This window comes from Acidovorax sp. AC410 (genome assembly GCF_979253235.1).
Genome location: NZ_CEEDCG010000001.1, coordinates 5962501 through 6185761, shown reverse-complemented (window position 1 = coordinate 6185761; position 223261 = coordinate 5962501). Strand labels below are relative to the sequence as shown.

Below are 223261 nucleotides of genomic sequence, written 5' to 3'. Positions count from 1 at the left end.
GGTGGCCACCACGCGCTGGGTGACGAAGCCACCGCTGTCGCGGATCACGCTCACCGGCTTGCCGTCGCGCGCGAACAGGGCGTGTGCGGCGTTGCGCATGTCCACGCGCGTGGCGGGGTTGGTGGCCAGCACGCGGCGCTTGGTGGCGGCTTCTTCCACCAGCATGTCGATGCCGATGGTGCGCGCCGGATCCAGGCGCTCCACCACGGCCACGGTGGTCACGTCGAAACCCAGCGGCGCCACCAGGGTCAGGGCCTGCGGAGATGGCGAGGTGCCGGTCTCGATGGTGGCGCCCAGGTCCTTGAGCAACTGGTATAGCTCGGCCCGGCGTGCTGCGCGGGGCGACACCCAGACGGGCGGGATCTCGGCGACCACGGGAACCGGTGGCTCGGCAGGCACCTGGGCCACGCCGTTCTCGTAGCGGTAGAAGCCCTCGCCGACCTTCTTGCCCACCACGCCGCCGGCCAGGCGCTGTGCGGTGATCACGCTGGGGCGGTAGCGCGGCTCGTCGTAGTACTGCTGGTAGATGGATTCCATCACCGGGTGCGATACGTCCAGCGCCGTGAGGTCCATGAGCTCGAACGGCCCGAGCTTGAAGCCCACCTGGTCGCGCAGGATGCGGTCGATGGTGGCGAAATCGGCCACGCCTTCGCCCACGATGCGCAGGGCCTCGGTGCCATAGCCACGCCCGGCGTGGTTGACGATGAAGCCAGGCGTGTCCTGTGCCAGCACGGGCGTGTGGCCCATCTGTTTGGCGTAGGCCGACAGGGCGGTGCAGACCTCCGGGCTGGTCTTGAGCCCGGCAATCACCTCCACCACCTTCATGAGCGGCACGGGGTTGAAGAAGTGGAACCCCGCCAGGCGCCCGGGGCGCTGCATGCCGGCACCAATGGAGGTGACGGACAGGGATGACGTGTTGGTGGCCAGCACGGTATCGGCACCCACGACTTTCTCCAGTTCGGCAAACAGGCCGCGCTTGACGTCCAGCCGCTCGACGATGGCCTCGATCACCAGGTCGCACTGCGCCAGGCCGGCGGTATTGTCAACAATGTGCAATTGCGCAGACCAGGCGGCGGCCTGCTCTGCAGAAATACGATTTTTTCCTACCAGCTTTTGCCACTGGTCGTGGATACTGTTCTGGGCGGCAAGGGCTGCACCGGCCTGGGTGTCGAGCAGGAAGACCTGGCTGCCGGCCTGGGCGGCGATCTGTGCGATACCGCGGCCCATGGCGCCCGAACCCACGATGCCGACGTTGAGAAACTGAATTTTCATAGCGCCATTATGGCTGTGGACATGCCTGCGCACTTATGTGCAAGAATGGGATGCGCTCAAAACTGAAATTATTGTGAAACTCCGTAACACCATTTTGGGAGCTGGTTTGTGGGTGGTTGCCCTGGGCGCCTCGGCGCTTTCGCTGGGCAGTGGCCGGGGCGCCGCAGTCATCGGGTCACCGGTCGATCTGAGCTTCGACATCCAGCCAGACCAGGGTTCTGACGTCGCATCGTCATGTATCGGAGCCACTCTTGTTGCGGGTGATACGCCCATCAGCGCCTCCCGGGTGCGCGTGACGCCCCAGGCCGAATCGGCCGGGCGTGCGGCCTCGGTGCGCGTGCAGACCACCTCGGTCATCGACGAGCCGGTTCTCACCGTCACGCTCACTGCCGGCTGCTCCGGCAAGGTGACGCGCAGCTACACCTTTCTGGCCGACCCCCCTGGGCGGGTTCCCCCTGTGGCCACCGGGCAACTGCCGCTCGTGCCGCCGGTCCTTGCGGGCGGCACCGGTGTGGGCGCATCGGGCCTGGCCAATGCTTCCTCCCCTGCTGACCGCAACGCGGCCGAGGCCTCGGCCCGTGGTGCCGCAGCGCAGGCACCCACCCGCTCGGCGCCGGCCAGGGCCGCACCCGCAGAGCCGCGTGCCGCCGCCGCACCGACCCGTGCCAATGCACGCGTGATGGCCAGTGCGCAGGCGCCAGCCCCCGCATCCGCCGGCCCACGCCTGGTGCTGGAACCGCTCGACCTGTGGCTGGAGAGCCCGGTGGCCTTGCGGGCCACGACGCAGCTGCTGTCCACCCCGGCGGACGAAGCCTCGCCCCAGCGTGCCGAAGCAGCGGCCGCCTGGAAGGCCCTGAACGCCACACCGGAAAGCCTGGCGCAGGACGCCGAGCGCCTGCGCGTGCTGGAGGCCGAGGCCAAGGCCGTGAAGGCCGGCGCGGCCCAGCAGCTCGCCACCACGCAGCAACTGCAGCAGCAGCTCGATGAGGCGCACGAGCGCTTTCCGTCCATGGTCGTCTACGTGCTGGGGGCCCTGTTGGCGCTGGCGCTGGGCCTGCTCGCCTGGGTATGGCAGCGCGCAAGCCGCCAGACCGTGCTGTCCGAGAAGTCGTGGCGCGAGTCGGTCAAGGTCAGCGCGGTCGACTCCAGTGCGCCCACGGCCGGGCAGGTCGATCCCGGATGGGAGCCGCTCGAAACCCTGCCCATCCCTTCGATGAAGGGCGATCTGATGGCGCCGTCCGGCAGTGCCGCCCTGTTCAAGGACGCCAAACCGGTTTCTGCGCCGGCGCCGCTGTACGCTGCTTCGACTGCGGTGGCTGCGGCTGCGGCCGCCCGGGTTCCGGTACCGGTGCCGGCCAGGGTGACAGCCCCTGCAGTCGAGCCGGCGCGGGCCCTGCAGATCGTCAACCCCGACGACCTGTTCGACATCCAGCAGCAGGCCGAGTTCTTTGTCTCGGTGGGCGAGCACAACCAGGCGGTGGAGGTGCTGCGCAAGCACATCGTGGACCACAAGGAAACCACGCCCGTGGCCTACCTGGAACTGCTGCGCCTGTTCCACACCCTGAGCCGGGCCGAAGACTTCATGCTGCTGCGCTCGCAGTTCATGCGCTACTTCAACGCCAAGGTGCCCGAGTTCTCGGCCTTCAACCGCCAGGGCCGTCCGCTGGACCGCTACCCCGAAGCACTGGCCGAGATCGAAGCCGAGTGGAGCTCTCCGGCCGTGCTGCACACGCTGGACAAGTTTTTGTTCCATCGCCCGGGCAACCAGGCAGCCGAGCCTTTCGACCTGGCCGCCTACGACGACCTGCTGCTGCTGCTGGGCATCGCGCAGACCACGCCATCGAGCGCCCGGGGCGCACCGCCACCACGCAAGCGCACCACGCCGGTGGAAGATTCGTTCGAAGCCGCTGCCGAGAAAGGCCTGGGCTTCCTGTCGCCGCTGGACAATACCGAACCCGACTTTCCGCTCGACTCGCTGGCCGCCAGCCTGGAATTCGATTTCAGTGGCGCCGCATCGTCCGCCCCTGCGCCGGTGGCGGTGGCGCGCCAGTCTGGCCCTGCCGAGCTGACGCTGGAGCCCGCCTCGGGTCTGGCGCCCATCGCCGGGGTTTCCTCGGCCCCGGCACCGCTGACTTCTGCGCAGCCGCGCCACCCACCTGCTACCTATACCCGGTCGTCTGTGAACCTGGACGTGGACCTGTCCGAGCCTCTGCACCTCACGCTGAGCGATCTGCCGCCCGTGCCGGTCACGCCCCCACCGCCACCCGGTCAGGCCGTGGGCTTCGGTGCGGAGAACGACCTCATGGAGCTGCGCCTGGAGCTGGAGCAGCGCAAGGACGACATCGAACGCAAGAAGTCGTAAGAAAACAGGCCTCCAGGGCCTGTTTTTCTTGTGGGGCCGCGCTGCCGACGCGTCAGGAGCCCTGCATGGCCTGCATCAGTGCCGCAGCCGCCGCTTCGGGGTCGGGCGCGTTGACCAGCGCACGCACCACGGCGATCGAGCCCACGCCCGTGGCCAGCACCTCGGGGAATTGCGCTTGCCCGATGCCCCCGATGGCCACCTGCGGGTAGCTGCGCAGCAGCTGCGCATAGCCGCGCAGCCGGCCCACGCCCTGCGGCGCGGTGGCCATCTTTTTGAGCGTGGTGGGGAACACCGCGCCCATGGCGATATAGCTCGGCCCCACGGCGTCGGCACGCAGCATCTCGGCATAGCCATGGGTGCTCACACCCAGGCGCAGGCCCGAGCTGCGCAGGGTCTGCAGGTCCCCCGCGCTCAGGGCGTCGAGGTCTTCCTGCCCGAGGTGGATGCCGTAGGCCCCGGCGTTGATGGCGGCGCGCCAGTGGTCGTTGATGAACAGCAGCGCGCCAGTGTCCTGCACCGCCTGTACGGCAGCGTTGACTTCCCGGTCGATGGCGGCCGGGTCGTCCGACTTGAAGCGCAGTTGCACCGTGGGCACGCCCGCGCGGGCCATGCGACCCACCCAGGCGGCATCGGGCAGCACGGCATACAGGCCCAGGTCCTTGGGGCCGGCGGCAAAGGCCTGCGTGCGCGGCAGGCCCTGCAGGCCGAAATCGGCAGGCTCGTCGGGCCAGGTCTCGGGGCTCAGGGCGCCGGTGCGCGCGGTGCGGGCCTGCCAGGCGCGGGCGATGCATTCGGCGTCGTGGGCAATGAAGCCCAGGGCGCTGGCCGCGTGCAGCGCCGCCAGGTAGGCCGGCTCGCTGGACGTGGGTGCCGGCACAGGTTCGGCATTGAAACCTGCAAAGGTGGCTGCATGGTGCGCGAGGATGGCCTTGGCCAGTTCGGTGGGGGCGGTATCAGGCATGGTCGTCGTGGTGCCAGAAGGGGGTGCCGAGCACGGGGGTGCTCGGCTGGGCAGCATCCTGTGCGGTCATGGCACCGGCCAGGCGCGCGGTGCGGCCAGCCTGCACGGCACTGGCAAAGGCACCGGCCATGGCCACGGGGTCCTGGGCCAGGGCCACGGCGGTGTTGAGCAGCACGCCGTCATAGCCCCATTCCATCACTTGGCAGGCATGCGAGGGCAGGCCCAGGCCGGCATCCACCAGCATGGGCACCTTCAGCCGTTCGCGCAGCATCTGCAGCGCATAGGGGTTCACCGGGCCGCGGCCGGTGCCGATGGGCGCCGCCCAGGGCATCACGGCCTGGCAGCCCACGTCCACCAGGCGCTGGCACAGCACGAAGTCCTCGGTGCAGTAGGGCAGCACCTGGAAGCCCTCCTTGATCAGGTGCTCGGCCGCACCCACCAGGTTCAGCGTGTCGGGCTGCAGGGTGTAGTCGTCGCCGATCAGCTCGAGCTTGATCCACGGCGTGTTGAACACCTCGCGCGCCATCTGCGCCGTGGTGATGGCCTCCTGCACGCTGTGGCAGCCCGCGGTATTGGGCAGCACCGGCACATTCAGGCGGCGCAGCAGCTCCCAGAAGCTGGCGCCCGATTCGGCCGGGTTGCTGCCCTGGCGGCGCAGCGAGGCCGTGACCATCGCCGGGCGGGAAGTCTGCACGGCTGCTTCCAGCACGGCGGGCGAGGGGTAGCGCGAGGTGCCCAGCAGCAGCCGGCTGGCGAAGGTCTGGCCGTACAGGACCAGGGGATCGGTGGGTGTGGTCATGGTATGGGGAGGGGTTCAGCCGCCGGTGACGGGGGATATGACTTCGACCTTGTCGCCCGGTTGGAGGGTTTGGGCTGCGTAGCGGCTGTTGGGCACGAAAACGGTGTTCACGGCCACGGCGAAGGGCGGGCGCGCCGCGATGGCGGCCACGGCGTCGATGACGGTGGCGCCCTCGGGCAGCTCGTGTGGGGTCTGGTTGATGGAAACGTTCATGGCAAAAGGGCGGCCGCAGCCGCCTCCTGGGGCTGCTGCAGCAACTGCAGGTTCAAATCGAATCGGGGGGCGAGCCGGGACTGGCCCGCGGCGAGCAGCTCCATCACCACGTCGAGCATGGCTGGCGCGATCATGAAGCCGTGGCGGTACAGGCCGTTGATTTCGAGCACGCCCGGGCGCTGCTGGCGGATGGCGGGCAGGTTGTCGGGCAGGGTGGGGCGGCACTGGGTGGCCACCTCGAGGATGCGTGCCTCGGCAAAACCGCTGTGTACGGCATAGGCGGCGCTCAGCAGTTCCAGCGTGGAGCGCACGCTGGCGGGCGAGAGGTCGTCGGACTCGATCTCGGTCGCGCCGATCACGAACAGGTGGTCCTCTTTGGGCGCGATGTAGATCGGGTAGCGCGGATGCACCAGGCGCGTGGGGCGCTGCAGCGTGACCTCGGGTGCATGCACGCGTACCACCTCGCCGCGCACGCCGCGCAGGGCGCGCCACGGGTCGCGCGCGCCCAGGCCGCGGCAGTCCAGCACGCAGTCGGGCTGGCCCGGCTCGCCGGGGGCAAAGGCATCGGGGTGGCGCGGTGCATGCCAGTGCGTGTCCACGCCCAGGCGCTGCATCTCGTGCAACAGGGCGGCCAGCAACTGGCGGTTGTCGAGCTGGCCTTCGCCGGGCAGGTACAGGCCCTTGGTGAAGCGGTGGGCCAGGGCCGGCTCCACGGTGGCCAGGCCCGTGCCATCAAGCACCTGCAGTGCGGGGAGTTCGGGAACGGCCCGGTGGTTGGCCTGCAACTGGAGCGTAAGCCGCTGGGCCTCGCCCGCGTCCTGGCGGTGCCAGACGATCAGCGTGCCCTGCTGCTGGAAGAAGACGGGCTTCTCCAGCCGTGCCAGCAGCTGCGGCCAGCGCACCAGCCCGTGCTGGCCCATGCGCACCACGCCGGGCTCGGTCACGGCGGACTCGGCCAGCGGCGCCAGCATGGCCGCGGCCACGGTGGCGGCCGACTGCTCGGCTGCCGGGCCCGCCGCGTCGTAGATGTCCACGCTGTGGCCCTGGCGCGCCAGTTCGACGGCCAGCAGCCGGCCCATGAGGCCGGCGCCCAGAATGGCAAACGAGGAGGGTTGGGTTTTCATGCGTCCAGCTGTGCAACAGGTGGACAAAACGGGATGGCTTTCCGTCACTGTGGAAACTCCCCACGCCAGCATGACCTGGATCGGGTAGCGGGGCCGCGTGTACGCAGGCCCCAGGGTATTTCTCAGTCGCGCGCCGCATGGGCGGGACACCCCTGTTTCGTCCGTAAGCCGCAATTACAGCACAACCCTCCTGGTCGGGGCTGACCCAGGTCATGCGCCGGCAGGGCTGCTGCCGGATCAAGGATAATTTTCGCCCATGACTTCTGCCTCCCCCAACGCGCCCCAAGGGCCCTCCACGGCCCCGCGCTACGCACGCGTGCTCTCGATCGCCGGTTCCGACAGCGGGGGCGGTGCAGGCATCCAGGCCGACCTCAAGACTTTTGCTGCGCTGGGCTGCTACGGCATGACCGCCATCACCGCCATCACCGCGCAGAACACGCGGGGCGTGACGGGCATCCACGGCATTCCGCCCGAGATGCTCAAGGCGCAAATCGACGCCGTGGTGCAGGACATCGGCGTCGATGCGGTGAAGATCGGCATGCTGCACTCGCCCGAGGTGGTGCGCGTGGTGGCCGAGGCCATCCGTGAGTACCGCTTGCCCCATGTGGTGCTCGACCCGGTGATGGTCGCCACCAGCGGCGATCGCCTGATCGCGCAGGAGACCGTGGCCGTGCTGGTGCGGGAGCTGTTTCCCCTGGCCGAGGTGATCACCCCCAACCTCGATGAGGCCGGCTGGCTGCTGGGCCGCACCCTGGCGGGCCTGGATGACCTGGACCAGGCCGCGCAGGACCTGCTGGGCCTGGGCGCGCGTGCCGCGCTGCTCAAGGGCGGCCACCTGCCCGGTGACTGGGTGGTGGACATGCTGGCCACCCCAGGTCACCCTGGCCACCGCCTGCAGTCGGCCCGCATCGCCACGCACAACGGCCATGGCACGGGCTGCACGCTGTCGTCCGCCATCGCAGCGCAGCTGGCACTGGGCCTGCCGCTGCAGCAGGCAGTGGAGAGTGCGCGTGCCTACATTCTGGGTGCCATTTCCGCAGGGGCGCATGTGGTCACCGGTGGCGGCCATGGTCCGCTGAACCATGGCTATGCGCCGGTGGCGCAGCGGGTGTTCTGATCAGGCTTTGGGCCGTGTTGCCCAGGCCAGGCCGAAGCTGAACACCAGCGCGGGCAGGGCAGAGCCCGCGCCCGGCAACACCAGCGGCGCCAGGTGGTACACCGCAATGCCCACGAGCCAGATGGCCACGGGCAGCCAGTTGATCCGGGGTGCGTGCTGCAGCAGCGCCGGGGCGTTGGTGCCAAAGGCCAGGCGGCCGAGGATCACGCCGAACAGCGGCACGAACACCGAGCTGAGCAGCAGCAGGAAGGGCTCCAGGCTGTGCATGGGCAGCACCAGGGCCAATGCAGTGCAGCCGGCCGCCATGGCCATGCCCCAGCGGCGCACGCCCCAGCGCGGGTGCAGGCTGTGGGCCGACACGGCGCCCGAATAGGCATCGCCATAGGCGTTGTCCACCTCGTCGATCAGGATCAGCGACAGCGCGATCAGCCCGCCCTGGGCCAGCAGCAGGGCCTGCACCAGGTCCTTGCTCGGCAGGGTCAGGGCCACCAGCACACCGAGCGTGTAGCACCACATGTTGGCCAGCGCGTAACCCAGCCAGGTGCCGCGCAGCGCCGATCCCCCGTTCTTGCCATGGCGCGCATAGTCGGCCACCAGCGGCAGCCACGAGATCGGCATGGCGATCACCAGGTCGAGTGCGGGCAGCACGCCCATGCCACCGGCACCCGGGCGGTTCCACAGTTGATCGAAGCCCTGGGCATGGGCCAGCGACAGGAACTGCCAGCTCAGCCACAGCAGCGACAGCACCACCAGCGGCAGGGCCACACGCGCAATCAGCTTGCGCACCAGTTGCACCATGGAGGCGCTGATCAGCAGCATCACCACGCCGCCCCACAGCAGCGTGGCCAGCACCGGCCACTGCGTGCCGGCCATGCTGCCCGACTGGCGGCCGATGGCCACCGTCGCCTCGCTCATCACCACCAGTTCGAACGTGCCCCAGCCCACCAACTGCACGATGTTGAGAATGATGGGCAGGCTGGCAAAGGTGCGGCCGTAGACCGCATGCATCAGCCCGGCGCTCGCCAGCCCGCTGTCGCAGCCCAGCTTGGCCACCCAGCCCAGCAGGCCCGCGCCCACGATGGAGCCGGCGACGATGGCGATCAAGGCCTCCTTGGTGCCCAGGGCGGGCATGAGGTAGCTGCCTACCTGCATGACCAGAAGGCCCACGCCCAGGCTGAACCAGAGCGAGGCATGGTCATGCCACTGGAAGACGCGGTGCTCGGGGGAAACCGGCGCCAGCGCCTCGTTGGCGGGTGCGGCGGCAGATGTGGAAACGTGGGCAGACATGGTGGTTGGGCTCTCCGTTCAATCAATGGATGGACGACAGAGCAGGGTCGGCAGCGTACTGGCTGGACCCCAACGCACCAGCCCCATGTGCATGGGTAGCGGAGCGCCAGGTATGGCGTATGCGAACTGCTTCCCTGCGCGAGGATGATCTCAATCAGGTTCAAAGGGACTCTCTCAGCCTCCGACGGTTTCCCGGCTTCGGCACCCCTAGCTGGGCGCGATTCTATCGCCAGAAGCAGACCGGCCCGCGTTTTGGCGGGCCGGTCTGGGTCTGCGCGGGGTACTTCATCGGGGCCGGACGGGCTTGCCGAGGATGCGCAGGTTGCATGCATTTCCATTGACCATCTGCGCCATTTGGGTGCTTTTACATTCGGTCGCGGATGGTAAATTCGAGCGATTCAAAGGAGGGTGTCGTTGTGCCGTTGTTGACCTTGTCTTGTGCAAACTGTTCTGCGCCGCTGGAGGTGCGTGCGGATCTGGAGCGATTCACCTGCAGCTACTGCGGGACGGCGCAGATCGTTGAGCGCTCGGGCGGGGTGGTGTCAACGCGCAAGCTGGAGGCGGCGATCAGCGCCGTGCAAAGGGGCACTGATCGAACGGCCGCGGAATTGGCCATGCCCCGTTTGAACCGTGAGCTCGATGAACTCATGGAGCAGAGGGCCCAAGTGCTGCATCGGGTGCAGTCGCGGTTGGAGGAAGCCAAAAGCAGTCGACGCACGGTGGCCATCATCGCCACGGTGAGCGTCGTGATCCTCTGGGCGATGTTTGTCAGCCCGATCAATCCGACGTCAACGCTGGGCAATGCCCTGCAGATTGTGGTGTTTTGGATCGTAGCGGTCGGGACCCCGGCCCTGGTCTATCGGAAGACCAAGCTGCCGAAGTTCGATCTGGTGCAAGAGACGGAGCACCTGGACGAGCAGATCGACAAGGTTCGAGCGCACATCACGGCGAACCGGCGCATTCTGGACACGCTGCCGGCTTGCTGCGGCCATGGCGCTCACGGCCTCGGCACACCGTCAGGCCGGCGGCGCATCCAGAACGGCACGGTTCATCCCAATGCGCTCCTGGATTTGCGCGATTCGCGCGTCGATCTCCGCCAGTGCCGACTGAATACCGATGGGGGGCATCTTGATCGACCGGAAAGCGAGCACCGGGACACCCACACAAGCCACAAGCCAGAAAAAGACAGGCAAGCCGGTGAACGTTTCGTTGAGCAGGAGGATGATGAAGGGGCCTATCAGGAACACAGCCAGGAAGGGGATAAGGCAGTGCATTAGCCGTCCGGCCTGGGCCATGTGGCGCTTTGTCTGCGCTTCACGTACCAGTTCTGCCTTGCTTTCCTGGGCTGCTTCCAGCTCACGCTCCAGCCGCACCAGGGCCAGCTCCGCAGCCGTGCGGTCCGTGCCCTTTTGCACGTCCCGGACAGCTGTCTCGATTTTTTTCAGCCAGAAGGCGCCACCGGCGCGTTTGACGATCTGTTCGGTTCCACAGTAGCCGCAGGCGAAACGCTCCAGATCCTCGCTGATCTCAAGTGGGGCTGAGCAACTGGCACACGAGAGTCTCAAGAGCGGCACAGGGATCCTTTTGGTTGCCGCAAATTTAGCATCGCTTTCCTGCCTTGCAGACATTGCAGGGGCGCCATCTGCCGTTCGGCGGTCTCCGTTCTGTCATACGCCCTCCCTAGACTCCCCGGCTTCACTCACGGGGGAAAACCACAATGACAGTTCTTCGCAGCATCTGGACCATGGGCGCCGTGTGCGCCGCCACCGCACTGCTCGCCGCCTGTGGCGGCAGCGATGACAGCAGCAACGGCGAGCGCAGCGTCGGTTCCCTGCGCCTCATCGGCCAGCAGATCCTGCCGCGCCGCATGGAGTACCAGGGCACGGTGGTCGGCGGCATCTCGGGCATCGACTACGACGAGAAGAGCAACCAGTTCATCCTGCTGTCGGATGACCGCACGACGACCGATTCGGCGAATGCGCCGCGCATGTACACCGTGCGCCTGAACTACGACACCAGCAGCTTTGGCGGCGTGCAGTTCCTCTCGACCTTCAGCATGAAGCAACCGGGCGGCGCGGTGTACCCCAAGGTGCCCGATCCGCTGGTGGCCGACCCCGAGTCGGTGCGCATCGACCGCGCCACGGGCAACTATGTCTGGGTCAGCGAGGGCGACCGCACGCTGGCCTCGGGCACGAGCGCCGCGCGCATCATCGACCCCTTCATCCGCGAAATCCGGCCTGACGGCACGCATGTGCGCGAGTACCAGATCCCTGCGATGCTCCGCATGTCGGCCGACAACACCGGTCCGCGCGGCAACCTGGCCTTCGAGGGCATCGCCTTCACGCCCGACAACAGCCGGGCGGCCGTGCTGATGGAGGGCGCGCTGCTGCAGGATGGCCCGGCATCGACCACCACCGCCGGCAGCGTCTCGCGCATCACGATGTTCGACCGCAGCACCGGCGCCGCCGTGGCGCAGTACGCCTACCCCGTGGACAAGGTGCAAGCCGTGCCTGTGCCGGCGGACCAGTTCACGGTCAGCGGCGCGACGGAAATCCTGGCCCTGAGCGCCACGCGCTTCCTGGTGCTGGAGCGCAGCTTCTCGGTCGGCGTGGTGGGCAACCAGGCGCGTCTGTACGAGATCAACACCGCCAATGCCACCAATGTGCTGGCCACCTCCGCACTGGCCGGTGCCAGCTACACGCCGGTCACCAAGCGACTGGTGCTCGATTTCGAGACCTTGAAGGGCTCGCTCGGCGGCATCGCCAACCTGGAAGGCATCACCTTCGGCCCCAAGCTGGCCAATGGCCGCGATTCGCTGGTCGTGGTGGCGGACGACAACTTCCCCACGGCGGATTCGCAGACCGACCGCAACCAGTACCTGGTGTTTGAAGTGCTTCCTTGATCTGGGTCATTGCCGATCGCGATGTGAATGCATGGCGGGCCTGGGAGGCCCGCCATGCTGCCTATAATCGATCACCATGTTTCGGAGCCTTGTCGCCGTCTTCCTCCTGCACTTTCTGCTGTGCGTGGGGATTTCCGTCGTCGGTTCCAGCAAACCCCTGCCATCGTTCGAGCCGCAGGACCTGGCCGTACTGAGCCAGAGCGCACCGGCGCACGAGGCGCCCGGAGCCAACTCCGATGCGGACGACCATGCCCTGCTCGATGACCGGCAGGATTTTCCGGACCTGCTGCAGCCCACGGCGCTGGCTGGTACCGGCACGGCTGCGGCCAGGGGCCTGATTCCGCTGGCCCTGGTGCGCACGCCCTCCGTGGCGCTTGCGCCGCCGCACAAGCCGCCAAAAGCCCCAGGCATCCTCGCCTGAGCACCCGGCCCACGGCCGGCACCCCTTCGCTCGACCCGACGCGGCTTTTCACTCGCCGGCGGCCACCCTGGCCGCCTTGAGCCACGCGCACATGGCTGTTGCGCGCTTCCCCTTGCACACTGAACCACCTGCCGGACTCCCATGCGCTGCCACCCTTGGCGCCGTGACCCTGGCCCCTGAAATCACCATGGAAATCGCCCATCGTCTCTCCCCGGGGTTTGGCCATCGGACTGGGGCCATGCCGGCTGGATGCAGCTGCTGCTGCGGGGAAAGAAGAACCACCATGAAAAAGAACAACAACCGGGTGCTCGCGCAGCACCCCCAACCCCATTTCCGGAGTCGCCCATGCGCCTGACCACCCGTAGCAAATTTGCCGTTGTCGCCATCGTGGACCTGGCGTCCCGCTCCGTGGGCAGCCCGGTGGCGTTGTCCGCCCTGAGCGAGCGGTACGAGATTTCCGTGTCCTACCTGGAGGTGCTGTTCAGCGGTCTGCGTCAGGCGGGGCTGGTGATCAGCACCCGGGGCCCGGGCGGCGGCTACACCCTGGCCCGGGGTGCGCGCGATATTTCGGTGGCCGACATCGTACTGGCCTCGGAGGTGGGCAAGCCGGGTGGGGCGGGCAGACTGGGCGATGCCATGAGCAGCTCGCAGGGCGCGATGACGGCAGAGCTCTGGGCGGCCTTCAACCACTCGGTGATGGAGTACCTGGCATCGGTGTCCGTGGCGGAACTGGTGAGCCAGCAGGCGCCCATCGAGCGTGTACACATCGCCGCAGAGAAAAACAACCCTGCCAAGCGCGTGAAGCCCCGGCCGCAGCTGCCCAGGGAAGGGGTTCCCAACTCCGTCTTTGCGCTGGGCGCCTCACGGGCGCTGGAGTAGTAGCGACATGGCGGGCCAGGCGGACCCGCTGCAAGCCGAAGGGGTTATTTGGCGGCGGTGCGAGCTGCCTCGGCCTTGGCCTTGGCTTCATCGGCTTTGCGCTGCAGCTCCTTGGCTTCCTTTTCGGCGGCTTCGGCTTCCTTGAGCTTGGCTTCCTTGGCCTTGGCGTCCTTGTCCGCGCTGGGGCTGGCCATGGCATTGCCAATCATGGCGCCGGCCACGCCGCCTACGGCAGCGGCACCCAGGGTGGAACCGATGCCGGGGCGCGCCGCTGCGGGCGCCGCTGCCGCAGCAGGGGCTGCTGCCGCCGGGGCTGCTGCAGCGGGTGCGGCGGCTGCTGGGGTGGCAGGAGTCGCTGGCGCCTTGGGCGCGGCGGTTGCAGCAGGGGCTGCCGTTGCCGGTGCCGGGCGGGCCGCAGCAGGCTTGCTGCTGCCACCCATGCGCTTGGCCTGGGCGAGCGTGGGTACGGTCAGTGCGGCCATGGCCAGGGCGATGACGGCCGAGGTGGTGCGAAGCGAAGCATTCATGGGTAGGTCGAGTCCTTGTACAGGTGAGCGGACATGCTACTGAACCGGTCTTTGGCCCTGCTGCACCAAAGGCATTGGCCGCGCATGGATACCCGCCCGTGCGGGGCCGGCCAGATCATCCGAGCTTGTAGACCATGTCCTCGATTTCCTGGCGGTCCAGCTCCCGGCGCTGCTCCAGGTGGTCGATGACCTGGGCCAGCAGCCGCGCCGTGCGCTCTGCCGTGGTCGAGTCCTGCTCGGTGAGGCGGTCGAAGACCAACTGGTAGGTGTCCTTGGGTGGAATCGCGCTCATGGAAGTGTCTCCCGGTGTTGTGAGCGAATTGTGGGCGCGGGAGGGCCAACCGGTTGTAGGCCGTTGGGTGTCCCGGCTGTAGTGCGGATTCGGTTGCAGCACGTTCCCGCAGGACATGAAAAAAAAGGGTGCTCCGGCCAGCCGGAAGCACCCAAGGGAGGGAATGCAGGGAAAGGGGGCGGGGGATCAGCCGTTCACGCCCATGCGCAGCTTGGCCACATAGCCGGCGCTGTTGTCACCCGTCACGGTGGCGGTCTGCAGCGAGACGCCGTCGCTGAACACGTTGTCGGTGGCAAAGGTGATCTGCGAGAGGTTGCGCACGCTGGCGCTGTAGCCGTCGGCGGTGTAGACCTGCTGGCACACGGCGGTGGGAAAGGCCATCTGCGAGGTGCGGATGGCGTTGGAGCCGCGCGTGGCGCTGGCCAGGTTGCGGTACACCTCGAAGTGGATGTGCGGCATGCGGCCCGAATAGCAGCCCGGAAAGATGGACTGGAAGGTGGCCACGCCCGAGGCGCTGGTCTCCTGCACGCCGCGCAGGTAGTTCTCGCTGGTGACACCGTTCGAGTACATCGAGTACAGGCCGTCGCGCGTGCAGTGCCACAGGTAGATGGCGTAACCGGACAGGCTGGCGCAGCTCGATGCGGCGTTGACCAGCTCCAGCTCAATGCGCAGGGGGATGCCGGCCGCGATGCCGGTGGCGCCACCGATGCTGGGGCGGATGTCGCTGCGCACGATGCCCGAGAGCGTGAGCGCATTGGCCACGCCCGACTGGTTGCTGTTGGTGCCGTCGCCAGGGTAGGGGCCGGCCGTCTCCTGCGGGATGATGCTGCAGGTCTGGCTGGTGGCACCGCCTGCGGCCATGCTCACCCAGTGCGACAGGGGGCCCAGGTTCAGGAAGGCATAGCCGGTCTCGCGGCCGTAGGCGTACAGGTTCGAATCCTGCAGGCTCACGCCCAGGTAGTTGTCGGTGGTGGGGTAGAAGCGGAAGATGAAATTGGCGTTGCTCTGCGCCACGGCCGAGCTGGCCGGGAACCACTGCGGGTAGCTGGCCTGGGCCCAATTGAGCACTGTGGATGCGTCGCTGGCCGTGTCGGCCATGCTGTTGCCCGACAGCAGGGACAGCGGTGCCATGCTGCCCACGGCCAGCCAGCGCAGCGCATTGCGGCGCGTGGCGGCCTGTCGCGTCAGGGTCTTGAGGTCGTGCTGGAGCCCATGGTGGTGGGCGGTGTCGTCATCGTGGTGCAGGGCGTTGGTGTTCATGGGCTTTACAGGTTCTGTTGAAGAAGGAAACCATCCACCCGGACTGCGCTGCCTTTGGCTGACTGGCTGACTGGCTGTCGGGGTGACCGTGTGCACAGTGTCTCGCCGGCCTGTGTCCCCTGTTTATGCAGGTTGTGTCGTGGTTGAAATGAAGGGCTATTGGATCGCTACTCGAATGGCTTGGGCGGTGGTTGCTCCTGATGTTGTTTTTGAGGGCGGAGGCTGGGTCTCGGCCCGGCGGCCGAGGGCCTTCGACGGGCTAGGGCTTTGGTGGTGGCGTGCCTGTGCGTGGTGCGGGAGCCGGGATGTGCGCCCGGCGGCGCACCTACCTTCTTTTGCTTCGTCAAAAGAAGGTAGGCCAAGAAAAGACGACCCCGCTGCCCGTGTCCCCACTCGCCCGGTGGGCGAGTGGGGCAGCCTGCGATGCTCGGTCCTGGGGTGACGCCGAAGAACTCCCTGCGCTGCCTCTGCGAGGCAGCTCCGGTCAAACAGCTTCGGCGAGTCAGATGACGATGCGCGTGTCCTTCGGCACGCGCTCACCCCAGGCCCTGCGCTTCTCGGCACGGTCAGAAGGGGGTGGGAGCGGGCTCCACACGGGCCTTTGCTTCGCTCGGCCCCGTTGCGCCTCGCTGCGCTTTGGCGTCGGCAGCGCGCAGCGCGTACCCGACCCCAGGCGCAGCTGCGAAGCAGCAGCCGTCTCTGACCCCGCTCCCCACCCCTGCTGGCTGCGCCGAGAAGCGCAGGATCTGGGGTGGGTGCGTGTGCCGAAGGACACACGCACTTAGTGATCTGGCTTGCCGATGCTGTTTGAGCGGAGTTCACCCGCAGGGGGAACGCAGCGAGTTCATCGGCACCACCCCAGATCCGAGCATCGCAGGTTGCCCCCTTTTGCCCGACAGGGCGAAAGGGGGACGCAGACTGGGGGTCGCCTTTTCTTGGCCCACCTTCTTTTGGCGACGCAAAAGAAGGTGGGTGCGCCGCCGGGCGCACATCCCGGCTCCCGCCCTCAACCAAGGCACACCCCTAAAAACAGTGGCAGCACGGGGCTCACATCCCGGACTCTGGCTTCAGCACAAGTGGACGCGCTCCGGGCCTCTCGCGGCAACAAGCAGCAAGCAGTCAGCCTGCCAGCGGTATCACCAATTGCGCGCGCAGCCCGCCCTCGGGCCGGTTGTGCAGACTCAGCCGGCAACCATCGCGCTCGGCCAGGTCGCGGGCGATGGCCAGGCCCAGGCCATAGCCCGCCTTGTTCGCCGGGAGGTCGCCGGCCATCGCGTGCGCCGGCAGCGGGTCCTGCGACAGCCGCACCCAGGGCTCCAGCGCCTGCTCCAGCTGGGCCTCGGGGATGCCGGGGCCCGAGTCGTCGATGTGCAGCACCGCGCCTTCGGGCAGGGCGTGTACGCTGAGCGTGGCGCCGCCGCCATGGCGCACGGCATTGCCCACCAGGTTGCCGATCACGCGGCGCAGTGCAGCGGTGCGGGCCCGCACGCGCACGGGGGCGCTGCCGGCCGTGGCCTGCAGTTCCACGGGCAGGCCCTGCTCGGCCAGGTCGTCCACCAGGGCCTGCAGCAGGGCCACCAGGTCGATGGAGCGGGCCTCGCTGCCCTCGTGCTGCTCGCGCAGCACGGCCAGGGTGTCGCCGATCATCTCGTCCATCTCGCGGATGTCGCTGATGGCGGCCTGCTGCGCCGGGCCCTCGGGCCACTGGGCCACGCGCATGCGCAGCCGGGTCAGGGGCGTGCGCAGGTCGTGCGACACGGCGGCCATGTGCAGGCCGCGTGCGTCGAACTGCTCCTTGAGCCGCTGCGACATCTGGTTGAACACCTGGGCGGCATTGCGCACTTCCACGGTGCCCAGTGTTTCATCCAGCACGGGCGGCTTGCCGCCCTTGTCGATGCCCTGCGACAGGGCGCTGGCGGCACGCGACAGGCGCAGCATGGGGCGCGACAGCCAGCGTGCACCGAGGAAGGCCGCCAGGCCGATCAGCACGAAGCGGATGCCATAGTCCATCCACAGCGAGTTGAGGGGCATGGGCCCGCCCATGCGCGGCGGGTTGCCGGCGGTGAAGGGGTTGGGCGGGCGGCCGTCGCTGCCCGCTGCCGCGCCGCCGGGTGGTTGCACGGGCGGTCGCGCCATGCGTTCGCCGTCCATAGGTGGCGGCCCGGGCCAGGGATTGGCGCCGGGCCCGCCGGGCCTCGGCGTGCCGCCCGGCACGCCTGCACCGGTGAGGGGGTTGCCGGGCGGCAGCGAGGCCAGCGGCGGCAGGCGCGAGAGCGTGGTGGACAGGTCCTGCGGGTGGCGCAGCTGGGTGACGGTAAGGTAGGCCACCAGGTGGCTGCCGGCCAATGCCACCCACATGAGGATGAACAGGCGCAGAAACAGGGTGTCCAGGCGGCGCCAATTCCACCGCCCACCCGGTGTCGCGGGTTTCACCGCTGCACCTCGACGTCGAACAGGTAGCCCTCGCCGCGCAGGGTGCGTATCAGGGGGCGATCGCGCTGGCCTTCACCGAGCTTGCCGCGCAGGCGCGAAACGGCCAGATCGATGCTGCGGTCGCTCACCACCACGCCGGGGGCGCGCGAGAGGTCGAGCAGCCGGTCGCGGCTGAGCACCTTGCCGGCATGGGCGGTGAACGCCTCCAGCAGGCGGAACTCGGCGCTCGACAGGGCCACCATGGTGCCGTCGGGCGAGACCAGCTCGCGCCGCAGGCGGTCGAAGGTCCAGCCCTCGAAGCGCAGCTGGGGCGCGTCGGCCTGGGGCGGGGCGGCCGCGCCGCGCCGCAGCACGGCCTTGATGCGCGCCACCAGTTCGCGCGGCTCGAAGGGCTTGGACAGGTAGTCGTCGGCCCCGAGTTCCAGGCCCAGCACGCGCGACATGGGGTCGCCCTGGGCGGTGAGCACGATGACCGGCAACTGCCCATGGTCGCGGCGCACCCACTGGCACAGGGTCAGACCGTCCTCGTCGGGCAGCATCAGGTCGAGCAGCACCACGTCGAAGCCCTGGCGCGCCAGGGCGGCACGCATGCCCCGGCCGTCGCCCACGGCCTCGGTGGTGAAGCCGAAGGTTGCCAGGTAGTCGAGCAGCAGGGTGCGGATGGCGGGATCGTCGTCCACTAGCAGGCATCGGATCATGCGGAAATCTTGTGGCAGTGGCGAAGGGCCGAAGGTAGCACAGCCCCGGCGGATTCAGGAGGCCGCTTGCGGCGTGGCAACGCCCAGTAGCGCGTGGAGCCTCGGGCTGGTGGTCGTGTACTGCAAGGCCACCTTGTCGCCGCTCAGGGCCTCGGCCGCGGCAAAGGCGGCCAGCGTGGCTTCGTGAAAACCGCACAGGATGAGCTTGCGCTTGCCCGGGTAGGTGTTGATGTCGCCCACGGCGTAGATACCGGGCACGCTGGTGCGAAAGCTGGCGGTGTCCACCACCAGCTGCTTGCGTTCGATGGCGATGCCCCAGTCGGCAATCGGCCCCAGTCGCGGGGAGATGCCCAGCGCGGCGATCAGGCAGTCGAGCGGTTCGTTGGCCGTGTGGCCCTCGGTGTCCACCACCTGCAGGGCGGTCAGGCGCCCGCCCTCGGCCACCACGCCGGTGATCTGGCCGACGATGACCTCGACGCGCCCTGCATCGCGCAGGGCCTGCAATTGCTGCAGCTGTTCTGGCTGCGCCTGGAAGGCATCGCGGCGGTGCAGCAGGCGAATGCTGGCCGGGGCGTCGGCACCGGGCAGGGCCGCCAGGGCGATGGCATGGGCCACGGCAGCGTCATCGCCGCCATGCACCACCACGCGCTGGCCGGCCACCGATGTGCCAGCGGGCAGGTGCTGGTAGTGCACCTGCGTGCCCACCCAGGGCTCGATGCCGTCGACCTTGAGCGTGCGCGGCACGAAGGCGCCCACGCCCGCGGCGATGAACACGCTGCGCGCCAGCAGGGCCTGGCCCTGGCTGGTTTCGACGAGGATGCGGCCATCGTCCTGCAGCGCCACGGACGCGACCAGGGTGCCCAGGTGCCAGTGCGGCTTGAACGGGGCGATCTGCTGCAGCAACAGGGCCGCCAGCTCGCGCCCGCTGCACACGGGCACGCCCGGGATGTCGTAGATGGGCTTGTCGCCGTACAGCTCCACGCACTGGCCGCCGGCATGGGGCAGGGCGTCGATCACATGGGCGGTGATGCCCTGCAGGCCGAGCTGGAAGACCTGGAACAGGCCCACGGGGCCTGCGCCGATGACCACGGCATCCGTGGCGATGGGAGGGGACGGTTGCGCGAGCGTGGACACCGGCGAATGCAGCGATGCCGCTCAGCGGACCAGTTCGTTGACCTTGCCGGGCTTGCCGTTCCACTCGTCGGCGTCGGGCAGGGCGGGCTTGCGCTTGGTGATGCTCTTCCAGCCGTCGGCAAAGGCCAGGTCGGCGTTGATCTTGATGAAGGCGATCTGGTCGGCCGGCAGGTCCTCTTCGGCGAAGATGGCGTTGGCCGGGCACTCGGGGATGCAGACGGCGCAGTCGATGCACTCATCGGGGTCGATGACGAGCATGTTCGGGCCTTCGCGGAAGCAGTCCACGGGGCAGACGTCCACACAATCGGTGAACTTGCACTTGATGCAGTTTTCGGAGACGACGTGGGTCATGACGAGAGTTGTGTGGGTCAGTGAAAACCCTCTATTTTAGGAGCTTTCACCGGCCTTGGGTTGCGGGGCCCCTGGGTCTGAGGGGGTGACTCAGGGGTTTGGGGCACACAAAGAGGTGCCCATTGCGAATGCGGATCAGTTGACCAGGACGGCGCCGGCCGTTTTGTGGCTCGCCGTGTCCACCAGGATCAGCGAGCCGAGCACGCGTGCCTGGCCGAAAGGGGCCGCGGGCAGGGGTTCCTGCAGCAGCAGTTCCACGTGGCCGATGGCGTTGGGGTCGAGTTGCGTGGCGTCGTCCTCGGCCAGGGTGTTGATGTCCAGGCGGTGCACCACGCGCTTGACCTTGGCCTTGACCCAGCGGTGCCCGTGCAGCGCCCAGTACACGCGGCCGGCCACCAGGGGCTCGTCGTCCATCCAGGCCACGGTGGTCAGCAGCTCGCGGCTGGCGGGCCAGGCCGGCACGGCGGCAGGGGTGTCGAAATCGTCGTCGGCAGCCGCCGCAGCAGGCGTGGGGGCGGCCAGGATCCAGTCGCCGCGCGACACATCCACCTCGCGGTCGAGGATGATGCCGGCGCTCTGGCCCGCGTCCACACCCACGGGGCGGCGCGCATGGTCGAGCACCTGGGCCACGGTGGCGCTCTGGCCGCTCGGGAAGATCTGCACGGCGGTGCCCGGTGCCACGCTGCCTGCGGCCACGCGGCCCCAGAACACGCGGCGGCCCTGCGAGGTATCGGACGAGGAGGAGAACTTCTCTACCCACTGCACCGGGAAGGCCAGCGGCAGGCCCGTGTCGGCCGGGGTGTTGGGCAATTGTTCGAGCACGTCGAGCAGCGTGGGGCCGTTGTAGCCGCACCAGCCCGCATGGGCGTCGACGACATTCCAGCCCTTCAAGGCCGACACCGGCACCGTGGCGCGCACGGCAATGCCGGCCGCCTCGGCGAACTGGGCCAGGGCGGCGCTGATGTGGGCGAAGGCCAGGGCCGGGTCGGCCACGGCGTCGAGCTTGTTCACGGCGAACACCAGCGAATGCACACGCAGCAGGTGGGCCAGCAGCGAGTGGCGGCGTGTCTGCGGCAGCAGTGCCAGGGCAGGGTTGTTCCAGTCGAGCTTGGTCGCATCGACCAGCACCACGGCGGCGTCGGCACTGCTGGCGGCGGTGACCATGTTGCGCGTGTACTGCTCATGGCCGGGCGCATCGCCGATGATGAACTTGCGCGACTCGGTGGCGAAGTAGCGGTAGGCCACGTCGATGGTGATGCCTTGCTCGCGCTCGGCCGAGAGGCCGTCGGTGAGCAGGGCCAGGTCGGTCTCGCCGCCGCGCTGCACGCCGGCCAGATGGTCTTGCAGTACGGCGCGGCTGTCCACCAGCAGGCGGCCGATCAGCGTGCTCTTGCCGTCGTCGACGCTGCCGCAGGTGATGAACTTGAGGGCCGAGGCATGGTTGCTGCCGGCGCTGGTTGTGGCCGGGGCGGTGGCTTGGTGTGCGGTGGTCATCAGAAATACCCGTCCTTCTTGCGCTTTTCCATCGAGGCATCGCTCGTCTTGTCGTCCATGCGGGTCGCGCCGCGCTCGCTCACGTCGGCGGCCAGCGTCTCGATCACGATCTCGGCCGGGGTTGCGGCCGTGCTTTCCACCGGTGCGGTGCAGGTGATGTCGCCCACGGTGCGAAAGCGCACGTCGCGCGTCTGTACCGTCTCGCCTTCGCGCGGTGGCGTCAGCTCGGTCACGGGCATCAGCAGGCCCTTGCGGTCCACCACCTCGCGCTTGTGCGTATAGTAGATGCTGGGCAGGCCGATCTGCTCGCGGTCGATGTACTGCCAAACGTCCAGCTCGGTCCAGTTGCTGATGGGAAACACGCGAAAGTGCTCGCCGGGCTGCAGCCGGGTGTTGAACAGGGTCCACAGCTCGGGGCGCTGGGCCTTGGGCTGCCATTGGCCGAAGCTGTCGCGGTGCGAGAAGATGCGCTCCTTGGCGCGCGCCTTTTCCTCGTCGCGGCGGGCGCCGCCGATCAGGGCATCGAAGCGGAACTCCTCGATGGCTTCGAGCAGCGTGACCGACTGGTGTACGTTGCGGCTTTCACCGGGGTGGGCCAGGCGCACCGTGCCGCGCGCCATGGAGTCCTCGACGTTGCGCACGATGAGCTCGGCGCCCAGCTCCTTGGCGCGGGAGTCGCGGAAGTCCGTGACCTCTTTGAAGTTGTGGCCCGTGTCGATCATGAGCAGCGGGTAGGGAATGCGGCCCGCGCCGAAAGCCTTCTCTGCGCACTTGAGCATCACCAGCGAATCCTTGCCGCCCGAGAACAGCAGGGTGGGGCGCTCGAAGGCAGCGGCCACTTCGCGCAGGATGAAGATGGTTTCCTCTTCCAGGGCGTCGAGGTGCGAATTGTTCAGGTGGTGGCTCATGTTGTTGTTCTGCAGCAGCGCGGCATCGGTGCGGGCGTTCATGGTCGGGTCTGCGGTGGGGTCAGTGCGCGATGTGCAGGCCGCACTCGCGGTTCTCTTCGCCCTTGGTGGGGTCCACGTAGTCGAAGTTGTTCGGCAGGCCGTGCTTCTGGCAGTACTCGTACAGCTCCTTGGACGACCAGTGCAGCAGCGGCGCGACCTTGATCAGGCCGTCGGGGTTGATGCTCACCGGGTCCATCTGGGCACGCACGGCGGTGTCGGTGGCGCGCAGCGCGGTGAACCAGACCTTGGGGGCTGTCTCGCGCAGGGCGCGGGTAAAGGGTTCGAGCTTCACTTCCTCGGTGAAGGCGGCGTGCCGCGGATCGTCCAGACCCGGCGTGGCGCCCTCCACCGCCTCGCGGTGCGCGCGCGAGCGGCGCGGCAGGTAGATCCTGAGGTTCAGGCCGAGCTGTTTCGCCACTTCGTCGGCAAAGCGGTAGGTGGCTTCGGTGTTGTAGCCGTTGTCCATCCAGACCACCGGCACATCGGGCTGCACGCGGCTGACCATGTGCAGGATCACGGCCTCGAAGGGGCGGAAGTTGGTGGTGACGATGGGGCGCTGGCCCAGGCCCAGGGCCCAGGCAACGAGGCCTTCGGCGTTGCGGCCGAGTTCGGCATTGATGGATGCGAGATCGAATTGGCTCATGGTGTCAGGCGGTGGCGGCCTTGTCGGCGAAGATGGGCTGGTGGTTGACCGCGTCGCCCTGGTAGAAGCCAGGGAACATCTCGAACTGGCGCTGCGCGTCGGCAGCGTCCACGCCCTCGCGCAGCACGGCCGACGAAAAGCCCGTGCGCTGCATCTGCACCAACTGGTCGATCAGCACGTCGCCCGTGGCACGGATGTCGCCCTTGAAACCGCGGCGGCGGCGCAGCAGAAAGGCCTGGCTGAAGGCCCGGCCATCGGTGAAGCTGGGGAAGTGCAGGTCCACGCGCTCCACGCCGTCCAGCGCCAGCGCCAGGGCATCGGCATCGTTGGCCAGGGCCACGCTGCGGGTGTCGCCTTCGGCAGGGGCCTGGTGGTCTTGGGATGCAAGTATCTTCATGGGATGTCTATCTTGTTTCTGGGGCGGGCTCAGGCGGCAGCCACGGCCTCTTCCTTGTGGCGGGCCGTCTTGGCGGCTTCTTTGAACGGGTCCAGGCCGGCGCGGCGCACGGTGGACTGGAAGGTTTCGCCGCTTTCGCGCAGGTCGCGGTAGGTGCCGAGCACGGCTTCGATCACGTCGGGCACTTCGGCCGCCGAGAACGAGGGGCCGATCACCTTGCCGGCCACGGCGGGGCCGGACAGGTCGGAACCGTCCGATCCGCCCAGCGTGACCTGGTACCACTCCTTGCCGTCCTTGTCGACGCCCAGGATGCCGATGTGGCCGCTGTGGTGGTGGCCGCAGCTGTTGATGCAGCCGCTGATGTGCAGGTCGATCTCGCCGATGTCGTCGAGCTCGTCGAGGTCCTGGTAGCGCTGCGTGATGGCTTCGGCGATGGGCAGCGAGCGCGCATTGGCCAGCGAGCAGAAGTCGCCGCCGGGGCAGGCGATCATGTCGGTGAGCAACTGCACGTTGGCGCTGGCCAGGCCCAGGGCCTTGGCTTCCTGCCACAGGTCGAACAGGCGGCTGGCGTGTACCCAGGGCAAGAGCACGTTCTGGTCGTGCGTGACGCGGGCTTCGCCGGCGGAGTATTTGTCCACCAAGTCGGCCAGGGCCGTGAGCTGTTCGCTGGTGGCATCGCCGGGCGACTGGCCGGTGCGCTTGAACGACAGCGTGACGGCGCGCAGCTGTGCATTCTTGTGTGCGTGTACGTTGCGTTTGAGCCAGCGGCCAAAGGCCACATGCTCGGCGGCCTGCGCCTGGAGTGCGGCTTCCAGCGCGGCAGGGTCGGCATCGGCAATGTCCTCCAGCACGGGCGGCACGAAGCAGGCGGCCACGCGATCAAACTCGGCCTGGGGCACGGTGTGCGGGCCACCGTCGATCTCCATGATCTGGCGGTACTCTTCTTCCACATCGTCGATGTACTTCTGGCCTTCGGACTTGACCAGGATCTTGATGCGCGCCTTGTACTTGTTGTCGCGCCGGCCGTGCTCGTTGTACACGCGCACGATGGCCTCGATGTAGTTCATGATCTGGTTCCAGGGCAGGAACTCGCGGATCACGGTGCCGATCACCGGGGTGCGGCCCATGCCGCCACCCACGAAGACCTTGAAGCCGATCTCGCCAGCCTCATTGCGGGCCATGTGCAGGCCCACGTCGTGCCAGCCGGTGGCCGCGCGGTCGTCTGCTGCACCGCTGATGGCGATCTTGAACTTGCGCGGCAAAAAGGCGAACTCGGGGTGCAGCGTGGTCCACTGGCGCAGGATTTCGGCGTAGGGGCGGGGGTCGATCAGCTCGTCCACGGCCACACCGGCCAGTGCATCGGTGGTGGTGTTGCGGATGCAGTTGCCGCTGGTCTGGATGCCATGCATGTCCACGCTGGCCAGCAGGTCCATCACGTCGGCCGCCTTGGACAGCGGGATCCAGTTGAATTGCACGTTGGTGCGCGTGGTGAAGTGGGCGCAGTTCTTGGGCAGAAAGGTCGTGCCCAAGAGGCCCTGGCCGTCCATGGCGGCCTTGAACACGGCCGCTTCGGGTTCGTCGTAGTCCCGCGCGATGGTGGCCAGCACGCGCAGCTGGCGGCTGGCGATCTCGCCGTAGGGCACAGCCACGCGCAGCATGGGCGCATAGCGCTGCACGTACCAGCCGTTCTGCAGGCGCAGGGGGCGGAAATCGTCTTCCGGCAGCTTGCCGGCTTGCCAGCGCTCAAGCTGGTCGCGGAACTGGCGCGCGCGCTGGTGGACGAATCGGGTGTCGAATTCTGTGTATTGGTACATCGTGGGCTACTACTCAGATCAGTATCAGTTTGGCGCCTGCCCAGGCCAGCAGGACGGACAGGGCGGAGCGGATCAGTCGCTCGGGCGTGCGGGTGACCAGGCGGGAACCCAGCCAGATGCCCGGCAGCGAGCCAGCCAGCAATTGTGCAAGCAAACTCCAGTCCACGGAGCCCAGTGAGGCATGGCCCAATCCTGCCACCAGGGTCAATGGCACGGCGTAGGCGATGTCGGCGCCGATGATGCGCGGCAGTGGCAAGAGGGGGTACACCAGCAGCAGCACGGTGACGCCGATGGCGCCCGCACCCACCGAGGTGAAGGTCACCAGTGTGCCGATCACCGCGCCCAGCAGCACGGGCAGGCTCCAGTGGCGCGGGCGGGTGGCCTGCTCGGCGTTGGCCAGGCGCAGGGCCTGGTCGGCCGCCTGGCGCTGGCGCGAAAAGGCCACCACCTTGTACAGCGTGGCGGCGGCCGTGAGCAGCAGGGCAAAGCCCAGCGTGGTGGTCATGATGCGCTGGGCCTGGCCGCTGGCCGGGCCCAGTTCCTTGAGCGCCCACAGCGCGAGGATGGCCGCGGGGATGCTGCCCGCGCACAGCTGGCCCACCACGCGCCAGGGCACCAGGCGCTGGCGCGCCATGCTCACGGTGCCCCCCATCTTGGTGAAGGCGGCGAACAGCAGGTCGGTGCCGATGGCCAGGTGGGGTTTGACGCCGAAGAAGAAGATCAGCACAGGCGTCATCAGCGAGCCGCCGCCCACTCCGGTCAGGCCGACGATGAGGCCTACCGCAAACCCCGCAAAGACAAACGCCAGATCGTGCATGCCAGCGAATGTAATAGCGCTCCTTATGGAAACAAACTATTGTTTTGTCCTGCCCTTATGCGGATAAGCTTATGCGCCAATGCTGGAGCGGGTTTGCGGCGGGTGAAGAGGTTTCAGGCCCTTGTTGCATGCGGGTTACACACTGGCCAGCCGTTCGGCACCCAGTGCCCTGGCCAGCTTCGCATCCATCGGCAAGGGCTCGCCCTGCATCCGGGCCGCGAGCAGCTCGCCGCACAGGATGGACAGGGTCAGCCCGCGCGCGCCCATCGCCGTGCAGGCCCACAGCCCCGGCAGGGCCACGGCATCGACCGGGCCCACCACCGGCAACCTGTCGTGCAGGGTGCAGCGCACGGCGGCCCAGGTGTGCAGGCCGCTGCCGGGCATGCCCGCCTCGCTCGCGGCCGCAAAGTCGGACTGCAGGCGCTGCGCTGCGCCGGGCAGCAGCCCCTGCATCTTGCCGTGGTTGGCGGCATGGGCCTCCCGTTGCTCGGCGGGCGTGGGAGGCAGGGCGGTCATGCCGCGCTCGAAGGTCGAGCCCATGATCCAGGCGCGGGGCGCATCCGGCCCGTCCGACAGCGGAAAGTCGGGCACCAGGTTGCCGTTGCCGTTGAGCGGGAAGGGCGCCAGTGGCGCTTCGCCGGGCGCATAGGTGCCGATGGATACCTGGCCGCGCAAGGCCTGCAAGGGCCAGTGGCTGGCCAGCAGCGTGCGGCTGTCGGCGCCTGCGGCAATCACCACCACCGGGGCCTGGGCGAGCACATGGCCCTCAGCGTCCAGCGCCTGCCATGCGGCGCCGGGTGCATCGTCCACACGCTGCAGCCGGGCCACGCGGCAGTCGCCCTGCCAACGGATGCCCGGGTGGGCCAGCAGTCCTTCCACCAAGCGCGCAGGGCGCAGCCAGCCGGCATGGGGATGCCAGTTGGCGGGGGTGTCGGCCGGCAACTGGGCTTGCCGCAGCACGTCTTCGTTGGCTGGCTGGCTCCAGTCGGCGCCGGGGCCCTGGGCCCAGGCGGCGGGCAGGGCCTTGTTGCGGGACTTGTCGGCGGCATGGCGCTCCAGCACGCCGGTCTGGCCAAAGTCCTGCCCCTCGCGCAGCAGCGCACGGGCCTGGGCGAGGGTGGCACGCACGCCGCTGCGCGACAGGCGCGAGAGCAGGCTGTCGTCGGGCGAGACATGGGGGGCGAACACGCCGGCGGGCAGGCCCGAGGCGCCGGCTGCCGGGGCGCCAGCCTGGTCCAGCACCTGCACATGCCAGCCACGCCGCGCCAGGCTGGCTGCGCACGCCGCGCCGGCCACGCCGGCGCCGATCACGATGCAGTCGCCCGGCGGCAATGGATCAGGCTCCGGGTGTGCCGGCGCTGCAGTGCGCGGCTCCCAGCGCGGGTTGTAGGTGGCGTGCAGGTTGTCGCGCTTGGGCGGCACGCCGGGCATGCGCGTGACCTCGAAGCCGCACTGGGCCAGGGCATCGCGCACGGCGCGCGCGATGGTCCAGGTGGCCAGCCGCGTGCCGCGCCGGCAGCAGCGCGCCACGGCCTTGAGGGTATGGGCATCCCAGATCTCGGGGTTGCGCTGGGGGCTGAAGCCATCGAGGTAGACGGCATCCACCGTGAGCGCCTGCTGGCGCAGCATGGCCTGGGTGTCGCCCACGTACAGGGTGAGCAGCACCCGCCCTTCGTCGAAGCTGAGCCGGTGAACGCCCGGCAGCAGGCCCCACCACTGGGCGTGCAACTGCTGCGCCAGAGGGGCCAGCTCGGGGTGGGCGCTGGTGGCGCGCAGCAGGTCATCGGCCCCCACGGGCCAGGCCTCGGTGGAGACGAAGTGCAGCAGCGTGCAGCGCTCGGGGTCGGCCCTCCAGGCAGCCCAGGTCACCAGGAAGTTCAGGCCGAAGCCGAACCCGGTTTCCAGGATGCGCCATTGCGCTTGCCCGGCCCACGCCTGCGGCAAGCCACAGCCGTGCAAAAACACCTGGCGGGCCTGGGTGAGGCCGCCGTTTTCACTGTGGTAGCGGTCGCCGAAGCGGGGGCTGTAGGGGGTGCCGTCCGGCAGCCAGTCGACAGGCTCGGACATGGGCAGGGTGTGCGCTGAGCGCTTACTCAGGCGTTGGGGGCACGTAGCCCGCTGCTGCGTCGGCACCGCCGCCGAAGAAATGGTTCTCCATCTGGCGCGCCAGGTACTGGCGGGCGCGCGCGTCGGCCAGGTTCAGGCGGTTTTCATTGACCAGCATGGTCTGGTGCTTGAGCCAGCCGGCCCAGGCCTCCTTGCTCACGCTTTCCCAGATGCGCTTGCCCAGCTCGCCCGGGTAGGGAGGGAAATCCAGGCCTTCGGCTTCCTTGCCGAGCTTGATACATTGAACGGTGCGTGCCATGGGGATTTTCCTTGTAAATCGTGGTGCGAGCGAAGTGCTCAGATAGTTTCGGTATAAAGAACTGAAATCTTAGTTGTTTCAGTTTTGATGGCTGCCTCACAGAATGCGATCCATCGGTGTCCAGCACCCGTTCGCATCCCTAATTGAAGAGGCTCCTCATGAACTTTCGCCGCGACTTTATCAAGTTTCCCTTCGCTCTCGCCCTTGCGGGTGGCTTGGCCCTGACGGCATTGCCGTCGTTTGCCCAGTCCGTGACCCTGCTCAACGTCTCCTACGACCCCACCCGCGAGCTGTACGTGGAGTTCAACCAGGCCTTCGCCAAGTACTGGAAGGGCAAGACCGGCCAGGACGTGACGATCAAGCAATCGCACGGCGGCTCGGGCAAGCAGGCGCGCTCCATCATCGACGGGCTGGACGCCGACGTGGCCACGCTGGCCCTGGCCGGTGACACGGACGCGCTGCACACCAACGGCGGCTGGATCCCCAAGGACTGGCAAAAGCGCCTGCCGCACAACAGCTCGCCCTACACCTCGACCATCGTGCTGGTGGTGCGCCAGGGCAACCCCAAGGGCATCAAGGACTGGGACGACCTCATCAAGCCCGGCATCAGCGTGATCACGCCCAACCCCAAGACCTCGGGCGGCGCCCGCTGGAACTACCTGGCCGCCTGGGAGTTCGCCAAGCGCAAGCTGGGCAGCGACGCCCAGGCCAAGGATTTCGTAGCCAAGCTCTACGGCAACGTGCCCGTGCTGGACACCGGTGCGCGCGGCTCCACCATCACCTTCGCCCAGCGCAACCAGGGTGACGTGCTGATCGCCTGGGAGAACGAGGCCTACCTGCTGGAAAAGGAATTCGGCACCAAGTTCGACGTGATCGCCCCCTCGATCTCCATCCTGGCCGAGCCCGCCGTGTCGGTGGTGGACAAGAACGTGGACAAGAAGGGCACGCGCGCCGTGGCCGAGGAGTACCTCAAGTACCTGTACACCGAAGAGGGCCAGGACATTGCCGGCAAGCATTTCTACCGCCCCGCTGTGTCCGAGAAGGCCAAGGCCAAGTACGCCAAGCAGTTCCCCAAGCTGAACCTGTTCACCATCAACGACGCATTTGGTGGCTGGGACAAGGCGGCCAAGGACCACTTTGCCGACAACGCGAGCTTCGACCAGATCTATACACGCAAGTGAGCCCCGCCGATCGCGCAAAGGACAGTTCTCCATGTCAGCCCTCTTGATTGCCGGCAGCCCGTCGGAACGCTCGCGCTCAGCCGCATTGCTGGACGCCGTGGCCCAACGCCTGTCGGTGCGCGGCGCGCTGGTGGACCGCATCCACATCCGCGACCTGTCGCCCCAGGCCCTGCTGTTGGCCGATTTCGCCCACCCCACGGTGGTTGGCGCCGTCGACCAGGTGGCGCAGGCCCGCGTGCTGGTGGTCGCCACGCCGGTCTACAAGGCGGCCTACAGCGGCGTGCTCAAGGTCTTCCTGGACCTGCTGCCGCAGACCGCGCTCAAGGGCAAGATCGTGCTGCCCCTGGCCACGGGCGGCAGCCCGCACCACATGCTGGCGCTGGACTATGCCCTCAGGCCCGTGCTGCAGTCGCTGGGCGCCAAGAGCATCCTGCCCGGCATCTACGCCACCGACTCCCAGGTCGCCCTGACGCCCGAGGGCGCCTACGACCTGCATGCCGACATTGCCGCCCGCCTGGACGAAGCGGTCAACGTGCTGATCACCGAAACCCTGCGCCCACCTGCGGCGCAGGCAGGCCGGTTTGCTCCGGTGCATTTCTCGCAGGTGCGATGTAGCGTCTGACGCCGTGGTTGTCGCCAGCGCTTTTCCAGGCGCCTGGCGGCATCCACATCCCCTTTTTTGCTCCCCATTTTGTTGTCGAGCCGGCACCCGCCGATGCGGGCCGGCCAGGCCGCTGCATGCCCGTTGCCGCCGGTCGAACCATCGCACCACCAGACATTGCTGAAAGACACATCGCCATGACACAAACCTTCCTCTCTTCGCGCCGCCGCCAGGTGGTCTTGTCCAGCCTGGCCGCTGCGGCCCTGGGTGCCGCCGGTGGCACGGCCTTCGGCCAAACCCCGGCACGCGTGCTGCGCGTAGGCCACCAGAAGGGCTGGCTGTCCATCCTCAAGGGCCGCGGCACGCTGGAAAAGCGCTTGGCACCGCTGGGCGTGAAGGTCACCTGGACCGAGTTCAACGCCGGCCCGGTGCAGCTCGAAGCACTCAATGTGGGCGCCATCGACTTCGGCGACGTGGGCGAAGCGCCCCCGATCTTTGCCCAGGCCGCCGGTGCGCCGCTGGTGTACGCCGGCGCCACCGTGCCCCGCCCCGCACTGGAGGCCGTGATCGTGCCCAAGGACTCGCCGATCCGCAGCGTGGCCGACCTCAAGGGCAAGCGCGTGGCCTACAACAAGGGCTCCAACGTGCAGTACTTCCTGGTCAAGCTGCTCGAGAAGAACGGCCTGAAGTACGGTGACGTGCAGTCGATCTTTCTGGCCCCGGCAGACGCGCGTGCTGCCTTCGAGAAGGGCGCCGTGGACGCCTGGATCATCTGGGACCCCTTCCTGGCCGCAGCGCAGAAAACGCTGGACGCGCGCCTGCTGGTGGACGCCACCGGCGTGGTCAACAACCGCGCCTACTACTTCACCTCGCGCGACTACGCCACGCGCAATGCCGATGTGCTGCGCATCGCCATCGAAGAGGTCAACGCCATCGACACCTGGGCGTCAAAGAACCAGGGCGCCGCCGCCGCGGAGCTGACCACGGTGCTGGGCCTGGACCGCAGCATCACCGACCTGTACCTGAGCCGCGCCAAGTTTGGCACCGCCCCCGTGACGCGCGAAATCATCGCCGAGCAGCAGTCGATTGCCGACACCTTCTTCGAGCTCAAGCTCATCCCCAAGAAGCTCAACCTGCTGCACGCCGCGCCGGTGGACCTCAGCGCATCCTGACTACAAGGAGCGTCCATGCACACCCCCATGCCTTTCCCGCTGCACGAGCAACTGCGCCGCGTGCTGTGCGTGACCGCGAGTTCCTGGGGCCTGCCCATGCGCCCGCGCTGTGCGGGTGTGCATGCGCCCCGGTTCGGTTTTGCCATCTCCTACTGACGCCATAACAAAAGAGGTTTCCCATGCAGATCTTCTGGTTCATTCCCACCCACGGCGACAGCCGCTACCTGGGCACTTCCAAGGGCGCGCGCCAGCTCAGCCACGACTACCTGCAGCAGGTGGCGGTGGCGGCCGACAGCCTGGGCTACGAAGGCGTGCTCATTCCCACCGGCCGCTCGTGCGAAGACCCGTGGGTGATCGCTTCGAGCCTGATCGCGGTCACCAAGAAGCTCAAGTTCCTGGTCGCCGTGCGCCCCGGCCTGCACCAGCCCGCGCTGGCTGCGCGCATGGCCGCCACCTTCGACCGCCTGTCGGGCGGGCGCCTGCTGATCAACCTGGTGACCGGTGGCGATCAGACCGAGCTGGAGGGCGATGGCGTGTTCCTCGACCATGCCACGCGCTACGAGCAGTCGGCCGAGTTCATCCGCATCTGGCGCGAGATCATGGCCCGCAGCCACACCGGCGAGACCTATGATTTCGAAGGCCAGCACCTCACGGTGAAGGGCGCCAAGCTCTTGTTCCCACCGCTGCAGAACCCGCATCCACCGGTGTACTTCGGCGGCTCGTCCGACGCGGCCCACGACCTGGCGGCCGAGCAGGTCGAAACCTACCTGACCTGGGGCGAACCCCCGGCCGAAGTGGCCAAGAAGGTGGCTGACGTGCGTGCACGGGCCGCCAAAAAGGGCCGCACGGTGAAGTTCGGCATCCGCCTGCATGTGATCGTGCGCGAGACGGACGAGCAGGCCTGGGCTGCCGCCGAGGAGCTCATCAGCCATGTGGACGACGCGACCGTGGTGCGCGCCCAGGCGGTGTTTGCGCGCATGGACTCGGAAGGCCAGCGGCGCATGGCGCGCCTGCATGCCGGTGGCGCCAAGCGTGCGCGGGCGGATCTGGAGATCAGCCCCAACCTGTGGGCCGGCGTGGGCCTGGTGCGCGGCGGTGCCGGCACGGCCCTGGTGGGCGACCCTGTGACCGTGGCCGCGCGCATCACGGAATACGCGGCCCTGGGCCTGGACACTTTCGTGCTCTCGGGCTACCCGCACCTGGAAGAGGCCTACCGCTTTGCCGAGCTGGTGTTCCCGCTGCTGCCCCTGTCAGTGCGCGAGAAGCTCAGCGGCGGCAACCCGCTGGGCCCGTTCGGCGAATCCGTCGCCAACGAGCTGCCGCCGCGCGCCTCGCAAAGCTGAGCGCCGCACCGCACCCTAGGAGATCGCCCATGGCCATCCATTCCATCAACCACGTGCAACTGGCCTTTCCAGCCGGTGCAGAGGAACCCATCCGCAACTTCTACAGCAGCCTGCTCGGCCTGCCCGAGGTGCGGCTGGCCGCAGGCAACGCGCTGCATTTTGCCGCCGGCACCCAGCGCATCGACCTGGTGCCCACCGACCACTGGCAGAGCGCGCCCTCGGTGTCGCACCTGGCGCTGGAGGTGCAGGACCTGCCCGCACTGCGCGGGCGCCTGCTGCAGGCCCAACTGCCCCTGGTGGAGAACCGGGCGCTGCCCGGCTACCTGCGCTTTTACGTGAAAGACCCGGCGGGCAACCAGCTGGAATTTCTGGAACCCGACACCGAACGACAGGAGTTCGCATGACTTCATCATCCCTCCGTGAGCTGCAGGTCTCGCCTGTGGCCGACTCCATCGACGCGCCCCACCTGGCGCCGTTGGTGCCCTCGCAATGGCTGCGCTTTGCCAAGGGCGTGCTGCAGCGCCTGCTGCCCTGGGCCGTGCCGGTCACGCTGATCGTGGTGTGGCAGATCGCCTCGTCGCTGGGCTGGCTCTCCACCCGGGTGCTGCCCGCGCCGCTGGAGGTGGTCAAGGCCGCGTGGACGTTGACCGCCTCGGGCGAGCTGTGGACACACGTCAAGGTCAGCGCCGGCCGGGCGCTGGCGGGCCTGGCCATCGGCGGCGGCCTGGGGCTGGCGCTGGGGCTGCTCACGGGCTCGGTGCGCCTGTTCGAAACGCTGCTGGATTCCACCATCCAGATGGTGCGCAACATCCCGGCGCTGGCGCTGATCCCGCTGGTGATCCTGTGGTTCGGCATCGACGAGTCGGCCAAGCTGTTCCTGATCAGCGTGTCGGTGTTCTTCCCGATCTACCTGAACACCTTCCACGGCATCCGCAACGTGGACCCGGGCCTGATCGAGATGGGCCGCACCTACGGCCTGTCGCGCTGGCAGCTGTACCGCCAGATCATCCTGCCCGGTGCGCTCTCCAGCATCCTCGTGGGCCTGCGCTTCTCGCTGGGCCTGATGTGGGTGATCCTGATCGTGGCCGAGACCATCTCGGCGCAGTCGGGCATCGGCTATCTGACCATGAACGCACGCGAGTTCCTGCAGACCGACATCGTGCTCGTGGGCATTCTGCTGTACGCGCTGCTGGGCAAGCTGGCCGACCTGTTCGCCAAGGGCCTGGAAGGCTACTGGCTGCGCTGGCACCCCGGCTACCAGAGCGCCTGAACACCCCCATTGCATGCATGCCCCGCCAGAGGGGCTCCAAGGATTTCCATGTCTTCAATCTCCCACTTCACCTCCCGGCGCACCACGCTCGCTGCGCTGGCCGCCCTGGCTGCCACGGCCAGCGGCCTGGCGTCCGCACAAAGCGGCGCCAAGCCCGATACCGTGCGCATCGGTTACCAGAAGTCGTCCACCCTGATCGTGGTGCTCAAGACCCAGGGCACGCTCGAGAAGCTGCTGGCCCCCCTGGGCACCAAGGTCACCTGGCACGAGTTCACCAGCGGGCTGCCGTTGCTCGAAGCCCTGAACCTGGGCAACATCGATGTCAGCGCTGATGTGGCCGACACCGTGCCGGTGTTCGCCCAGGCGGCCGGTGCCGCCCTGACCTTCGTGGCGCAGGAGGCCCCGTCCCCCTCGGCCCAGGCCATCGTGGTGCGTGCCGATTCGCCGCTCAAGACCGTGGCCGACCTCAAGGGCAAGAAGATCGGCTTTGCCAAGGCCGCAGGCGCCCACTACCTCTTGATCGCCGCGCTGGAGAAGGCCGGCCTGTCGTTCAAGGACATCGACCCCGCCTACCTCACGCCGGCCGACGGCCGCGCCGCCTTCGAGCGCGGTGCCATCGACGCCTGGGTGGTGTGGGACCCGTTCCTCGCCGCGGTGCAGCGCCAGTCGAATGTGCGCATCCTGGCCGACGGGCGCGATGTGGCCTCCTACCAGCGCTACTACCTGGCCGCCACGCCCTACGCCCAGGCCCGCGCCGACGTGCTGCGCGTGCTGTTCGCCGAGCTGCAGAAGGCGGGCACCTGGGTCAAGGGCAACCCGAAGGACGCTGCTGCGCTGCTGGCACCTGTGTGGGGGCTCGATGCCGCCACAGTGGAGCAGGCCAACAGCCGCCGCAGCTACGAGGTGCGTGCCGTGGTGCCGGGCGGCTTGTCCGAGCAGCAGCGCATTGCCGATGCCTTTTTGTCCGAGAAACTGCTGCCCCGGCGTGTGAACACGCTGGACGTGGCCCTCTTCAAGCCGGGAGCCTGACACCATGGCACTACCCAACGTGACACCGCGCGACACCAGCAACAACGGCGTGCGCCTGGAAGTGCGCGGCGTGGACAAGCGCTATGGCGCCCGCGAGGTGCTCAAGAAGACCGAGCTGGTGATCGAGCCCGGCCAGTTCGTGGCCATCGTGGGCCGCAGCGGCTGCGGCAAGAGCACGCTGCTGCGCCTGGTGGCGGGGCTCGAATCCGTCTCGGGCGGCACCATCCGCCTCGATGGCCAGGCCGTGGACGGCCTGAGCGAGGACACGCGCATCATGTTCCAGGACTCGCGCCTCTTGCCCTGGAAGCGTGTGGCCGACAACGTGGCACTGGGCCTGCCGGCCGAGCGCCGCGGCGCTGCCGCCGACGTGCTGGCCCGTGTGGGCCTGGGCGACCGGCTGGGCGAATGGCCGGCGCGCCTGTCGGGCGGCCAGCGCCAGCGCGTGGCCTTGGCGCGTGCCCTGGTACACAACCCGCGCCTGCTGCTGCTCGACGAACCCCTGGGCGCGCTCGATGCGCTCACCCGCATCGAGATGCACCGCCTCATCGAAGGCCTGTGGCAGGCCAGCGGTTTCACCGCGCTGCTGGTCACGCACGACGTGCAGGAGGCGGTGGCCCTGGCCGACCGCGTGATCCTGATCGAAGACGGGCAGATCGCGCTGGACCAGCTGATCGACCTGCCGCGCCCGCGCTCGCATGGCGATGCCGCGTTTGCCGCCATCGAAAAACGCATCCTCGACCGCGTGCTGCAAAAGCCCGATGCCGAACCCAGCGCCGCCGACGCGCGCTGGCCCGGTGTGCCCGCGCACGGCCTGCGCTGGGCGGTGTGAGCGCCTTCGCCCCCTCTGATTTTTTGACCCATCCATCCGTTCCCGGACTTTCAAGGAGAAACACCATGTCCATTCAAGCCATCAACGTGCGCAACCAGTTCAAGGGCAAAGTGCGCGAGATCATCCGCGGCGACGTCGTCTCCGAGGTCGATGTCGAAACCCCCTGGGGCATCGTCACCTCCGTCATCACCACGCGCTCGGTCGACGACCTCGCGCTGGTCGTGGGCTCCGACGTGGTCGCGCTGGTGAAGTCGACCGAGGTGTCCATCGCCAAGCTGTGATGCCTGCCTGGGGGCGTGCCTCCAACCCCCTTGAAGGCCCCGCGACGCGGGGCTTTCGCATTTGCGGGGCAGGGCATAGCCATATCTGTTTTTCTTCGTTGGCCCCCGGAGCGTCCAGACCTACGCTGCGGGCTTCGATTCGCATCCACAGGATTCCCGCATGACCGCCAGCAGCACGCCAAAGCCCCGTACCCTTCAACTTGGCCTGGTGCTGCATGGCGTAGGTGCTGGCTGGGGTGACTGGCGGCACGAGAATGCGGTGACCGATGCCAGCGTGAATTTCGGCTTCTACAAGGAACAGGCGCAGCTGGCCGAGAAAGCGCGCTTCACCTTCCTCTTCGTGGCCGACAGCGTACACATCACGCCGCGCTCCAGCCCGCATTACCTGAACCGCTTCGAGCCGCTGACGATTCTCTCGGCGCTGGCTGCGGCCACCTCGCACATCGGCCTGGTGGCCACCGTGACGGCCAGCTACAGCGAGCCGTTCACCGTGGCCCGGCAGTTCGCCTCGCTCGACCACATCAGCGGTGGCCGTGCGGGCTGGAACGTGGTCACCTCCTGGCTCGACGGCAGTGCGCGCAACTACGGGCGCCAGGAGCACTACGCGCACGACGTGCGCTACCGCCTGGCGGGCGAGCACCTGGACGTGGTGCAGGGCCTGTGGGACTCGTGGGAGGACGATGCCTTGGTGCGCGACAAGGCCACGGGCCGGTTCTTCGACCCGGCCAAGCTGCACCGCCTGGACCACCAGGGCGAGTTCTTCGCCGTGGAGGGGCCGCTGAACATCGCGCGTTCGCGCCAGGGGCAGCCCGTGATCTTCCAGGCCGGCGCCTCGCCCGATGGCAAGGCCTTTGCGGCCGAGCGGGCCGATGCCATCTTCTTCCATGCCGACAGCTTCGAGGAGGCGCAGGCCTACTACCGCGACGTGAAGGCCCGCGTGCGCGCAGAGGGGCGCAACCCCGACGAGGTGTTCCTGCTGCCAGGCTTTCGCCCCATCGTGGGCCGCACCGAAGAGGAGGCCGAGCGCTGCTACGAGGAACTGGCCGCGCTGGTGCCCATCGAGAATGCGATTGCCGCGCTGGCCCGGCCGTTCAACGACCACGACTTTTCGCAGTACCCGCTGGACGAACCGTTCCCGGACCTGGGCGAGCTGGGCCGCAACAGCCAGCAGAGCACCAGCGACCGCATCAAGCAGCATGCGCGCACGCACGGCCTGACCCTGCGCGAGGTGGCCCTGTGGCATGCCCGGCCGCGCCGCACCTTCGTGGGCACGGCCGAGCAGGTGGCCGATGAAATCCAGCGCTGGTTTGAAGGCGGTGCGGCCGATGGCTTCAACTTCTTCGAGGCCCTGCCCAACACCTCACTCAAAGCCTTTGTGGAACTGGCCGTGCCGGTGCTGCAGGCGCGCGGGCTGCTGCGCACGGACTACGAGGGCGAAACGCTGCGCAGCCATTTCCAGCTGCCGGTGCCGGTGAACCGGTATGCAAACGGCGCCGATGAACCGGTCGAACTTCTGGAGGAATCGGTAACGGCCTAGCTGCCGTAGCCCATGATCGCCACCGCATGGCAGCCCGTGCCGGCGGCCACGAAGCCATGCCATACGGCGTGGGCGTAGCGCAGCCGTGAATCGAGCACGAAAAACGCCACCCCCACGGTATAGGCCACGCCGCCCGCGATGAGCCAGTGCGCGCTCCACTGCGTGAGCTGGCCGATGAGGGGCAGGGCGGCCACCAGCGCCAGCCAGCCCATGAGCACGTACATGCCGGTGGACAGCCACGCCGAGCGCAGCCGGTTGAAGGCCTTGAGCACCAGGCCCAGCGCGGCCACGGCCCAGACCAGCGCCAGCAGGGCGAAGTTCCAGTCGCCATCGGGACGGTGCAGCGCGAAGGGTGTGTAGCTGCCCGCGATGAACAGGTAGATGGCGCCGTGGTCGAGCTTCAGTGCCGCCTGCTTGAAACGCCCCTCGGGCAGGGCGTGGTACACGGTGGAGGCCAGGTACAGCAGCACCATGGTGGCGGCGAAGACGATGGCGCCGGCCATGCTGGCAGCGCCCTGCGGGCGTGCCGAGGCGATGAGGAAAGGGGCCGCGATGACGGCGGCCAGCAGTGCCAGGCCGTGGCTGGCACTGTTGGCCAGTTCTTCGCCGGGGGTCTGGTCGCGGCACTGCATGGCAAGGACCGTCTCAGCGCGGTATCAGCGGGGCAGGGCCGTGTGCTGCCGCTCGCGCCAGGCGTGGTAGCGCGAGCGCTGCAGCGCGAACAGCTCCACCAGGCCCCAGGCCATGGCGCAACCCATGATCCCGAACAGCGCCACGGTGCGCAGCGGTTCAATCCTGCGCGGAGAGCGGGAGCGGCTCGTCATGGAAAAAGCAGTCGTTGTCAGGAAGGTCGAAGGAGAACCAGCTCTCGTCCAAGAGCTCGTCGAACAACCGCTGCAATCCGAGAAATTTCCAGAGCATGGTGACCTCCTGGGTGGTGTGAAGCTCCCTCAAGATAGCGTTGCCATGTGACGGTTTTGCGTCAGTGTGGCAATCGCAACAGGCCTGCGCAAAGACCCTGGCGCATGGAGCTGTGGGCGCTATGCTGGCTGTTTTTCGCTGCCAGAGACCACCACCACCGTGCCCGACACCGTTCTGCCCGAACTTGCGGCGCTGCAAAAGATCATCGACCAGGGCGGCGACCGCCTGGACGCCCGGGTGGTGCATACCGTGGAGATGCCTTCGGGCGAGCGTTTTCCCATCCATGCCATCAGCCTGGGCAACCCCGACCGCAGCGTGCCGGCCATGGGCTTCTTCGGCGGCATCCATGGGCTCGAAGGCATCGGCGCCGAGGTGGTGATCGCCTACCTGCAGAACGTGGTGACGCGCCTGCCCTGGGACCTGGCCCTGAACCAGCAGCTCGAGCAGGTGCGCCTGGTGTTCATGCCCATCGTGAACCCGGGCGGCATGTGGGCCGCCACCCGGGCCAACCCCAATGGGGTGGACCTGATGCGCAATGCCCCCGTGGACGCACTGGACCGGGTGCCCTTCCTCATCGGCGGCCAGCGCCTGAGTGCGGGCCTGCCGTGGTACCGCGGCAAACCGGGTGCGCCCATGGAGGCCGAGAGCCGCGCCCTGTGCGAGGTGGTGCATGACGAACTGCTGTCGCGCCCCTTCAGCATCGCGCTGGACTGCCATTCGGGCTTTGGCATCAGCGACCGGCTGTGGTTTCCGTTCGCGCACACGAAGAAGCCCATCGCCCACCTGCCGGAGTTGCATGCGCTGCACGAGATCTTTCTGCAGGCGCATGCCTACCACCCCTACATCATCGAGCCGCAGAGCGCGCAGTACCTCACGCATGGCGACCTGTGGGACCACCTGTACATGCAGGCCTGCAACGACCCCACGCGCACCTTTTTGCCGCTGACGCTGGAGATGGGCTCCTGGCGCTGGATCAAGAAGAACCCGCGCCAGCTGTTCTCGCGCAAGGGCATCTTCAACCCGCTGATCAACCACCGGCTGCAGCGCGTGCTGCGCCGGCACATGCCGCTGCTCGACTTTCTCTCGCGCGCGGCGGGCAGCCACGAGCGCTGGGTGCCCGCACCTGAAGCGCGGGTGCAGCGGCGTGCCGATGCGCTCAGCTTCTGGTATTGATGGTATGGCGATGCCGCAGCCAAACCGCTGGATCTTTCTGCGTGGCCTTACGCGCGAGGCCGTGCACTGGGGTCACTTCGTGCCGGCCTTTCTGGCCGCCATGCCGGGTGCCGAGGTGCTGATGCTGGACTTGCCGGGCAACGGTCGCTGGCATGCGCGCCCAAGCCCATTGTCGGTTGCAGCCATGGTGGCGGAATGCCGGGCAGAGCTGGAACGGCGCGGCTGCACCGGGCCGCACCACCTGCTGGCCATGTCGCTCGGGGCCATGGTGGCCACCGAGTGGGCGCGCACCGCCCCGGCCGAGGTGCAGGGCTGCGTGCTCATCAACACCAGCTTCGGCACCTTCAGCCCCTTCTACCGGCGCTTGCGGCCGCGCAACTACGTCGCGCTGCTGCGCGAGGTGTTGATGGCGCGCAGTCCACAGGCGGCCGAGTCCGCCGTGCTGCGGCTCACCAGCAACCGTGCGCCGGAGCGTGCTGCCGTGGTGGCCGACTGGGTGGACGCGCGCGCGCAAAGGCCCGTGTCGTCATCGAATGCCCTGCGCCAACTGGTGGCGGCTGCACGCTACCGGGCGCCGCGCACATGCCCTGTGGACCGCATGCTGCTGCTGGCCAGCACCCACGATGGCCTGGTGAGCAGCCAGTGCTCGCAGGCCATCGCCAGCGCCTGGGCTTGCCCGCTGGTGCTGCACCCCTGGGCCGGGCACGACCTGCCGCTGGACGACCCGGCCTGGGTGGCGGGGCAGGTGGCGCAATGGTCAGCGGTATGAGTCTGCCCACCACGCAGGCAGCAGCGCACGCACCTCGGGCCGGCCAAAGCGGTCATCCATCAGGTGTACCACGCCCTCGTCGCTGGGCGTGCGGATCACGCGGCCGGCGGCCTGCACCACCTTCTGCAGGCCGGGGTAGAGGTAGGTGTAGTCGTAGCCCTCGCCGAACAGCGCCTGCATGCGCTCCTTGACCTGCTCATTGACGGGGTTGACCTGGGGCAGGCCCAGCGTGGCCAGAAAGGCCCCGATCAGGCGCCGGCCCGGCAGGTCGATGCCTTCGGCGAAAGCGCCGCCCAGCACCGCGAAGCCGATGCCCTCGCTGGTGTCGGTGAAGCGCGCAAGGAACTTCCTTTGCTCCGATTCGAGCATGCGCCGCGACTGGCTCCAGTGCGGCAGGTGGGGGTGGCGCTCGGCCAGCATCGTGGCTGCCTGCTGCAGGTATTCGTAGCTGCTGAAGAAGGCCAGGTAGTTGCCCGGCCGCTCGGTGAACTGCTGCGCCATCAGCGCCACAATGGGCGCGAGCGAGGACTTGCGGTCGGGGTAGCGGGTGGAGATGTGGCGCGCCACCTGCACCGTCAGTTGGGCGGCCTGGAACGGGGACTCCACGTCGATGGCCAGGTGGTCCGTGGGCAGGCCCAGCAGGTCGGTGTAGTAGCGCTCGGGCCGCAGCGTGGCCGAGAACAGCGTGCTGGTGTGCGCGGCCTCCCAGCGCGGGCCGAGGAAGGGCGCGGGCACCAGGTTGCGGATGCACAGGGTAGAGCTGCCGGGCGCCCGGGCGGCCTGGGGCAGGCCCGAGGCCGTGGGCTGGGTGGCGTCCACCAGCGAGTGCGCGTCGAGCAGCCCGGCCATGCGCACCAGGTGCAGGGCATCGAAGTAGAAGGCCTGCAGGGCAGCATCGGGCTCTGCCGGGTGCTCGGCCAGGTGGTCGGTGAGGGTGTTGCCGCAGTGCTGCAGCGCGTTGAGCAGGTCTTCGGGAAAGGCCTCGTACACCGCGTAGGGGGCCGTCTGCTGCTTGTCCAGCGTTACCCAGGCGCGGCGCACCTTCTCCAGCGCCTTCTTGACTGGTGGGTAGCGGCTGGCACTGGCGGACTTGCGCGCCTGGGCTAGGCTGTCCGGCCGCAGCTCGGCGGTGTACATCTTGCGGCCCCGGTCCACGAGGTTGTGGGCCTCGTCCACCAGCAGCGCCGTGCGCCAGCCGTTGGCCTGGGCCAGGCCGTGCAACAGGCCGCCCATGTCGAAGTAGTAGTTGTAGTCGCCCACCACCACGTCGGCCCAGCGCGCGAGCTCCTGGTTCAGGTAGTAGGGGCAGACCTGGTGCGCCAGCGCCGCAGTGCGCACCTCGGCTTGGTGCAGGGTGATGCGTTCGCCCCCGGCGCCGGGCTGCAGCGCGGCGGCGCGCGCGGCCGGCAGGCGGTCGTAGAAGCCCTGCGCCAGCGGGCAGGACTCGCCGTGGCAGGCCTTGTCGGGGTGCTCGCAGGCCTTGTCGCGCGCCACCAGCTCCAGCACGCGCAGCGGCAGGGCGGGCGCGCTGTCGCACAGGCGGGCGAGGGCGTCGAGTGCAGTCTGCCGCCCCGAGGTCTTGGCCGCAAGAAAGAACACCTTGTCCAGCCGCTGCGCGGGCGCCGCTTTGAGCAGCGGGAACAGCGTGCCCATGGTCTTGCCGATGCCCGTGGGCGCCTGGGCCATGAGGCAGCGCCCGGCACCCGCAGCCTTGTACACCGCCTCGGCCAGCGGGCGCTGCCCGGTGCGAAAGCCGCCGAACGGGAAGGCCAGGGCGCTGAGCGCTGCATCGCGCGCGCTGCGGTGCGCCACCTGCGCCTCGGCCCAGGCCAGAAAGCGCTCGCACTGTTCCTCAAAGTGCTGCTGCAGCTCGGCGGCCGAGCGGCGCTCGGTGAACACCGTCTCCTTCTGGCTGGCGATATCGAAGTACACCAGCGCCAGGTCGATGTGTTCCAACCCTTCCTGCGCGCACAGCAGCCAGCCGTAGATGCGCGCCTGCGCCCAGTGCAGCGCGCGGTGCGAGGCGGGCTGGCGGTCGAGCCGGCCCTTGAAGGTCTTGACCTCGTCGAGCCGCGCATGCTCCGGATCGAAGCCATCGGCCCGGCCGCGCACGCGCAGGCTCTTGTAGCTGCCGGCCAGCGCCACCTCGGCACGGTAGCCGTCGCCCCGGCGCGCGGCGGCCAGGGCATGGCCGGCCATGCCCTCCAGGGCCGTGGGGGCGGGCGTGAAGCGCAGGTCCAGGTCACCCTGCTTGGCGGTGAACTCGCACAGCTCGCGCACCGCCACGGTGTAGGTCATGTGGCCTCGGTACAGGGAGGCAGGTCGTCTGCAGCGGGTTCGCCCAGGTACGCCTGGGCCAGCCCGTCCTCGCTGCGCAGCGGCGTGGCCTTGCACAGCGCCATCCACACGGCAAAGGGCAGAGCGCAACTGGCATGGCGTGCGGGGCGCAACAGCTCGAAGCGGCCCTCGTCGAGCGCGCCATGCAGTACCCAGATGCCGAAGTGCTCGGGGATCTCGCCGGGCTCGGCCACGCCCGCCGGGAACACGTAGTAGCACTCCTCGCAGAGCCACTGGTAGGCCTGGCGCTTGGCGTCGTGGCGCAGGTCCGACAGCAGGTCGGCGCGGCTGTACTTGATCTCGTGCACCATGGGCTGCAGGTAGGCCGGCACCGTGGTGTTGCGCACCGAGAACAGGTCCGGCCGTGCCATGCGCCAGACATTGGCGGCCTTGCGGCTCGCGGGCGTGTCTTCGCTCCACAGCGGGTTGCTGGTCGCAGGAGGCGGTGGAGGGCTCTCATGGGCCGCGCCCTCGATCACGGCGCGCAGCGACAGCTCGCGCCAGACGATGCGGCCCGAGGCCACCAGGTGCGCGGCAAACTTCTGGCCCAGCCGGTCGTGCGCACTGAGCGCCCGCACGCCACGCTGGCGCGCTTCGGCCAGGGTGCGGATGCCGTCCTCGGTGAGCTTCAGGGTCTCGAAGCCCTCGGGCGAGGTGTGCAGGGCGACCAACTGCGCAGCCAGCAGGTCGATCTCCAGCGCGTCCTTGCAGGGCCAGCCGGCCGAGCGCCAGATCTGCATCAGGCGGGTGCGGTGGAAGCGGTTGATGGTCGGCGCCGTCATATGGGCTCGGGGATTCTTCAAAACACTGATTGTAATTACAGTATTTTCCTCCCTTTCGCCCTTGCCGTCACCCCTTCACAGTGTTGTTACACCGCCGGGAACCTCACCACTCCGCGAAACTGCCATCCTTGTGGCGCCACACCGGGTTGCGCCAGCGGTGGCCTTCTGCAGCACGTTCGCGCACATAGGCCTCATTGACCTCGATGCCCAGGCCCGGGCCCTGGGGGATGGCCACCATGCCGTCCTGGTACGCAAACACCTCGCCGTTGGAGACATAGTCGAGCAGGTCGTTGCTGGCGTTGTAGTGGATGCCCAGGCTCTGCTCCTGGATGAAGGCGTTGTAGCAGACGCCGTCGAGCTGGAGGTTGGCCGCCAGCGCAATGGGTCCCAGCGGGCAGTGCAGGGCCAGGGCCACGTCGTAGGCCTCGGCCATGGAGGCGATCTTGCGCGTTTCGGTGATGCCGCCCGAGTGCGAGGGGTCGGGCTGGATGATATCCACATAGCCTTCGGACAGCACGCGCTTGAAATCCCAGCGCGAGTACAGCCGTTCGCCCAGGGCGATGGGGGTGGACGACAGGTGGGCCAGCTCCTTCAGGGCCTCGTAGTGCTCGCTGAGCACCGGCTCCTCGATGAACATCAGCCGGTAGGGGTCGAGCTCCTTGAACAGCACCTTGGCCATGGGCTTGTGTACCCGGCCGTGGAAGTCCACGGCAATGCCCACGTTGGGGCCCACCGCTTCGCGCACGGCCGCCACGTTCTGCAGGCACTTTTCCACCTTGTCGAAGCTGTCCACGTACTGCAGCTCCTCGGTGCCATTCATCTTCACCGCCGTGAAGCCGCGGTCCACGGCCGCCTTGGCCGCCGCAGCGGTCTCGCTCGGCCGGTCACCGCCGATCCAGCTGTAGACCTTGATGCGGTCGCGCACGCAGCCGCCGAGCAGCTCGGACACGGGCACGCCCAGGGCCTTGCCCTTGATGTCCCACAGCGCCTGGTCGATGCCGGCCAGGGCGCTCATGTGGATGCCGCCGCCGCGGTAGAAGCCGCCGCGGTAGAGCACCGTCCAGTGGTCCTCGATGTGGCGCGGGTCCTTGCCGATGAGGTAGTCGCCCAGCTCCTCGATGGCGGCCGCCACGGTGTGGGCCCGGCCTTCGAGCACGGGCTCGCCCCAGCCGACGATGCCTTCGTCGGTCTCGATTTTCAGAAAGCACCAGCGCGGTGGCACCAGGAACGTGGTCAGTCGGGTGATCTTCATGGCGGGGAGTTCGTCGAATAGTGGAGAGGAGATCCGTCAGGAGGTGGGGTAGGACTGGCGCCATGCCTGCATGAAGGCCGCCGCCTGGCGCGCCACGTCGGCGGCGCTGTCACCGGGCTTGTACAGGGCCGAGCCCAGGCCAAAGCCACTGGCACCGGCTGCGGCGTAGGCCGCAATGCCCTCGTGCGTGATGCCGCCCACGGGCAGCAGGGCCACCGGCGGGCGCAGCACGGCACGCCAGGCCTTGAGCACGGCGGGCGCCAGCGCCTCGGCCGGAAAGAGCTTGAGCGCATCGGCCCCCGCCGCCAGCGCGGCATAGGCCTCGGTCAGCGTGGCCACGCCAGGGGCGCAGGCCATGCAGGCCGCCTTGGCGGCGCGGATCACCGCCGCATCGCTGTGCGGCATGACGACGATCTGCCCGCCGGCCGCGGCCACGGCGGCGCAGTCTTCGGGGCGGATGACGGTGCCAGCGCCGATCAGCACCTCGGCCGGCAGCGCGTCGCGCAGCGCTCGGATGCTGGCCAGTGGCTCGGGCGAGTTGAGCGGCACTTCGATGATGCGAAAGCCGGCCTCGCAGAGCGCCTGGCCGATGGGTACCACTTCGGCGGGCGATACGCCGCGCAGGATGGCGACCAGGCCGCAGTGCTGCATGGAGGCGGCAAGCAGTTGTGAAGAAGAGGGGATCATCGTGCAGCCTCCGTGCTGCGTGGTTCGGTCGGGGTCACCAGCGCGGCAGCGGTGGCGATCTGCCACAGCCCCCGCGCGGTGGCGTTGTCGGCCAGCTCGGGTGCGGGCAATCCGTAGGCGGCCAGGGCCAGGGCGTAGCGCCGGCACAGGTCGGGCTCGCCGCAGAGCACGATATGTGCGGGCGTGGCGCCTGCTTCTTGCTGGGCCGCCAGTGCAGCCACCTCGTGGCCGATGAGCAGACCGGAGAGGTAGTCGGCCTGGGCCGTGCCGGGCAGTGCGCCCGTCAGGCCCAGCGTGCGCGTGCTGAAGATGTGCGAGAGCAGGCCGAGCGAGGCCTCGGCCGAGCGCGCCACCAGCAGGCCGCGCGCAAACGCTGCGTCGTCAGGGGCGTCCGCTGTCTGCATGGTTCGGCCCAGGATGGTGTGGCCGCGCAGTGCAGCAAACACCTCACCGGTCATGAAGGTGTGGAACTGCGCGATGGAGCGGCGGCGCGCCAGCACCCACTTGCTGTGCGTGCCGGGCAGGCCGATCAGCACGGGGGCATCGCCCGGCAGGGCCGAAGCCGCCATCACGCCCAGCACCTGGGTCTCCTCGCCGCGCATCACGTTGGGCAGGTCGCCGCGCTGGAGCAGGCCGGGCACGATGTGCACCTGCGGGCCTGTGCTGTGCTCCACCAGCGTGAGTCCGCGCGCCAGGTGGTCCAGCGAGGCGGGCGATTCGAGGTAGCGGGCTTCGCGCCAGCCCTGGGCGCTGCCCACCATGCCGCAGGCCAGCACGGGGATGCCGGGCCGGGCCCGCACCCAATCGCCGCAGACATCGTCGAAGGCGTGCTCGAACGCGGCGGCCGGCGTGGCATGGGCCTGGCCATTGGCCGCAGCCGGCAGGTTCATGATGCCCCAGGGCCGGTGGCGCATCTCTTGCACGGCACCAGTGGCATCGAAGCGAAAGGCGCGCAGCGAACTGGTGCCCCAGTCCAACCCGATCAGGGCAGTTGCGCTATTGGATGCAAGGGTGTTGTTCGTCATGGGCAGACTACTTGCCCCAGCGCAGCACCAGCGGGTCCAGGCGCCGGGCGATGTCGATCAGCCCCCGGCGCACCTCGGGGTGCATGGCCGGGAAGGGGTGGCGCCCGGCCTCGCAGGCGATCACGCCGCCTTCCTTCATCAGCGCCTTGGCGGCGAGGATGCCGCCCTGGCGGTTCTCGTGGTTGATGAGCGGCAGCCAGCGCTGGTAGAGCGCGAAGGCCTGGTCGGCATCGCCCTGGCGATGCGCCTCAAGGATGGGGCGTATGCCATCGGGAAAGCCGCCGCCGGTCATGGCGCCGGTGGCGCCGGCATCCAGGTCGGCCAGCAGGGTGATGGCCTCCTCGCCATCCCACGGCCCTTCGATGGCTGCGCCGCCCAGTCGGATCAGCTCACGCAGCTTGCTGGCCGCTCCCGGCACCTCGATCTTGAAGTAGGCCAGGTGCTCGATCTCCTGCGCCATGCGCGCCAGAAACGGGGCCGACAGCACGGTGCCGCTGGCGGGCGCATCCTGCACCATGATGGGAATGCCGATGGCATCCGACACCCGGGCATAGAACTCGTAGATCTGCGCCTCGGGCACGCGGAAGGTGGCGCCGTGGTAGGGCGGCATCACCATCACCATGGCGGCGCCCATGTCCTGCGCGGCGCGGCTGCGCTCGGCGCATACGCGGGTGCCGTAGTGCGTGGTGGTGACGATCACCGGCACGCGGCCCGCTACGTGTTCGAGCGACAGGCGGGTGAGGGTCTCGCGCTCTGCGTCCGAAAGGGAAAATTGCTCGGAGAAGTTGGCCAGGATGCACAGGCCGTCCACGCCGGCATCGATCATGAAGTCGAGGCAGCGCTTCTGGCTGGCCAGGTCGAGGGTGCCGTCCTCGTGGAAGGTGGTGGGCACCACGGGGAAGATGCCGCGGTAGCGGGGGGGCTTGGCAGAGGTGGTCGTTGGCATGTCGTTGTGAAGAGAAGTGGTCATCAGTGCGAATGGCGCGGTACGGCAGCGCCCCGGCAGCCGACCAGGAAGTCGAAGTCGCAGCCTTCATCGGCCTGCAGCACATGGTCCACATACAGGCGCTGGTAGCCGCCGCGCCCGCCCATGTCGGTGTTGGCCAGCGCGGCCAGGCGTGCGGCCAGCTCTTCGTCGCTGATATCGAGGTGCAGGCGGCCCTGCTCGCAGTCGAGTTCGATGAAGTCGCCGTCGCGCACGGCGGCCAGCGGTCCGCCCGCGGCGGCTTCGGGCGCCACATGCAGTACGACCGTGCCGTAGGCGGTGCCGCTCATGCGCGCGTCGGAGATGCGCACCATGTCCTTCACGCCCTGGCGCAGCAGCTTGGGCGGCAGGCCCATGTTGCCCACCTCGGCCATGCCGGGGTAGCCCTTGGGGCCGCAGTTCTTCATCACCATCACGCAGCTGGCGTCGATGTCCAGGTCTTCATCGACGATGCGCTCCTTGTAGTGCTCGAGGTTCTCGAACACCACGGCGCGCCCCCGGTGCTTGAGCAGCTCGGGCGACGCGGCCGAGGGCTTGAGCACCGCGCCACGCGGCGACAGGTTGCCGCGCAGGATGCAGATGCCGCCATCGGCAATCAGCGGGTTGTCGATCGGGCGGATCACTTCGTCGTTGTACTGCGGCGCCTCGCGCACGTTGTCCCACAGGCTCTTGCCGTTGACGGTGAGCGCGCCCGGGTGGGGCAGCAGGCCGTTCTCGCCCAGGCGGCGCAGCACGGCGGGCAGGCCGCCGGCGTAGTAGAACTCCTCCATCAGGAAGCGGCCCGAGGGCTGCAGGTCCACCAGCGTGGGCGTGCCGCGGCCGATGCGCGTCCAGTCCTCCAGGTCCAGCTGCACGCCGATGCGCCCGGCAATCGCCTTGAGGTGGATCACCGCGTTGGTCGAGCCGCCGATGGCCGCATTGGTGCGGATGGCGTTTTCGAACGCCTCGCGCGTCAGGATCTTCGACAGCGTAAGCCCTTCGTGCGCCATCTCCACGATGCGCCGGCCCGACATGTGCGCCAGCACGTAGCGGCGCGAGTCCACGGCCGGAATGGCCGCGTTGTGCGGCAGCGAGGTGCCCAGCGACTCGGCCATGCAGGCCATGGTGCTGGCCGTGCCCATGGTGTTGCAGGTGCCGGCCGAGCGCGACATGCCGGCTTCCGCCGCGAAGAACTGGTGTTCGTTGATCTCGCCCGCCTTCAGTGATTCGTGCAGGCGCCACACGGCCGTGCCCGAGCCGATGTCCTTGCCATCGAGCTTGCCGTTGAGCATGGGCCCGCCCGTGACCACGATGGCTGGCACGTCGCAACTGGCCGCACCCATCAGCAGGGCGGGCGTGGTCTTGTCGCAGCCGACCAGCAGCACCACCGCGTCGATGGGGTTGCCGCGGATGGCTTCCTCCACGTCCATGCTGGCCAGGTTGCGCGTGAGCATGGCCGTGGGGCGCAGGTTGGACTCGCCGTTGGAGAACACCGGGAACTCGACCGGAAAGCCCCCCGCCTCGTAGATGCCGCGCTTGACGTGCTCGGCGATCTTGCGAAAGTGGGCGTTGCAGGGTGTGAGTTCGGACCAGGTGTTGCAGATGCCGATGATGGGGCGGCCATCGAATGCATGGTCCGGGATGCCCTGGTTCTTCATCCAGCTGCGGTACATGAAGCCGTTCTTGTCGGCGGTGCCGAACCATTCGGCGGAGCGGAGCTTGCGCGGGGAGGTGGTCATGTTTTTATCGGGAGAGGAGATACGATGGGTTCAGGAAGGCTTGCCGCTGCGATGGGTCAGCAAACGTTGCAGCAGGCAGAAAACGAAGAGCAGCACGCCGACGACGATGCGCGTCCACCACGAGCTGAGCGTGCCGTCGAAGGAAATCAGGGTCTGGATGATTCCGAGCATCAGCACGCCGAACAGGGTGCCGGCCACGTAGCCCAAGCCGCCCGTGAGCAGGGTGCCGCCGATCACCACGGCGGCGATGGCGTCGAGCTCCATGCCCGTGGCGTGCAGGCCATAGCCCGACAGCATGTAGAAGGTGAACACCACGCCGGCCAGCGCCGAGCACAGGCCCGAGAGCGTGTACACGCCGATCACCGTGGCGCGCACTGGCAGGCCCATGAGCACGGCCGAATGCTCGTTGCCGCCCACGGCATACACGTTGCGGCCAAACGGCGTGCAGTGCGCGACGAAGATGGCGGCCAGCAGCACGGCCATGGCGATCAGCGCGCCCAGCGAGAGCGAGGCACCCTCCCACAGTTCGAGGCGCCACTGCGCCATCGCGGAATAGGCCTCGTCGGCCATGCTGATCGAGTCGATGCTGATCAGGTAGCACAGGCCGCGCGCGAGGAACATGCCCGCCAGCGTCACGATGAAGGGCTGCAGCCGAAAGCGCTCGATCAGAAAGCCCATGAAGGCCCCGAACACCGTGCCCATGAGCAACACCAGCGGAATCGCCGCGAGGGGGCTCCAGTGGTGGTGCTCCACCAGGCTGGCGAGCACCATGGTAGTCAGCGCCACCACTGAGCCCACCGACAGATCGATGCCGCCCGAGAGGATCACGAAGGTCATGCCCACCGCGACGATGATCAAAAAGGCGTTGTCGATCAGCAGGTTCAGGAACACCTGGGCCGAGAAGAAGCCGGTGTAGAGCACCGAGCCCGCCGTGGCCATGGCCACGAACAGCGCGATGGTGGCCGCCAGCGGCAGGTACTTGGGGTTCAGGCGCATGCTGGGAGAAACAGGGCGTTGTGTTGGCGCGGCGGCGGCAGGTGCCACATCCAGGGTGGGGCTGTGTCCGCCGCTCATGACAGGGCTCCCCCGGCCGCAGGCCGGCGCACCAGGGCGCCGATCTGCGCGCGGAAGTCGGGCGACTGCAGCAGCATCACGATGAACACCACCACGGCCTTGACCACCAGGTTGATCTCGGGCGGTACGCCCAACGAGTAGATGGCATAGGTCAGCGTCTGGATGATGAGCGCGCCGATCACGCTGCCCACCAGGCTGAAGCGCCCGCCGGTCAGCGCCGTGCCGCCCAGCGTCACCGCCAGGATGGCGTCGAGCTCCAGCATCTGGCCGGCATTGTTGGCGTCGGCACTCTTCACGTTCGAGCTGATCAGCAGGCCGGCGATGCCCGCGCACACGCCGCAGAAGGTGTAGGCTGCGACGACCAGGCGGCGCGACTGCACACCGGCCACTCGCGCCGCCGTGGGGTTGATACCCACGGCCTGGACGAACAGGCCCAGCGCCGTGCGCGTAACCGCCAGGTACAGCCCGGCAAACACGGCGGCCAGCACGAACAGCGAAAACGGCAGGCCCAGCAGGTAGCCCCCGCCCAGGAAGAAGAAGGGCGCGTAGTAGATGGTGATGATCTGCCCGTCGGTGATCAGCTGGGCAATGCCCCGGCCCGCCACCATGAGGATCAGCGTGGCGATGATGGGCTGCATGCCCACCTTGGCCACCAGCAGGCCGTTCCACAGCCCGCACAGGGCCGCCACGCCGATGGCGCCCAGGATGGCCAGCGGCAGGGGAAAGCGGCTCTCGCCGCCCGAGACCGAGCCGCCGATCATCCAGGCGCCCACGGCGGCAGCGATGGCCACCACGGCACCCACCGAGATGTCGATGCCGCGCGTGGCGATCACCATGGTCATGCCCAGTGACACCAGCGCCAGGGGCGCCGCACGGTTGAGGATGTCGACCAGGCTGCCGTAGAAGTGGCCGTCGCGCCACTCGATGTGCAGAAAGCTCGCGTTGAACGCCGTGTTCACGGCCAGCAGCAGGGCCAGCGTGACCAGCGGCCAGGTGAGCCGGTGGCGCAGCGCAGCGGCCAGCAAGGAAGAGGAGGGGGAGGGTGCGTCAGGCATTTTCGGCGGCAATCAGTTCGTACACGGCTTCTTCGCTGCTGCCTGCAGGCAGCTCGCCGACCTTGCGGCGGTCGCGCAGCACCACGATGCGGTGCGCCACGCGCACCACTTCGCTCATTTCGGAGGAGATGAAAACCACCGCCATGCCGGCATCGGCCAGGCACAGGATCTGCTCCATGATTTCCTGCTTGGCTGCCACGTCGATGCCGCGCGTGGGCTCGTCCAGGATCAACAGGCGCGGCTCGATGGCCATCCAGCGCGCCAGAATCGCCTTTTGCTGGTTGCCGCCCGAGAGCAGGGCGATGGGCGTGTCCACGCTGGCGGTCTTGATGCCCAGCAACTGCACATAGCGCTCCGCAATCGCCGTCTGTTCGGCACGCGAGAGGAAGCGTCCCATGCCCATGCGCGCCTGCAGCGCCAGGGCGATGTTCTCGCGCACCGAGAGTTCGGCGACGATGCCATCGGTCTTGCGCTCCTCGGGGCACAGGGCCAGGCCCGCGCGGATCGCATCCATGGGATTGGAGAAGGTGACGGTACGGCCATCAATGCGCAGCACGCCCTTGTCGGGCGCCTGCAGACCGAACAGCAGCCGTGCCAGCTCCGTGCGGCCCGATCCCAGCAGGCCCGCCAGGCCCACCACCTCGCCGGCACGCACCTTGAGGTCGATGGGCTGCAACTGTCCGCTCTGGCCCAGGCCCATCGTCTCCAGCAGGGCCGGCGCCGCGTCGTCGAACACGGGGGCCACCGTTGGCTCTGTGCACTGCGCTGCCAGCTCGCGCCCCAGCATGGCGGCAATCAGGGCCTGCGGGCCCAGGTCGCCCACCGCCCACTCGCCCACCCAGGCACCGTTGCGCAGCACCGTGATGCGGTCCGACACGGCATACACCTGGTTCAGGAAATGGGTCACGAAGACGATGGCCAGGCCCTCGCCACGCAGCCGGCGCAGCACCTCGAAGAGCTTTTGCACCTCGTCGTCATCCAGGCTGGAGGTGGGCTCGTCCAGGATCAGCACCTTGGCCTCGATGCTCAGCGCCCGGGCAATGGCCACCAGCTGCTGCACGGCCACCGGGTAGTCCGAGAGCAGTCGCGTGACGTCGATGGACAGGCCGATGCGCGCCACCAGATCACGCGCGCGCTGGTGCAGCGTGGCCCAGTCGATGCGAAAGCCCTGGGCGATGCCGCAGCGCGGGTAGCGGCCGGCAAAGATGTTTTCGGCCACCGACAGGTTGGGGCAGAGGTTGACCTCCTGGTACACGGTGCTGATGCCCAGGCGCTGCGCGGCCAGCGGACAATCGGGCCACACGGCCTGGCCACCCAGGCGCATCTGGCCGCCGCTGGCTTCGAGCACGCCGGTCAGCACCTTGATCAGCGTGGACTTGCCCGCGCCGTTCTGGCCCATGAGGGCGTGGATCTCGCCCGGGTACAGGTTCAGCTGCACGTCGCGCAGCACGGGGATGCCCGAGAAATGCTTGTGGATGCCCGTGAGTTCCAGCACGGGAGCAAGGGCGTGAACGGCGGCCGAGTCCATGGCTTTCAGGCCTTGTTCTTGTTGTAGACGTCGACCAAGACTGCGGCCAGCAGCACCACGCCCTTGATGACCTGCTGGTAGTCGATGCCGATGCCCAGGATGGACATGCCGTTGTTCATCACGCCCATCACGAAGGCGCCGATCACCGCGCCCATGACCTTGCCCACGCCACCCGAGGCCGAGGCCCCGCCGATGAAGCAGGCGGCGATCACGTCGAGCTCGAAGCCCAGGCCCGCTTTGGGCGTGGCCGTGTTCAGCCGCGCGGCGAACACCAGGCCCGCCAAGGCGGCCAGCACGCCCATGTTGATGAAGGCGTAGAACGACAGCCGCTCGGTCTTGATGCCCGAAAGCTTGGCCGCTTTTTCATTGCCGCCCATGGCGTAGATGCGCCGGCCGATGGTGGTGCGGCTGGTGACGAAATCGAACAGCACGATCAGCAGTGCCATGACCACCAGCACGTTGGGCAGGCCCTTGTACGAGGCGAGCAGGTACGAAAAATAGACCAGCAGCGCCGCGAAAACGGCGGTGCGCGCCACGAAAAAGGCCAGCGGCTCGGCCTGCACGCCGTGCTTGAGGCGGTTGGCCCGCGCCCGCACGCCGGCCACGGCCAGCGCCACGGCCACGGCCACGCCCAGCAGCAGCGAGGTGAGCTTGAGGCCCTCGACGCTGAACAGGTCGGGGATGAAGCCCGAGCTGAGCATCTGGAACTCGGCAGGGAACGGCCCCACCGACTGCCCGGCCAGCAGCGCCAGCGCCAGGCCCTTGAACACCAGCATGCCCGCCAGCGTGACGATGAAAGACGGAATGCGCGAGAAGGCCACGAACCAGCCCTGCAGCCCACCGATGATGCCGCCGCACAGCAGGCACACCAGCGATGCGGGCAGGAAGTGCCAGTGGTACTCCACCATCAGCACCGCCGCCAGCGCGCCGATGAAGCCGCAGACCGAGCCAACCGAGAGGTCGATGTGCCCCGCCACGATCACCAGCAGCATGCCCAGCGCCATGATGACGATGTAGCTGTTCTGCAGCAGCAGGTTGGTGAGGTTGAGCGGCTGCATCAGCGTGCCGTCGGTCATGTACTGGAAGAAGCCCATGATGGCCACCAGCGTGATCAGCATGCCGTATTCACGGAAGTTGTGCTTGATGTGTTCGAGCAGCGGCTTGTCGTTGCGGGCGGCCGCCTCGGCAGGATTGGCGAGGGTGGCAGTGGGGGAGGGGGTCATTGGGGTCATCTCAACTTGCTTTCACGATCGCGCGCATGATTTTTTCTTGCGAGGCTTCTGCGGTGTGCATTTCGGCGACGAATCGGCCCTCGTTCATCACGTAGATTCGGTCCGTGATGCCCAGCAGCTCGGGCATTTCCGACGAGATCACGATCACGCACTTGCCCTCGGCCGCCATCTGGGCAATCAGGGTGTAGATCTCGTACTTGGCGCCCACGTCGATGCCGCGCGTGGGCTCGTCGAGGATCAGCACCTCGGGGTTGGTGAACAGCCATTTGCCCAGCACCACCTTCTGCTGGTTGCCGCCCGAGAGGTTCACGGTCTTCTGGTCCACGCCCGAGCAGCGGATGCGCAACTTGCGCCGGTAGTCCTGCGCCACCTGGTGCTCGCGCCCATGGTCCATCACCGTGGCGGTGGAGATACCGCCCAGGTTGGCCAGCGAGACGTTGAACTGGATGTCTTCGTTGAGCACCAGTCCGTTGCCCTTGCGGTCCTCGGTGACGTAGGCCAGGCCATGGCGCACGGCTTTCTCCACCGTGCCGACGTCGATCTCCTGGCCGTTCAGCAGCACCTGGCCGCTGATGCGCTGGCCCCAGGACTTGCCAAAGATGCTCATCGCCAGTTCGGTGCGGCCCGCGCCCATGAGGCCCGCGATGCCCACGATCTCGCCGCGGCGCACATGCAGGTTGACGCCCTTGATGACCTCGCGATCGGCATGCTGCGGGTGGTGGGCGCGCCAGTTGCGCACCTCGAACACGGTGGGGCCGATGTCGGGCTGGCGCGGCGGGTAGCGGTCGGCCATCTCGCGGCCGACCATGGCCTTGATCACGCGGTCCTCGCTGACCAGGCCGGTGCGGCAGTCGAGCGACTCGACTGTGCTGCCGTCGCGCAGCACGGTGATGGCATCGGCCACGCGCGATATTTCGTTGAGCTTGTGCGAGATCAAAATGCAGGTGATGCCCTGCTTCTTGAGTTCGAGCAGCAGGTCCAGCAGCGCCTGGCTGTCGTTCTCGTTGAGGCTGGCCGTGGGTTCGTCCAGGATTAGCAGGCGCACCTGGCGCGACAGCGCCTTGGCAATCTCCACCAGCTGCTGCTTGCCCACGCCCAGGTGGGTGACCAGGGTCTCGGGCGACTCCTTGAGCCCCACCTTTTTCAGCAGGGCCTGGGCCTTGCTGTGCGCGGCCATCCAGTCGATCACGCCATGGCGCGCCGTCTCGTTGCCCAGGAAGATGTTTTCGGCAATGGACAGCAGCGGCACCAGCGCCAGTTCCTGGTGGATGATGATCACACCCAGGTGCTCGCTGTCGCGGATGCCGCCGAACTGGCGCTCCTGGCCTTCGAAGACGATCTCGCCGCTGTAGCTGCCGTGCGGGTAAACGCCCGAGAGCACTTTCATCAGCGTGGACTTGCCCGCGCCGTTCTCGCCGACGATGGCGTGGATCTCGCCGGCGCGCACGTTCAGGTTCACCTGGTTGAGTGCGACCACGCCGGGGAAGGTTTTGCGGATGTTCCGCATTTCAAGAATCATGGACTGGGCTCGTGCAGGAAGCGCTGCGGGCTTCCTCTGTTGTCTCACGTGGCCCTGGTACCAGGGGAGATGCGCTGCCTCCCCTGGCCCAGGCTGGGTTACTTGACTTGAGATTCCTTGTAGTAGCCGCTGCCCACCAGCACCGCGTTCCAGTTGGACGCATCGACCGACACCGGCTTGAGCAGGTACGACGGAACCACCTTCTCGCCGTTGTTGTAGGTCTTGGTGTCGTTGATCTCGGGCTGCTTGCCCGAGAGCGTGGCGTCCACCATGTTGGCGGCCACCTTGGCCAGTTCGCGCGTGTCTTTGAACACGGTGGAGAACTGCTCGCCCTTGAGGATGGACTTGACCGAGGGGATTTCGGCATCCTGCCCGCTCACCACCGGGCAGGGCTGCTGCGCCGTGCAGTAGCCCACGCCCTTGAGCGAGGACAGGATGCCGATGGACAGGCCGTCGTAGGGCGAGAGCACGGCATGCACCTTGTCCTTGCCGTAGTAGGCCGAGAGCAGGTTGTCCATGCGTGCCTGCGCCACCGAGCCGTCCCAGCGCAGCGTGCCCACCTTGTTCATGCCCAACTGCTTGCTGCGCACCACCAGCTTGCCGCTGTCGATGTAGGGCTTGAGCACGCTCATGGCGCCGTCGTAGAAGAAGAAGGCGTTGTTGTCGTCGGGCGAGCCACCGAAGAGTTCGATGTTGAACGGGCCCTTGCCCTGCTTCAAGCCCAGCTTGTCGACGATGGAGCTGGCCTGCAGAACGCCGACCTGGAAGTTGTCGAAGGTGGCGTAGTAGTCCACGTTCTTCGAGCCCTTGATCAGGCGGTCATAGGCGATGACCTTGACGCCCTTGTCGGCCGCGCTCTGCAGCACGCGCGAGAGGGTGGTGCCGTCGATGGAGGCGATCACCAGCACCTTGGCGCCCTTGGTGACCATGTTCTCGATCTGCGCGAGCTGGTTGGGGATATCGTCGTCCGCATACTGCAGGTCGGTCTTGTAGCCGCGCTCCTTGAGCACCTTGACCATGTTGTCGCCATCGGCGATCCAGCGCGACGAGGACTTGGTGGGCATGGAGATGCCGATGCTGCCCTTGTCCTGGGCCAGCGCCAGCGGCGCAGCACCCAGGGCGGCGAGGGCCGCGGTGGCCAGTACGGTCTTGAATAGGATGCGTTTCATTGAATTTGTCTCCTGGTTTTATGGTTTTGTGTCCGGCCCCTGCAGGCCTGCGATGGCCCCGGGGCGGCCTCCCGCCATGCTGCCGGCATTGCGCCGACAGCAGCGGCATCATCAATACTTGCGCTTTGGGAACTCGGCAGCGGCCACTTCCATCGGGAAGATGCCTTCCTCGGTCACGATGCGCTTTTGCACCGCCTTGCCGGCCTTGATGTCCTTGACGGCGGTCATCAGCTGCGGGCCCAGCAAGGGGCTGCACTCCACGCTCACATTGAGCTTGCCGGCGATCATGGCCTCGAAGGCGCCCTTGACCGCATCGATGGAGATGATGGTGATGTCCTTGGCGGGCTTCATGCCGGCCTCTTCGATGGCCTGGATGGCGCCGATGGCCATGTCGTCGTTGTGCGCGTAGAGCACGTTGATCTTCTTGCCCTCGGCCTTGAGGAAGGCTTCCATCACCTCCTTGCCCTTGGCGCGCGTGAAGTCGCCGGTCTGCGAGCGCAGGATCTTGAACTTGGGGTCGGCCTTGACGATCTCCTCGAAGCCCTTCTTGCGGTCGATGGCCGGGGCCGAGCCCACGGTGCCCTGCAGTTCGACGATGTTGACGTCGCCCTTGTGGTCCTTCATCTTGTCCACCAGCCAGCGGCCGGCCTTGCGGCCTTCTTCCACGAAGTCCGAGCCCATGAAGGTCACGTACAGCGAGGTGTCCTTGGTGTTCACCGCACGGTCGGTCAGCACCACGGGGATCTTGGCGGCCTTGGCTTCGCGCAGCACGTTCTCCCAGCCCGACTCGACCACCGGCGAGAAGGCGATCACGTCCACCTTCTGGGCGATGAAGGAGCGGATGGCCTTGATCTGGTTCTCCTGCTTTTGTTGGGCGTCGGAGAACTTGAGCTCGATGCCGGCCTCTTTGGCAGCGGACTTGATCGACTCGGTGTTGGCGGTGCGCCACTCGCTCTCGGCACCCACCTGGCTGAAGCCCAGCACGATGGGTTTCTGGGCCCAGGCGGCGCCCGGGAGCAGCCCGGCCACGGGGGCGCAGGCAAGGGCGGATACGAGGGTCCGGCGGTTCAGTTTCATCATTTGTCTCCTGTCTGTCTGTTGTTGACGCTGTTGTGGAAGAAAGAAATGCACTGCGGGAAAGAAACCTGGCGATTCAAGCCAGCATGTAGCCGGTCTTGACGGTGGTGTAGAACTCTGCGGCGTAGCGGCCCTGCTCGCGCGGGCCGTGGCTCGAATCCTTGCGCCCGCCAAAGGGCACGTGGAAGTCCACCCCCGCCGTGGGCAGGTTGACCATGGTCATGCCGACCACGGCGTTGCGTTTGAAATGCATGGCGTACTTGAGCGAGGTGGTGCAGATGCCCGCGCACAGTCCGTAGGGCGTGTCGTTGGCCAGGGCCAGCGCATGCTCGTAGTCGTCGGCGCGCAGCACGCAGGCCACAGGGCCAAAGATCTCCTCGCGCGCAATGCGGTGCTCGGGCTTGGCCAGGAACAGGGCCGGGGCCATGTAGTGCCCAGGCGTGGCGCGTTCGAGCCGCTCGCCGCCCCAGACATGCTGGGCACCCTCGCTCCGGGCGATCTCCACATAAGAGAGGTTCTGCTCCAATTGGCTGGAGTCGGCCACCGGGCCCATATCGGTGCCGCGCTCGAGCGCATGGCCCACCTTCAGGGCCATGAGCCGCTGGCGCAGCCGGTCCACGAAGGCATCGTGCACGCTGGCTTCGACGATCAGCCGGCTCGACGCCGTGCAGCGCTGGCCGGTGGAGAAGTACGAGCCCTGCAGCGCGCAGTCGATGGCCTGGTCCATGTCGGCATCGGCCAGCACCACCAGCGGGTTCTTGCCGCCCATCTCCAGCTGCACCTTGGCACGGCGTGCCGTGGCGGACTTGAGGATGCGATCTCCGGTATCGACCGATCCCGTAAAGCTGATCGCATTCACCAGCGGGTGGTCCACGAGGGTCTGGCCCACCTCGCGGCCGCTGCCCATGAGTAGGTTGAACACCCCGGCCGGCAGGCCGCAGCGGCTAATGATCTCGGCCAGCGCCCAGCCGCAGGTGGCCACCAGCTCTGCCGGCTTGAACACCACCGTGTTGCCATAGGCCAGGGCGGGGGCGATCTTCCAGGCCGGGATCGCAAACGGAAAGTTCCACGGCGCGATGATGCCGACCACGCCCACGGGTTCGCGGGTCACGTCCACCTGCACGCCCTGGCGCACCGAGGCCATGAGCTCGCCCGGAATGCGCAGCGCCTCGCCGGCAAAGAACTTGAAGATCTGGCCGGCCCGGGCCACCTCGGCCACGGCCTCGGGCAGGGTCTTGCCCTCCTCGCGGGCCAGCAGGGTGCCCAACTGGTCCTTGCGTGCCAGCAGCTCGCTGCCAATGTGGTCGAGCACGTCGGCACGGCGCTGGGGGCTGCTCTGGCTCCAGTGGGGCAGGGCGTCGGCGGCGGCGCGGATGGCGCGCTCGGTCTGGTTGCGGTCGGCCCGGGCGTACTCGGCCACCACTTCGCGGGTGTCCGACGGGTTGGTGCTCACCCCGGTGGTGGTACCGATCTCCCAGCGCCCATTGATCAGGTGCCGGGGGTTTTGCTGCGTATCGCCGAGTTTCATGGAGACCTTGGAAACAACCTTGGTGCTGGTGTGCGGCAAAGTCTAAGATCGATTTAGATATCAATCTAATAGTTTTTTTGACAAAATAGATATACGTCTACGCATTCTGGAAAACCCCATGAGCACCTACAACCATTGGTTCATCCGCGCACGCCTGAAGACGCGCCAGCTGCTCTTGCTGGTGGCCCTGGCCGAGGAGGGCAACATCCACCGCGCGGCCCAGGTGCTCAGCATGACCCAGCCGGCCGCGTCCAAGCTGCTCAAGGACCTCGAGGACGTGCTGGAGGTATCGCTGTTCGAGCGCCTGCCCCGGGGCATGCGCCCCACCTGGTATGGCGAGACCATGATCCGCCACGCGCGCATGGCGCTGGCCAGCCTGAACCAGGCGCATGTGGAGCTGGCAGCGCTCAAGACCGGGCACTTCGGCCAGGTGGGCATCGGGGCCATCACCTCGCCGGGCCTGAGCCTGTTGCCCGCCGCCGTGGCCCTGGTCAAGCAGGAGCACCCGAGCCTGCGCATCTCGCTCGATATCGAGACCAGCCCGGTGCTGATGGACCGGCTGGAGCAGGGCAAGCTCGACATCCTGGTGGGCCGCTTGTTCGAGGAGCACGACAAGGCCAACCTGCGCTACGAGCCGCTGAGCGAGGAACTCGTCTGCGCCGTGACCCGGCCGGGCCATCCGCTGTCTGGCATGGCCGGGCTGACCCTGCGCGACGTGCTGGCCGCGGGCTGGATCGTGCCGCCCGCAGGCAGCGTGCTGCGCCACCGGTTCGATCTGATGTTCCAGCAGGACGGGCTGGCCCCGCCGGTCAACGTGGTGGAGACGGCGGCCCTGCTGTTCATGACCCGCATGCTGCAGCAAAGCGACATGATCGCCGTGGTCGGCGCCGACGTGGCGCACTACTACGCATCGCACGGCATGGTGTCGGTGCTGCCGCTGGCCATGCCCTGCCACATGGACGCCTTCGGCATCATCACCCGCACCGACCGCCTGCTGTCGCCCGCCGCCAAGGTGATGATGAAGGCGCTCAAGCAAACCAGCCTGGTGCAGTACGGGCGCCGGCTGGAAGCTGGAGACTGAGCCGGGGGAGGGCTACACCCAGCCGGCGTCCACTTTGAACTCTTGCGCAGTGCACATGGCGGCATCGTCCGACGCCAGGAACAGCACCATGCGCGCGATGTCGTGCGGGCGCAGCTTGTCGGGCAGGCACTGGTTGCGCGCCAGTTCCTTCTCGCCCTCGGCGTCGAGCCAGAGCTTGATCTGGCGCTCGGTCATCACCCAGCCGGGCGACACGGTGTTGATGCGGATGCGGTCCTGGCCCAGGGTGCGCGCCAGACCGCGCGTGAGCCCGTTCACCGACGACTTGGCAATGGCATAGCAGGGGTAGCCCGCGCCCTTGCCCTGCCAGCCCGTGGAGCCCAGGTTGACCACCGAGCCCGCGCCCAGGCGGCGCATGCCGGGCACCACGGCCTGGATGGCGAAGAAGGCCGGGCGCTCGTTGATGGCCATGCGCTCGTCGTAGTAGTCGGGGGTCACGGACTCCAGCGTGTGGCGGTCGTCGCTGGCCACGTTGTTGACCAGCACCGAGAAGTCGCCCAGGGTGGCGGCAGCCTCGGCAATGGCCGCCTGCAGCGCGGCGATGTCGCGCACGTCGCATGCCTGCCACCAGGGGCGCTCATGGCCGGCATCGGTGATCTGCTGGGCCAGCGCTTCGCTGGCCTCGCGCGCCACGTCCACGAAGGCCACGCGCGCGCCCTGTTCGGCGAATGCTGCGACGATGGCCGCGCCGATGCCGCTGCCCCCGCCCGTGACAAAGACCGATCGGCCTTGCAGGCTGGGAAATTGGGCGAGCGTGGCGGGCTGGGAGGGGATATGGATGTCAGTTGTCATTGCAATTTGTATATCGAAAAATTCCAAAAATAATCATTCCATGCATCAATTGACGTTGATAAGATGCCCGGCGTCAAGAGGCAGGCCGCTAAACAACAAACAGGAGACAAGCTTTGAGCAACCAGAGTCCCATGGCAGCGTCCGCTGCGTCGCGATTTCCCGTCCCCACCACGGGGCCCCTGCGCTGCGTGGTCGAAGCCGATGCGCAGCTGGGGGAGGGGCTTGTATGGTCGGTGCGGGAGCAGGTGGTGTATTGGCTCGACATCCTGGGCTGCCGCCTGTACCGGCTGGACCCGGCCACGGGGCTGCAGACGCAGTGGAGCTTCGAAGAAGAGATATCGGCCCTGGCCGAGCGCCGGGACGCGCCCGGTCTGATCATCACCCTGCGGCGCGGCTTCGCGCTTTTCGACCCCGCCACCGACAGCGCCCCGCACTACCTGCACCAGCCCGTGGCCGAGTTGCCAGGCAACCGCTTCAACGATGGCAAGTGCGATGCTGCGGGCCGCTTCTGGGGCGGCAGCATGGACTTTGACTGCAAGCTGCCTACCGGCGCGCTCTACCGCTACGACCCCGATGGCCGCTGCACGCGCCACGACGAGGGCTTCGTGGTGACCAACGGGCCCACCTGGGCCAATGCAGGTGGCCGAGAGTGGCTGTACTTCAATGACACCCTGGGCAGCATCACCTGGCGCTACGACTTCGATGCCGCGGCCGGCACCATCTCGAACAAACAGGTGTGGAAGCGCTACACCGCAGAGGAGGGGCTGCCCGACGGCATGACCACCGACGCCGTGGGCCGCCTCTGGATCGCCCACTGGGGTGGCCACTGCGTGAGCTGCCACGACCCTGAGACCGCCGAGGAACTGGGCCGCGTGGTGCTGCCCGCGAGCCAGGTCACCACCTGCGCCTTCGGCGGCGCGGACCTGCGCACGCTGTTCATCACCACCGCGCGGGTCGGCCTCAAGCCGGAGCAACTCGTTGCCGAGCCGCTGGCGGGCAGCGTGTTTGCCATCGAGATCGACAGCCCCGGCGTGCCGGCCCATCTGTTCGGTGGTTGACCCTTTTCACGAGAGCTTGTACATGAGCGAAACCACCCATCCCATCACCTGGCTGAGCCATGCGGGCCAGCACCTGGGGCTGGTCCCCTCCCTGGGCGGCAGCGTGGCCGCCTGGCAGATCGACGCCCCGGAGCAGCCTGGCGGCCGGATCGATCTCTGGCGCCCCTGGGATGGTGCTACCCCCGACCTGTACCAGCTGGCCTCCTTCGCCATGGTGCCGTGGTCCAACCGCATCAGCGGTGGCGGCTTCAAGCACGCTGGGCAGTTCCATCCCATGCAGCCCAACCGGGCAGGCGAGCCGTATCCCATCCACGGCGATGGCTGGCTGCAGCCCTGGGCCCTGTCGCAGCCCGCCCCGGACACGCTGCAGATGCAGCTGCGCTCGGAGCGCTTTGGGGGAAACCCCTACGACTACGAATCGGTGCAGACCTTTCGCCTGGTGGAGGGCGGGCTGGACCAGCATGTGCTGGTGCGCCACCTGGGCGCCGAGCCGCTGCCCTACGGCATCGGCGTACACCCGTGGTTCCCGCGCACGCCGGGCACGCGCATCAGCGCACCGGTGCAGGCCGTCTGGCTGTGCGGCAACGACCCGCTGCCGACCGAGCACACCGCGCAGTTCCCTGGCGGCTGGGACCTGAATGCCGGCGTTTCGGCGCACGGCACGCTGATCGACAACGGCTACACCGGCTGGGGCGGCACGGCACAAATCGACTGGCCCGAGCACGGCCTGCGGCTGACCGCCCGCATGCCCGACTTCGGTGCCGATGGCGGTGCGGCGCAGCATTTTTGCCTCATCTACCGCCCGCCGCAGGGCCCGGCCTTCTGCTTCGAGCCCATCACCCAGCCCATCGATGCCTTCCACCTGCCGGGGCAGCCGGGCCTGCGCGTGCTGGAGCAGGGGGAGTCGTTTGCGCTGAGCGTGCAGTGGCGCCATGGCCCGCTGCCCGCCAACGGCACTCCCTGAACGAAGCGCTGCGGCTCAGGCTTTGCCTGCTGGCTCAGCAGCGGCGGATTGCTGCTGCTGCGCCGCCAGTTCGGCGTCAAGCGCCTGGGCGCGCTGGACCGCCTCGCGTGCCTGAAAGCGCGCCAGGTAGGCCGCCAGCGCAGGCGTGATCGGAAACAGCTTGAACGACGATATCCAGCCCAGTGCGCTGCCCCACAGCACATCGGCCGCCGTGAACCGATCCCCCAGCCACCAGGGGTTGGCCTGGTCGATCTGCGCATTCAGCGTGCGCAGCACGCTCTCGTAGTCGCCGTAGGGCGAGGTGGACTGCGAGCCGCTGTCGCGCTGCATGGCCTTGTCCACCACGGCAGGCTCGAAGCACGAGCCATAGAACACCATCCAGCGCAGGTAGGCGCCGCGCAGCGGGTCGCCCACGGCGGGCGACAGGCCGCGCTCGGGGTACAGCTCGGCCAGGTACATGTAGACCGCCGCCTGCTCGGTGACCAGCGTGTTGCCGTGAAGAAGCGCCGGTACCTTGCCCATGGGGTTGATGGCCAGGTAGTCGGCCTCGCGCTGCTGCTTGGCCCTGAGGTTGAGCACGTGCATGTCGTGCTCGGCCCCCAGTTCCTCGATGAGGATGCGGGCCCCGACGGAGCGGCTTTGCGGGGCGTGGAAGAAGGTCAGATGGCGGTTGGAAGGCATCATGGGCGGGTCTCCTGTGCGCGCGCAATGCGCAGCCGCCTTTATAGGCCCATTTCGTGGCGCTCCTGCGGCCAAGGCGGCGCTGGCCACCGGTTTGCGCCCGTGGGTTAGTCCGCTTCTGCCTGGCGGCCCAACAGCCTGTCCACCGCCGCGCGCAGCGCCAGCAAGGAGGTGGTGTTGAGCACGAACACCACGAAGCCTTCGATCTGGCTGCTGAGCAGCTCGAAGCGGATGTGCAGGAACACCACCAGGTGGTTCTGGATGCGCGTGCCCAGAATGGTGCGGCTGTCGCCGATATCGACACGGGGTGGGCTCAGCTCGAACTCGTTGCCCAGCAGGTCGGCCAGGGTGGCCAGGCAGGCGCTGAGCATCACGTTGCCCAGCTCCGTCATCGCATCCTGCTCGATGGCGCTCAGGTCCTCGCCGGGCAGGCTCTGGCCCGCGACGATGCGCACGATCTCCAGGCTCTTGTCGCCCGGAAAGATCAGCAGCGCGTCGCCGTTGAACACACCCCGGAAAGGCTGGCGCACCCCATACATGGTGCTGCCGGCGCTGCCCAGCTGCTGGGCTGCCTCGCTCACCGTGAAGATGCTGACGTGCGGCACCGAGAGCAGTACCTCGTCGTGCATGAGATCGCCCATCGCCGCGGCCGCCTTGCCGACACCGATGTTGAAGATCTCGCTGAGCGCGTCGATTTGCTCCGCATCAAGCTTGGCAGTCATTTCATGCTCCTGCCAGTGCCGCGAGCTTCCTCGCTGCATCGGCTGTGATGGGTTTTGCAATGAAAACCAGGCCGGCCTCGTCGATGCGTTCCTGCATCGCAGACTGGACGTTGGCGGTGAGGATGGCAATGGGCAACTGGGGCCGGGTCTGGCGCAATGCCAGGGCCGCCTCCAGGCCGGTCATTCCGTGCATGTTGAAGTCCATGGACACCAGGTCCACCGGGTGCTCTTCACACATCTTCAGTGCTTCTTCGCCGCTGCTGGCGTGCAGGATGGTCCATTGGGGGTGGGCCTGCAAAATGAATCCTTGCAGGATGAGCCGGGACATCCGGCTGTCGTCAACGATCAAAAGTCGCAGGTTCATGGCGATGGCTTGTTGGAGGGCGTCAAGAGGAGTGCTGTGGGGCGCGTTCGTAGGCCAGCACCTTGTTGCGGCCGGTGGCCTTGGCGCGGTACAGCGCCTGATCTGCCCAGGCAAGAATGGTTTCAATCCCGGCGTCCCGGTGCGCCATCTCGGCCATGCCGATGGACACGGTGATCTTCAATGGCTCGCTGGCGATGGACAGGATTTGCAGCTCGGAAATGGCATCGCGGATGCGCTCGGCCACAGACCAGGCACTCTCGGTGGAAGAGTGGGGCAGCAGCGCAGCGAATTCCTCGCCCCCCAGCCGCCCCAGGATGTCGGCCTCGCGCAGTGCGCCCGCGATGGAGGTAGCGCAGGCGCGCAGAGAGTCGTCGCCGGTCTGGTGGCCGTAGCGGTCGTTGATCAGCTTGAAGTGGTCGATGTCGATCATCAGCACGGTGCATGGCTTGGCATGGCGGCGGCAGTGGTCGAGAAGCGCAGTGCCGCGCTCCAGGAAAGCCCGCCGATTGAGCATGCCGGTCAGCGAGTCGCGCGTGGCCAGTTCGCGCAGCTGCGATTCCAGTTGCTTGTGTGTGCTGATGTCGAAGCCCCACAGCAGGTGGGCCAGCTTGCCGTCGACCTCGATGAGGCGCGCCGAAAGGGAGCTCCAGCGTGGATTCTTTGCGCCGATCAGTGCTTCCATGCCATCCACCTGGCCGTACTTGTCCAGTGCCTCCATCAATTGCTGGCTGGCGCCCGGCTCGTGCAGCAACTCTGGCAAAAACAGCTTGATGGGCGGCCATTGGAGCCCCAGGCGTTCCACCATCTGGCTGTTGATGAAGTGTACGAAGCCGCTTTCGACATCCACCAGGACCACATCGCTCGGGCTGGAGTCCAGGATGAAGCTCAGCAGTGCGCGGTTCTCCTCGATCTCGCGCGTGCGGCTGGCCACGCGCAGCTCCAGCTGGCGGTTGGCCTGCGCCAGCTGCTGGGACAGGGCCTGCGCCGAGCGGGCTTCGTGCAGCAGCTTGCGGATCAGGAGGGCCGTGCCGATCAGCAGGCCGCCCAGCACGGCGCTGAGCAGCATGAAATGGTCGTGCAGTTCCTGGCGAACCCGGTCCGTGTCCTGTGAGGAAAGCAGGTGTACCGCCACCACCGCCTTGCGGGTGCCCTGCAGCAGGGCATCGGTGTGCCCGATGATGTCGTCGCTCAGCCCTGCGCGCTCGGACGGCGCCGCTGCCAGGCGGCGAGACCACCGCTCGACATGCCGGGCCAGCCCGTCCAGATCGAGTGCTGCCTGTGCCAGTTCCTGCCGCAAGCGCGCGCCTATGCGCTGGCTCGCGCCGGCCATGTCCAGTGTGCTGTAGAGAACGTCCAGGCGCTCGCGCAGCTCTTCCTCGGGCGCCTCCTGCGCTTTCACCTTGCGCGCCAGCAGGGCAACGCGCCCCAGTTCGCTGTGGACGCTCGAGACGTACCACAGATCGCTTTTCTGAAACGGCTGCGCCAGTGATTGCACCTGCCGAAGCGTCCACCACAAGGCGACGGACGCGGCCACCACCATGGTCGCCACCAGGACCAGCAGCCAATAGGTACCGCTGCGGTGGCGCAAGAGACGGTGGGCCTGGGCTGCGGGCAGGCGTGGCTTATCGGACGGAGATGACATTGACCTGCCAGATGGTGCGGTTGACGTAGTCCTGCTTTTGCAAGCGAGGGTGGCGGTCAAAGGGGTAGATCAGGATCAGGGGCCCCTTGTCGCGGATGCTGATCGGCTGCTGGTCGCGGCGGTAGGCCAGCAGGGGGTCGTATTCGACCAGATCGCTCCAGGGAATGCGCACCGAGTAGTCGTTCATGGCCGTCAGCTCGATCTGGTGCTGTTCGTTGCCACCCAGCAATTCCACGAGCTGGCGCAAGGACACGCCGCGCCAGCGGGATTTTCCCGGCATCCCCAGTGCCTGCGGCAAAGTGGTGGCGATTTCACGGGGCGAAAGCCGCTCCAGCGCCTGCATGTCACAGGCCAACGCAGGCTGGGTGGCAAATTGCAGGCGCAGTACCGTCTTCTGCCCCGATGGCGGGCACACCAGGCTGGCATGGGATGGCAGGGGCAGGCTGAACAGGGCAACAAACAGGGCGAGGGCTGCGCCGGGCAGCCCCGCCAGGGATCTGGGCATCATGAAGGGTCTCGCTGGCTCGCTCCTGCAAGGCAGATGCAGGAACAGACGCAGCGACTATGCCGGGATGCCTCAGCGAATGGGCCCGCTTACGCGCTGTTGTGGGGGCAATGGCCCTGTTTTGACAATTGTTGACGGCTCGGCGTGCCCTGGCACCGCCGGGGAGGCCGCGGCGCGGGAGGGCGTGGCAGCGGATCGCCCCGGGCTGGGGCGCGCTCTTGCACGCGCGCGCGGGCACGGCCTTGCAGGCCGCCCGCGCAGTGGCGCTTCAAATGACCCGAAAGCCGTGCGTGCCGTCGCGCCCGAGCTGCTCCACCAGCCCGAATTCCCAGTCCAGGTAGGCTTGCATGGCCGCGCGCGGGCTCTCCGTGCCTTCATAGGGGCGGCGGTAGCGGTCGGTGCGCGGCGAGGCCAGGCGCGTCTCGCCATGTTCCAGCGGCAGGCCTGCTGCGATCCAGGCCTGGGTGCCACCTTCGAGCACCCGCACCTCGGCACCGGTCAGGCGGGCCAGGTCCTCTGCAGCGTAGCGGGCCAGCAGGCTGCTGCCGCAGGTGAGCACATAGCGCTCGGCCCGCGGAATCGCCGCCACGGCCTGCGCCAGCTGTGCCCGGATCACGAACCAGGCGCCGGGGATGTGGCGCTGTGTGTAGTGGGCGCTGCTGGTCAGGTCCAGCACAGCGGTATGGCCGGGGGCTTCCTCCTGGAGCCAGGCGGCCAGTTGCGCGGGCGTGGTCCAGGTGATGGGGCCCTTCGGCTCGGGCACGGTATTGGCCACGGCACCCGTCTCGGTGAAGGCGGACGCCTGCACGCCATCGAGCACCCAGGCCTCCCAGCCCATCTGTGCCAGCCACGAGGCGCTCATGTTGGCGCGCACGCCATCGTCGTCCACCAGCACCAGGCGCGCGCCGCGCACGGCGGCCGTGTGGTCGGTCTCCTGCACCAACTGGCCACCCGGTGTGTTGCGAAAGCCGGGCAGGTGGCCGGCCGCAAACTCCTCGGGCGTGCGCACGTCCAGCAGGTAGGTGGTGCGGCCGGCCTCGGCCGCAAAGCGGGCCAGGTCCCCGGCCTGGGCGCGCTGCACGCGGGCGCGGTCGGCCACGCTGCGCGCCTGCTCCGGGGCCTGGCTGCGGTCGATGTGCAGGGCGGGGTCGAAGCGGCGGCTGGCGCCGCGCTCCAGCGTTTGCCCGGCCAGCAGCCAGCCGATGGTGCCGTTGCGCAGGGCGGCCACGGGGTTGGGAATGCCCGCGTTGACCAGCGACTGCGTGCCGATGATGCTGCGCGTGCGGCCGGCGCAGTTGACGATGATCTGCGTGGCCGGGTTGGGCGCCAGCGCCTGGGCGCGCAGCACCAGCTCGGCGCCGGGCACGCTCACCCCGGTGGGGATGTTCATGGTGTGGTACTCGTCGTAGCGGCGTGCGTCCAGCACCACCACGTCGGCCTTGGCATCGATCAGGGCCTGCACTTCCTCGGCCGCCAGCGAGGGCGTGTGGCGCTCGGACTCCACCAGTTCGCCAAAGGACTTGCTGGGCACGTTCACGTCGATGAACAGCTCGCCCCCGGCATCGCGCCAGCCCTGCAGGCCGCGGGCCAGCAGCGTCACCCGGGTGTAGCCCAGTTGCTGCAGCGTGCGCGCGGCCGGCTCGGCCAGGCCCTCGCCATCGTCGTAGACCACGATGAAGGTGTCGCGGCGGGGGATCCGCGTCCAGGCATCGAGCTCGATCTTGCCCGCAGGCAGGTTGGCGGCGAACAGCGGGTGGCCCTGGGCATAGGGGTCTTCCTCGCGCACGTCGAGCAGGGCGATTTCCTCGCGGGCCAGCAGGGCCTCGCGGACGGTCAGGACGGAAGTTTCTGGAATGGTGGGTGCAGTCATTGTGGGAATCGTACGGGTCTTTGAAAACAGGGTCAGGCCGAGGGAGCCGGGTTCTTCGAGAGGTCCCAGATGTTGGGCAGGGTGCTGTTGCTATAGCCCGAGATGAAGGGTTTGCGCGTGCCGTCTTCGAGGTACACGCTGCGCTGCACGGCACCGATGTTGGCACCGTAGACATGGATGCTGATGGAGGTCTGGCCATCCACCGCGTTGCTCACGCGGTGCACGTCGCCGATGCTGGGGGACACGGCCTCCACCTGGCCTGGCTGCAGGCGGTGCGGCGCGCCATCGGCGGCCCAGCGTCCGTCTGCGGTACGGGCAAAGGCCTGCGAATCCTCGGCCCCGCGCAGCATGCCGATCAGGCCCCACACCGTGTGGTCGTGGATGGGCGTGGCCTGGCCCGGCCCCCAGACAAAGCTCACCACCGAGAAGCGGCCCAGCGCATCGGCATGCAGCAGGAACTGCTGGTAGCGCTCGGGGCTCTCCTGGGCATAGGCGGCGGGGAGCCAGTCGTCATGGGCCACCAGGGCGCCGAGCAGGGCGCGACCGCGATCGAGCAGTTCGGGCTCGGGCGGGGCGCTTTCCACCAGGGCCGCCAGTTGCTGCACGAAGTGGCGCAGGCGGGCGGTGTCGGGGGAAACCGGGGCAGCGGTAGGGGCGGTGGGTTCTCTGGCTGTGGAGGCGAGGGCATTCATGCCCCGCATTGCACCAGCGTTGGGCGTGGGGGTGTGCGGAATCTTTTGCATATCCATCTCCGTTTTTCTTCGTTCTCTTTTCGGTGCCCAGCAGTTGCAATGCGGCTGGTGCGGTGCTTGCCACCGTTGTCTTCATTACACATGAGGTGCAGGGCATGAACAACAAGGGCCAGATTCTGGGTGGGGGAGAAGCGCGCTGGTCGCGCCGGCAGTTGCTGCGTGCAACAGGTGCGGCCACGGTGGTGGGCGCCTCGGGCGTGGTGAGCAGCCAGGTGCTGGCGGCCGGCAAGCTGCGCGAAGTCAAGCTGGCGTGGAACGCCAACGCCATCTGCCTGTCGGCCGCCCCGGTGGCGATCGAGCGTGGCATCTTCGAAAGGCATGGCCTCAAGGTCGAACTGGTCAACTTCGCGGGCTCTACCGACCAGTTGCTGGAGACCATCGCCACCTCCAAGGCCGATGCCGGCCTGGGCATGGTGCACCGCTGGATCAAGCCGCTGGAGTCGGGTTTCGACGTGAAGCTGGTGGGCAGCTCGCACGGCGGCTGCTCGCGCCTGGTGGGCTACGAGGCGGCGGGCGTGACCAGCCTGCAAAAGCTCAAGGGCAAGACCATCGCGGTGTCGGACCTCAACAGCCCGGGCAAGAATTTTTTCTCGGTGCTGCTGGCCAAGTCCGGTCTCAACCCCGAGAAGGACGTCACCTGGCGCCAATTCCCCGGCGACATGCTGGGCCTGGCCGTGGAAAAGGGCGAGGCCCAGGCCATTGCCGACGGCGACCCCAACCTGCTCTTGATCCAGCGCCGCACCAAGGGCCTGGTGGACCTGGCCTCCAACCTCTCGGGCGAATACGCGGCCAAGACCTGCTGCGTGCTGGGGGTCAGCGGCGCCATGGTGCGCAACGACAAGGGCACGGCGGCGGCCCTCACGCGCGCCATCATCGAGGCGTCGGACTTCGTGGCCGACAACCCGAACGAGACGGCACGCATCTTCAGCCCCTATTCCAAGGTGCCGCAGGAAGACCTGCGTGCCGTGCTGGGCACGCTCACGCACCGCAGCCACCCGGTGGGCACGGCCCTGCGCCAGGAGATCGAGTTCTACGCGCGCGATTTCAAGCTTGTGGGGGTGCTCAAGCCCTCCACCGACCCCGCGCGCTTTGCGGCGCATGTGCATGCCGACGTTCTGGCCTGATCCCGCCATGAGCACCGTTGCCGACCATATCCTGCCTGCGCCCGCATCCGTGGCCGAGGCGCCCCGGGCACCCCGTGCGGCGGCGCCCGCCGCCAGAGCGGCCGTTCCCGCCAGCTTCGGAGCAGCCCAGCCCATTCCCGCCATCTGGTGGACGGGCCTGGTGGCTGCCGTCGCCTGGGCGGCCTTGGGCCTGCTCACCTACCTGTGGCCCAACAAGCCTGCGGGCTTCAGTGACTGGGAGTTCACCCAGGAATTTGCCCTGGGGGCCGGCGCCGTGGCCCTGGCATTGGTGGCGCTGGCCCTGGCACCTGCGGCCTTCGGTGCCGTGGGCCGGCGTGCGCGCCGCGCGGGCCCCTGGCTCGTGGCCATTGCCGTCGGCCTGGCGGTCTGGGAGGTGGTCACCGCCAAGCTGGGTACCCTGCCGCCCCCGTTCTTTGCCCCGCCGCAAAGCCTGGTGGAGGTCTATGTGACCGACTGGGCGCGCCTGCTGGAAAGCGCCGGCGCATCGATCCGCCTGCTGGCCCTGGGCATCGCCATCGGCGCGGCGGCGGGCTTCGTCACCGGCGTGCTGATCGGCTGGTCGCGCCAGGCCAGCTACTGGATCCACCCGGTGCTGCGCATCCTGGGGCCGGTGCCCACCACGGCACTGCTGCCGGTGAGTTTCTATTTCTTCCCGTCGAGCTGGTCCACGGCGATCTTCCTGATCGCGTTGGGCACGGCCTTCCCGGTGGCCATCCTCACCTGGTCGGGCGTGGCGGGCGTACACAAGAATTATTACGACGTGGCGCGCACCATGGGCGCGTCGCCCTGGTTTCTGGTGCTGCGCGTGGCCATACCGGCTGCACTGCCGCAGGTGTTCGTGGGCCTGTTCATGGGCCTGGGCGCGGCGTTCTCCACCCTGGTGGTGGCCGAGATGCTGGGCGTGAAGGCCGGCCTGGGCTGGTACCTGACCTGGGCCCAGGGCTGGGCGGCGTACCCCAACATGTATGCCGCACTGATCGTGATGGCGCTGCTGTTCTCGGGCGTGATCACCTTGCTGTTCGTACTGCGCGACCGGGTGCTGTCCTGGCAGAAGGGGGTGGTGAAATGGTGAGTACAGCGATTGCCGCCGAGGCGGGCGCCGCAGCCCGGGTTACTGGTGCACGCATCGACGTGCGCAATGTGAGCCACTGGTTCGACCTGCCCGCAGGCCCGCTGCACGTCATCGACGAGCTCGACCTGTCCATTGCGCCTGGTGAATTTGTCGCCCTGCTGGGTCCGAGCGGCTGCGGCAAGAGCACGCTGCTGCGCCTGGTGGCGGGGCTGGAGCCCGCGACCACCGGTGAATTGCTGCAGGACGGTACCCCCATCACCGACCCCGATCCCTCGCGCATCGTGGTCTTCCAGGACCCGACACTGTTCCCCTGGCGCACCGTCTGGGACAATGTGGCCCTGGGCCTGCAGGCGCGCGGCATCCTGCGCCAGCAGCGCCACCGGGTGGACCAGGCCCTGCGCCTGGTGGGCCTGCAGGACTTTGCCAAGGCCTTTCCGCACCAGCTGTCGGGCGGCATGGCGCAGCGCGTGGCGCTGGCGCGGGCCTTGGTCAATGACCCGAGCCTCTTGGTGCTCGACGAGCCGCTGGGCAAGCTCGACTCGCTCACGCGCCTGTCCATGCAGACCGAGCTCGTGGACCTGTGGCAGCGCACGGGCTTTTCGGCCCTGCTGGTCACGCACGATGTGGAAGAGGCGCTCTTCATGGCGCAGCGCGTGGTGGTGTTCTCCGACCGGCCGGCGCGTATCCAGCAGGTGCTGGTGAACGATTTGCCTTACCCACGCCACCGCGGCGACCCGCGCCTGGCCGAGCTGCGCCGCGAGGCCCTGGCGCTGCTGGGCCTGGATGCCAGCTGGTAGCGGGAGCACCTTGTCCCCTGAGTTGCTGAACGGCCTGCTCGAAGGCCTGCATGCCGCGCAGCAGGGCCTGCGTGCCTTGCTGCATGCCCTGGGCCTGGCGCCCGAGATCCATGGCCAGCCCGGCTGGCCGCTGGCGCATCGCATTGCGGCCGAGATGCTGGTGGTGGATGCTGGCCACGCACGTCGCGTTCTCTGGTCGCTGGCCTGCGCAGGCGGGGCGCTGGTGCTGCTGGCCGTGGCGCTGGCCTGGCGCCGTGCCCGGTGGCCGCTGGCGGCCCTGGCCATCACCGTGCTGGTGCTGGCCCCCTGGCCCCAGGCCCATCTGCTGCTGGCACCCGCCGTGGCGACCAGCCTGCACCAGTCGCCCACCGGCTTTGCTGCGGCAGGCATCGTGCGTGGCCAAGCCACCTACCAGCAGCACTGCGTGCGCTGCCATGGCACCGACGGCCGCGGGGAGGGGCCCGACGCGCCGCAGCTCGTGCAGTGGCCGCCCAACCTGAACGGGGCATTGCTTTGGAAGCGGCTCGACGGCGAGTTGTTCTGGCGCGTGCGCGAGGGCATGCACAACCGCGCGGGCGTGCCCACCATGCCCGGCGTGGGCAGCGCATTGAGCGATGGGCAGATCTGGGAGGTGCTGGACTACCTGCAGGCCCATGCGGCCGGGCAGATGCTGCGCGAATCGGGCACCTGGGACCGCCCGGTGCGCCTGCCGGCCATGGCCGTGCAATGCCGCCAGGGGCGCGCGCGGCACAGCACCGGGTTGCTGGGGCAGCGCGTGCGCGTGGCCGTGGCCGGGCCCGGCGTGCCGTCCGTAGCCGACGATCCACGCCTGGTGACCCTGGTGGCAGGCACGCTGCCGGCAGGCTCCGATCCCGAATGCCGGCCGCAGGGCGAACTGCAGGCCGTGGAGCAGGCGCTGGCCCTGGTGTTGGGCATCCCGGCCGCTGAGCTGCCGGGCTACCAGTTGATCGTGGACCGCGCCGGCTGGCTGCGCGCCCGCGGCCAGCCAGGCAAGGCGGCCTGGTCCGAGGATGACCTGGTCTGCCGCTCGACCACGGTGCCCAGGGCGCCCCCCGATGGACCGGTGGCGGTCGTCGCCGTCGCACCGGGCGACGGGCTGGAGGCGCTGATCCGCCGCATGGACGCAGAGCCGGTGCGGCTCACGCGCGGCGGCTTTCCGCACTGAACCGGATGGGGGCGGGCTGGCGCGCGTCTATTACTTGCGGTTCTTGCGGTACACGTCGCCCACCGAATTGGTCAGCGACGCCTTGTCGGGCGCCACGCGCATGGTCATCGGCCGTTCCTTGCCACCCGCGATGCAGGTGAGCAGCAGCACGCCGGCACCCGGCTGGTAGCGGCAGTGGGCATAGGCCTTCTGGCTGTCGCGCAGCACCACCGTGCCCTGGGCGTCGAAGTCCATGAAGTCGTCGGTGAAGCCGGGCTTCTTGCGGTCTTGGGCCAGTTGCCAGGTGCCGGCCAGCCAGCCGGTGCCCTCCTGCGCCAGGGTGCTGCCAGCGAGTGCCAGCAGGGCGATGCCGGCCAAGGTGTGTCGAATGCCCATGGCCGCTTACTCCTTGCGTCCCAGCGCGAAGTAGATGCCGCCCAGCACCAGGATGATGAGCGGCATGCCGATGGCCACGAAGCCCTGCGCCTGAAAGTGGCGCAGATTGGCCAGCAGCCAGAGTCCACCGACGGCCATGCCGGCGATTCCGGCCTGGGTCTTGCGGTTCATGGCGTCCCCCTTGGGCTTGGGCCGTGCCGGCGGCCGGTAGCTTCCCCTGTGGTGCAGTGCATGGAATTTCCCTCTCTTGGTGGTCTTTCCATGCATTGTGCCGGGGCCGTGCTCAAGACTCCAGTGCGTTCAGCGTGAACGGTGCCGCCGTGAACATGCGCACGCCATGCTCCAGCGCATCCTCGTCGAAGTCGAACAGCGGGTGGTGGTGCGGGTGGCAGATGTGCTTGGCCGCGCTGCGCGCGCCGATCAGCGCATAGGCGCCCGGCGCATGCTCGGTGAAGGCGCTGAAGTCCTCGCTGTTGGGCAGCGGGTTCATGGTGTGCAGGGGCACGTCGGGCAGGGCCTCGCGCACGGCGGCGCGCAGGGCGGCGGCGGTGGCCGGGTCGTTGACCACCGGGCGGTAGCCATGCACGTACTCCAGCTCCACCGTGGCACCGTGGGCCTGGGCCACGCCGCGTGCGATGCGTTCGATCGCCTGGGGAACCCGCGCCCGAACCTCGGGCGAATAGCAGCGCACCGAGCCCGACAGCTCCGCGCTGTCCGGGATCACGTTGAAGGCCGAGCCGGCCTGGAACTTGGTGACCGAGAGGATCAGCGCCTCGTGCGCATCGGTGTTGCGCGCCACCACGGCCTGCAGGTTGGCCACGATCTGGGCGCCGATCCAGATCGGATCGATGCATTTGTCCGGGTTGGCCGCATGGCCGCCCTTGCCCTGCACGCGCAGCACGAAGCGGTCGGAGCTGGCGAGCGTGGGCCCGTCAAGCACCACGATGCGGCCCGTGTCCACGGTGGACATCACATGGGCCGAGATGATGCGGTCCACGCCCTGCATCACGCCGGCGTCCACCATCTGCTGGGCGCCACCGGGGTGCTGCTCCTCGGCGTGCTGGAAGAAGAAGCGCACCTCGCCCGGCAGTTGCTGGCGCAGCCCGGCCAGCAGGCGCGCGGCGCCCAGCAGCATGGAGGCATGGCCATCGTGCCCGCAGGCGTGCATCGCGCCAGGCCGGGCCGAGGCGTAGTCGCATGTCTTCTGGTCGTGGATGGGCAAGGCGTCGATGTCGGCGCGGATGGCCAGCACCTTGCCGGGCAGGGCGCCGCGCAGCGTGGCGACCAGGCTGGTCGGGGTGGGGCGGTGGATCTGCAGGCCGTCGATCTGGCGCAGTTCGCGTTCCAGGAAATCGGCCGTGTCGATCTCCTGGAACGACAGCTCGGCGTGGCGGTGCATGTGGCGGCGCCAGGCCACGACCTGGGGGTGCAAGGCGCGGGCCTGCCCGGTGATGGTGTCGATCAGTTGCGGGGTGGACATGGTGCGGCTCACTCCATCTCGATCTTGCGGGCCTGCACCACCTTGCGCACGCGCTCCAGGCTGGTGCCGATGAGGGCGCCGAACTGCTCGGGCGTGCCGGCGATGGACTCGGCCCCGAGTTCCTTCAGGCGTGCCTGCAGGGCCGGGTCCTTCAGGGCGTCGGCCGCGGCGGCGTTGAGTCTGGCCACGATGGCAGGGGGCGTCTTGGCGGGCGCCACCAGGCCGAACCAGGTGATGGCGATCTCGTTGAGGCCCGGATGCCCCAGCTCCTTGAAGGTGGGCACATGGGGCAGGGCCGGCAGGCGCTGGTCGGCCGCAACGACGAAGGGCACCAGCTTGCCGGCCTTGATGTAGGGGGCGGACGATGGGTACTGGTCGCTCAGCAACTGCGTCTCGCCCGCCAGCGCACCGGTGATCACGGGGCCCATGCCCTTGTACGGAATGTGGCGCACCTGGATCTTGAGCTCGTCGTTCATGGCCTCGATGATCAGGTGGCCGATGGAGCCCGAGCCCGGAGAGCCCGCGTTGAGCTGGTCGGGCTTGCTGCGTGCCAGGGCCACCACGGCGGGCAGGGTGTCCACCTTGAGGCTGGGGTGTACCGAGAACACCGAGGGGATGGAGGCCAGCGCCGTGATCGGCGCAAAGTCCTTGAGCGGATCGGTGCGCGAGGCCTTGAGCAGCACCGGGTTCACCGCCAGCGTGCTCACCGTGCCCACGCCGATGGTGTAGCCATCGGGTGCAGCGCGCGCCACGGCCTCGGCGCCGATGGCGCCGCCCGCGCCCGCGCGGTTGTCCGCCACGACCGACTGGCCAAGCGACTTCTGCATGCGCTCGGCCACCAGGCGCGCCACGATGTCGGTGGAGCCACCGGGGGCAAAGGGCACGATCAGCTTCACGGGCTTGTCGGGGTAGGCCTGGGCCCAGGCGGACAGCGGCAGGGCGGTTGCGCAGAGGCTGGCCAGCAGCACGGCGCGTCGGGTGGAGATCAAGTGGGTCATGGTCACAAAGGCTTGCCAGGAAGGATGGGGCCGATTGTGCTGGCTGGATATTGGGTTGACCAATAGAATTTGGCCGTTATGTATTGGAATTGCTTATGGCAAACACAGCGCAGCCTGCAACCGATCCCGGCGTATTGTTCAACCGCCTGCTTGCGCGCGGGCGCCTGCGGCACTTGCAGCTGATCGCAGCCCTGGCCGATGCCGGCAGCGTGCAGCGCGCGGCCACCTCCGTGGGCATGAGCCAGCCGGCCGCCACCCAGGCCCTGGCAGACCTGGAGGGGCTGCTGGAGGCACCCTTGTTCGAGCGGCACAACCGCGGCGTGCGGCCCACGCGCTTTGGCGAGGCCGTGGTGCCCGTGGCGCGCAATGTGCTGCAGGCACTGCGCGCCACCACCGAAACGCTGTCCGCCCTGCAGGCAGGCGCCCAGGCCTTTTTGCGCCTGGGCTGCATACCGGCGGCGGCATCGGGCCTGCTCGCCAGGGCGTTGCCGGCGCTGCTGCAGGCGCAGCCGGGGCTGCAGGTGGAGCTGATCGAGGAGAACATGCTGCACCTGCTGCCCGAGCTGGCCGCCGGCCGGCTCGACGCCGTGGTCTGCCGCCGCCCGCAGGACGTGCCTGCGGCCTGGCAGTTCGAACTGCTGCAGAACGATGCACCTGCGGTGGTTGCTGCCCCCGGACACCCCTTGGCGGGCCTGCGCAGCGTGGCGCTGAACCGGCTGCTAGGCCTGCCCTGGGTGCTGCCGCCACGCGGCATGGGCGTGCGCGACTACTACGACCGGCTGTGGGCCGGTCATGCGCAGCAGCCGGTGCTCTACCCCATGGCCACGACCGCCTTGCCGGTGGTCCTGGAGGCCCTGCGCAGCACGGGCGCCGTGAGCCTCATGCCGCAGAGCATTGCCCAGGCGCTGGTGGACACCGGCGTGGCCGTGGTCCTGGCCGTGAAGCTGCCCCAGGCACTGGAGTCCTCGCTGCAGGGCTTGGGCTTGCTGACCACGGGTTTTGCCGACGGGCCGGCCCTGGCGGCGCTGCGCACACGGCTGCGCGCCGCATCGGGCGCCTGACCCCTGCAGGCCGGCGCGGCGCCCTACATGGGCTCGATCTGCGCCTTCTTCATCATGGCCTCGGTCAGCAGCATCTCCCTGGTGAAGTTGCGCTTGTAGGCATCGGCGTCCAGGGGCGTGACCATGCCGCCCTGCTCCTCCAGCGCTGCGACCACGGCCGGCTGCCGGAGCGCTTTTTCAAACGCGGCGCGCACGCGCGCCACGATGGGGTCGGGCGTGCCGGCGGGCACCGACACGCCGCCCCAGGACGTCAGCTCCACCCCGCGGACCCCCAGTTCGGCCAGCGTGGGCACCTGGGGCAGCTTGGGGTTGCGGCGCGTGCCGGCAATCGCCAGGGCGCGCAGCTTGCCGGCCTGGATGTTGGAATAGGCCACCGAGAAGATGGGCGCGCCAAAGGTGACCTGCCGGCCCATGACGGCATTGACGATCTCCGACGCGCCCTTGTAGGGCACATGGGTGACCTGCGCGTCCACCGCGCTCAAGAGCAGCTCCACGCCCAGGTGCGAGGGTGTGCCCACGCCGCCCGAGGCATAGTCGAGCTTGCCAGGCGCGGAGCGCGCCTTGGCGAGCAGGTCGTCCAGCGTGCGGATGTCCGAAGCCGCGTTGACGATGAGCACGATGTCCGCGCTGGTCAGGCCCATCACGTGCTGAAAGTCCTTGAGCGCGTCGTAGCCCGGCGCCTTGTACATGTGCATGCTGGCGGCCATGGGCGCGCTGGAGTAGATCCAGGTGTAGCCGTCGGGCGCGGCCTTGGCCACCTGGCGCGCGCCCAGGTTGCCGCCCACGCCGCCGCGGTTCTCGATCACCACGGGCTGGCCCAGTTCGCGGCCCACGGCCTCGTGGATGATGCGCGCCGTGGTGTCGGGCGCCGTGCCTGCGAGGAAGGGCACGACCCACTTGATGGGGCGCGAGGGCCAGGGTTCGGCCGCCCGCGCCGTGCCCAGCGAGAGCAGGGCGGGTGCGGGGACGAGGGCGGCGGCCAGGCTGCCGCCCAGGAACTGCCGGCGTTGCAAGGTGCGTGCTGTCATGGTCTTTGTCTCCTGTCTTTATAGTGGAATCGGTCGCTCGCTGGCGAGGTCAGGCCTGCGGCGCCAGCAACTCCTTGGCGATGGTGTTGCGCTGGATCTCGCTGGTGCCCGTGAGCACGCGGTACATGCGCAGCATGCGGAACAGGAACTCCACGCGCCGGCCCTGCACGATGCCCTCGCCGCCATGGATCTGCACCGCCCGGTCGGCGATGCGAAACGCCGTCTCGGAGCAGAACAGCTTGGCCATCGAGGCCTCGGCACGAGCCTCGCTGCCCGCATCGATCTGGCGCGCCGTGCCCAGCATCAGCGCACGGGCCGCGCACAGCTCGGTCGCCATGTCGGCCAGCATGTGCTGGATGGCCTGGAAGTCGCCGATGGCGCGGCCAAACTGGCGGCGCTGCAGCGCATAGTCGCGCGCATCGCGCACGGCCAGCTGCGCCAAGCCCAGCATGGCCGGGCAGTGCAGCAGGCGGTTGACGGTGATGCGGCCCAGCGCCAGCGCCAGGCCCCGGCCCGGCTCGCCGATCAGGTTGGCAGCGGGCACGCGGCAGCTTTCAAGCACGATGTCTCCCGTGTGCGACTGCCCGGCCATGGTCTTGTAGCCCGTCTCCACCCGCACCCCGGGGGCCTTGAGGTCGACGAAGAAGGCCGTGACCTCGCGCTCGGCCGGGTCGCTGGCCGTGGAGGCCATCAGCACCGCGTAGTCGGCAAACGGCGATCCCGAGATGAAGCGCTTGCGCCCGTCGATCACGAAGCTGTCGCCGTCCCGCACCGCGCGCGTTTGCACCGCACCGGCGTCGGAGCCTGCTTCGGCCTCGGTCAGTGCAAAGCAGATGGCCTTGTCGGCCTGTGCGACGGGGGTGATGAATTGCTGCAACTGGTAGGGCGTCGCCTTGCGGGCCAGCGCGCCGACACGCGGCGGGCCGCTCAGTTCACCGAACACGTGGGGCGCGAAAGGCGAGCCGCTGGCATAGATGGCCTCCTTGATGAGCACGTGGTCCAGCACCGACAGGCCCAGCCCGCCCATGGCGGTGGGCAGGGTCATGCCGTAGAAGCCCAGCTCGTGCGAGCGCTTCCACACCTGCTGCAGCAGGGCGCGGTCCGCGCCATGCTCGTGGTCGGTGCCATGCTCGCGCGCCAGTGCGGCGAGTTCTCCGTGCAGGAACTCGTTGATGCGGCCAATCAGCCCGGCTGCGCGCTCCGAGCCTTCGAAGGGCACGTTGAACAGCGGGGCGGGGATGGAATTGATGGAATCGGTTTTCATCGCTGTTGTCTCCGTTCAGTTCACCATGCGGCTGTGGCCAGTCCAGTAGCTGGCCTGGATGGCCTTGCGCATCACCTTGCCGTTGGGGTTCTTGGGCAGCGAGGGCACGAACTCGATGTGCCGGGGCCGCTTGAAGCCGCCCAGCAGGGGGGCGCAGAAGCGGGCGATGGCCTCAGCGTCCGCGTTGCGCCCGGGCTTGAGCACCACATGCGCGGCCACGGCCTCGCCCCACTTGTCGTCAGGGATGGCGAACACGCAGGCATCGGCAATGGCTTCGTGCTGGTAGAGCACCGCCTCAACCTCCGAGGGGTAGACATTGAAGCCGCCGCTGATCACCATGTCCTTCTTGCGGTCCACGATGTAGACATAGCCGCCCTCGTCCGCGCGCGCCAGGTCGCCCGTGTGGTAGCGGCCGTCCTTGAGCACCTCGGCCGTGAGTTCGGGGGCGCGCCAGTAGCCGGCGAAGACGTCGGGCCCGCTGACCACGATCTCGCCGATCTCGCCCTGGGCCACGGGTTGCCCCGCGTCGTCCACGATTTCCACCAGCGATTCGAGGAAGGGCCGACCGCACGAGGCCAGGCGCTCGGGCAGGGCGGCGCGGGCGAACAGGTGGTCCTCGACCGACAGGCCGCACACGCCCGAGGTGGTTTCGCCCGCGCCATAGCCCTGCGACAGCACGGGCCCGAACACGTCCATGGCGCGCAGGATGCGGGCCGGCGCCATGGGCGCTGCCCCGTAGCCCAGGCGCAGCAGGTCGGGCAGGGGGCGGTACTGGCCCTCCAGCTCGGCCAGCAGCATGTTGATCATGGTGGGCACCATGAAGGTGTGGGTCACGCGCTCGGCGCGCATCTCGGCGATGAAGCGGCCGGGTTCGAAGCCCGAGAACAGCCGGATCGTGACGCCGCTGCACAGCGCCGGCACCAGTTGCATGCCCGAGGCATGGGTGACCGGCCCCACCAGGCCCAGCAGGTGGCCGCTGCGCATGCCGTCGGCGCGCATCAGGAACTTGCGCAGCTGCGCCAGCCGGTTGCCAAAGGTCTGCATGGCTGCCTTGAGCACGCCCGAGGAGCCCGAGGTGTAGTGCAGCACCGCCACCTCGTCGGCCGTGACGCGCTCGGTCGTGAAGGCATCGCTTGCCTGAGCCAGGGCGGCCTCGTACGAGCTGTCGGCCGGGCCGTCGAGCAGCAGCAGGCGCGGCATGGCGCCCGCGATATGGGGGCGAAAGGACTCGGCGCGCTCGGCCGTGGTCACGATCACGGCGGCACCGCTGTTGGCGGTGATCTCGCCCACCTCGGTGGGCGACAGGCGGGCGTTGAACGGCGCCTTGGTGAAGGCGCCCTTGTAGCAGGCCAGTTCGATCTCGACGATCTCGGTGCAGTTGGGCAGGTAGATGCCCACGCGGTCGCCGCGTGCCAGGCCCATGCCGCGCAGGGCATTGGCCAGGCGGTTGGAGCGCTGCTCCAGCTCGGCATAGGTGAGGCTGCGCGTGGCGCTGGTGACGGCAAGCTGGCGGGCAAAGGCCCGCGCGCTGCGTGAGACGAGTTCGCCGACGTTGGCGACGGGGGGGCGGTGGTGGTGGGGGCGGGCGCTGGCATGGGTCTCCTTCAGTGCGCCATGTCCGTGTCGGCATGGCATGCCAGGCACTGTCCCAGAAGAATGCCTGCTACAGGAAATACCGTTTGCTGATGCCGATCCATCAATAGAATTGATGGCACCGGCCTGGGCAGCCTCCAGAGGTGCTGGAAGTCAGACCAGCAACTCGGCCTGCCAGGTGCCAGCACGCACCAGTCGCGTGGTTTCCTGTACCAGCGCGTCGATCACCACCTGGGTAGGGGCATCGACCACCCGGTCCGCCGCGGTCGCCAGGAAATAGGCGCGCGGCAGCAGCGGGCGCACGACGCGCGCCACGATCCAGCCCTGCCGGTCCTGGTGCGGGCTGTCGGCCAGCGAGCAGGCCGGCGTGAAGGTGAACCCCGCCCCGCACTGGTAGAGCGAGCGGATCACGCGCGCCGAGTCGTGCTCATGCACCACATTCAGGGCCACGCCCAGGGCACTGGCGGCCTCTTCCACGTTCTGGCGGATCGAGAAGCGGCGCGACTGCAGCACCAGCGGCAACCGGGCGGCCTGGGCGAAGTCGATCTCGGGGTGGCCTCCCGCCACGCGACCCCGTGCCGCGGGCCGCAGCAGCGGGGCCACCGTGCCGTCGGCATCGTGGCCGCAGACGAAGATGGCCTCGCGCGCCAGCGGCGTGCAGCGCAGGTTGTCGAGCTGCGGCGTATCGACCAGGATGCCCACGTCGGCCCGCCGGTCGAGCATGGCCTTGCGCACCATCAGGCTCAGGTCGTCGAGCACGAACACGCGGATGCGCGGGTGGCTGTGCTTGAGGCGGGCCAGCACCGGCCCGAGCAGCAGCGAGGCCAGCAGGAAGGGCGCTGCCACCGTCACCGAGCCCTCGGGCCCCTGCGGCAGGCGCTGGATGCGCTCGCGCACGGCCTCGGCGTCCGAGAGCAGGCGGCGCGCGTCCTCGTACAGCTGCAGACCGGCCGGCGTGGGCGTCACGCCCGCGTGCGAGCGGTCGAACAGCTGCGTGCCCAGCTCGGCCTCGAGCTTCTTGATCTGTGCGGTGAGCGCCGGCTGGGCCACGTACAGCGAGCCCGCGGCACGCGAGAGACTGCCGGCTTCGAGCACGGCGATGAAGTAGCGAAGGGTGCGCAGATCCATGGCGTGACTCTACCCGGTGGCCGGATGGGGCCGGCCGGGTATGCGTCCACCGAGTTTGCAAACGCGGTTTTCTTCGTTGGCAGGGCGCAGCGGGCTCTGGATGATGGGTGCAGTCCCCATTCGACCACCAGGAGCCCGCTATGCCCGTCCAGTTCATCGGCATGATCCAGCCGCACGAAGTCTCTGAAACCATTGCCCGCAAGGGCCCGGCCGTGGACTCTGCCTACGTGCGCGTGTTTGCCCAGGCGCACGAGCACGCAGGCTTCGACCGCATCCTGGTGCCGGCCAGCGCGTCGAGCCCGGACACGTTGCTCACCGTGGCCTATGCCGCCTCGGTCACCGAAAAGATCGGCTTTCTGCTGGCCCACCGCCCGGGCTTTGTCGCGCCCACCTTGGCCGCGCGCCAACTGGCCACGCTGGACCACTACACGGGCGGGCGGCTGGCCGTGCACTACATCAGCGGTGGCTCGGACGAGGACCAGCAGCGCGACGGCGACTTCCTGGACCACGACCAGCGCTATGCCCGCACCGACGAGTACCTCGCGCTGCTGCGCCGCGTGTGGACGGCCGACAAGCCCTTCGACCACGAGGGCGCCCACTACCGCGCCAAGGGCGTCTGGTCCGAGGTCAAGCCGTTGCAGGCACCGTATGTGCCGATCTACTTTGGCGGCGCCTCGGCACCGGCGCTGCAGGTGGCGGGCAAGCATGCCGACGTGTACGCCCTGTGGGGCGAGTCGCTGGCCCAGGCCGGCGACCTGGTGCGCCGCGTGCGCGCCGAGGCCACTCTGCATGGGCGCGAGGTGCAGTTCAGCATCTCGTTCCGCCCCATCCTGGGCAAAACCGAGGACGAAGCCTGGGTGCGTGCCGATCAGATCCTCGAAGACACGCGCCGCCTGCGCGTGCAGCAAGGCTACTCGCGTGGCATCGGCCCGCAGCAGAGCGAGGGTGCCCAGCGCCTGCTGGCCGACGCCGCCAAGGGCGACCGGGTGGACGAGCGGCTGTGGACAGCCATCGCACGCGAGATCGGCGGGCGCTCCAATTCCACCTCGCTGGTGGGCACGCCCGAGCAGGTGGCCGACGCGCTGCTGAAATACTACGATCTGGGCATCAGCACCTTCCTGATCCGCGGCTTTGACCCGCTGGTCGACGCGATTGACTATGGCCGTGAGCTGCTGCCGCTGGTGCGCGCCAAGGTGGCCGAGCGCGACCGGCAGGCGGCGGGCCAACTGGAGCTGAAGGTGGCCTGAGCCCTCTGGATCCATGGCACCGCGGCGCGCACTCCACAAGGAATGTGCGCCGCAGTGCATGGCGATCAGGCAGGTGAGGGCGTTGCGCTCCGGACGCCGATGGCGCTGCCGAAGCTGCGGTCCCACAGCGGCGCCACCTGGGCCGGTGCGTCGAGCACGCCCAGTTTCAGGAAGGTATCGGCCACGGCCTGGTGGCCCTTGACCACGCCATCGTCCACGGCGCGCAGGTCGTAGTCGGTGCTGCGGTTGTTCCACAGCTCGATCAGGTCGCCCACGGGCACGCGCGTTTCTTCCGATTGGGCGCGCGCATAGGCCAGGTAGTTGCCGTTGGCCCAGAGGTAGGCGCGGCGCAGGCGCTGCAGGTAGTCGCTGATGGCGGCGTGTTTGAGCGGGTCCTGCACAGACCTGGGGTTGGCATAGACCGGGAAATTGCCCGAGAGGTAGCCATCCCCGGTCTTGATCAAGCGTGCGCCATAGCGCAGGCGTGCCAGCTGGCCGTTGTAGCCATAGATCGCCCAGGCATCGAGGTCGCCGCGGTCAAACGCCGAGAGGCCGTCCGCCGGCGTGAGGCTCACGGGCGTGATGTCGGCGAACGACAGCCCCGCCTCGGCGAGCTGCCGGCTCAGGAAGTAGTGCGAGGTGGTGGCCCGCACATAGCCCACGCGCTTGCCCTTGAGGTCGGCAATGCGCTGGATCGGGGCGTCCTTGCGCGCCAGCGTGACCTGGTTGTTCAGGTCCTCGCGCACCACGGCGACAAAGCGCACCTGGGCATTCTGTCGCGCCGCGAACAGCGCGGGGATCTCGCTGCCCGAGCCCAGGTCGAGCGCATCGCCGTTGATGGCCTCGATGTGCAGCACGCCGTTGTTGAGCTCGCGCCACTCGATACGGTAGGGCGTCTGCCCCTGGCCGCTGGCCGTGATGAGGGGGCGCCACAGGCCCTTGTAGGTGCCGATGCGCAGGGTGACCTTGGAGAGGTCGGTGGCACCTGCCGCCACGGCGGGTGCGCCCAGCGTGGCCAGGGTGGCTGCGCCCAGGCCGGCGCGCAGCAGGGTGCGGCGGTGGGTGCCGGAGGTGGTTGGCAATGGCATGGAGAAAGTCCTTTCGTCGTTCTGCGGGAACGCCAAGGTTCCGGCAACCGCTTTCCCGCTCCAACGACCATTGCGTAGCATCGATATGCGCAAATCAGCGGTCCGCAGCATGCGCCCTGCCTCATGCCAAAACCGAATGTGTACACACGCTTTTCTTCGTTGGCGGTGCCGGGGGCGGCCCTTAAGGTGGGCAGCACATTCCCCAGACACAAGGCCTCCCGATGTCCTCCTCTGCCACGCTGTTGCAGTCGCCGAACCTTCCCGCCCGCAATCCCGCGCCCCAGCGCAAGGACTGGTTCGACCCGCCGGCCGCACGCCCCACGCTGGAGGCCGAGCGCCGCCACCGGCAGGAGAACCTGGCCGTGGCCTTTCGCCTGTTCGCCCAGCATGGCTTCGACCATGGCCTGGCGGGCCACATCACGGCGCGCGACCCGGAGTGGGCGGACCATTTCTGGGTCAACCCGCTGGGCCTGCATTTCTCGCAGATCAAGGTGTCGGACCTGTTGCTCGTGAACTCCCAGGGCGAGATCGTGGTCGGCAACGGTCCGCTGAACCGGGCGGCGTTCGCCATCCACGCGGCGCTGCACGAGACGCGGCCCGACATCGTGGCCGCCGCGCACACGCATTCGACCTACGGCAAGGCCTGGTCAGCGCTGGGCCGCCGGCTCGACCCGCTGACGCAGGACTCGTGCATCTTCTACGAGGACCATGCGCTGTTCGATGACTTCACGGGCGTGGTGCTGGAGACGGACGAGGGCTTTCGCATCGGCCAGGCCCTGGGCAACCAGAAAGCCGTGATCCTGCAGAACCACGGTATTCTGACGGCCGGCCCTTCGGTGGAAGCGGCTGCCTGGTGGTACATCGCACTCGAGAACGCCTGCCACACCCAACTGCTGGCCGAGGCCGCGGGCGTGCCCCGGCCCATCCGGCCCGAAGTGGCGCGCCACACGCATGCGCAGATCGGCGGGCCGGGCGGGGCGCACTTCACCTTCAAGAGCCTGTTCGACATCGTGGTGCGCGAGCACCCCGAGGTGCTGCAGTGAACGCGCCCCTCACGGCAGGCCAACTGGCCCGCACGCTGGCCGTGGAGTTCGGCGCGCGCGCTGCCGTGCATGACCGCGAAGGCAGCTTTCCGCACCGCAATTTCACCGAACTGCAGCGGGCCGGTCTGCTGTCGCTGGCCGGGGCGCGCCACCTGGGCGGGCAGGGCGCCTCGCTGGCCCAGTTGGGCGAGGTGGTTGGCGCCGTGGCCCAGGGCTGCCCGGCCACCGCGCTGGTGCTCACCATGCAGTACATGCAGCAGCGCGCCATGGGCCGGGCCGGTTCGCCCTGGCCCGAGGCGCTGGCGCGCCAACTGGTGCAGGAGTCGGTGCGCGAGGTCTCGCTGGCCAATGCCCTGCGCGTGGAGCCCGAGCTGGGCTCGCCCGCGCGCGGCGGCCTGCCGGCCACCGTGGCACGGCGCGCAGGCGATGGCTGGCGCATCACCGGGCACAAGATCTATTCGACCGGCGCACCCATCCTGCGCTGGTATGTGGTGTGGGCCCGCACCGACGAGGAGGCGCCGCGCACCGGCGCCTTCCTGGTGCGGGCAGGGGCGCCCGGCATCCGCATCGACCCCACCTGGGACCACCTGGGCCTGCGCGCCAGCGGCAGCCACGATGTGCATTTCGACAGCGTGCCGGTGCCCGCCAGCCATGCGCTGGAACTGCGCCTGCCGCAGGACTGGGCGCGGGGTGACTCCGCCGTGCAGGCCGAGATGGTGGTCCTTCTGGGCAGACTCTACACCGGTGTGGCACGGGCTGCGCGCGAATGGCTGCTCGACTTCCTGCGCACGCGCAGCCCCGCCAGCCTGGGCGCGCCGCTGGCCAGCCTGCCGCGCGTGCAGGAGGCCGTGGGCACGCTGGAAGGGCTGCTGCTCACCAATGACCGCCTGCTGCGCGGCCTGGCGGCCGACGTGGATGCCGGTGTGCCAGTCTCGTCGGTGGACAGCGGCCTGATCAAGTCCACCGTGACCCACAACGCCGTGCATGCGGTGGAGGTCGGCCTGTCGCTCACCAGCAACCACGGCCTGGCCCGGCGCAACCCGCTGGAGCGCCATTTGCGCGACGTGCTGTGCGGGCGCATCCACACGCCGCAGGATGACAGCGTGTACGTGGCGGCGGGCCGGGCTGCGCTGGGCTGACGTGGCGGGGCGTTGTGTGAGCGCCAATCTCGGATGCCGCATGCGAAAACCGCATATCCATGGACGCAAGGCTTCGTTGGCCTGGCGCGGGGCGGGTGCTGCAATGAAGCCTGTCCAACCCGATCACTTCTTGCCCAACGCCACCATGCTGCGCCGCCAATTCAACCACCTGCTCACCGCCTCCGTCGCCGCCAGTTCCTTTCTGTCGCCGGTGCTCACCCACGCACAGTCCCGCGTGCTGTTGCGCGCGGGCGACCAGAAGGGCGGGCTGCAGGCCCTGCTCGACGCTGCAGGCGAGCTCAAGAACCTGCCCTACGACATCAAGTGGAGCGAGTTCCCCGCAGCTGCGCCGCTGGCCGAGGCGCTCAACGCCAATGCTGTGGATTTCGGGCCCATCGGCGATGCGCCGCTGCTGTTCACCCTGGCCGCCGGCAGCCGTGTGAAGGCCTTTGCCGCAAGCCGCTCCGATGCCTATGGCACGGCGGTGCTGGTGGCGCCCAATTCGCCGCTCAAGACCGCGGCCGACCTCAAGGGCAAGAGCATTGCGACCAACCGTGGCTCCATCGGCCACTTCGTCACGCTCAAGGTGCTGGAGTCGGCAGGCCTCAAGGCCGATGACGTGCAGCTGCGCTTCATCCCGCCGCCGGACGCCAAGCTCGCGTTGACGCAGGGCTCGGTGGATGCCTGGGCCACCTGGGAGCCCTACACCGCGCTGGCCGAGACCAGCGGCCACGCGCGCGTGCTGGTCAACGGGCGCGGGCTGTGGACCGGGCTGAGCTACCTGGCCGCCACCGAGGTGGCCCTGGCCGAAAAGACCGCCGTGCTGCAGGACTTCAAGGAGCGCGTGGTGCGCGCCCAGGTCTGGTCCTACCAGAACGCCAAGCCCTTTGGCCAGTCGCTGGCGCGCATCATCGGCATTCCGGCCGATGCGGCGCAATTGCAGTTCGAGCGCCGCGCCACGCGCTGGCAGGACATCGATGCCCAGGTGCTGGCCGACCAGCAGCGCACGGCCGATTTCTACCTGGCGGCAGGGCTCCTCAAGCAGCGGCTGGACGTGCGGGGCACCTTCGACACGCGGTTCAATACAGCAAAGGCTTGATTGCCCCGGGCCCCGGGCCCCGCGCGCCAGGGCATTTGACCCGCTGCCTGCAGCCTGGCGCGCTGCACCGCACAATCGGTGCCTATGCATTCTTCCTCGACGATGCTGCGCCTGATCAGCGTGGCGGCCTTCTCCAGCATGGCATCCATGCGCGTGTGCGATCCGATGCTGGTCACCCTGTCCCAGGAGTTCCATGTCACCACCGGCGATGCATCGGCGGTGATCGCCGCGTTCGCGGTCGCCTACGGCGTGCTCCAGCTCTTTTACGGTCCGCTGGGTGACCGCTTTGGCAAGGTGCGCGTGATCATCGGCGCCACTTTTGCCTGCGCGGTCTTCAGTGCCGTCACGGCGCTGGCGCCGACCCTGCCGGTGCTGGTGGTCTCGCGCGCGTTCATGGGCGCGGCGGCGGCGGGCATCATCCCTTTGTCCATGGCCTGGATCGGCGACAGTGTGGCTTATGAGCAGCGCCAGGAAACGCTGGCCCGGCTCATGGTGGCCACCGTGTCGGGGATGATGGCGGGACAGTGGTTCGGCGGCTTCGCGGTGGAGGCTTCTGGGCTGGCGCTGGGCGTTTGCCGTGCTGTCTGTGCTGTTCCTCATGGCTGCCACCCTGCTGCTGCGCCAGATGCGTGCCACGGTGGCGGGTGCTGGAGCGGCGGGTGACCATCCGGCCGAGCCGGCTGCGTTCTCGCTGCCAGCCTACCTGGCCACCACGGGGCGCCTGCTGCGCATGCCCCGCGTGCGCTGGGTGCTGGCCATCGTGGCAGTGGAGGGGGCCCTGGGCTTTGGCACCATGGCCTTCGTGCCGGCGCGCATGGTCGACGGTTTCGGTCTGTCGGCCTCTGCTGCCGGTGGCGTGATGGTGCTGTATGGCGTGGGTGGCTTGGTCTACAGCCTGATGGCGCGCCGCTGGCTGGCCCTGCTGGGCGAGAAGGGCCTGGCACTGCTGGGCGCCGTGATGATCGGCACGGGCCTGCTGCTGCTGGCCTGGGCGCCCGTAGTGCACCTGGCGGTGCTGGGCTGCTTCTGTGCAGGCCTGGGCTTCTACATGCTGCACAACACCTTGCAGGTGCAGGCCACGCAGATGGCGCCGGAGGCGCGGGGCACGGCCGTAACGCTGTTCGCCTGCCTGCTGTTCCTGGGCCAGTCGCTCGGTGTGCTGACCGTGGCGGCCAGTGTGGACCGGGGCTGGATCGCACAGGTGTTCTCGATGGCCGCCGTGGGCGTGGTGGTGCTGGGTGTGCTGGTCGCGCGCAGGGTGCAGGGTCGGGTGGTGGCTGTCGCTGCATAGCGGCCCTTGCTCCGGCCCGCAGGGCTCTGGTGCCTGCCCGGCCCCTGGCTTGGAAGCAAGAGGGTATGCGCGGGCCCGCAGCCTGCCGGTTCACCGATATAAAGGAAACGGTCAGGCGGGGTCCCGCATGGTGCGGGACCTTGCGGCCGTGAGGTGCCCATGACAGAGGAACCCGTACCTCCCCCCGGCGCAGTCCCGGCGTGGCCTGCGCTCGCCAAAGAGTCTGCGCTGGATGCGCTGTTGCTCGGTAGCCTGGTTTTCGGGTTTGCCCTGCTGGGCATCCTGACCCGCCCCGCCGGGGCGCTGGCGGCGTTCTGGCCCGCGAATGCGGTGTTGCTCGGTGCGCTGGTGCGCCGGCTGCGGCCGACCTCCGTGCTGGCCTGGTGCGGCGCGGCCGCCGGTTTCATACTCGCCGACGTGGTCATGGGTGGCACCTGGCCCAAGGTGGCCTGGCTGACACTGGCCAACATGGCCGGCGTCATCGTGGGCTACCTGCTTTTCTCACGCATACCCCTTGGCCACCGGCGCCTGCTGCAGCCCCTGTCGGTGGTCTACCTCATCGTGATCGTGGCCATGGCCTCGCTGACTGCGGGCCTGGTGGGCATGGTGATCAACCCGCTGCTCTTCCATGGATCGCGCGCTGACGGCATGCTGATCTGGTTCACGGCGGAGCTCGTCGATTACCTGGTGATCCTGCCCGTGATACTGACCATGCCGGCGTGGCGCCGTCCTCAGCGCGACCAACGGCACCGCGAGTTCGTGCTGCGCCTGGATCTGCTGAAACTGGCGCCGGCGTTGAGTCTGTTCCTGGGCGGGGCGCTGGGCATGGTCATCAGTGGACCGGGTGCCGTCTCGTACCTGGTGCCTGGCCTGCTGTGGTGTGCCCTGACCTACAGCCTGTTCGTGACTGCGTTGCTCACATTGCTGTGCAGCGTGTGGACGCTGATGGCGGTATCGGTGGGCTACCTGCACCTGGGGTCGGACTTCGGCGGGCAATACGAACTGCAGTCGTTTCGCATCGGCGTGGCGTTGATGGTGCTGGCACCGCTGGCGGTGGCCAGCGTCATGGCGGCGCGCAACGAACTGCTGCGGCAATTGCAGCACGCTGCCACGCACGACCGCCTGACCGGGGTGTTCAACCGGGCGGGTTTCATCGACCAGGCCGAGGCGCTGTTCCGCGCCACGGCAGGCCGCCAGCGGGAGTTTTCAGCGCTGATGCTCGATATCGACCACTTCAAGAGGGTCAACGACGTGTACGGGCATGCGGCTGGTGATCTGGTGCTGGCGGATTTTGCACAACTGGTCAACCGCTGCCTGCGTGACACCGACGTGCTGGGCCGCCTGGGAGGCGAGGAATTTGCGGTGCTGTTGCCCGACGTCTCTGCTGCAGTGGCCCAGGCGATTGCCCAGCGCATCTGCGTCGCCTGTGCCGCGCACTCCACCCTGCTGGAGGACGGAACGCCATTGATCTCCACGGTCAGCATCGGGGTGGCGCATGCGCCGGATGTGCCGGTGACGCTGGATGCTTTTCTTTCAGCCGCGGATGCGGCGCTGTACCTTGCCAAGCAATCGGGACGCAATCGGGTGGTGATCAGCGGCGGCGAATCCCTGCCCGCTGCGACCGCCGTGCCGTAGTGCGCGCGCGGCGGTCGATGCTTCCAAATAACTTTGATGTCTTATTACTTGATTTATTGATAGTTGGTTTCTTTATGTTGCAATAGTACATTCCCTTATCCTTTCCAACCAGGGCCGGACCGGTGCCACAGGCGCGGGGCGGCCTTTTGTACTTTTCATGATCGACTTACGGGGTATCACCCAGATTTACCCAGGCCCACAAGGCCCGGTGGAAGCCCTTCGGGGCATCGACCTGCACATCCACCCGGGCGAGGTCTTCGGCATCATCGGCAAGAGCGGTGCCGGCAAGAGCTCGCTGGTGCGGGTCATCAACCTGCTCAACCGGCCCACGCAGGGCGAGGTCATCGTCAATGGGCGTGACCTCACCAAGCTCGGTGACGCGCAACTGCGCGAGGCGCGGCGCGACATCGGCATGGTGTTCCAGCATTTCAACCTGCTGTCCTCGCGCACGGTGTTCGACAACGCTGCGTTGCCTCTGGAGCTGGCGGGCATGGACAAGGCCGCCATCCGCGAGCGCGTGAACCCGCTGCTGGAGCTGGTGGGCCTGTCGGCCCTGGCCAACCGCTACCCGGCGCAGATCAGCGGCGGGCAAAAGCAGCGCGTGGGCATTGCGCGCGCGCTGGCCAGCCGGCCCAAGGTGCTGCTCTCGGACGAGGCCACCTCGGCGCTGGACCCCGAGACCACGCGCTCCATCCTCGAGCTGCTGCGCCAGGTGAACCGCGAGCTGGGCCTCACGGTGGTGCTCATCACCCACCAGATGCAGGTCATCAAGCAGGTGGCCGACCGCGTGGCCGTGATCGAGGCCGGCCGCATCGTGGAGCAGGGCCGCGTGCTGGAGGTGTTCACGCGCCCCCAGCAGGCCATCACCAAGAGCCTGATCGACGAGATACTGCCGCAGGAGCTGCCTGCCAGCGTGCTCGACCACGTGCGCAAGCTCACCGGCCAACTGGCTGCCACGGCACCCGGCAACACAGGCCGGCTTTTGCGCCTGTCGTATTCGGGTGACAGCGCCTACCAGCCCATCCTGTCGCAGCTGATCCGCGAGTTCGGCGTGGACATGAGCATTCTGCACGGCCAGGTCGACGAGATCCAGGACGAGACCTTCGGCTCGCTGGCTGTCTACGCCAGCGGCGAGCCCGCGCGCTTGCGCGGCGCGGTGGAGCACCTGCGCGCTGGCGGCGTCGCGGTCGAAGAAGTCACGATTGAAACCTGAGGGGGCACGCGCAATGTTCGACCATTTCACTCCGGCCATGCTGGAACTCTTTGCCTCGTCGCTGTGGGAAACGCTCATCATGGTGGGCATCTCGGGCCTTGTGGGCGGTCTCATCGGCGTGCCGCTGGGCGTGTTTTTGCGCCTCACGGACCATGGTGGCGTGCTGCAGAACGGCCCCGTCAACAAGCTCGTGGGCTGGCTGGTGAATGCCGTGCGCTCCACGCCCTTCATCATCTTGCTGGTGGCCATCATCCCGTTCACGCGCTTCATCACGGGCTCGTCCATCGGCACGGCGGCGGCCGTGGTGCCGCTGACCATTGCCGCTGCGCCCTTCGTCGCGCGCCTGGTGGAGGCTGCGTTGCGCGAGGTCGACCATGGGCTGGTCGAGGCGGCCCAGGCCATGGGGGCGACGACCAGCCAGATCGTCTGGAAGGTGCTGTTGCCGGAGGCTTTGCCTGGCATCGTCGCTGGGCTGACCATTACCTTCGTCAGCTTGACTGGTTACTCGGCGATGGCTGGGGCGATTGGTGGCGGGGGCCTAGGGGATCTGGGGATCCGGTATGGGTACCAGCGGTTCCTGCCGGAGATCATGCTGGCGGTGGTGCTGGTGTTGATTTTCTTTGTGCAGGCGGTGCAGAGCCTTGGGGATTGGGCTGTGCGTCGGCTGAGCCATCGTTGATTGGTTGACTGTGGTTGCTTCTGTGGTTTGTGTTGAGGGCGGAGGCCGGGATGTGCGCCCGGCGGCGCAGTAACTTTCTCTTGCGTCGCCAAGAGAAAGTCACCAAAGAGAAGGCGACCCCCAGTCTGCGTCCCCCATCGCCCGGTGGGCGATGGGGGCAACCTGCGATGCTCGGAACTGGGGTGGTGCCGCAGAACTCGCTGCGTTCTTCGAACTCCGCTCAAACAGCTGCGGCAAGCTAGAGGACGAAGCGTGTGTGTCCTTCGGCACACACGCCCACCCCAGTTCCTGCGCTTCTCGGCGCAGCCAGCAGGGGTGGGGAGCGGGGTCCCCACGGCTGCTGCTTCGCAGCTGCGCCTATGGTCGGGGACGCGCGCGATGCGCGCTGCCGACGCGCTGGGCGATCGCTCTGGCGAGCCGAGCGTAGCGAAGGGCCACACGCCGAGCGAAGCGATGGCCCGTGTGGAGCCCGTTCCCACCCCCTTCTGACCGTGCCGAGAAGCGCAGAAGCTGGGGTGGCGCGTGTGCCGCAGGACACACGCGCTTCGTCATCTGACTCGCCGCAGATGTCTGAGCGGAGTTCGAAGAACGTAGCGAGTTGCGAGGCGCACCCCAGCTTCGAGCATCGCAGGCTGCCCCCTCGTACGCAGTGCGAGGGGGACACGGGCAGCGGGGTCGCCTTTTCTTGGCCTACGTTCTTTTGGCGAAGCAAAAGAAGGTAGGTGCGCCGCCGGGCGCACACCCCGGCCTCCGTCCTTCAACCTACAACTGAAGCACCCACAGCCAAAGAGCCGCGAAGCTTCAAGACAATCAAGAAAATCAGCCCACGGTATCCCGGCTAACCCCAGCCGTCTGGCTGAACCCACCATCCACATACGTGATCTCGGCCGTCATGCCGCTGGCCAGGTCCGACAGCAAAAACGCCGCCACATTGCCCACGTCCTCAATGGTCACATTGCGGCGCAATGGAGAAGAGTCCGCCACCATCGACAGCAGCTTGCCAAAATCCTTGATCCCGCTCGCAGCCAGCGTCTTGATCGGCCCGGCGCTGATGCCATTCACACGCATGCCCTTGGGGCCCAGCGCCTCGGCCAGGTAGCGCACGCTGGCTTCCAGGCTGGCCTTGGCCAGGCCCATGGTGTTGTAGTTGGGGATGGTCCGCAGCGCGCCCAGGTAGCTCAGCGTGATCAGCGACGATTTTTCGTTGAGGTAGGGCAGGGCCGCCTTGGCCATGGCCGGGAAGCTGTAGGCGCTGATGTCGTGCGCAATGCGGAACGACTCGCGCGACAGGCCTTCCAGAAAGTCGCCGGCGATGGCTTCGCGGGGGGCAAAGCCGATGCTGTGTACAAAGCCGTCGAACTTTGGCCAGACCTGGGCCAGGTCAGCGAACATGCGGTCGATCTGTTCGTCGCTGCCCACGTCGCAGTCAAAGATCAGCTTGGAGTCGAACTCGGCCGCGAAGTCGGTGATGCGGTCCTTGAAGCGGTCGCCCACGTAGCTGAAGGCAAGTTCTGCACCCTGTGCGTGGCAGGCCCGGGCGATGCCGTAGGCGATGGAGCGGTTGGACAGCACGCCCGTGATGAGCAGTTTCTTGCCGGTCAGAAAACCCATGGTTCGTTCTCCTGTGGAATTGGGGGGAATGAATAGTAAAAATGGCAATGAAGGGCCGGGGGTAATCACCGCGTATGGATATGCGCCATCCGCAGCAGAGCCGGCCGAACGTAGTGCAGAATTGTCGCATGCGGTTTTGGCTCACTTTTTTACTGATGGGTTGTTGCACGGCACCGGCCTGGGCTGCGCATGGCTATGCACTGTGGGGCGACCTCAAGTACCCGCCCGGCTTTGCCCACTTCGACTACGTGAACCCCGATGCACCAAAGGGGGGCGAGCTGCGCATGGTGAGCAACCTGCGGTTCTCGACGTTCGACAAGTACAACCCCTTCACGCTGAAAGGCTCGCAGCCGGCCTACCTGCTGGAGCTGATCTTCGAGACCCTGCTCACCGCCTCCATGGACGAGACCGCGTCCGCCTACGGCCTGCTGGCCGAGAACGTGGACGTGGCCGAGGACCGCTTGAGTGCCACCTTTCGCCTGAGGGCCGAAGCGCGCTTCCATGATGGCGCCCCGGTGGAGGCGGCCGACGTCAAGTACAGCTACGAGACCCTCATCGGCCCCTATGCCTCGCCCAGCTATGCCAGCCTGCTGCAGGAAGTGGCCGGTGTGGATGTGCTGGACAAGCGCACCGTGCGCTTTCGTTTCAAGCAGCCCAACCGGGAGCTGCCGCTCACCGTGGGCAGCGTGCCGATCTTCAGCCGGGCCTGGGGCCGCCAGGCCGATGGCAAGACCAAGCGCTTCGATGAGATCGTGACCGACATCCCCGTCGGCAGCGGCCCCTACCGCATCGGGCCGGTGGCGTTCGGGCGCGACATCACCTATGTGCGCGACCCCAAGTACTGGGGCAGCCACCTGAACGTGAACAAGGGCGCATACAACTTCGACGGCATCACCGTCAAGATCTACAAGGACAACACCGCCCGACTGGAGGCGGTGAAGGCTGGCGAATTCGATTTCATGACCGTCTATTCGGCGGGCGACTGGGCGCGCCGCATCGACGGCAAGCTGTTCAGGCAGGGCGTGCTGGTCAAGAAGGACATGAAGCACCGCCTGCCTGCGGGCTTTCAGAGCTACGTGATCAACACCCGCCGGCCCATGCTCAAAGACCCGCGCGTGCGCGAGGCGCTGGGCCTGGCCATCGACTACGACTGGATGAACCGCCAGATGTTCTACGGCGGTTACCCGCGCGTGACCGACCTGTTCGGCAACACCGACTGCCAGGCCACCGGCACGCCCGGGCCCGAGGAGCTCAAGCTGCTGGAACCCTGGCGCGGCAAGCTGCCCGATGCCGTGTTTGGCCCCATGTACCAGCCGCCGGTCACGGAGGGCGAGGGCCACTCGCTGCGCGAGAACCTGCGCCGCGCCCGCCAGTTGCTGGCCGACGCCGGCTGGACCTACCGCGATGGCGCCCTGCGCAACGCCAAGGGCGATCCCATGGTCATCGAATACATGGACAGCCGCGAGGGCGGTGCCCGGGGCCTCGCGCCCTGGACGCGCAACCTCGAAAAGCTCGGCATCACCCTGCGCTTCACGGCAGTGGACTATGCCCTGTACCAGCAGCGCATGGACAAGTTCGAATTCGACATGATCACCCTGAACTACCCGGGCAGCTACAACCCGGGCCAGGAGATGCAGGAATACTTCGGCAGCAAGCGTGCCGACGTGGAGGGCGGCAACAACTACACGGGTGCGAAGAGCCCGGCCGTGGATGCCATCGTGGCCGCACTGACCCGTGCCAACAGCAAGGCCGAACTGCTGCCCGCCTGCCGCGCGCTGGACCGGGTGATCATGCACAGCCACTACCTGATCCCGCAGTGGAGCCTGTCCAGCCACCGCGTGGTGTACAACCAGCAGCGCCTGGCCTACAAGGAGCCCATGCCACCCTATGCCAAGGCAGAGGAGTGGTTGATGTTCTCCTGGTGGAGCCTCAAGCCATGATGGCCAGGCCGTCCCCGATGCAGCCCTGACCACTGGAGCCCAGCCACACGCCATGCTTGCCTACATCGCCAAACGCCTGCTGCTCATGCTGCCCACCTTGCTGGGCGTGCTGCTGATTACTTTTGCGGTGATCCAGTTCGTGCCCGGCGGCCCCGTGGAGCAGTACCTGGCCGAAGCGCGCACGGCGGCAGGCAAGGGGCGGGGAGCCGAAGGGGTCGGCATGACCTACCGCGGCGACCAGGGTGTGGACCCCAAGCGGATTGAACAGATCAAGGCGCTCTACGGCTTCGACAAACCGGCACACGAGCGCTTCATCATCATGCTGGGCCAGTTCGCACGCTTCGACCTGGGCAAGAGCTTCTTCCAGAACAAGAACGTGTGGGAGCTGGTCAAGGAGAAGCTGCCCGTCTCCATCAGCCTGGGGTTGTGGACCTTCTTCATCAGCTACTTGGTGGCCGTGCCGCTCGGGGTGGCCAAGGCGGTGCGTGCGGGCTCGCGCTTCGACCTGGTGACCACGCTGCTCATCCTGGTGGGCTATGCCATACCGGGCTTCGTGCTGGGCGTGGCGCTGCTGGTGATCTTTGGCGGGCAGTTGCAGTGGTTCCCGCTGCGCGGGCTGGTGTCCTCCAACTGGGAGCAACTGAGCTGGGGCGCGCGCATCGTGGACTACCTGTGGCACATCACGCTGCCGGTGACGGCCATGGTGGCGGGCAGCTTTGCGGTGACGGCCATGCTCACCAAGAACGCCTTCCTCGAAGAGATCCGCAAGCAGTATGTGCTGACGGCGCGGGCCAAGGGCCTGTCGGAGCGGCAGGTGCTGTGGAAGCATGTGTTTCGCAACGCGCTAATCCCCATCGTCACGGGGTTTCCGGCGGCCTTCATCGGCGCCTTCTTTGCGGGCTCGCTGCTCATCGAAACCCTGTTCTCGCTCGATGGCCTGGGCCTGCTCAGCTACGAGAGCGTGATCCGCCGCGATTACCCCGTGGTGCTGGGCACGCTGTACCTCTTCACCCTGATCGGGCTGGTCACCAAGCTCGTCAGCGACCTGTGCTACGTGTGGGTGGATCCGCGCGTGAAGTTTGATTGAATGACTGATTGACTGATTGATTGACTGATGACCGACCGCATGAACGCACCGTCCTCCAGTCCTGCCATTCCTGCAACGCCGGCCGCTCCCGCCGCCGCCTCCCTCTCGCCCTCGCGCCGGGCCTGGATGCGCTTCAAGCGCAACCGCCTGGGCTTCTGGAGCCTGGTCATCTTCAGCCTGCTGGTGCTCATCAGCCTCGGTGCCGAGTTGGTCAGCAATGATCGGCCGCTCATCGTGCGCTATGAAGGGCAGACCTATTTCCCCATGTTCAAGGTCTACCCCGAGAAGACCTTTGGCGGTGATTTCGAGACCCCCACGGACTACCTCGATCCCTTCATCCAGCAGCGCCTGAGCGCGGGCGACAACTGGGCGCTGTACACCATCAATCCCTACGGGCCGAACACGCTCAACTACTTTGCCAAGGCGCCCAACCCCTCGGCACCCACCCTGGACAACTGGCTGGGCACGGACGACCGCGGGCGTGACATGGTGGCCCAGTTGCTCTATGGCTTTCGCGTAAGCGTGCTGTTCGGCCTGGCCCTGACCTTCATCGGCACGGTGCTGGGGGTGATCACCGGGGCCATCCAGGGCTTTTTCGGCGGCAAGACGGACCTGGCCTTCCAGCGCTTCATCGAGATCTGGGGCTCCATGCCCGAGCTGTACCTGATCATCATCTTCAGCGCGCTGTTTGCGCCCAGCATCTCCTTGCTGCTCATTCTGCTTTCCCTGTTCGGCTGGATGGGCCTGTCGGACTATGTGCGGGCCGAGTTCCTGCGCAACCGCCAGCTCGACTACGTGAAGGCCGCGCGCGCCCTGGGCGTCAGCAATGGCCAGATCATCTGGCGCCACATCCTGCCCAACAGCCTGACGCCGGTGGTCACCTTCCTGCCGTTTCGCATGAGCGCGGCCATCCTGCTGCTCACCTCGCTCGACTTCCTGGGCCTGGGCGTGCCGACCGGCACGCCCAGCCTGGGCGAGCTGCTCAACCAGGGCAAGAGCAGCATCGACGCCTGGTGGATCTCGCTGAGCACCTTTGCCGTGCTGGTGATCACCCTGCTGCTGCTGACCTTCATGGGTGATGCGCTGCGCGACGCCCTGGACCCCCGCAAGGCCGACAAATGAACGCAGCTTCTGTGACGGGCGCAGCCCATACCGGCCCATTGCTCGACGTGCGCGACCTGCACGTCCACTTCGGCGCCAAGGAAGTGGTGAGCGGCGCCAGCTTCAGCATCGCCCCCGGCGAAAAGCTCGCCCTGGTGGGCGAATCGGGCTCGGGCAAGACCATCACGGCGCTCAGCCTGCTGCGCCTGGCCGGCGATGCGCGGGTCAGCGGCCAGGCGCTGCTGCGCGGGCGCGACCTGCTGGCGCTGAGCGAGCGCGAGATGCGCGGCGTGCGCGGCGGCGAGATCGCCATGGTCTTCCAGGAGCCCATGACGGCGCTGAACCCGCTGATGACCATAGGCCAGCAGATTGCCGAAATCCTGCAGCTCAAGAAGGGTCTCACGGGTGCGCAGTGCGCGCAGGCCGCCATCGAGCTGCTGGCCAAGACCGGCATCCCGGAGCCCGCGCGTCGGGCCAACAGCTTTCCGCACCAGCTTTCGGGCGGGCAGCGCCAGCGCGCCATGATCGCCATGGCCCTGGCCAGCGAGCCGCAGCTGCTGCTGGCCGACGAGCCCACCACTGCGCTCGACGTGACCCTGCGCGGGCAGATCCTGGACCTGCTCAGTGACCTGCAGCGCCAGACCGGCATGGCCGTGCTGCTCATCACCCATGACCTGAACCTGGTGCGCCGCTTTGCCGACCGGGTTGCGGTCATGGAGCAGGGCGTGCTGGTGGAGCAGGGCAGCGTGGCCGAGGTGTTCGGTGCGCCCCAGCATGCCTACACCCGCAAGCTGATGCAAAGCCAGCCCCAGCGTGACGTGACCGAGGCCGCGCCCGCACCGGGCACGCCGCCCGTGCTGCAGGCCAGTGACCTGCGCGTGGTCTACCCCACGCCGCTGCCTGGCTTGCGTGGTTGGTTCAAGAAAGGCGAGTTCGTGGCTGTGCAGGGCGCCAGCCTGGCGCTGCCACCCGGCCGCACGCTCGGGGTGGTGGGTGAATCGGGCTCGGGCAAGTCCACCCTGGCCCAGGCCATCCTGGGGCTGCTGCCCTTTGGCGGGTCGCTGCAGGTGGCGGGGCAGGGCTGGCAGGCGCCGGCCGTGCGCAATTCGCCGGCCAACCAGCAACTGCGCCGCAAGGTGCAGGTGGTGTTCCAGGACCCGTTCTCCTCGCTGTCGCCACGCCTCACGGTGGAAGAGATCGTGGGCGAGGGCATGCGCGTACACGAGCCCACGCTCAGCGTGGCCGAGCGCCGCACCCGCGTGGAGGCCGCGCTGGCCGAGGTCGGCCTGACCGAGGCGCAGTTCCCCGGCCTGCTGGCGCGCTACCCGCATGAATTCTCGGGCGGCCAGCGCCAGCGCCTGGCCATTGCGCGCGCCCTCATCGTGCAGCCCCAATTGCTGGTGCTCGACGAGCCCACCAGCGCGCTCGACGTCACCATCCAGCAGCAGGTGCTCAGGCTGCTGCAGCGCCTGCAGAAGGAAAAGGGCCTGAGCTACCTGCTCATCACCCACGACGTGCAGGTTATCCGCGCCATGGCGCACGAGGTGCTGGTGATGAAGGACGGCAACGTGCTCGAAAGCGGCCCCGTGGGCCAGGTGCTCGACGCGCCCCAGCACCCCTACACGCAGCGCCTCGTGGAGTCCGCCGGGCTGGACTGAGCCACACCTCTGGTTGGGCGCCGTGCCTTGGGGGTTCGAGCAGGCGGCTGAGGCGCTGGCCCCTGTCAGGCGTAGGTATCGAGCTGGCTGCCCAGGCTGGTGGAGGCTTGGGTTTCAGTTCTGGCGCGCTGCTCGCGTGCCGACTGGGCGGCCGATTCGGCCTTGCGGGCCTGGGCGTCCTGCTGCTCCTGCTGGCGCGCACGCTGGATGGCACTGATCTGCGCCTGCACCATCTGGATCTGGGCCTGCAGCAGCTTGACCTTCTCCTTCTTGGCCTTGGCGTCCATGTCGGAGGTGGCCACGTTCTTGAGCTCTTCGGTCAGCGATTGCAGCTGCTTTTGCAGCTTGGCGATCTCGCTGCCACCGCCCCCGCTGCTGGAAGAAGACACCTTGCCGGCCGATGAAGAGGAGGACACTTGCATGTCCTCTTATCGGCAGGTGTGGGGTACAACTTAAGTGTGGCGCAAGGGATTTTTCAGCCCTTGGGCTGTGCCGCAGGCACCGCACCCTCCTGCGCCACCCACAGCACCTTGTCCACCTGCACGCCGAGTGATCGGGCCTTGGCCAGCAACTGCTCGCGCACTCCGGGTGGCAGCGTTTTGGTGCGCGACAGGATCCAGAAGTAGCCGCGGTTGGAGCCGACCACCATGGACCACTGGTAGTCCGGGTCCAGGGCCACCACGTTGTAGCCGCCGTAGAAGGGACCGAAGAACGAGACCTTGAGGGCGCCCTTGTCGGGTTCGCCGGCAAAGCGGGCCTTGCCCTCGGCCTCTTTCCAGCGGTCGCGGCCTGGGTCGTAGCCGCGGTTGATCACCTGGATGGTGCCGTCCGGGTTGGGGAGGTAGTTCGCCGTGGTCTGCTGCAGGCCGCGCTCGAACGAATGGTCCAGCCGGGCCACCTCGTACCACTGGCCTGCATAGCGCTGCGCGTCGAAGGCCGCCACCGGCTCAATACCGGCGGGTGGGTGCGTGGAGCAGGCCGTGAAGAACAGCACCGCGCCCAATGCCAGCACGCCAATGGTGTTGGGCAGAAAGCGGCGGCCCACGGAGCGCGCTGCACCGGTCCGTGCGGCGGCGGGCTCGGGGTCTTGTGCTGGCGTGTCTGGCATGTCTCGCAGTTCAACAATGGTGTCAGGCATGGTGGTGTCCCTGGCTGAAAGGCTGGTCGCAGTCCTTGGCATGGGCCGGCCATTGGGGCGGGCGCTGCCTGTTCTGCGGCGGTGTGGTCAATGTAGTGAGGGCGTAGGCCACCGCGTGTAGGCGCGCGCTGGCATCGCCTGTCGGCGCGATGGTGGCTGCGCAGCGCTGCTGGCCTCCGTGCCGCGCATCACACCATGGCACGGCAGCGTTGGTGGCCGGCTGGCCGCAAGTGCGCGAGCGTTATTGCCACAAATGTCACGCTTTGGCGGCAGAAGTGGGGTTGCCGTACTGCCCGCGCAGTTGCCGCGCCTGCTGGCACAGAACTTGAAGGCACCCAGAGGACGGGGCACTGCAGGGTAGAGTGGCTACCAAGCCTGTGCCGCCCGGCGCGCCCAGCCCTGTTCCCACCGCTTGCATGAGGTCCTTCGCATGACGACATTCACCGCCACCGCCCCGGGCACAGCGCCCACCGCCCCCGCCAAGGATTCGCCCCCCGTGGTCGACCACCTGCGGTTTCTGCGCAAGCATGAGCATCTGTCCCCGGCCTTCGGCAACGATGGCTTCGCGCGCAAGGCCGAGGCCTTTGCACGCGTGTTCGGAACACCCAAATTCCTGGCTGCGCAAACCGCGTTCGTCGTCGTGTGGATAGTGATCAACCTGACAGGGGTCGCGAAATTCGATGCCTACCCTTTCATCCTGCTCAACCTGGCGTTCAGCCTGCAGGCGGCCTACGCTGCGCCCCTGATCCTGCTGGCGCAGACACGCCAGGCCGAGCGCGACAAGGCGCTTGCCGATGCCGATGCCCAGCACCGTGAAGACCTGGCCCGGGCCACCGAGCAGCGCCAGGCGATTGCCAGCCAGAACACCGCCCAGTTGCTCGACCTGCTGGAGCAGAACACGCGCCTCACCGAGATGACCAGGAAGCTCAGCGAACGCATCGAGGCCTTGACGGTGGAAATGCACCACCGCATGCACTACATGCCCGCTGTGGCCCGCACCCAGCAGCAGGCCGACCAGCCGGGCGCGCAGCAGTCCGGCGGCACCGGCGGGGATGCCAGCCCGCGCCAGGGTTGAGCCATGTTCGCCACCCACCCCCTGCCATTGGCCAGCACGGCAGCCGATATGGCCTTCGACATCGCATCCGCCCTGCAGGCATTGGGCGACCACGCCGTGTCGGGCGAGCCCATCGCGCTGCTGCACCTGGGCACCGAGCAGACGTGCATCGCGGTGCTGCGCGAGGGCACCGCACCCGGCCCTGTTGTCACCCTGGCCCTGGGCACGCACAAGACCGCCCGGGCCTTCTTCCGCCGCGACATACCCACCCCGTTGGAGCTGGAGAACGCCATCGCCAGCGTCGAAGACGAGGTCTACCTGGCCCACCGGCAGCACGCTGCGCAGGGCAATGCGCCGGGTAGGGTCTGGTGGTCCTCCGACGTCCGCCTGGTGGCTCTGGCCGAACTGGCCGGCGTGCCGCGTGGCCCTGCCATGCTGCTCACCCTGGACGCCATGGAGCGCCTGTTCCAGCGCCTGGCCGCCGTCTCAGAAGGCCGGCCGGCTGCCAGCGAGGGCCTGCCCGAGAGCGTGGAGTTCGCCACCACCTTGCTGCTGCTGCGCGAGCTGATGCACCACATGCCGTTTGGGCAGTTGCATCTGGTGGGGCTGCAATCAACCGTCTAGCCCCTGGGCGTAGACCGCGAATTCGTGGACCGGACCGAACCCGAGGGCCTGGGCCAGCTCGTACGACGCCCGGTTGCCCTTGAAGCAATCCCACCCCGGCTCCAGCCCGCGCCGCAGGCACGCATCAATGAACGCCGTGGCTGCAGCCCTGGCCAAGCCCCGCCGCCGGTAACCGTCAAAGGTGCAGATGTCGATGTCGTGCCGCGCCCCCTTCACGAACACCGAGTAGCACAGGCTGGCCACCCGCCTCTCGTGGAGCACGCAAAAACCGACGCCATCGCGTTCGAACTGCGCATCGGAAGCCCACATGCCTGCCGCGAAGGGGTACTGGCCACCATCGGCCAGGTGCCGCAGCAGCTGGGCATCCAGGGGCACCAGGCGGTGGCCCGGCGGCAGGGGCTGTTCGGTGCGCTGCGCCGCAAAGCGGGTGCGGTCGAACGAGAAGGCCACGCGCTGCAGCTTTTGCACGCCTTGCGCCTGGTGCTGGTCGAGCACCTGCTCCCAGCCGGCATGGCCCGGGTACAGAATGAAGAAGTCCTGCTGGGCAGGCGCCTGCAGCCAGTCGAGGCAGGCCGCAGCCAACGGCGTGTCGGGCCGCTCGCCCGCCAGCACGCAAAAGCCGTTGTCATAGACAAAGGCGGTGCGCAGGTCCCCGGCTTGCGGGACAAAGATGCGGCCCCGGGTATGGCCTGACAGCACGGCGCCCATGATCTCGGTGCCCGCGTGAAGCCCATCGAGCAGCGGGATCAGTGCGGGGAATTCTTTCGCATCCAGTTCATGCATGGTGCCGATGGTACCGACGCTCAGCCCCTGATTTCAGCCAGCCCCTGTGCCCGCCACCCCCGTGGCGATTGCCCAAAACGCTCCTTGAACGCCCGGCTGAAATGCGCCGCGTCGTTGAAGCCCCAGCCGAACGCGATCTCCGCCACCGAGGTCTTCGTGCGGCGTGCATCCAGCAGCTCGCGGCTCGCGCCGTCCAGCCGCTGGCCCCAGAGGTAGTGCGAGGGTGACTGTGGCTCGGCCTTGAACAGGCGGTGCAGGTGGCCGCTGGACATGCCCAGGTCCGTGGCCACGGATTCGATGGTCAGCGCCGGGTCGCGCAGCCGGCCGTCGATGTGCCGCTTGATGCGCGCCACATGGTAGGCACCCAAGGTCGAGGGCTCGGCCCGGCTGCAGGCGGGCAGCGACTGCAGGCCGGCCACCAGCACGCTGATGACGCCGCTGGCCACGGCAGCGGCCGAGGCGGCGGGCAGGCTGTCCACCTCTCCCCGCAAGGCGGTGACCATGCTGGCCATCAGGTGCCCGGCCCCGCTGCGGCCCGAGACGGTGGTGGCCGTCAACTGCTCGGTGCCCGCCACCAGCGCACGCAACTGCTCGCCGCGCAGCTTGAGCACGATCTCCTCGAAGTCCTCGCTGAACTGCAGGGTGTAGGGCCGCGTGCTGTCGTACAGCGCAAAGTCGCCGGGGGCCACGGCCGCGTCGCGCCCGTCCTGGGAGATGACGCCGTGGCCCTTGGTCTGCAGGCTCACGATGAAGCAGTCGTCCGTGGCGCGTGAGATGAAGCTCGGCGTGCGCACCACGCGTTGCGCGCAGGAGCGCACCACCGACAGGTCCAGCCCCGGCAGGTGGTGGCTCTGGATGGAGCCGCCAAAGCGGTCGCCGCGCGGCGCATCGCATTCGAGCTGCACGTAGGTGGTGCAGATCATGTCGGTCCAGTAGGCCACCCGGTCGCGCGGGGCAATGGGGTCGGTACTCAAGAGTTGGCTCATGGCGGGTCTCCTACGGATTTGCCTTCAACCGTCTAACGTCGTTGGGGAGCCTTGCCGTGCTAAAGCACTGTCTGCAGCTCCCCGCCTAGTTAGAGCGGCTAACAAAACTCTTCTGGCGTCGTTGCAGCGTCTTGTCGTACTGCTCGTACTGCCTGCGACGCAGCGCCTAGCCAGAACCGCTTCGCTGAGTTTTGTTAGCCGCTCTTAGCCGGCCGAATGCAAATCCGTCGCGAATGCTGGACAGGGCAGGGGAGCGTGACTGCTCGCAATCATCCTCCTGCTGCGCCCATTGTTCAAGCAAGGCCCATGCCGGTAAACCCGGGGCGGTGAGCCTGGATCAAGCCTGGGGAGACTTTCAGTCAAGTCGCCGTCCGCGTGGCTTTGCGGCAAGAGCCGCGAGACCCACAGGCAAGACGGCGCGCGGCTTCGGCCCGAGCATTCAGGTACCGCAGCAGGCACTGCCCGCGCACGGCCACCCCCTCCACCTTGATCGACAGGACCCATTCCATGCCCGCCACCCTCCACCCCAAGCTGCGCGTTGCCGCCGTCCAGGCCGCGCCCGTGTTCCTCGACCTCGATGCCACCATCGACAAGACCATTGCGCTGATGAAGGAGGCGGCCAAGCAGGGCGCGCAGCTCGTGGCCTTCCCGGAGACCTGGATCCCCGGCTACCCCTGGTGGATCTGGCTCAACTCGCCCGCCATGGGCATGCAGTACGTGCAGCGCTACAACGACAACTCGCTGGTGGTCGGCTCGGCCGAGTTCCAGCGCCTGGCGCAGGCCGCGCGCGACATCGGCATCTGGATGTCCACCGGCTACAGCGAGCGCGCGGGCGGCAGCCTCTACATCGCCCAGGCCCTGTTCGACGACCAGGGCCGCGTGGTCAAGACGCGGCGCAAGCTCAAGCCCACGCATGTGGAGCGCACTGTGTTCGGCGAAGGCGACGGCAGCGACCTGGCGGTCATGCCGACCGCCATCGGCAATGTCGGCATGCTCGCCTGCTGGGAGCACCTGCAGCCCCTGAGCAAGTACGCCATGTACGCGCAGAACGAGCAGATCCACATCGGCGCCTGGCCCAGCTTCTCGCTGTACCGTGGCGCGGCCCATGCGCTGGGTGCCGAGGTCAACAATGCCGCGAGCCAGGTCTACGCGGTCGAAGGCGGCTGCTTCGTGGTCGCGCCGTGTGCCACCGTGTCGAAGGAGATGCACACCATGCTCTGCACCGACGACCTGCAGCGCCAGTTGCTGCTCGAAGGCGGCGGTTTCGCGCGCATCTACGGCCCTGACGGCGCATCGCTGGGCACACCGCTTGGCGAGAAGGAAGAAGGCCTGGTGATTGCCGATATCGACCTGGGCACGATCTCCCTGGCCAAGACCGCTGCCGACCCTGCCGGCCACTATGCCCGGCCCGACGTCACGCGCCTGCTGCTCAACCAGACGCCGGGCGACCGCGTGGTCTCGCAGGTACCCGTCGGCATGGCGGCAGCGGCGGCCAACGAAGCCAGCGCCGAGCCTGCACCCGTGCTGGCCGAGTCCTGAGCATTGCGCACCGGAGCCGCGCCATGGAATCCGCCATCCCCAGCCACCTGCAATGCCCGCGCCTGCGCCACCGCAGGGTGCCCGACGACTATGTGCCGCCGTACCCCGCCACCGTGGCGCGCTACCGCCCCGAGGTCACGCGCGTGGTCATGGCCTACTTCGGCATCCAGCACCGGGCGGATGCGCCCGCGCCCGCCCTGGCCGCGCGGGCGCTGCATTGCATCGCTGAGGCCTTTGCCGGCGCCAACGGCCCGGGCCACTGGGACCGCGCGCAGTGCCTGGACCAGGCGGGCTACCTCAACACCATCACCATCGGCTACTGGGACAACCCGGCCGCCTATGCGGCCTGGTTTGCCGAGCACGGCGAGCGCTGGGCATCCGGCGCGTTCAACGAGCCCGGGCTGGGCCTGTTCACCGAGGTGCTGCAGCCTGCGGCGGACCGCTTCGAGACGCTGTTTTCCAGCGATGGGATTGAGGGCGTGGCCGGCGTTTCCAGCGGCCTGGGCGAACCCATCCAGGAGCATGCCTACTGGGGCGGCATGCGCGACCGCCTGGCCCTGTCGCAGACCAGTGGCATGGAGCCCGCCGGTGCGCCGATGATCGCCACCGAGGGCCTGCACCAGCGCGTGCTGCCGCACGAGAACCTGTGCCTCATCCGCTCCGGCCAGGACTGGACCGGCACCCAGGGCGACGAGCGGCGCATGTACACCGAGGAGGTCGAGCCCGTGCTGCGCGCCGGCATGGACTTCCTGCAGGACCAGGGCCGCCAGGTGGACTGCTATGCCAACCGCTACATGAGCGTGGTGGACGCGGCGGGCAAGCCCATGGACAAGAGTTTCGGCATGGGCTGGTGGCGCAGTCTTGCGTCGTTGGAGCGCTGGGCCGAATCGCACCCCACGCACGTGGCCATCTTTGGCGCGGCCATGAAGTACCTGGGCACCATGGGCCCGGCGGCGCAGCTCAAGCTCTACCACGAGGTCACGGTGGCCACGGCGGCAGAGCAGTATTTCGAATACTTCAACTGCCACCCGCGCACGGGCATGCTGGGGGCGGCAGGGTAGGCGCTCCCTATGGGCGGCACTCAACCCCGCTGGCAATCCGCCACGAAGGCGTCGAGCAGCGCGCCGAACTGCGCCGGGTTCTCCCATTGCACGGCGTGGCCGGCGCCTTCCACTACCTGCACCTTGCCGCGCCACAGGGTAGGGATGGTGGGGGCCAACCCGTCGAGGTAGGCCGGGTTCACGATCTGCTCGTGCGCGCCCTGCACGATGGCCAGGGGCCGGCCGATGGTGGCGATGATGTTCAGCTCATCCGCATAGCCCACGGTGCCTATGCCCGCTGCAAGGGATCCGCGGGCGTGGCCGTCCGTGCGACGGGCGTCCTGCAGCATGAAATCGGCTGCGGCCATGCCGGGCGCCATGTAGTCGGCCACCCAGGCGCGGGCGTCGTCCTCGGACCAGTCCTTGACGAAGCCCAGGCCGAGCTTGAGGAAGGCACCGCCGAAATCCGCCGTGGGCGGAAACGGCAGGGGCGGCGTGCCGAAGACCATGAAGCCCGCCGCCTGCGGCAGGGATGCCGCCGCTTCGAGCACGGCATGCCCGCCCAGGCTCCAGCCCACGAACACGGCGTTCTCCACCCCCATCTGGCCGGCCACGGCGCGGACCACATCGGCATAGCCGGGAATGCTGTAGACCGTGCTGCGCACCATCTGCTCGGCATCGGCGGACTGGCCGTGGCCCGGCAGGTCCGGCGCGATCAGGCGGTACTTCTTGCCCAGCTCGCCGGTGAGCAGGGGCTCCCACACGCGCGACGAGGACGAGTTGCCATGCACCAGCACCACGGCCGGGCCGCTGCCGCCGCTGTCGTGCACCGAGATGCGCTCGGAGCCGATGGAGAGCACGCGGCTGGGCGATGGTCGGGCGTCGAAGGTCGAATCTGCGGACATGCGGTCGGGCTCCCTGGCGGTTGGTTCAACGGGCGAAAGGTGGTGCACCCTCGGTTCACTGCTGCGGCAAAAAGGTCTCGGCCAGCCGTACCCAGAACGCGCCGCCCACCACGATGTTGCCATCGTGGAAATCGTACCCCGGGTGGTGCACCATGCAGCCGCCGGGGGCATTGCCGTTGCCGATCTGCAGGTAGGAGCCGGGCACCTTCTCCAGCATGAAGGCAAAGTCCTCGCTGGCGGGCAGGGCAGCTGCCTGCAGGGTCACGCGCTCGGGGCCCACCAGGTCCAGCGCCACCTGGCGCGCCAGCGCCGTCTCTGCCGGGGTGTTCACCAGTACGGCGTAGCCGGGCCGCCAGTCGAGCCGCGCCACCGCGCCGTAGCCGGTGGCGGTGGCGTCCACCAGCGCGCGGATGCGCTGCTCCAACAGCGCACGCACGGCGCTGTCCATGGCGCGCACGCTGATCTCCAGCACGGCGCTGGCCGGGATCACGTTGTTGGCCTGGCCGGCGTGCAGCGCGCCCACGGTCACCACGGCCATCTGCTGCGGGTCCACATTGCGCGAGACGATGGTCTGCAGCCCCATCACCAGGCTGGCCGCGGCCACCACGGGGTCGATGGCCGCGTGCGGCATGGCGCCGTGGCCGCCCACGCCCTCCAGGGTGATGGTGGCGTAGTCGCTCGATGCCATGGCCGGCCCCTCGCGCAGCAGCAGGTGGCCCTGTTCAACGCCGGGCATGTTGTGCATGGCAAACACCGCATCGCAGGGGTAGCGCTCGAACAAACCGTCGGCCATCATGCGCAGCGCGCCGCCGCCGCCTTCCTCGGCGGGCTGGAAGACCAGGTTCAGCGTGCCGCTGAACTGGCCGTGCTCGGCCAGGTACCAGGCCGCCGCCATCAGCATGGCGGTGTGGCCGTCGTGCCCGCAGGCGTGCATCACGCCCGGGTGGGCGCTGCTCCAGGCGGCGCCCGTGGCCTCGGTGATGGGCAGGGCGTCCATGTCGGCGCGCAGGCCCAGGCGTGGGCCCTGGCCGCGCGCCAGCCTGCCCACCACCCCGGTGCCGCCGATGCCGCGCTCCACCGCATAGCCCCAGCGCTCCAGCCGCTCGGCCACCAGTTCGGCCGTGCGCTGCTCTTCAAAGGCCAGCTCGGGGTGGCGGTGGATGTCGCGGCGCAGGGCGATGAACTCGCTGGCGCGCTCCTGCAGGGTGTCGAACAAGCTGCGGTTCATCGTCGTCATCGTCATTGCGGCTGCAGGTTGATGGAGCGCGCGATCTCGCGGTAGCGCGCGGTCTCGCTCTCGAAGAAGGCGGTGGACTCGGCCAGCGTCATTGCGGGCGATGCCACCATGGACTGCGCTGCGAGCTGGGTGTGCACCGTCGGGTCCTTGAGCGCGCGGCCGATGGCCTGGTGCAGGCGCTGCACCACGGGCTCGGGAGTCTTTTTGGGCACCATGAAGCCGGTCCAGATCTTGTACGAGAAGTTGGGCAGGGTCTTGCCCTCGCTCACCGTGGGAATGTTCTTGAGCATCTCCGAGCGCTGCGCGCCCAGCTGGCCAATGATCTTCAGCCGCCCCTGGTCCGCCATGGCACCCATCGCCGAGCTGTAGACCAGCACCGCAAAGTCGAGCTGCCCGCCGCCCAGGTCCTGCAGCAAGGGCGCATTGCCCTTGTAGGGGATGTGCTGCATGGTGGTGTGCGTGGCCTGCTGCACCTTCTCCAGGATCAGGTGGTACAGCGAGCCGATGCCCACGCTGCCGTAGCTCAGCGGGTCCTTGCCCGGCGTGCGCGCCAGCGCGATCAGCTCGTCCACGCTGTTCACGCCCAGGTCCTTGCGCGTCACGAAGACCATGGCTGCGTCGGACACCGGGTGTACGAGGCGGAAGTCCTCGGTGCGCAGCTTCACCGCGGCGTTGGCCAGCGGCGCCAGGATGGCCTCGTTGGGCGAACCCTGGAAGATGTAGTACCCGTCGGCCGGCGCGGCCAGCACCTTCTGCGCGGCCATGGCACCCGCGGCGCCGCCCAGGTTCTCCACGATCACCTGCTGGCCCAGCTCGCGGGTCATGGGGGTGTTGAGGATGCGGGCCATCGCGTCGGACGGGCCGCCCGCAGGGTAGGGCACCATCAGGCTCACCGGCTTGGCGGGGTAGGCACCGGGTGCCTGGGCCAGCGCGGCCAGGGGGCTGGCGCCGAGCACCAGGCCCGTGAGCCCGGCCAGTGTGGCGAGCAGGCGTTTCATCGCAGTCGTTGTGTTCATTGATCGATCCCTTGCAGACAGATTGGTAAGCGGCCATGGCATCCCATGGTCTCCATTTCTTCGACACCCCTGGCTCCGCCACACCTCTCTTGTCGGGGCTGTGGCAGGTCAGTCGGGCCATCTTAGGATTGGCCTATCTGCGCGTCCAATGCATTGCAAAGTGGGTTAGCATGAGTTGAAGTTATTCAATTTTCTTGCACCAGAAGGGGGCAATCGGCATGACTTTGGTGCAGCTTCGGCACTTCATTTCGCTGGCGCAGACCGGCTCGTTCAGCAAGTCGGCCGAGGCCATGCACCTCACGCAGCCCGCGCTCAGCCGCAGCATCCGCGCCATCGAGGACGAGCTCGGCCTGCCGCTGTTCGACCGCATCGGCCGGCGCAGCGAGCTCACGCCCTTTGGCCGCCAGGTGCTGCAGCGCGCCCAACGCCTGGTGGACGATGCGGCCGAACTGCACGCGCTGGGCCAGCGCATGCAGCAGGGCGAGGGCGGCGCCATCCGCATCGGCCTGGGCTCGGGCCCCGGCGCCTTGCTGATGACGCCGCTGCTCATGCAGGTGGCCACGCACCACCCGCAGCTCACGCTGGAAATCTCGCGCGGCAGCACCGACCGGCTGGTGCAGGCCCTGCGCGACCGGCAGCTCGACGCCCTGGTGATCGACGCCCGCTCGCTGCAGCCCGCCACCGACCTGCGCACCGAGCTGGTCTGCGAGATCCGCGGCTCCTTCATGGTGCGGCGCGGCCACCCGCTGCTGCGCAAGCGCGGCGGCGTGCGCTTCGAGATGCTCAAGGACTACCCCATCGCCTCCACCCCGCTCAGCGACGAGGTGGCGCGCCGGCTCATGGAAACCTACGGCCCCGAGGCCCATCCCGCCGCCTGCGTGACCCTGCGCTGCGAGGAGATACCGAGCCTGGTCGAGGTGGTGCGCAAGAGCGACGCCATCCTGCTGGCCGTGCGCGCTGCCGCGCCCGACCTGGTGGAACTGCCCATGGTGCCCGGCGAGATCACCACCGCGTTGTTCGGCCTGGTCACCCTGGCAGGCCGCGCCGAGGCCCCGGCCATGCCCATCGTGCGCACACTGGTGCAGGAGCTATTGAAAGATTGAGCGACAGCGTTTCTATCCGCCCAGCATGCGCAGGGCCAGGCCCGCCAGCGCGCAGCTCGCCAGCAGCGGCAGCACCCCCAGCTTGAAGCGGAACAGCGCCACACCGGCCAGCACGGTGATGGCGACGGAGGCGATGTCCACCCCACCGGCAAAGCCCTGCGGCCACCAGACATGCCAGGCGAAGAACAGGGCCAGGTTCAGGATCACGCCCACCACGGCGGCGGTGATGGCCGTGAGCGGCGCCGTGAAGCGCAGCTGGTTGTGCGTGGTTTCGATCAGCGGCCCGCCCGCCAGGATGAACACGAACGATGGCAGAAAGGTGAAGAAGGTCACCACCGACGCCGCCAGCGCACCGGACCAGAAGGCCGCATCGGGCCCGAGCACGTTGTGCAGCCAGCCGCCGAGAAAGCCCACGAAGGCCACCACCATGATCAGCGGGCCTGGCGTGGTCTCGCCCAGCGCCAGGCCGTCGATCATCTGCCTGGCATCGAGCCACTGGTAGTGCTCCACCGCACCCTGGTACACGTAGGGCAGCACGGCATAGGCCCCGCCAAAGGTCAGCAGCGCCGCCTTGGTGAAGAACCAGCCCATCTGCGTGAGCGTGCCCTCCCAGCCCACCAGCGCCACCAGCACCCCCATGGCCGCCAGCCACAGGCCGCCGCCCACGGCCAGCACCTGCGCCAGGCGCTTGCGGCTGAACAGGGCATGGGCCGGTGTCGGCGTGTCGTCGTCGATCAGCGCGGGCCCATAGCCCCGCTGGGCACTGCCGTGGCCGCCGGCCGAGAACAGCTGCGGCCAGCGCTGCCCAGCCACATGCCCGGCGAGCGCGGCCGCGAGCACGATGGCCGGGAAGGGCACGCTGAACGCCATGATGGCCACGAAGGCTGCCGCCGCCATGCCCCAGAGCCAACGGTTCTTGAGCGCGCGCGTGCCGATGCGGTGGGCTGCATGCAGCACCAGCGCCGTCACCGCCGGCTTGATGCCGTAGAAGATGCCCTCCACCACGGGCAGGTGCCCATAGGCGATGTACACCCAGGACAGCAGTATCAGCAGCACCAGCGAGGGCAGCACGAACAGCCCACCCGCCACCAGCCCGCCGCGCGTGCGGTGCATCAGCCAGCCGATGTAGGTGGCCAGTTGCTGCGCCTCGGGGCCGGGCAGCACCATGCAGTAGTTGAGCGCATGCAGAAAGCGCTTCTCGCTGATCCAGCGGCGCCGCTCCACCAGCTCGGTGTGCATGATGGCGATCTGCCCCGCCGGCCCGCCAAAGCTGATACAGCCCAGCTTGAGCCAGAACCACAGGGCCTGGGCGAACGGCACGTCGGCGGGACGTGCATCGGCGGCGGCGCCGCCCTTGTCGGCCATCGTGGCCAGATTGCTCGTGTCGGTCATTTCATTCACATCGGTCATGCTGGCACGCCTTCGGGCGCCCAGCGGTGGCTTTCCTGCGGCCCTGCCACACCGTTGTGGCACCAGGCGTAGAGCGCGTCGTACAGGGGCATGGCCGCCTCGAGCATGCCCAGGTCGTCGCTGGCGTGCAGCTGCGAGAGGCCGAGGGACACCGCCAGCAGCCCTGCGGCCTGCGGCGCCAGCTGCAGCTGGTCGGTATCGGCACCGCGCACGATGCGGGCCAGCGCAGCCAGGGCCGGGTCGGCCTGCAGGCCAAACGCGGCCAGCAGCGCATCGAAGCTGCACAGCGCGCCCTCGTGCGTGATGGGCGCACCGGGAATGTCGTAGGCCACGGCATGCAGCCGCTGCGCCTCGGGCAGCACCTGGGCCGCTTCCACGTAGAGGAACTCCGCGCGCGGGTCGATGAAGCGGCGCACCAGCCAGGGGCAGGCAATGCGGTCGATTTGGGGCCGCGTGCGGGTGATCCAGCGCGACGCAGCCGTGCCATCCACGCCCAGGTCGGGCCGCTTGCGCAGCCCCAGGGGCCGCATGGCGCGCCAGCGGGCCAGGTCCTCGGACGTGTCGACGCCGGGCTCGCCCCCCTCGAACCCTCCCGCCAGGAAGCGGGCATTCCAGCCCGCCTGCCGCAGCACGGCCGCAGCCTCCTGGCTCACGGCATGGCCGTACACGCAGTACACGACGGCCTCACAGGGCGGGGCGTTGGCGGCCAGGGCGGCAATGTCTTCGGGTGTGCAGTGCCGCGCGCTGGCCAGCAGGTGCGTGCTCTCGGCAAAGCGGGGCCGCCGGCGCACATCCAGGACGAGCGGGGCGCCGGGAGTGCCGATGCGGGCGGCGAGGTCTTGGGGAAGAACGGAAAGGGGAAGGGCGTTGCCCATAGAGGTGTCCACGGATGACTCCCGCAAAGAGTGATCAGCGCTTGGATGGGACACCATCTATCCGTGAGGATTCGGGAGGCTGGGTTCCCGATGCGCAAATCTTAACAGGAGTCTTTGACGCACTCTCCGTCGCAAGCGCTGGCACCCCTGGCCCTGCCAATGCACGTCCGTTCCGGGAAAACCCCTAACAAGTTGGTATTGCAACTGGTTGGTAAGCCAACCATAATTTGACGCATATCAACACGACTTGCGAGCGCATTGCCACGCAGGCGTCCAACCCAGGAGACTCCCCATGAACCCGACCCGTCGCACCCTTGCCTGCGCGCTGCTTGCCGCATCCGGCCTGGCCCTTGCCCCCGTGCCGGCCCAGGCGCAAAGCACTGCCGTCAAGGTGGGTGTGGTGGGGCCGTTCTCGGGGCCGTTCGCACACTACGGCGCGCTGTTCAAGGCGGCGGTCGAGGCCTATGTGGCCACCCAGGGCGGCAAGCTCGCGGGCAAGGAGATCGAGTTCATCTACCGCGACACCGGCGGCCCCAACCCCGGCCAGACCAAGACCCTGGTGCAGGAGCTCATCGTCAAGGACAAGGTGGACTACCTGGGCGGCTTCGTCTTCACGCCCAACGCGCTGGCCGTGGCGCCGCTGATCCAGCAGTCGCAGACGCCCACCGTCATCTTCAACGCCGCCACCTCGGCCATCACCGAGAAGTCCGAGTACTTCATCCGCACCAGCTACACGCTGTGGCAGGTCACGGTGCCCATCGCCCAGTGGGCCGCCAAACAGGACATGAAGAAGGTGGTGACGGCCGTGACCGACTACGGCCCCGGCATCGACGCCGAAACCGCGTTCAAGGCCGAGTTCGCCAAGCAGGGCGGCACGGTGGTCGAGAGCATCCGCATGCCCATCGCCACCACCGACTTCGGCCCCTTCGTGCAGCGCATCAAGGCCAGTGGCGCGCAGGCGGTGTACACCTTCCTGCCCGGCGGCCCGCCCAACCTGGGCTTCGTCAAGGCCTACAACGAGAACGGCCTGGCCAAGGCCGGCGTGCAGTTCCTGGGCACGGCCGAGACCGATGAGTTCGACCTGCAGAAGTTCGGCGATTCGGCCCTGGGCCTGACCACGGCGTTCCACTACTCCGGTGCCCATGATTCGCCCGAAAACAAGAAGTTTGTCGATGCCCTCAAGAAGCGCGACCCTGCTGCGGTCGCCAACTATGCCTCGGTGGGCGCGTGGGACGGCATGCACGTGATCCACAAGATGATCGAGGCCACCGGCGGCAAGAAGGACGGCGCCAAGGCCCTGGCCGCTGCCCGAACCCTGCAGTGGGAGAGCCCGCGCGGCCCGGTGCGCATCGATGCCAAGACCCGGCACATCACGCAGAACGTGTACCTGCGCAAGGTGGAGCGCGTGGGTGGCCTGCTGGTCAACAAAGAGGTGCAGAGCTTCGGCCCGCACGGCGACTACGGGCTCGACAAGTAAGCCACGCACCCCCAGGTCTGCACTGAAGTCGCTGCCACCGTGAACACCTTTTTCAACATCCTGATCGACGGGCTGGCCTACGGCATGGTGCTGTTCGTCATAGCCGTCGGCCTGTCGGTCACGCTCGGGCTGATGCGCTTCGTCAACCTCAGCCATGGCGCCTTTGCCATGGTGGGCGGCTACTGCGCCGCCTGGCTCACCCGCGAGGCGCAGTGGAGCTTCTGGCTGGCCGTGCCCCTGGCGATTGCCGCCACCGCGCTGCTGGGCGCCGTGCTCGAAGCGCTGGTGCTGCGCCACCTGTACCGCCGCAAGGAGCTGGACCAGGTGCTCTTCACCATCGGCCTGAGCTTTGTGCTGATCGCAGCCACCAACGCCATTGCCGGCCCACAGGTGCAGCTCATCGTGTTGCCCCCGCTGCTGGCCGGCTCGGTGGACCTGGGCTTTCGCACGCTGCCGGCGCAGCGCCTGCTGGTGATCGGTGCCGGGCTGGCCGTGGCGGCCGCTGCCGCGTGGACGGTGACCCGCACCCGCTTCGGCGTGTGGCTGCGCGCTGCGGTGGACCACAGCGGCACCGCATCCACCCTGGGCATACCGATCCGCACCGTGCAGTGCGCCAGCTTTGCGGCCGGTGCCGCGCTGGCCGGGTTCGGCGGCATCCTGGGTGCCGAGCTCATGCCGCTGGAGCCGTACTACGCCCTCAAGTACCTGGTGCTGGTGCTCGTGGTGGTGGCCGTGGGCGGCATGGGCAGCATTGCCGGCTCGCTGGCTGCTGCCGTGCTGCTGGGCACCATCGAGACGGCCAGCCGCTACCTGGCGTCCGAATGGGGCAGCCTGTTCTTCTTTGTCGCCATGGCCGTGCTGCTGGCCTGGCGCCCCCATGGTCTCCTGAAGCGATGAGCAATCCCACCATGACCCACCCTGTGCAAGCCGCCGCTGCCGTGGCCACGCCCGCGCAGCCTGCCCAGGCGGCACCGCGCTGTGCGCCTGCCTGGCGCGCACCCCTGCTGCTGCTGGTCGCGGGCCTGGCGGCCTGCGCCGTGTTCCCCGACCAATTGGGGCTCATCACGCGCATCTTCATCACCGGCCTGTTCGTGCTGTCGCTCGACCTGGTGGTGGGTGTGGCGGGCCTGGCCACGCTGGGGCATGCAGCGCTGTTTGGCCTGGGGGCGTACGCGGCCGGCATCTTTGCGCTGCATGCGCATGCCGACCCGTTGCTGGGCCTGGGCGTGGGCATGGCGGCAGGCGCCCTCACGGCGCTGGTCTCGGGCGCCTTTCTGCTGCGCTACCAGGGCTTCACCTTCCTCATGCTGACGGTGGCGGTCTCGCAGATCGTGCTGAGCCTGGTGCAGAAGGCGCGCAACTGGACGGGCGGCGACGACGGCCTCTCGGGCTTTGCCATGGCGCAGCTGCTGGGCCGCTTCGCCTTCGACCTGGAGGGCAAGGTGGCTGCCGTGTACTCACTCGTGGTGCTGGTGCTGCTGTTCTATGTCGCGCAGCGCATCGTGCAGTCGCCGTTTGGCCTGGCCGTGCGCGGCATCCACGAAAACCGCGCCCGCATGGCCGCGCTGGGCACGCCCGTGTTCCGCCGCCTGTGGCTGCTGTACACGGTGGCGGGTGCGCTGGCCGGTGCCGCTGGCGCCCTGTCGGCACAGACCAATGCGGTGGTGGGCACGGACAGCCTCTCGTTCGCGCTCTCGGCCGAGGCGCTGGTCATGCTCATCCTGGGCGGGGCAGGGCAGCTCACCGGTGCGCTGGTGGGGGCCACGGTGTTCACGCTGCTGCACCACACGGCCGCGTCCATCAACCCCTACCACTGGCTCTTCGTGGTCGGCGGCCTGCTGATGCTGGTGGTGCTGGTGCCGCCCGCGAAGGCCTGGGCCTGGCTGCGCCAGCGCGCGGGAGGTGTGCGATGAGCGGCCATGCCATCTCCGATACCCTGCTTGATGTGCAGGCGCTGGACAAGCGCTTCGGCGGGCTGCACGTCACGCGCAATGTCTCCTTTCAGCTGCGCGCGGGCGACCGGCTGGCGCTGATCGGCCCCAACGGCGCGGGCAAGACCACGCTGGTCAACCAGATCAGCGGCGTGCTGGAACCCAGTGCTGGCCAGATCTGGCTGCGCGGTGCCGACGTCACCCGCACCAGCCAGGCCCAGCGCGTGCGCGCCGGGCTGGCCCGCACCTTCCAGATCACCACGCTGGCGCCGCACTTTGCGGTGCAGCGGCAGATCGAGCTGGCCCTGTTCGAGCGCGAAGGACTCACGGGCCGCCTGTGGCGCAGCATCGACGGCTACCCCGCGCTGCAGGCCGAGGCCCAGGACATCCTGGCCCGCTTCGGGCTGCAGGCCCATGCCGCCACGGCCACACAGGACCTGGCCTATGGCGAGCAGCGCCTGATCGAGATGGCGCTGGCGCTGGCCCTGCGCCCCAAGGTGCTGCTGCTCGACGAGCCCATGGCCGGCGTGCCCAAGGGGGATGGCGCCCGGCTGCTGGCCGCATTGGACGCGCTGCCCGGCGACCTGGCCGTGCTCATTATCGAGCACGACATGGACCTGGTGTTCCGCTTTGCCAACCGCATCGTGGTGCTGGCCGAAGGCGCCGTGCTGGCCGATGGCTCGCCCGACGAAATCCGCCGCGACCCGCGCGTGCGCGCCGCCTATTTAGGAGTCTGAGCACCATGAACGCATCTCCTGTTCTGAGCCTGCAGAACGTGGTGGCCGGCTACGGCCCCACCACCGTGCTGGACGGCCTGTCCTTCGACGTCCATGCCGGCGAGCGCCTGGCCATGATCGGCCGCAACGGCGTGGGCAAGACCACCGCGCTGCGCGCCGTGATGGGCCTGGTGCCCCTGCGCAGCGGCAGCCTCACTTTCATGGGGCAGGACATTGCCGCGCTGCTGCCGCACCAGCGTGCCGAGCGGGGCCTGGGCTATGTGCCGCAGACGCGCGACATCTTCCCCTCGCTGACGGTGGAAGAGAACCTGCTGGCCGGCCTCAAGCGCCGCCCGCGCAGCGCGCTCGACGAGGCCTACGCCCTGTTCCCGCGCCTGGCCGAACGCCGGCGCAACGGCGGCACCCAGCTGTCGGGCGGCGAGCAGCAGATGCTGTCGGTGGCGCGCGCGCTGCTGGGCCGGCCCACGCTGCTGCTGCTCGACGAGCCACTGGAGGGCCTGGCCCCGCTGATCCGCCAGGAACTGCTGCGCGCCTTTGCCCACATGGCGCAGCAGACCGGCATGGCCACCATCATCGTGGAGCAGCAGGTGGACGAAGCCCTGCGCTACGCCCAGCGCGCCGTGGTGCTGGACCATGGCACGGTGGTGCATGAAGCCGGCGCCGCCGAACTGCTGCAAGACGAAGCTACGCTAGAGCGTTGGGTGGGCATGGCCGTCCACTGACAACCCTCTTACTCCGTATTGAATCGACTATGACCAAAAAGAAAGCCAGCAAGCCTTCCGACGTGCAGCTCCCCGACGCGCAGAGCGTGGTGGACCTGGAGCGCTACGTACCGGCCTACCTGACCTGGATCGCCAACAAACTCTCGCGCGGGGCCTCGCAGCACTACCTGGAAATTTTCGACGTGGGCATCGAGACCTGGCGCTGCCTGGTGCTGCTGGCCATCGAGGGTTCCATCTCGGCCCAGCAGGTGTCCAAGGTGATCGGTATGGACAAGGGCTCGGTGAGCCGCTGCTTCAAAGGCATGCAGGAGCGCGGGCTGATCACCACCGAGCTGGACAAGACCGATGGCCGCCTGCGCATCGCCGTGCTCACGCCCGAGGGCCGTGCGCTGCACGGCCAGATCATGGGCATGGCGCTGGAGCGCGAGCGCGCCTTCCTGTCCGTGCTGGACCAGGGTGAAGTGGACCTGCTGCTGAGCATGCTGCGCCGTCTGCACGAGAACCTGCCCGCGGTGGATGCCGCCACGCAGGACTATGCGAAGAAACACTTTCCCAAGCCCGCCGGCCAGCGCAAGGCCGGCGACTGAGACAACCCGGCGACCACGCCACACCCACCATGAACGCAATGCAAGTCATCGTCCGCAGCCGGCGCGCAGAAGCCGAAGGCATCTGCAGCTTCGAGCTGGCGCACCCCGAGGGGCAGGCCCTGCCGGCCTTCACGGCCGGCGCCCATATCGACGTGCATGTGGCTCCTGGCCTGGTGCGCCAGTATTCGCTGTGCAACCACCCGGCCACCGTTGACCACTACCGCATTGCCGTGCTGCGCGAAGCGGCTTCGCGCGGCGGGTCGGCGGGCATGCACGAGCAGGTGCAGGTGGGCCAGGCGCTCACCATCAGCGCACCGCGCAACCATTTCGGGCTGGCGCCTGGCGCGCGCCGCAGCCTGCTGCTGGCCGGCGGCATCGGCATCACCCCCCTCTGGGCCATGGCGCAGGCGCTGCACAGCGCGGGCGAGAGCTTCGATTTGCATTATTGCGGCCGGGCCGCTGCCCGCATGGCCTTTGTGCATGACATGGCGCAGACCCCGTTCGCCGCCCAGGTGCAGGTGCATGCCGACGATGGTCCCGAGGCCCAGCGCTTTGATGCGGATGCAGTGCTGGCCCACCCCGAGGCCGGCACCCATCTCTACGTGTGTGGCCCCGCCGGCTTCATGAACCATGTGCTCGATACCGCCCGCCGCCATGGCTGGCCCGAGGCGCAGCTGCACCGCGAGTTCTTTGCCGGCACCGCCACCGCGCTCGCATCGGACGGCAGCTTCGGCGTGCGCCTGGCCAACTCCGGCCAGACATTCCAGATCCCCGCAGGCAAGAGCGTGATCGAGGTGCTCGTGGCCGAAGGCATCGATGTGCCGTACTCCTGCGAATCCGGCGTGTGTGGCACCTGCCTGACCCGGGTGCTCGAAGGCGTGCCCGAGCACCGCGACACCTTTCTGACCGAGGCCGAGCGTGCGGCCAATGACCAGTTCACCCCGTGCTGCTCCAGGGCGTGCACACCGCTGCTGGTGCTCGATCTCTGAGCGCCACCCACCATCCCTGACGACAAGAGGAGACATCCCATGAACACCGCCACCGCCTGCATCCCCTTGAGCGAGATCAAGACCAAGCCCTCCACCAGCGCCGCAGCCCCGGACCCCGGCCGCTTCCCGCTCGATCAGTGGTATGTGGCCGGCTTCTCGTCCGAGCTCGCGGACCAGCCCCTTGCGCGCACCTTCCTGGGCCAGAAGGTGGTGCTGTTCCGCACCGGGGCCGGGCAGGTGGCTGCGCTGGAGGACCGCTGCTGCCACCGCTCTCTGCCACTGTCGTGCGGCACCGTGGAGGGCGCGGGCGTGCGCTGCGGCTACCACGGCATGCTGTATGCGCCCAGTGGCCAGTGCATCGAGATCCCCGGCCAGGAGCGCATTCCCTCCAAAGCCAAGGTCCGGGCCTACCATGTGGTCGAGAAGAACCAGATCGTCTGGATCTGGATGCCCAAGACCGAGGGCGCCGAGCCGACCAGAACCCCGCCCGACTATCCCTACCACGACGACCCTCGCTATAAATTCGGCAGTGGCAACTACCACTACCAGGCGCCCTGGCAGCTCATCCACGACAACCTGCTGGACCTGAGCCACCTGGGCTATGTGCACCTCAAGACCATTGGCGGCAACGCACGCCTGCACATGAACGCCGAGATGAAGGTCACTTCCGAAGGCGACGGCGTCAAGGTCGTGCGCCTCATGCCCGGCTCCACGCCGCCGCCCACCTACAAGGCCGCGTGGCCTTTTGGCGAGCAGTGCGACCGCTGGCAGGAGATCGAGTTCGACGTGAGCCACCTGCGCATCTGGACCGGCGCCGTGGAGCCCGGCACCGATTCCATCGAAGATCCCGGGCGCGGCGGCTTTCACATGCGCGGCTTTCACGGCATCACGCCCGAGACCGACGACACCTGCCACTACTTCTGGAGCATGTCGAGCACCAAGCACCCCGACATGCCCGACAACATCGAGGCCGTGATCGAGCAGACCGCCTTCACCTTCGACGAAGACCGCGCGATCATCGAGGCCCAGTACCGCAACATGCTGCAGTTCGGCGAGCGTGCCACCTGGACCGACATCCACGTGGACGTTGGCGGCAACCGCGCGCGGCGGATCGTGGCCAGGCTGCTGGAGCAGCAGCAGGCCCCCGCTGCATAGCGGGTCACACACCTGGCGCCGGTGGGGTGGTGCGGTGCAGGCCTGGCGGGGGAATCCACTGTGGCTAACATGGACGTCCTTTTTGCCTTCCCGCTTCTGTCCCCATGCACATCGAACAAGCCACTGCCGAAGATCTGGACGAGGTGGTCTCCACCCTGCAAGAGGCCGCGCAATGGCTGCAAGGGGATGGCCGGCCCTTGTGGTCGCCTGCAGACTATGGCCAGGAGCGCATCCACCGTGATACCGCTGCCGGCGCCTACTGGGTCGCCCGGAGTGGGCCTGTGCCAGGGCAGGGCGGTGCGGTGGCAGGCGTCATGCGCCTGGACCTGGAAGACCCGCACTGCTGGCCCGAGATAGCGCCCGGCAGCTCGGTCTACCTGCACAAGCTGGCGGTCCGCCGCGCCTGGGCGGGGCAGGGCGTTTCAACGGCCTTGCTGCGTTGTGCGCGCGAGCGCACCCAAGCCCTGCAGCGGCCCTGGCTGCGCCTGGATTGCGTTGCGGATCGGCAGGGGCTGCGCTCGCTTTACGAGGGTTTCGGCTTCGTGTTGCACAGCGAGGTCTCCAAAGGGAATTGGGCGCTGGCGCGGTATGAAATGGCGGTTGCGGGGTAGGAGGTTTTCAGAGGCCCCGGGCGCTCATGCCCCGCCCGGTCCCCCCAGCACCATCGCATTCCACTCCCGCAGCGTCCTTTGCTTCTCCTCGGCCGACAGGTCGTCGGCCTCTTCGCGGCGCAGCAATTGCTCCAGCAGGGGCAGCAGGTCCTTGTGCTGCGATTGCTGCTGCAGAGGTTCCTCCATGGTTTCCACCACCTTGTTGAACTCCACCTTGGTCGTGCGCAGGAATTGCGAAGCAGCCTGTGTGAGCAGGGCGCGCACGGGCTTGTCCTTCTCGTAGGCCAGCTCCATGCGGGTGCTGCTGTGGTCCTCGACCTGGGTGTAGTAGTAGTTCTGGGTGGCCGAGTCCGAGCTGAGTTCGGGCTCGCGCCGGGAGCGCAGCGAGCGGTGGAAGCCGGCGCTCAGGTCGGAGGTTTGCATCTGCGTGATGGCGCGGTTGGCGGCAGAGCCGCCCGAGATCTGGGTCGACTGTTCGAGCTTGTAGTCGAAGATGTCGATTTCGTTGGTGTGGCGCGGGTTGATGGCGCGGCGGTTGGTCAGGATGCTGGCCTTGAAGTCTGCCATGCCCGTGAGCAGGCTGTGGTCCTCCTCGCTGAAGGCATCGGCATCGCTGGTGATGTCCGCTGGCCGCACTCTGGTGAGGCCGCTGGCCTTGTCGCTGTCCCCGTAGCCGCCGTGCAGGGCCGCGAAGGAGGACTTGAACAGGTCCACCAGCTCCTGGTTGCCGTTGCCGCGCTCGGCCGCCTTGTCCACACGGCTGAGGTACTGCTGCACGGCACGGGCCTTTTGCTCGGCGCTGCCCCAGATGGCACTCTGGCGCAGGTCGGTCTTCACGGTGGCCGTGCCCTTCAGGGTCTTGAGCTCGATCTCGCGGCTGCCGGCGCTGGCCGTGAAGCGCGTGCCCAGCACCATGGCACGCTCGCCCTTGTCGTTCAGGCCATAGACCTCGCTCTTGAGCTCCACCCGGGTCAGCAGCTTGCTGTCGAACTTCATCAGGCCGTCGAGGTTCACCAGCGGCGGCTCCCGCGTCAGGCCCTCCATGGCTTCATCGAAACCCTTGGCCAGGGACTGCAGTGCCTGCTGCTCCTGGGGCGTGAGGTCGCCCTCGACGTCGATCTGCACCGTCATGCCCGCGCCCGTGCTGACCGGCAGGCGCTGGTCGGCAATGGAAATGCGCACCGAGGCGCCCGACTGGGTCTTGATCGTCAGCGCGGCGCTGGCGCTGGGACTGGAGCGGATGGCCCACTGCGCATCGGCGGCCTTGCCCTGGATCTTGTCGGGCGAATAGGCTGCCGCCACGTTCACGATGGTTTGCCGGTAGCTGGCGCCCGTGCTGGCCACCTGTTCCAGCAGGGCCGAGCCCAGGCCGGCAAAGCGGGCGCTCTGGCTGGTGGCACTGGCGTTGCGGCCGATGATCTGGTCCACGGCCGTGGTGGGGGCCTGCTCCCAGACCTGCATCTTTCCGTTGCGGGTCTGCAGGTTCGCCAATGCCTCGTAGGTCACGTCCACGGTCTGGAGAGACGATGGGTACTGGGTGACGTGGAGAAATCGGGTGTCGCCGGTGGCCGCAGCCGCCGGGGCCAGGGGTGCGGAGGCGGTGAAGCCCGTCTCTGAGATGGCCGCCGTGTCCGCCCTGGTGGAGGGGATGGCAAGCGCTGTGCTCGGTGTGGTGGAGGCCTTGATGATGGCGCTCTGTGTGCCCAGGGCTGCCGGAGAAGAAAGACTGACAGCACTCATTTTCTGGTTCTTGGTTTGTTGATGCGGTTCCGGTTGTTATCGGCAGGGCTTGAGAAAACTGAAGGCGCGTGCCGGCCTGTGCGAAGCTCTGTACCCTCGATCAACAATGAGGAGTGATGGCCAGCCATGGATCTGAAACTCAGCCACGTCGATGTTCTGGTGGGCAACCTGGAAGAGGCCTGCTCCTACTACGCAAGGGTCTTCAGTGCGCGCGTGTCCAGGACCCAAGTGTGGGAGCGCGGCGGACTGCACGTGCGCTACGCCGTGGTGATGTTTGGCGCCGAGCGCTTCATGCTCGTGCAGCCCATCGCTGGCAATCTCAAGGAGCTGATGGATACCCAGGGCGAGGGCACGATCTACCGCCACTGCTACTCCACGCCCGACATCGAAGCCGCCTACGACGAACTGGTGGCCGCAGGCGTGCAGCCGGAGGATGAGAACGGCAATCCCTTGCGCCGCGATGGGCTGCAGACCCCCAGCGGTACCAGGATCCTGTGGTTGCCCAGGCGCTTCGGCAATTTCTCGATCGAGCTGTTGGAAGAGAAGGCGCTGCAGCGTTTCATCGACGATGCGTTTGCGGGCACTGAATGAGCTCGCGGCGGCTCAAGGCCTGGCAATGAATGCCTGCTTTCCCTGCCGGTCAAAGCCCGCAGATTCATAGAACCGCAGCGTGGCCTCGTCCTGGCGCCCGGTCATCAGCATCACCTTGTAACAGCCCTGGGCCCAGGCGAACGACAGGGCATCGTGCAGCACTGCCTTGGCATGGCCTCGGCCGCGGTGATCGGCATGGGTCACCACGTTCTCGATCAGCCCATAGGGGCGGCCACCGCGCGTGAGGTTGGGCACGGTGGTGATGGTGCAACTGGAGACCAGTTGGCCGTCCACATAGGCACCCAGGTACCGGTAGCGCTTGCTACCCAGCAACTCGTTCCAGATCTGCTCCAGTGCCTCGCCATCGGGCGGCGGTTCATCGCCGGCATGCAGGTGGGCATAGAGAGCCAGCAACTGCGGGAGTTCGGATCGTGCGATGGGGCGGATCTCCATGCCTGCATTCTTGCACCGACGGCTCATCCCACCCGCCGTACCGCAAACCACTCCCCCAGAAAATCCGCCAGTGCCCGCGTCTTGGCCGACAGGTCGCTCTTGGTCGGGTACACCAGTGTCACGTCCGCTGCGGGCAGTGCCCAGCCCGGCAGCACCAGCCGCAGGCGGCCTGAGGCGAGGTAGGGCGCCACATCCCAGTGCGAGCGCATGAGCACGCCGTGGCCGTCCAGGGCCCAGGTGGTGGCGGCCGCGCCGTCGTTGGTGCTGAGCATGCCGCGCACCTTCACAGTCTCTTGCCTGTCGCCCTGGTGCAGGTGCCAGGTGCCATAGGTTTCGTCGCTCTCGCGGATCACGATGCAGTGGTGCGCCAGCAGGTCGGCTGGCTGCGTGGGCTCACCCGCCTGGACCAGGTAGGCGGGCGATGCGCACAGCACGCGCCGGTTGGCCATGAGGCGGCGGGCCGTGAGGCGCGAGTCGGGCAGGTCGCCAAAGCGCACGGCGGCGTCGAAGCCTTGCTCCACCAGGTTCACGGGGCGGTCGGTCAGGTGCAGTTGCACCTCCACCTCGGGGTAGGTGCGTGCAAAGGCCGACAGGGCAGGGGCAATGTGTACGCGGCCAAAGCCCAGCGTGGCAGCCAGCTTGATGAGGCCGCGCGGTGAGTTGCGTGCGCCGGCCACCGTGCGCTCCAGCGCCTCCAGGTCAGAAAGGATGCGGGCGCCGTCCAGCAGGTAGGTCTCGCCCTCGGGCGTGAGGTGGATGCGCCGCGTGGTGCGGTGCAGCAGGCGCACGCCCAGCCGGTGCTCCAGTTGGGCCAGGCGCCGGCTGACCGCGGGCGGGGTGATGCCCATCTGCTGCGCAGCCGCGGCCAGGCTGCCTTCCTTCATGAGCAGTGCAAAGAAGCGCAGGTCCGAAAAGCCGTCCATGGATGCTCTATTCGTGCTTTGAATTTATGAATGAAATGATTTTGACGGTATTTATGGCTTTGCACATCACTCATAAGATCCAACCACAACAAATAACCACCTGCAGGAGACAAACCCATGACTGATTTCCCGTCCCGTTTTTCAGGCCGCCGGCTGGCTTTGGCGGCAACCGCTGCCGCCACGCTGGCACTGCTGTCGCCCGCTGCGGCCCTGGCCCAGGCGGCCGGCTACCCCAACAAAGCCATCAAGCTCGTGGTGCCCTATGCTCCCGGCGGCAGCGCCGACATCGCCGCCCGCCTGGTCACGGACGAGTGGGGCAAGGCCCTGGGTGGCTCGCTGTTCATCGAGAACAAGGGCGGTGCCGGTGGCAACATCGGCGTGGACATGGTGGCCAAGGCCGCACCGGACGGCTACACCATCGGCCTGCAGACCGTGTCGCTGGCCATCAACCCCGGCCTCACGGCGAAGATGCCGTACGACACTTTGAAGGACCTGGCGCCCATCGGCCTCGTCGCCAGCTCGCAGCACGTGCTGGTGGTCAACAACGCACTGCCGGCGAAGAACATCAAGGAACTGGTGGCGCTGCTCAAGGCCAAGCCTGGGCAATACTCCTACGGCTCGGCCGGCGCGGGCAGCACCTTCCACATGTCGGCCGAGCTGTTCAAGGCCGTGGCGGGCACACCCATCGTACACATCCCCTACCGCGGCGGCGGCCCGGCCATGATCGACACCATGTCGGGCCAGGTGGCGCTGAGCTTTCCCGTGCTGTCGGCCGCGCAGCCGCATGTGCAGGCGGGCAAGCTGCGGGCCCTGGGCGTCACCGGTACCAAACGCTCGGCGCTGATGCCCGACGTGCCCACCATTGCCGAGGCGGGGCTGCCCAGCTACGCTTTCGAAACCTGGTTCATCGTGTTCGCCCCGGCCGGCACGCCCAAGCCTGTCATCGACAAGCTCAACGCCACCTTGAACCAGGCGCTCAACACCCCCGCGCTCAAGGAGCGTATGGCCAAGGACGGCTTCGATCCGATTCCATCGACTCCCGAGCAGGCCCGCGCACGGCTCGAAAAAGAGATGCCGCAGTGGGCCAAACTGATCAAGGAGCGCGGAATCACTGCCGACTAGACCCGCGCCGAAACTCCAACGACACCATGACCACAACGACCCCGCTCTTCCCCGGCTTCACCCCCTGCCGCGTGCCCACGCCCGACGGCCAGCACATCCACGCGCTGGTGGGCGGCACGGGCCCGGCCCTGCTGTTGCTGCACGGGCACCCGCAGACCTCGGCCATCTGGCACAAGGTGGCGCCGGTGCTGGCGCAGCACTTCACGCTGGTGCTGGCGGATTTGCGGGGCTATGGCGATTCGGCGAAACCTGCCGGTGATACGGAGCATGCCCTTTACAGCAAGCGCACCATGGCCGCCGACATGCTGGCCGTGATGCAGCACCTGGGCCACCCGCGCTTCACCGTGCTGGCCCACGACCGCGGCGCGCGCGTGGCGCACCGCCTTGCGGCGGACCACCCGGCGGCCGTACAGCGCATGGTGCTGCTGGACATTGCCCCCACGCTGGCCATGTACGAGCAAGCCAACGACGCCTTTGCGCGCGCCTATTGGCACTGGTTTTTCTTGATCCAGCCTGCACCGCTGCCCGAGCGCCTGATCGAAGCCGACCCCGCCGCCTACGTGCGCGACGTGATGGGCCGGCGAAGCGCGGGCCTGGCCCCGTTCGACCCGCGGGCCCTGGCCGAGTACGTGCGCTGCCTGGCACTTCCCGGCACGGCCCATGGCATCTGCGAGGACTACCGCGCCGCCGCCGGCATCGACCTGGTGCATGACCGGGACGACCGCGACGCGGGCCGCCAGTTGGCCATGCCGCTGCTGGCCCTGTGGGGCGAGCAGGGCGTGGTGCACCAGTGCTTCAAGCCCCTGGCCGAATGGCAGCGCGTGGCGGCCGACGTGCGCGGGCATGCACTGCCCTGCGGGCACTACATCGCCGAGGAAGCGCCGGATGCGCTGCTCGACGCGGCGTTGCCCTTCCTGCTGGCCGGCCAATAGAAACGATATCTCCCCCCGATGACCATGACCATCCCCACAACGCTCTACCAGAAGCTGGTGGCATCGCACACCGTGGCCGTTCTGGACGAACAGAACGTGCTGCTGTTCTGCGACCTGCACCTGATGAATGAATACACCAGCCCCCAGGCCTTCGCCGGCCTGCACGAGGCCGGGCGCGGCGTCCCCGTGCCGGGGCAGAACGTGGCGGTGGTGAGCCACATCATCCCCACGCACCCGGTGCGCTGGCGCACCATCCAGGACCCGCCCTCGGCCCTGCAGGCCAGCAACCTCAAAGCCAACTGCGACCGCCACGGCATCCCGCTGTTCGACACCAACGACCCGCTGCAGGGTATCGAGCATGTGATCGCGCCCGAGCACGGCATGGTGCGCCCGGGCATGGTCATCATCTGCGGCGACAGCCACACCACCACCTATGGCGCGCTGGGCGCATTGGGCTTCGGCATCGGCACGTCGGAGGTGGAGCATGTGCTGGCCACCCAGACCCTGGTCTATCGACTGGCCAAGGACATGCGCATCCGCGTGGACGGCGTGCTGCCCAGCGGCACCACCGCCAAGGACCTGATCCTCATGGTCATCAGCCGCATCGGCGCGCAGGGTGCGCGCGGCTATGTGGTGGAGTTCTGCGGCAGCGCCATCAGTGCGCTGTCGGTGGAAGCACGCTTCACGCTGTGCAATATGGCGGTGGAGGCGGGTGCGCGTGGCGCGCTGATCGCCCCTGATGCCACGGCCATCGCCTACGTGCTGGCCAAGGCCCCCGACATCACGGGCGACGTAGGCACCCAGGCCCTGGCCCACTGGGCCACGCTGCACAGCGATGCAGGTGCCGCGTTCGACGTCGAGCATGTGTTCGACGCCAGCGCCGTGGCCCCCTTCGTCACCTGGGGCACCAGCCCCGACCAGGCCATGGCCATCAACGCCACCGTGCCCCGGCCCGAGGACATCACCGACGCCGTGCAGCGCAGCAGCGCCGAGCAGGCCCTGCGCTACACGGCCTTGGCGGCAGGGCAGCCGCTGGCGGGCGTGCCGGTGCAGCATGTGTTCATCGGCTCGTGTACCAATGCGCGCATCGAAGACCTGCGCGAGGTGGACCGCATCGTCGGCAGCCGCCAGGTGGCCAGCGGCGTGCGCGCCATGGTCGTGCCCGGCTCGGGTGCCGTGAAGGCCCAGGCCGAGGCCGAGGGCATTGCCGCGCGCCTGGTGGCCGCCGGCTTCGAATGGCGCCAGCCCGGCTGCTCGATGTGCCTGGCCATGAACGACGACGTGCTGGCCCCCGGCCAGCGCTGCGCCTCCACCACCAACCGCAATTTCGAGGGACGGCAAGGCCGGGGCGCCATCACCCACCTGATGAGCCCGGCCATGGCCGCAGCCGCGGCGATCACCGGCTGCATCACGGACGTCAGGACTCTGGAGGTGACTGCATGACCGCCGACAACAACAACACCATCGTGCGCGGCCAGGCGGCCCTGCTCGACATCGCCAACCTCGATACCGACCAGATCATGCCCAAGCAGTTCCTGCGCGGCATCGACAAGGCGGGCCTGGCGCCCGGCCTGCTCTACGACCTGCGCTTTGACGGCACGGGCCAGCCGCGGCCCGACTTCGTGCTCAACCAGCCGGCGTTTGCCGGCACCGACGTACTGCTGGCCGGCAGCAACTACGGCTGCGGCTCCAGCCGCGAGCATGCCGTGTGGGGCATGCAGCAGTACGGCTTCAAGGCCGTGGTGGCATCGAGCTTTGGCGAGATCTTCTACTCCAACGCCATGAACAACCGCCTGCTGCTGGCCATGGTGAGCGAGCCTGATGCCCAGGCTTTCATGCAGGAGGCCCGCACCACCACAGGACCGCTGGCCATGGAGATCGACGTGGAGCAGCGCCGGGTGCGCACGGTGGGCCACAGCGCACCGTTCACCATCTCGGAGCGGCACCGGCGCATGTTTCTCGACGGGCTGGACGTGATCGGTGCATCGCTGACCTACCAGGACCAGATCAGCGCCTTTGCCGCGCAGCACTGGGCGGCGCAGCCCTGGGTGAAGGATGTGGCGCGGTTGACGCGGGATCGGCTGGGGGCGTGAGCGCACAGCGCAAACTCTGCCGGCAACCGTGAGATTGTGCCGGTTGCGGCCGCCGTAGCAGGGCAGGGGATGGGTTGACCTCTATAGTGGGGTGACACATTGCCCCAAGCCGCACCCATGCAATCCTTTTCCCTCACGCGCAGCGACTATGTCGATCTGCAAAAACGCATCCTGGCCAATGCCAAGGCCCAACTGCGCCGCGGTGCTGGCAGCAGTGATCAGAGCAGTGACAAAACAGCAGCCGGGTCGGGACGATGGTGGTTGCCCTTGGTGCTGTGGGGTGCCTCCGTGGTGCCGCTGGTGTTCCTGTTCCGCTGGCTGGAGTCGTTGCCTGACATGGGCAGCCACCTGGCGGTGGGGGCTGTGGGCATCGTGATCGGTGCATTGGCCTTCTGGGCGCTGGTCGGCAGCGGCACCCGTTCGCTCCAGAATGCCATGTTCGAGGACGACGGCTATTGCCTTGCGCCCCAGTCCCTCGACATACGGGCCGACTGCATCGAGCAGCGATCGGATGCTGCCCACAGCCTTTGGCAGTGGGCCGGCTTCAAGCGCCGGCAGGAGAGCGATACCCTCGTGTTCCTGTTCGTGGACAACGCCGTGTGCCTGACCGTGCCCAAGTCCATCCTCACGCCCGAAACCTATGCGCTCATCGAGCAGCGCGTGCCGCTGCAGCGAGACTGACGACCCGTCATCCCCTGGGCCAGCCCGCCTGCAAGCTGTCGGTTCAGACTCCGAACACTTTGAGCACCGAATCCGCCAGCCCCTCCATCCACCGGGCCGGGCCGCTTTGGTGCTTGCCGGGGTGGGGCATCTCCTCGTAGACGTAAAACCCCTGACCGCCTTGGAAGGAGTCGTGCAGAAGGGCCTGCTTGCCGCGCAGGTAGGCGATGAAGGTCTCACAACGCCGCGTGGAATAGCCCAGGTTGGCATTGAAGCCGATGGTCGCCGCCTGGCTGATGGCGCGGCCCGCATCGGCCGGTTCCACGCGCACGCCCCGGCAGCCCTGCACGATCAACTGCGCGGGGCCGTGGAACGCCAGGTAGCGCAGTTGCAGCGTGAGCCAGGCGTGCAGGCTGCCAAGCCGCCAGTGCGAGGTGATGCGCACCGGCATGCCGCGCTGCTGCAGCACGCCCACCAGGTTGTGCGGTTGCATCACCAGGGCCGCACCTGCGGGCAGCAGCAGCACGCCGATTTCACTGTGGGCGTCCTGCGTGGCCGACACCACATAGGTCGCAGGTTCGCTGGCGCGGATGCGGGTCAGCGCCACCATGCCCGACGCCATGCTGGTCAGCGGGTAGTGTGGGTTCAGCAGCCAGCAGGTGTCGCTGTGGCCTGCGGTGGATGCGCTCTGCAGAAAGTCGGGGTGTACCAGCAGCTCGTGGCCGGCGTCCACCACCACCTCGCGCGACACCGCTGCGTGGCCTGATTCCAGCGCCAGCTCGCCCAGGCTGTCCGGCAGCAAGCGCACGGGAGGGCGCCGCGCGGCCAGCGGCGCGAGCACGAAGTAGAACAGCACCTTGATGGCCAGCGGCGTGAGCATGGCACCCAGCAGTATCAGCAGCGCCGTTGGCATGATCTCCAGCAGCGGGGCCGACAGCCTGCCAAACCAGTTGCCGGCACGCAGCTCCTGCAGCGCCGCCTGCCGTTCGCGCAGTGGTGCAAGCAAGGTGTCGATCTCGCTGGGGTCCGGCGCGAACGCCTGCAGGGCTGGTAGCGGCGGTATCTCCTGCACCAGTGCCAGCTGGCGCTGGTAGTCGCCATCGGCGCGGCGGTTGTCTGCCAGCAACTGGTCCTGCAGCGCCCTCAATTGCCCGCACTGGCGGTACTCGGCCGATCCGATGCCCAGCCGGCATGCCACGGGATGGCTCTGCTCCAGCGCCTCCCGCTCCCTTTTTGCGGCCTGCCACTGCGTGTACACACCCTGGTGGATGAGGCGCAGCCGCTCCAGCTCAGCCCGGCGCGACTGCGCCGACTGGGTGGCCTGCAAGCGCAGCCGCAGTTCCTGCAGGTACTTGCGCTCCGCGTCGAGCAGGTAGATCTCGGCATCCAGCCGCATGCCGGCCAGCTGGTGTTCCAGGATGGGCTGGCCTTTGAGCAGGGGGCCGAGCTCGCTGGCCTTCTGGCGCTCAAGCTGCTTGCGCCGGGTCTCCAGGTCCACCGCGTCAATGCGCTCGCCCAGGGCGCTCAGCGATGCCGACGATAGCCTGGCCACGCGCTCCTGGCTGGCGGTGGCAAGGGCGCCTACATCGCGCGCGATGCGCTGGTCTGCCCCCGCCAGCTGGGCGATCTCGGCCTGTGATGACCGGTGGGACTGCCACTCGGCCCAAGCCCATCGGCCCAGCAGCAGCACTGCGCAGATCAGCACGAACGACAGCAGGTGGCGCAGCAGGAACCGGGCGACAGTCGCGGCAAGGGCTATCAAGAAAGGGCCTTTCGTGGTGCGCCCCCGATTGCCGGGAGGGAGGCGGCGTGCCATAGTATCCGCAGGGCAGGGACGTGCGCGGTGGGGCCGCACAGAAAAAACCAGGGGAGCTACGATGCGGCGCATCCAAATCAGACTGGCTGTTTTGTACGGTGTCGGCCTGCTGGCGGTTCTGCTGCCCATCGGCGCGGCCGTGCTGCTGGCCGAGCACCGCAGCTTCGAGCAGCAAAGAGACCGTGCGAACCGGCTCGCCAGTGACATTCTGCAGCGTGCCCACAAGGTCGCCGACCAGATGGCGGCAGCATTCCAGGAGCTGAATGCCGCCAAAAGCGCGCAACCGTGCTCCGACACCAACCTGGACCTCATGCGCAAGCTGGTGGTCAAGTCCAATCTGCTGATCGATGTGGGCTATGTCGAGAACGGTGAGATGGTGTGCTCCTCGTTCGGCCGCAATGCCTACCGCGTCGGTCAGCCCACCTACCGGGGCGGCGGGGGGATGGATGTCCGTACGCAACTGGAGCACCCGCTGCTTGCGGGCTCACGCATGGTGATGTTGACCGATCCCAAGACCGGGTTCTCCGCGCTCGTCCATGAAGGCTCCGTGCTGGACGTGGCTTCTTCCGACAGCCGATTGACCTATGGGGCTGTCGGCATGCGCAGCCAGTCCGCGCTGTTCCACCACGGGGCCTTCGAGCCCGCCTGGCTGGCAAACATCGGCAGCGCCTACGAGACCAGCTTCTTCGACGGCACCCGCATCATTGCCTTGAAGCGTTCGGATCGCTACGACCTGGCGGCCTACGTGGCCATTCCGCGCAGCGAAATCGACCACGACTGGGGGCGTGCCATGCTGGTGTTGCTGCCCGTGGGCATTGGCGCCGGGCTGGTGCTCGCGCTGGTGGTGGCGCAACTCGTGCGGCTGCAGCGCACGCTGTCCACAGCGCTGCGCGACGCGCTCAAGAACAATGAACTGTTCCTGGTCTACCAGCCCATCGTGGATCTGGTGTCCGGCCGCTGGGTCGGCGCCGAGGCGTTGCTGCGCTGGCGCAATGCGAACGGCGTGATGGTCAGCCCCGACGTGTTCATCCCCGAGGCAGAGCGCAGCCACCTGATCGAGCGCGTGACCGAACGTGTTGTTCAGTTGCTGGTGCAGGATGCAGCCGAGCTGCTGCGCCAGCGCCCGGATTTTCACATCGCCATCAACCTGTCAGCGCAGGACTTCAGCAACCCGGCGCTGCCCGAGCGCCTGCGCGGGGCCTGCGCGCAGATGCAGGTGCACCCGCGCAGCCTGCACATCGAGGCCACCGAGCGCGTGTTTCTGGACCTGGGCCAGGCCCGCAGGACCGTGGCCGCGCTGCGCGATCAGGGGCATGTCGTGTCCATCGACGACTTCGGCACCGGCTACTCCAGCCTGTCGTACCTGACGGAGTTCGAGCTCGACTGTCTGAAGATCGACAAGTGCTTCGTCAGCACCATCGGCACGCAGGCCGTGACCCGCAACGTCATCGGGCACATCATCGAAATGGCCAAGTCACTCCAGCTCAGGATGATCGCCGAAGGCGTCGAGACGCAGGAGCAGGCAGCCTACCTGCGTGAGCATGGGGTGGAGTTTGCCCAAGGCTGGTTGTTCGCCAGGCCGATGGATATTCGCCAGTTGGCGCAGGGAGCCGGTACCGCGCCAGGCTGACCAGTCGGGGCCTGGCGCCCAGGCACCGGTGCTCAGGGCTTTGCCGGCTGGGCGGCGGCTGCCTTGCCCGCCTGCGCCTTCTGGGTCTTGTTGTAGACCTCCATCACCGTCGCAAAATCGCGCTCGAAGTTGATGGGCAGGAAGGTATCGTTGCCCGGCAGCAGTTGGCGCAGCTTGGGCGAGAAGCTGTAGCTGTAGGAGCACTTGGTCACGCGCGCCTGCACCTCGGGCGAGACGTCCTTGCCCAGGGTCCAGGTCTCGGTCATGAAGGGCGGGCTTTCCCACAGGGTGCGAATGCTCGACCCCTTCACGTCGCCCTTGACCACCATGCGCTGGTACAGGTCGCTGGCCACGGCGGCGGCCGGGTAGAAGCCGTGCATCACGCCGGTCACCGAGCGCTCGTGGCCGTTGGAGAAGACCACCTCGTAGTTCTGGTCAGGCACCAGTCCCAGCGCAGGAAACAGGGCGCGCGGCGCCAGGTTGCCCGAGTTGGAGGTGGGCGTGGTGTGCGCGATCTTCTTGCCCACCAGGTCCTGCGGCTTGGTGAACGGGCTGTCCACCCGCGAGATCAGGATCAGCTTGTACGAGTTGCGCTGCCCGCTGGCCTTGTTGCCCGGCACGCCAAAGGGGGTGGGCTGGCCTGCCGCCACCAGCTGCGGCACCAGGCCGGGGTTGACCTGGGCGAGCTGCACCTTGCCGGCGACGATGCCGTCGATCAGCTCCTTCTCGCCCAGCGTGTCGATGTTCACGCTGCGCTCCAGCGACTCGCCCTGCAGGTTCTGCAGGTCCATGTTGCCGCAGCGTGCCAGGTGGTTGAAGTAGTCCCCCCAGATGAGCATGGTCTCGCTCTTGGCGTAGGTCTTGGGCATGGCCACGACCAGCTTTTCGCGCGTACCACTGAACAGCGGGGCCGCGGGTGCTGCGGCCTGCCGCGTGGCGGTGGTCTTGGTCGGCGGGGTGGCCGGGGTCTGTGCGGCCGCGGGGCCCAGCAGCAAGGTGGCGCCTGACAGCAGCGTCGCGCACAGGCGCATATCCAGTGGCTTGGTGGCAAACATGGTGTGGTATCTCCCTCGGTTCGTTCTGGTAAGCGGCAACGCAAGGCCGCCCTGCAGCGCGGGCCGGCCGGGAAGGCCGGGCGCTGGAGGGGCTGTGCGTTGGGAATGGGTGCCCTGCGGGCGGCCTGCGGCTGCACGCTGGTGCGGCACAGGTCCTGAAAGGGGTGGCCAGTATGCACGAGGCGAGCGGGGTGTTTGTAACCTTGGCGACTCGCGAGGCGGGGGTGTGGCGCGCATGCCCAAGGGCCCATCCGCCACGGCCCGGTTGACGCGCCGTCAAGCGCCGAAGCGGCGGCCATGGACAAGGTGGAGAGGGCGCAGCACACGCGGCACGGCAACAATCCAACCACTTCACAGCCATCGCGGTCGCCACACCGATTCCACCATGTCCCAAAACGCCCATACCCTGCACTTGTTCTTCGAGGACCCGATCCGGCTCAAGTACACCCAACTGGTCTACCAGTACGTGGCCGAGGGCAACACCGAACAGGCCGAGCGCTGGGCCACAAAGCTGGGGACGGAGCTCGCACAGCTGTGGAACCCCGAGTGGTTCAACCAGCAGGTGACGGCCACACCCGGCTACCTGCAGCTGAACTTCGACACCGGCACCAGCGACCCGCTGCCCCTGTCACCCCTGGTCGCACTGTTCGGCCACGGCCTGCAGGCTGCCGTGCTCGACGTGTTCTACGACCAGGTGGGCGAAACCCAGCGCATGTACTTCGACAAGGGCCAGTGGGTGCCGCGCTCGTATTTCCTGGCGCTGTACCCGCACCTGCAGGCCATCGTCGAGCCCGCACACGAACCGGACGATGGCGACGAGCCCGGCGAACGCGCTGCAGCCGACGCGCACGACCCGGCCAAGCCCCTCTCCGTCGCCCGCCTGCTCAAGGACGAGGCCAAAAAGCGCAAGGAGGCGCAGGAGGCCGCCGAGGCCTTTGTCGAGATCGCCAAGGCCATGGGCAAGAACGGCGTCAAGAACACCATGGACGGCGTGATCGGCGTGGTGGTGCTGGGCTCGGCGCTCAAGGGCCTGCTGCACGCAGCGGTCTTCACCGTGGTCACCGTGCTGCTGTTCAAGGGCCTGTGGCTGTGGCTCGGGCTGGGCCTGCTGCTGGCCATTGCGCTGCCGCTGTACTACGCGACGCGCACGCACAGCGAGCTGAAAGGCGATGGCGGCGATGACGGCGATGACGGTACCGACGGTGAAGCTGCGGCCATTGGCTCTTGACCAGGGAGAACACACATGCTGACGCAGATCGAATGGTGGGGTGGGGTGATCTTTGTGCTGGGGGCATTGGCCTACCGGCTGGTGCTGGGCGCGCTGGAAAAGGGCGAGGGCTATGACTGGTACCGCTGGCTGATGCGCCTGTTCTTCGTGCTGCCGGGCGTGCTGCTGGCGGGCTACTTCTATCCGCTGGAGGGCACCGGGCTGCAGTACGCCTACCTGGTCGTGCTGGCCGTGGCGCTGCTGGCGGTGGCCGGGGTACTGGTGCAGGAGGTCACGGGCGACGCCGAATCGGACAAGGACAAGGCCGCAAAGGCCGGGAGGGAGGGAGAGAAAAGCCAGGCCGGGGAGGACGGCGAAGACGAGGAGCCTGGCTGGCTGATGACCATCGTGGGCGTGGCCGTGCTGTACAGCCCGGTGCTGGCCGCCTGTGGGCTGGCCTGCCACAAGGCCTGGCCCATGGTGCAAAGGCTGGTGTGAGCCCGCATCGAGCGGCGGCCATGGCCTGCCGGCCTACTGCCGGGCTCGGTCGCTGTTCGATGCGCCGGCTTTTTGGCGGCCGGCAGCCCTGGCTCAGGAGACAATCCGTGCCAGAGGCGCCGGCCTCTTTTTGCTGCCATCCCATTCCCCAAACGGCTTGCCGCCCACCATCCATGGCCCACGATTCGTTCCCGGAGCTTCTGTCCCTTTACATGCGCCGCATCCGTGCCAGCGCCTCGGGGGTGGCCACCGAGATCGGCCTGAGCCGCGAGGCGGTGAACAACTGGCGCAACGGCATGTCGGCGCCCAACGCCCGTTCGCGCGAGAAGGTGGTGGCCTGCACCCGCTACCTGCGCCTGACCGAGGCCGAGACCAATCGCCTGCTGAGCGCCGCCGGCTTCGCGCCCGAGTTTCCGCTGCAGGCCGAGGTGGAGGCACCCGCCACGGCTGTGGACAGCGTCAAGGGGGCAGAAGGCGATCAGCCCTTCGGCGCCTTCCAGGCCCGGTTGTTCGGCCAGCTCGCCCAGGCCATGCCTTACCCCATCTCCATGCTGCTGTCGCCCGCCCACTGGGGGCAGCCGCCATTCCGGCTGGAGCTGCTGCAGCGTGCGCGCCAGCAGTACGGCGCCGCATCGGTGCTGCACATCCAGCCCCCCTACAGCGTGAGCACCGCGCCCACCGAGTACTTCGCCGCCATTGGCCGCCAGTGCGGGCTGGGCGAGCTGCAGTCGGACTATGAATTCGAATCCGCGCTGGAGCGGCGCCTTTTGGCCGGCGAGCGCCTGTTCTGCCTGGTCAGCCGCTTCGAGCAGGGCACGCCCGCACTGCGCGAAACCCTGGCCGGCATCCTGCGCAGCCTGAGCGAGATGCACAGCGGCCGCCTGCACCTGCTGCTGTGCGGCGGCGAGGCGCTGGCCGACCTCAAGTACCGCAGTGGCGACATGTCGCTGCTCAACATTGCCCAGGTCAACCACTGGCCCGAGCCCACGCTGGCCGATCTGTCCATCCTGGCGCGCCAGCGCTGGCCTGGCCACGACTGGCCCGCGCCCGTGCTCACCCACCTGCTCGACGCCAGCGGCGGTCACCCCGCGCTGTTCGAGGAAGGGCTGCAATGGCTGGTGGAGCAGGGCGTCAATGAAACCCAGGCGGCCTCTGCCGCGCTGCGCATGCAGTTGGCCGGCAGCCCGCGCCTGTGGCAGACGTTTTTGCCGCTGGCGCAGGAGGGCGCCCCGCGCGAGCGCCTGCGCAGCCTGCTGCAGGCCGACGACCTGGGCCGCGCACGCCCCTACCTGCAGGACGACGACCTGCGCCGCCTGTTCTGGGGCAACCTCATCCACGTGCGCGGCACCGGCGATGCGGCGCGCCTGCACTGGCGCTGTGACACGGTGCGCCATGCAGGCCTGATGGTGCTGGAGGCCGCATGCTCGAACAGCTGAGGTCCTGGCTGACCTGGCCGGTGGTGCGCGCGCTGATGATCGCCACAGTCACGCTGTTCATCGGCAGCGCGCTGCTCACCCCGCACCTGAACCCTGCCACGCGCGGATCGGTGCGCACGGCAGAAAGCATCGGCCCCGTGTGGGGCGAGCTGGTGCAATGGCGCGTGGCCCTGGTGCAGGCCAGCCAGGAGCTGGGCCACTGGCCGCCGGACATCCAGAAGTACGCGCCGCAGATACCCTTCCCCAAGCTGCGCGTCACCTCGCCCGGGCCGCTGCGCCTGCAGGCCGACGTGATCAACGACCCTGCGCTCGGCCACCTGGCCGGCACCCAGGTGCTGCTGCACATGACGCCCGACATGTACCACTGGACCTGCCGCCCCGGCAAGCCGCCCATGCCTGCCGGGGCACTGCCCATCAGCTGCGCCGCCGGCCCCGAGAGCCAGGATGGCAAGGGCGACGACATGGACCCCGAGGCGGTGCGCCAGAGCCGCATCGCCGCGGTGGAGGCGGCCGACCCCTTCGGCTGGCTGCGCAGCCTCATCAAGTGGTGTGCCTTGATCTTCACCGTGGGCGCCGTAGTGTGGGTGCTGCGCCACCCGCTGATCGGCCCGGCGCAGCTGCGCCCCGAGAAGTTGCTGCGCACCCCTGTCTCGCGCCTGCCGCGCATCGACCAGCTGCTGCGCACCGTGGGCCGGCTGCGCGCCACGCTCGAGGCCGCCGAGGTCCGCACCCGGGACTGGCAGAGCGCCGTGCAGTTCGCGCACGACGACCCCGCGGACCAGTCCACGGTGCTGGCCGAGCGCGTGTCCGCCCGCAGCCAGCCGGCCCGAGACTGGGCGCTGCCCGGCGCGGTGTTCGAGTGGCAGTTTCCGCCCGACCTGCCGGTCTCGCTGGACCGTTGCCTGCTCTACGTCCCCACCCCGGGGCTCGACGAAGCCACCGTGCTGCGCCAGCTGCGCGCCGCGCAGACCGGCACCGACGTGCTGCTCATCCTGTGCGATCACGGCACCGAGACCCCCTGGCCGCTGTTGCGCGCGCACACCGACGACGGCGCCAACCTGCATGTGATGGTGGACAGCGCCAGCCAGACCGAATGGCTGCTCTCGGCCCAGCCCCTGCAGGTGCTGCTGCGCCTGCTGGCCGCCCAGCTGCGCGTGACGCGCATCTCGCCCTACCAGACCCGCGGCGGCGTGACGCGCGAGGGCTCCTTCTTCGGGCGCGAGCAGTTGCTGGCCCGCGTGGTCAACCGCGAGCCGGCCAACTACCTGGTGGTGGGCGGGCGCCAGTTGGGCAAGAGCAGCCTGCTCAAGGCCGTGCAGCGCCGGCTGCAGGGCCACCCGCAGATCGTCTGCCACTACGTCTCGCTGCGCGACCACCGGCTGGCGCCGCGCATGGCGCTGCAGTTCGGCCTGCCGGCGGACACGCCACTCGAAGCCATCGTGGACCACCTGCAGGCCCAGTACACCGGCAAGCGCCTGTACCTGCTGATCGACGAGGCCGACCTGTTCTTTCGCGACGAGTCGAACCACGGCTACCACCAGCTGTCGACCCTGCGCTCGCTCAGCGAAGAAGGGCGTTGCTGGTTCATGCTGGCCGGCTTCTGGGACCTGTATGCCACGGCCGTGCTCGATTACCAGAGCCCGCTGCGCAATTTTGGCGAGGTGCTGGCCATCGGCGGGCTGGAGCGCCCCGCCTGCAAGGCCCTGGCCACCGAACCGCTGCGCCGCCTGCGCCTGGGCTTTGGCGGCGATGCCCTGGTGGAGCGCCTGGTGGATGCCAGCGGCCTGCGCGCCAACCTGGTCGCCATCCTGTGCCAGGAATGCCTGGAGGCCCTGCAGCCCGGCGAGCGCGTGATCGAAAAGCGCCACCTGGACCAGGCCCTGGCCTCCCAGCCCGTGCAGGATGCCCTGGCCGGCTGGGGCCGCCTCTCGCCCGACGACGATGCCTGCCGGCTCGACCGCGTGGTGGTCTACCACGTGGCCCAGCAGGGCGAAACCAGCCTCGTGGCCCTGGCGGGCCTGCTGCAGGGCCATGGCGTGCAGGCCGACGCCCAGGCCCTGCGCCAGTCGCTCGCGCGCCTGCAACTGGCCTGGGTGCTGCGCCGCGAGGGCGCCAGCTACAGCTTTGCCATACCGCTCATGTCTGCGCAGTTCGAGCCCAGCGAGGTGGAGTTGCTGCTGCACCAGGAGCTGGCGGTGATGGCCAAGGCCTGACCCTGTTGCCTCTTTTCTTCTGATTTTCCCCCTCCATGGCCACCTCTTCTTCTTCCCCAGTCGCACTGGACAACGACCTCGGCATCGATGCCTGCATTGCTGAAATGGAGCGCCTGGTCCGCTCCGGCGTGCATCCGGACCGCATCAGCCTGTACCACGACGCCTCGGCGGTGCAGTGGGCCTGCCAAGCCTACTGGGCCTATTACGACGGTCCCAGCGATGCAAGCGCGGCCCGGCGCGTCAACGCGCAGTTCGAGTTGCTGCGCCTGATGCTGGAGCACGGAGCCAACCCCAACAAGCGCAAGAACCGCAATTCCACACCCCTGGCCGTGTGCTGCGGGCAGCTCACCTCCCATTTCCAGGAGCGCGCGGTGGAGCGGTTGGGCCTGGTGCTGGCGGCAGGCGGTGATCCACGCCAGACCAAGGACCCCGCCATCTGCATCGCCCTGGGCCTGCGCGAGATGCGTGGCGAGATCTTCGACACGCCGTTTCGCGAAGATGCCCCCGAGGGACACGCCGATGCCGTGTACCAGGCCATCGACCTGCTACTCAAGGCCGGTGCCGACATCGAGGCGATGGACCACCGCAGCATGTACACGCCGGTGCTCATGGCGGCCTATATGGGCAGCGTGCCGCTGCTGCAGTTCCTGCAGCAGCGCGGTGCCAATGTGCGGGCCACCAACCCGGACGGCTCCAACGCCTTGATGTACACCGCGGGCGATGTGGACGGCCTGGCCAACAGCCGCGCGGGCTTTTCGACCACCTGGCACCGCATGGGCGACCCCGTGGCCACCACGCGCCAGTTGCTCGACTGGGGCCTGGACCCCGCCGCCGCCAACGCCCGCGGGCGCACCCCGCTGCGCTTGGCCGTCAGCGCCGGCAACCTCGACGTGGCCGCCGTGCTGGCCGAGGCCCTGGCCGCACAGGGTAAGCTGGCAGCGGCCGAGGTGCGCCTGTTCAAGGGCACTGAATACGAAGCCCGCGTGGCGGCCCTCCCCACCAGCGTGTTGCCCAAGAAGCCACCCAAGCCCAAGGCGCCCGAAGGCGAGGTGCAGCGCGCCTCGTGGGCGCGCGCACCCGGCCTGATCGACGGTCCCACCGACTGGGATGCCAACCAGTACCCCCAATGGCTGCGCACCTGCCTCAAGGACGTGATAGCGCGCCTGGCCTCGGGGGACGACCCCCGCGTGCCGCCCGATGTGCTGTACCTGGAGTACGACGAGCACTTCCGCAGCCTGCGCTGGTCGCGCACCAAGTCCTACCTCAGCCGCAGCGGCGCGGTGGAAATGGAGGCCCGCGTGTTCGACTGGGCCCACATGCGCGTCCGCTTCTCGCAGGTGGAGGACGACGACTGGGTGCTGCGCGAAGCCATCGAGCTGCCCATGGTGCCCCCCGGCACGCCGCCTGCCACCGAGGTCCTGTGCGAGGCCATCGGGCAGCTGTGCGCCAAGTACCTCAGGACCGTGGGTTGATGCCGCCCGCCCATGGCGGTGTCCGAACCCTTTACGATGCCATCCGTTTGAACACACAAGAACTGGTTCTCAAAAGGGAGGAAAACACCTATGTCATGGCCTCGGTCGATCATTGCCACCCTCGGGCTCGCTGCTGCGCTGTCCGCCTGCTCACCCGCCGTGCCTACTGAGTGGCGCGGCATTCCCGTGGTGAAGGACCAGCTCGTGAAGGTGGAGGGCACCACCAACGACCATGGCCTGTATGCGGTGTACAGCGGCGTCTCGCGCGCAGACATGTTCCAGCGCGTGGCCGCCGCCATGGCAGGTGCGGGCTACACCAAGGTGGGCGAGGCCTTCGAGGGCAATGTGCATGGCTACGCCAAGGGCGCAGAGCGACTGGCCGTGAAGGTGGACCAGTTCGGCGACCAGGTGTTCCTGGCCGTCTTCGACGCCAAGGGCAAGGAGCCATTGGTGCATGGCGTGGTGTTTGGCCAGTACCAGCTGGGCGAGAAGAAGACGGGGCAGGAGGCCAAGGGCCAACTGCTCAAGGACCTCGCCAAGTGAGCTCGAAAAACCAGCCTGCCATGCGTATCCAGCTCGAATCCCCCCGCCAACCCGACGTGGTGCAGCTCATCGACGACCTGGACGCCTTCCAGAAACCGCTGTACCCGCCCGAGAGCCACCATGGCATCGACCTGAACGCGCTTTCGCAGCCCAACGTGCTGTTTGCCGTGGCGCGCAGCGCCGACGGCGTGGCCCTGGGCTGCGGCGCGATGGTGCTGGGGGTCGATTTCAGCGAGGTCAAGCGCATGTACGTGCGCCCCGAGGCCCGCGGCCAGGGCCTGGCGCGGGCGCTGCTGGCCTTTGTCGAAGCCGAGGCCATCGCGCGCGGCTGCACCCGCTTTGCACTGGAGACCGGCCCCTTGCAGCCCGAGGCGCTGGGCCTGTACGCCCGCATGGGCTATGTGGAGTGCGGGCCGTTTGGCGACTATGCGCCGGACGTGCACAGCGTGTTCATGCGCAAACAGGTGCAGGGGGCTGCATGATGGTGACGCCGCTGGCGGACGGAACCACCGTGCGCCGGCTCACGGCCGAAGATGCCGAGGCCTTCAGCGCACTGCGCCGCCTGGTCGCTGCAGACAATCCCGTACCCTTGGGCCTGGGGCTGCAGGAAGAGCTGGCCCGACCGCTGCAAGGCTTTCGCGAACAGTTGCGTGCTCCATCGAATGCGGTGTTCGGCGCCTTCGTCCAGGACGAGCTGGCGGCCACGGCTGCCGCCACGCCCAGCGGGCCGTTCTCGTCTTCGCACCACAAATTCATCCTGTGGGGCACCTTCGTGGCACCGTCCTATCGCCGCCAGGGCCTGGGGCGCGCCGTGGTGGAGCAGGCCATCGGGCACGCACGCCAGGCAGGCGCGCGCCGCATCCACCTCACCATGTACCTGCCCAATCCGGCCGCCCGGGCCTTGTATGAAGCCCTGGGCTTTGTGGCCTGGGGCACCGAGCCGGAGGCCGTGTGCATCGAGGGTGTCTACCACGATGGCTTGCAGATGGCCTTGCTGCTGGGAGAAGATGGCCGCGTTTGAGCAAAGGCCCGCCGCATGCCACAGACCCTCATCGCCCCGACAGCGCACCACACCATCTTCTGGCGCCGCCTCTATAGCCCCGGCAGCGATGTCTGCCGCGTCGACCAGCGCGCCGATGGCGGCTGGGACCTGCGCGGCACGGCCGTGTTCCACGATGAGGGGCTGGCATGCGACCTGGGCTATGCAGTCCGTGTCGACGCCCGTTGGGTGACCCAGGATGCCCATGTGTTCGGCCATTGCGGTGAACGCGTAGTGGACTTGCGCTTTCGCCCCTGCTCCGATGGCCGCTGGTGGGTGGGGCAGGGCGGTGAGCCCGATGCGGACACCGGTGTTTCCGCGCATGCATGCCCGGACATGGACCTCAATTTCAGCCCCGCCACCAACATGATCGCGATCCGCCGTATGGCCTTGCAGGTGGGGCAGGAGGCGCAGGCGCCTGCGGCCTGGCTGTCCTTCCCTGATCTGCTGCTGCAGGAATTGCCCCAGGTTTACCGGCGGCTGGATGCCGTGCGCTACCAGTACGACGCGCCTACGGTGGGGTACAGCGGGGTGCTGGAAGTATGCGGAGACGGCGCCGTGGTGGACTACCCGAAACTTTTTGCGCGGGTCGTCTGAGCGAAATCTGATGGGGCGTGGCTCGTTTCGTGGCAACAACAGCCACCCGAGGTGTCATGCACCTGACGCATTCACCCCCCAAGCTCCCGTGCTTTCTCCATCCCCGCAGAAAGACACTCCCCATGGGCTTCGCACACACCACCTGGCGCCGTCCGGCCGCCGTCTTCGCCCTGGCCGCACTGACCACGGCCCTGGCCGCCTGCGGCGGCAGCGACGACGACAACGGCGAATCCCGCGTCGCATCCCTCAAGCTGATCGGCACCGCCTCCATCCCCACCGGCACGCTGTTCGAGGGCGTGGAGTTCGGCGGCATCTCGGGGCTGGACCAGGCCACCGATGGCAGCTACTGGGCCATCTCGGACGACCGCGGTGGCGAGCGTGGTACGCCGCGCTTTTACAACCTCTCCATCGACTACGCCGCCACCGGCGCCGTCACAGTCAAGGTCAACCGCCAGACGACCATGCAGCGCGAGGATGGCTCCAACTTCCCGGCCAACGCGCGCACGGTGGACCCCGAGGCGATCCGCCTGGCACCCAATGGCAACCTGTACTGGTCGTCCGAGGGCAACTGGGGCACGACGGCCGCCACGCTGTTCCAGCCCTTCGTGCGCGAGATGACGACGGCCGGCAAGTTCGTGCGCGAGTTCAAGATGCCCGCCATCTACAACTACGTGGACAACACCAGCACGGGCGCGCGCAGCAACAAGCTCTTCGAGGCGCTGACCGTGGCGCCCGACGGCACGGTGTTCGTTGCCAATGAGGATGCGCTGATCCAGGACGGCCCGCTGACCACCGTACAGGCCGGCAGCGTGGTGCGCGTGACGGCCCTGGACCCGGCCACGGGCGCGGCCAAGGCGCAGTATGCGTACCAGTTGCCCAAGATCCCGGTGGATGCGCCGGCCGGCGCGCCGTTCGGCCCGGACAACGGCCTGTCGGACATGCTGGCCATCGGCAACAAGAAGTTCATCGCGATCGAACGCGCCTTTGCGTCGGGCATCGGCAACACCATCCGCCTGGTGCTGACCGAGATCACCGATGCCACGACCAATGTGGGCAGCATGGCCAGCCTTGCGGGCGCAGCGGCGTACACCCCGATGTCGCGCAAGCTGCTGCTGGAGATGCCCATCACCTACCAGGGCGTCAAGCTCGACAACATCGAGGCCATCACCTGGGGCAAGACCCTGCCCAATGGCCACCGCACCCTCGTGCTGGCGGCGGACAACAACTTCACGGCCGATATGCAGGCCAACCAGTTCATCGTCTTTGAAGTGTTGCCGGACTGAGCGCGTGCGCGGACAGGGAATGGCGGGCAAGGGCGCTCGCCATCCGTAATACGTTGGTGGTATCAAAAAACATACCAAATCTGTATTTCCAGATATCGATCCGCAAACCTAAGATCGCCGTGAAAGGAAACTCTTCATGGCGTCTACCCGGTATTCACTTGCGGCAATGGCCATGCACTCGCTGGCGGCCTTGCTGATCCTTGCCGCGATCGCCATGGGCGTGGCCATGACCGAGATGGGCATGTCCCCCACCCGGCTCAGGCTGTACAACTGGCACAAATGGGTGGGGGTCAGCGTGCTGGCGCTCTCGGGCCTGCGGCTGCTGTGGCGGCTCCTGAGTCCCCCGCCCGCCGGGCCGCCCATGGCCCGCTGGCAGCAGGCGGCTGCACACGCCACGCACGCGGGCCTCTACGTCCTGTTCTTCGGCGTCCCGCTGCTGGGCTGGGCCTACAGCTCGGCCGCCGGCTTCCCTGTGGTCGCCTTCGGCGTGCTCCCGCTGCCTGATCTGGTGGTGCCCGACAAATCGCTGGCGCAGGCCCTCCAGGCCTGGCATGCCAATGCGGCGCTGGCGCTGGGCGCGCTGGTGGCATTGCACGTGGCCGCGGCGTTCAAGCACCACTTCGTGGACCGGGACGGCATGCTGTGGCGCATGGTCCCGGGTTCAGCCCAGCGCCGGGGATTCCCATGAAGTGGACAACGGCATGCGTCCTGTTTCTCGCCGCACTTCTGGCCAGTGGGCCAGGATGGGCGCAGAAGCTGCAGCCGGCGCACAGCGAAATCACATTTTCCATCCGCCAGTTCGGGGTGCCGGTGGATGGCCGCTTCACGCGGTTTGGCGGGCAGTTTGCGTTCGACCCCCAAAAGCCCGAAGCGGCCAGGGTCACGCTGCACATCGACACCGCCAGCGCGCGCTTCGGAGCGCCGGAGACTGATGCGGAGGTGGGCAAGCCCGAATGGTTCAACGCCCCGAAGTTTCCCCAGGCCACCCTGGAGTCCACGCTGATCAAGGCGATCGAGACGGGCAAGTACGCCTTCGCGGGCAAGCTCACGATCAAGGGCGCCACGCGGGACATCCTGGTGCCCGTCACCCTGGCCCGCAACGGCAACCTGGCGCTTGCGTCGGGCACCGTGACCTTGAAGCGCCTGGATTTCAAGATCGGCGAAGGCGACTGGTCCGATACCTCGCTGGTCGCCAACGAGGTGCAGGTGCGCTTCAAGCTGGCCCTGGCCGACCTGGCTCCTTTTTAGTGTCCTGTCCCGCAAATAAATGCCAAAAAAACCCCGTCTTTCACGCCAGGGCCGCGTTGCAAATCCTCGCAATAGCTACGGCTATCGCTGCAGTTTGCGCCTTGCCCTGGCGCGAAATCCATCGGTTCTATTTTTGGCATCTATTGACGGGACAGAACTGGTTCAACCATCGGAAAACTGCAGATGAAACACTTTATCGGTCTGGCCCTCGCCTTGTCGTCCTTTGCTGCGGCGCAGGCCGCTACCTACAGCATCGACCCCGCGCACACCTACGTCACCTTCGAAATCGACCACCTGGTCTCCACCAACCGGGGGCGCTTCGACAAGAAGGAGGGCACGGTGGAATTCGACGCGCAGGCGAAGACGGGCAGGGTGGACCTGACCCTCGATACCTCATCGATCAACACCGGTCTTGCCGCCTTCAACAAGCATCTGCAAAGCAAGGACTTTTTCAACGTGGAGCAGTTTCCCTCAGCGCGGTTCACGGCGGACAACTTCGTGTTCGATGGCGACAACAAGCTGTCCGAGGTCCGCGGCACGCTGACCCTGGTGGGCAAGAGCCATCCGGTGCGGGTCAAGGCCCTGCGCTTTCATTGCCTGCCCAACGCCATGCTCAAGCGCGAGGTCTGCGGCGGCGACTTCGAGGCCACCATCGAGCGCAGCCAGTGGGGCATCGACTGGGGCATCCAGCGCGGCTACCCCGATACTGTGCGCCTGGTGATCCAGGTCGAGGCGATCAAGCAATGACCCAGCGGCGGCGATGCTGATGGATGCCATGGGCTCGCAGGCCCTGTGGGGCCATGCCGTTGCGCTGCTCGCTGCGGGCCTGCTCGCGGGCTTTCTGGGCGGCCTGATCGGTGCCGGCGGCGGTCTGATCGTGGTGCCCGTGCTATACCACTCCTTCTCTGCACTGGGCGTGCCGTCCGAGGTGCGCATACACCTGGTGGTCGGTACCGCCCTGGCGGCCGTCATCCCGATGTCGCTGATCGGCATGCGCCAGCATGGGCTGCGCGGCAACCTGGACTGGGGCATTGCCCGGCGCTTGGCGCTGCCCGTGCTCGCGGGGGCCGTGGCGGCAGGCCTGCTGGCGGGTCGGATCAACAGTGTGGCCTTGAGCCTAGTGTTCGCCGGCATGGCGGCCTTTGTGTCGGTCAACATGCTGCGAAGAGGGGGCCTGGGGTTCCCGCGCGGCCTGCCAGGGCCTCTCGCCACAGGCTTGCTGGGCGTAGGCATTGGTTCGGTATCCACCCTGGTGGGCATTGGCGGCGCAACGCTTTCGGTGCCCCTGCTGTATGCGCTGCGCACGCCCATGCCCCTGGCCATCGGCACGGCATCGGCCCTTGGGGCGCTCATCGGGCTTCCGGGCGCCATCGGTTTCATGGCGACGGGATGGGGCGATGCGCGGGTTCTGCCGGGCAGCTGGGGCTATGTCCACCTGCCGGCGGCCGCCATCGTGTTCGTGGCCAGCGCGCTGGCCATTCCCCTCGGCGCCCGCTGGACGCGCAGGGTGGATGAACGCGTTCTGCGCGTGGTGTTTGCCGTGTTCCTGGCATTGACCTCCGTGAAGATGCTGGTCACGGCTCTCTGAGCCTTCGTCCAGCGCTGGCTGGCCGCCTTACCGGGCCGTGCGAAGCCCTGCCGTCGAGCGCAGCATCCGCAAAAAGCGCTCCAGATGCGGGTTGGCGTCTGCATCCCGGTAGCCCAGGTACAGGGCGGACACGGCATCCTTGTCGAGAATGCGGCTGTACAGCACGCCCTCGAGCTCGACACACTGCGTGTCGTGCGGCACGATGGCCACGCCAAAGCCCGACGCGACCAGGCCTATCATCGTGGATGCGTCCCGCGCCTCCTGCATGGCGGTCGGCCGGAACCCCGACTTGGCGCACAGCTCCAGCACTTTCCAGTACAGCCCGATACCGGCGTCGCGCGGGTACACGATCAGTGGCACATCCTTGAGTTCACGGATATGGATGCCCTTGCCCCGGGTGAGCACATGCCGCTGCGGGATGGCCGCGACCAGGGGGGCCACATACCATTCTTCGATGGTGACACCGGCGGGCATGTCGACGTTCGGCCGGCGCAGCACGCCGATGTCCAGTGAGCGGTGGTAGATCGCATCCAGCTGGTGCATCGACGGCATCTCCACCATTTTCAGCTCCACCGAGGGGTAGGCTGCCTGGTATTCCCTGATGGCGCGGGGCAACGCCATGGTCAGCATCGAGGACGCGGTAAAGCCCACGGAGAGCTTTCCCACCTCACCCGCTGCAGCGCTGCGCACCCCTTCCTTGGCCGACTGCACCGACGCCAGGATGTCGCGCGCCTCGTCCAGAAAATGCCGCCCCGCCTGGGTGAGATACACGCGCCGCTTGTCCCGCTCCAGCAACTGCACCCCGAGCTCTTCCTCCAGCTTGCGGATCTGGGTGCTCAGCGGGGGTTGCGCCATGTAGAGCCTTTCGGCCGCGCGCGTGAAATTGAGTTCCTCGGCGACCGCCACGAAGTAGCGCAGATGGCGAAGTTCCATGATATTTCCTGCGTATGGACGGAGAGAAAAAACGGAAGTCTTTGGATATCCAATCCATTCTCCACGATGGCTGGATCCAGTCAACGGAAAGCGACAAAGGCTCGGCACCTTTCATCGGGGGCACAAGGGGCGTTGCGACGGCGCCATACGCGCAAGCTACCCATGGCGGAACCCATTGGGTATTTCACACGGGGGCTCTGTCCTCCTACCATCGGCCTACGCCATGGACACCAGTGAGCAGCAATGAGCGAAGAAACGGGTTCCACCCAACCACCAACGCCCGCCCCGGCAAAGCGTCTGCCGCGCTGGGCAGGCATTGCGATCCTTCCACTCGTCGCCCTGGTTCTGAGTGGCGCCATCTCTGCCATCAATGTGGGCATCGGGCCCCAATGGGTCACCCAATGGATGAACGCGTTTCCACTGACTCTGGTGGTGGTGCCGATGGCACTGGCTCTGGTGTTTCTGATCGAGCGGCTGGCAGCAGCGCGTCTGCAGAAGATGGGCACCGTCGCTGCAGGCGTGGTGCTGTCATTGGTCAGCGGGTGCCTGATGGAGACCGTCGTTTCCTTCGCGGTCACCGCGCGCAACCTGGGTTTCGCGGATGACTTCATGGCCCTGTGGGGGCAGGCATTCCTGAGGTCGCTTCCCCTGGGCATCGCAATCAGCCTCACCATGACCTTCATCGTCAAGCCGCGATTGCAGCCTGCTGGCTAAACGCTGGAATGGGGGCATGAGTTGACCCCAGGGCTTTCTTACCTTTCGATCATCTCCTGCACCTTGGCGGCCAACGCCGCCACGTCGAAGGGCTTGGTGATCACCTCCATGCCAAACGCCAGCAGTCCATTGCCCACCGCCGCGTTCTCGGCGTAGCCGGTGATGAACAGCACCTTCAGGTCGGGGCGCGTCACGCGGCCTGCGTCGGCCACCTGGCGGCCGTTCAGGCCGCCGGGCAGGCCCACATCGGTCAGCAACAGGTCGATGCGGCGCTCGGATTGCAGCACATGCAGGCCGGAAGGGCCGTCGCCCACCGAGATCACGTTGTAGCCCAGGTCTTCGAGCTCCTCGGCGATCAGGCCGCGGATGGTGGCCTCGTCCTCGATCACCAGCACCACCTCGCCATCGGCCCGGTGGTCGAAGGTGGGCTGGATGTGCGGATTCTCCTGGTCGGCATCGCCCATGTAGCGCGGCAGGTACAGGCACATGGTGGTGCCTTCACCGGGCACCGAGTAGATGCGCACCTGCCCACCCGACTGGCGCACAAAGCCGTACACCATCGACAGCCCCAGCCCCGTGCCCTGGCCCATGGGCTTGGTGGTGAAGAAGGGGTCGAACGCACGCGCGATCACCTCGGGCGCCATGCCCACGCCGGTATCGGTCACGCACAGCGAGATGTACTGGCCGGGCGGCAGCTCGCGCTCGGCCGCAGCACGGTCGTCCAGCCATTTGTTGGCGGTCTCGATGGTCAGGCGACCGCCGTTGGGGGCCATGGCATCGCGCGCGTTGATGCACAGGTTGAGCACGGCATTTTCGAGCTGCGAGGGGTCCACCTGCGTGAGCCACAGGCCGCCCGCGCCCACCACTTCCACCTCGACCGAGGGGCCCACCGTGCGGCGCACCATCTCCTCGATGCCCCCCACCAGGCGGTTCACGTCGGTGGGGCGCGGGTCCAGCGTCTGGCGGCGTGAGAAGGCCAGCAGGCGCTGGGTGAGCGAAGCCGCGCGCCGCACCGCGCTTTGCGCCATGCCGATGTAGCGCTCGGTGTTGTCGAAGTTCCTGGCGGCGAGGCGCTTTTCCAGCACCTGCAGGCTGGCGCTCATGCCCGCCAGCAGGTTGTTGAAGTCGTGCGCAATGCCCCCGGTGAGCTGGCCGATGGCCTCCATCTTCTGCGACTGGCGAAATTTCGCTTCCACCTCCATCAGTTCGTTCGTGCGCTCGGTCACCTTGCGCTCCAGCGACTCGTTCATCTCGCGCAGTTGGGCTTCGTTGCCGCGCAGCTCGCTTTCGGAGCGCACGCGTTCGGTGGCAGTGCGGGTGCGCCCCGCAATCTCGCGCATGAACTCGCATTCTTCCTGGGTCCACTGGCGCACGTCGTCCTGGTTCACGAAGAGCACGGCCACCAGGCGCCCGTGCTCCACCACGGGGATGTTCATGAAAGCACGCGCACTGCGCGACTCCAGCGCATCGGCGGCCACCGCGGTGCGGGGGTCATGGCGCGCATCGGTCACCCTGACGAACTCGTCGTTCTTGAGCGAATCGATGAAGGTGCCGAAGTCCCGCAGGCAGAGCTCTCCCTGCAGGGTCAGCACCCCCGGGGCCGTCCAGTCGCACTGCACCTGCAGGATGTCGGTATCGTGGTCCACGCGGCCATAGCCCGCGCGGCTCACCTTGAGGGTCTGGCCCAGGATGCGGGCCGCCGCCAGGCTGATGTCGTCCACGTTGTCCAGCCCGCGCAACTGGCTGGTGAACTCGATCAAGGCGTCGCGCTTAGCCTCTGCCGCCACGCGTTCGGTCACGTCCAGGCCATCCACGAAGATGCCGGTCACCGCGCCGGACGTGTCGCGGATCGGCTGGTATACGAAATCCAGGTAGCGCTCGCTCACCGGCTCGCCCGCGTGCTGCTGGATGTCGAAACGCGCACCAAAGGCCGTTGCGGCCTTGCCGCTCGCGTACACGCCATCGAGCATGGCCACGTAGCCCTGCTCGGACGCCTCCGGCAGAGCGTCTGCCACGGTGCGGCCCAGCAGGGCGCGGTCGCCTACCAGCTCCAGGTACCTGGGGTTGGCCAGCTCGATGCGGTGCGTGGGCCCCTGCAGCAGCACCATGAAGCTGGGCGACTGCTCGAACAGGGTGGCAAAGCGCTCGCGCTCCATCAGCAGGCGCCGGTCGGCCAGCACCTTGTCGGTGGTTTCCACCACCAGGGCCATGGCGCCCACCGGGGTGCCTGCGTCGTCCACCAGGGGGGAGTAGTTCAGGTCCACCCACAGCGGCTTGTGTACGCCGTCGCGGTTCAGGCTCAGTTCCTGGTCTTCATACGTGAGCGTTCCGCCGGCCAGGCAGACCTTGAGCACCCGGTCGTTGAGGTCGGCCGCCTCGGGCCAGGCCTCGCGGATCTTCATGCCCAAGAGGCCCGGGTGGCGTGCGCCCGAGAACCTGGAGTAGGGGTCGTTGTAGATCAGTACCCCCGATTCGCCCCACAAGGTGGCAATCGGCATGGGGCAGCGCAGCATGTTGGCCAGCGCCAGCGTGAGGTGGGCGGGCCAGTGTTCGAGGGGGCCCAGTTCGGTCGAGGCCCAATCGAAGCGCGCGATCAATCCGGCCATTTCGCCGCCGGCGCACAGGAGGGAAGCTGGGGTAGTGGGTATGCCGGAGGACATGGGTGCCTGGTTCTGAAATCGGGTCGTGCCCGGGGACGGCGGTGCGGCACCGCATTTTTCGCACGATGATAAAGACACCTGTCCAGAGATTTTGTAGGCATTCGCCTATGCCCTCACCAAAAACCTGCACGACCTGGCAATGACAGGCCGATGGTGGCCTACCCCTGGCCGGGCCGCTGCGCCATGACCAGTGTGTACAGCGCCTGCGCCGCCACCGACAGGCTGCGGTCGCGCCGGCGCACCAGGTAGATCTGGCGCAACAGGCCGTGCAGGACCAGCGGGCGTGTGACCAGCCCAGGCTGGTCGAAGTGGAACAGCGTGAGCGCCGGCACCACGCTGATGCCCAGGCCCGCGCGCACCATGCCCATCACCGTGGCCAGTTGCTCCACCTCCATCAAGGTGTGCATGCCTTGCGGGTGGAAGGCGGCTTCCAGGTACTGGCGCACGCTGCTGTTGCGCGCCAGGTGGATGAAAGGGTGTGCGGCCAGGTCCGCCGGGGCGATGGGCTTGCGCCGCTGGGCCAAGGGGTGGTCGGCGGGGCACACCAGGTGAAAGTCGTCGCTGCAAAAGGGCTCGGCCTGCAGTTCGGGCGTGTCGGCGCGTATGGCAGCCAGCGCAAAGTCGGCCTTGCCGCTGGCCACGCGCTCGATGCAGGGCTCTGACAGCACGTCGGCGATGTCGATCTCGATACCCGGGTAGCTGCTGCGGTAGGCCGCCAGCACGCCCGGCAGCCAGCCGGCTGCCAGCGAGGGCAGCAGCGCCACGGCCACGCGCCCGCGCTGCAGGGTGGCCGCATCGCGCATGGCGGCCAGCGCGGTGGTGATCTCGGCGCGGATGCGCCGGGCCGATTCCAGAAAGTTCTGGCCCTCGCCCGTGAGGTCCACATGCCGCGTGCTGCGGTCGAACAGGCGCAGGCCCAGGTCGTCTTCCAGCGCGCGGATGAGGGCGCTGAACGCCGGCTGCGACAGGTGGCACTGGGCTGCAGCGCGCGTGAAGTTGCGCTGCTCGGCCAAGGCCAGGAAGGCGTCGAGCTGGCGGGTGGAGAGGTGGTGGCTGCTCATCGCTGGTGGATTGATCTGAAAAACGGATGGATTGATACCAACAATCTATTTCACAGAATAACAGCAGCTGCCTACATTCGACCCAGGAGACAAAGACACCCATGGCGAACAACGCAACACTGCTGGTCGGCTGCGCCGCCGGCTTCTCGGGCGACCGCACGGACGCTGCCGCGCCCGTGGTGCAGGCCCTGATCGCCAGCGGCAAGCCGGCCGTGCTGATCTTCGAGACGCTGGCCGAGCGCACCCTGGCCCTGGCCCAGCTGGCCCGCCGCAGCGACCCCGACGCCGGCTACGAACCCCTGCTGGTGGACATGCTGCGCCCCGTGCTGGGCGACTGCCTGGCGCACGGCGTGCGCATCGTGAGCAACTTCGGCGCGGCCAACCCCGAGGGCGCGGCCCGGCGCATTGTGCAGCTGGCGGCCGAACTGGGCCTGCGCCGCCCGCGCGTGGCCGTAGTGCAGGGCGACGACCTGAGCGGCCCGGCGCACCGCGCGCTGCTGCAGGGCGCGCTGGGCGATGCCATGCCCACCGAACCCATCGCCAGCGCCAACGCCTACATCGGCGCGCAGGCCATCGCCGGCGCGCTGCGCGAGGGCGCCGACGTGGTGGTCTGCGGCCGCGTGGCCGACCCCTCCCTGGTGCTGGGCCCGGCCCTGGCGCACTACGGCTGGGCGCTCGACGACTGGGACCGCCTGGCCCGTGCCACCATGGCCGGCCACCTGCTCGAATGCGGCGCCCAGGTCACCGGCGGCTACTTTGCCGACCCCGGCTACAAGGACGTGCCCGGCATGGCCCGCCTGGGCTACCCGATTGCCGAGATCGACGCCGATGGCCACTGCACCATCACCAAGCCCTTGGGCACCGGCGGGCGCATCGACGAGCGCACGGTCAAGGAGCAGTTGCTGTACGAACTGCACGACCCCGCCGCCTACCTGACCCCCGACGTGGTGGCCGACATCACCGAGGCTACCGTCACCGCCGTGGGGCCCGATGCCGTGCGGCTCGAAGGCGTGCGCGGCCATGCCCGGCCGCCTACGCTCAAGGTCAACGTGTGCTTCGAATCGGGCTGGTTCGCCGAGGGCGAGATCTCCTACGCCGGCGCCCGGGCCGAGGCCCGTGCCCGCCTGGCGGGCGGGGTGCTGCGCGAGCGCCTGGCCGGCCTGGGCCCGCTGCGCATCGACCTGATCGGTGTGACCAGCGTGCTGGGGGACGATGCCGGCCGCTGGCTGGATGCCACCGGCGACGGCGGTGCCCGCGACGTGCGCCTGCGCGTGGCCCTGCAGCACCGCGACCATGCCAGCGCCCAGCGCCTGCTGCGCGAGGTGACGGCCCTCTACACCTGCGGGCCCGCGGGTGGCGGCGGGGTGCGCACGGCCATGCGGCCACGCCTGGGCACCGTGTCGTGCCTGGTGCCGCGCGAGGCGGTGCCCACGGGCTACCGCATGTTCGATGCCATCGCGCAAGAGGAAAGGGCGGCCGCATGACCGACACCATCACTGTTCCGCTCTATCGCCTGGCGCACAGCCGCACCGGGGACAAGGGCAACCGCTCCAACATCAGCGTCATCGCCTGGCACCCCGCGCTGTGGGATGTGCTCATGGCCCAGGTGACCGAGGCCGCCGTGGCGAATCATTTTGCGCAGCGCCAGCCGGGCCGCGTTGTGCGCTATGTGCTGCCGCAACTGCAGGCCATGAACTTCGTGCTCGACGACGTGCTCGACGGCGGCGTCAACGACGCCCTGAACCTCGACAGCCACGGCAAGGCGCTGAGCTACCTGCTGCTCGACCTGCCGGTGCAGGTGCCCCAGGCACTGGCAGGGCATCTTGCGGGCCCGGGCTGACACCGATTTCTTTCCTTCACCATCACCAACAACACCAGGAGACAACATGAGCGCTTTCAACACCATGCATTCCCCAGTCCGCCGACGCACCCTTGCCGCCGCCGTGGCCCTGGCCGCATCGCTGGGCTTTTCCGGCACGGCCATGGCCCAGGCCTACCCGGCCAAGGCCATCACCTTCGTGGTGCCCTTTGCCGCCGGCAGCGCCACCGACCAGCTGGCGCGCGCCATCGGCCAGTCCATCACCAACGACACCAAGCAGCCCGTGGTCATCGACAACAAGGCTGGCGCCAGCGGCATGATCGCCGCGCAGGCGGTGGCCAAGGCGCCGGCCGACGGCTACACCATCCTCATCACCACCAACACCACGCATGCGGCCAACGAGCACCTGTACAAGAAGCTCTCGTACGACCCGGTGAAGGACTTCGCGCCCATCAGCGGCCTGGGCAAGGGCGGGCAGGTGATGGTGGTCAACGCCGCATCGGCCTATAAAAGCGTGGGCGACGTCGTCGCTGCGGCCAAGAAGGCGCCAGGCAAGCTGAGTTTCGGCAGCGGCAGCTCGTCGAGCCGCATGGCCGGCGAAATGCTCAAGCAGCTGGCGGGCGTGGACATCCTGCACGTGCCCTACAAGAGCAACCCCCTGGCCATCACCGACCTGCTGGGCGGCCAGATCGACCTGATGATCACCGACACCTCCACCGGCGTGCCCCAGGTCAAGGCCGGCAAGCTGCGCGCCCTGGGCTACTCCACGCAAAAGCGCAGCTCGCAGCTGCCCGACGTGCCCACCATCGATGAGGCCGGCGTCAAGGGCTACGACATGGGTTACTGGTTCGCCGCCTACGCCCCCGCCGGCACGCCGCCTGCCGTGGTGGCACGCCTCAACGAGTTGATGGGCGCCGCAACGAAGAGCGCCGCCGCCAAGTCCTTCTTCGACACCGCCGGCTCCGAAGCCTGGACGACCACGCCAGACGAACTCGCAAAATTCCAGGCCGCCGAAACGGTGAAGTGGGGCAAGGTCATCAAGGCCGCCGGCATCGAAGCCGAGTAAGCCGCCCACCTGCGTGCCCAGCCGGCACGCAGCCCTGTACCGCGTTTTTGAGGACGCGCACAGCCCACCCCTGAAAGAGACGCCAATCGGCAGCGCGCCTGCGCCGCCGGTATGGGCGCAGCCATGCCCGAACACCCGACTCCCCGTGAGCGAGGTGCGAAGCCGCTGCATGCCCGTTTTTCCCGCAAGCAAGAGACCACAAGAGCAACCACACAGGAGACAAGCAACATGAGAAAACATCCTCTTCCCACCTGGGGCGCCATCGCTCTCACGGCCGCCGCCGCAGCAGCCATCACCGCCTGCGGCGGCAGCAGCAGCGACGACGGCCTGACCGGCAAGGCTCCGGCCATGAGGCTCGAGATCACCGCCCGCGAGGACTTTCCCGGCACCTACGGCACGGTGGGCGCCTACGAGCGCCTCACGGGCACGCTCTCGGGCGAGGTGGACCCGGCCGACCCGAAGAACGCCGTCATCCAGGACCTGGCGCTGGCCCCTGTCAATGCCCGCGGCATGGCCGAATACAAGACCGAGTTCGTGATGCTCAAACCCAAGGACATGGCCAAGGCCAGCGGGGTCTTGCGCTACGACGCGCCCAACCGCGGCAACATCCTCACCATGCTCAACCCCACGGCCACGCCCAGCGATGCCGTGTACCTGGAGCGCGGCTATGTGATGCTGTACTCCGCCTGGCAGGGCGACGTGCCCAAGAGCGCGGCGGCGCGCCTCACGGCCACCGTGCCCGTGGCGAAGAACAAGGACGGCACCAGCATCACCGGCCCCTACCGCGCCGAGCTGGTGCCCACGGCGGCCAGTCCCGCGATGACACTGCCCGGCGGCGTGTTCAACGGCACCATGATCCCGTATGAGCCCGCCAGCCTGGACAACACCCAGCCCGGCTACTCGCTCACGCGGCGTGCCAACGAGACCGATCCATACGTGACCATCTCCGCTGCGGACTGGAAGTTCGCCACCTGCGATGCCACGGGCGCCAACGCCTTCCCTGGCACGCCCAGCCCCACCAGCGTCTGCCTCAAGGGCGGGTTCGATCCGGCCTACCTGTACGAGCTGGTCTACATCGCCAAGGACCCCAAGGTCATGGGCGTGGGCCTGGCCGCGTTGCGCGACACGGTGAGCTTCTTCCGCAGCAAGGGGGCCGACGCCAGCGGCACGGCCAACCCGGTGGCCGGGCGCATCACGCACACGCTGGGGCAAGGCACCTCGCAGTCGGGCAACGCAATGAAGACCTTTTTGCACCTGGGTTTCAACCAGGCGCTCGATGGCAGCAAGGTCTTTGACGGCATGTACGCCCACGTGGCCGCTCGCCAGACCAACATCAACACCCGTTTTGCCGTGCCCGGCGGCGGCGGCGGGCTGCGCACCGACCACACGGCCTTCGGCCAGACGGCACCGCGCGGGCTGGACAAGGACTACATGGACGACGTCAGCGGCCGCCAGGGCGGCGTGATGAAGCGCTGCGCCGCCACCAGCACCTGCCCCAAGTTCTTCCTGGGCCTGTCGGGCACGGAGTTCTGGCAGCTGCAGGGATCGCCGGTGCTGACCGATGCCAATGGTCTCAAGGACCTGACCCAGCCCGACAACGCCCGCATCTACTACTACGCCAGCACCCAGCACGGCGGCGCCGGCGGCACGGCCAGCATCAGCTATGCACCCAGCCGCGCGCCATACCCCACGGGCACGGTGGTGCAGTTCAACGACACCTTCCGCGCGCTGTTCCTGGGGCTGGAGGACTGGGTGGTGCGCGGCACCACGCCGCCCGCCAGCCAGGTGCCCAAGGTGGCCGATGGCACGCTGGTGCGGCCCGCGCAGGTGGCCTTCCCGGCCATGAAGGGGCTCACCTGGGCAGTGAATGGCACGCAGACGGCCATCCCCGACTTCAACTACCTGGGCTGGCACAACAACTTCCCGCTGTTCGACTTCGGCCCACAGTACATCCCGCAGGACGAGGCCGGCATTGCCACCATCCTGCCCCCGCGCAACCTGAACCGCGACTACGCGATCCTGGTGCCCCAGGTGGACGCGCGCACCGGTCTGACCCGCGCCGGCATTCAGAGCGTGGAGGCGCGCGCGCCGCTGGGCACGAGCTTCGAGTTCAACTATGTGGCCACGCCAGGCATCACTGACCTGGCCAACCTCACGGGCGGCTACATCCCCTTCCACACCACGCGGGCCGCGCGCCTGGCCGCCGGTGATGGCCGGGTGTCGCTGGAGGAGCTGTACGGCAACCAGGCCGGCTACGTGGCCGCAGTGACCGAGGCGGCCAACGCCCTGGTGGCCCAGCGCCTGCTGCTGCCGCGCGATGCGCAGGCCCAGATCGACCGGGCCAAGGCCACAGTGATCCTGCCCTGATGCTGGTTTGATCTCAGAAAAAGGCCGGGGGCCAATGTCCCCGGCTTTGTCATTTCACAGTGACCATGGGGCGCCCTGGAAGCGGTCGACCAGAAAGTCCAATAGCGCCCTTACGGCCGGCGACTGGTGCCGGCGCGAGGTGTACAGCGCATTGATGGCCATCACCGGCAGCCCCCAATCGGGCAGCACAGCGGCCAGTTCGCCACTGGCGATGTGCGGGTTGGCCAGGTAGGTGGGCTGCAGCGCAATGCCGCCCCCGGCCAGCGCGGCGCGCAGCAGGGTGGTGGCCTCGTTGGCGCTGAAGTGGCTGGACACGGCCACGCGCGCGGTCTCGCCGCCCCGGGTCAGCTCCCACACGCTCTTGCCGAAGTTGGCATAGCTCAGGCAGCGGTGGCGTTCCAGGTCGGCCGGCAGGGCGGGCACGCCATGGCGCGCCAGGTACGCGGGCGAGGCCACCAGCACCGAATCGCAGCGCGCCAGCGGCCGGGCGATCAGCATCGGGTCGGGCCCGCTGCTGATGCGGATGGCCAGGTCGATGCGCCGCTCCACCAGGTTGAGCGCGCCTTCGCTCGCATCCAGGTCGATCTTGAGCAGCGGGTGCAGCGCCAGAAAGTCGGCAATCGCCGCGCCCAGCTGCGCATAGGCGAACGACACGCTGCAGGTCAGCCGCAACTGGCCGCGCAGCTCGCCTTCACCCGTGGCGGTGGTCTCTTCCTCGATGTCCTCCGCCAGCGCAAGCATCTGCTGGCAGCGGCGCAGGCAGGCCTCGCCCGCATCGGTCAGCGTCACGCTGCGGGTGGTGCGCTGCAGCAGGCGGGCCTGCAGCCACTGCTCCATCTCGCCCACATAGCGCGTGACCATGGCGCGCGACATCTCCAGCCGGTCGGCCGTGGCGCTGAAGCTGCCGCTGGTGGCGACTTCCACAAACACGCGCATGGCGGTCAGGCGGTCCATATTTGATCTATTGGTGCAACAAATATGCGCAGTTTAAGCGGTTTATTAGATCGATTGGCGCAAATAAACTGCAGCCTGTACCGAGCAACACCACCCACTTCTGGAGATTCCCGCATGTTCCGCACCACCGTTATCGCTGCCACCCTGGCCATCGCCTTCACCGCCGCACAGGCTGCCGAGCCGTTGCAGATCAAGGTCTACAACGCCGACGGCAACAGCTTCAATGTCAACTCCACCCTGGTCTACGGCGAGAAGGAGGCCATGGTCATCGACGCCGGGTTCACCCGTGCCGACGCGCTGCGCATTGCCGCCAACGTGCTCGACAGCGGTAAAACGCTCAAGACCATCTACGTGAGCCAGGCCGACCCCGACTACTACTTCGGCGTGGAAACGCTCAAGGAGTTCTTCCCCCAGGCCGAGGTGGTGACCACCCCCGCCGTGCTGGAGAAGATCAACGCCAAGCTCGCCGGCAAGCTCGCCTTCTGGGGCCCCAAGATGGGCGCCAACGCACCGCGCACGCCCGTGCTGCCCAAGGCCATCACCGGCAACACCCTCACGGTCGACGGCCAGGTGGTCGAAATCCGTGGCACCACCGGCCTGCTGGCGCACCGCCCCTATGCCTGGATCCCCTCGGTGAAGGCCGTGGTGGGCAATATCGGCGTGTTCGGCACCAACACCCATGTGTGGACCGCCGACACGCAGACCGTGGCCGAACGCAGCGCCTGGGTGGCCCAGCTCGACGAAATGGCCGCCCTGCAGCCCGCCGTGGTCGTGCCCGGCCACATGGGCGCCGGCACCGCGCTGACCGCTGCCAATGTGACCTACACCAAGGGCTATCTGCAGGCCTTCGAGAAGAATGCCGCTGCGACCAAGACCAGTGCCGAGCTGATCGAGGCGATGAAAAAGGCCTACCCCGCAGCGCCCATGGGCTTGTCGTTGGATATCGGTGCGAAAGTGAACAAGGGCGACATGAAGTGGTAAGCAACAGGTTTACCAATCCCCCAAAGTGATGGACCACCAGATCATGCCAACGCACCCACTTCAACCCGTCTTGCAGCACCTGCGCGCCGGGCGCTGGAACGAAGCGCACGATCTGGTGCAGCACGATGGCTCCCTGCTGGCGGCCTGGCTCCATGGCATCCTGCACCTGCAGGAGGGCGATCTGGAAGACGCCGAGAACTGGTACGACCGCGCCAACCGGCACTTCCGCAGCCGCGGCACCCTGGAGGAAGAGCTGGCGCTTTTCGAAGCGGCGCTCTCCCCACCTACTGAAAAAGAACCAAAACCATGACAACGGCAGTGACGTATTTGTTCGACCCCCTGTGCGGCTGGTGCTACGCCGCTGCGCCTGCGCTGGGCCGCCTGCAGGGGACCCCCGGCGTGCATGTCACCCTGGCGCCATCGGGCCTGTTTGCGGGGGCTGGTGCCCGGCCCATGGACGCGCAATTTGCCGCCTATGCCTGGTCCAACGACCAGCGCATCGAAAAACTCACCGGTCAGCGCTTCACCCAGGCCTACCGCGACAACATCCTGGGCGCACCTGCGGGCCGCTTCGATTCCGGCCCCGCCACCCTGGCGCTCACCGCCGTGGCGCAGACCGCGCCTGACCGCGAACTGGATGCCCTGCACGCCCTGCAGCACGCCCGCTACATCGACGGCCGTGACACGGCCGATGCGCAGGTGCTGGCCGACGTGCTGACCAGCCTGGGCCTGGCCGACGCCGCCGCGCAGACCCTGGCGCCCGACGCGGCATTGCACCGCGCCCTGGCCGAACGCGTGGGCAGTTCGCAGGCCACCCTGCGCGCCGTGGGCGCGCGTGGTGTACCTCAGCTGGTTGTCACGGGGCAGGGCGGGGCGCTCAGGCTGATTGGCGGCGACGCGTTGCTCGGGCCGCATGAGCGCTTGCTAGAGTTGGTGCTGGCGGCTTGAGCTGCCTACCAATTCAGATTCACCGTGCGGCAAGCACAGGTGGACTCTCCCGGGTCCACCGGCTTGCTGCACTTCATGCAGATGCCGGGCTTTGATGGAATGTGGAGCACGAGCGCTTTGGCTTCTCGCGCACCATGTCCATAGGCGGTTTCCAGATGGCGCATCGCTTGCACGGGATCGCTTCGCCTAAGAGCCGCAAATTCCGCCTTGCCTGTGGCTGAGAAAGCAGCGGGCCAGATCACGTACATCCTGCAGCGAGCGCAGTGCATGTGCGGCCGGCCTGCTGGGTCCAGGATAAGCTCGAGATGACGAGGCGTAGTGCGCAGCATTGGAGGCTACAGCGACGGATCGATCAGCACCTTGGCACCGGTGTTGCGCGGGCCATAGAACGCAATGGCGTCGGCGCTCAGCGCCTCTGCCAGCGATACCGTGCGCGCGTAGTGGCTGGCAAACGTGGTCTTGAGCTCGGTCGCCACCCGCTGGCGCAGCGCCTGTGCGGCGTCGTTGCCGATCTTCTGCAGGAACGGGAACAGCAGCCAGCCGCCCACGCCCCAGGCCATGCCGAACGTGCGTTGGATCTCGGTGGGGCGGGTGTCCAGGTGGCCATACAGGTAGACCTGCTTGTGCACGGCCGAGCCATAACGGCTGTACTCCGTGGCCTTGCGGTTGATGGCGGCTTCCATGCACTGCAAAATCTGCCCGGCCAGCGTGCCGCCGCCGGTGGCGTCGAACGCGATGGTGGCACCCGTCGCGGCCAGGGCATCGGTCAGCTCGGCCATGAAGCCGGGCGCACTGCTGTCGCACACGTACTGGGCGCCGATCTCGCGCAGCAATGCGGCCTGCTCGGGCTTGCGCACGATGTTGACCAGGCCGATTCCGTCCTTCTGGCAGACCTTGTTGAGCATCTGGCCCAGGTTGCTGGCGGCGGCGGTATGCACCAGCGCGGTGTGGCCCTCGCGCTTCATCGTCTCCACCATGCCCAGCGCCGTGAGCGGGTTGACGAAGCACGACGCCCCCTCGGCCGCCGTGGTGCCGGCCGGCAGCGGCAGGCACTGCGCGGCGGGCATGGCCCGGTACTGCGCGTACATGGCCCCACCGATCAGCGCCACCGTGCGCCCGAGCAGCGCCTGGGCGGCGGGCGAGGACCCTGCCGCCACCACCAGGCCCGCGCCCTCGTTGCCCACGGGCATGCTCTGGCCCAGGCGCGCGGCCATGCCGGGCATGGCGCGGTCCGGGATGCGGGCGGTGACCACCGGCCGGTCCGCGCTGCCGGCCACCTGCACGGTGGACAGATCGGCCGGCCCGAACAGCAGGCCGATGTCCGAAGGGTTGATCGGCGTCGCCTGGACCTGCACCAGCACCTCGTCGGGCCCCGGGGTGGGCACGGGGGTGGGTTCGAGGCTGATCTGCAAGGTGGCATCAGGCTGCACGAGCGAGCGCAGTTGCAGAGCGGTGGATGGAATGGCGGTGGTCATGGGTGTCTCCCGGTGGAATAACGGTCTCGACTCTCATTGTCGCCGTGATGGGTCGTCTGCGCTGTCACCCACTTGGCTCATTGGGCTAAGGTCCGCACCATCTGCTCATACATCGCATCCACCGCAGGTGAGCGCTGCGACTCCTTGCTGCGCAGCACCGAGACGTCCATCGAATCGAGTGCGGGCAGGTCGAATTCGGCCGGCAGGTTCTGCAGTATCTGCAGGTTGGGCGGCACGCTGCAGCGCGTGAGCACGGCCACGGCCAGGCCGCTTTCCACGGCGGCCAGCTGGCCGGCCAGGCTGGAGCTGTGGTAGACGATGCGGTAGGCGCGGCGGCGCGCGGCCAGGGCTTTCATGGTGGCGATGCGCGCCAGGCTGGTCGACTCGTACACCGCAATCGGCAGCGGGTCACGCCGCCAGGCCTCGAACTGCGCGGCGCCCACCCAGACCAGTGGCTCCTGGAACAGAAAGCGCCCACGCTGCGGCTTGTCTCGCGAGACCAGGGCCAGGTCGAGGTCGCCGCGCACCACGCGCGGGATCAGCGAGGTCGATTGCTCGCAGGTCAGCTCGATCTCCACCCCCTGGTAGCGGTGCGAAAAGCTGCGCAGCACGGGGGTGAGGTAGGTCGATGCATAGTCGTCCGGCACGCCCAGGCGCACCCGGCCCGCCAGCTGCGGGCCGAACAGGGCGGTCTGCGTTTCGGCCTGCAGCTCCAGCATGCGGCGCGCGTAGGCCAGCAGTTCCTGCCCCAAGGGCGTCAGCTCCAGATGGCGCGGGCCGCGCAGCAGCACCGGGCGGCCCAGTGCGGCCTCGAGCTTCTTGATCTGCATGCTGACGGCCGACTGCGAGCGGTGCACCAGCGGCGCCGCACCCGAGAGCGAGCCAGCGTCCACCACGGCGACGAAGGCGCGCAGCCAGTCGATCTGCAGGTCGGGGTAGTTCATGCGTGCAATGTATTCGATTATCGAATGGTTGCAAGGCGAACTATGCGCTTTACCTGTGCCGTCAAAGATCCGACCATTGGCGCCATGAACCACAAGGTCTCCGCACTTCCCGCATCATCTGCCATTCTTACCAGGGGCTCAGACCCCGCGGGTATTGCCCGCGAACGCACGGGCCAATGGCTCATGATCGCCGGCGGCATTCTGTTGGGCACCATCGGCGTGTTCGTGGAAGAAGCGGGCCAGCACCCGCTGGTGACGGTGTGGTTCCGCTGCGCTTTTGGCGCGCTGGCCCTGGTGGCCTGGTGCCTGGCCACGGGGCGGGGGCGCGAGCTGCTGCTGCGCCACCAGGCGAAGAGCCGCTGGGTGGCCTGTGCCACGGGCGTGTTCATGGTGCTCAACTGGGCGCTGTTCTTCGCGGCCATCCCGCGCACTTCCATTGCGGTGGCCACCGTGATCTTCCACGTGCAGCCGATCTGGGTCATCGTCTTCGGCGCACTGTTTCTGCGCGAGCGCATTTCGCCCACCCAGTGGGCGGCCACGCTGGCGGCCCTGGCCGGGCTGGTGCTCACCACCGGGCTGCTCGACGGCATCCCGGCCGGCACGGCCGATGGCGGGGCCTATGTGGTTGGCGTGCTGATGTGCCTGGGCGGTTCGTTCTGCTACGCCGCCGTCACGCTGCTGGCCAGTCGCGCGCCCGCGCCCATCAGTCCGTTCGCCTTGTCGCTGTGGCAATGCCTGGTGGGCGTGGTGCTGCTGGCGTGGGCGCCGCTGGCCTTCGGCTGGCCGCACACGGCGGCTGCCTGGGCCTGGCTCACGGGCCTGGGCGTGCTGCACACGGGGCTGGCCTATGTGATCCTGTTTGCCGGCATGGCCCGGCTGGCGCTGGGCAAGGTCGCGGTACTGCAGTTCGTCTACCCGCTCACCGCGGTGCTGGTCGACTGGGCGGTGTACGGGCGCACGCTGAGCCCGGTGCAACTGGGCGGCGTGCTGCTGATGGCAGCGGCGCTGTGGACCATACGGCGGCAGCCGACGCAGGCGCCTGCAAGCCGATAAACTGCCGGGTCGCAGGCCTTGGCTTGCCATCAGGAGACAGCACCATGGCTGCAGCACCGGCACCCCAGGAAACCGAGACACCCGCATCGGCCCTCATCGACGCCAAGATTCGCGACCTGGCTGACTGGCGCGGCGCCACCCTGGCCCGCCTGCGCAAGCTCATGCGCGAGGCTGTTCCCGGCGTGGTCGAGGAGGTCAAGTGGATGGGCGTGCCCGTCTGGTCCCACGCCGGCATCCTGTGTACGGGCGAGACCTACAAGCAGGCCGTGAAGATGACCTTTGCCAAGGGCGCCTCGCTGCCCGACCCCAAGGGCCTGTTCAACTCCAGCCTGGAGGGCAACACCCGCCGCGCCATCGACGTGCGCGAGGGCGAAGCGATCAACGAAGCGGCGCTCAAGGCGCTGTTCCGAGCGGCGGCGGACTTCAATGACCTGCAGGCCGCGAAAAAGGCGAAGCCCAAAGCGCCTGCGGTCACGAAGGCGGCTGCGAAAAAAACAGGGTAGCCGGTGGCCCGGGTGATCCCGTCCGAGGGCTCACCAGCGCGACAGGTCCGCCAGTAGCCGGGCCTTGACATCCGCGTTGGCAAAACTCGCCTTGATCGAGTCGCTGGCGATGGCCCGCAGGTCCTCGTCCGTCCACCCGAACGCCTGGGCGCACAGCGCGTATTCGCCCTCCAGGCTGGCACCCAGCAGCGATGGATCGTCGGTATTGAGGGACACCACGACGCCCGCGCGCCGCAGCCGGTCGACCGGGTGGTCTTCGATGCGTGGGTAGACGCCCAGGACCAGGTTGGAGGTGGGGCAGATGCCCAGCGGTATGCGGCGCTCGGCCAGCAGGTTGACAAGCGCGGCGTCTTCGATGGCACGCACCCCGTGGTCGATGCGGTCGGCGCCCAGCAGCTCGATGGCATCCCGGACGCCCTCCGGCCCGCTCGACTCGCCGGCATGCACGGTGCGGTGCAGTCCCACTGCTCCGGCGCGCCGGAAGGCCTCGGAGAACCTCGGGCCGGTGCGTCCCGCAGCGGCCTCGTTGCCGTCGATGGAGAGGGCAACGATGCGCGGGTGCCGCAGCGCCACCAGGGCATCGACCAGTTCGGCCGCGGCATCTGAAGACTGGGTGCGCAGCAGGCTGATGCATAGGCCGACCGGTGGCAGGCCGTCCTGCTCGGCGGCCGCAAAGCCCGCGTCGATGGCATCGACCATGGCGGGCAGCCGCCCATGCCATGCCGTCCAGTGGGTGGGATTGACGATCACATCCGCGTAGCCGGCGCCGCTGCGGGCAAGGCGTTGGCTATAGCCGTAGCTCAGCTCGGCCAGGCGCTCGCGCGTCGAGGCCAGGCTGCAAGCCCAGTCGAGGAAGTGCAGAAAATCTGCCAGACCCTCGAACTGGAACAGGCGTTCGGGCGGCCGCGGCATGGCCACGCCGGCCTGCGCCGCCCAGGATGCGAGAACCTGCGGCTCGAAACAGCCTTCCAGGTGGGCATGCACCTCTGCCTTGGGCAGGGCGCGCAGTCGTTCGATGTCAAGGGGCTGTGCGGGAGAGTTCATTGAAAAGAGTCTGCAAGGGCGTGTGGTGCGGCGCCATACGGGCCGTTGCCCCGCAGTCTCGCCGAGCTGTGCACGCGTGCCATATGCGGGGGCGCATAACCCGTATACGTCTTCTTCTTGGACTAGGGCGTAGCCACCAGCCGCACCACCACCGGCCGGTGATCCGACCCCAGGTCCGGCCCGATGTCCCCACCCACCACCTGCCAGCCCTTCGACGCCAGCACATGGTCGAGCGGCAGCACCGACAGCCAGCCGAAGGCATTGGGCCAACTGGGCGCCGCACCATTGGCGCGGCGCAAGCTGCCCTCCACGGTAAACAGCCCGCGAGCCCAGGGGGTGATGTTCAGGTCCCCCGCCATCAGTGCCAGGCCGCCCGGTTGTGCTGCGAGGTGCTGCGCCTCTTGCACCAGGGCCCGGTCGCGGGCCTGGGCGAAGCGTTCGTCCAGCGGCGGCATGGGGTGCAGCGCGCTCAGGTACACGGCCTTGCCATTCCATGCCACGGTGGCGCGCAACCGCAGGGTATCGTGCAGGTCTTGCGGCTGCAGCGTCTGCAGGCCCGACAGGGGGTGGCGCGACAGGATGGCCAGGCCAAACGGGTCGGGCTGGGGCACGGCCAGGCGATGGGGGTAGCGCGCAGCCACCGCGGGGCTGCGAATGAGCGCCTGATGTGCCAGCTCCGTGAACTCCTGCAGGAACACCACATCGGGCGCATCGGCCGAGGCCAGCCAGTGGGTGAGCGGGGCGAAGTCGGTGGTTGCCGCATTGAGGTTGGAGGTGCCCACGGTCAGTACCGCGCCGGGGTCGGCCGGCTCGGTGCCGCGCGGCAGCGTGGCCGGCTGCCACAGGAAGACGCCGCCGAGAACCAGGGCTGCCAGGGCCGGCAGGGCCAGCCACCCCTTGCCCATGCCGTTGCGCCCCGAGAGCATGAGCAGCACCAGCGAGATCGCCCCCACCCCCAGGTACAGCCACTGCCAGTGGGCCGGCAGCTCCACCAGCCATTGCAGCGAGGGCACCTGGTCCGCCGGCAGAAAGCGCGCTACCGGCGCCGCGAGCGCGCCCAGGGCGCACAGCCAGGCCAGCCACCGGGCCCTGGCGGTGATGAAGCGGGGAACTGCGGCTTGTGGCATACGGTCAAGGGGCAGAGCGACGGGGGAAGGTGCAGGACAATTTGCGGAATGTACTGATCATGGAATGGTGCCTGGGCTGGATGGTCGATTGCCCACTGTCCCGCCTGCGGCACCACGACACCTGAGTAGACACCCGGATACTATCGGCTGAAATCCCATGCATCTCCATCGCCACCATCAGGACACCACAGACGCCAGGTTTGCAGACTTGCTGCGCATTGCCATGGACGGGTACCGGGCCAGGCAGGAGGCCTTCAGCCAGGCCATTGCCGGCTTTTCTGCATGGAACATCGACGAGGAAACGGCGACGCTGACACTCACCGGCGATGGTGGCCAGGCGACCTGCGTGTACCAGGCGACCCCCATCGCTACCTACCTGCCCGCGTCGGAAAGTCTCGCCTGGGCATGGGCCAACGACGTGTTCCCTGTGCTTTCAAGAAACAGGGCCGCTCAGGTCAGGGAGCTGGCGGCCCAGACCGGCTACCAGGTGTTCGATACCCCGCAATTGCGCGCTACCCCCGGCGATATGGACGAGCTGTGCGCCCTGGCACTGCACCATCTGCAAGGCATTGCCGTGTTCAAGACCAAGAACCAGGAGCCATGGGTTTGCTATGTCCTCCATGCCGCCGCCTGAGCTTCGGTTTGCGCGCATTCCCAGTCCACCATGGGCGGGGCCAGTGGATGTGGAGCGGTGTGATCGCTTCGAGGGTGTAGACCACGAAGCCCTCCAGGATTTGCGCGCCGTGATCGAGGCCGAGGTGTGGCGCCGGGTAGCGCAGTACGTCAGCGAGCTGCCGGCTGGCAATGCATTCCCCGATCTGGAAAGGCTGACCGGCGAGTGCTACCTGTCTGCCGAGCGCTATTGGATTCAGGACGAGCCCTGGTTTGCGAAGGTCGGCAGACGAAGGGAGGTATGTTTCAGCTACTTCGTGCGCTGCATTGAGCGGCAGAATGCGCTCAATGCAGCGGATCGCGACTACCTGGGCCTGGAGGTCCACTTCCGGTGGCTGCGCGAGTCGGGCAGTTTTCACTGGGTCGCCACGGACTCCAGCAGCATCTAGACATCATGGTCGCCGCCCCCTGGATAGGCGGCCGGTCTCCGACATCGTAGATTGCGTCCAAGGACGTAGCGCTACATGCTGTGACTTGCGTCGTCAGCAACAAGGAGACCGACCATGCAAGAGAGTAGCAAGATTCACGTGGGCCTGGACGTCCACAAAGACAGCATCAGCATCGCAGCGGCCGAGCCTGGCCGAGTGCCCGGGCGCCTGATAGGCAAGGTCACGCACGATGTGAGCAAGCTGCTCAAGGTGCTGGCCAAGGTCGGCAACGCCGATCAGCTGCACATCGTGTACGAGGCCGGCCCCACCGGCTTTGGCCTTCAGCGTGCTCTGCACAGCAGGGGCTACCTGTGCGAGATCATTGCCCCCTCGCAGATCCCGCGCCGCCCTGGAGATCGGATCAAGACCGACGGGCGCGACTGCGTTCAACTGGCCGAATGCTCTCGCGCTGGCCAGTTGACTGCCGTGTGGATCCCCGACCCAGAAGGACGACGCGATCCGTGACCTGTCACGGGCACGCGAAGATGCAGTCAACAGTCGCGTGCAGGCCCGCCACCAACTCAAGGGATTCTTGCTGCGTCACGACGTGCGATACACCGGCAAGACCTCATGGTGTGGGGCCTACTACCGCTGGCTGGGGACACTGAACTTCGGGGTGGGGGCCGCACAGACAGCGTTCACCGAATACTGGCAAGCCGTGACGGCTGCAGATGATCGCGTTGACCGGCTGACGAAGGCGCTGCAGGCTTCGATCACTGGCTGGCGCTTTGAGGCGGTGGTTGGTGCGCTGCAGGCACTGCGTGGTGTCGCCGCGATCACGGCGATTGGCTTGGCAGCGGAGATTGGAGATCTGGGACGCTTTGCCCATCCACGCAAACTCATGGGCTACCTCGGTCTGGTGCCCTCGGAGCACTCCAGTGGTCAGCGCACGAGCCGGGGCAGCATCACCAAGACCGGCAACGCGCACGCCCGGCGGCTGCTGACTGAAGCCGCCTGGAACTACCGCTTCAAGGCGCGCATCGGCAAACAAGCGCAGATCCGACAACAGGATCTGTCCGAGCCGATACGAAGGATGGCATGGACAGCGCAGTTGCGGCTGACACAGCGCTTCGCGGCGTTGAGTGCACGTGGCTTGCAGGCCAACAAAGCCTGCATCGCCGTCGCAAGGGAGCTGGCAGGCTTCGTCTGGGCCATCGGCATGCAGGCGCAGCGCGAGCAGGGCCAGCCAAACTGAAAGGGCATAACACGCAACAGGATCGATCTGGCGATGCGATACGAGCAACGATAGGGCAACCCTCGACGCTCCTACCAGGGCACCGCAAGGCAGATCCCCGATCCTAGAGCGAGGCAGGCCCGCGACGAATCGATGAAGTGCTGGTAACCAATCCGCGGATATGAGTCTGATTCATCGTCGCTGCAAACGCTCGTGTCGCATCACCCGATCGATCCTAAGAGAACGCACACCAAATGAGGCACTGACAGTATTGACAATGGCGACCATATGAGCGTGCGCGGCAGAAGGCATCGAAGCGAAACGCTCGAAAACCGAGGATCGTTGGGTAGTACCGACCAGCCCAGGGTGGCCCCCTGGGCGCCGGAGGTGATACCCGGCGAGACCGGTTTGTCGGGCGTTGCAGCCGATGCTCCTTCTGCCGCGCACGCTCCTAAGGCGTTTCAGGCCGTTGCCCAGCGCTCCTGGTTGCGGTCGTCGGCAATCCCCCGCAGTTCATCGCCCTGCCATACGCAGATCCAGTCCACGGGCAGCGCCATCGCTGCCAGCAGGTGGGGGCGCAACACCAGCAGTTGATATAGGCGGATCGCTTCCAGGTCCTTGGCGCCCGCCGCCGCGGGCCCGTCGGCCAGCCCGACATACCACCCGGAATCTCCCGGTGTGGGTTCCGACCGCTGGGCATAGATGCCGGGCTCGGCCAGGCAGCCCTTTTGCACGACCACCTTGTCGTCGAAGCGCGCCGCCAGGCCTTCGCTCCCCACGCGGCGCAGCAGGTCGGTCTGGGCCGCCAGGATGCGCAAGGTGGTGGAGACCTCTGCCCGGGTGGCGGTCAGCGGGTCGGTGTCGAAGGCCGGCTCGCGGACTTCCAGTACCCCGTTGGCCGTGGCCGCCAGGGTCAGTACCGACCAGCCCACCTGTACCGTCGTGCCGCTTGCCAGACCCGGCCCTGCTTGGTCCCGGCTGGCAATCAGGTCCAGAAGCCATTGGCCCTGGTGGTCCAGATCGTCGTGGCAGGCGAGGGTCAAAAGGCCGTGGGCAATGGATTTTTGAAGGCTGATCATGGGGCAGGGTGGAATCGCCGGGTGTGCCGCGAGATGGTAGCGGCTGCGCCGACCCGGGCTCCACCACGCAGCCCGCAGACGAGCCTGCAGAGGTGCAGGCCTTGTAGCTTGCGCCCGCCTCAGCGGGCGGCGATCACCTGCAAGGTGCTGCGCAGCGCTGCTTCGTACACCGCGTCGGGCCCCAGGCGGCCACCGTCCGTGGAAACGGGCAGCGCCACCCGCCCATGGAGTACCGCGCGCAAACGGGGCGCGGCCACCAGCCTGGCACCACCACCGTCACCCCCGGCACCACCAGCCCCGTCGGGCAGCGCAATGCCCGCGAGCCGGCCTGCCTGGTCGAAGACCGGCCCGCCCGGCGCCAGGCCCTGGTGCATGGCCGTATCGAGCTCACGATCTCCCTGCGCACCCCTGGCGGCACCGACGAAGCCCGTGCGCAGCAGGGGCCAGGCGGCGCCTGCATCGTTGGTCTGCGCATACGCCACGGCGAAGGCCACGGCGCCTGGGAACACGTCGGCGGGCACGCTGCCCGTGGACGGCGCGGGCAGCGGGCTGCCCAGGCGCAGCAGGGCGATCCCGCTCTCGCTGCGCACCGGCATGGCGGTGGCCGGCGCCAGCTGCCCCAGCCCGTTGCGAACCCACAGGCGCCGGCCGGCGGCGACGGCCCGTGCGGGCACCAGCGCCATGCGGCCTTCATCCACCAGGGTGCCGGCCGCAACCATGCGCGCGCTGCGCGGCAGTGCCGCCAGGTTGTTGGGATGGCTGTACGGAGCCAGCCGCGCGGGCGCCAGCAGCATGTCGCCGCTCGCATGCGGCGCGCCCGATGCGAGCTCACGGGCAACACCGGCCACCAGCGGCTGCGAGGGCGCGCGCGCCTGCGCATCGGCCAGCAGCTTGCGCGCGATCACGTCCTGCCCGCCCGCGTGCAGCAGCCAGGCATACAGCGCCGCACCGCCGACCACGTCGAGGTGCGCACCTGCCGTGTGCGCGCCGGTACTGGCCCGATTGCATGTAGCTGCGCACCAGGCCCATCTCGGTATCGGCCGAATGCAGGATCATCGCGGCGCGGTCAAAGCCCTGCTCGGCCGTTTGCGCATCGCCGGCCGCCAGCGCGGCCTCGGCCTCGCGCAACAGGGCCTCGCGCTCGCGCAGGCGCTCGGCGTCAGGCGGCCGGGCGGCGGCCGCTTGCATGATCGCCTTGAGCTTCTCCTCGGTGGCCGGCGAGGCCGCCAGCGGGCCGGCCGCCGCCAGCGCCAGCAGGCCGCTCAGGAAGTGACGGCGCCGGTCGGGCATGCGGTGCTGGTGCCGGTGCGGTTGATGCGGCTGCCGCCCGCATCGTTGGGGTTGCTGCCCAGCGTGTACGGAGCCTTGGGCGCCTTGAAGCCGGACAGATAGGCCACCAGCGCGTCGATGTCCTGCGCGCCGCCCAGGCGGCTGGTGCCCTTGAGGAAGGTGGAGTAGCCATCACCGCCATCGGCCATGAAGTTGTTCATGGTGACACGGTAGGTCTTGGCCGGGTTGGCGACCGCGCCCGCAGCGTCAACGATGGTCTCCGTCGAGGCACCGCTGCGCAGCGTGACGTTGCTGACGCGTGCGCCGCAGGCCTTGGCGCCGTCCCAGGTGTACTTGAAGCCGTTGGACGGCAGCATCACGCGCGTGGCCGTTGCCGACTGGCCCTTGCACCCCGCGAACTGCTCTTCCAGCACGTCCTTCAGGTCCTGCGCCGTGAGCGACATGGTCACCAGGCTGTTGCCGAAGGGCTGCGTGGTGAACGCCTCGCCGTAGGTGACGTTGCCGGCACCTTCGCCCACCGTGCTGCTCGCAAAGGTGAAGCCGGGGTTGCGCACGCCGCCGCCGTTCATCAGGGCGATGACCGCCGAGCCGAAGGTGGGGCCCTGCGTGGCCGCCAGCATGGCGTCGGCGACCAGGTCGCCGGCCGGCATGTTGCAGGCGCCGTCGGTGCGGCTGTTGGGCAGCTCGGCGGCGATGGAGCCGATCACCGTGTTGGCGATGGGCGAGACCAGGGTGTTGTAGCCGGCAATGATCCGGGCGACGGCCGCATCGGCGGGCACGGCGGGGTCGTTGCGCACCACGAGGCGGTTGGTGGCCGTGGCGGCGGTGATGTCGCGCGTGGACGGGTCGATGGTCAGGTCCATGTCGGTCAGCACGCGGCCGAATGAGCTGGAGCTGGTCACCGGGATGGCTCGGCCCGTGGCGTTGGGCAGCTTGCAGTTGTAGGCAGCATGCGTGTGGCCGCTGATCACCGCGTCCACCGCGTTGTCCAGGCCCTTGACCAGGGTGGCGATGCCCGAGCCGGCGAGCGCGCCCTCGCAGCCGTTGATGTCCGACACGGTGCCAGACTGAAAGCCGCCTTCGTGCACCAGCACCACGATGGCTTCGATGCCCTGGCCCTTGAGCTCGGGGATGAGGCTGTTCACCGTCTGGATCTCATCGCGGAACTCCAGGCCGGCCACGCCGGTCGGCGTCACCACGGTGGGCGTGGCCTTGAAGGTCATGCCGATGAAGGCCACCTTGACGCCCTTGAACTCCTTGATGCCATAGGCCGGCAGCAGGGGCTTGCCGGTGGCGGTGGCAATGACGTTGGCCGACAGCCACTTGAACTTTGCGCCTTCGAACGGCACCGGCGTGCCGGCCACCGCGCCCTTGCAGCTGTTGGGCTCGCCGGTCTTGCAGCCGCCGTTCTGCAGGCGCAGCAGCTCGGCCGAGCCCTTGTCGAATTCATGGTTGCCCACCGAATTGAACTCCAGCCCGATGCGGTTGAGCGTTTCCACCGCAGGCTCGTCCTGGAACAGCGCGGAGATCAGCGGCGAGGCGCCGATCGAGTCACCGGCGCCCACCACCACGTTGTTGGGGTTCTGGGCCTTGAGCCTGGCGACATGGGCCGCCATGAACTCGGCGCCGCCCACCGGCGGGCGCTCGGCTGCCGGCACGGCGGCGCTGGCACCGAAGGTGCCGGGGGATTCCAGGTTGCCGTGGTAGTCGTTGAAGCCGATCAGCTTGACGGTGAACGGCGGCTCGCTGCCGCCGCTGCTGCCGCAGGCGATCAAAGTGGCGGCCAGGGCGGCGAAGGCCGCGGCGGTCAATCGCAATGTCATGGATTCCCTCGCTGATGTTGGTTTCTCGGTGTCCTGAGGCAGTCGCGGACTCTGGTCTGCTGCCTGAGTGGACCCAGCCACCATGACAAAGCGATGAAGATGCTTGTTTGACCTAAATTAGGTCTAAGTTAAGTCTTGTGTGGCCTAAGTGGGCCGCATAGTATTTGTCCAACGCACCAAACAAGGTGCAGGCGACCTGGATAGGGCCCACTGCGGCCTTGCAAGGTCAGCCACATAAAACAGGAGACAAGCCTTGGCACGCTGGCACAACTGCGGCACTGAAGACCTGGACGTTCTGCAGACCATTTTCTGGTCGGCGGGCGCGTCGCGGCATGCACTGGCGCAGCGGCTGGCCTACTCCAAAAGCAAGGCCAACGCGCGGGTGGCGGCCTTGTTGGACGAGGGCCTGCTCGACGAGGTGGGCCTGCAGGAGTCCTCCGGCGGGCGCCGTGCCGAAACCCTGCGCCTGAGCGAGACCCTGGGCGTGGTGATTGGCGCCGACCTGGGCGCCACCAGCATGCAGGTGGCCATCATGCGCCCCGACATGACCGTGCTGGCACGGCACCGCGAACCCATCGACGTGCGCCAGGGCCCGGGCGTGATCCTGGCGCGGCTGCGCGGCCTGATGCGCGAACTGATGGCGCGCTGCGGGCTGCCGGCATCGCAGGTCATCGCCATCGGCATGGGCGTGCCGGGGCCGGTGGATTTTGAAAGCGGCCAACTGGTCAACCCCCCGCTGATGCCCGACTGGGACGGCTTTTCCATCCGCGACTACCTGCGCGAGGCCTTTGCCGCACCGGTGTTCGTGGACAACGACGTGAACCTGATGGCGCTGGGCGAGCTGTGGCGGCTGCAGCGCAACCTGCCCAACTTTCTGGTCATCAAGGTGGGCACCGGCATCGGCTGTGGCATCGTCTGCCATGGCCAGGTGTACCGGGGCGCCAATGGCTCGGCCGGCGACGTGGGCCACATCTGCGTGGACCAGGCCGGCCCGCGCTGCCACTGCGGCAACCAGGGCTGCGTGGAGGCCATGGCCGCCGCGCCCGCCATGGCGCGCATGGCGCTGGCGGCGGCCCAGGCGGGCGAAAGCGCGCTGCTGTCCGAGCGCCTGCAGGCCACCGGCACCCTGACCACCGAGGATGTGGCCCAGGCCAGCCGTGCGGGCGACGTGGCGGCCAACGCCATCATCCAGCGCGCGGGCAATCTGGTGGGGCAGATGCTGGCCTCCATCGTCAATTTCTTCAACCCTTCGCACGTGTTCATCGCCGGCCGGGTGGCAGACATGGGGCCGCTGTTCCTGGCCTCGGTGCGCCAGAGCGTGTACCACCGCTCGCTGGCCCTGTCCACGCGCCACCTGGAGATCCAGTACGCCCCCCTGGCCGACGATGCCGGCGTGGTGGGCGCGGGCGTGCTGGCCATGCAGGAGAGCATGGCCCAGTCTTCGCGTTCCACGGGGGCCGCACGATGAGCGTCGCTGTCGAGTTCCGCAACGTGACCAAGGAGTTCGGGCCCGTGCGCGTGCTGCATGGCGTGGGCTTTGCGCTGCAGCCGGGCCGGGTCTACGGCCTGCTGGGCGAGAACGGCGCGGGCAAGTCCACGCTGATGAAGATACTGGCCGGGTATGAAAGCCCGACCACCGGCGAGGTGGTGGTCGATGGCGCCGTGCGTGCCCCCGGCGGCGGCTCGCGCGCGGCCGAGGCCCAGGGCATCGTGCTGATCCACCAGGAGTTCAACCTGGCGGACGACCTGACGATTGCGCAGAACGTCTTCCTGGGCCATGAGATCAAGAAAGGATTCTTCCTCGACGATCGAGCGATGAGGGAGAAGACCCGCGCAGCCCTGGCCCAGGTCGGCCTGCCGCTGGACCCTGACACGCGCGTGAAGAAGCTCATCGTGGCCGAAAAGCAGCTGGTGGAGATTGCCCGCGCACTGGCCCGCAATGCGCGCCTCCTGATCATGGACGAGCCCACCGCCACGCTGACCCCCGGCGAGACGGAGCGCCTGTTCGCGCTGATGGCCGAACTCAAGGCCGCGGGCGTGACCATCATCTACATTTCGCACAAGCTCGACGAGGTGGAGCGCACCACCGACGAGGTGGTGGTGATGCGCGACGGCCTGCTGGTGGCGCGCGAGCCCACGGCCAGCGTCACGCGCCGGCAGATGGCCAACCTGATGGTGGGCCGCGAGCTGGCCGACCTGTTCCCTGCCAAGCTGCCCGCCCCGGCGGGCGAGCCCATCCTCCAGGTGCGCGGCCTCACGGTGCCAGGCTGGGCGCAGGATGTCGATTTCGAGGTGCGGCGCGGCGAGATCCTGGGCTTTGCCGGCCTGGTGGGCGCAGGCCGCACCGAGCTGTTCGAGGGCCTCTTGGGCCTGCGCCCGCGCTCTGCCGGCACGGTGGAGCTGGCGGGCAAGCCCGTGCAGTTGAAAAGCCCGCGCGACGCCGCGCGCCATGGCCTCACCTACCTGAGCGAAGACCGCAAGGGCAAGGGCCTGCACGTGCATTTCAGCCTGCGCCCCAACCTCACGCTGATAGCGCTGGAGCGCTATGCCAAGCCTTGGCTCAACCCGGCGGCCGAGCAGGCCGCGCTGCGCGACGCGGTGCAGGAGTTCGGCATCCGCACCGGCTCGCTCGATGTGCGTGCCTCGTCGCTCTCGGGCGGCAACCAGCAAAAACTCGCGCTGGCCAAGGTGCTGCACCCCGGCCCCGGCGTGGTGGTGCTCGACGAGCCCACGCGCGGCGTGGACGTGGGCGCCAAGCGCGAGATCTACCACCTGGTGCAGCGCCTGGCAGCGCAGGGCCTGGCGGTGATCGTGATTTCGTCCGAGCTGATGGAGCTGATCGGCCTGTGCCACCGCGTCGCGGTGATGCGCGCCGGCCGGCTGCAGACCACGCTCCAAGAGCCCCATTTGACCGAAGAGGAGTTGATCGTCCATGCCACAGGTACCCGTTGACGTACCCGCTGAAAACGCCCCCACCGCGCAGGTGGCCGGGAGCCGCCACGGTGCCGCAACCGCCTGGTGGGGCAAGCTGCACGGGCTGGGCCCCGTCATCGGCCTGGTGCTGCTGTGCATTGCCGGCACGCTGCTCAACAGCAACTTCGCCACCTATGACAACGTGATGAACGTGCTCACGCGCACCGCCTTCATCGGCATCATCGCGGTGGGCATGTGCTTTGTCATCATCTCCGGCGGTATCGACCTGTCGGTCGGCTCCATGGCGGCGCTGATCGCCGGCTCGGTCATCCTGTTCATGAACGCCATGGCGCCGGTGCTCGGCTCCCCCATGGCCGCCGTGGTGGTGGGCATGCTGCTGGCGGTGGTGCTGGGCGCAGTGTTCGGGCTGGTGCATGGCCTGTTGATCACCAAAGGGCGCATCGAGCCCTTCATCGTGACGCTGGGCACGCTGGGCATCTTCCGCGCCTACCTCACCTATTTCTCCAACGGCGGCGCCATCACGCTGGAGAACGATCTGTCAGACCTCTACAGCCCCGTGTACTACGCCAACCTGCTGGGCGTGCCCATCCCGGTGTGGATCTTTTTGCTGGTGGCGCTGGTCGGCGGCGTCATCCTCAACCGCACGGCCTATGGCCGCTATGTGCAGGCCATCGGCTCCAACGAGCAGGTGGCGCAGTACGCTGCGGTGGACGTGCACAAGATCAAGATCCTGACCTACATGCTGCTCGGGGTGTGCGTGGGCATCGCCACGCTGCTCTACGTGCCGCGCCTGGGCTCGGCATCGCCCACCACGGGCCTCTTGTGGGAGCTGGAAGCCATTGCCGCAGTGATCGTGGGCGGCACGGTCCTCAAGGGCGGGGCCGGCAGCATCACCGGCACGGTGGTGGGTGCCATCCTGCTGTCGGTCATCAGCAATATTTTGAACCTGACCAGCATCATCAGCGTGTACCTGAATGCCGCCGTTCAAGGCTTCGTGATCATTGCGGTCGCGTTCATGCAGCGCGGAAAGCGGTGATGGCTTCTTGAATCGGTTTTTCGGTAGGTGTCATTGACTTTCGTGTTCCCCAGCCGGCCAGCTTCCATGGCCTTTTTCATCAAAGCAACAGCAACAGGAGACAACGCATCATGAACAGCCAACTTACTTTCACCCGCCGCCTGGCCCTCTCGGCCGTGGGCGCCGCAGCCGCACTGGCGCTGGCCGGCCCCGCCATGGCGCAGGCCAACAAGGTCGTGGTGGGCGTGGCCATTCCGTCGGCCACGCACGGCTTCACGGGCGGCATCGTGTACTGGGCCAACCAGGCCAAGAAGGACCTGGAGAAGGCCCACCCCGGCCTGCAGGTCATCGTCAAGACGGCCGGCGGTGCGCCCGAGCAGGCCAACCAGCTGCAGGACCTGGTCACGGTCAGCAAGATCAACGCCCTGGTGATCTTTCCCTTCGAATCGGCAGCGCTGACCAAGCCGGTCGCCCAGGTCAAGGCCAAGGGCATCTATGTGACCGTGGTGGACCGCGGCCTGACCGACACCAGCGCGCAGGACGCCTATGTGGCTGGCGACAACACCGCCTTCGGCAAGATCCCGGCCGAGTACATCGCCAAGGCGCTGGGCGGCAAGGGCAATGTGGTGGCCATGCGCGGCATTGCGACCACGCTGGACAACGAGCGCATGGACGCGTTCAACGCGGTGCTCAAGAACCACCCCGACATCAAGCTGCTGGACGCCAAGTACGCCAACTGGAACCGCGACGACGCCTTCAAGGTCATGCAGGATTACCTGACCCGCTTCCCGAAGATCGACGCCGTGTGGGCAGCCGACGACGACATGGCCGTGGGCGTGCTCAAGGCCATCGAGCAGGCCAAGCGCAAGGACATCAAGCTGGTGTTCGGCGGCGCCGGTGCCAAGGGCATGATCAAGACGCTGGCCGACGGCAGCAACCCGCTGATCCAGGCCAACGTGTCGTACAGCCCCAAGTTCATCTACGACTCGATCAAGCTCACGGCCGAAGCGCGCATCAAGGGCGACAAGCTGCCGCCCACGACCATCATTCCTTCGGTGCTGATCACCAAAGAGAACGCCAAGAGCTTCTACTTCCCTGACTCTCCCTTCTGATCGGGACGCCTGATGGGGGCCTTGGGCCTCCATCGCAGCGGCCGTGCCATGGCCGCCCGCTGCACCAAGGTCGATTGTTGCGATGGGCCGCCTGACACAGCACGCGCTGCCCCCATTTCCTGGAGCCCCACCCATGCCAAGACCCGTCACCCTCTTCACCGGCCAGTGGGCCGACCTGCCGCTGGCCGAGCTCGCGCCGCTGGCACGCAGCATGGGCTACGACGGCCTGGAGCTGGCCTGCTGGGGCGACCATTTCAACGTGCAGGAGGCGCTGGCCTCCGCGCACTATGTGAAGGACAAGCAAGCGCTGCTGGCCCAGCACGGCCTGGCATGCTTTGCCATCGGCAACCACCTGGTGGGCCAGGCCGTGTGCGACCGCATCGACGAGCGCCACCAGTCCATCCTGCCGCCGCACGTGTGGGGCGACGGCGACCCTGAGGGCGTGCGCCAGCGCGCAGCCAGCGAGCTGGCCGACACGGCGCGGGCCGCCGCGAAGTTTGGCGTGAAGACGGTCACCGGCTTCACGGGTTCGTCGGTATGGCATGCGATCTATGCCTTCCCGCCCACCAGCCAGGCGTACTGGGACAAGGGCTTTGCCGACTTCGCGCAGCGCTTCGGCCCCATTCTCGACGTGTTCGAGCAGCACGACATCAACTTCGCGCTCGAGGTGCACCCCACCGAGATTGCCTTCGACATCGCCTCGGCCGAACGCGCCATTGCGGCGGTCAAGGGCCATCGGCGCTTCGGCTTCAACTATGACCCGAGCCACCTGGCCTACCAGGGTGTGGATTACGTGAAGTTCATCCGCCAGTTTGCCGACCGCGTCTACAACGCCCACATGAAGGACGTGTGGTGGGGCAAGGGTGACGGCACGGTGGGCGTGTTCGGCGGGCACACCAGCTTCGGCGATGCGCGGCGCCACTGGGACTTTCGCAGCGTGGGCCGCGGCATGATCGATTTTGAATCCATCATCGTCGCCCTCAACGACATCGGCTACCAGGGCCCCCTCTCGGTGGAGTGGGAGGACAGCCGCATGGACCGCGTGCACGGCGCCACAGAAAGCGCGGCGTTCTGCAAGCGGCTCGACTTCAAGCCGGCCGCAGGCGCCTTCGACGCCGTGTTTGCCCGCGACGAGCAACCGAAATAATAACCAACAAGGGATTCCATGTCCTCTGAACGCAAGCTGCGCTATGCCATGGTGGGCGGCGGCAATGGCGCCTTCATCGGTGCCGTGCACCGCAAGGCCATGGCGCTGGACGGGCAGTTCGAGCTGGTGGCGGGCGCGCTCTCTTCCTCGCCCGAGCGGGCCCGCGCCTCGGGCGCCGCCCTGGGCCTGGCCGACGAGCGCAACCACGGCAGCTGGCAGGACCTGCTGGCCAACGAGCTGCGCCGCCCCGCCGGTGAGCGCATCGACCTGGTGAGCATCGTCACCCCCAACCATGTGCACCACCCGGTGGCCCTGGCCTTCGTGCAGGCGGGCTTTCACGTGGTGTGCGACAAGCCACTGGTGCACACCAGCGCGCAGGCCGACGAGCTGGTGGCCGCTGTGCGCCAGGCCGGCACCGTCTTCGGCGTGACCTACAACTACACCGGCTATCCCATGGTGCGCGAGGCGCGCCACCTGGTACACAGCGGCGCCCTGGGCACGCTGCGCAAGGTCACTGTGGAGTACAACCAGGGCTGGCTGGCCACGGCGGTGGAAGAGGGCGGCGGCAACAAACAGGCCGACTGGCGGCTGGACCCCGCGCGCAGCGGCGCCGTGGGCACCATGGGCGACATCGGCTCGCATGCCGAGAACCTGGCCGCCACCGTGAGCGGCATGGAGCCCGAATGGCTGTGCGCCGACCTCACCGCCTTCGGCGCGGGCCGCCGGCTTGACGACGACACGCAGATGCTGCTGCGCTACGCCAATGGCGCGCGCGGTGTCATCGTGGCATCGCAGGTGGCAGCGGGCCTGGAGAACGACCTGCGCCTGCAGGTCTCGGGCACGCTGGGCACCATCACCTGGCGCCAGGAGGACCCCAACCACCTGGTGCATTCGCCGGTGGACGGACCACGCCGCATCCTCACGCGCGGATCGCCCTGGCTCAGCCCGTCTGCGCTGCGCGCGGGCCGCATCCCATCGGGCCACCCCGAGGCCTTCATCGAGGCCTTTGCCAATGTGTACCTGGGGGTCGCCGCCGACATTCGCGCCCGTGCATCGGGCCAGCCGGCCGACCCGCTGGCTGCCGACTACCCGCGCGTGGAAGACGGCGCGCGCGGTGTGCGCTTCATCGAGCGCGTGCTGGAATCCGCGCAAAGCGAGCGCAAGTGGACGGCCCTGGCAGGCGAGAGGGCATGAGTGCCGGGGCCAGAATGGCCCCATGAACTCAGAAAAAGACAAGATGATTGCCGGCGCCCTGTACCAGGCCGCCGACCCTGAACTGGTGGCCGACCGCCTGCGCGCCCGCCAGCTGTGCCACGCCATCAACCACGCCAGGCCCGAGGCCGCAGGCGAACTGCAGTCCCTGCAGGCGCAGCTGCTGCCCGGCCAGCCTGCCAGCGTGCAGATCACGCCGCCTTTCCACTGCGACTACGGCTACAACATCACGCTGGGCGAGGGCGCGTACTTCAACTTCAACTGCGTGGTGCTCGACGGCGCGCCGGTGCGCATCGGCGCGCGCACCCTGTGCGCGCCCGGCGTGCAGATCTACACCGCATCGCACCCCCTGTCGCCCGCCGAACGCGCCACCGGCATCGAACTGTGCCTGCCGGTGACCATTGGCGATGACGTCTGGATCGGCGGCGGCGCCATCATCTGCCCCGGGGTGACGATCGGCGACGGCGCGGTGATCGGCGCCGGCAGCGTGGTCACGCGCGACCTGCCGCCCCGCGTGTTGGCGGCGGGCAATCCGTGCCGGGTGATTCGGGAGCTGCCGCAGTAGGGGCTGATCACACGAAGTTCGCGATCCCCGAAATCAGTGTGAACAGGCCCTTGCCTGTCATTACAAATTGGCACATTTGCCCGTTATGAACTATATTGATTTGAGCGCTGTTCCCTGAGCTCCTGTGCGTAGCGGGCTCTTCACGTCCACCTTTTCAGGAGACGAGCATGCCCCTGTCGAATCTGCGTGTCGGTTTGCGTCTGGGCCTGGGTTTTGGCCTGCTGTTGCTGCTGGTGCTGGCCATGGGCCTGTTCGCGGTGAACCGGGTCAACCGGGTCCAGGGCAGCGTGGTCGATCTGGCCACCAACTGGCTGCCGAGCACGCAGCAGCTCGCGGGCCTCAACGAAGCGCTCAACCAGATGCGGCGGGCCGAGCTGCAGATGATGCTGGGTGGCGACGCCAAGACCATCCAGGACGAAAGCGTGCGCATCGACAAGCAATGGACCCTGGTGCCCAAGCTGCTCGAGGCCTACGCGGGCACGCTCTCCGATGGTGAGGAAAAGCAGCTCTTCGAGGCGTTCAAGACCACGGTGGGCCGCTACAAGGAAACCCAGGGCAAGCTGCTGGCCCTGCTGCGCGAGTCCAAGACCGAGGAGGCCATGGCCTACCTGCGTGGGGACTCCCGTGTGGCCTTTCGCTCCACCACCGACGCCATTGGCAAGCTGGGCACGCTCAACGATGCGGGGGTGGAGCAGGCCAGCGTCGCGGGCGAGCAGAGCTACCGCACAGTGCTCTGGGGCATCTGGCTCATGATGGCGGTGGCATTGGCCGTGGGGGCGGCGGTGGGCTGGCTGCTCACGCGCTCGCTCACCGTGCCGCTGGGCTTTGCCGCCAGCACCGCCGACCGCATTGCCGATGGCGACCTGACGGGCGAGCTCAGCTCCACGCGCGGCGATGAGCTGGGCGACCTGCTGCGGGCGCTGGCGCGCATGCAGGGGGCGCTCAACGCTTCGGTCAGCGATGTGCGGCGCAGTGCCGACAGCATCTCGGTGGCCAGCCAGGAGGTGAGCAGTGGAGGCCATGACCTGTCGGTGCGCACCGAGGCGGCGGCCGCCAGCATCGAGCAGACCTCGGCCGCGCTGCAGCAGGTGACCGACACGGTGCGCCAGAGCTCGGCATCGGCCCAGCAGGCGCGCCAGCTGGCATCGGCAGCCTCCGAGGTGGCGGTGGCGGGCGGCGAGGTGGTGGCCCGCGTGGTGAACACCATGGACGGCATCCAGACCTCGTCGCGCAAGATCGGCGACATCATCGGCGTGATCGACGGCATCGCCTTCCAGACCAACATCCTGGCGCTCAACGCGGCCGTGGAGGCTGCGCGCGCAGGCGAGCAGGGCCGTGGCTTCGCGGTGGTGGCCACGGAGGTGCGTACCCTGGCGCAGCGCAGCGCCCAGGCCGCGCGCGAGATCAAGGACCTGATATCGAGCTCCGTCCACCAGGTCGAGGGCGGCGCCAGGCTGGTGAGCGAAGCGGGCCAGACCATGGACAAGGTCGTGGGCTCGGTGCAGCGCGTGAGCAGCCTGATCGGTGAGATCGCCAGCGCCATCGAGGAGCAAAGCCAGAGCGTGGGCGAGGTCAACACCGCTATCTCGCAACTCGACGGCATGACGCAGCAGAACGCCGCGCTGGTGGAGCAATCGGCGGCGGCCTCGGAGTCGCTGCGCGACCAGGCGGGGCGGCTCACCGAGGTCGTCGCGCGCTTTCGGCTCAAAGCCATCTGAGCGGCCCGTCGGCGGGTGGAGGCCGGGCCCGGTGGGGCCTTGCCCCCGCAACGTGTGCGCACCACGCCCACAGACAAGCGACCCAGACCGCTGAGAAGGGAGGCTCTGGAGCCTCGCTTCTCACGCTTTTCCCGCGCTTTTCGGCAGCTTCCCGGCGGTTGCCGGGCCCTCCCCGAGGTTCACGCCTGGACCGGTTGAGCGAATGGCGCGAAACGCTGCAGCCGGCCCCACCCCCACACCTGTATCCCCGCGCCCCCAGTTCCTAGCAGAAATTCTGCCGAACCCCGTTGATTCACTGCCCATTTTCGATTGATGAAATCTATTGAAAATGGTTGGCATTTGTTTCTTTTGTGTTTTGTTGTCTCTCTAATACATAAGCACTATGGCCAATAGCAGTGTGATGGGGGATGCTTCGCTGCATATTCAACGGGCCTCAAAAACCTCTGATTTTTCTCGGAGTCCCCTATGAAGATGGTCTTTTTCAGGGATGAAATCCAGGTGCGTTCGGGTCTGCAAAAACCGGCCAAAACCCACCCGAAAGAGTGATTGTTTTTTCCTTGACTTCGGTTATGCATTGTTTACAGTCGTTACATTCAGCAATCTTTTTTTGTGTGTCTCTTTTCAACGCCTGAGGACATCATGCGACCACTTTTTTCCGTCTTGCCTTCGCGGCGCAAACATGGCTCAGCCGGCCAAAAGGCTGCACAGGGGGGCTTCACCCTGGTGGAACTGGCGGTCGTGCTGGCCGTCATCGGCCTCATCATCGGCGCCGTTGCCATCGGCAAGGATGTGCAGCGCAACGCCGAGTACACCAAGATCAAGAACAAGTTCATTGACCAATGGGAGCAGGCCTACAACCAGTACTACCAGCGCACGGGCGTGGTGGTGGGGGACAGCCAGGTTGCACCGCGGATCATGGTGAATGGCAACGTGTTCGGCGCAGTGGCGGTGCCTGCTGTGGCGCCTCTGTCGGGCGGCAACATGACTGCGGCTGTTCCGCCAGCTCCAGTGTGCGAGCGCGCTCCGGTGACGGGTGTACGCGCTGGAACTGTTGTGGGACAACTTCGGACCCTGATGACACAGGCTGGGGTTCGCATGCCGCCTGGCCGCGCCGAAGGCCAGGAAGACCTGTACATCTACACCGACACCAATGGTGCCCCCCAGGAAATCCAGGTGTGCTTCCAGTGGAACAACCCATCGCAGGCTGATGGTTCTGGCAACGTGATGGTGATCTCGGGCCTGACCCCTGATCTGGCACGCATGCTGGACCAGATGATCGATGGCAAGCCCGATGAGCAGGAAGGCCGTTTCCGCCGACAGGGCATCGCCAACGGCACGCCCAACCAGCCGGGTCTGCAATGGATCGCCAACAACACCTCGGGTCAGGGCGCTGCGCTCGCCGTGGGGACAGACGGCAAGTCGCGCGATGAAGAGCAGGTCATCACGCTGATCGCCATCTACAAGATGAACCAGTAAGCCGCGCCAGGGAAACACCATCATGAAAAACTTTCTCAAGAAACCCCAGCGCGGCCTGCGCTCGGCTCGCCAGCAAGGCTTCACCCTGGTTGAACTGGCCGTCGTACTGGCCGTCATCGGCCTGATCATCGGCGCCGTCGCCATCGGCAAGGATGTGCAGCGCAACGCCGAGTACACCAAGATCAAGAACAAGTTCATCGACCAGTGGGAGCAGGCGTACAACCAGTACTACCAGCGCAATGGCGTGGTGTTGGCCGATAGCCAGACGGCCCCACAGAACATGGTCAACGGCGCAGCGTTCATCGCTGGCGCCGGTAAACCTGGAGATATTCGGTCTGGCCGGGACATGACTGGGGCGACGGCGCCAGCCGCCATCTGCCGTGGGGCGAAAGGACAGGGGATGAACCGCGCGTTCGATCCAGCTGTGGACCGGGATTTGCGGACCCTGATGACGCGCGCCGGTGTCCGGATGCCCCCGGGACGTGCAGAGGGCCTTGAAGACCGCTATGTGTACCTCGACAGCAACGGCAACCCGCAGGAAATCCAGGTCTGCTTCCAGTGGAATGTGCCGCTCGCCAACGGCGCTGCGGACGGCGCCGTGGGCGACGGTGCCGGCAACGTGATGGTCATCACCGGCCTGACTCCCGACCTCGCGCGCTCGCTCGACCAGATGATCGACGGCAAGCCCGACGAGCGCGAAGGCCGCTTCCGCCGTGAGGGTGTGCTCAACAACGCTGGTGGGACGACGCCAAACGCTCCAGGCACCCAATGGAACCGCACCAACCGTGACCTGATCGGCACCACCAACGACCGCAGCTTCGACGAAGACCAGGTGGAAATCGTCACCGCCATCTACAAGATGAACCAGTAACCGCGAATCCGCGGGCCACTTTCCTCACAACCTCCCCATTCAACCTCGTCGGAGATTTCGATGAAACAGATGCAATCCTTTCGCAAGCTCGGCCGCAAGGTTCAGCAAGGTTTCACCCTGGTGGAGCTGGCCATCGTGCTGGCCGTCATCGGCCTGATCATCGGTGCCGTGGCCATCGCCAAGGACGTGCAGCGCAATGCCGAGTACCAAAAGGCGATCAACAAGTTCGCCTACCAGTGGAAGATGTCCTACGACCAGTACTACCAGCGCACCGGCGTGGTGGTGGGTGACTGCCAGCAGGCACCCACCTACATGGTCGATGGCTCTGAAACGTCGATCAACAACAGCAATGCCTGCTCCCGCGCCGGCTCCATGGCCGTGCCTGGCATCCCCGCCAGCTTCACCAACCGGGGTGCCAAGATCTGCGCCGGCCAGGGCTATGCGGCAGACACCGTCGGCCAAGGCGACAAGACACTGGCAGGCCTGAACCTGCGCGAACTGATGACACGCTCCGGTGTGCGCATGCCCCCGGGCCGTGGCGAAGGGCATGAAGACCGCTTTCTGTACATCGACTCCAACGGCAACCCCGCCGAGCTGCAGGTCTGCTTCCAGTTCAACGACGCCGGCGTGGCCAGCGGTGCAGGCAACGTGATGGTGATCCGCGGCCTCACGCCCGACCTGGCGCGCTACATGGACCAGGTGATCGACGGCAAGCCCGACTCCCGCGAAGGCCGTTTCCGCATCCAGGGCCGTCCGGCCCAGGCGGCCGCGAACGAAGCCAACGCCCCCGGTACCCAGTGGGAGGCCAACAACACGCAGGGCGTGGCCATCAACGTGGCGGGCAACAGCACCCAGATGAACACCAGCGACACGCGCCCGACGGTCCTGAATGCGTCCGGCAACGCGGGCGGTACGGCCACAGGCCGTACGTTCGACGAAGACCAGGTCATCCTGCTGACCGCCCACTGGATCATGGAGCAGTAATTGAACGGCACCCGTACCGTCAAGCTCGGGGCCCTGGCCCTGGCCACCGCCTTGCTGGCGGGTGGCGCCTGGCTGGCGCAGAGTGGGCTCAAGAAGCTGGCGTTCGAGCGCCAGCAGGCCGCCCAACTGCGCCAGAGCCTGGACAGCGCCCGTAACCTCATGCCCGAGGTGGAGCAGCGCGAGCGCCTCGTGCAGTCGCTCAAGCAGGTGGCGCAGCAGGTAGACCGCCTGGGGTTCGACCCCGCGAAGTGGGGCGAGCGCAGGCTGCGCCGCTCGACAGGGCCGGCCACCCGCGTGGAGGCCGCGCAGTTCCTGGGCGAGCTGGGCCGCGGCGGTGCGGGATCCATCTTCGTTGCCGATCTCTTCGAGGTCGCCACCCTGTCACCCGAAACGGGTCTTTTCCAGATGCCGCAACCGGGTGACAAGGGGCTGACGCTGGGTGCCAGCGGCACGCTGTACTTCCAGACGGTTTCCGTCGCCCCACCGCCCAGGACGATGCCATGAGCGCTGCCGCCGAACATGTTTACCGCGTCGCCAACGCCGGGTGGGTGCATTGCCATGGCCACCAGGCGCAGGACGTGCCTGCCTGGCCCCGGCTCACGCACACCGCGCTGGTGGTGCTGGACCTGGACGACGTCTTCACCGATGTCTGGCGCTTTGAGGGCAAGTCCGAATACGCCACGGCGCTGATCGAAAAGCGCGTGCGCACGCAGGGCCTGGTGGAGGGCTCGGCCCACATCATCATGCACCGCCTGGTCAAGGTGCCTGGGGGCTTCCAGGCCTTCTTCTCGGCCGTGTCGCTGGACCTGTGGCAGCGCAGCTCGCAGTGGGCGCAGGAGCAGAACGACCACTGCCTGGTGATGACCACCGGCGGCCTGCTGTGCAATGGCGTGGACGTGGGCCAGGCGCGCCTGCTGCTCTCGCAGCGCCGCCTGATGTGCTTTGCCCAGAGCGAAGAGGGCATGGTGTTCGCCTCCACCCAGGCACTGGGTTCGGGCGCTTCGGCCATGACCAGTTCTGCCCAGGTGCTGGTGGCCAACCAGAGTGCGCTGCTCAGCCGCCTGGGGGCCGATGCGGTGGAGTGGGGTGCCTTGTGGAGCACCCAGCCCGCCGATGGCGAGATCTGTGTATCGGCCTTGCAGGGCGTGCTGGGCAGTGCGCCCGTGGTGATGCAGGCGGCGGAGCTGTCGCTGGCAGGCGAACGCGTGCAGACGGTGATGCCCGCGCTGGCGCGCGACGCGGCAGGCCGGCATGCCCTCAATCCCTTGGCAGAGCGCGTGGCCTGGCGTGCGGAGCGCTGGGTGGCATCGATCACGGCGCTCACGGCAGTGGTCGGCGCGGCCTTGGTTGCCGTGGGGGCCTTCACCAGCCAGCAGGCCGACGCCCAGCGCGACGAAGGCCAGAGCCAGCGCGCGCAGCTCGCGGCAATGCAGCAACGCATCCAGGCGGTGAGCTCCGTTCAGGCCCCGCAGCAATTGCTGCCGGTGGCGGACTTTTCGCGCACGCTGGACGAGGGCGCCCGCTACGACCCCATGGCCTTCCTGGCCGTGCTCAAGGCCTCCACGGGCAGTGACATCCGCATCGTGCGTGTGAAGCTGGAGGCGACCCAACAGAACCAGAACCCGAACCGCGCGCGGGCCTTCCGCGTGGATGGCGTGGTCGCGCCCGGCGCCTCGGCATCGGTGACCCGCTGGGTGAGCCTGATGTCCGCCGCCGGCTGGACGCTCAAGGCCATGGACCCCGCCGAGCCATCCCAAGGCGCTTTCTCCTATGAACTGGTTGCCAAGGCTGCCGCACCCGGGAACATGAAACCATGAAATACGCAGCACTGCTCTTGAATGTGGTTGCCGTCGCGTTGCTCGGATGGGCGATGTACGGCGTGGTGCAACTGGTCCAGGCCCGCACGCCCAACGTGCGTCCGCCCGAGATGTCCCTGGCGGCCCTGCCCGAAGCGCTGCGCACTGACCAGGCGCGCGTGGCCGAGGCTTTCGACGCCATGGCCCGCATCCAGAAACAGACCGCCAGCCGGGGTGTGGATCCGCAAACCCTGATCGCGCTGCCCGCGCCGGGACGCGAAATCGTCGGCAGCGTGCAGATGCCCGTGCGTTCGATGTCGCTGCACCTGGACAACCTGGCTGCGGAGACCCAATCCGTCGTGATCGACGACCGCCTGGCCCGCCAGGGTGCGCGCCTGCCCGAAGGCGGCCGTATCACCAAGGTGGAGCCCAACCGGGTCGTGATCTCCGAACGCCTGGGCCGCCAGACGCTGACCTTGCCCGAGATCGGGCTGCGGGTGGGCACCTTGCGCTGGCCCGATGGTTCGCTGGCGAGCATCAGCAGCCAGCAGTTCAAGGCCGGTGTGCCCGGGACAGCCCCGGACAACGTCCAGGGCCCCATCAGGAGCTTGCCGTGATGAACACAGGCAAGGCCGTGTCCATGTTCTGCTGTGGCTTGTGGATGTACCCGGCCGCCTGAACTTCGCGCACAGAAGAACGAACCCATTTTCAAGAAATCCATGACTCACCCAAGCGGTGCCAAGGACAGCGATATGACCCATCCTCCGATCTTCAAGCCCCTGGCCCTGGTGTGTGCCGCGCTCATTCTCAGTGGGTGCGCCAACAATCCGCCGCGCAGCGCCTCCAGCCTGCCCGCGCCGGACACCGAAGCCGCTGACCGGATGCGTGAAAACGCCGTGCAGGAGGCCAAGCGCCTGCTGGAACACCAGCAACTGCTGCTGGCGGAGCTGAACAGGCCCGCCCCAGCACCGGTGATCGCACCGATGGCACCCGTGTTCGATCCCCTCGAAGGCAAGCTGATCAACGTGGCCATGTCCAAGGCCAGCATCAGCCAGATCCTGGGCGCGTTCGCCGATGCCGGCAACCTCAACCTGATCGTGGACCCCAACGTGCTGCGCGGCGGTCAACTGGCCGACATGTACCTGCGCCAGGTGACCCTGCGCGAAGGCTTCAACGAAGTCATGCGGACCTACGATGTGGCGGGCGAGTTCCGCGGCAACACGCTGCGGGTGAGCCTGACCGAGGAAAAGTTCTTCTCGCTCAACTTCCTGAACACCAAGTCCAGCATCCAGATGGGATCGGGCGGCAATGTGTTCGGCAGCAGCAATGGCGGCGGCGGTGGCAGCAGCGGCGGTGGCGGCGGTGGCTCCAGCGGCGGCTCGGGCGCCCAGCAGGGCAGCCTGACCATGTCGGGTTCCGGCGGCAGCTCTGCCGACCCCTACGCCGACGTGGCCAGCGCGCTCAAGGCCCTTCTGGAAGACGACGCCAAGGACCGGCTCGAGCAGCAGCAGCAGGGCGCGAACGTGCAGGCGCCGGGCTATTCCCCATCCACGCCCTCGGCCTGGACGGGAACACCCGCCCCCAACGGAACCGGCGCGGCGAACGTGGCCCGGGGTCCCGGGGCACAAGGCCCGTCGGTAACCACCATCAAGGAAGAGGGCGGCTTCACCCTGAACTCGCAGACCGGCACGCTCTACGTCAAGGCGCGCCCCTCCAAGATGCGTACGGTGGAAAAGATGCTGGCCCAGATCCACAAGGTGCTGGGCAAGCAGGTCTATGTCGAGGCACAGCTGATCGACGTGCAGCTGGGTGACAACTTCGAGTTCGGCGTGGACTGGACTTCGCTGCGCAGCCGCCTGGCCACGGGCTTCGGCTCCTCGCCCATGCAACTGGGCGGCAGCAGCGGCACGCTGCCCAATGCGGGCAACGGCTACCCTGCACGCGCCATCTCGATCCCTGCCGCACTCATCGGCAGCCTGACCGGCCCCGCCTTCGGCGCGTCCTACCAGGGCAGCAACTACGGCATCGTGATCAACGCGCTGCGCGCCTTCGGCAACCTCAAGGTGCTGTCCAACCCCAACGTGCAGGTGCGCAACGGCACGCCGGCGCTGCTGTCGGTGGGTACCAGTTCGCGCTATGTATCGCAATCGGCCTCCACCCAGACGGTACCCGGCGGCGGCGCATCCACCACATCGTCGAGCGTGCAGACCGATACGGTGTTTTCGGGCGTGATGGTCGGCGTGCTGCCCATGGTGCGTGAAGACGGCCGCATCGAGCTGATGCTCAACCCGATGCAGAGCGATGTGGACCCGGCCAGCCTGCAACTGGTGGCGGTGGGCGGCGACAACCTCATATCGCTGCCCAAGGTCAGCTACAAGGGCCTGACCACCACGCTGAACGTTGGCGATGGCGATGTGGTCGTGGTGGGCGGCCTGATCGACCAGCGCAACTCCAACAACGACCGCGGTGCCCCAGGTGTTTCCGACGTGCCGCTGCTGGGCAAGTTGTTCGGCAACGAGAACAAGGTACACAGCAGCCGGGAGCTGGTGATCGTTCTGCGGGTGCGCGTGCTATGAGCCTCATCCACGACGCACTGAAATCCATGGACACGGCCGCAGCAGCTCCTGCTGCGCCCGCAGCCACGGCCAGGCCCCGCGCTGCCACCGCCCCGCGAGGCGGCCGCCCAGCGTGGCTGGATGGTGCCCTGGCCTTTGCCATCGTGGTCGCCGCCGGTGGCCTGGGCTGGGTGCTGTGGCAAAGCCAGAAGCAACCCAAGCCACTGCCGCCCGTGGTGGCTGCGGCGGCACCGGCCGCGCCGGTGGCCACGCTGCCGGCACTGGCGGCCTCGCAGCCGCTGGTGGAGGTGCCGGCGGTTGCCGGTGCCACGCCGGTGGTCGATTCGCCTGCTGCCAGCGCGCAGCCCGCTGCGGTGGCTGCCGCCACGGCGCCAGCCCCCATGCCTTCCTCGGTTGCTCCCGCGCCGTCAGCGCCGGCACCTGCTGCGCAGGTCCAGGCCGCCCCAGCCCCCGTCGCCGCACCGGTGTCCGCGGCCGCCGTGGTGGTCGCGCAGGCCGCCACCGGCCAGGCCGACGTTCGCCCGGCCACGCCGCGCCCTGCGGCAGCGCCACGCCCCGCCCGTGCCCCGCGTGCAGTCGCCCCGCCGGTGGCGCTGGCACCACCCGCGCCGGTGGTCGATGACACGCCGGTGGAGCTGCGTTTCGCCCGGTTCGTGGCCGCCATGAAGAACAACCAGACGGCCGATGCCGAGCGCGAGCTGGCCGCCCTCAAGTCGCGCCTGCCTGCCGGCTCCCTGGGACTGCTGCGTGCCCAGGCCTGGTTCGACCTGCGCGCCGGCAACGATGCCGCCGCTGCCGAGCAGTACCGCGCCATCCTGGACCGCATGCCTGGTGACGAGGAAGCAGCCATCAACCTGGCCAGCATCCACAGCCGCCGCAGCAAGCCCGAGGAAGCGCGTGCGACGCTGGACGCCGCATTGCGCCTGTCCCCCGACTCTGCCGCGCTGCGCTCTGCCCTGGGCCAGTTCACCCCCAACGCCCGCCAATGAGCACCAGCCCTGTCTACGCGACGCTGGGTCTGTCGCGCAATCCCTTCCCTCCCACACCGGATGCGGGCTCGTACTTCTTTACGCCCCGATTGGAAGAGGATTTCGCGGAGGTCGCGCACTGCATCGAGGCACGCAAGGGCTTCGTGCTGCTCACCGGCGAGGTCGGCCTGGGCAAGAGCACCATGGTGCGGCGCTTGCTGGATACGCTCAAGGACAAGAACTGCCGCTCGGCCTTGATCCTGAACACGTTCTTGCAGGACAGCGCACTGCTCTCGGCCATCCAGAGCGACTTCGGCCTGCCGCCCAGCGACGCGGTGGAGCAGGGCCTGGCCCGGCTGACGGAATTCCTGATCGAGCGCCACAAGGCCGATGAGACCAGCCTGCTGGTGATCGACGATGCGCAGAACCTGAGCGTGCAATCGCTCGAACTCGTGCGCCTGCTGTGCAACCTGGAAACAGGGCAGGAGAAGCTGCTGCAGATCCTGCTGGTGGGCCAGCCCGAGCTCGAAGAGACCCTGGCCGCCCCCGAGCTGCGCCAGCTCAAGAGCCGCATCGTCAAGCACGCCCGCCTGTCGGGCCTGCAAAAGGACGAGATGCCCCGGTACTTCGACTTCCGCGTCAATGCCGCCGGTGCGGAAGGGCGCCTGTCCATCGAGCCCGCCGCCGTGGACATCGTCTACCGCGTCACGCAGGGCAACCTGCGGCAAATCCACCTGGTGCTGGACCGCTGCCTCTATGGGCTGGCCAGCACCCGCGGCTCGGTGATCACCGAGGCGCTGGTGCAGCGCGCCGTATCGGACATGCCGGCGCTGGGCGATGACGCCGCCACCATCGCTGCCGCCGTTGCCCGCCCGCGCCGCCGCTGGGCCTGGATCGCGGCGGGCCTGGCCGCCGGAACCACGGCCACCGTGGCGCTGGCCAGCTGGGGGTTGTCTGCTTCCGATGGCAGCACGCCGCCTGCCGCGAGTGTGGCCGCGAAGACCCCCCCGGCCCCTGCGCCGAAACCTGTGCCCGACGCTCCCGCCGTTGCGATTGCACCGGCCCCTGCAGCACAGATCCCCGCAGCGGCAGAGCCCGTGCCCGCAGTGGCCGCACCGGCTGCTGCCGAGCCCGCCACCGCGGCAGTGGCCGCAGCCCCTGCGCCGCCGAGCGTGGCCGAAAGCTCCCCCCGCACTGCTTGCGAGGCCCAGCTCAAGGCCGTTGCCACGGCTGAGGAGGTGCTGCAGGTGCAGCGCCTGCCACAGCCCACGGCCGCCAATGCGCTCAAGTCCACCCCCCGCGTCTGCCGGTTCACCGAGGGCAAGGATGCCTGGGTGGCGTGGCTGGGCCGCAGCGAGGCACGCCACATCCTGGTGGCCCAGCAGGCCACGCGCAATGTGCAGCTCAAGCTCAAGGGCCTGGGCCTGCTCGATCCGCGCGAGCCCGACGACGGCTTCTTCGGTTCCAAGACGGGGGAGGCGCTCACCCGCTTCCAGCAGCAACACGGTCTGGCCCCCACGGGCAAGCCAGACGACCTGACATTCTTTATCTTGGAGCATCAGCATGTATCCGCCCGCTGACCCCGTGCTAGACGCCGCCTTGTCGCTGCCACCCGGCGCCACGATTACCGACCGCCTGGCTGCCTTGCAGGAAAAGAGCCCCTCTCTGGGGGCCGCCTTGGTGAGCGCCGGCGTCGTCTCGCCTGTGGCGATCGACTACGTGCTGCAAAAGCAGAAGATCGAGAAGGTGCCCATGGGCAACCTGCTCGTGGAACTGGGCTTTGCCAGCGCCAACGAGGTGGCGCGCCAGCTCGCCGGCCAGCGCGGCCTGCTGTTCGTGAACGCCGCCGAGATGCCCGAGCCCGACCCTGCCGTGGCAGCGGTGTTCAACCGCTCCCTGTGCCTGACCTACGGCTTTTTGCCGGTGCGCGAGCAGGAAGGCCAGATCGAGGTGGTGCTGGGCGATGCCCAGCCCGACGCCGTGCGCGAACTGGTGATGCGCAAGCTGGGCAAGGCCTGCCATTTCTTCCAGGGCGAGTTCGACAGCGTGGCCCAGGCCATCCAGCAGCACTACTACTTTGCCGACAACCCGCCCACGCGCCTGGTCGAGAGCGAGGTGCGCAAGCTCGAGGCCGACATCGACCGGGCCTACAGCCCTGCACGCCTGCTGGAGCACATGCTGCACCTGGCCGTGCGCGAGCGCGCCACCGACATCCACCTGGCGCCCACGGCACGCAGCCGCTCGGTGCTGCTGCGGGTGGACGGCGTGCTGCGCCCGGTGTTCGCCCTGTCGCCCGCACTCGACCGCCTGGTGGTCTACGTCAAGCTGCAGGCCGACATGGATGCCAGCGAGCAGCGCCTGCCGCAGGATGGCAGCTTCACCGCCCAGGTGATGGAGCACAACTACACGATCCGCGTGTCCACGCTGATTTCCGAATTCGGCGAGCGCATGGTGCTGCGCCTGCTGCCCGAGCGCAGCAGCCTGGACAAGCTGGCCGACCTGGGCTTTCTGCAGGAAGACGTGACCGTGATGGCCAAGGCCTTTGCCAAGCCGCACGGTCTGATCCTGATCACCGGCCCCACGGGCTCGGGCAAGAGCACCACGCTGCACGCCGCGCTGCGCATGCAGCCGCTGATTGAACGCAACGTGCTCACCGTCGAAGACCCGGTGGAATACCGCGTGCCCGTGGCCTGCCAGACCGAGGTGAACCGCCGCGCGGGCTACGAGTTCGCCAATGCCATGCGGCACTTTCTGCGGCACGACCCGGACATCATCCTGGTGGGGGAAATCCGCGACTCCGAGACCGCGCGCGCCGCGCTCGATGCCTCATCCACCGGCCACCTGGTGCTCTCCACCCTGCACGTGGGCAGCATCTTCGGTGTCATGCCGCGGCTCAAGCTGCTGGGCGTGGACACCGAGACCATTGCCGAAAACCTGGTGGCGGTGATCAACCAGCGCCTGGTGCGCCGCATCTGCCCGCACTGCGCCAAGCCGCGCCTGGCGACCGACGATGAGCGCCGCTGGCTGGGCCTGACCAACCCCGACTCGGCGCCGCAGGTGTTCCACGGCGCGGGCTGCCACCATTGCCGCGACACAGGCTACCTGGGACGGTTGCCGGTGTACGAGATGCTGGTCGTCAACCGCGACCTGGCCGACGCCATCGCCTCCGACGCCACACGTGCCGAAATCCGCCAGCGCGCCATGGGAGCGGGCATGCGCCCCATCCTGACCCTGGCGCGCAACCGGGTGCTGGCGGGGGAGACCACCATGGACGAGATCCTGCGCACAGTGGGCGAGGACTGAACCGTTTCGGCGGACACCACCCATGGCCTCATCCCTCAATACCTACTACTACCGCGTGCTGCTGCCGCACGGCGGCGTGCGCTCGGGCCTGCTGCGCCTGGCGGTCAAGCGCGAGGTGTCGGTGCGCATGCGCATCGAGTCGGACACCGATGGCACGGTGCTCAGCCTGTTCCGCTTTCCGGCCTGGCTGGCGTTTTTCTCCGAGATCCTCATGCACCTGTTTCGCCGCCAGGTGCGCGGCGAAGACCTGGCGGGTTTCCTGCGCGACATGGGCCTCATGATGCGTGCCGGCGTGCCGGCGCTGGATGCGCTGCAGACCCTGGTGGACGAAAGCGACACCAGCGAGAACCGCGCCATGGCCTACGTGGCCCGCAACATGCTCGACGACCTGAACGCCGGCGTGGGCATGACCGAAGCCTTCAACCGCCATCCCGACGTGTTCCCCGAGACCGTGCGCAACCTGGTCTCCATCGGCGACCAGACGGGTACGCTCGACCGCATGCTGGGCGAGGCGGCCGAGCACGTGGAACGCATGATCAACATCAAGCGCGACATCAAGACCGCGCTGATCTACCCGGCCTTCGTGTTCAGCACCATCATCGGCGTGGCGATCTTCTGGATCTACTACGTGGTGCCCAACATGGCGCGCCTGTTCAAGCAGATGCAGGCCAAGCTGCCGCCCATCACCGAGGGCCTGGTGGCGTTCGCGAACATGCTCTCCACCCATCTGCCCTGGGTTCTGGTGGTCGTGGCCATCGTGGTCATCGTCGGCACGGTGCTGTTCAAACGTTCGGAAAGCTTCCAGCTGGCCACCTACAACCTGCTGCACCGCCTGCCGATCTCGCGCACGCTGCTGGTGTCCTCGGGCATGGCGCACATGACGGAGCATCTGTCCATCCTGGTGCGCGCAGGGGTCGACCTCGTGTCCAGCCTGCGCATCCTGGGCCGCGCCACGAAGAACCGCTACTACCGCACGCGCCTGATCCAGGTGGCCGAATCGGTGTCGCGCGGTGAATCGGTGTCGTCGTCGATGCGCCGCGTGGGCGGGTTCCCGGCCATGGCGGTGCGCATGATCTCGGTGGGCGAGGAGTCCGGTAGCCTGGACCAGCAACTGGCCCACCTGGCCGATGACTACCGTAAGCGCCTGGAAGTGGTGGTCAAGTCGCTGGCCGAAATTTTGAAGCCGGTGATCATCCTGATCGCCGGTGGATTGTTCCTGTTCCTTATCGTCGCGCTGCTGCTGCCGGTCTATGACCTGGTGCGGCAGTCGGTGGGGCACACCCTCGGGGGTGGGCAATGATGCGGTCGGCCGCTTTTTCGGTCCTGGCGCTAGAACCTGCGCCTGGATGCTCTGGAAACTGTTCTTTTGACGAGGTCTGCCCGTTATGCCGGGCAGGGCACTGAATGCGCAAGGAAGTACTGATCGGCACGGGCCTGGGCCTGCTGTTGCTGGCCGTTTTGGCGGGTGGCATGTGGATCTCCGGACGCTCGCCCGAAAACACGGAGCCCCCGGTGGTGGCGGCCCCGCGTGCGGTGATCGCTCCGGCCGCCTCGGCGCCTGCCGTCCCCAAGGCGGCTGACGCCGCTTCGCGGGCGCAGGTCCAGGAGCGTCGCCGGCGTCTGGCCGAAGTCCGCGCGGAATTCAACGCACTGCGCGCGCAGGGGATGCAGGCATCACCCGAAAAGATGAAGGCCCTGGTGGACGAGCTGGAAGCGGCGTCTCCTCCGGGGTTCGATCCGCGCTATTTCCAGACGCTGCGCAGCATGCTGGACAGCAGCGCCAAGGTGCAGGCCCTGAACGCCGAACTGCAACGCATGGGCCAAGGTACCTCCCCCAAGGACATGGCGCGAAAGGAAGCCATCCTGGCCGAACTGCGGGTCATCGGAGAGCGCGTCAGCAGCGATGCGCGCAACCTGCAGAGCTACGTGCCAGCGGGCGTAGCCGCGCCGGCTGCGGCCTCGCCGTCCTTGCCAGGAGGGAAGGCGCCATGACCTCCCGGGCATCCCGTCGGCACGCCAGTCGGTGGCACCACGCAGCGCAGGGCGGCTTTTCCATGGTGGAAATGGCCATTGCGCTGGTGGTGGCCGGCCTGATGTCGTGGGCTGCCTTCAGCGGTTATGAAACCGTCACTGCCCAGCAGGAGATCGAGCGCGGCCGGGCCGAGGCCGAGCAACTGCAGTCCATCGTGCGGGCCTTTGCGCTGCGCCACGGCCGGCTGCCATGTCCTGACTCGGATGCGGTGGCCGACGGATATGAGAACCCGCCGAACGGCAACTGCGCTGCCGGCAACCAGGTGGGGTGGTTCCCCTACGTGAGTGTGGGCCTGCCGATGCCCACGGACAAGTTCCTGGCCCGCTATTCCGTGTTCCGGGCTGCGAACCTCGCCGACCCTGTGAGGGATGCCGATCTTGCCGTGGTCACGGAGCGTACGAGGGATCCGGATCCTGCAGTGCCCGGTAACAGTTCGGTCCCGACTTACCGTGACGTCACGGACCTCATTGCCGGCCTGAACAATGCGTCCGACACGGCCATCGTGCCGTTCTCAGCGGCCAGAACATACCTCACGGGCGATGCCGGCGTGGCCGGCGCCATCGATTGCACCGCCAACCAGGTCATGGCCGCCGCTTACTGGATCATCGTGCCGCTGCAGGACAAGAGCGGCGACGGCGATCGCTTCGACGCTCCCCACACCCCTTCCAGTGTGTGCGCCGCCAGTCCTTCGGCACCCCTGCGCTTTGGCTCCGACGACGTGGTCGTGGCCGAATCCCCCGGCCAACTGGCCGGCTGGCTCCGCAGAAGCCTGCCCTGAGTGGCACTTGCCTTGATTGATTCCATGACTACCCATTCCACAGTCCACCGTCCACGCCGAGCACCCGTGCGCTCGCGTGGCTTCGGCCTGGTGCAGGTGCTGCTGCTGATCTCCGTGATGGCGGGCCTGTCGGCCGTTGGCTACATGCAATGGCGTGAGCGCACTGCTGTGGACACCTCCCGCCAGGAGCGCCAGGCACTGTCGCAGGCCGACAAGGCCATCGTTAGCTATGCCACGGTGACCGGGAGGTTGCCATGCCCCGACATCGACCGCGATGGCGTGGCGGATTGCGGGGCAGGCAATCAGAGCGGCTGGCTGCCAACGGTCACCCTCGCCCTGGCGGGTGTCGATGCCGGCGTCGACGTGGGCCAGTTGCGCTACATGGTGCAGCGCCAGGGGGGCGACTACGACCTGACGCTGCTCACTGACTCCTGGAGGCCCCTGGAGTACCCCGATGCGGCGCCCTGGACCTTCTTCAACATGCGTGAAACAGGCGCGGGCGCGTACCCTGCCGACATCCTGACCCTGCCCGACCTGTGCCAGCGCCTGGAGGTGGGACTGAAGACGACGGCAACCGTGACCGCCACCATGGCCCGGCTCAACGCGTCGCCGCTGCGTGCCACCGCCTACGCCATCGCCCATCCCGGCAACGGCGATGCCAATGGCGACGGCAACCTGTTCGATGGCGCCAACGCGGGTGCCGATGCCAATCTCATGGAAGACCCGGGCCGTCGGCCCCTGCTGGCCACGTACAACGACCTGGTGCTGGAGCGCTCCTACGCCAGCCTGCAAAGCGCCTTTCACTGCAACCCGCTGATCGACTCCATCAACACAGTGGCCCTGGGGCATGATGTGTCCGTAGCGGTGTGGGAAATGCGCGCCGACAACATCGAGTCTGCCACGCGCGCGCTGATCTTCTCCACCCTGGCTGCCGTCATGACCGGGCTGGAGATCACGCTGGCCATTGCCGAAGGCATATCCGATGCCGGCAACGCGGCTGCGGAGTGGGTCGGGTGCGTCGCTTCGCTCGGCCTTGCCGTCAACCTGTGTGCGGCCGCCGGCATGCACACAGCGTCAGCTGCGTTGACGGCCGGGGTCATCGCTGCCAACGGCCTGGCCGTTGCTGCCAATGCGGTCGCCGCAGGCATTGCCGGGCAGGCGCTGAGGCTTGCCGACGGCGGGGTGCCGCAGGCCCAGTTGTGCCCCGTGATGGACCAGGCTTTCTATGATCGCCAGAAAGAGGCCAGGGACCGTGCCATCGCGGAAGTGGCTGCTGCGCAAGCCGCGCTGGCGACTGTCGATGCAGAAATCGTGGCCAAGCAAAACGAGTTGGCTACGGCCATAGTCAACAGGGACATTGCCAAAGCCACCCTCTTTACCGTGATCCACGCAGGGCAAAGGACTCCGACGCTGGACGGGTACATCAATGCATTGTTCACGGCCACGGAAGAGTGGGGCAATGCCTCGTATGCCTATGAACTGGCGCAGTCCAATATGGACCAGGCTGCCCTCCTGGCGAACCACTGGAATGCCGAAGTCACCAAGTACAACAACGCGCTGGCCAACAACGCAGCAACCATTGCCCAACTGAACGCCGATATCTCGGCGCTGGATGTGCAGATTGCAGCCCTTGACCCGACGAGCGTGGACCCGGTGGTCGTGAAGGCCCTGAAAGACCTGAGGGACAAGCGCTCCGGAAAAGCCGCTGAACTCGCGCTGGCCCAGAACACCACCAACCTGACTGCCGTGCGCGACAAGGCCCTCGCCGAACAACTCAAGGCCCAGACGGCGCTGACCACCGCGACAGGCATTCGCAACACTGCCAACACGACGTTCAACACGGAAAAGACGGAGTATGCCGCTGCCTATGCGACGCTGGTCAATGGCGCGGCACGGTACAACCTTCTCGATGCCAGCAATGCCGTGGTTGGCTCGCGGTGTACGACAGGGTGTCTGGTGGGGGATCCTGCTGGCAACAATATTTCCACCGCGTTCAACAACGCCATGACGGACCTGTTCGGCGCGGGGGCTACGGTCAGCCCCAGCACGGATGCCAAGATGCTCAAGCCGGTGAAGCTCCAGAAGGAGCTGGACGTGCTCAAGCGCAAGCGCGACGCTGTCTTGCAGCGATTGGCGGATGCCAACAACATGGTCGCAAAATTACCGACAGGCACGGGCAACGCGCCCTGCAACATCACCGGGCCCTCGGTGGAGCCCATGACGCCCGAGCAGGCCGCAGCCATCCTTGAGCAGGTGGATCGCAAGGGAGGCACGCGATGACCGCGAGCATGCAACGCCCCGGGCGCCTGCGCCAGGCGGGTTTTTCGCTGGTCGAACTGGCCGTGTCCCTGGCCATCGTCGGTCTTCTGGGCGTCATCGCATGGCGCTGGGTGGCCTCCACGCGCGAACCCCTGCAGCGGCCCGCCATCATGGGCCAGCTGGCCGAGGCCCAGGCTGCGGTGGAAGGCTTCGTGCTGGCCCGGGGCCGGCTGCCCTGTGCGGCAGCCACCACCGGCGGCGCCGAGGCCTGCGGCAATGCCGCTGCGGTTCTGCTACCGTGGCGTGACCTGGGTTTGAGCAGCCGGTTCAGCCAGCTCCGCTATGGTGTCAATCAAGCCGGTGCGTACAACCTGGCCGTCGCGCCTGCCAACACGGTCTCGCCCACGCTGGGCTTCGACTACACGCAAGGTATTCTGGCCGTACCGCAGAACACGGAGATGGATGCTGCGCTTGGCCGGCTGCGAGGTACCTCGGGCGCCATTCCCGCAGCGGTCCTGCAAAACGGGGCGACCAATGGCCTCGACTGGTGCCGTGTGCTGCGCCGCTATGCGGCCGATGCAGCACCACCCGCTGGGGTACTGAGGGCCACGAACCCGGTGGACGCTACCTCCATCACGCTGGCTTTCATCATTGCGCATCCGGGCATGAACGGTGTCTTCGAGGGCAACAACACCGGGGTGACCTTCGACTTCCCGGGGCGGGCCCAGACCAATACCTTCGACGACCTGGCCGTGGGCGTCGGGCCCAGCGACCTGTCTGCGCGCATCGGGTGCGTAGCCCGCCTGAGCGCCATGCAGGCCGCCGCGCAGGGGGCCTACACGGCGTACGACAATGCCCGCGTGGTGCAGCGGTACTGGGCACTGCGGGTGTTTGACATCGCCCAGGCCAAGGCGGCCAAGGAAAGCGCCGAGACCGGTGTCATCCTGGCCGCCATGAATGTGGCACTGGCCGCGGGCAGCGCGGCACTGGCGGTCGCGTCGGCGGCCAATACCGAAGCGCTCACCATCGCCGGTGTCGCACTGTCCATTGCCAATGCCGCGTCTGCTGCGGTGGAGGTCGGGCTGGCGGCTACGGATCTGACGGAAGCCATCCAGGCGGAACAGGATTCCATCGCCAAGGAGCTGGCTTCAAGGGCCTATCTGGCACATGTGTATGACACGTTCACCCAGGCGCTGAATTCCGCCACGCTGCTGGACGCGAAGGGGCTCAATCCATGAAACACCGCATGATGGGTTTCACCCTGGTGGAGCTTTCGGTGGTCTTGCTGGCGCTGGGCCTGATCCTGCCGGCGGCCATCATCTTCTGGCAGCTGTCCGAGCGGCACCGGGTGACTTCCGTGCAGATGGATGTGCAGCAACAGTCGCGTGACGCGCTGGTGGGCTTCCTGCATGCCAACTACCGCCTGCCGTGCCCTGCCAACAACCTCCAGGGGGTGGAGAACTGCGTGGGTGGCGGCCAGGTGGGTTTTATGCCCTGGCGTACGCTGGGCCTTCCACGGCCGGAGGCGGGCATGCTGCGCTATGGCGTGTACCGCCAGCCGTCGGGTGCAGCCACGGCGAATGCTCCGGCAGACCGTGATCTGGCCGCGCCGCGCGACCGCATGAACTCGCTGCGTGTGCGCACCCCCAACCCCAAGCCGCAAAACCATACCGAGGCGCCCAACCCCAATGCGCCTCCGGTACCCGAGGTCACGACCAGCCTGACCAGCCTGCTTGGCAAGACCTACGTGGACGGAGCCACGGGGCCTTTGAACCCTGATTGCAGGGCGTCGAACGTGCCTCCGGGCGCGGCAGGTCCGCCCACCCAACCGTGCCCTTTGGCGGGGGCGGACGGTGCGGGGGCGGTCAATCTGATCGATATCTGCCTGGCACTGAACACGGCCAGCACGCCGGTGGTGGCGCCAGCCGGTTTCCTGGCCACCCAGGTGGGCGCGCAGAGGCGCCCCGCAGCCTTCGTGATTGCTGCCCCTGGCATGTTGGATGCCAACGGAAACGGTCAGGCTTTTGACGGGGCGAATGACACCGCGACCAACGCGGACCCGACCTTCGAGGCGCCGGGCAACGCCGTGACCAACCTCTACGATGACATCGTGATCGCAGCCAGTCCTACGGAGCTGTTCGATGAGCTGCATTGCGGTGCCTCGCTGTCGGCGGTGTCGCATGCCCACTTCAACGTGGCCACGGGCGCCTTTGTGCTCGAACGCGCCTTGTACGATTACCGTGACCAGCTCTACATCGCGGTCGTGCTGGCCCGGGCCGACGTGGCTATGGCCGCTGCGGGTCTTCTGTCAGCCGCCGCGGGCACCTTGGACGCTGCCAAGGAGATGTTGTCTGCCGTCGCCGACACCACGGCGAGCGTGGGAGCGCGCTCGTTCCAGATCGCGCTGGCAGCCGTGGGCATTGGCCTGGCCGTGGCCAGCGATGTCGCCGCGATCGCCGCCCAGGTCGATGCCGCCTTGTCCCTGGCGGAGGCCGAGAAGGTGTTCAGCGATTTTGCAGCACACACCACGGCGATCACCGACCTGTCCATCGACGTCAACCTGAATGCGCTGAAGGCCGACGCCATTGGCCATTGATGACCCCTTGACCACCGAGTTACGCACCATGACTTCCTCCTGCATTCACCAACCTTCCCGCGACAAGGCCCGGCGCCGCCAGCGCGGCTTTTCGCTGCTGGAGCTGAGCGTCGTTCTGGTCGTTGTCGGCCTGTTGATCGGCGCCGTGGCTGTAGGGCGCGACCTGCAGCGCTCGGCCGCCAACCAGCGCCTGTCTACCGACTTCATCCAGGGCTGGCAGTTGGCTTATGAGGCGTATTTCAATGGGGTGGGGCGGCCGCCTGGCGATGACCCTCTTGCTCCTTCTGGACGGGTCAATGGGAGCGGTGCCAACGTCGGACTTGCGTTGTGCGGTGCCCCCATGATGAACGCCTTCCTGGCGGCAGGCATCCGCATACCCACCGGGCGTACTGAAGGCCAGCAAGACCGCTATGTCTACCTGGACAGCAACGGCAACCCGCAGGAGGTGCAGGTCTGCTTCCAGAGCGTGCCATGGTCGGAGCCTGGGGCGGCCGTGGGTGCGTATGTGGCACTGCCACGCAATGTGATGGTGATCCGCAACGTCACCTATTCACTGGCCGGTGCGCTGGACCAGCAGATCGACGGGCGCAGCGACGCACGGTTCGGGAGTTTGCGCGCGACTGCGCTAGCAGCGGATGTCACTGCCAACAACCCTGGCCAGATCTGGCCGATTGATGATCGCATGGCTTTTGGCACTGTGGCCGTGACCACCCTGGATGAGTCCCAGGTGGCCGTTGTGGAAGCGCTTTTCAAGATGACGCGCTGAACAGCCCAGGGGTGACATGAAGACCCCGGGGCGGGTGCCTCACACCCCCGCCAGCTGAAACCTCTGGTCAAAGTTCATCTTCCCCAGCACCTGCAGCGCAGCGGCCAGCAGGTTGCCGTCCACCTTGCTGATGTCCAGGCTGTAGCGGCGCTCGGTGGAGACCACGTCCACGCTCTTGCTGCCCCATTGCACGGCGACCAGTGGGGCAGGGCGGGTGCCCATGCCGGCGCCGACGAACACGCCGCGCTGCTCGGGGCGCAGCATGAACTCCAGCCGGGGGGTGCGCTTGAGCGTCAGGCGGTCGGTGCCCTGGGGGCCGAACGCAAACGAGACGATCCAGTCGTCTTCGTCTTCCACGGTCAGGATCGGGACACGCTGGGGTGGTGGCATGGTGGGCGGTGTTGGATGCACGGAAGGCCCGGGTGGGGCCTGCGCAGCGCGCAGCCCGCAAGCCGGGCGGCGGTCAGTATGCCGTGCAATAGCCATGCCAGAAGAGGGGCGAACCCGGAGTTGGGTGTATCCAACGCCGCGATGGGGTTTGTCAGCAAAATGCAAGGACTCGTCGTGCAAGTTTGCTGCCGGATGGGGCTTGGACGTGCCGCATCGCACCAAAAAGGCGGCATGGACACTCAGTTTTGCGCCAGTTGCCCCGCCAGCCGCCCCACGGTGGCCAGTGCCTCCTCGAACCGCTCCTGCGCCGGATGGCCGTAGTTGATGCGCACGCAGTGCGCAAAGCGCTGGTCGGCCGAGAAGATCTGGCCCGGCGCCAGGCTGATGCCCTGGGCCAGGGCCTGGCGGTGCAGGGTGAGGGCGTTGACCGACGGCGGCAGCTCCACCCACAGAAAGTACCCGCCCTCGGGCCGCGACACCCGCGTGCCGGCCGGGAAATGCCGGGCGATCACCGCCAGTGCGCGCTCCTGCTGCCGGGCCAGGCTGCGCCGCAGCTGGCGCAGGTGCCGGTCATACCCGCCCTGGGCCAGGTACTCGGACAGCGCCTGCTGCGATGGCACGGCCGCCGCCAGCGTGGTCATGAGTTTCAGGCGCTGCACCGCGGTGGCAAAGCGGCCCGCGGCCACCCAGCCCACGCGGTAGCCGGGCGCCAGGCATTTGCTGAACGAGCTGCAGTGCATCACCAGCCCCTCGGTATCGAAGGCCTTGGCCGGGGGCGGGCGCTCGGGGGCAAAGTGCAACTCGCCATACACGTCGTCCTCGATCAGCGGCACCTGGTGGCGCGCCAGCAGGGCCACCAGGGCGCGCTTTTTCTCCTCGGGCATCAGGCTGCCCAGCGGGTTTTGAAAGCTCGGCATCAGCCAGCAGGCCTTGACCGGGTGGCGCGCCAGGGCCTCGGCCAGCGCGGTCAGGTCGATGCCCTCGCGTGGGTGGGTCGCCACCTCCACGGCTTTCAGGTTCAGCCGCTCCAGCGCCTGCAGCGCGGCGTAGAAGGTGGGCGATTCGACCACCACGATGTCGCCCGGCCGAGTCACGGCCTCCAGGCACAGATTGAGCGCCTCCATGGCGCCGTTGGTGACGATGAGCTCGCCCGTGTCTACCGCCGTGCCGTGCAGGCCGTAGCGCAGCGCGATCTGCTGGCGCAGGCGCTCGTCGCCGGGCGGCAGGCTCTGCACGATGCTCCAAGGGTCAAGCTTGCGCATGCCGCCCGACAGGCAGCGCGCCAACCGCTCGAAGGGGAACAGCTCCAGCCCCGGAAAGGCCGAGCCCAGCGGCACCAGATCGCGGTCGCGCGCCGAACCCAGCACCTCGAACACCAGGTCGCTGATGGCAACGCCAGTGGACCCGGCCGCTGGCTGCGAGGGCAGGGGCTCGGCCGGGGGCTGCTGTCCGGCGGTGGCCGGCAGGTGCGTACTGACGTAGTAGCCCGAACGCGGGCGCGCATGGATCAGGCCCTGGGCCTCCAGCAGGTAGTACGCCTCGAACACCGTGGACGGGCTGATGCCCCGGGTGCGGCTGGATTCGCGCACCGAAGGCACGCGCTCACCCGGGCGCAGCGCACCGCTGTGGATGAGCTGGGCGATGGCATCGGCGTGGCGCTCGTAACGTTTCATACAAAGACGATTTTGATCTAGTACAAACTGATCCGTATTTTTAATCTGAAACTGAATCTGTACTGTTTTTGAGGTCCGGCGTAAAGTCCTTTGCAATCCCAAAAGAAGCAGCCTCCCCATGATCGATCGTTTGCGCAGCCTGCTGCGTCCTCTTGTTGTCCCGCTGTGGATGGCCGCCAGCCTGGGCGGTGCGGTGGCGCAACCGGCGACTCCCGCAGTCCCTGTGGCCGCCACTCCCGTGGCCAGCGGCATGGCGCCGCGCGTGCTGGCCTGCGTCACCTGCCACGGCAAGGAAGGCCGCGCCACACAGGAGGGCTACTTTCCGCGCATCGCGGGCAAGCCGGCCGGCTACCTGGCCAACCAGCTCCTCAACTTCCGCGAGGGGCGGCGCAGCTACCCGCAGATGACCAGCCTCATCGAGCACCTGACCGACGACTACCTGCGCGAGATGGCAGCCCACTTCGCTGCGCTCGACGTGCCCTATGCCCCACCGCCCGCACCCCAGGCGCCACCCACTGCGCTGGAAAAGGGCCGCCTGCTGGTGCAGCAGGGCGATGCGGCGCGCGGCATTCCGGCCTGCGTGCAGTGCCATGGCCAGGCCATGACGGGGGTGAGCCCCTTCATCCCCGGCCTCTTGGGCCTGCCGCGCGACTACCTCAACAGCCAGCTCGGTGCCTGGAAGACCGGCCAGCGCCGCGCCCATGCGCCCGACTGCATGGCCGACATTGCGCGCCAGCTCACGCCCGAGGACGTGAGCGCCGTATCCGCCTGGCTGGCCGCCCAGCCCGTGCCCGGCGGCGGCAAGCCGGCGGCCCGCCTGGCCCAGCCCATGCCCATGCGCTGCGGCGGGGTGGACGGCGTGCCCGTGGCCGCAGGCTGAGGAGGATGCCATGAGAACACGCACCCTCCTGCGCTCCATTTCCTTCACCCTGGCTGCGCTGGGCATTGCCGCAGCCGCCGTGATCACCCTGAACCTGCGCGGTGAAGAGCCGCTGCCTTCCACCCCGGATGCCTTTGTCTCCACCCCCGAACAGGTAGCGCGCGGCGAATACCTGGCGCGCGTAGGCAACTGCATGGCCTGCCACACCACGCAGGGCGGCGCGCCGTTCGCGGGCGGGCGCGGCATCGAGACACCGTTTGGCGTGGTACACAGCTCCAACCTCACGCCCGACAAGGCCAGCGGCATTGGCCAGTGGTCGTCCGCCGAGTTCTGGCGCGCCATGCACCACGGCCGCTCGCGCAATGGGCGGCTGCTGTACCCGGCGTTCCCGTACCCCAACTACACCCAGGTCACGCGCGAGGATTCGGACGCCATCTACGCCTACCTGCAGAGCCAGCCCGCCGTGGGCGAGGCCAACCGGCCGCATGCGCTGCGCTTTCCGTACAGTACGCAGGCGGCGCTGGCCGTCTGGCGGGCGCTGTTCTTTGCGCCCGGCACGGCGGTGGCCGCACCCATGCAGACGGCCGAGTACAACCGCGGCGCCTACCTGGTCAACGGCCTGGGCCACTGCACGGCCTGCCACACGCCGCGCAATGCGCTGGGCGCCACCAGCGACGCCATGGCCTTCAATGGCGGCCTGATCCCGGTGCAGAACTGGTACGCCCCCGCGCTCAATGCCGCAGCCGAGGCCGGCGTGAAGGAATGGCCGGTACAGGACGTGGTGGCCCTGCTCAAGACCGGCGTGGCACCCCACGGCTCGGTGATGGGCCCCATGGCCGAGGTGGTGTTCCGCAGCACCCAGTACCTGACCGATGCCGATGCGCGCGCCATGGCGGTGTATCTGCAGGACCTGCCGCAGCACACCGTGTCGCCACCGCCCGCTGCGCCACCCGCCGCATCGGCCATGGCGCGCGGCGCCAAGGTCTACGAGCAGCAGTGTGCGCAATGCCATGGCGACCAGGGCCAGGGGCAGGGCGGGCCCGGCGCCTTCCCCGCGCTGGCCGGCAACCGCGCCGTGGTGCTGGCCGACACCACCAACCTGGTGCGCGTGGTGCTGCAGGGCGGCTACCTGCCAGCCACGGCCGGCAACCCGCGCCCGCACGGCATGCCGCCGTTTCGCCATGTGCTGACGGATGAGGACGTGGCCGCCGTCGCCACCTTCGTGCGCAACAGCTGGGGCAACCAGGCCGCGGCGGTGGGCACCATCGAGGTCTACCGCGCCAAGGAACGGCGCGGCATGTAGGCTCAGGCGCCCAAGGGGTGCGCGTTCATTTTCGCCATGTACGACTCGGGCTTGATGTCGGTGTAGTTGGGTACATCGGCCGTGAGCACGGGTGCGGTCTTCTGCGCCGCAGCCTGGGCCTGCTCCACGGTCTCGAAGAAGGCATTGGTCAGCGCCACCACTTGGCCAGGGCGTGGCGGGCCGGGGACCATCACGCGGTCGCTTTCCAGCCGCACCAGGCCCAGCGGGCCGAGCGCCTCGCGCGCAATGCGCATGTGTTCGCCGTGGTAGTAGTCGTGGTCGAAGCGGGCGCCTTCGTGCCAGCGGTACAGGGCCGTGATCTTGATCATGCAGGGATCTCCACAAAGAATGGGCTGCCGGAGTGGCCGCCGTGCCGTGCACGTTAGGGGGCACCTTGGCGGTGAGCAGCCGCCTGCGCGACACGCATGCCCGCGCCTGTCACCCAGGCATCAGTGCGCTGGATTCCTCTTCGTCGGTCTCGCCGAGGAAACCGCCGCTCTGGTGGCCCCACAGCCGGGCATACACGCCGCCCTGCGCCAGCAGCTGCGCATGCGTGCCCTCTTCGATGATGCGCCCGGCGTCCAGCACGATCAGCCGGTCCATGGCGGCGATGGTGGACAGGCGGTGGGCAATCGCGATCACCGTCTTGCCCTGCATCAGCCCGTCCAGGCTCTGCTGGATCGCCGCCTCCACCTCGGAATCGAGGGCGCTGGTGGCCTCGTCGAGCAGCAGGATGGGCGCGTCCTTGAGCATCACGCGCGCAATCGCCACGCGCTGGCGCTGCCCGCCCGAGAGCTTCACGCCGCGTTCGCCCACATGCGCCTCATAGCCGGTGCGGCCCTGCAGGTCGCTCAGCGTGGCGATGAATTCAGAGGCCTCGGCGCGCTGGGCGGCGGCTTTGAGGTCCTCCTCGTTCGCATCGGGGCGGCCGTAGAGGATGTTGTCGCGCATGGAGCGGTGCAGCAGGGAGGTGTCCTGCGTCACCATGCCGATGGAGCGGCGAAGGCTGTCCTGCGTGACATGGGCGATGTCCTGCCCGTCGATCAGCACGCGGCCCGAGCGCACGTCGTGAAAGCGCAGCAGCAGGTTCACCAGCGTGGACTTGCCGGCGCCGGAGCGGCCGATCAGCCCGATCTTCTCGCCGGGGCGGATGGTCAGGTTCAGGTGGTCGATCACCGGGCGGCCATTGTTGCCATAGGCAAAGGTCGCATCCTCGAACTTCACTTCGCCCTGCGTCACCTGCAGCGGCTTGGCATCGGGCGCGTCCACTACGGCGCGCGGGCGCGTCAAGGTGTTGATGCCGTCCTGGATGGTGCCCACGCTCTCGAACAGCGTGGTCATCTCCCACATCACCCAGTGGGCGTGGCCCGAGACGCGCAAGGTCATCGCCGTCACGGCGGCCACGGCGCCGGCGCCTACCTGGCCCAGCGACCACAGCCACAGCGCGGTGCCGCAGGCCCCAAGGATCATGCCCACCACCAGAATGTGGTTGACGATCTCGAACTGGCTCACCAGGCGCATCTGCGCATAGCCGGTGAGCTTGAAAGCATCCATCGCGGCGCGCGCGAACTCCGACTCGCGGCGCGTGTGCGAGAACAGCTTCACCGTGGCGATGTTGGTGTAGGCGTCGGTGATGCGCCCCGTCATGGCCGAGCGCGCATCGGCCTGCGCCTTGCCCACCTTGCCCAGGCGCGGCACGAAGTACCAGCAGGCCAGGCCATAGGCCACCATCCAGAGTACGAAGGGCATCAACAGCCGGGCGTCGAACCCCGCCAGCAGCGCCAGGATGGTCACCAGGTACACACCCATGCCCACCACCACGTCGGTGGTGGTGAAGATCATGTCGCGCACCGCCAACGCGGTCTGCATGATCTTGGTGGTGATGCGGCCCGCGAACTCGTCGGCATAGAAGGCCATGCTCTGGCCCAGCATCAGCCGGTGAAAATTCCAGCGCAGGCGCAGCGGGAAGTTGATCGCCAGCACCTGGTGCTTGATGCTGGTCTGCAGCGCCACCAGGGCCACCGAGCCGAGCAGCAGCACGGTGATGCCGATGAGCTCGGCGCGGCGCTCGGCCCACAGGGCGGCGGGCGAGACGCTGGAGAGCCAGTCCACCACATGGCCGAGCACGGCGAACAGCAGGGCCTCGTAGACCGCGATCGCCGCCGACAGCGCGGCCATGGCCACCACGTGGCCGCGCAGGCCACGGGTGCCATCCCACACGAAGGCCATGAAATCCTTGGGCGGCAGGTGGGGTTCTTCGACAGGGTAGGGGGCTACACGTTTCTCAAAAAATCCGAACAATGGGAGGGCTCCTTGGCGCGTGCCGCAGGCACGTTCTTTTGACCACATGGTAAGGGGCCTTGTGACCCGGCGCACCGGCAGGGGCATTGGTACGGGGCGCGGTGGGCGGGCACTGCATAGAATCCGCCCCCATGCACACCCGTCCCATGTACGCTGCGTCCACCGATATTCCCAAGCCCCTGGGGGGCCTGGCCGCATGACGGCGCTCGCGCCCTGGACCTGGGCCATCATCGGCGTGGCCACCGCAGCGGTCATCGTTCGGCCCTGGCGCCTGCCCGAGGCGGTGTGGGCCGTGGCCGGCGCAGCGCTGCTGCTGGCCTGTGGCCTGCTCACGCCCGCGCAGGCCTGGGCGGGCGTGCTGCGCGGGCACGACGTCTACCTGTTCCTGGCCGGCATGATGCTGTTGTCGGAGCTGGCCCGGCGCGAGGGCGTTTTCGACTGGCTGGCCACCCTGGCGGCGCGGCAGGCCAAGGGCTCGGGCCGGCGCCTCTTCGTGTGGGTGTATGCGGTGGGTACCTTGGTCACGGTGTTCCTGTCCAACGACGCCACCGCCGTGGTGCTGACCCCGGCCGTGTTCGCCGTGGCGCGCGCCGTGGGGGCCTCGCCCTTGCCCTACCTGTTCATCTGCGCCTTCATCGCCAACGCCGCGAGCTTCGTGCTGCCCATCTCCAACCCCGCCAACCTGGTGGTCTGGGGCAGCGGCATGCCCTCGCTCGCACACTGGCTGGCGCTGTTTGCGCTGCCTTCGCTGGCCTCCATCGCCGTGACCTACGTGGCACTGCGCTGGGTGCTGCGCAGCACCATCCCCGAGACCATCGCCACCACAGTGCCCGAGCACCCCTTGGGCCTGGGCGGTCGGGTGGCGGCAGGGGGTCTGGCGGTCTCGGTGCTGGTGCTGGTGGTCTGCGCCTGGCTGCGCATCCCGCTGGGCTGGCCCACGCTGGGCGCCGCTCTGGGCACGCTGGCGCTGCTGGGCTTTGCCTGCGGGCGCGCGCCCTGGCAGGCGCTGCGCTCCGTCTCGTGGGACGTGCTGCCGCTGGTGGCCGGCCTGTTCGTCTTCGTGCAGGCGCTGGAACTCACCGGCGTGGTGGGCCTGATGGCGGGGGCATTGCGCAACGCCGCCGCTGCCTGGCCGCAAGGGGCGGGTACGGTGCTGGGCGCCTTGTTGGGCGTGGCGACCAACCTGGTCAACAACCTGCCTGCGGGCCTGCTGGCGGGGGCCTCGCTCGACGCGGCTTCCGCGTCAAGCACCGTGCGCGCGGCGGCGCTGATCGGCATCGACCTGGGACCGAACCTCTCGGTCACGGGCTCGCTGGCCACCATCCTGTGGCTGGCCGCGCTGCGGCGCGAGGGCCTGCACGTGGGGGCCTGGCAGTTCCTCAAGCTCGGGCTGGTGGTGATGCCGCCCGCTTTGCTGTCAGCGTTGCTGGTACTGCAAGCGGCGCACTCGATGCACCTGCTGGTGCCTTGATCGGTCAGGTCAGCAGGAACACCACGGCCACCGTGATCACGCCCAGCGCCAGGTTCACCCCCACCAGGGTGCGGATGGACGCTAGCGCCTTGCCGCCCGCTGGCCAGTCCGCAGCCGCCACAGCGACCTTGAGCCGCTTGAACAGCGCAAAGCGGATGTGGCCATAGATCGCCATCATCACCAGGCCGATGGTGGCCATGATGGTCCACGACAGCGGCATGGCAAAGCGCCCGCCCGTCTGCGCGGCCATGCGTGCGACGTTGCCGATCATCCACAGGCCCGAACCCAGCACCAGCACCACGGCCACCGACACGGCGGCGAAAAAGCGCTGCAGCACGTCGTGCATCAGCTTCACGCGCAGCGAGGGTTCCAGTGCGAGGGTGGCCGGGCGCAGGAAGAAGTGGGCGAAGACCATGCCGCCGATCCAGACGATGAGGGACAGGACGTGGACGAACTTGAGCGCGGCGTAGAGCATGGCTGGCGGGCAGGGCGTGGGGCCCTGGTAATGGTTGTAGTGGCCCGATTGTGCGGGCACGGGCGCCGGCCTGCCCGGAGGCCGTGCATGCCAAGGGGATTACATCCTCGCCAGTACCTGTGCGATGAATGGCCCCTTGGCCTCGGTGTAGCCCTCGCGGTCATGCCGGTACTGCAGCGCCAGCTGGCGCTTGAGCGTGGCATAGCGTGCGGTCAGATCGGTACTGCCGCGCAGCGCATCGCGAAACGCCAGGCGCTGCTGCCACAGGGCGCTGTGAAGCGGCACCAGGTGCAGGTGGTGGGTGCGGTGCGCGGGGCTGGGTTTGCAGAACCAGTGCAGTTGCTCCGGCTTGTAGGGGTAGTACAGGTAGTTGAGCGCGCTGGCCGCGGCGATCGCTGCGGTCGACCCTGCCAGCGAGTGCACGGGCGCCATGATGTCGATGATGGGCTTGGCAGGCAGACCGGGCACTGCGGTGCTGCCGATGTGCTCCACCGGCCCGGCCAGCCAGGGCGCCAGCGCTGTTTCCAAAAGGCTGCGCTCGGCGTCGAACAGGGCGGGCCAGGCAGGGCTGTAATCCACCACCTCGACCGGTGCGTCGTCTGTGCTTGATGCTGCAGGGGTGTTCATGGGGCAGTCAAAGGCGTTGGCCGCGCAGGAGCCGGCGGGCCACCCTGGGCACCAGCAGGGCCAGGGCCAGCAGTGCGCACCATACTGCCACATAGCACCAGCCTGCGGGTCCCGAATGGCCCATGGATTCCCAGCCGGTCGCCGCCTCCACCCACGACCACCAGGGAAACAGCAGCAGCGTGAGTACCGGCCCTGCGGGCAGCACCCAGGCCAGGGTGATCAGCCCACGCCATAGCAGCCCGTGGCGAGGCTGCCGGGGCGCGCCATCGTGGCCGGGTGGTCGGGGCTGGGGCTGCATGCCCCGCATTCTGGCCCATTCGTATCGTACGGATTTGCATTCGATCGTAGATCTAGGCGGGAGCCGCAGACAGTGCTGTAGCACGGCAAGGCGAACTAACGACGTTATACGGTTGAAGGCAAATCCGTATCAGGCGATGGCTGGGGGCGACTGCGGAGGCGGTGCGGTATGGACCTGGTTGCCGCCGTTTTTCTTGGAGACATACATGGCTTCGTCCGCATGCACCAGCAGGTGGTGCTCCTCGCGGCCATGGTCGGGGTAGATGGCCACGCCGATGCTGGGCTGCGTATGCACAGGGCGGCCTTCCAGGTCGAAAGGGGGGCCAAAGGCGGCCAGGACCTTCTCGGCCATGGCATGGGCGTGCTCGCGCGCATGGCCCCCTTCGAGCAGCACCACGAACTCGTCGCCGCCGATGCGTGCCACCGTGTCCGAGCCGCGCACGCATTCGAGCAGGCGCTGCGCCACGCGCTGCAGCAGCAGGTCGCCCATGGCGTGGCCCAGGGTGTCGTTGACTTCCTTGAAGCGGTCCAGGTCGATGAACATCAGCGACAGCAGGCTCTGGTCGCGCCGCGCGCGGGCCAGGGCGGTCTTGAGCCGGTCCAGGAACAACTGGCGGTTGGGCAGGTGCGTGAGCTGGTCGTACTGCGCCATGTGCGCCAGGCGCTCGTGCATCTGCTTGCGCTCGATGGCGGCCGCTACCTGGGTGGAGACGAACTGCAGCAGCTCCTTGTCCTTCTCGGTGTAGGGCGCATGCTCGGTGTAGCCCTGCAGCACCAGGGCGCCGATGGCGCCGTTGTGCGTGTGCAGCGGAGCGCCCAGCCAGTACAGCGGCGCACCCTCGCCGTCGGCCGGCTTCAGGTGCGTGGGCAGGGCGGCACGGGTCGCAGGCGTGAGCAGCAGCGACTGGCCGCTGCGGATGACCTCGGCGCACAGGGCATCGTCCGCCAGCGCCAGGGTGCCGGGGGCGGGGTGGCGCTCGTTGACGTGGTAGGGGTAGCTCAGCACGTTCTGGGCTGCGTCGTACAGCACCACCGAGAAGTTCACGGCCGCCAGCAACTGACCGATGACCTGGTGGATGTGTTCAAACAGCGCGATCAGGTCCTTGGCCGTGTGGGCCGCCTCCGAGATGGCATAGATGGCCGCGTGCATCACCTCGATGTTCTTGCGCTCGGTGATGTCGTGGGCCACGGCCAGGCGCACCTGCCGCTCCTCGATCCAGCGCGCCGTCCAGCGGATGTGCGCAATGCGGCCGTCCTTGCGCACATAGCGGTTCTCGAAGTGCAGCTGCAATTCCCCGGCCATGATGGCCGTTGCCTGGCGCTCTGTGGCGCTGCGGTCTTCGGGGTGTACCAGGTCCAGCATGCGCAGGCCGATGGCTTCGTCGGGGGGGTAGCCAAAGATGCGCTCGAAGGCCGGGCTCACGAAAAGAATGCGGCTCTCGGGGTCCACGATGCAGACCGCGTCGAGCAAAAGATCGACCACGTTCAGGGAGGAAATGCTTTGCATGGGGCAGGGCAGCCATCGGGGCAGTGCGTGCAAAGAAGCACCTTGGAGCCCATTGTGCAGCGCTGTCGGGCTATTTGTGACGAATTGTGAAGTGGTTGCTTTGTTATTGATAGCAAACTACCTATATGCATGGCTGCTTCAGGCGCCATTTCGGGGTTGATCGATCGATGTCGCGAAAGTGACTTCTGCGGCGCAAAGGCTGACACGTGTGCAGGGACTTGAACCGCTGAGCGCAGCCCTCCCAGGGCCCTGTACATCCCCACGCCTGCAAGGGCTTACCCGCAGGGACGAAGGGCATAATCACGAATCACTCGCATTCATTCATTTCTGCCCCAGGACCCCATGGCCACCAGCACCGCTTCCCGTCTGCACCTCGTCTCGCGCATCGCCGCGGGAACGCTGGGCAGCTATGCGTTCACCTGGGGTTTCATCGCGCTGGGCATCGGTCTGCTGTTTGCGGTGGGCATGCCGTTCCACGATGCCGAGGCGCTGGGCTACATCCTGGGCTTCATCGTGCTGCTGGTGGCTTTTCTGTGGGCCTTTTGCGCTGCCAGCCTGCTGCGGGTCTGGCTGGTGCTGGCCGGTGGCGGCGCCCTGATGGCGGGGGCTGCGTCCCTGGTCCAGAAAGCCCTGCTCTGATCCTTTTTTGCGGTGCGGTTCCGAAGAGAGGGATCGCGCACCAGGAGATTTTTCGATGTTCCAAAATTTCCGGCTGACCATGGCCTGGCTGCACACCTGGTTCGGCCTGGTGCTGGGCTTCGTGCTGATGGTGGTGTTCTTCTTCGGCTCGCTCTCGGTGTTCGACCGCGAGATCGACCGCTGGGCCATTCCCGGCACGCGCTTTGCGCCGCAGCCCATGCCCTCGTTCGACAAGATCCTGCTACCGGTCTTCAAGGACATGAAGCCCACGCCCGAGGCCATCGAGCAGGCGCGCAGCCGTGTCAACGGGCCCATGGCCGAGACTTTTCCGGTGCAGCGCTGGGGCGCCTACACCACCCACCGCGACCCGGTGCTGGGCATCTTCTCGGGCCATGAACTGCCCAATGCCAAGAACAAGGACGACAGCGTCTTCGGCACCCGCACGATCGACCCGCGCACGGGCGCGGCGCTGCCCGACGACCACCTCAAGATCGGCAGCCAGTTCTTCTACCCGCTGCACTACAGCCTGCACCTGGAATGGAAGAACCTGGGCTACTGGATCGTGGGCTTTGCCGCCCTGGTGATGATGGTGGCACTGGTCAGCGGCGTGGTCATGCACCGCAAGATCTTCCGCGAGCTGTTCACCTTCCGCCCGAAGAAGCACACCCAGCGCAGCGCGCTCGATCTGCACAACCTCACGGGCGTGGTGGCGCTGCCGTTCCACTTCATCTTTGCGCTGTCGGGGCTGGTGATCTTTGGCGGCATCTACTTCCCCGTCACGCACACCCAGCTCGAACCCCTGCACGAGCTGCATGAAAAGCACGAAGCTGCGGAGACCGGCCTGCCGCACGAGAAGGCTGGCGTGCCCGCCACGCTGGCATCGGTCGACGCCATGGTGGCCGAGGCCCAGCGCCGCTGGGCGGCCAAGGGCATGGCCGGCGACGTGGGCTTTCTCTCTGTGCAGCATGTGGGCGATGCCAATGCCTATGTCAGCGTCTACCGCGCCGGTACCGACCGGGTGACGCTCACGGGCGAGGGCATCCACTTCAAGGGATCGACCGGCGAGCTGATCCGCGAGGACCCGCCCGTCACCGTGGTGGCCGGCATCAACAACTTCCTCACCGGCCTGCACCTGCAGCACTTTCGCCACTGGCTGCTGCGCTGGTTGTATGTGCTGGGCGGCCTGTCGGGCTGCGTGTGCATCGCCACGGGTTTCATCTTCTTTGTGGAAAAGCGCAAACGCCAGCACGCCAGGCAGGGCGTGAGCGGTGCGCGCTGGGTGGACGCATTCGCCGTCACCACCGTCACCGGCATGCTGATCGCCACCTTCTCGATGCTGATCGGCAACCGCCTGCTGCCCACCGACCTGCCCGCGCGCGGCAGCGTGGAGCAATACCTCTTCTGGGGCGCCTGGGTGCTGGCCTGCGCGCACGCCCTCTGGCGCACGGCACCCATGGGCCAGGGCCGCATGTCCCCGGCCTGGGCCGAGCAGTGCTGGGCGGCCGCCGCACTGGCCGTGGCGGCCGTGCTGCTCAACTGGGTGACCACGGGCGATCACCTGCTGCGCACCATCGGCAAGGGCTACTGGCCCGTGGCCGGGGTGGACCTGGCGCTGCTGGCCGCCGCGGTGCTGGCGGTGGTTGCGGCGCGCAGGCTGCGGCGCCGCGAGGTGGGCGCCATGGCTCCGGCCGCGGGAGGCTCGTCGCCGGAGGTCGCCAATGCCTGATTCGCTGCTCTATGTCGTGGCCCTGCTGGCCAATGTGACCGGTCTGGCCTGGCTGGCGCTGTCGATGGATGTGCACTGGGAGCAGGTGCGCGGCCCCGTGCCGCCAGCCCGTGGCACGGTGGTGCTGCTGCGCTGGCTGGGCGCCGCCGTGGTGGCCGCCTCGCTGGCCGTGTGCCTGTCCGTGGACCACGGCTCCATGGCTTCTCTGGTGTGGTTCATGGTGCTGGCCGGCTCGGCGCTGACCATTGCCTTCACCCTGTCCTGGAAGCCGCGCCTGCTGGCGCCCCTGGTGGCCTGGGTGCCGGTGACCACGCCCCGCTGAAATGACAAACCCACCCTGCGCCTGGACGGCGCGGGTGGGTTCACCCCAAAAGGCTGGCGACCAGGCAGGGCCATGGGCTACCCTGCCGGCCGTTCGATCACTCCAGCTTGAGCTTTTGCTTGGCGACCACGCCCTTGTACAGCTCGAACTCGGCCTTGGTCTGTGCCGTGAATTCCTGCGGGGTATTGCCCACCACCAGCGAGCCGGTGTCCTCGATGCGCTTTTTCACCGCCGGGTCTTCCAGCGTCTTCTTCACGGCCTGGGAGATGCGTTCCACCACGGCTGGCGGCAGGCCCTTGGGGCCGTGGATGCCGTAGAAGGCCATGCGGTTCACAGGCTCGAAGCCCACTTCCTTGAAGGTCGGCACATCGGGCAGCGAGGCCAGGCGCTGCGGGGCGGCCACGGCAATGGCGATCAGGCGCTTGTCCTTGATGAAGGGCAGGGCGGAGGGAAGGTTGTCGAAAATCATCGGCACCTGGCCCGATACCGCGTCGTTGAGCGCCGGGCCTGCGCCCTTGTAGCCGATGTGCTCCAGGTCCAGGCCCGTGAGCGACTTGAACAGCTCCATCTGCAGGTGGCCGATACCGCCCGTGCCCGAGCTGGCGAACGAATACTTGCCCGGGTGCGCTTTCACCTCGGCCATGAAGCCCTTGAAGTCCTTGCCCGCAAAGCTGGGGTGCACGGCCAGCACATTGGGCGTGGCGGCCATGTTGACGATGGAGGTGAAGTCCGTGAGCGGGTTGTACTTGGCCGCCGGGTTGATGGCCGGGGCCGAGGCCACGGTGGACACCGTGGCCACGCCCAGGGTGTAGCCGTCGGCCGGGGAGCGCGCGATCTCGGTTGCGCCCACCACGCCGCCGGCACCGGCCTTGTTGTCCACCACCACGGGCTGGCCCAGGGCCGTGCCCAGAGACTGGCTGACCACGCGGGCCACGATGTCGGTGGTGCCGCCGGGGGCAAAGGGCACGATCAGCCGCACGGGCTTGTTCGGATAGTCCTGGGCCAGTGCGGGGGCCGCGCCGACGAGCAGGCCAGCGGCAATGGCCACAGCGCTGCAGAGCTTGGAAGAAGGTTGTGTCGATGTCATGTGTTGTCTCCAGACGGGTTGTGGTGCGAAAAGGCAGGGCTGCGTTGGCCGCAATGCCCGCCCTGGGCTTTTTGCAGCTTGCGTGCCAGGCGCTGCCGTGTGGCACCTGGCAGGCTGCCAAGCCGCGCCGCCATTGGGTTTGGCCCACGGGGGCCGGCATGGAAATCCATGCGCTGGTCCGTAAAAACCGGCGGATTTCCACACGGAAACCGCCGGTTTGTGCGGATTTCCAGACGGCGCCCCTTGTCAACCGGGTATCGCCTTGCCTGCAGGGGGTGGGGAGCGCCGCACAATGCAGGCAAGGCTGCCGCGCAATGGCAGTGCCGTTGACCTTCTGTTGCCGCTCCGTTTGAAACCCACCCGTTCGCTGTTGACTTCCGGCCTGGCGCTGCTGGCCTGCGTGTTCGCGGGCGCGCTGGCCTACCGCTGGTCGCTCGACGTGCAACTGGCCGGCCAGCAGCGCGGCGCCACCCAGCGGCTGGCGTTTGCGGCGCAAAGCCTGGAGTCGCTGCTGCAGCGCAACGAGGCGCTGCCGGCGCTGTTGGCGCTGCACAGCCGCACCAACCTGGCCCTGCAGCGGCCCGACGCGCAGAACCTGCAGGCTGCCAACGCCTACCTGGCATCGGCCGTGGCGCTGGCCGGTGTGGACACGGCCTATGTGATGAACACCGAGGGCCTGACGCTCGCAGCCAGCAACTGGAACCTGCCGAGCAGCTTCGTCGGCCAGAACTACCGCTTTCGCCCGTATTTCGAGGCCGCCATGCAGGGGCAGATCGGCCGCTTCTTCGGCGTGGGCGTGACGACCGGCCGCGCGGGCTATTTCATGGCCTCTGCGCTGCCGCCCGAGGCGCTGGCACCTGGGGTGGTGGCGGTCAAGATCTCGCTCGATGCCTTTGAGGCGGCGCTGGCCGATGGCGGCGACACCGTGCTGCTGGCGGACAGGGAGGGCGTGGTCTTCGTGAGCACCGAGCCGGCCTGGCGCTACCGCACGCTGGCCCCGCTGCCGGCCGAGGTGCGCAGCCGCCTGCAGGGTGTGCAGCAGTATGGCAACCACCCGCTGACCCCCTTGCACGCCGAGGCAGCCTTGCCTGCCGATGGCGACACCCTGCGCCTGCAGCAGGCGGGCCAGCAGCGCGACTTCAGCGTGGCAGCGCGCAGCGTGGGCCCGCTGGGCTGGCAGATGCTGCTGCTGGCCGACCAGCGCCCGGCGCGGCAGGAGGCCCTGGTCGCAGGCCTGGCGGGCGGCCTGTGCGCCGCCCTGGTGCTGGGCCTGGTGCTGCTGCGCCGGCTCGACCGGCAGAGCCGGGCCGAGCGTGCCGCCAGCGCCGAGCGCCTGCGCGAGGCACACGGCATGCTGGAGGTGCAGATCGCCCAGCGCACGCGCGAGATCACGGCCGCCAATGCCGCGCTGGAAGACCGCGTGCGCGACCTGCAGCAGGCCGAGCAGATCGTGCGCGGCACCCGCGACACGGCGGTGCAGGCCGGCAAGCTCGCCGTGCTGGGCCAGATGGCCGCCGGCATGAGCCATGAACTGAACCAGCCCCTGGCCGCCCTGCAGACCCTGTCGGACAACGCGTTGGCTCTGCACCAGCGCCAGCGCGGGGAGGAGGTGGCCGAGAACCTGCGCCTCATCAGCCAGCTGGCCGGGCGCATGGGCCGCATCGTGCGCCAGCTCAAGAGCTTTGTGCGCAAGGAGCCGCCGGCCCTCAACCCCTGCAGCGTGCGCGAGGCGCTGGACCACGCCCTGCTGCTGCTGGCGCCGCGCTGCCAGGCGGTGGATGCGCGGATCGTGGTCGGCGACTTCGACGGCGCACTGTGCGTGCTGGCCGATGCCACGCGGCTGGAGCAGGTGCTGGTGAACCTGCTGCGCAACGGGCTCGACGCCGTGCAGCACCAGGCGGTGCGCGAGGTGCGCTTTGCCGTGCAGGCGCAGGCCGATGGGCGTGTGCTGCTGCGCGTGGCCGATACCGGCCGCGGCATGGACCCCGAGGTGCAGACGCACCTGTTCGAGCCCTTCTACACCACCAAGGCCGGCGAAGGGCTGGGCCTGGGGCTGGCCGTTTCGCGCATCATCGTGGAAGGCATGGGGGGCACGCTGGTGGCGGCCAACCTGGTGCACGGTGGTGCCGAGTTCACCGTGGGCCTGCCTGGTGTGCAAGGTGTGCCGAGTACGGCGGCTGTTTCAGCGACACAGGATATTCCATGAACCCATCTGCGGACGGCAGCCCGACCGTCTATCTCGTCGAAGACGACGCCATGGTGCGCCGCGCCTATGCCCAGGCGCTGTCGCTGGCCGACATTGGGGTGCGTGCTTTCGCCAACGCCCAGGCCGCGCTCGATGCCCTGGGCCAGGACCGGCCCGCCGTGGTCGTCACCGACATCCAGATGCCCGGCATGAGCGGCATGGACCTGCTGCGCACCCTGCGCGCGCAGGACGCCGACCTGCCCGTGGTGCTGGTCACCGGCCATGGCGATGTGGCCCTGGCCGTGGACGCCATGCGCGACGGCGCCTACGATTTCATCGAAAAGCCGTTTTCGTCCGAGCACCTGGTGGCCACCGTGCGGCGAGCGCTGGAGCGCCGCGCCCTGGCCGAGGAACTGCGCGGGCTGCGCGAGCGCAGCCCGCGCGATGCCCTGGCCGCGCTGGTCGGCCCGTCACCCGGCATGGGCGAGGTGCGCCGCCTGGTGGCCGCCCTCGCGCCGCTCAGCGTGGACGTGCTGCTGCACGGCGAGACCGGCGCCGGCAAGGAGGTGGTGGCCCGCGCGCTGCATGCGGCCAGTGGGCGCAGCGGGCCGTTCGTGGCCATCAACTGCGGCGCACTGCCCGAGAGCATCATCGAGAGCGAGCTTTTTGGCCACGAGCCCGGCGCCTTCACCGGCGCCACGCGCCGGCGCATCGGCAAGATCGAGCATGCCAACCAGGGCACCCTGCTGCTCGACGAGATCGAGTCCATGCCCCAGGCCCTGCAAATGCGCCTGTTGCGCGTGCTGCAGGAGCGCGAGCTCGAGCGCCTGGGCAGCAACCTGAGTGTGCCCATCACCTGCCGCGTGGTGGCCGCGTCCAAGGTGGACTTGAAGGCACTGGCCACCCAGGGCCAGTTCCGCGCCGACCTTTACTACCGCCTGCATGTCGCCAGCATCGCCATACCGCCGCTGCGCGAGCGCCCGCAGGACATCCCCGTCCTCATGGCCCATTTCATCGCCCAGGCCGCGGCGCGCCATGGCCGGCCCGCACCCGCATGGACCGACCGCGACCTGGCCGCCTGGCTGGCCCACGACTGGCCCGGCA

210 protein-coding genes, 2 pseudogenes and 1 riboswitch (2 of these 213 running past the window's edge) are annotated in these 223261 nt (G+C 67.9%); of the genes and pseudogenes, 120 read left to right on the top strand and 92 right to left on the bottom strand.

The window, feature by feature from the left end; genetic code table 11:
* Positions 1-1272: the 5' portion of a 3-hydroxyacyl-CoA dehydrogenase gene (locus AC0IZS_RS28730; protein WP_471638803.1), read on the bottom strand. Its footprint begins 252 nt before the window's first position; 1272 of the gene's 1524 nt are visible here — the first part of the coding sequence; the start codon lies at positions 1270-1272; its stop codon lies beyond the left edge, outside the window.
* 112 nt (positions 1273-1384) lie between these two features.
* Between AC0IZS_RS28730 and AC0IZS_RS28725 the strand changes: the two genes are divergently transcribed.
* Positions 1385-3634, top strand: a complete 2250-nt coding sequence (locus tag AC0IZS_RS28725) for a type IV pilus assembly protein FimV (RefSeq protein ID WP_471639591.1) — start codon at positions 1385-1387, stop codon at positions 3632-3634.
* A 52-nt stretch (positions 3635-3686) separates the two neighbouring features.
* Here the strand turns inward: AC0IZS_RS28725 and AC0IZS_RS28720 are convergent, their stop codons facing one another.
* Genes AC0IZS_RS28720 through AC0IZS_RS28705 form a run of 4 tightly spaced genes read right to left on the bottom strand, consistent with a single transcriptional unit; the run spans position 3687 to position 6731 of the window.
* Positions 3687-4595, bottom strand: a complete 909-nt coding sequence (locus tag AC0IZS_RS28720; RefSeq protein WP_471638802.1) for a thiamine phosphate synthase — start codon at positions 4593-4595, stop codon at positions 3687-3689.
* Positions 4588-5394: a thiazole synthase gene (locus AC0IZS_RS28715; protein WP_471638801.1), complete on the bottom strand. Its 807-nt coding sequence runs from the start codon at positions 5392-5394 to the stop codon at positions 4588-4590. Before AC0IZS_RS28715 ends, AC0IZS_RS28720 begins: the two co-directional genes overlap by 8 nt.
* A 15-nt stretch (positions 5395-5409) precedes the next feature.
* Positions 5410-5607: a sulfur carrier protein ThiS gene (gene thiS, locus AC0IZS_RS28710; RefSeq protein ID WP_471638800.1), complete on the bottom strand. Its 198-nt coding sequence runs from the start codon at positions 5605-5607 to the stop codon at positions 5410-5412.
* Positions 5604-6731, bottom strand: a complete 1128-nt coding sequence (locus tag AC0IZS_RS28705) for an FAD-dependent oxidoreductase (protein WP_471638799.1) — start codon at positions 6729-6731, stop codon at positions 5604-5606. The genes thiS and AC0IZS_RS28705 overlap by 4 nt, the downstream gene beginning before the upstream one ends.
* Positions 6732-6987: 256 nt before the next feature.
* On the opposite strand from AC0IZS_RS28705, the gene thiD reads away from it, so the two are divergent.
* Positions 6988-7848 carry a bifunctional hydroxymethylpyrimidine kinase/phosphomethylpyrimidine kinase gene (gene thiD, locus AC0IZS_RS28700; RefSeq protein WP_471638798.1) on the top strand — a complete coding sequence of 287 codons (861 nt, stop codon included), beginning with the start codon at positions 6988-6990 and terminating at the stop codon, positions 7846-7848.
* Here the strand turns inward: thiD and AC0IZS_RS28695 are convergent, their stop codons facing one another.
* Entirely contained in the window at positions 7849-9135 is a 1287-nt protein-coding gene (locus AC0IZS_RS28695; RefSeq protein ID WP_471638797.1) for a purine-cytosine permease family protein, read from the bottom strand.
* A gap of 114 nt (positions 9136-9249) precedes the next feature.
* A riboswitch (TPP riboswitch) is annotated at positions 9250-9354 on the bottom strand.
* A gap of 197 nt (positions 9355-9551) precedes the next feature.
* Here AC0IZS_RS28695 and AC0IZS_RS28690 point away from each other — a divergent pair.
* The 4 genes from AC0IZS_RS28690 (at position 9552) to AC0IZS_RS28675 (ending at position 13337) form a co-directional block, all read left to right on the top strand.
* Positions 9552-10412, top strand: a complete 861-nt coding sequence (locus AC0IZS_RS28690) for a hypothetical protein (protein ID WP_471638796.1) — start codon at positions 9552-9554, stop codon at positions 10410-10412.
* Positions 10413-10852: 440 nt separating this feature from the next.
* Entirely contained in the window at positions 10853-12037 is a 1185-nt protein-coding gene (locus AC0IZS_RS28685; protein WP_471638795.1) for an esterase-like activity of phytase family protein, read from the top strand.
* 76 nt (positions 12038-12113) lie between these two features.
* The gene (locus AC0IZS_RS28680) at positions 12114-12458 is read left to right on the top strand and encodes a hypothetical protein (RefSeq protein ID WP_471638794.1); all 345 of its coding nucleotides are present in this window, start codon (positions 12114-12116) and stop codon (positions 12456-12458) included.
* Between the two features lie 345 nt (positions 12459-12803).
* Positions 12804-13337, top strand: coding sequence for an Rrf2 family transcriptional regulator (locus AC0IZS_RS28675; RefSeq protein ID WP_471638793.1), 534 nt, complete (start codon positions 12804-12806; stop codon positions 13335-13337).
* 44 nt (positions 13338-13381) lie between these two features.
* Here AC0IZS_RS28675 and AC0IZS_RS28670 read toward each other — a convergent pair whose 3' ends face one another.
* The 15 genes from AC0IZS_RS28670 to AC0IZS_RS28600 form a co-directional block, all read right to left on the bottom strand.
* A complete protein-coding gene (locus tag AC0IZS_RS28670) occupies positions 13382-13864 on the bottom strand; it encodes an ABC transporter substrate-binding protein (RefSeq protein WP_471638792.1) in 483 nt (160 codons plus the stop codon).
* 115 nt (positions 13865-13979) lie between these two features.
* The gene (locus AC0IZS_RS28665; protein ID WP_471638791.1) at positions 13980-14156 is read right to left on the bottom strand and encodes a hypothetical protein; all 177 of its coding nucleotides are present in this window, start codon (positions 14154-14156) and stop codon (positions 13980-13982) included.
* 186 nt (positions 14157-14342) lie between these two features.
* Entirely contained in the window at positions 14343-15416 is a 1074-nt protein-coding gene (locus tag AC0IZS_RS28660; RefSeq protein ID WP_471638790.1) for a peptidase associated/transthyretin-like domain-containing protein, read from the bottom strand.
* 1119 nt (positions 15417-16535) lie between these two features.
* Positions 16536-17849 carry an ATP-binding protein gene (locus AC0IZS_RS28655; RefSeq protein ID WP_471638789.1) on the bottom strand — a complete coding sequence of 438 codons (1314 nt, stop codon included), beginning with the start codon at positions 17847-17849 and terminating at the stop codon, positions 16536-16538.
* On the bottom strand, positions 17846-18547 hold the full coding sequence (locus AC0IZS_RS28650) for a response regulator transcription factor (RefSeq protein WP_471638788.1): 702 nt from the start codon (positions 18545-18547) through the stop codon (positions 17846-17848). The genes AC0IZS_RS28655 and AC0IZS_RS28650 overlap by 4 nt, the downstream gene beginning before the upstream one ends.
* 54 nt (positions 18548-18601) lie before the next feature.
* A complete protein-coding gene (locus AC0IZS_RS28645) occupies positions 18602-19681 on the bottom strand; it encodes an NAD(P)/FAD-dependent oxidoreductase (RefSeq protein ID WP_471638787.1) in 1080 nt (359 codons plus the stop codon).
* A 21-nt stretch (positions 19682-19702) separates the two neighbouring features.
* Positions 19703-20032: a ferredoxin FdxA gene (gene fdxA / locus AC0IZS_RS28640; RefSeq protein ID WP_179680748.1), complete on the bottom strand. Its 330-nt coding sequence runs from the start codon at positions 20030-20032 to the stop codon at positions 19703-19705.
* A 135-nt stretch (positions 20033-20167) separates the two neighbouring features.
* Entirely contained in the window at positions 20168-21526 is a 1359-nt protein-coding gene (locus AC0IZS_RS28635; RefSeq protein ID WP_471638786.1) for a sulfate adenylyltransferase subunit 1, read from the bottom strand.
* A complete protein-coding gene (cysD, locus tag AC0IZS_RS28630; RefSeq protein WP_471638785.1) occupies positions 21526-22476 on the bottom strand; it encodes a sulfate adenylyltransferase subunit CysD in 951 nt (316 codons plus the stop codon). Before cysD ends, AC0IZS_RS28635 begins: the two co-directional genes overlap by 1 nt.
* A gap of 19 nt (positions 22477-22495) precedes the next feature.
* Entirely contained in the window at positions 22496-23119 is a 624-nt protein-coding gene (locus AC0IZS_RS28625; protein ID WP_471638784.1) for a phosphoadenosine phosphosulfate reductase domain-containing protein, read from the bottom strand.
* Between the two features lie 4 nt (positions 23120-23123).
* Positions 23124-23516: a DUF934 domain-containing protein gene (locus AC0IZS_RS28620; protein WP_436217505.1), complete on the bottom strand. Its 393-nt coding sequence runs from the start codon at positions 23514-23516 to the stop codon at positions 23124-23126.
* Between the two features lie 29 nt (positions 23517-23545).
* Positions 23546-25330: a nitrite/sulfite reductase gene (locus tag AC0IZS_RS28615; protein WP_471638783.1), complete on the bottom strand. Its 1785-nt coding sequence runs from the start codon at positions 25328-25330 to the stop codon at positions 23546-23548.
* Positions 25331-25343: 13 nt separating this feature from the next.
* A complete protein-coding gene (locus AC0IZS_RS28610) occupies positions 25344-26147 on the bottom strand; it encodes a sulfite exporter TauE/SafE family protein (protein ID WP_471638782.1) in 804 nt (267 codons plus the stop codon).
* Between the two features lie 135 nt (positions 26148-26282).
* Entirely contained in the window at positions 26283-28214 is a 1932-nt protein-coding gene (gene mnmC / locus AC0IZS_RS28605) for a bifunctional tRNA (5-methylaminomethyl-2-thiouridine)(34)-methyltransferase MnmC2/FAD-dependent 5-carboxymethylaminomethyl-2-thiouridine(34) oxidoreductase MnmC1 (RefSeq protein ID WP_471638781.1), read from the bottom strand.
* A 22-nt stretch (positions 28215-28236) separates the two neighbouring features.
* Positions 28237-28512: an oxidative damage protection protein gene (locus AC0IZS_RS28600; RefSeq protein WP_471638780.1), complete on the bottom strand. Its 276-nt coding sequence runs from the start codon at positions 28510-28512 to the stop codon at positions 28237-28239.
* Positions 28513-28670: 158 nt separating this feature from the next.
* Between AC0IZS_RS28600 and AC0IZS_RS28595 the strand changes: the two genes are divergently transcribed.
* The 11 genes from AC0IZS_RS28595 to AC0IZS_RS28545 all read left to right on the top strand — a co-directional run bounded on the left by AC0IZS_RS28595 (position 28671) and on the right by AC0IZS_RS28545 (position 37755).
* Positions 28671-29693, top strand: a complete 1023-nt coding sequence (locus AC0IZS_RS28595) for a sulfate ABC transporter substrate-binding protein (RefSeq protein ID WP_471638779.1) — start codon at positions 28671-28673, stop codon at positions 29691-29693.
* A 31-nt stretch (positions 29694-29724) separates the two neighbouring features.
* Complete coding sequence (ssuE, locus tag AC0IZS_RS28590; protein WP_471638778.1) at positions 29725-30315, top strand: NADPH-dependent FMN reductase; 591 nt, start codon at positions 29725-29727, stop codon at positions 30313-30315.
* 176 nt (positions 30316-30491) lie between these two features.
* Positions 30492-31466, top strand: a complete 975-nt coding sequence (locus AC0IZS_RS28585; RefSeq protein ID WP_471638777.1) for a sulfonate ABC transporter substrate-binding protein — start codon at positions 30492-30494, stop codon at positions 31464-31466.
* Positions 31467-31481: 15 nt separating this feature from the next.
* Positions 31482-31622, top strand: a complete 141-nt coding sequence (locus AC0IZS_RS28580; RefSeq protein WP_471638776.1) for a hypothetical protein — start codon at positions 31482-31484, stop codon at positions 31620-31622.
* Between the two features lie 23 nt (positions 31623-31645).
* Positions 31646-32809, top strand: a complete 1164-nt coding sequence (ssuD, locus tag AC0IZS_RS28575; RefSeq protein ID WP_471638775.1) for an FMNH2-dependent alkanesulfonate monooxygenase — start codon at positions 31646-31648, stop codon at positions 32807-32809.
* 29 nt (positions 32810-32838) lie between these two features.
* Positions 32839-33213 carry a VOC family protein gene (locus tag AC0IZS_RS28570; protein ID WP_428000346.1) on the top strand — a complete coding sequence of 125 codons (375 nt, stop codon included), beginning with the start codon at positions 32839-32841 and terminating at the stop codon, positions 33211-33213.
* Positions 33210-34079: an aliphatic sulfonate ABC transporter permease SsuC gene (ssuC, locus tag AC0IZS_RS28565; protein ID WP_471638774.1), complete on the top strand. Its 870-nt coding sequence runs from the start codon at positions 33210-33212 to the stop codon at positions 34077-34079. Before AC0IZS_RS28570 ends, ssuC begins: the two co-directional genes overlap by 4 nt.
* A 48-nt stretch (positions 34080-34127) precedes the next feature.
* A complete protein-coding gene (locus AC0IZS_RS28560; protein ID WP_471638773.1) occupies positions 34128-35108 on the top strand; it encodes an aliphatic sulfonate ABC transporter substrate-binding protein in 981 nt (326 codons plus the stop codon).
* Between the two features lie 4 nt (positions 35109-35112).
* Positions 35113-35937 carry an ATP-binding cassette domain-containing protein gene (locus tag AC0IZS_RS28555; RefSeq protein ID WP_471638772.1) on the top strand — a complete coding sequence of 275 codons (825 nt, stop codon included), beginning with the start codon at positions 35113-35115 and terminating at the stop codon, positions 35935-35937.
* A gap of 65 nt (positions 35938-36002) precedes the next feature.
* Positions 36003-36218 (top strand): TOBE domain-containing protein, encoded by a 216-nt coding sequence (locus tag AC0IZS_RS28550; RefSeq protein ID WP_056168199.1) that lies wholly within the window; start codon positions 36003-36005, stop codon positions 36216-36218.
* Positions 36219-36378: 160 nt separating this feature from the next.
* The gene (locus tag AC0IZS_RS28545) at positions 36379-37755 is read left to right on the top strand and encodes an LLM class flavin-dependent oxidoreductase (RefSeq protein WP_471638771.1); all 1377 of its coding nucleotides are present in this window, start codon (positions 36379-36381) and stop codon (positions 37753-37755) included.
* On the opposite strand, the gene trhA is transcribed toward AC0IZS_RS28545, so the two are convergent.
* Genes trhA through AC0IZS_RS28530 form a run of 3 tightly spaced genes read right to left on the bottom strand, consistent with a single transcriptional unit; the run spans position 37752 to position 38676 of the window.
* A complete protein-coding gene (gene trhA, locus AC0IZS_RS28540; RefSeq protein WP_471638770.1) occupies positions 37752-38387 on the bottom strand; it encodes a PAQR family membrane homeostasis protein TrhA in 636 nt (211 codons plus the stop codon). The two genes, AC0IZS_RS28545 and trhA, sit on opposite strands and share 4 nt — an antisense overlap.
* A gap of 24 nt (positions 38388-38411) precedes the next feature.
* Positions 38412-38579 (bottom strand): hypothetical protein, encoded by a 168-nt coding sequence (locus tag AC0IZS_RS28535; RefSeq protein ID WP_471638769.1) that lies wholly within the window; start codon positions 38577-38579, stop codon positions 38412-38414.
* Complete coding sequence (locus tag AC0IZS_RS28530) at positions 38545-38676, bottom strand: hypothetical protein (protein WP_255357714.1); 132 nt, start codon at positions 38674-38676, stop codon at positions 38545-38547. Before AC0IZS_RS28530 ends, AC0IZS_RS28535 begins: the two co-directional genes overlap by 35 nt.
* Positions 38677-38835: 159 nt before the next feature.
* Here AC0IZS_RS28530 and AC0IZS_RS28525 point away from each other — a divergent pair, with 159 nt between their 5' ends.
* Entirely contained in the window at positions 38836-39849 is a 1014-nt protein-coding gene (locus AC0IZS_RS28525) for a M14 family zinc carboxypeptidase (protein ID WP_057265869.1), read from the top strand.
* A gap of 10 nt (positions 39850-39859) precedes the next feature.
* The gene (locus tag AC0IZS_RS28520; RefSeq protein WP_471638768.1) at positions 39860-40618 is read left to right on the top strand and encodes an alpha/beta fold hydrolase; all 759 of its coding nucleotides are present in this window, start codon (positions 39860-39862) and stop codon (positions 40616-40618) included.
* Here the strand turns inward: AC0IZS_RS28520 and AC0IZS_RS28515 are convergent.
* From AC0IZS_RS28515 to AC0IZS_RS28445, 15 genes are all read right to left on the bottom strand, one after another.
* A complete protein-coding gene (locus AC0IZS_RS28515) occupies positions 40607-42916 on the bottom strand; it encodes a helicase C-terminal domain-containing protein (RefSeq protein WP_471638767.1) in 2310 nt (769 codons plus the stop codon). The two genes, AC0IZS_RS28520 and AC0IZS_RS28515, sit on opposite strands and share 12 nt — an antisense overlap.
* Positions 42913-43737, bottom strand: a complete 825-nt coding sequence (locus AC0IZS_RS28510) for a hypothetical protein (protein ID WP_471638766.1) — start codon at positions 43735-43737, stop codon at positions 42913-42915. Before AC0IZS_RS28510 ends, AC0IZS_RS28515 begins: the two co-directional genes overlap by 4 nt.
* A 103-nt stretch (positions 43738-43840) precedes the next feature.
* A complete protein-coding gene (gene dgoD, locus AC0IZS_RS28505) occupies positions 43841-44989 on the bottom strand; it encodes a galactonate dehydratase (protein WP_471638765.1) in 1149 nt (382 codons plus the stop codon).
* 36 nt (positions 44990-45025) lie between these two features.
* Complete coding sequence (locus tag AC0IZS_RS28500) at positions 45026-45676, bottom strand: 2-dehydro-3-deoxy-6-phosphogalactonate aldolase (protein WP_471638764.1); 651 nt, start codon at positions 45674-45676, stop codon at positions 45026-45028.
* Positions 45673-46701, bottom strand: coding sequence for a 2-dehydro-3-deoxygalactonokinase (locus tag AC0IZS_RS28495; RefSeq protein ID WP_471638763.1), 1029 nt, complete (start codon positions 46699-46701; stop codon positions 45673-45675). The genes AC0IZS_RS28500 and AC0IZS_RS28495 overlap by 4 nt, the downstream gene beginning before the upstream one ends.
* 7 nt (positions 46702-46708) lie before the next feature.
* Positions 46709-47647, bottom strand: a complete 939-nt coding sequence (locus AC0IZS_RS28490) for a dihydrodipicolinate synthase family protein (protein WP_471638762.1) — start codon at positions 47645-47647, stop codon at positions 46709-46711.
* Positions 47648-47670: 23 nt separating this feature from the next.
* Complete coding sequence (locus AC0IZS_RS28485) at positions 47671-49404, bottom strand: IlvD/Edd family dehydratase (protein ID WP_471638761.1); 1734 nt, start codon at positions 49402-49404, stop codon at positions 47671-47673.
* A 30-nt stretch (positions 49405-49434) separates the two neighbouring features.
* Positions 49435-50400, bottom strand: coding sequence for a galactofuranose ABC transporter, permease protein YjfF (gene yjfF / locus AC0IZS_RS28480; protein ID WP_471638760.1), 966 nt, complete (start codon positions 50398-50400; stop codon positions 49435-49437).
* A gap of 74 nt (positions 50401-50474) precedes the next feature.
* Positions 50475-51533: an ABC transporter permease gene (locus AC0IZS_RS28475; protein ID WP_057265633.1), complete on the bottom strand. Its 1059-nt coding sequence runs from the start codon at positions 51531-51533 to the stop codon at positions 50475-50477.
* Entirely contained in the window at positions 51526-53061 is a 1536-nt protein-coding gene (locus AC0IZS_RS28470; RefSeq protein WP_471638759.1) for a sugar ABC transporter ATP-binding protein, read from the bottom strand. Before AC0IZS_RS28470 ends, AC0IZS_RS28475 begins: the two co-directional genes overlap by 8 nt.
* Before the next feature lie 5 nt (positions 53062-53066).
* A complete protein-coding gene (mmsB, locus tag AC0IZS_RS28465) occupies positions 53067-54293 on the bottom strand; it encodes a multiple monosaccharide ABC transporter permease (protein ID WP_471638758.1) in 1227 nt (408 codons plus the stop codon).
* Position 54294: 1 nt separating this feature from the next.
* On the bottom strand, positions 54295-55812 hold the full coding sequence (gene mmsA, locus AC0IZS_RS28460) for a multiple monosaccharide ABC transporter ATP-binding protein (RefSeq protein WP_471638757.1): 1518 nt from the start codon (positions 55810-55812) through the stop codon (positions 54295-54297).
* Between the two features lie 98 nt (positions 55813-55910).
* On the bottom strand, positions 55911-56981 hold the full coding sequence (gene chvE / locus AC0IZS_RS28455; protein ID WP_471638756.1) for a multiple monosaccharide ABC transporter substrate-binding protein: 1071 nt from the start codon (positions 56979-56981) through the stop codon (positions 55911-55913).
* A 111-nt stretch (positions 56982-57092) separates the two neighbouring features.
* The gene (locus AC0IZS_RS28450) at positions 57093-58058 is read right to left on the bottom strand and encodes an ABC transporter substrate-binding protein (protein ID WP_471638755.1); all 966 of its coding nucleotides are present in this window, start codon (positions 58056-58058) and stop codon (positions 57093-57095) included.
* A gap of 76 nt (positions 58059-58134) precedes the next feature.
* Positions 58135-59586, bottom strand: coding sequence for an aldehyde dehydrogenase family protein (locus tag AC0IZS_RS28445; RefSeq protein WP_471638754.1), 1452 nt, complete (start codon positions 59584-59586; stop codon positions 58135-58137).
* A gap of 118 nt (positions 59587-59704) precedes the next feature.
* On the opposite strand from AC0IZS_RS28445, the gene AC0IZS_RS28440 reads away from it, so the two are divergent.
* Positions 59705-60667, top strand: coding sequence for a LysR family transcriptional regulator (locus tag AC0IZS_RS28440; RefSeq protein ID WP_471638753.1), 963 nt, complete (start codon positions 59705-59707; stop codon positions 60665-60667).
* A 12-nt stretch (positions 60668-60679) separates the two neighbouring features.
* Here AC0IZS_RS28440 and AC0IZS_RS28435 read toward each other — a convergent pair whose 3' ends face one another.
* A complete protein-coding gene (locus tag AC0IZS_RS28435) occupies positions 60680-61477 on the bottom strand; it encodes an SDR family NAD(P)-dependent oxidoreductase (protein WP_471638752.1) in 798 nt (265 codons plus the stop codon).
* Positions 61478-61608: 131 nt separating this feature from the next.
* On the opposite strand from AC0IZS_RS28435, the gene AC0IZS_RS28430 reads away from it, so the two are divergent.
* Entirely contained in the window at positions 61609-62535 is a 927-nt protein-coding gene (locus AC0IZS_RS28430) for an SMP-30/gluconolactonase/LRE family protein (RefSeq protein WP_471639590.1), read from the top strand.
* Positions 62536-62557: 22 nt separating this feature from the next.
* Positions 62558-63499: an aldose 1-epimerase gene (locus AC0IZS_RS28425; protein ID WP_471638751.1), complete on the top strand. Its 942-nt coding sequence runs from the start codon at positions 62558-62560 to the stop codon at positions 63497-63499.
* Between the two features lie 15 nt (positions 63500-63514).
* Here AC0IZS_RS28425 and AC0IZS_RS28420 read toward each other — a convergent pair whose 3' ends face one another.
* The 7 genes from AC0IZS_RS28420 to AC0IZS_RS28390 form a co-directional block, all read right to left on the bottom strand.
* Positions 63515-64180 (bottom strand): glutathione S-transferase family protein, encoded by a 666-nt coding sequence (locus AC0IZS_RS28420; protein ID WP_471639589.1) that lies wholly within the window; start codon positions 64178-64180, stop codon positions 63515-63517.
* Positions 64181-64287: 107 nt separating this feature from the next.
* Positions 64288-64902 carry a chemotaxis protein CheC gene (locus AC0IZS_RS28415; RefSeq protein WP_471638750.1) on the bottom strand — a complete coding sequence of 205 codons (615 nt, stop codon included), beginning with the start codon at positions 64900-64902 and terminating at the stop codon, positions 64288-64290.
* Between the two features lies 1 nt (position 64903).
* Positions 64904-65266, bottom strand: coding sequence for a response regulator (locus AC0IZS_RS28410; protein WP_471638749.1), 363 nt, complete (start codon positions 65264-65266; stop codon positions 64904-64906).
* A gap of 22 nt (positions 65267-65288) precedes the next feature.
* Complete coding sequence (locus tag AC0IZS_RS28405) at positions 65289-66908, bottom strand: sensor domain-containing diguanylate cyclase (RefSeq protein WP_471638748.1); 1620 nt, start codon at positions 66906-66908, stop codon at positions 65289-65291.
* Positions 66889-67413: a putative pterin-binding protein gene (locus AC0IZS_RS28400; RefSeq protein ID WP_471638747.1), complete on the bottom strand. Its 525-nt coding sequence runs from the start codon at positions 67411-67413 to the stop codon at positions 66889-66891. The genes AC0IZS_RS28405 and AC0IZS_RS28400 overlap by 20 nt, the downstream gene beginning before the upstream one ends.
* 268 nt (positions 67414-67681) lie before the next feature.
* Positions 67682-69283 carry a rhodanese homology domain-containing protein gene (locus AC0IZS_RS28395; protein ID WP_471638746.1) on the bottom strand — a complete coding sequence of 534 codons (1602 nt, stop codon included), beginning with the start codon at positions 69281-69283 and terminating at the stop codon, positions 67682-67684.
* A gap of 32 nt (positions 69284-69315) precedes the next feature.
* Positions 69316-69975, bottom strand: a complete 660-nt coding sequence (locus AC0IZS_RS28390) for a cysteine dioxygenase family protein (RefSeq protein ID WP_471638745.1) — start codon at positions 69973-69975, stop codon at positions 69316-69318.
* A gap of 155 nt (positions 69976-70130) precedes the next feature.
* On the opposite strand from AC0IZS_RS28390, the gene AC0IZS_RS28385 reads away from it, so the two are divergent.
* The 4 genes from AC0IZS_RS28385 to AC0IZS_RS28370 are packed head-to-tail and all read left to right on the top strand — an operon-like array spanning position 70131 to position 74235.
* On the top strand, positions 70131-71159 hold the full coding sequence (locus AC0IZS_RS28385; RefSeq protein ID WP_471638744.1) for an ABC transporter substrate-binding protein: 1029 nt from the start codon (positions 70131-70133) through the stop codon (positions 71157-71159).
* 7 nt (positions 71160-71166) lie between these two features.
* Entirely contained in the window at positions 71167-72252 is a 1086-nt protein-coding gene (locus AC0IZS_RS28380; RefSeq protein WP_471638743.1) for an ABC transporter permease, read from the top strand.
* Positions 72246-73049 (top strand): ABC transporter ATP-binding protein, encoded by an 804-nt coding sequence (locus AC0IZS_RS28375; protein WP_471638742.1) that lies wholly within the window; start codon positions 72246-72248, stop codon positions 73047-73049. The genes AC0IZS_RS28380 and AC0IZS_RS28375 overlap by 7 nt, the downstream gene beginning before the upstream one ends.
* A gap of 10 nt (positions 73050-73059) precedes the next feature.
* Positions 73060-74235 carry a c-type cytochrome gene (locus AC0IZS_RS28370; RefSeq protein ID WP_471638741.1) on the top strand — a complete coding sequence of 392 codons (1176 nt, stop codon included), beginning with the start codon at positions 73060-73062 and terminating at the stop codon, positions 74233-74235.
* A 30-nt stretch (positions 74236-74265) separates the two neighbouring features.
* On the opposite strand, the gene AC0IZS_RS28365 is transcribed toward AC0IZS_RS28370, so the two are convergent.
* The 4 genes from AC0IZS_RS28365 to AC0IZS_RS28350 form a co-directional block, all read right to left on the bottom strand.
* Positions 74266-74610 carry a hypothetical protein gene (locus tag AC0IZS_RS28365; protein ID WP_471638740.1) on the bottom strand — a complete coding sequence of 115 codons (345 nt, stop codon included), beginning with the start codon at positions 74608-74610 and terminating at the stop codon, positions 74266-74268.
* A gap of 6 nt (positions 74611-74616) precedes the next feature.
* On the bottom strand, positions 74617-74781 hold the full coding sequence (locus tag AC0IZS_RS28360; protein ID WP_471638739.1) for a hypothetical protein: 165 nt from the start codon (positions 74779-74781) through the stop codon (positions 74617-74619).
* Positions 74782-74893: 112 nt separating this feature from the next.
* Positions 74894-76090: an amidohydrolase gene (locus AC0IZS_RS28355; RefSeq protein ID WP_471638738.1), complete on the bottom strand. Its 1197-nt coding sequence runs from the start codon at positions 76088-76090 to the stop codon at positions 74894-74896.
* A gap of 8 nt (positions 76091-76098) precedes the next feature.
* Positions 76099-77088, bottom strand: coding sequence for a Bug family tripartite tricarboxylate transporter substrate binding protein (locus AC0IZS_RS28350; protein ID WP_471638737.1), 990 nt, complete (start codon positions 77086-77088; stop codon positions 76099-76101).
* A gap of 95 nt (positions 77089-77183) precedes the next feature.
* Between AC0IZS_RS28350 and AC0IZS_RS28345 the strand changes: the two genes are divergently transcribed.
* Positions 77184-78149 (top strand): LysR family transcriptional regulator, encoded by a 966-nt coding sequence (locus AC0IZS_RS28345; RefSeq protein WP_471638736.1) that lies wholly within the window; start codon positions 77184-77186, stop codon positions 78147-78149.
* Between the two features lie 23 nt (positions 78150-78172).
* Here the strand turns inward: AC0IZS_RS28345 and AC0IZS_RS28340 are convergent, their stop codons facing one another.
* The 4 genes from AC0IZS_RS28340 to AC0IZS_RS28325 form a co-directional block, all read right to left on the bottom strand.
* Entirely contained in the window at positions 78173-79177 is a 1005-nt protein-coding gene (locus AC0IZS_RS28340) for a Bug family tripartite tricarboxylate transporter substrate binding protein (RefSeq protein WP_471638735.1), read from the bottom strand.
* 49 nt (positions 79178-79226) lie between these two features.
* Positions 79227-80441: an acyl-CoA dehydrogenase family protein gene (locus AC0IZS_RS28335; protein ID WP_471638734.1), complete on the bottom strand. Its 1215-nt coding sequence runs from the start codon at positions 80439-80441 to the stop codon at positions 79227-79229.
* A 15-nt stretch (positions 80442-80456) separates the two neighbouring features.
* The gene (locus tag AC0IZS_RS28330; RefSeq protein WP_471638733.1) at positions 80457-82076 is read right to left on the bottom strand and encodes an AMP-binding protein; all 1620 of its coding nucleotides are present in this window, start codon (positions 82074-82076) and stop codon (positions 80457-80459) included.
* A 111-nt stretch (positions 82077-82187) separates the two neighbouring features.
* A complete protein-coding gene (locus AC0IZS_RS28325; protein WP_471638732.1) occupies positions 82188-83162 on the bottom strand; it encodes a LysR family transcriptional regulator in 975 nt (324 codons plus the stop codon).
* Positions 83163-83302: 140 nt separating this feature from the next.
* On the opposite strand from AC0IZS_RS28325, the gene AC0IZS_RS28320 reads away from it, so the two are divergent.
* Complete coding sequence (locus AC0IZS_RS28320; RefSeq protein WP_471638731.1) at positions 83303-84409, top strand: LLM class flavin-dependent oxidoreductase; 1107 nt, start codon at positions 83303-83305, stop codon at positions 84407-84409.
* Positions 84410-84474: 65 nt separating this feature from the next.
* Here the strand turns inward: AC0IZS_RS28320 and AC0IZS_RS28315 are convergent, their stop codons facing one another.
* A complete protein-coding gene (locus AC0IZS_RS28315; protein WP_471638730.1) occupies positions 84475-85497 on the bottom strand; it encodes an ABC transporter substrate-binding protein in 1023 nt (340 codons plus the stop codon).
* A gap of 221 nt (positions 85498-85718) precedes the next feature.
* On the opposite strand from AC0IZS_RS28315, the gene AC0IZS_RS28310 reads away from it, so the two are divergent.
* The 7 genes and pseudogenes from AC0IZS_RS28310 (at position 85719) to AC0IZS_RS28280 (ending at position 93596) form a co-directional block, all read left to right on the top strand.
* On the top strand, positions 85719-86540 hold the full coding sequence (locus tag AC0IZS_RS28310; protein WP_471638729.1) for a class II aldolase/adducin family protein: 822 nt from the start codon (positions 85719-85721) through the stop codon (positions 86538-86540).
* Positions 86537-87679: an acyl-CoA dehydrogenase family protein gene (locus tag AC0IZS_RS28305; RefSeq protein WP_471638728.1), complete on the top strand. Its 1143-nt coding sequence runs from the start codon at positions 86537-86539 to the stop codon at positions 87677-87679. The genes AC0IZS_RS28310 and AC0IZS_RS28305 overlap by 4 nt, the downstream gene beginning before the upstream one ends.
* Before the next feature lie 145 nt (positions 87680-87824).
* Complete coding sequence (locus AC0IZS_RS28300) at positions 87825-88778, top strand: ABC transporter substrate-binding protein (protein WP_471639588.1); 954 nt, start codon at positions 87825-87827, stop codon at positions 88776-88778.
* Between the two features lie 102 nt (positions 88779-88880).
* A pseudogene (locus AC0IZS_RS28295) lies at positions 88881-90069 on the top strand (MFS transporter).
* A 159-nt stretch (positions 90070-90228) separates the two neighbouring features.
* Entirely contained in the window at positions 90229-91704 is a 1476-nt protein-coding gene (locus AC0IZS_RS28290; protein WP_471638727.1) for a GGDEF domain-containing protein, read from the top strand.
* A 157-nt stretch (positions 91705-91861) separates the two neighbouring features.
* Positions 91862-92917, top strand: a complete 1056-nt coding sequence (locus AC0IZS_RS28285; RefSeq protein WP_471638726.1) for a methionine ABC transporter ATP-binding protein — start codon at positions 91862-91864, stop codon at positions 92915-92917.
* Between the two features lie 13 nt (positions 92918-92930).
* Positions 92931-93596 carry a methionine ABC transporter permease gene (locus AC0IZS_RS28280; protein WP_007857964.1) on the top strand — a complete coding sequence of 222 codons (666 nt, stop codon included), beginning with the start codon at positions 92931-92933 and terminating at the stop codon, positions 93594-93596.
* Between the two features lie 819 nt (positions 93597-94415).
* On the opposite strand, the gene fabI is transcribed toward AC0IZS_RS28280, so the two are convergent.
* The gene (gene fabI, locus AC0IZS_RS28275; RefSeq protein WP_471638725.1) at positions 94416-95207 is read right to left on the bottom strand and encodes an enoyl-ACP reductase FabI; all 792 of its coding nucleotides are present in this window, start codon (positions 95205-95207) and stop codon (positions 94416-94418) included.
* 128 nt (positions 95208-95335) lie between these two features.
* Here fabI and AC0IZS_RS28270 point away from each other — a divergent pair, with 128 nt between their 5' ends.
* Genes AC0IZS_RS28270 through AC0IZS_RS28255 form a run of 4 tightly spaced genes read left to right on the top strand, consistent with a single transcriptional unit; the run spans position 95336 to position 100993 of the window.
* Entirely contained in the window at positions 95336-97147 is a 1812-nt protein-coding gene (locus tag AC0IZS_RS28270; protein WP_471638724.1) for an extracellular solute-binding protein, read from the top strand.
* A gap of 52 nt (positions 97148-97199) precedes the next feature.
* On the top strand, positions 97200-98234 hold the full coding sequence (locus AC0IZS_RS28265) for a microcin C ABC transporter permease YejB (protein WP_471638723.1): 1035 nt from the start codon (positions 97200-97202) through the stop codon (positions 98232-98234).
* A gap of 39 nt (positions 98235-98273) precedes the next feature.
* Positions 98274-99356: an ABC transporter permease gene (locus AC0IZS_RS28260; RefSeq protein ID WP_471638722.1), complete on the top strand. Its 1083-nt coding sequence runs from the start codon at positions 98274-98276 to the stop codon at positions 99354-99356.
* The gene (locus AC0IZS_RS28255; RefSeq protein WP_471638721.1) at positions 99353-100993 is read left to right on the top strand and encodes an ABC transporter ATP-binding protein; all 1641 of its coding nucleotides are present in this window, start codon (positions 99353-99355) and stop codon (positions 100991-100993) included. The genes AC0IZS_RS28260 and AC0IZS_RS28255 overlap by 4 nt, the downstream gene beginning before the upstream one ends.
* 65 nt (positions 100994-101058) lie before the next feature.
* Here the strand turns inward: AC0IZS_RS28255 and AC0IZS_RS28250 are convergent, their stop codons facing one another.
* The gene (locus AC0IZS_RS28250) at positions 101059-101409 is read right to left on the bottom strand and encodes a FlxA-like family protein (RefSeq protein WP_471638720.1); all 351 of its coding nucleotides are present in this window, start codon (positions 101407-101409) and stop codon (positions 101059-101061) included.
* Positions 101410-101468: 59 nt separating this feature from the next.
* A complete protein-coding gene (locus AC0IZS_RS28245) occupies positions 101469-102131 on the bottom strand; it encodes a lipocalin family protein (RefSeq protein WP_471638719.1) in 663 nt (220 codons plus the stop codon).
* Positions 102132-102561: 430 nt separating this feature from the next.
* Here AC0IZS_RS28245 and AC0IZS_RS28240 point away from each other — a divergent pair, with 430 nt between their 5' ends.
* Both AC0IZS_RS28240 and AC0IZS_RS28235 read left to right on the top strand, forming a co-directional pair.
* Complete coding sequence (locus tag AC0IZS_RS28240) at positions 102562-103206, top strand: DUF1003 domain-containing protein (RefSeq protein WP_471638718.1); 645 nt, start codon at positions 102562-102564, stop codon at positions 103204-103206.
* Positions 103207-103209: 3 nt separating this feature from the next.
* On the top strand, positions 103210-103809 hold the full coding sequence (locus tag AC0IZS_RS28235; protein WP_471638717.1) for a hypothetical protein: 600 nt from the start codon (positions 103210-103212) through the stop codon (positions 103807-103809).
* Here AC0IZS_RS28235 and AC0IZS_RS28230 read toward each other — a convergent pair.
* Both AC0IZS_RS28230 and AC0IZS_RS28225 read right to left on the bottom strand, forming a co-directional pair.
* The gene (locus AC0IZS_RS28230) at positions 103798-104592 is read right to left on the bottom strand and encodes a GNAT family N-acetyltransferase (RefSeq protein ID WP_471638716.1); all 795 of its coding nucleotides are present in this window, start codon (positions 104590-104592) and stop codon (positions 103798-103800) included. The two genes, AC0IZS_RS28235 and AC0IZS_RS28230, sit on opposite strands and share 12 nt — an antisense overlap.
* Positions 104593-104612: 20 nt before the next feature.
* Positions 104613-105578, bottom strand: a complete 966-nt coding sequence (locus AC0IZS_RS28225; RefSeq protein ID WP_471638715.1) for an AraC-like ligand-binding domain-containing protein — start codon at positions 105576-105578, stop codon at positions 104613-104615.
* Positions 105579-106085: 507 nt separating this feature from the next.
* Between AC0IZS_RS28225 and AC0IZS_RS28220 the strand changes: the two genes are divergently transcribed.
* Together AC0IZS_RS28220 and AC0IZS_RS28215 are read left to right on the top strand one after the other, a co-directional pair.
* Complete coding sequence (locus AC0IZS_RS28220) at positions 106086-107117, top strand: carbon-nitrogen hydrolase family protein (protein ID WP_471638714.1); 1032 nt, start codon at positions 106086-106088, stop codon at positions 107115-107117.
* 23 nt (positions 107118-107140) lie between these two features.
* Entirely contained in the window at positions 107141-108178 is a 1038-nt protein-coding gene (locus AC0IZS_RS28215; protein WP_471638713.1) for a phenylacetaldoxime dehydratase family protein, read from the top strand.
* Between the two features lie 20 nt (positions 108179-108198).
* Here AC0IZS_RS28215 and AC0IZS_RS28210 read toward each other — a convergent pair whose 3' ends face one another.
* Genes AC0IZS_RS28210 through AC0IZS_RS28200 form a run of 3 tightly spaced genes read right to left on the bottom strand, consistent with a single transcriptional unit; the run spans position 108199 to position 111297 of the window.
* Positions 108199-109062, bottom strand: a complete 864-nt coding sequence (locus AC0IZS_RS28210; protein WP_471638712.1) for an alpha/beta fold hydrolase — start codon at positions 109060-109062, stop codon at positions 108199-108201.
* Between the two features lie 55 nt (positions 109063-109117).
* Entirely contained in the window at positions 109118-110299 is a 1182-nt protein-coding gene (locus AC0IZS_RS28205; protein WP_471639587.1) for a M20 aminoacylase family protein, read from the bottom strand.
* Positions 110300-110301: 2 nt separating this feature from the next.
* Positions 110302-111297, bottom strand: a complete 996-nt coding sequence (locus AC0IZS_RS28200) for a tripartite tricarboxylate transporter substrate binding protein (RefSeq protein WP_471638711.1) — start codon at positions 111295-111297, stop codon at positions 110302-110304.
* 236 nt (positions 111298-111533) lie between these two features.
* On the opposite strand from AC0IZS_RS28200, the gene AC0IZS_RS28195 reads away from it, so the two are divergent.
* Positions 111534-112418, top strand: coding sequence for a LysR family transcriptional regulator (locus tag AC0IZS_RS28195; protein ID WP_471638710.1), 885 nt, complete (start codon positions 111534-111536; stop codon positions 112416-112418).
* A gap of 12 nt (positions 112419-112430) precedes the next feature.
* On the opposite strand, the gene chrA is transcribed toward AC0IZS_RS28195, so the two are convergent.
* Positions 112431-113783 carry a chromate efflux transporter gene (gene chrA / locus AC0IZS_RS28190; protein ID WP_471639586.1) on the bottom strand — a complete coding sequence of 451 codons (1353 nt, stop codon included), beginning with the start codon at positions 113781-113783 and terminating at the stop codon, positions 112431-112433.
* 41 nt (positions 113784-113824) lie between these two features.
* Complete coding sequence (locus AC0IZS_RS28185; protein WP_471638709.1) at positions 113825-114715, bottom strand: chromate resistance protein ChrB domain-containing protein; 891 nt, start codon at positions 114713-114715, stop codon at positions 113825-113827.
* Between the two features lie 280 nt (positions 114716-114995).
* Here AC0IZS_RS28185 and AC0IZS_RS28180 point away from each other — a divergent pair, with 280 nt between their 5' ends.
* From AC0IZS_RS28180 to AC0IZS_RS28140, 9 genes are all read left to right on the top strand, one after another.
* A complete protein-coding gene (locus AC0IZS_RS28180; RefSeq protein WP_471638708.1) occupies positions 114996-116180 on the top strand; it encodes an ABC transporter substrate-binding protein in 1185 nt (394 codons plus the stop codon).
* Between the two features lie 39 nt (positions 116181-116219).
* Positions 116220-117077, top strand: a complete 858-nt coding sequence (locus AC0IZS_RS28175; RefSeq protein WP_428000393.1) for a branched-chain amino acid ABC transporter permease — start codon at positions 116220-116222, stop codon at positions 117075-117077.
* A gap of 11 nt (positions 117078-117088) precedes the next feature.
* Entirely contained in the window at positions 117089-118093 is a 1005-nt protein-coding gene (locus AC0IZS_RS28170) for a branched-chain amino acid ABC transporter permease (RefSeq protein WP_471638707.1), read from the top strand.
* On the top strand, positions 118090-118848 hold the full coding sequence (locus AC0IZS_RS28165; protein WP_471638706.1) for an ABC transporter ATP-binding protein: 759 nt from the start codon (positions 118090-118092) through the stop codon (positions 118846-118848). The genes AC0IZS_RS28170 and AC0IZS_RS28165 overlap by 4 nt, the downstream gene beginning before the upstream one ends.
* Before the next feature lie 5 nt (positions 118849-118853).
* Positions 118854-119570 (top strand): ABC transporter ATP-binding protein, encoded by a 717-nt coding sequence (locus AC0IZS_RS28160; protein WP_471638705.1) that lies wholly within the window; start codon positions 118854-118856, stop codon positions 119568-119570.
* A gap of 29 nt (positions 119571-119599) precedes the next feature.
* Positions 119600-120157 carry a MarR family winged helix-turn-helix transcriptional regulator gene (locus AC0IZS_RS28155; protein ID WP_057268856.1) on the top strand — a complete coding sequence of 186 codons (558 nt, stop codon included), beginning with the start codon at positions 119600-119602 and terminating at the stop codon, positions 120155-120157.
* Positions 120158-120186: 29 nt separating this feature from the next.
* On the top strand, positions 120187-121146 hold the full coding sequence (locus tag AC0IZS_RS28150) for a PDR/VanB family oxidoreductase (RefSeq protein WP_471638704.1): 960 nt from the start codon (positions 120187-120189) through the stop codon (positions 121144-121146).
* A 39-nt stretch (positions 121147-121185) separates the two neighbouring features.
* Complete coding sequence (locus AC0IZS_RS28145) at positions 121186-122301, top strand: Rieske 2Fe-2S domain-containing protein (protein ID WP_471638703.1); 1116 nt, start codon at positions 121186-121188, stop codon at positions 122299-122301.
* A 104-nt stretch (positions 122302-122405) separates the two neighbouring features.
* Entirely contained in the window at positions 122406-122912 is a 507-nt protein-coding gene (locus tag AC0IZS_RS28140) for a GNAT family N-acetyltransferase (RefSeq protein ID WP_471638702.1), read from the top strand.
* A 24-nt stretch (positions 122913-122936) separates the two neighbouring features.
* On the opposite strand, the gene AC0IZS_RS28135 is transcribed toward AC0IZS_RS28140, so the two are convergent.
* On the bottom strand, positions 122937-124652 hold the full coding sequence (locus AC0IZS_RS28135) for a hypothetical protein (RefSeq protein ID WP_471638701.1): 1716 nt from the start codon (positions 124650-124652) through the stop codon (positions 122937-122939).
* Positions 124653-124778: 126 nt separating this feature from the next.
* Here AC0IZS_RS28135 and AC0IZS_RS28130 point away from each other — a divergent pair, with 126 nt between their 5' ends.
* Positions 124779-125243: a VOC family protein gene (locus AC0IZS_RS28130; protein ID WP_471638700.1), complete on the top strand. Its 465-nt coding sequence runs from the start codon at positions 124779-124781 to the stop codon at positions 125241-125243.
* Positions 125244-125255: 12 nt separating this feature from the next.
* Here the strand turns inward: AC0IZS_RS28130 and AC0IZS_RS28125 are convergent, their stop codons facing one another.
* Entirely contained in the window at positions 125256-125696 is a 441-nt protein-coding gene (locus AC0IZS_RS28125; RefSeq protein WP_471638699.1) for a GNAT family N-acetyltransferase, read from the bottom strand.
* A gap of 23 nt (positions 125697-125719) precedes the next feature.
* The gene (locus AC0IZS_RS28120) at positions 125720-126619 is read right to left on the bottom strand and encodes a LysR family transcriptional regulator (protein ID WP_471638698.1); all 900 of its coding nucleotides are present in this window, start codon (positions 126617-126619) and stop codon (positions 125720-125722) included.
* Positions 126620-126736: 117 nt separating this feature from the next.
* Here AC0IZS_RS28120 and AC0IZS_RS28115 point away from each other — a divergent pair, with 117 nt between their 5' ends.
* The 5 genes from AC0IZS_RS28115 (at position 126737) to AC0IZS_RS28095 (ending at position 131447) form a co-directional block, all read left to right on the top strand.
* Positions 126737-127741, top strand: coding sequence for a tripartite tricarboxylate transporter substrate binding protein (locus AC0IZS_RS28115; RefSeq protein ID WP_471638697.1), 1005 nt, complete (start codon positions 126737-126739; stop codon positions 127739-127741).
* 26 nt (positions 127742-127767) lie between these two features.
* Positions 127768-128673, top strand: coding sequence for an alpha/beta fold hydrolase (locus AC0IZS_RS28110; RefSeq protein ID WP_471638696.1), 906 nt, complete (start codon positions 127768-127770; stop codon positions 128671-128673).
* A gap of 24 nt (positions 128674-128697) precedes the next feature.
* Positions 128698-130116, top strand: a complete 1419-nt coding sequence (gene leuC, locus AC0IZS_RS28105; protein WP_471638695.1) for a 3-isopropylmalate dehydratase large subunit — start codon at positions 128698-128700, stop codon at positions 130114-130116.
* Complete coding sequence (gene leuD / locus AC0IZS_RS28100) at positions 130113-130766, top strand: 3-isopropylmalate dehydratase small subunit (RefSeq protein WP_471638694.1); 654 nt, start codon at positions 130113-130115, stop codon at positions 130764-130766. The genes leuC and leuD overlap by 4 nt, the downstream gene beginning before the upstream one ends.
* 117 nt (positions 130767-130883) lie before the next feature.
* Positions 130884-131447, top strand: a complete 564-nt coding sequence (locus AC0IZS_RS28095; RefSeq protein WP_471638693.1) for a YcxB family protein — start codon at positions 130884-130886, stop codon at positions 131445-131447.
* A 43-nt stretch (positions 131448-131490) separates the two neighbouring features.
* Here AC0IZS_RS28095 and AC0IZS_RS28090 read toward each other — a convergent pair whose 3' ends face one another.
* On the bottom strand, positions 131491-133188 hold the full coding sequence (locus tag AC0IZS_RS28090) for a hypothetical protein (RefSeq protein ID WP_471638692.1): 1698 nt from the start codon (positions 133186-133188) through the stop codon (positions 131491-131493).
* Positions 133189-133303: 115 nt separating this feature from the next.
* Between AC0IZS_RS28090 and AC0IZS_RS28085 the strand changes: the two genes are divergently transcribed.
* Positions 133304-134872 (top strand): EAL domain-containing protein, encoded by a 1569-nt coding sequence (locus AC0IZS_RS28085; RefSeq protein ID WP_471638691.1) that lies wholly within the window; start codon positions 133304-133306, stop codon positions 134870-134872.
* Positions 134873-134904: 32 nt separating this feature from the next.
* Here AC0IZS_RS28085 and AC0IZS_RS28080 read toward each other — a convergent pair whose 3' ends face one another.
* Entirely contained in the window at positions 134905-135927 is a 1023-nt protein-coding gene (locus AC0IZS_RS28080) for a PhnD/SsuA/transferrin family substrate-binding protein (protein ID WP_471638690.1), read from the bottom strand.
* A 385-nt stretch (positions 135928-136312) separates the two neighbouring features.
* Between AC0IZS_RS28080 and AC0IZS_RS28075 the strand changes: the two genes are divergently transcribed.
* The 14 genes from AC0IZS_RS28075 (at position 136313) to AC0IZS_RS28010 (ending at position 149051) form a co-directional block, all read left to right on the top strand.
* Positions 136313-137155 carry a hypothetical protein gene (locus tag AC0IZS_RS28075; RefSeq protein WP_471638689.1) on the top strand — a complete coding sequence of 281 codons (843 nt, stop codon included), beginning with the start codon at positions 136313-136315 and terminating at the stop codon, positions 137153-137155.
* A 15-nt stretch (positions 137156-137170) separates the two neighbouring features.
* Positions 137171-137632, top strand: a complete 462-nt coding sequence (locus AC0IZS_RS28070) for a hypothetical protein (RefSeq protein WP_471638688.1) — start codon at positions 137171-137173, stop codon at positions 137630-137632.
* 173 nt (positions 137633-137805) lie between these two features.
* Entirely contained in the window at positions 137806-139068 is a 1263-nt protein-coding gene (locus tag AC0IZS_RS28065) for a hypothetical protein (RefSeq protein WP_471638687.1), read from the top strand.
* Entirely contained in the window at positions 139053-141281 is a 2229-nt protein-coding gene (locus tag AC0IZS_RS28060) for an ATP-binding protein (RefSeq protein ID WP_471638686.1), read from the top strand. Before AC0IZS_RS28065 ends, AC0IZS_RS28060 begins: the two co-directional genes overlap by 16 nt.
* A 35-nt stretch (positions 141282-141316) precedes the next feature.
* Complete coding sequence (locus AC0IZS_RS28055) at positions 141317-142753, top strand: ankyrin repeat domain-containing protein (protein ID WP_471638685.1); 1437 nt, start codon at positions 141317-141319, stop codon at positions 142751-142753.
* 90 nt (positions 142754-142843) lie between these two features.
* Positions 142844-143296: a hypothetical protein gene (locus AC0IZS_RS28050; RefSeq protein ID WP_471638684.1), complete on the top strand. Its 453-nt coding sequence runs from the start codon at positions 142844-142846 to the stop codon at positions 143294-143296.
* A gap of 20 nt (positions 143297-143316) precedes the next feature.
* A complete protein-coding gene (locus AC0IZS_RS28045) occupies positions 143317-143778 on the top strand; it encodes a GNAT family N-acetyltransferase (protein ID WP_471639585.1) in 462 nt (153 codons plus the stop codon).
* Positions 143775-144317, top strand: a complete 543-nt coding sequence (locus AC0IZS_RS28040) for a GNAT family N-acetyltransferase (protein ID WP_471638683.1) — start codon at positions 143775-143777, stop codon at positions 144315-144317. The genes AC0IZS_RS28045 and AC0IZS_RS28040 overlap by 4 nt, the downstream gene beginning before the upstream one ends.
* A 15-nt stretch (positions 144318-144332) precedes the next feature.
* Complete coding sequence (locus AC0IZS_RS28035; RefSeq protein WP_471638682.1) at positions 144333-144932, top strand: putative glycolipid-binding domain-containing protein; 600 nt, start codon at positions 144333-144335, stop codon at positions 144930-144932.
* Positions 144933-145054: 122 nt separating this feature from the next.
* Positions 145055-146215 (top strand): esterase-like activity of phytase family protein, encoded by a 1161-nt coding sequence (locus tag AC0IZS_RS28030; protein WP_471638681.1) that lies wholly within the window; start codon positions 145055-145057, stop codon positions 146213-146215.
* A gap of 136 nt (positions 146216-146351) precedes the next feature.
* Positions 146352-146903 carry a cytochrome b gene (locus AC0IZS_RS28025; RefSeq protein ID WP_471638680.1) on the top strand — a complete coding sequence of 184 codons (552 nt, stop codon included), beginning with the start codon at positions 146352-146354 and terminating at the stop codon, positions 146901-146903.
* Positions 146900-147463, top strand: a complete 564-nt coding sequence (locus tag AC0IZS_RS28020; RefSeq protein ID WP_471638679.1) for a YceI family protein — start codon at positions 146900-146902, stop codon at positions 147461-147463. Before AC0IZS_RS28025 ends, AC0IZS_RS28020 begins: the two co-directional genes overlap by 4 nt.
* Before the next feature lie 183 nt (positions 147464-147646).
* A complete protein-coding gene (locus AC0IZS_RS28015) occupies positions 147647-148210 on the top strand; it encodes a YceI family protein (protein WP_471638677.1) in 564 nt (187 codons plus the stop codon).
* A gap of 19 nt (positions 148211-148229) precedes the next feature.
* The gene (locus AC0IZS_RS28010) at positions 148230-149051 is read left to right on the top strand and encodes a sulfite exporter TauE/SafE family protein (RefSeq protein ID WP_471638676.1); all 822 of its coding nucleotides are present in this window, start codon (positions 148230-148232) and stop codon (positions 149049-149051) included.
* A 27-nt stretch (positions 149052-149078) separates the two neighbouring features.
* Here AC0IZS_RS28010 and AC0IZS_RS28005 read toward each other — a convergent pair whose 3' ends face one another.
* Complete coding sequence (locus AC0IZS_RS28005; RefSeq protein ID WP_471638675.1) at positions 149079-149984, bottom strand: LysR substrate-binding domain-containing protein; 906 nt, start codon at positions 149982-149984, stop codon at positions 149079-149081.
* A gap of 243 nt (positions 149985-150227) precedes the next feature.
* Here AC0IZS_RS28005 and AC0IZS_RS28000 point away from each other — a divergent pair, with 243 nt between their 5' ends.
* Positions 150228-150698 carry a DUF2798 domain-containing protein gene (locus tag AC0IZS_RS28000; RefSeq protein ID WP_471638674.1) on the top strand — a complete coding sequence of 157 codons (471 nt, stop codon included), beginning with the start codon at positions 150228-150230 and terminating at the stop codon, positions 150696-150698.
* A gap of 38 nt (positions 150699-150736) precedes the next feature.
* On the opposite strand, the gene AC0IZS_RS27995 is transcribed toward AC0IZS_RS28000, so the two are convergent.
* Together AC0IZS_RS27995 and AC0IZS_RS27990 are read right to left on the bottom strand one after the other, a co-directional pair.
* Positions 150737-153304, bottom strand: coding sequence for an ATP-binding protein (locus AC0IZS_RS27995; RefSeq protein ID WP_471638673.1), 2568 nt, complete (start codon positions 153302-153304; stop codon positions 150737-150739).
* Between the two features lie 212 nt (positions 153305-153516).
* Complete coding sequence (locus tag AC0IZS_RS27990; RefSeq protein ID WP_471638672.1) at positions 153517-154419, bottom strand: LysR family transcriptional regulator; 903 nt, start codon at positions 154417-154419, stop codon at positions 153517-153519.
* A gap of 101 nt (positions 154420-154520) precedes the next feature.
* Here AC0IZS_RS27990 and AC0IZS_RS27985 point away from each other — a divergent pair, with 101 nt between their 5' ends.
* The 4 genes from AC0IZS_RS27985 (at position 154521) to AC0IZS_RS27970 (ending at position 159671) form a co-directional block, all read left to right on the top strand.
* Positions 154521-155903, top strand: a complete 1383-nt coding sequence (locus AC0IZS_RS27985) for an acyclic terpene utilization AtuA family protein (RefSeq protein ID WP_471638671.1) — start codon at positions 154521-154523, stop codon at positions 155901-155903.
* Positions 155900-156259 carry an AtuA-related protein gene (locus AC0IZS_RS27980; protein ID WP_471638670.1) on the top strand — a complete coding sequence of 120 codons (360 nt, stop codon included), beginning with the start codon at positions 155900-155902 and terminating at the stop codon, positions 156257-156259. Before AC0IZS_RS27985 ends, AC0IZS_RS27980 begins: the two co-directional genes overlap by 4 nt.
* Positions 156260-156305: 46 nt before the next feature.
* Positions 156306-157304, top strand: a complete 999-nt coding sequence (locus AC0IZS_RS27975; RefSeq protein WP_471638669.1) for a Bug family tripartite tricarboxylate transporter substrate binding protein — start codon at positions 156306-156308, stop codon at positions 157302-157304.
* A gap of 228 nt (positions 157305-157532) precedes the next feature.
* Positions 157533-159671, top strand: a complete 2139-nt coding sequence (locus tag AC0IZS_RS27970; protein WP_471638668.1) for an alpha/beta hydrolase domain-containing protein — start codon at positions 157533-157535, stop codon at positions 159669-159671.
* 54 nt (positions 159672-159725) lie between these two features.
* On the opposite strand, the gene AC0IZS_RS27965 is transcribed toward AC0IZS_RS27970, so the two are convergent.
* Positions 159726-160625, bottom strand: coding sequence for a LysR family transcriptional regulator (locus tag AC0IZS_RS27965; RefSeq protein ID WP_471638667.1), 900 nt, complete (start codon positions 160623-160625; stop codon positions 159726-159728).
* Between the two features lie 114 nt (positions 160626-160739).
* Between AC0IZS_RS27965 and AC0IZS_RS27960 the strand changes: the two genes are divergently transcribed.
* The 3 genes from AC0IZS_RS27960 to AC0IZS_RS27950 are packed head-to-tail and all read left to right on the top strand — an operon-like array spanning position 160740 to position 162554.
* On the top strand, positions 160740-161606 hold the full coding sequence (locus AC0IZS_RS27960) for an MBL fold metallo-hydrolase (protein WP_471638666.1): 867 nt from the start codon (positions 160740-160742) through the stop codon (positions 161604-161606).
* 28 nt (positions 161607-161634) lie between these two features.
* Positions 161635-161916 (top strand): hypothetical protein, encoded by a 282-nt coding sequence (locus AC0IZS_RS27955; protein WP_471638665.1) that lies wholly within the window; start codon positions 161635-161637, stop codon positions 161914-161916.
* On the top strand, positions 161913-162554 hold the full coding sequence (locus tag AC0IZS_RS27950; protein WP_471638664.1) for a DsbA family protein: 642 nt from the start codon (positions 161913-161915) through the stop codon (positions 162552-162554). The genes AC0IZS_RS27955 and AC0IZS_RS27950 overlap by 4 nt, the downstream gene beginning before the upstream one ends.
* A 335-nt stretch (positions 162555-162889) precedes the next feature.
* Here AC0IZS_RS27950 and AC0IZS_RS27945 read toward each other — a convergent pair whose 3' ends face one another.
* Together AC0IZS_RS27945 and AC0IZS_RS27940 are read right to left on the bottom strand one after the other, a co-directional pair.
* Positions 162890-164029, bottom strand: a complete 1140-nt coding sequence (locus AC0IZS_RS27945) for a zinc-binding dehydrogenase (protein WP_471638663.1) — start codon at positions 164027-164029, stop codon at positions 162890-162892.
* 77 nt (positions 164030-164106) lie between these two features.
* A complete protein-coding gene (locus tag AC0IZS_RS27940) occupies positions 164107-164973 on the bottom strand; it encodes a LysR family transcriptional regulator (RefSeq protein ID WP_471638662.1) in 867 nt (288 codons plus the stop codon).
* A gap of 84 nt (positions 164974-165057) precedes the next feature.
* Between AC0IZS_RS27940 and AC0IZS_RS27935 the strand changes: the two genes are divergently transcribed.
* Positions 165058-166026 (top strand): DMT family transporter, encoded by a 969-nt coding sequence (locus AC0IZS_RS27935; protein WP_471638661.1) that lies wholly within the window; start codon positions 165058-165060, stop codon positions 166024-166026.
* Between the two features lie 44 nt (positions 166027-166070).
* Positions 166071-166529 (top strand): DUF1801 domain-containing protein, encoded by a 459-nt coding sequence (locus AC0IZS_RS27930; protein ID WP_471638660.1) that lies wholly within the window; start codon positions 166071-166073, stop codon positions 166527-166529.
* A 30-nt stretch (positions 166530-166559) separates the two neighbouring features.
* Here the strand turns inward: AC0IZS_RS27930 and add are convergent, their stop codons facing one another.
* A complete protein-coding gene (gene add / locus AC0IZS_RS27925; RefSeq protein ID WP_471638659.1) occupies positions 166560-167573 on the bottom strand; it encodes an adenosine deaminase in 1014 nt (337 codons plus the stop codon).
* Between the two features lie 122 nt (positions 167574-167695).
* Positions 167696-168700: an endonuclease/exonuclease/phosphatase family protein gene (locus AC0IZS_RS27920; RefSeq protein ID WP_471638658.1), complete on the bottom strand. Its 1005-nt coding sequence runs from the start codon at positions 168698-168700 to the stop codon at positions 167696-167698.
* Between the two features lie 208 nt (positions 168701-168908).
* Between AC0IZS_RS27920 and AC0IZS_RS27915 the strand changes: the two genes are divergently transcribed.
* From AC0IZS_RS27915 to AC0IZS_RS27905, 3 genes and pseudogenes are all read left to right on the top strand, one after another.
* The gene (locus AC0IZS_RS27915; protein WP_471638657.1) at positions 168909-169334 is read left to right on the top strand and encodes a DUF6882 domain-containing protein; all 426 of its coding nucleotides are present in this window, start codon (positions 168909-168911) and stop codon (positions 169332-169334) included.
* Positions 169312-169761, top strand: a complete 450-nt coding sequence (locus AC0IZS_RS27910; protein WP_471638656.1) for a hypothetical protein — start codon at positions 169312-169314, stop codon at positions 169759-169761. Before AC0IZS_RS27915 ends, AC0IZS_RS27910 begins: the two co-directional genes overlap by 23 nt.
* Before the next feature lie 114 nt (positions 169762-169875).
* Positions 169876-170995 (top strand): annotated as a pseudogene (locus AC0IZS_RS27905) (IS110 family RNA-guided transposase).
* Positions 170996-171435: 440 nt separating this feature from the next.
* Here AC0IZS_RS27905 and AC0IZS_RS27900 read toward each other — a convergent pair.
* From AC0IZS_RS27900 to AC0IZS_RS27885, 4 genes are all read right to left on the bottom strand, one after another.
* Positions 171436-172053, bottom strand: a complete 618-nt coding sequence (locus AC0IZS_RS27900; protein WP_471638655.1) for an immunity protein Imm33 domain-containing protein — start codon at positions 172051-172053, stop codon at positions 171436-171438.
* Between the two features lie 119 nt (positions 172054-172172).
* Entirely contained in the window at positions 172173-172736 is a 564-nt protein-coding gene (locus tag AC0IZS_RS27895; RefSeq protein WP_471639584.1) for a trypsin-like peptidase domain-containing protein, read from the bottom strand.
* 145 nt (positions 172737-172881) lie between these two features.
* A complete protein-coding gene (locus AC0IZS_RS27890; RefSeq protein WP_471638654.1) occupies positions 172882-173343 on the bottom strand; it encodes a hypothetical protein in 462 nt (153 codons plus the stop codon).
* Positions 173316-175166, bottom strand: a complete 1851-nt coding sequence (locus AC0IZS_RS27885) for a bifunctional metallophosphatase/5'-nucleotidase (RefSeq protein ID WP_471638653.1) — start codon at positions 175164-175166, stop codon at positions 173316-173318. The genes AC0IZS_RS27890 and AC0IZS_RS27885 overlap by 28 nt, the downstream gene beginning before the upstream one ends.
* Before the next feature lie 253 nt (positions 175167-175419).
* Here AC0IZS_RS27885 and AC0IZS_RS27880 point away from each other — a divergent pair, with 253 nt between their 5' ends.
* The 25 genes from AC0IZS_RS27880 to AC0IZS_RS27760 all read left to right on the top strand — a co-directional run bounded on the left by AC0IZS_RS27880 (position 175420) and on the right by AC0IZS_RS27760 (position 205274).
* Entirely contained in the window at positions 175420-176634 is a 1215-nt protein-coding gene (locus AC0IZS_RS27880) for an ROK family transcriptional regulator (protein ID WP_471638652.1), read from the top strand.
* A complete protein-coding gene (locus AC0IZS_RS27875) occupies positions 176631-178118 on the top strand; it encodes a sugar ABC transporter ATP-binding protein (RefSeq protein ID WP_471638651.1) in 1488 nt (495 codons plus the stop codon). Before AC0IZS_RS27880 ends, AC0IZS_RS27875 begins: the two co-directional genes overlap by 4 nt.
* Positions 178099-179136, top strand: coding sequence for an ABC transporter permease (locus AC0IZS_RS27870; protein WP_471638650.1), 1038 nt, complete (start codon positions 178099-178101; stop codon positions 179134-179136). The genes AC0IZS_RS27875 and AC0IZS_RS27870 overlap by 20 nt, the downstream gene beginning before the upstream one ends.
* Positions 179137-179246: 110 nt before the next feature.
* Complete coding sequence (locus AC0IZS_RS27865) at positions 179247-180227, top strand: substrate-binding domain-containing protein (protein ID WP_471638649.1); 981 nt, start codon at positions 179247-179249, stop codon at positions 180225-180227.
* A 133-nt stretch (positions 180228-180360) separates the two neighbouring features.
* Positions 180361-181374 (top strand): sugar phosphate isomerase/epimerase family protein, encoded by a 1014-nt coding sequence (locus tag AC0IZS_RS27860; protein ID WP_471638648.1) that lies wholly within the window; start codon positions 180361-180363, stop codon positions 181372-181374.
* A gap of 18 nt (positions 181375-181392) precedes the next feature.
* Positions 181393-182568, top strand: a complete 1176-nt coding sequence (locus AC0IZS_RS27855) for a Gfo/Idh/MocA family protein (RefSeq protein ID WP_471638647.1) — start codon at positions 181393-181395, stop codon at positions 182566-182568.
* 22 nt (positions 182569-182590) lie between these two features.
* Positions 182591-183151: a sugar O-acetyltransferase gene (locus tag AC0IZS_RS27850; RefSeq protein ID WP_471638646.1), complete on the top strand. Its 561-nt coding sequence runs from the start codon at positions 182591-182593 to the stop codon at positions 183149-183151.
* A 167-nt stretch (positions 183152-183318) separates the two neighbouring features.
* Entirely contained in the window at positions 183319-184869 is a 1551-nt protein-coding gene (locus tag AC0IZS_RS27845) for a methyl-accepting chemotaxis protein (protein ID WP_471638645.1), read from the top strand.
* A 639-nt stretch (positions 184870-185508) separates the two neighbouring features.
* Positions 185509-186345 (top strand): type II secretion system protein, encoded by an 837-nt coding sequence (locus AC0IZS_RS27840; RefSeq protein WP_471638644.1) that lies wholly within the window; start codon positions 185509-185511, stop codon positions 186343-186345.
* 22 nt (positions 186346-186367) lie between these two features.
* Entirely contained in the window at positions 186368-187216 is an 849-nt protein-coding gene (locus tag AC0IZS_RS27835; protein WP_471638643.1) for a type II secretion system protein, read from the top strand.
* A gap of 60 nt (positions 187217-187276) precedes the next feature.
* Complete coding sequence (locus AC0IZS_RS27830) at positions 187277-188200, top strand: prepilin-type N-terminal cleavage/methylation domain-containing protein (protein WP_471638642.1); 924 nt, start codon at positions 187277-187279, stop codon at positions 188198-188200.
* Positions 188201-188704 carry a hypothetical protein gene (locus tag AC0IZS_RS27825; RefSeq protein WP_471638641.1) on the top strand — a complete coding sequence of 168 codons (504 nt, stop codon included), beginning with the start codon at positions 188201-188203 and terminating at the stop codon, positions 188702-188704. It abuts the gene before it with no gap.
* Positions 188701-190017, top strand: a complete 1317-nt coding sequence (locus tag AC0IZS_RS27820) for a hypothetical protein (protein ID WP_471638640.1) — start codon at positions 188701-188703, stop codon at positions 190015-190017. The genes AC0IZS_RS27825 and AC0IZS_RS27820 overlap by 4 nt, the downstream gene beginning before the upstream one ends.
* Positions 190014-190613, top strand: a complete 600-nt coding sequence (locus tag AC0IZS_RS27815) for a hypothetical protein (RefSeq protein ID WP_471638639.1) — start codon at positions 190014-190016, stop codon at positions 190611-190613. Before AC0IZS_RS27820 ends, AC0IZS_RS27815 begins: the two co-directional genes overlap by 4 nt.
* A 135-nt stretch (positions 190614-190748) precedes the next feature.
* Positions 190749-192572, top strand: a complete 1824-nt coding sequence (gene mshL, locus AC0IZS_RS27810) for a pilus (MSHA type) biogenesis protein MshL (protein ID WP_471638638.1) — start codon at positions 190749-190751, stop codon at positions 192570-192572.
* Entirely contained in the window at positions 192569-193561 is a 993-nt protein-coding gene (locus tag AC0IZS_RS27805) for a tetratricopeptide repeat protein (protein WP_471638637.1), read from the top strand. The genes mshL and AC0IZS_RS27805 overlap by 4 nt, the downstream gene beginning before the upstream one ends.
* Positions 193558-195120, top strand: coding sequence for an ExeA family protein (locus AC0IZS_RS27800; protein WP_471638636.1), 1563 nt, complete (start codon positions 193558-193560; stop codon positions 195118-195120). The genes AC0IZS_RS27805 and AC0IZS_RS27800 overlap by 4 nt, the downstream gene beginning before the upstream one ends.
* A complete protein-coding gene (locus tag AC0IZS_RS27795) occupies positions 195104-196843 on the top strand; it encodes a GspE/PulE family protein (protein ID WP_471638635.1) in 1740 nt (579 codons plus the stop codon). Before AC0IZS_RS27800 ends, AC0IZS_RS27795 begins: the two co-directional genes overlap by 17 nt.
* 22 nt (positions 196844-196865) lie before the next feature.
* The gene (locus tag AC0IZS_RS27790) at positions 196866-198143 is read left to right on the top strand and encodes a type II secretion system F family protein (protein ID WP_471638634.1); all 1278 of its coding nucleotides are present in this window, start codon (positions 196866-196868) and stop codon (positions 198141-198143) included.
* A gap of 104 nt (positions 198144-198247) precedes the next feature.
* Positions 198248-198835 carry a hypothetical protein gene (locus AC0IZS_RS27785; RefSeq protein WP_471638633.1) on the top strand — a complete coding sequence of 196 codons (588 nt, stop codon included), beginning with the start codon at positions 198248-198250 and terminating at the stop codon, positions 198833-198835.
* A complete protein-coding gene (locus AC0IZS_RS27780) occupies positions 198832-199653 on the top strand; it encodes a prepilin-type N-terminal cleavage/methylation domain-containing protein (protein ID WP_471638632.1) in 822 nt (273 codons plus the stop codon). The genes AC0IZS_RS27785 and AC0IZS_RS27780 overlap by 4 nt, the downstream gene beginning before the upstream one ends.
* Before the next feature lie 24 nt (positions 199654-199677).
* Positions 199678-201933 (top strand): pilus assembly FimT family protein, encoded by a 2256-nt coding sequence (locus tag AC0IZS_RS27775; RefSeq protein WP_471638631.1) that lies wholly within the window; start codon positions 199678-199680, stop codon positions 201931-201933.
* The gene (locus AC0IZS_RS27770) at positions 201930-203150 is read left to right on the top strand and encodes a type II secretion system protein (RefSeq protein ID WP_471638630.1); all 1221 of its coding nucleotides are present in this window, start codon (positions 201930-201932) and stop codon (positions 203148-203150) included. Before AC0IZS_RS27775 ends, AC0IZS_RS27770 begins: the two co-directional genes overlap by 4 nt.
* Positions 203147-204508, top strand: coding sequence for a type II secretion system protein (locus AC0IZS_RS27765; RefSeq protein WP_471638629.1), 1362 nt, complete (start codon positions 203147-203149; stop codon positions 204506-204508). The genes AC0IZS_RS27770 and AC0IZS_RS27765 overlap by 4 nt, the downstream gene beginning before the upstream one ends.
* Positions 204498-205274, top strand: a complete 777-nt coding sequence (locus tag AC0IZS_RS27760; protein ID WP_471638628.1) for a prepilin-type N-terminal cleavage/methylation domain-containing protein — start codon at positions 204498-204500, stop codon at positions 205272-205274. Before AC0IZS_RS27765 ends, AC0IZS_RS27760 begins: the two co-directional genes overlap by 11 nt.
* Positions 205275-205313: 39 nt before the next feature.
* On the opposite strand, the gene AC0IZS_RS27755 is transcribed toward AC0IZS_RS27760, so the two are convergent.
* Both AC0IZS_RS27755 and AC0IZS_RS27750 read right to left on the bottom strand, forming a co-directional pair.
* Complete coding sequence (locus tag AC0IZS_RS27755; protein ID WP_322592122.1) at positions 205314-205664, bottom strand: hypothetical protein; 351 nt, start codon at positions 205662-205664, stop codon at positions 205314-205316.
* Between the two features lie 239 nt (positions 205665-205903).
* A complete protein-coding gene (locus tag AC0IZS_RS27750) occupies positions 205904-207337 on the bottom strand; it encodes an aminotransferase-like domain-containing protein (RefSeq protein ID WP_471638627.1) in 1434 nt (477 codons plus the stop codon).
* A 118-nt stretch (positions 207338-207455) separates the two neighbouring features.
* Here AC0IZS_RS27750 and AC0IZS_RS27745 point away from each other — a divergent pair, with 118 nt between their 5' ends.
* Together AC0IZS_RS27745 and AC0IZS_RS27740 are read left to right on the top strand one after the other, a co-directional pair.
* The gene (locus AC0IZS_RS27745; protein WP_471638626.1) at positions 207456-208217 is read left to right on the top strand and encodes a c-type cytochrome; all 762 of its coding nucleotides are present in this window, start codon (positions 207456-207458) and stop codon (positions 208215-208217) included.
* A 10-nt stretch (positions 208218-208227) separates the two neighbouring features.
* Entirely contained in the window at positions 208228-209520 is a 1293-nt protein-coding gene (locus AC0IZS_RS27740) for a c-type cytochrome (protein WP_471638625.1), read from the top strand.
* A gap of 2 nt (positions 209521-209522) precedes the next feature.
* On the opposite strand, the gene AC0IZS_RS27735 is transcribed toward AC0IZS_RS27740, so the two are convergent.
* Positions 209523-209849, bottom strand: a complete 327-nt coding sequence (locus tag AC0IZS_RS27735; RefSeq protein WP_471638624.1) for an EthD family reductase — start codon at positions 209847-209849, stop codon at positions 209523-209525.
* A 109-nt stretch (positions 209850-209958) separates the two neighbouring features.
* Positions 209959-211821 carry an ABC transporter ATP-binding protein gene (locus AC0IZS_RS27730; protein ID WP_471638623.1) on the bottom strand — a complete coding sequence of 621 codons (1863 nt, stop codon included), beginning with the start codon at positions 211819-211821 and terminating at the stop codon, positions 209959-209961.
* A gap of 196 nt (positions 211822-212017) precedes the next feature.
* Between AC0IZS_RS27730 and AC0IZS_RS27725 the strand changes: the two genes are divergently transcribed.
* Positions 212018-213292 carry an arsenic transporter gene (locus tag AC0IZS_RS27725; protein WP_471638622.1) on the top strand — a complete coding sequence of 425 codons (1275 nt, stop codon included), beginning with the start codon at positions 212018-212020 and terminating at the stop codon, positions 213290-213292.
* A gap of 4 nt (positions 213293-213296) precedes the next feature.
* Here the strand turns inward: AC0IZS_RS27725 and AC0IZS_RS27720 are convergent, their stop codons facing one another.
* From AC0IZS_RS27720 to AC0IZS_RS27705, 4 genes are all read right to left on the bottom strand, one after another.
* The gene (locus tag AC0IZS_RS27720; RefSeq protein WP_471639583.1) at positions 213297-213767 is read right to left on the bottom strand and encodes a CopD family protein; all 471 of its coding nucleotides are present in this window, start codon (positions 213765-213767) and stop codon (positions 213297-213299) included.
* A 99-nt stretch (positions 213768-213866) separates the two neighbouring features.
* The gene (locus AC0IZS_RS27715) at positions 213867-214394 is read right to left on the bottom strand and encodes a GrpB family protein (protein WP_471638621.1); all 528 of its coding nucleotides are present in this window, start codon (positions 214392-214394) and stop codon (positions 213867-213869) included.
* Positions 214395-214401: 7 nt separating this feature from the next.
* A complete protein-coding gene (locus AC0IZS_RS27710; protein WP_471638620.1) occupies positions 214402-214692 on the bottom strand; it encodes a hypothetical protein in 291 nt (96 codons plus the stop codon).
* Between the two features lie 129 nt (positions 214693-214821).
* Positions 214822-216198, bottom strand: a complete 1377-nt coding sequence (locus tag AC0IZS_RS27705; protein ID WP_471638619.1) for a sensor domain-containing protein — start codon at positions 216196-216198, stop codon at positions 214822-214824.
* Positions 216199-216540: 342 nt separating this feature from the next.
* Here AC0IZS_RS27705 and AC0IZS_RS27700 point away from each other — a divergent pair, with 342 nt between their 5' ends.
* The 3 genes from AC0IZS_RS27700 to AC0IZS_RS27690 are packed head-to-tail and all read left to right on the top strand — an operon-like array spanning position 216541 to position 218885.
* Entirely contained in the window at positions 216541-216837 is a 297-nt protein-coding gene (locus AC0IZS_RS27700; protein WP_471638618.1) for an iron uptake protein, read from the top strand.
* A gap of 55 nt (positions 216838-216892) precedes the next feature.
* Positions 216893-218563 carry a PepSY-associated TM helix domain-containing protein gene (locus tag AC0IZS_RS27695; protein WP_471638617.1) on the top strand — a complete coding sequence of 557 codons (1671 nt, stop codon included), beginning with the start codon at positions 216893-216895 and terminating at the stop codon, positions 218561-218563.
* Entirely contained in the window at positions 218556-218885 is a 330-nt protein-coding gene (locus AC0IZS_RS27690; RefSeq protein WP_471638616.1) for a DUF3325 domain-containing protein, read from the top strand. Before AC0IZS_RS27695 ends, AC0IZS_RS27690 begins: the two co-directional genes overlap by 8 nt.
* A 97-nt stretch (positions 218886-218982) precedes the next feature.
* On the opposite strand, the gene AC0IZS_RS27685 is transcribed toward AC0IZS_RS27690, so the two are convergent.
* Entirely contained in the window at positions 218983-219972 is a 990-nt protein-coding gene (locus AC0IZS_RS27685) for a tripartite tricarboxylate transporter substrate binding protein BugE (protein WP_471638615.1), read from the bottom strand.
* Positions 219973-220321: 349 nt separating this feature from the next.
* Between AC0IZS_RS27685 and AC0IZS_RS27680 the strand changes: the two genes are divergently transcribed.
* Both AC0IZS_RS27680 and AC0IZS_RS27675 read left to right on the top strand, forming a co-directional pair.
* Positions 220322-222178: a sensor histidine kinase gene (locus tag AC0IZS_RS27680; protein ID WP_471638614.1), complete on the top strand. Its 1857-nt coding sequence runs from the start codon at positions 220322-220324 to the stop codon at positions 222176-222178.
* Positions 222175-223261 carry the 5' portion of a sigma-54-dependent transcriptional regulator gene (locus tag AC0IZS_RS27675; RefSeq protein ID WP_471638613.1) on the top strand. Its footprint extends 272 nt past the window's final position, so the window shows 1087 of its 1359 coding nt (coding positions 1-1087); it begins with the start codon at positions 222175-222177; its stop codon lies off the right edge, out of view. The genes AC0IZS_RS27680 and AC0IZS_RS27675 overlap by 4 nt, the downstream gene beginning before the upstream one ends.

Bases quoted from the DNA above. Each gene is read 5' to 3' on its own strand.
- AC0IZS_RS28720 (WP_471638802.1), bottom strand. From the start codon at position 4,595: ATGCCTGATACCGCCCCCACCGAACTGGCCAAGGCCATCCTCGCGCAC.
- AC0IZS_RS28715 (WP_471638801.1), bottom strand. From the start codon at position 5,394: ATGACCACACCCACCGATCCCCTGGTCCTGTACGGCCAGACCTTCGCC.
- thiS (WP_471638800.1), bottom strand. From the start codon at position 5,607: ATGAACGTTTCCATCAACCAGACCCCACACGAGCTGCCCGAGGGCGCC.
- AC0IZS_RS28705 (WP_471638799.1), bottom strand. From the start codon at position 6,731: ATGAAAACCCAACCCTCCTCGTTTGCCATTCTGGGCGCCGGCCTCATG.
- thiD (WP_471638798.1), top strand. From the start codon at position 6,988: ATGACTTCTGCCTCCCCCAACGCGCCCCAAGGGCCCTCCACGGCCCCG.
- AC0IZS_RS28695 (WP_471638797.1), bottom strand. From the start codon at position 9,135: ATGTCTGCCCACGTTTCCACATCTGCCGCCGCACCCGCCAACGAGGCG.
- AC0IZS_RS28685 (WP_471638795.1), top strand. From the start codon at position 10,853: ATGACAGTTCTTCGCAGCATCTGGACCATGGGCGCCGTGTGCGCCGCC.
- AC0IZS_RS28680 (WP_471638794.1), top strand. From the start codon at position 12,114: ATGTTTCGGAGCCTTGTCGCCGTCTTCCTCCTGCACTTTCTGCTGTGC.
- AC0IZS_RS28675 (WP_471638793.1), top strand. From the start codon at position 12,804: ATGCGCCTGACCACCCGTAGCAAATTTGCCGTTGTCGCCATCGTGGAC.
- AC0IZS_RS28670 (WP_471638792.1), bottom strand. From the start codon at position 13,864: ATGAATGCTTCGCTTCGCACCACCTCGGCCGTCATCGCCCTGGCCATG.
- AC0IZS_RS28665 (WP_471638791.1), bottom strand. From the start codon at position 14,156: ATGAGCGCGATTCCACCCAAGGACACCTACCAGTTGGTCTTCGACCGC.
- AC0IZS_RS28660 (WP_471638790.1), bottom strand. From the start codon at position 15,416: ATGAACACCAACGCCCTGCACCACGATGACGACACCGCCCACCACCAT.
- AC0IZS_RS28650 (WP_471638788.1), bottom strand. From the start codon at position 18,547: ATGATCCGATGCCTGCTAGTGGACGACGATCCCGCCATCCGCACCCTG.
- fdxA (WP_179680748.1), bottom strand. From the start codon at position 20,032: ATGACCCACGTCGTCTCCGAAAACTGCATCAAGTGCAAGTTCACCGAT.
- AC0IZS_RS28635 (WP_471638786.1), bottom strand. From the start codon at position 21,526: ATGACCACCGCACACCAAGCCACCGCCCCGGCCACAACCAGCGCCGGC.
- cysD (WP_471638785.1), bottom strand. From the start codon at position 22,476: ATGAACGCCCGCACCGATGCCGCGCTGCTGCAGAACAACAACATGAGC.
- AC0IZS_RS28625 (WP_471638784.1), bottom strand. From the start codon at position 23,119: ATGAGCCAATTCGATCTCGCATCCATCAATGCCGAACTCGGCCGCAAC.
- AC0IZS_RS28620 (WP_436217505.1), bottom strand. From the start codon at position 23,516: ATGAAGATACTTGCATCCCAAGACCACCAGGCCCCTGCCGAAGGCGAC.
- AC0IZS_RS28615 (WP_471638783.1), bottom strand. From the start codon at position 25,330: ATGTACCAATACACAGAATTCGACACCCGATTCGTCCACCAGCGCGCG.
- AC0IZS_RS28610 (WP_471638782.1), bottom strand. From the start codon at position 26,147: ATGCACGATCTGGCGTTTGTCTTTGCGGGGTTTGCGGTAGGCCTCATC.
- mnmC (WP_471638781.1), bottom strand. From the start codon at position 28,214: ATGTCCGAGCCTGTCGACTGGCTGCCGGACGGCACCCCCTACAGCCCC.
- AC0IZS_RS28600 (WP_471638780.1), bottom strand. From the start codon at position 28,512: ATGGCACGCACCGTTCAATGTATCAAGCTCGGCAAGGAAGCCGAAGGC.
- AC0IZS_RS28595 (WP_471638779.1), top strand. From the start codon at position 28,671: ATGAACTTTCGCCGCGACTTTATCAAGTTTCCCTTCGCTCTCGCCCTT.
- ssuE (WP_471638778.1), top strand. From the start codon at position 29,725: ATGTCAGCCCTCTTGATTGCCGGCAGCCCGTCGGAACGCTCGCGCTCA.
- AC0IZS_RS28585 (WP_471638777.1), top strand. From the start codon at position 30,492: ATGACACAAACCTTCCTCTCTTCGCGCCGCCGCCAGGTGGTCTTGTCC.
- AC0IZS_RS28580 (WP_471638776.1), top strand. From the start codon at position 31,482: ATGCACACCCCCATGCCTTTCCCGCTGCACGAGCAACTGCGCCGCGTG.
- ssuD (WP_471638775.1), top strand. From the start codon at position 31,646: ATGCAGATCTTCTGGTTCATTCCCACCCACGGCGACAGCCGCTACCTG.
- AC0IZS_RS28570 (WP_428000346.1), top strand. From the start codon at position 32,839: ATGGCCATCCATTCCATCAACCACGTGCAACTGGCCTTTCCAGCCGGT.
- ssuC (WP_471638774.1), top strand. From the start codon at position 33,210: ATGACTTCATCATCCCTCCGTGAGCTGCAGGTCTCGCCTGTGGCCGAC.
- AC0IZS_RS28560 (WP_471638773.1), top strand. From the start codon at position 34,128: ATGTCTTCAATCTCCCACTTCACCTCCCGGCGCACCACGCTCGCTGCG.
- AC0IZS_RS28555 (WP_471638772.1), top strand. From the start codon at position 35,113: ATGGCACTACCCAACGTGACACCGCGCGACACCAGCAACAACGGCGTG.
- AC0IZS_RS28550 (WP_056168199.1), top strand. From the start codon at position 36,003: ATGTCCATTCAAGCCATCAACGTGCGCAACCAGTTCAAGGGCAAAGTG.
- AC0IZS_RS28545 (WP_471638771.1), top strand. From the start codon at position 36,379: ATGACCGCCAGCAGCACGCCAAAGCCCCGTACCCTTCAACTTGGCCTG.
- trhA (WP_471638770.1), bottom strand. From the start codon at position 38,387: ATGCAGTGCCGCGACCAGACCCCCGGCGAAGAACTGGCCAACAGTGCC.
- AC0IZS_RS28535 (WP_471638769.1), bottom strand. From the start codon at position 38,579: ATGACGAGCCGCTCCCGCTCTCCGCGCAGGATTGAACCGCTGCGCACC.
- AC0IZS_RS28530 (WP_255357714.1), bottom strand. From the start codon at position 38,676: ATGCTCTGGAAATTTCTCGGATTGCAGCGGTTGTTCGACGAGCTCTTG.
- AC0IZS_RS28520 (WP_471638768.1), top strand. From the start codon at position 39,860: ATGCCGCAGCCAAACCGCTGGATCTTTCTGCGTGGCCTTACGCGCGAG.
- AC0IZS_RS28515 (WP_471638767.1), bottom strand. From the start codon at position 42,916: ATGACCTACACCGTGGCGGTGCGCGAGCTGTGCGAGTTCACCGCCAAG.
- AC0IZS_RS28510 (WP_471638766.1), bottom strand. From the start codon at position 43,737: ATGACGGCGCCGACCATCAACCGCTTCCACCGCACCCGCCTGATGCAG.
- dgoD (WP_471638765.1), bottom strand. From the start codon at position 44,989: ATGAAGATCACCCGACTGACCACGTTCCTGGTGCCACCGCGCTGGTGC.
- AC0IZS_RS28500 (WP_471638764.1), bottom strand. From the start codon at position 45,676: ATGATCCCCTCTTCTTCACAACTGCTTGCCGCCTCCATGCAGCACTGC.
- AC0IZS_RS28495 (WP_471638763.1), bottom strand. From the start codon at position 46,701: ATGACGAACAACACCCTTGCATCCAATAGCGCAACTGCCCTGATCGGG.
- AC0IZS_RS28490 (WP_471638762.1), bottom strand. From the start codon at position 47,647: ATGCCAACGACCACCTCTGCCAAGCCCCCCCGCTACCGCGGCATCTTC.
- AC0IZS_RS28485 (WP_471638761.1), bottom strand. From the start codon at position 49,404: ATGACCACCTCCCCGCGCAAGCTCCGCTCCGCCGAATGGTTCGGCACC.
- yjfF (WP_471638760.1), bottom strand. From the start codon at position 50,400: ATGCGCCTGAACCCCAAGTACCTGCCGCTGGCGGCCACCATCGCGCTG.
- AC0IZS_RS28475 (WP_057265633.1), bottom strand. From the start codon at position 51,533: ATGCCTGACGCACCCTCCCCCTCCTCTTCCTTGCTGGCCGCTGCGCTG.
- AC0IZS_RS28470 (WP_471638759.1), bottom strand. From the start codon at position 53,061: ATGGACTCGGCCGCCGTTCACGCCCTTGCTCCCGTGCTGGAACTCACG.
- mmsB (WP_471638758.1), bottom strand. From the start codon at position 54,293: ATGACCCCAATGACCCCCTCCCCCACTGCCACCCTCGCCAATCCTGCC.
- mmsA (WP_471638757.1), bottom strand. From the start codon at position 55,812: ATGATTCTTGAAATGCGGAACATCCGCAAAACCTTCCCCGGCGTGGTC.
- chvE (WP_471638756.1), bottom strand. From the start codon at position 56,981: ATGAAACGCATCCTATTCAAGACCGTACTGGCCACCGCGGCCCTCGCC.
- AC0IZS_RS28450 (WP_471638755.1), bottom strand. From the start codon at position 58,058: ATGAAACTGAACCGCCGGACCCTCGTATCCGCCCTTGCCTGCGCCCCC.
- AC0IZS_RS28445 (WP_471638754.1), bottom strand. From the start codon at position 59,586: ATGAAACTCGGCGATACGCAGCAAAACCCCCGGCACCTGATCAATGGG.
- AC0IZS_RS28440 (WP_471638753.1), top strand. From the start codon at position 59,705: ATGAGCACCTACAACCATTGGTTCATCCGCGCACGCCTGAAGACGCGC.
- AC0IZS_RS28435 (WP_471638752.1), bottom strand. From the start codon at position 61,477: ATGACAACTGACATCCATATCCCCTCCCAGCCCGCCACGCTCGCCCAA.
- AC0IZS_RS28430 (WP_471639590.1), top strand. From the start codon at position 61,609: ATGGCAGCGTCCGCTGCGTCGCGATTTCCCGTCCCCACCACGGGGCCC.
- AC0IZS_RS28425 (WP_471638751.1), top strand. From the start codon at position 62,558: ATGAGCGAAACCACCCATCCCATCACCTGGCTGAGCCATGCGGGCCAG.
- AC0IZS_RS28420 (WP_471639589.1), bottom strand. From the start codon at position 64,180: ATGCCTTCCAACCGCCATCTGACCTTCTTCCACGCCCCGCAAAGCCGC.
- AC0IZS_RS28415 (WP_471638750.1), bottom strand. From the start codon at position 64,902: ATGACTGCCAAGCTTGATGCGGAGCAAATCGACGCGCTCAGCGAGATC.
- AC0IZS_RS28410 (WP_471638749.1), bottom strand. From the start codon at position 65,266: ATGAACCTGCGACTTTTGATCGTTGACGACAGCCGGATGTCCCGGCTC.
- AC0IZS_RS28405 (WP_471638748.1), bottom strand. From the start codon at position 66,908: ATGTCATCTCCGTCCGATAAGCCACGCCTGCCCGCAGCCCAGGCCCAC.
- AC0IZS_RS28400 (WP_471638747.1), bottom strand. From the start codon at position 67,413: ATGCCCAGATCCCTGGCGGGGCTGCCCGGCGCAGCCCTCGCCCTGTTT.
- AC0IZS_RS28395 (WP_471638746.1), bottom strand. From the start codon at position 69,283: ATGACTGCACCCACCATTCCAGAAACTTCCGTCCTGACCGTCCGCGAG.
- AC0IZS_RS28390 (WP_471638745.1), bottom strand. From the start codon at position 69,975: ATGAATGCCCTCGCCTCCACAGCCAGAGAACCCACCGCCCCTACCGCT.
- AC0IZS_RS28385 (WP_471638744.1), top strand. From the start codon at position 70,131: ATGAACAACAAGGGCCAGATTCTGGGTGGGGGAGAAGCGCGCTGGTCG.
- AC0IZS_RS28380 (WP_471638743.1), top strand. From the start codon at position 71,167: ATGAGCACCGTTGCCGACCATATCCTGCCTGCGCCCGCATCCGTGGCC.
- AC0IZS_RS28375 (WP_471638742.1), top strand. From the start codon at position 72,246: ATGGTGAGTACAGCGATTGCCGCCGAGGCGGGCGCCGCAGCCCGGGTT.
- AC0IZS_RS28365 (WP_471638740.1), bottom strand. From the start codon at position 74,610: ATGGGCATTCGACACACCTTGGCCGGCATCGCCCTGCTGGCACTCGCT.
- AC0IZS_RS28360 (WP_471638739.1), bottom strand. From the start codon at position 74,781: ATGAACCGCAAGACCCAGGCCGGAATCGCCGGCATGGCCGTCGGTGGA.
- AC0IZS_RS28355 (WP_471638738.1), bottom strand. From the start codon at position 76,090: ATGTCCACCCCGCAACTGATCGACACCATCACCGGGCAGGCCCGCGCC.
- AC0IZS_RS28350 (WP_471638737.1), bottom strand. From the start codon at position 77,088: ATGACCCACTTGATCTCCACCCGACGCGCCGTGCTGCTGGCCAGCCTC.
- AC0IZS_RS28345 (WP_471638736.1), top strand. From the start codon at position 77,184: ATGGCAAACACAGCGCAGCCTGCAACCGATCCCGGCGTATTGTTCAAC.
- AC0IZS_RS28340 (WP_471638735.1), bottom strand. From the start codon at position 79,177: ATGACAGCACGCACCTTGCAACGCCGGCAGTTCCTGGGCGGCAGCCTG.
- AC0IZS_RS28335 (WP_471638734.1), bottom strand. From the start codon at position 80,441: ATGAAAACCGATTCCATCAATTCCATCCCCGCCCCGCTGTTCAACGTG.
- AC0IZS_RS28330 (WP_471638733.1), bottom strand. From the start codon at position 82,076: ATGCCATGCCGACACGGACATGGCGCACTGAAGGAGACCCATGCCAGC.
- AC0IZS_RS28325 (WP_471638732.1), bottom strand. From the start codon at position 83,162: ATGGATCTGCGCACCCTTCGCTACTTCATCGCCGTGCTCGAAGCCGGC.
- AC0IZS_RS28320 (WP_471638731.1), top strand. From the start codon at position 83,303: ATGCCCGTCCAGTTCATCGGCATGATCCAGCCGCACGAAGTCTCTGAA.
- AC0IZS_RS28315 (WP_471638730.1), bottom strand. From the start codon at position 85,497: ATGCCATTGCCAACCACCTCCGGCACCCACCGCCGCACCCTGCTGCGC.
- AC0IZS_RS28310 (WP_471638729.1), top strand. From the start codon at position 85,719: ATGTCCTCCTCTGCCACGCTGTTGCAGTCGCCGAACCTTCCCGCCCGC.
- AC0IZS_RS28300 (WP_471639588.1), top strand. From the start codon at position 87,825: ATGCTGCGCCGCCAATTCAACCACCTGCTCACCGCCTCCGTCGCCGCC.
- AC0IZS_RS28290 (WP_471638727.1), top strand. From the start codon at position 90,229: ATGACAGAGGAACCCGTACCTCCCCCCGGCGCAGTCCCGGCGTGGCCT.
- AC0IZS_RS28285 (WP_471638726.1), top strand. From the start codon at position 91,862: ATGATCGACTTACGGGGTATCACCCAGATTTACCCAGGCCCACAAGGC.
- AC0IZS_RS28280 (WP_007857964.1), top strand. From the start codon at position 92,931: ATGTTCGACCATTTCACTCCGGCCATGCTGGAACTCTTTGCCTCGTCG.
- fabI (WP_471638725.1), bottom strand. From the start codon at position 95,207: ATGGGTTTTCTGACCGGCAAGAAACTGCTCATCACGGGCGTGCTGTCC.
- AC0IZS_RS28270 (WP_471638724.1), top strand. From the start codon at position 95,336: ATGCGGTTTTGGCTCACTTTTTTACTGATGGGTTGTTGCACGGCACCG.
- AC0IZS_RS28265 (WP_471638723.1), top strand. From the start codon at position 97,200: ATGCTTGCCTACATCGCCAAACGCCTGCTGCTCATGCTGCCCACCTTG.
- AC0IZS_RS28260 (WP_471638722.1), top strand. From the start codon at position 98,274: ATGAACGCACCGTCCTCCAGTCCTGCCATTCCTGCAACGCCGGCCGCT.
- AC0IZS_RS28255 (WP_471638721.1), top strand. From the start codon at position 99,353: ATGAACGCAGCTTCTGTGACGGGCGCAGCCCATACCGGCCCATTGCTC.
- AC0IZS_RS28245 (WP_471638719.1), bottom strand. From the start codon at position 102,131: ATGCCTGACACCATTGTTGAACTGCGAGACATGCCAGACACGCCAGCA.
- AC0IZS_RS28240 (WP_471638718.1), top strand. From the start codon at position 102,562: ATGACGACATTCACCGCCACCGCCCCGGGCACAGCGCCCACCGCCCCC.
- AC0IZS_RS28235 (WP_471638717.1), top strand. From the start codon at position 103,210: ATGTTCGCCACCCACCCCCTGCCATTGGCCAGCACGGCAGCCGATATG.
- AC0IZS_RS28230 (WP_471638716.1), bottom strand. From the start codon at position 104,592: ATGCATGAACTGGATGCGAAAGAATTCCCCGCACTGATCCCGCTGCTC.
- AC0IZS_RS28225 (WP_471638715.1), bottom strand. From the start codon at position 105,578: ATGAGCCAACTCTTGAGTACCGACCCCATTGCCCCGCGCGACCGGGTG.
- AC0IZS_RS28220 (WP_471638714.1), top strand. From the start codon at position 106,086: ATGCCCGCCACCCTCCACCCCAAGCTGCGCGTTGCCGCCGTCCAGGCC.
- AC0IZS_RS28215 (WP_471638713.1), top strand. From the start codon at position 107,141: ATGGAATCCGCCATCCCCAGCCACCTGCAATGCCCGCGCCTGCGCCAC.
- AC0IZS_RS28210 (WP_471638712.1), bottom strand. From the start codon at position 109,062: ATGTCCGCAGATTCGACCTTCGACGCCCGACCATCGCCCAGCCGCGTG.
- AC0IZS_RS28205 (WP_471639587.1), bottom strand. From the start codon at position 110,299: ATGACGACGATGAACCGCAGCTTGTTCGACACCCTGCAGGAGCGCGCC.
- AC0IZS_RS28200 (WP_471638711.1), bottom strand. From the start codon at position 111,297: ATGAAACGCCTGCTCGCCACACTGGCCGGGCTCACGGGCCTGGTGCTC.
- AC0IZS_RS28195 (WP_471638710.1), top strand. From the start codon at position 111,534: ATGACTTTGGTGCAGCTTCGGCACTTCATTTCGCTGGCGCAGACCGGC.
- chrA (WP_471639586.1), bottom strand. From the start codon at position 113,783: ATGGCCGACAAGGGCGGCGCCGCCGCCGATGCACGTCCCGCCGACGTG.
- AC0IZS_RS28180 (WP_471638708.1), top strand. From the start codon at position 114,996: ATGAACCCGACCCGTCGCACCCTTGCCTGCGCGCTGCTTGCCGCATCC.
- AC0IZS_RS28170 (WP_471638707.1), top strand. From the start codon at position 117,089: ATGACCCACCCTGTGCAAGCCGCCGCTGCCGTGGCCACGCCCGCGCAG.
- AC0IZS_RS28165 (WP_471638706.1), top strand. From the start codon at position 118,090: ATGAGCGGCCATGCCATCTCCGATACCCTGCTTGATGTGCAGGCGCTG.
- AC0IZS_RS28160 (WP_471638705.1), top strand. From the start codon at position 118,854: ATGAACGCATCTCCTGTTCTGAGCCTGCAGAACGTGGTGGCCGGCTAC.
- AC0IZS_RS28155 (WP_057268856.1), top strand. From the start codon at position 119,600: ATGACCAAAAAGAAAGCCAGCAAGCCTTCCGACGTGCAGCTCCCCGAC.
- AC0IZS_RS28150 (WP_471638704.1), top strand. From the start codon at position 120,187: ATGAACGCAATGCAAGTCATCGTCCGCAGCCGGCGCGCAGAAGCCGAA.
- AC0IZS_RS28145 (WP_471638703.1), top strand. From the start codon at position 121,186: ATGAACACCGCCACCGCCTGCATCCCCTTGAGCGAGATCAAGACCAAG.
- AC0IZS_RS28140 (WP_471638702.1), top strand. From the start codon at position 122,406: ATGCACATCGAACAAGCCACTGCCGAAGATCTGGACGAGGTGGTCTCC.
- AC0IZS_RS28135 (WP_471638701.1), bottom strand. From the start codon at position 124,652: ATGAGTGCTGTCAGTCTTTCTTCTCCGGCAGCCCTGGGCACACAGAGC.
- AC0IZS_RS28130 (WP_471638700.1), top strand. From the start codon at position 124,779: ATGGATCTGAAACTCAGCCACGTCGATGTTCTGGTGGGCAACCTGGAA.
- AC0IZS_RS28125 (WP_471638699.1), bottom strand. From the start codon at position 125,696: ATGGAGATCCGCCCCATCGCACGATCCGAACTCCCGCAGTTGCTGGCT.
- AC0IZS_RS28120 (WP_471638698.1), bottom strand. From the start codon at position 126,619: ATGGACGGCTTTTCGGACCTGCGCTTCTTTGCACTGCTCATGAAGGAA.
- AC0IZS_RS28115 (WP_471638697.1), top strand. From the start codon at position 126,737: ATGACTGATTTCCCGTCCCGTTTTTCAGGCCGCCGGCTGGCTTTGGCG.
- AC0IZS_RS28110 (WP_471638696.1), top strand. From the start codon at position 127,768: ATGACCACAACGACCCCGCTCTTCCCCGGCTTCACCCCCTGCCGCGTG.
- leuC (WP_471638695.1), top strand. From the start codon at position 128,698: ATGACCATCCCCACAACGCTCTACCAGAAGCTGGTGGCATCGCACACC.
- leuD (WP_471638694.1), top strand. From the start codon at position 130,113: ATGACCGCCGACAACAACAACACCATCGTGCGCGGCCAGGCGGCCCTG.
- AC0IZS_RS28095 (WP_471638693.1), top strand. From the start codon at position 130,884: ATGCAATCCTTTTCCCTCACGCGCAGCGACTATGTCGATCTGCAAAAA.
- AC0IZS_RS28085 (WP_471638691.1), top strand. From the start codon at position 133,304: ATGCGGCGCATCCAAATCAGACTGGCTGTTTTGTACGGTGTCGGCCTG.
- AC0IZS_RS28080 (WP_471638690.1), bottom strand. From the start codon at position 135,927: ATGTTTGCCACCAAGCCACTGGATATGCGCCTGTGCGCGACGCTGCTG.
- AC0IZS_RS28075 (WP_471638689.1), top strand. From the start codon at position 136,313: ATGTCCCAAAACGCCCATACCCTGCACTTGTTCTTCGAGGACCCGATC.
- AC0IZS_RS28070 (WP_471638688.1), top strand. From the start codon at position 137,171: ATGCTGACGCAGATCGAATGGTGGGGTGGGGTGATCTTTGTGCTGGGG.
- AC0IZS_RS28065 (WP_471638687.1), top strand. From the start codon at position 137,806: ATGGCCCACGATTCGTTCCCGGAGCTTCTGTCCCTTTACATGCGCCGC.
- AC0IZS_RS28060 (WP_471638686.1), top strand. From the start codon at position 139,053: ATGCTCGAACAGCTGAGGTCCTGGCTGACCTGGCCGGTGGTGCGCGCG.
- AC0IZS_RS28055 (WP_471638685.1), top strand. From the start codon at position 141,317: ATGGCCACCTCTTCTTCTTCCCCAGTCGCACTGGACAACGACCTCGGC.
- AC0IZS_RS28050 (WP_471638684.1), top strand. From the start codon at position 142,844: ATGTCATGGCCTCGGTCGATCATTGCCACCCTCGGGCTCGCTGCTGCG.
- AC0IZS_RS28045 (WP_471639585.1), top strand. From the start codon at position 143,317: ATGCGTATCCAGCTCGAATCCCCCCGCCAACCCGACGTGGTGCAGCTC.
- AC0IZS_RS28040 (WP_471638683.1), top strand. From the start codon at position 143,775: ATGATGGTGACGCCGCTGGCGGACGGAACCACCGTGCGCCGGCTCACG.
- AC0IZS_RS28035 (WP_471638682.1), top strand. From the start codon at position 144,333: ATGCCACAGACCCTCATCGCCCCGACAGCGCACCACACCATCTTCTGG.
- AC0IZS_RS28030 (WP_471638681.1), top strand. From the start codon at position 145,055: ATGGGCTTCGCACACACCACCTGGCGCCGTCCGGCCGCCGTCTTCGCC.
- AC0IZS_RS28025 (WP_471638680.1), top strand. From the start codon at position 146,352: ATGGCGTCTACCCGGTATTCACTTGCGGCAATGGCCATGCACTCGCTG.
- AC0IZS_RS28020 (WP_471638679.1), top strand. From the start codon at position 146,900: ATGAAGTGGACAACGGCATGCGTCCTGTTTCTCGCCGCACTTCTGGCC.
- AC0IZS_RS28015 (WP_471638677.1), top strand. From the start codon at position 147,647: ATGAAACACTTTATCGGTCTGGCCCTCGCCTTGTCGTCCTTTGCTGCG.
- AC0IZS_RS28010 (WP_471638676.1), top strand. From the start codon at position 148,230: ATGGATGCCATGGGCTCGCAGGCCCTGTGGGGCCATGCCGTTGCGCTG.
- AC0IZS_RS28005 (WP_471638675.1), bottom strand. From the start codon at position 149,984: ATGGAACTTCGCCATCTGCGCTACTTCGTGGCGGTCGCCGAGGAACTC.
- AC0IZS_RS28000 (WP_471638674.1), top strand. From the start codon at position 150,228: ATGAGCGAAGAAACGGGTTCCACCCAACCACCAACGCCCGCCCCGGCA.
- AC0IZS_RS27995 (WP_471638673.1), bottom strand. From the start codon at position 153,304: ATGGCCGGATTGATCGCGCGCTTCGATTGGGCCTCGACCGAACTGGGC.
- AC0IZS_RS27990 (WP_471638672.1), bottom strand. From the start codon at position 154,419: ATGAGCAGCCACCACCTCTCCACCCGCCAGCTCGACGCCTTCCTGGCC.
- AC0IZS_RS27985 (WP_471638671.1), top strand. From the start codon at position 154,521: ATGGCGAACAACGCAACACTGCTGGTCGGCTGCGCCGCCGGCTTCTCG.
- AC0IZS_RS27980 (WP_471638670.1), top strand. From the start codon at position 155,900: ATGACCGACACCATCACTGTTCCGCTCTATCGCCTGGCGCACAGCCGC.
- AC0IZS_RS27975 (WP_471638669.1), top strand. From the start codon at position 156,306: ATGAGCGCTTTCAACACCATGCATTCCCCAGTCCGCCGACGCACCCTT.
- AC0IZS_RS27970 (WP_471638668.1), top strand. From the start codon at position 157,533: ATGAGAAAACATCCTCTTCCCACCTGGGGCGCCATCGCTCTCACGGCC.
- AC0IZS_RS27965 (WP_471638667.1), bottom strand. From the start codon at position 160,625: ATGGACCGCCTGACCGCCATGCGCGTGTTTGTGGAAGTCGCCACCAGC.
- AC0IZS_RS27960 (WP_471638666.1), top strand. From the start codon at position 160,740: ATGTTCCGCACCACCGTTATCGCTGCCACCCTGGCCATCGCCTTCACC.
- AC0IZS_RS27955 (WP_471638665.1), top strand. From the start codon at position 161,635: ATGGACCACCAGATCATGCCAACGCACCCACTTCAACCCGTCTTGCAG.
- AC0IZS_RS27950 (WP_471638664.1), top strand. From the start codon at position 161,913: ATGACAACGGCAGTGACGTATTTGTTCGACCCCCTGTGCGGCTGGTGC.
- AC0IZS_RS27945 (WP_471638663.1), bottom strand. From the start codon at position 164,029: ATGACCACCGCCATTCCATCCACCGCTCTGCAACTGCGCTCGCTCGTG.
- AC0IZS_RS27940 (WP_471638662.1), bottom strand. From the start codon at position 164,973: ATGAACTACCCCGACCTGCAGATCGACTGGCTGCGCGCCTTCGTCGCC.
- AC0IZS_RS27935 (WP_471638661.1), top strand. From the start codon at position 165,058: ATGAACCACAAGGTCTCCGCACTTCCCGCATCATCTGCCATTCTTACC.
- AC0IZS_RS27930 (WP_471638660.1), top strand. From the start codon at position 166,071: ATGGCTGCAGCACCGGCACCCCAGGAAACCGAGACACCCGCATCGGCC.
- add (WP_471638659.1), bottom strand. From the start codon at position 167,573: ATGAACTCTCCCGCACAGCCCCTTGACATCGAACGACTGCGCGCCCTG.
- AC0IZS_RS27920 (WP_471638658.1), bottom strand. From the start codon at position 168,700: ATGCCACAAGCCGCAGTTCCCCGCTTCATCACCGCCAGGGCCCGGTGG.
- AC0IZS_RS27910 (WP_471638656.1), top strand. From the start codon at position 169,312: ATGTCCTCCATGCCGCCGCCTGAGCTTCGGTTTGCGCGCATTCCCAGT.
- AC0IZS_RS27900 (WP_471638655.1), bottom strand. From the start codon at position 172,053: ATGATCAGCCTTCAAAAATCCATTGCCCACGGCCTTTTGACCCTCGCC.
- AC0IZS_RS27895 (WP_471639584.1), bottom strand. From the start codon at position 172,736: ATGGCGCTGGTGCCCGCACGGGCCGTCGCCGCCGGCCGGCGCCTGTGG.
- AC0IZS_RS27890 (WP_471638654.1), bottom strand. From the start codon at position 173,343: ATGCCCGACCGGCGCCGTCACTTCCTGAGCGGCCTGCTGGCGCTGGCG.
- AC0IZS_RS27885 (WP_471638653.1), bottom strand. From the start codon at position 175,166: ATGACATTGCGATTGACCGCCGCGGCCTTCGCCGCCCTGGCCGCCACT.
- AC0IZS_RS27875 (WP_471638651.1), top strand. From the start codon at position 176,631: ATGAGCGTCGCTGTCGAGTTCCGCAACGTGACCAAGGAGTTCGGGCCC.
- AC0IZS_RS27870 (WP_471638650.1), top strand. From the start codon at position 178,099: ATGCCACAGGTACCCGTTGACGTACCCGCTGAAAACGCCCCCACCGCG.
- AC0IZS_RS27865 (WP_471638649.1), top strand. From the start codon at position 179,247: ATGAACAGCCAACTTACTTTCACCCGCCGCCTGGCCCTCTCGGCCGTG.
- AC0IZS_RS27860 (WP_471638648.1), top strand. From the start codon at position 180,361: ATGCCAAGACCCGTCACCCTCTTCACCGGCCAGTGGGCCGACCTGCCG.
- AC0IZS_RS27855 (WP_471638647.1), top strand. From the start codon at position 181,393: ATGTCCTCTGAACGCAAGCTGCGCTATGCCATGGTGGGCGGCGGCAAT.
- AC0IZS_RS27850 (WP_471638646.1), top strand. From the start codon at position 182,591: ATGAACTCAGAAAAAGACAAGATGATTGCCGGCGCCCTGTACCAGGCC.
- AC0IZS_RS27845 (WP_471638645.1), top strand. From the start codon at position 183,319: ATGCCCCTGTCGAATCTGCGTGTCGGTTTGCGTCTGGGCCTGGGTTTT.
- AC0IZS_RS27840 (WP_471638644.1), top strand. From the start codon at position 185,509: ATGCGACCACTTTTTTCCGTCTTGCCTTCGCGGCGCAAACATGGCTCA.
- AC0IZS_RS27835 (WP_471638643.1), top strand. From the start codon at position 186,368: ATGAAAAACTTTCTCAAGAAACCCCAGCGCGGCCTGCGCTCGGCTCGC.
- AC0IZS_RS27830 (WP_471638642.1), top strand. From the start codon at position 187,277: ATGAAACAGATGCAATCCTTTCGCAAGCTCGGCCGCAAGGTTCAGCAA.
- AC0IZS_RS27820 (WP_471638640.1), top strand. From the start codon at position 188,701: ATGAGCGCTGCCGCCGAACATGTTTACCGCGTCGCCAACGCCGGGTGG.
- AC0IZS_RS27815 (WP_471638639.1), top strand. From the start codon at position 190,014: ATGAAATACGCAGCACTGCTCTTGAATGTGGTTGCCGTCGCGTTGCTC.
- mshL (WP_471638638.1), top strand. From the start codon at position 190,749: ATGACCCATCCTCCGATCTTCAAGCCCCTGGCCCTGGTGTGTGCCGCG.
- AC0IZS_RS27805 (WP_471638637.1), top strand. From the start codon at position 192,569: ATGAGCCTCATCCACGACGCACTGAAATCCATGGACACGGCCGCAGCA.
- AC0IZS_RS27800 (WP_471638636.1), top strand. From the start codon at position 193,558: ATGAGCACCAGCCCTGTCTACGCGACGCTGGGTCTGTCGCGCAATCCC.
- AC0IZS_RS27795 (WP_471638635.1), top strand. From the start codon at position 195,104: ATGTATCCGCCCGCTGACCCCGTGCTAGACGCCGCCTTGTCGCTGCCA.
- AC0IZS_RS27790 (WP_471638634.1), top strand. From the start codon at position 196,866: ATGGCCTCATCCCTCAATACCTACTACTACCGCGTGCTGCTGCCGCAC.
- AC0IZS_RS27785 (WP_471638633.1), top strand. From the start codon at position 198,248: ATGCGCAAGGAAGTACTGATCGGCACGGGCCTGGGCCTGCTGTTGCTG.
- AC0IZS_RS27780 (WP_471638632.1), top strand. From the start codon at position 198,832: ATGACCTCCCGGGCATCCCGTCGGCACGCCAGTCGGTGGCACCACGCA.
- AC0IZS_RS27775 (WP_471638631.1), top strand. From the start codon at position 199,678: ATGACTACCCATTCCACAGTCCACCGTCCACGCCGAGCACCCGTGCGC.
- AC0IZS_RS27770 (WP_471638630.1), top strand. From the start codon at position 201,930: ATGACCGCGAGCATGCAACGCCCCGGGCGCCTGCGCCAGGCGGGTTTT.
- AC0IZS_RS27765 (WP_471638629.1), top strand. From the start codon at position 203,147: ATGAAACACCGCATGATGGGTTTCACCCTGGTGGAGCTTTCGGTGGTC.
- AC0IZS_RS27755 (WP_322592122.1), bottom strand. From the start codon at position 205,664: ATGCCACCACCCCAGCGTGTCCCGATCCTGACCGTGGAAGACGAAGAC.
- AC0IZS_RS27750 (WP_471638627.1), bottom strand. From the start codon at position 207,337: ATGAAACGTTACGAGCGCCACGCCGATGCCATCGCCCAGCTCATCCAC.
- AC0IZS_RS27745 (WP_471638626.1), top strand. From the start codon at position 207,456: ATGATCGATCGTTTGCGCAGCCTGCTGCGTCCTCTTGTTGTCCCGCTG.
- AC0IZS_RS27740 (WP_471638625.1), top strand. From the start codon at position 208,228: ATGAGAACACGCACCCTCCTGCGCTCCATTTCCTTCACCCTGGCTGCG.
- AC0IZS_RS27735 (WP_471638624.1), bottom strand. From the start codon at position 209,849: ATGATCAAGATCACGGCCCTGTACCGCTGGCACGAAGGCGCCCGCTTC.
- AC0IZS_RS27725 (WP_471638622.1), top strand. From the start codon at position 212,018: ATGACGGCGCTCGCGCCCTGGACCTGGGCCATCATCGGCGTGGCCACC.
- AC0IZS_RS27720 (WP_471639583.1), bottom strand. From the start codon at position 213,767: ATGCTCTACGCCGCGCTCAAGTTCGTCCACGTCCTGTCCCTCATCGTC.
- AC0IZS_RS27715 (WP_471638621.1), bottom strand. From the start codon at position 214,394: ATGAACACCCCTGCAGCATCAAGCACAGACGACGCACCGGTCGAGGTG.
- AC0IZS_RS27710 (WP_471638620.1), bottom strand. From the start codon at position 214,692: ATGCAGCCCCAGCCCCGACCACCCGGCCACGATGGCGCGCCCCGGCAG.
- AC0IZS_RS27705 (WP_471638619.1), bottom strand. From the start codon at position 216,198: ATGCAAAGCATTTCCTCCCTGAACGTGGTCGATCTTTTGCTCGACGCG.
- AC0IZS_RS27700 (WP_471638618.1), top strand. From the start codon at position 216,541: ATGGCCACCAGCACCGCTTCCCGTCTGCACCTCGTCTCGCGCATCGCC.
- AC0IZS_RS27695 (WP_471638617.1), top strand. From the start codon at position 216,893: ATGTTCCAAAATTTCCGGCTGACCATGGCCTGGCTGCACACCTGGTTC.
- AC0IZS_RS27690 (WP_471638616.1), top strand. From the start codon at position 218,556: ATGCCTGATTCGCTGCTCTATGTCGTGGCCCTGCTGGCCAATGTGACC.
- AC0IZS_RS27685 (WP_471638615.1), bottom strand. From the start codon at position 219,972: ATGACATCGACACAACCTTCTTCCAAGCTCTGCAGCGCTGTGGCCATT.